Annotated in this window: 217 protein-coding genes and 5 pseudogenes (1 of these 222 running past the window's edge); 109 read left to right on the plus strand and 113 right to left on the minus strand. The window is 71.5% G+C overall.

The window, feature by feature from the left end; translation table 11 throughout:
* Nucleotides 1-504: the start of an NAD(P)/FAD-dependent oxidoreductase gene (locus LV457_RS13065; RefSeq protein ID WP_232171609.1), read on the minus strand. Its footprint begins 870 nt before the window's first position; 504 of the gene's 1,374 nt are visible here — the first part of the coding sequence; its start codon is at nucleotides 502-504; its stop codon lies beyond the left edge, outside the window.
* Between the two features lie 166 nt (nucleotides 505-670).
* Nucleotides 671-1,342 (minus strand): SDR family oxidoreductase, encoded by a 672-nt coding sequence (locus LV457_RS13070; RefSeq protein ID WP_232171610.1) that lies wholly within the window; start codon nucleotides 1,340-1,342, stop codon nucleotides 671-673.
* A 114-nt stretch (nucleotides 1,343-1,456) separates the two neighbouring features.
* Between LV457_RS13070 and LV457_RS13075 the strand changes: the two genes are divergently transcribed.
* The 3 genes from LV457_RS13075 (at nucleotide 1,457) to LV457_RS13085 (ending at nucleotide 4,378) form a co-directional block, all read left to right on the plus strand.
* Nucleotides 1,457-2,248, plus strand: coding sequence for an ABC transporter permease (locus tag LV457_RS13075; protein WP_232171611.1), 792 nt, complete (start codon nucleotides 1,457-1,459; stop codon nucleotides 2,246-2,248).
* Nucleotides 2,245-3,318 (plus strand): sulfate/molybdate ABC transporter ATP-binding protein, encoded by a 1,074-nt coding sequence (locus LV457_RS13080; RefSeq protein WP_232171612.1) that lies wholly within the window; start codon nucleotides 2,245-2,247, stop codon nucleotides 3,316-3,318. Before LV457_RS13075 ends, LV457_RS13080 begins: the two co-directional genes overlap by 4 nt.
* 100 nt (nucleotides 3,319-3,418) lie before the next feature.
* A complete protein-coding gene (locus LV457_RS13085; protein ID WP_305071245.1) occupies nucleotides 3,419-4,378 on the plus strand; it encodes an APA family fibronectin-binding glycoprotein in 960 nt (319 codons plus the stop codon).
* A 52-nt stretch (nucleotides 4,379-4,430) separates the two neighbouring features.
* Here LV457_RS13085 and LV457_RS13090 read toward each other — a convergent pair whose 3' ends face one another.
* Genes LV457_RS13090 through LV457_RS13100 form a run of 3 tightly spaced genes read right to left on the minus strand, consistent with a single transcriptional unit; the run spans nucleotide 4,431 to nucleotide 8,042 of the window.
* Nucleotides 4,431-5,165: a CPBP family intramembrane glutamic endopeptidase gene (locus LV457_RS13090; RefSeq protein ID WP_232171614.1), complete on the minus strand. Its 735-nt coding sequence runs from the start codon at nucleotides 5,163-5,165 to the stop codon at nucleotides 4,431-4,433.
* A gap of 21 nt (nucleotides 5,166-5,186) precedes the next feature.
* Entirely contained in the window at nucleotides 5,187-7,607 is a 2,421-nt protein-coding gene (locus LV457_RS13095) for a phosphoketolase (RefSeq protein ID WP_232171615.1), read from the minus strand.
* A 39-nt stretch (nucleotides 7,608-7,646) separates the two neighbouring features.
* Nucleotides 7,647-8,042 carry a hypothetical protein gene (locus tag LV457_RS13100; RefSeq protein ID WP_232171616.1) on the minus strand — a complete coding sequence of 132 codons (396 nt, stop codon included), beginning with the start codon at nucleotides 8,040-8,042 and terminating at the stop codon, nucleotides 7,647-7,649.
* Between the two features lie 188 nt (nucleotides 8,043-8,230).
* On the opposite strand from LV457_RS13100, the gene LV457_RS13105 reads away from it, so the two are divergent.
* Both LV457_RS13105 and LV457_RS13110 read left to right on the plus strand, forming a co-directional pair.
* Entirely contained in the window at nucleotides 8,231-10,582 is a 2,352-nt protein-coding gene (locus tag LV457_RS13105) for a CoA transferase (protein ID WP_232171617.1), read from the plus strand.
* A 24-nt stretch (nucleotides 10,583-10,606) separates the two neighbouring features.
* Nucleotides 10,607-12,079, plus strand: a complete 1,473-nt coding sequence (locus LV457_RS13110) for an acetyl-CoA acetyltransferase (RefSeq protein WP_232171618.1) — start codon at nucleotides 10,607-10,609, stop codon at nucleotides 12,077-12,079.
* A gap of 8 nt (nucleotides 12,080-12,087) precedes the next feature.
* On the opposite strand, the gene LV457_RS13115 is transcribed toward LV457_RS13110, so the two are convergent.
* The 4 genes from LV457_RS13115 to LV457_RS13130 are packed head-to-tail and all read right to left on the minus strand — an operon-like array spanning nucleotide 12,088 to nucleotide 17,615.
* Nucleotides 12,088-15,213, minus strand: a complete 3,126-nt coding sequence (locus tag LV457_RS13115) for a helicase HerA domain-containing protein (protein WP_232171619.1) — start codon at nucleotides 15,211-15,213, stop codon at nucleotides 12,088-12,090.
* Nucleotides 15,213-15,833, minus strand: a complete 621-nt coding sequence (locus tag LV457_RS13120) for a hypothetical protein (RefSeq protein ID WP_232171834.1) — start codon at nucleotides 15,831-15,833, stop codon at nucleotides 15,213-15,215. Before LV457_RS13120 ends, LV457_RS13115 begins: the two co-directional genes overlap by 1 nt.
* Nucleotides 15,834-15,847: 14 nt before the next feature.
* Nucleotides 15,848-16,870 (minus strand): DUF559 domain-containing protein, encoded by a 1,023-nt coding sequence (locus tag LV457_RS13125; RefSeq protein WP_232171620.1) that lies wholly within the window; start codon nucleotides 16,868-16,870, stop codon nucleotides 15,848-15,850.
* A 19-nt stretch (nucleotides 16,871-16,889) separates the two neighbouring features.
* Nucleotides 16,890-17,615 (minus strand): DUF72 domain-containing protein, encoded by a 726-nt coding sequence (locus LV457_RS13130; RefSeq protein ID WP_232171621.1) that lies wholly within the window; start codon nucleotides 17,613-17,615, stop codon nucleotides 16,890-16,892.
* Between the two features lie 106 nt (nucleotides 17,616-17,721).
* Here LV457_RS13130 and LV457_RS13135 point away from each other — a divergent pair, with 106 nt between their 5' ends.
* Nucleotides 17,722-18,324: a hypothetical protein gene (locus tag LV457_RS13135; protein WP_232171622.1), complete on the plus strand. Its 603-nt coding sequence runs from the start codon at nucleotides 17,722-17,724 to the stop codon at nucleotides 18,322-18,324.
* A gap of 97 nt (nucleotides 18,325-18,421) precedes the next feature.
* Here the strand turns inward: LV457_RS13135 and lon are convergent, their stop codons facing one another.
* Complete coding sequence (gene lon, locus LV457_RS13140) at nucleotides 18,422-20,758, minus strand: endopeptidase La (protein ID WP_232171623.1); 2,337 nt, start codon at nucleotides 20,756-20,758, stop codon at nucleotides 18,422-18,424.
* 103 nt (nucleotides 20,759-20,861) lie between these two features.
* Here lon and LV457_RS13145 point away from each other — a divergent pair, with 103 nt between their 5' ends.
* Entirely contained in the window at nucleotides 20,862-22,022 is a 1,161-nt protein-coding gene (locus LV457_RS13145) for a pyridoxal phosphate-dependent aminotransferase (protein WP_232171624.1), read from the plus strand.
* Here the strand turns inward: LV457_RS13145 and LV457_RS13150 are convergent.
* Nucleotides 22,014-23,216, minus strand: a complete 1,203-nt coding sequence (locus LV457_RS13150; protein WP_232171625.1) for an alpha-hydroxy acid oxidase — start codon at nucleotides 23,214-23,216, stop codon at nucleotides 22,014-22,016. The two genes, LV457_RS13145 and LV457_RS13150, sit on opposite strands and share 9 nt — an antisense overlap.
* A 77-nt stretch (nucleotides 23,217-23,293) precedes the next feature.
* On the opposite strand from LV457_RS13150, the gene LV457_RS13155 reads away from it, so the two are divergent.
* The gene (locus LV457_RS13155) at nucleotides 23,294-24,838 is read left to right on the plus strand and encodes an acetolactate synthase large subunit (protein WP_232171626.1); all 1,545 of its coding nucleotides are present in this window, start codon (nucleotides 23,294-23,296) and stop codon (nucleotides 24,836-24,838) included.
* Nucleotides 24,835-25,260: a DUF1810 domain-containing protein gene (locus LV457_RS13160; RefSeq protein WP_232171835.1), complete on the plus strand. Its 426-nt coding sequence runs from the start codon at nucleotides 24,835-24,837 to the stop codon at nucleotides 25,258-25,260. The genes LV457_RS13155 and LV457_RS13160 overlap by 4 nt, the downstream gene beginning before the upstream one ends.
* Here the strand turns inward: LV457_RS13160 and LV457_RS13165 are convergent.
* Together LV457_RS13165 and LV457_RS13170 are read right to left on the minus strand one after the other, a co-directional pair.
* Nucleotides 25,257-26,564: an alpha-amylase family glycosyl hydrolase gene (locus LV457_RS13165; RefSeq protein WP_232171627.1), complete on the minus strand. Its 1,308-nt coding sequence runs from the start codon at nucleotides 26,562-26,564 to the stop codon at nucleotides 25,257-25,259. The genes LV457_RS13160 and LV457_RS13165 overlap by 4 nt on opposite strands.
* 118 nt (nucleotides 26,565-26,682) lie before the next feature.
* Nucleotides 26,683-28,167, minus strand: a complete 1,485-nt coding sequence (locus LV457_RS13170; protein WP_232171628.1) for an FAD-dependent oxidoreductase — start codon at nucleotides 28,165-28,167, stop codon at nucleotides 26,683-26,685.
* Between the two features lie 85 nt (nucleotides 28,168-28,252).
* Between LV457_RS13170 and LV457_RS13175 the strand changes: the two genes are divergently transcribed.
* Nucleotides 28,253-28,825 carry a TetR family transcriptional regulator gene (locus LV457_RS13175; protein ID WP_232171629.1) on the plus strand — a complete coding sequence of 191 codons (573 nt, stop codon included), beginning with the start codon at nucleotides 28,253-28,255 and terminating at the stop codon, nucleotides 28,823-28,825.
* Nucleotides 28,826-28,897: 72 nt separating this feature from the next.
* Here LV457_RS13175 and LV457_RS13180 read toward each other — a convergent pair whose 3' ends face one another.
* Nucleotides 28,898-29,143 (minus strand): bacterioferritin-associated ferredoxin, encoded by a 246-nt coding sequence (locus tag LV457_RS13180; protein ID WP_232171630.1) that lies wholly within the window; start codon nucleotides 29,141-29,143, stop codon nucleotides 28,898-28,900.
* A 210-nt stretch (nucleotides 29,144-29,353) separates the two neighbouring features.
* Between LV457_RS13180 and bfr the strand changes: the two genes are divergently transcribed.
* From bfr to LV457_RS13195, 3 genes are read left to right on the plus strand one after another with little or no spacing between them, the layout of a single operon-like run.
* On the plus strand, nucleotides 29,354-29,833 hold the full coding sequence (bfr, locus tag LV457_RS13185; RefSeq protein ID WP_232171631.1) for a bacterioferritin: 480 nt from the start codon (nucleotides 29,354-29,356) through the stop codon (nucleotides 29,831-29,833).
* A 9-nt stretch (nucleotides 29,834-29,842) separates the two neighbouring features.
* On the plus strand, nucleotides 29,843-31,261 hold the full coding sequence (locus tag LV457_RS13190; protein ID WP_232171632.1) for a xylulokinase: 1,419 nt from the start codon (nucleotides 29,843-29,845) through the stop codon (nucleotides 31,259-31,261).
* Nucleotides 31,258-31,740 (plus strand): carboxymuconolactone decarboxylase family protein, encoded by a 483-nt coding sequence (locus tag LV457_RS13195; RefSeq protein WP_232171633.1) that lies wholly within the window; start codon nucleotides 31,258-31,260, stop codon nucleotides 31,738-31,740. The genes LV457_RS13190 and LV457_RS13195 overlap by 4 nt, the downstream gene beginning before the upstream one ends.
* 75 nt (nucleotides 31,741-31,815) lie before the next feature.
* On the opposite strand, the gene LV457_RS13200 is transcribed toward LV457_RS13195, so the two are convergent.
* Both LV457_RS13200 and LV457_RS13205 read right to left on the minus strand, forming a co-directional pair.
* Nucleotides 31,816-32,295 (minus strand): nuclear transport factor 2 family protein, encoded by a 480-nt coding sequence (locus LV457_RS13200; RefSeq protein ID WP_232171634.1) that lies wholly within the window; start codon nucleotides 32,293-32,295, stop codon nucleotides 31,816-31,818.
* Nucleotides 32,285-34,099 carry an amidohydrolase family protein gene (locus LV457_RS13205; RefSeq protein ID WP_232171635.1) on the minus strand — a complete coding sequence of 605 codons (1,815 nt, stop codon included), beginning with the start codon at nucleotides 34,097-34,099 and terminating at the stop codon, nucleotides 32,285-32,287. The genes LV457_RS13200 and LV457_RS13205 overlap by 11 nt, the downstream gene beginning before the upstream one ends.
* 152 nt (nucleotides 34,100-34,251) lie before the next feature.
* Here LV457_RS13205 and LV457_RS13210 point away from each other — a divergent pair, with 152 nt between their 5' ends.
* Both LV457_RS13210 and LV457_RS13215 read left to right on the plus strand, forming a co-directional pair.
* Entirely contained in the window at nucleotides 34,252-35,391 is a 1,140-nt protein-coding gene (locus tag LV457_RS13210) for a glycosyltransferase (protein WP_232171636.1), read from the plus strand.
* Between the two features lie 5 nt (nucleotides 35,392-35,396).
* Complete coding sequence (locus LV457_RS13215) at nucleotides 35,397-36,365, plus strand: NAD(P)/FAD-dependent oxidoreductase (protein ID WP_232171637.1); 969 nt, start codon at nucleotides 35,397-35,399, stop codon at nucleotides 36,363-36,365.
* Between the two features lie 2 nt (nucleotides 36,366-36,367).
* Here LV457_RS13215 and LV457_RS13220 read toward each other — a convergent pair whose 3' ends face one another.
* From LV457_RS13220 to LV457_RS13235, 4 genes are read right to left on the minus strand one after another with little or no spacing between them, the layout of a single operon-like run.
* Complete coding sequence (locus tag LV457_RS13220) at nucleotides 36,368-37,669, minus strand: cytochrome P450 (RefSeq protein WP_232171638.1); 1,302 nt, start codon at nucleotides 37,667-37,669, stop codon at nucleotides 36,368-36,370.
* A gap of 32 nt (nucleotides 37,670-37,701) precedes the next feature.
* On the minus strand, nucleotides 37,702-38,478 hold the full coding sequence (locus tag LV457_RS13225; RefSeq protein WP_232171639.1) for an adenylate/guanylate cyclase domain-containing protein: 777 nt from the start codon (nucleotides 38,476-38,478) through the stop codon (nucleotides 37,702-37,704).
* A gap of 30 nt (nucleotides 38,479-38,508) precedes the next feature.
* Nucleotides 38,509-38,961 carry a transglycosylase family protein gene (locus LV457_RS13230; RefSeq protein ID WP_232171640.1) on the minus strand — a complete coding sequence of 151 codons (453 nt, stop codon included), beginning with the start codon at nucleotides 38,959-38,961 and terminating at the stop codon, nucleotides 38,509-38,511.
* A 40-nt stretch (nucleotides 38,962-39,001) separates the two neighbouring features.
* The gene (locus LV457_RS13235) at nucleotides 39,002-39,178 is read right to left on the minus strand and encodes a hypothetical protein (RefSeq protein ID WP_232171641.1); all 177 of its coding nucleotides are present in this window, start codon (nucleotides 39,176-39,178) and stop codon (nucleotides 39,002-39,004) included.
* 72 nt (nucleotides 39,179-39,250) lie between these two features.
* Here LV457_RS13235 and LV457_RS13240 point away from each other — a divergent pair, with 72 nt between their 5' ends.
* The 8 genes from LV457_RS13240 to LV457_RS13275 all read left to right on the plus strand — a co-directional run bounded on the left by LV457_RS13240 (nucleotide 39,251) and on the right by LV457_RS13275 (nucleotide 44,733).
* On the plus strand, nucleotides 39,251-39,640 hold the full coding sequence (locus LV457_RS13240; protein ID WP_232171836.1) for a hypothetical protein: 390 nt from the start codon (nucleotides 39,251-39,253) through the stop codon (nucleotides 39,638-39,640).
* A 74-nt stretch (nucleotides 39,641-39,714) separates the two neighbouring features.
* Nucleotides 39,715-40,122 carry an SRPBCC family protein gene (locus LV457_RS13245; RefSeq protein WP_308192198.1) on the plus strand — a complete coding sequence of 136 codons (408 nt, stop codon included), beginning with the start codon at nucleotides 39,715-39,717 and terminating at the stop codon, nucleotides 40,120-40,122.
* 37 nt (nucleotides 40,123-40,159) lie between these two features.
* A complete protein-coding gene (locus LV457_RS13250; RefSeq protein ID WP_232171642.1) occupies nucleotides 40,160-41,041 on the plus strand; it encodes a TIGR03854 family LLM class F420-dependent oxidoreductase in 882 nt (293 codons plus the stop codon).
* An 84-nt stretch (nucleotides 41,042-41,125) separates the two neighbouring features.
* Nucleotides 41,126-41,464: a hypothetical protein gene (locus LV457_RS13255; protein WP_232171643.1), complete on the plus strand. Its 339-nt coding sequence runs from the start codon at nucleotides 41,126-41,128 to the stop codon at nucleotides 41,462-41,464.
* Nucleotides 41,465-41,604: 140 nt separating this feature from the next.
* Entirely contained in the window at nucleotides 41,605-42,489 is an 885-nt protein-coding gene (locus LV457_RS13260; RefSeq protein ID WP_232171644.1) for a cyclopropane mycolic acid synthase family methyltransferase, read from the plus strand.
* A gap of 18 nt (nucleotides 42,490-42,507) precedes the next feature.
* Nucleotides 42,508-43,266 (plus strand): class I SAM-dependent methyltransferase, encoded by a 759-nt coding sequence (locus LV457_RS13265; RefSeq protein WP_232171645.1) that lies wholly within the window; start codon nucleotides 42,508-42,510, stop codon nucleotides 43,264-43,266.
* Nucleotides 43,263-43,940 carry a YoaK family protein gene (locus LV457_RS13270; protein ID WP_232171646.1) on the plus strand — a complete coding sequence of 226 codons (678 nt, stop codon included), beginning with the start codon at nucleotides 43,263-43,265 and terminating at the stop codon, nucleotides 43,938-43,940. Before LV457_RS13265 ends, LV457_RS13270 begins: the two co-directional genes overlap by 4 nt.
* Before the next feature lie 94 nt (nucleotides 43,941-44,034).
* The gene (locus LV457_RS13275) at nucleotides 44,035-44,733 is read left to right on the plus strand and encodes a dienelactone hydrolase family protein (RefSeq protein WP_232171647.1); all 699 of its coding nucleotides are present in this window, start codon (nucleotides 44,035-44,037) and stop codon (nucleotides 44,731-44,733) included.
* 13 nt (nucleotides 44,734-44,746) lie between these two features.
* On the opposite strand, the gene LV457_RS13280 is transcribed toward LV457_RS13275, so the two are convergent.
* The gene (locus LV457_RS13280) at nucleotides 44,747-46,000 is read right to left on the minus strand and encodes a cytochrome P450 (protein ID WP_232171648.1); all 1,254 of its coding nucleotides are present in this window, start codon (nucleotides 45,998-46,000) and stop codon (nucleotides 44,747-44,749) included.
* Between the two features lie 178 nt (nucleotides 46,001-46,178).
* Between LV457_RS13280 and LV457_RS13285 the strand changes: the two genes are divergently transcribed.
* The 5 genes from LV457_RS13285 to LV457_RS13305 all read left to right on the plus strand — a co-directional run bounded on the left by LV457_RS13285 (nucleotide 46,179) and on the right by LV457_RS13305 (nucleotide 51,208).
* Nucleotides 46,179-46,670, plus strand: coding sequence for a hypothetical protein (locus tag LV457_RS13285; protein WP_232171649.1), 492 nt, complete (start codon nucleotides 46,179-46,181; stop codon nucleotides 46,668-46,670).
* 148 nt (nucleotides 46,671-46,818) lie between these two features.
* Entirely contained in the window at nucleotides 46,819-48,132 is a 1,314-nt protein-coding gene (locus tag LV457_RS13290) for a hypothetical protein (protein ID WP_232171650.1), read from the plus strand.
* A 107-nt stretch (nucleotides 48,133-48,239) separates the two neighbouring features.
* Nucleotides 48,240-48,632, plus strand: a complete 393-nt coding sequence (locus LV457_RS13295; RefSeq protein ID WP_232171651.1) for a hypothetical protein — start codon at nucleotides 48,240-48,242, stop codon at nucleotides 48,630-48,632.
* A gap of 61 nt (nucleotides 48,633-48,693) precedes the next feature.
* Nucleotides 48,694-50,487, plus strand: coding sequence for a thiamine pyrophosphate-requiring protein (locus LV457_RS13300; RefSeq protein WP_232171652.1), 1,794 nt, complete (start codon nucleotides 48,694-48,696; stop codon nucleotides 50,485-50,487).
* Between the two features lie 124 nt (nucleotides 50,488-50,611).
* Nucleotides 50,612-51,208 (plus strand): hypothetical protein, encoded by a 597-nt coding sequence (locus LV457_RS13305; protein ID WP_232171653.1) that lies wholly within the window; start codon nucleotides 50,612-50,614, stop codon nucleotides 51,206-51,208.
* Nucleotides 51,209-51,266: 58 nt separating this feature from the next.
* Here LV457_RS13305 and LV457_RS13310 read toward each other — a convergent pair whose 3' ends face one another.
* Nucleotides 51,267-52,397: a nitronate monooxygenase gene (locus tag LV457_RS13310; protein ID WP_232171654.1), complete on the minus strand. Its 1,131-nt coding sequence runs from the start codon at nucleotides 52,395-52,397 to the stop codon at nucleotides 51,267-51,269.
* A 166-nt stretch (nucleotides 52,398-52,563) separates the two neighbouring features.
* On the opposite strand from LV457_RS13310, the gene LV457_RS13315 reads away from it, so the two are divergent.
* Nucleotides 52,564-53,028, plus strand: coding sequence for a DUF1707 domain-containing protein (locus LV457_RS13315; RefSeq protein ID WP_232171655.1), 465 nt, complete (start codon nucleotides 52,564-52,566; stop codon nucleotides 53,026-53,028).
* Between the two features lie 3 nt (nucleotides 53,029-53,031).
* Here the strand turns inward: LV457_RS13315 and LV457_RS13320 are convergent, their stop codons facing one another.
* Both LV457_RS13320 and LV457_RS13325 read right to left on the minus strand, forming a co-directional pair.
* Nucleotides 53,032-53,826 (minus strand): HAD family hydrolase, encoded by a 795-nt coding sequence (locus LV457_RS13320; protein ID WP_374198840.1) that lies wholly within the window; start codon nucleotides 53,824-53,826, stop codon nucleotides 53,032-53,034.
* Nucleotides 53,827-53,853: 27 nt separating this feature from the next.
* On the minus strand, nucleotides 53,854-54,930 hold the full coding sequence (locus tag LV457_RS13325) for a diacylglycerol kinase (RefSeq protein WP_232171657.1): 1,077 nt from the start codon (nucleotides 54,928-54,930) through the stop codon (nucleotides 53,854-53,856).
* A gap of 96 nt (nucleotides 54,931-55,026) precedes the next feature.
* Between LV457_RS13325 and LV457_RS13330 the strand changes: the two genes are divergently transcribed.
* Nucleotides 55,027-55,761, plus strand: a complete 735-nt coding sequence (locus LV457_RS13330; RefSeq protein ID WP_232171658.1) for a glucose 1-dehydrogenase — start codon at nucleotides 55,027-55,029, stop codon at nucleotides 55,759-55,761.
* 17 nt (nucleotides 55,762-55,778) lie between these two features.
* Complete coding sequence (locus LV457_RS13335; protein ID WP_232171659.1) at nucleotides 55,779-58,520, plus strand: sugar-binding domain-containing protein; 2,742 nt, start codon at nucleotides 55,779-55,781, stop codon at nucleotides 58,518-58,520.
* 3 nt (nucleotides 58,521-58,523) lie between these two features.
* On the opposite strand, the gene LV457_RS13340 is transcribed toward LV457_RS13335, so the two are convergent.
* The gene (locus LV457_RS13340; protein ID WP_232171660.1) at nucleotides 58,524-59,018 is read right to left on the minus strand and encodes an MSMEG_6728 family protein; all 495 of its coding nucleotides are present in this window, start codon (nucleotides 59,016-59,018) and stop codon (nucleotides 58,524-58,526) included.
* A 93-nt stretch (nucleotides 59,019-59,111) separates the two neighbouring features.
* Between LV457_RS13340 and LV457_RS13345 the strand changes: the two genes are divergently transcribed.
* From LV457_RS13345 to LV457_RS13355, 3 genes are all read left to right on the plus strand, one after another.
* The gene (locus tag LV457_RS13345) at nucleotides 59,112-59,330 is read left to right on the plus strand and encodes a hypothetical protein (protein WP_232171661.1); all 219 of its coding nucleotides are present in this window, start codon (nucleotides 59,112-59,114) and stop codon (nucleotides 59,328-59,330) included.
* A gap of 133 nt (nucleotides 59,331-59,463) precedes the next feature.
* Nucleotides 59,464-60,747 carry a competence/damage-inducible protein A gene (locus LV457_RS13350; protein ID WP_232171662.1) on the plus strand — a complete coding sequence of 428 codons (1,284 nt, stop codon included), beginning with the start codon at nucleotides 59,464-59,466 and terminating at the stop codon, nucleotides 60,745-60,747.
* 57 nt (nucleotides 60,748-60,804) lie between these two features.
* Nucleotides 60,805-61,065, plus strand: coding sequence for a hypothetical protein (locus tag LV457_RS13355; protein ID WP_232171663.1), 261 nt, complete (start codon nucleotides 60,805-60,807; stop codon nucleotides 61,063-61,065).
* A 1-nt stretch (nucleotide 61,066) separates the two neighbouring features.
* Here the strand turns inward: LV457_RS13355 and LV457_RS13360 are convergent, their stop codons facing one another.
* The 6 genes from LV457_RS13360 to LV457_RS13385 all read right to left on the minus strand — a co-directional run bounded on the left by LV457_RS13360 (nucleotide 61,067) and on the right by LV457_RS13385 (nucleotide 67,013).
* Nucleotides 61,067-61,981: an alpha/beta fold hydrolase gene (locus tag LV457_RS13360; protein ID WP_232171664.1), complete on the minus strand. Its 915-nt coding sequence runs from the start codon at nucleotides 61,979-61,981 to the stop codon at nucleotides 61,067-61,069.
* A gap of 46 nt (nucleotides 61,982-62,027) precedes the next feature.
* Nucleotides 62,028-62,285: a hypothetical protein gene (locus tag LV457_RS13365; protein WP_232171665.1), complete on the minus strand. Its 258-nt coding sequence runs from the start codon at nucleotides 62,283-62,285 to the stop codon at nucleotides 62,028-62,030.
* 409 nt (nucleotides 62,286-62,694) lie between these two features.
* Nucleotides 62,695-63,588 carry a fructose bisphosphate aldolase gene (locus LV457_RS13370; RefSeq protein WP_232171666.1) on the minus strand — a complete coding sequence of 298 codons (894 nt, stop codon included), beginning with the start codon at nucleotides 63,586-63,588 and terminating at the stop codon, nucleotides 62,695-62,697.
* A 72-nt stretch (nucleotides 63,589-63,660) separates the two neighbouring features.
* Entirely contained in the window at nucleotides 63,661-64,707 is a 1,047-nt protein-coding gene (locus tag LV457_RS13375; protein ID WP_232171667.1) for a cobalamin-dependent protein, read from the minus strand.
* On the minus strand, nucleotides 64,704-66,008 hold the full coding sequence (locus LV457_RS13380) for a PP2C family protein-serine/threonine phosphatase (protein WP_232171668.1): 1,305 nt from the start codon (nucleotides 66,006-66,008) through the stop codon (nucleotides 64,704-64,706). The genes LV457_RS13375 and LV457_RS13380 overlap by 4 nt, the downstream gene beginning before the upstream one ends.
* A 129-nt stretch (nucleotides 66,009-66,137) precedes the next feature.
* Nucleotides 66,138-67,013 carry a helix-turn-helix transcriptional regulator gene (locus LV457_RS13385; RefSeq protein ID WP_232171669.1) on the minus strand — a complete coding sequence of 292 codons (876 nt, stop codon included), beginning with the start codon at nucleotides 67,011-67,013 and terminating at the stop codon, nucleotides 66,138-66,140.
* A 92-nt stretch (nucleotides 67,014-67,105) separates the two neighbouring features.
* Between LV457_RS13385 and LV457_RS13390 the strand changes: the two genes are divergently transcribed.
* The gene (locus LV457_RS13390; RefSeq protein WP_232171670.1) at nucleotides 67,106-68,368 is read left to right on the plus strand and encodes an amidohydrolase family protein; all 1,263 of its coding nucleotides are present in this window, start codon (nucleotides 67,106-67,108) and stop codon (nucleotides 68,366-68,368) included.
* A gap of 43 nt (nucleotides 68,369-68,411) precedes the next feature.
* Here the strand turns inward: LV457_RS13390 and yaaA are convergent, their stop codons facing one another.
* The 3 genes from yaaA to LV457_RS13405 are packed head-to-tail and all read right to left on the minus strand — an operon-like array spanning nucleotide 68,412 to nucleotide 70,344.
* Nucleotides 68,412-69,158 (minus strand): peroxide stress protein YaaA, encoded by a 747-nt coding sequence (gene yaaA, locus LV457_RS13395; RefSeq protein WP_232171671.1) that lies wholly within the window; start codon nucleotides 69,156-69,158, stop codon nucleotides 68,412-68,414.
* A gap of 45 nt (nucleotides 69,159-69,203) precedes the next feature.
* A complete protein-coding gene (locus LV457_RS13400; protein ID WP_232171672.1) occupies nucleotides 69,204-69,938 on the minus strand; it encodes a hypothetical protein in 735 nt (244 codons plus the stop codon).
* 46 nt (nucleotides 69,939-69,984) lie between these two features.
* Nucleotides 69,985-70,344 carry an XRE family transcriptional regulator gene (locus LV457_RS13405; RefSeq protein ID WP_232171673.1) on the minus strand — a complete coding sequence of 120 codons (360 nt, stop codon included), beginning with the start codon at nucleotides 70,342-70,344 and terminating at the stop codon, nucleotides 69,985-69,987.
* Between the two features lie 146 nt (nucleotides 70,345-70,490).
* On the opposite strand from LV457_RS13405, the gene LV457_RS13410 reads away from it, so the two are divergent.
* Nucleotides 70,491-71,114, plus strand: coding sequence for a hypothetical protein (locus LV457_RS13410; RefSeq protein ID WP_232171674.1), 624 nt, complete (start codon nucleotides 70,491-70,493; stop codon nucleotides 71,112-71,114).
* A gap of 4 nt (nucleotides 71,115-71,118) precedes the next feature.
* On the opposite strand, the gene LV457_RS13415 is transcribed toward LV457_RS13410, so the two are convergent.
* The 6 genes and pseudogenes from LV457_RS13415 to LV457_RS13440 all read right to left on the minus strand — a co-directional run bounded on the left by LV457_RS13415 (nucleotide 71,119) and on the right by LV457_RS13440 (nucleotide 78,001).
* Nucleotides 71,119-71,781, minus strand: a complete 663-nt coding sequence (locus LV457_RS13415) for an alpha/beta hydrolase (RefSeq protein WP_232171675.1) — start codon at nucleotides 71,779-71,781, stop codon at nucleotides 71,119-71,121.
* Nucleotides 71,782-71,791: 10 nt separating this feature from the next.
* Nucleotides 71,792-72,232 carry a response regulator gene (locus tag LV457_RS13420; RefSeq protein WP_232171838.1) on the minus strand — a complete coding sequence of 147 codons (441 nt, stop codon included), beginning with the start codon at nucleotides 72,230-72,232 and terminating at the stop codon, nucleotides 71,792-71,794.
* Between the two features lie 48 nt (nucleotides 72,233-72,280).
* A pseudogene (locus tag LV457_RS13425) lies at nucleotides 72,281-73,867 on the minus strand (CHASE3 domain-containing protein); the annotation flags it as partial.
* The gene (locus LV457_RS13430; RefSeq protein WP_232171676.1) at nucleotides 73,864-75,048 is read right to left on the minus strand and encodes a PP2C family protein-serine/threonine phosphatase; all 1,185 of its coding nucleotides are present in this window, start codon (nucleotides 75,046-75,048) and stop codon (nucleotides 73,864-73,866) included. The pseudogene LV457_RS13425 and the gene LV457_RS13430, both read right to left, overlap by 4 nt.
* 222 nt (nucleotides 75,049-75,270) lie before the next feature.
* A pseudogene (gene katG / locus LV457_RS13435) lies at nucleotides 75,271-77,524 on the minus strand (catalase/peroxidase HPI).
* A gap of 45 nt (nucleotides 77,525-77,569) precedes the next feature.
* Entirely contained in the window at nucleotides 77,570-78,001 is a 432-nt protein-coding gene (locus LV457_RS13440) for a Fur family transcriptional regulator (RefSeq protein ID WP_232171677.1), read from the minus strand.
* Between the two features lie 158 nt (nucleotides 78,002-78,159).
* Between LV457_RS13440 and LV457_RS13445 the strand changes: the two genes are divergently transcribed.
* Nucleotides 78,160-79,236, plus strand: coding sequence for an NAD-dependent epimerase/dehydratase family protein (locus LV457_RS13445; RefSeq protein WP_232171678.1), 1,077 nt, complete (start codon nucleotides 78,160-78,162; stop codon nucleotides 79,234-79,236).
* Nucleotides 79,237-79,298: 62 nt separating this feature from the next.
* Here the strand turns inward: LV457_RS13445 and LV457_RS13450 are convergent, their stop codons facing one another.
* Complete coding sequence (locus tag LV457_RS13450) at nucleotides 79,299-79,514, minus strand: hypothetical protein (RefSeq protein ID WP_232171679.1); 216 nt, start codon at nucleotides 79,512-79,514, stop codon at nucleotides 79,299-79,301.
* Between the two features lie 32 nt (nucleotides 79,515-79,546).
* Here LV457_RS13450 and LV457_RS13455 point away from each other — a divergent pair, with 32 nt between their 5' ends.
* From LV457_RS13455 to LV457_RS13470, 4 genes are all read left to right on the plus strand, one after another.
* Nucleotides 79,547-79,981 (plus strand): SRPBCC family protein, encoded by a 435-nt coding sequence (locus LV457_RS13455; protein ID WP_232171680.1) that lies wholly within the window; start codon nucleotides 79,547-79,549, stop codon nucleotides 79,979-79,981.
* 10 nt (nucleotides 79,982-79,991) lie between these two features.
* Nucleotides 79,992-81,353: an aldehyde dehydrogenase family protein gene (locus LV457_RS13460; RefSeq protein WP_232171681.1), complete on the plus strand. Its 1,362-nt coding sequence runs from the start codon at nucleotides 79,992-79,994 to the stop codon at nucleotides 81,351-81,353.
* Between the two features lie 114 nt (nucleotides 81,354-81,467).
* Nucleotides 81,468-82,166, plus strand: a complete 699-nt coding sequence (locus LV457_RS13465; protein WP_232171682.1) for an MspA family porin — start codon at nucleotides 81,468-81,470, stop codon at nucleotides 82,164-82,166.
* A 7-nt stretch (nucleotides 82,167-82,173) separates the two neighbouring features.
* A complete protein-coding gene (locus LV457_RS13470) occupies nucleotides 82,174-82,560 on the plus strand; it encodes a VOC family protein (protein WP_232171683.1) in 387 nt (128 codons plus the stop codon).
* Here the strand turns inward: LV457_RS13470 and tenA are convergent.
* Entirely contained in the window at nucleotides 82,557-83,249 is a 693-nt protein-coding gene (tenA, locus tag LV457_RS13475; protein ID WP_232171684.1) for a thiaminase II, read from the minus strand. The two genes, LV457_RS13470 and tenA, sit on opposite strands and share 4 nt — an antisense overlap.
* Nucleotides 83,250-83,363: 114 nt before the next feature.
* Here tenA and tpx point away from each other — a divergent pair, with 114 nt between their 5' ends.
* The 3 genes from tpx (at nucleotide 83,364) to LV457_RS13490 (ending at nucleotide 84,834) form a co-directional block, all read left to right on the plus strand.
* Complete coding sequence (tpx, locus tag LV457_RS13480) at nucleotides 83,364-83,858, plus strand: thiol peroxidase (RefSeq protein WP_232171685.1); 495 nt, start codon at nucleotides 83,364-83,366, stop codon at nucleotides 83,856-83,858.
* Between the two features lie 175 nt (nucleotides 83,859-84,033).
* Nucleotides 84,034-84,537: an NlpC/P60 family peptidoglycan-binding protein RipD gene (gene ripD / locus LV457_RS13485; RefSeq protein WP_232171686.1), complete on the plus strand. Its 504-nt coding sequence runs from the start codon at nucleotides 84,034-84,036 to the stop codon at nucleotides 84,535-84,537.
* Nucleotides 84,538-84,654: 117 nt separating this feature from the next.
* Nucleotides 84,655-84,834: a hypothetical protein gene (locus LV457_RS13490; RefSeq protein ID WP_232171687.1), complete on the plus strand. Its 180-nt coding sequence runs from the start codon at nucleotides 84,655-84,657 to the stop codon at nucleotides 84,832-84,834.
* 28 nt (nucleotides 84,835-84,862) lie between these two features.
* On the opposite strand, the gene LV457_RS13495 is transcribed toward LV457_RS13490, so the two are convergent.
* Nucleotides 84,863-85,408 carry a bifunctional 2-polyprenyl-6-hydroxyphenol methylase/3-demethylubiquinol 3-O-methyltransferase UbiG gene (locus LV457_RS13495; protein WP_232171688.1) on the minus strand — a complete coding sequence of 182 codons (546 nt, stop codon included), beginning with the start codon at nucleotides 85,406-85,408 and terminating at the stop codon, nucleotides 84,863-84,865.
* 77 nt (nucleotides 85,409-85,485) lie between these two features.
* On the opposite strand from LV457_RS13495, the gene LV457_RS13500 reads away from it, so the two are divergent.
* From LV457_RS13500 to LV457_RS13510, 3 genes are all read left to right on the plus strand, one after another.
* The gene (locus tag LV457_RS13500) at nucleotides 85,486-86,268 is read left to right on the plus strand and encodes a hypothetical protein (RefSeq protein WP_232171689.1); all 783 of its coding nucleotides are present in this window, start codon (nucleotides 85,486-85,488) and stop codon (nucleotides 86,266-86,268) included.
* A 123-nt stretch (nucleotides 86,269-86,391) separates the two neighbouring features.
* Nucleotides 86,392-90,540, plus strand: coding sequence for a SpoIIE family protein phosphatase (locus tag LV457_RS13505; RefSeq protein WP_232171690.1), 4,149 nt, complete (start codon nucleotides 86,392-86,394; stop codon nucleotides 90,538-90,540).
* Nucleotides 90,537-90,857: an STAS domain-containing protein gene (locus tag LV457_RS13510; protein ID WP_232171691.1), complete on the plus strand. Its 321-nt coding sequence runs from the start codon at nucleotides 90,537-90,539 to the stop codon at nucleotides 90,855-90,857. Before LV457_RS13505 ends, LV457_RS13510 begins: the two co-directional genes overlap by 4 nt.
* On the opposite strand, the gene LV457_RS13515 is transcribed toward LV457_RS13510, so the two are convergent.
* On the minus strand, nucleotides 90,854-92,416 hold the full coding sequence (locus tag LV457_RS13515; protein WP_232171692.1) for a class I adenylate-forming enzyme family protein: 1,563 nt from the start codon (nucleotides 92,414-92,416) through the stop codon (nucleotides 90,854-90,856). The two genes, LV457_RS13510 and LV457_RS13515, sit on opposite strands and share 4 nt — an antisense overlap.
* A gap of 296 nt (nucleotides 92,417-92,712) precedes the next feature.
* Here LV457_RS13515 and LV457_RS13520 point away from each other — a divergent pair, with 296 nt between their 5' ends.
* From LV457_RS13520 to LV457_RS20105, 4 genes are read left to right on the plus strand one after another with little or no spacing between them, the layout of a single operon-like run.
* The gene (locus LV457_RS13520) at nucleotides 92,713-93,219 is read left to right on the plus strand and encodes a hypothetical protein (RefSeq protein ID WP_374198851.1); all 507 of its coding nucleotides are present in this window, start codon (nucleotides 92,713-92,715) and stop codon (nucleotides 93,217-93,219) included.
* The gene (locus LV457_RS13525; protein WP_232171694.1) at nucleotides 93,220-94,383 is read left to right on the plus strand and encodes a glutathionylspermidine synthase family protein; all 1,164 of its coding nucleotides are present in this window, start codon (nucleotides 93,220-93,222) and stop codon (nucleotides 94,381-94,383) included.
* 28 nt (nucleotides 94,384-94,411) lie between these two features.
* A complete protein-coding gene (locus LV457_RS13530; RefSeq protein WP_232171695.1) occupies nucleotides 94,412-94,861 on the plus strand; it encodes a DUF350 domain-containing protein in 450 nt (149 codons plus the stop codon).
* 57 nt (nucleotides 94,862-94,918) lie between these two features.
* Nucleotides 94,919-95,047 (plus strand): hypothetical protein, encoded by a 129-nt coding sequence (locus LV457_RS20105; protein ID WP_255701668.1) that lies wholly within the window; start codon nucleotides 94,919-94,921, stop codon nucleotides 95,045-95,047.
* A gap of 4 nt (nucleotides 95,048-95,051) precedes the next feature.
* Here the strand turns inward: LV457_RS20105 and LV457_RS13535 are convergent, their stop codons facing one another.
* Nucleotides 95,052-95,279, minus strand: a complete 228-nt coding sequence (locus LV457_RS13535; RefSeq protein WP_232171696.1) for a hypothetical protein — start codon at nucleotides 95,277-95,279, stop codon at nucleotides 95,052-95,054.
* Between the two features lie 83 nt (nucleotides 95,280-95,362).
* On the opposite strand from LV457_RS13535, the gene LV457_RS13540 reads away from it, so the two are divergent.
* Both LV457_RS13540 and LV457_RS13545 read left to right on the plus strand, forming a co-directional pair.
* The gene (locus tag LV457_RS13540; RefSeq protein ID WP_232171697.1) at nucleotides 95,363-96,469 is read left to right on the plus strand and encodes a spore photoproduct lyase family protein; all 1,107 of its coding nucleotides are present in this window, start codon (nucleotides 95,363-95,365) and stop codon (nucleotides 96,467-96,469) included.
* 5 nt (nucleotides 96,470-96,474) lie between these two features.
* A complete protein-coding gene (locus tag LV457_RS13545; RefSeq protein WP_232171698.1) occupies nucleotides 96,475-96,906 on the plus strand; it encodes an EVE domain-containing protein in 432 nt (143 codons plus the stop codon).
* On the opposite strand, the gene LV457_RS13550 is transcribed toward LV457_RS13545, so the two are convergent.
* From LV457_RS13550 to LV457_RS13560, 3 genes are all read right to left on the minus strand, one after another.
* The gene (locus LV457_RS13550) at nucleotides 96,903-97,844 is read right to left on the minus strand and encodes a R2-like ligand-binding oxidase (protein ID WP_308192200.1); all 942 of its coding nucleotides are present in this window, start codon (nucleotides 97,842-97,844) and stop codon (nucleotides 96,903-96,905) included. The two genes, LV457_RS13545 and LV457_RS13550, sit on opposite strands and share 4 nt — an antisense overlap.
* Nucleotides 97,845-97,959: 115 nt before the next feature.
* On the minus strand, nucleotides 97,960-98,712 hold the full coding sequence (locus LV457_RS13555) for a S9 family peptidase (RefSeq protein WP_232171701.1): 753 nt from the start codon (nucleotides 98,710-98,712) through the stop codon (nucleotides 97,960-97,962).
* Nucleotides 98,713-98,870: 158 nt separating this feature from the next.
* Nucleotides 98,871-99,518: an MOSC domain-containing protein gene (locus LV457_RS13560; protein ID WP_232171702.1), complete on the minus strand. Its 648-nt coding sequence runs from the start codon at nucleotides 99,516-99,518 to the stop codon at nucleotides 98,871-98,873.
* Nucleotides 99,519-99,584: 66 nt separating this feature from the next.
* Here LV457_RS13560 and LV457_RS13565 point away from each other — a divergent pair, with 66 nt between their 5' ends.
* Nucleotides 99,585-100,427 (plus strand): nitroreductase, encoded by an 843-nt coding sequence (locus LV457_RS13565; RefSeq protein WP_232171704.1) that lies wholly within the window; start codon nucleotides 99,585-99,587, stop codon nucleotides 100,425-100,427.
* Here the strand turns inward: LV457_RS13565 and LV457_RS13570 are convergent, their stop codons facing one another.
* Nucleotides 100,428-101,246, minus strand: a complete 819-nt coding sequence (locus LV457_RS13570; RefSeq protein ID WP_232171705.1) for a YihY/virulence factor BrkB family protein — start codon at nucleotides 101,244-101,246, stop codon at nucleotides 100,428-100,430.
* 33 nt (nucleotides 101,247-101,279) lie between these two features.
* On the opposite strand from LV457_RS13570, the gene LV457_RS13575 reads away from it, so the two are divergent.
* Nucleotides 101,280-101,969: a CDP-alcohol phosphatidyltransferase family protein gene (locus LV457_RS13575; RefSeq protein WP_232171707.1), complete on the plus strand. Its 690-nt coding sequence runs from the start codon at nucleotides 101,280-101,282 to the stop codon at nucleotides 101,967-101,969.
* Here the strand turns inward: LV457_RS13575 and LV457_RS13580 are convergent.
* Both LV457_RS13580 and LV457_RS13585 read right to left on the minus strand, forming a co-directional pair.
* Nucleotides 101,878-103,422 (minus strand): NAD(P)/FAD-dependent oxidoreductase, encoded by a 1,545-nt coding sequence (locus LV457_RS13580; RefSeq protein WP_232171709.1) that lies wholly within the window; start codon nucleotides 103,420-103,422, stop codon nucleotides 101,878-101,880. The genes LV457_RS13575 and LV457_RS13580 overlap by 92 nt on opposite strands.
* Nucleotides 103,419-104,543 carry a glycosyltransferase family 2 protein gene (locus LV457_RS13585; RefSeq protein ID WP_232171711.1) on the minus strand — a complete coding sequence of 375 codons (1,125 nt, stop codon included), beginning with the start codon at nucleotides 104,541-104,543 and terminating at the stop codon, nucleotides 103,419-103,421. Before LV457_RS13585 ends, LV457_RS13580 begins: the two co-directional genes overlap by 4 nt.
* Before the next feature lie 76 nt (nucleotides 104,544-104,619).
* Between LV457_RS13585 and LV457_RS13590 the strand changes: the two genes are divergently transcribed.
* Nucleotides 104,620-105,402, plus strand: a complete 783-nt coding sequence (locus tag LV457_RS13590; protein ID WP_232171713.1) for a carotenoid biosynthesis protein — start codon at nucleotides 104,620-104,622, stop codon at nucleotides 105,400-105,402.
* On the opposite strand, the gene bluB is transcribed toward LV457_RS13590, so the two are convergent.
* Nucleotides 105,393-106,046 carry a 5,6-dimethylbenzimidazole synthase gene (gene bluB, locus LV457_RS13595; protein WP_232171715.1) on the minus strand — a complete coding sequence of 218 codons (654 nt, stop codon included), beginning with the start codon at nucleotides 106,044-106,046 and terminating at the stop codon, nucleotides 105,393-105,395. The genes LV457_RS13590 and bluB overlap by 10 nt on opposite strands.
* A 36-nt stretch (nucleotides 106,047-106,082) precedes the next feature.
* Between bluB and LV457_RS13600 the strand changes: the two genes are divergently transcribed.
* Nucleotides 106,083-106,376, plus strand: a complete 294-nt coding sequence (locus LV457_RS13600; protein WP_232171717.1) for a hypothetical protein — start codon at nucleotides 106,083-106,085, stop codon at nucleotides 106,374-106,376.
* On the opposite strand, the gene LV457_RS13605 is transcribed toward LV457_RS13600, so the two are convergent.
* Together LV457_RS13605 and LV457_RS13610 are read right to left on the minus strand one after the other, a co-directional pair.
* Entirely contained in the window at nucleotides 106,373-107,188 is an 816-nt protein-coding gene (locus tag LV457_RS13605; RefSeq protein ID WP_232171718.1) for a DNA-formamidopyrimidine glycosylase family protein, read from the minus strand. The genes LV457_RS13600 and LV457_RS13605 overlap by 4 nt on opposite strands.
* Before the next feature lie 7 nt (nucleotides 107,189-107,195).
* Nucleotides 107,196-107,564, minus strand: coding sequence for an RNA-binding S4 domain-containing protein (locus LV457_RS13610; protein WP_232171719.1), 369 nt, complete (start codon nucleotides 107,562-107,564; stop codon nucleotides 107,196-107,198).
* 18 nt (nucleotides 107,565-107,582) lie between these two features.
* On the opposite strand from LV457_RS13610, the gene LV457_RS13615 reads away from it, so the two are divergent.
* Nucleotides 107,583-107,933 (plus strand): hypothetical protein, encoded by a 351-nt coding sequence (locus tag LV457_RS13615; protein ID WP_232171720.1) that lies wholly within the window; start codon nucleotides 107,583-107,585, stop codon nucleotides 107,931-107,933.
* Here LV457_RS13615 and LV457_RS13620 read toward each other — a convergent pair.
* From LV457_RS13620 to LV457_RS13630, 3 genes and pseudogenes are all read right to left on the minus strand, one after another.
* On the minus strand, nucleotides 107,917-108,549 hold the full coding sequence (locus LV457_RS13620) for an FKBP-type peptidyl-prolyl cis-trans isomerase (protein WP_232171721.1): 633 nt from the start codon (nucleotides 108,547-108,549) through the stop codon (nucleotides 107,917-107,919). The two genes, LV457_RS13615 and LV457_RS13620, sit on opposite strands and share 17 nt — an antisense overlap.
* A 70-nt stretch (nucleotides 108,550-108,619) precedes the next feature.
* Entirely contained in the window at nucleotides 108,620-108,790 is a 171-nt protein-coding gene (locus LV457_RS13625; protein ID WP_232171839.1) for an SDR family oxidoreductase, read from the minus strand.
* Between the two features lie 71 nt (nucleotides 108,791-108,861).
* Nucleotides 108,862-109,356 (minus strand): annotated as a pseudogene (locus tag LV457_RS13630) (SDR family NAD(P)-dependent oxidoreductase); the annotation flags it as partial.
* A 144-nt stretch (nucleotides 109,357-109,500) separates the two neighbouring features.
* On the opposite strand from LV457_RS13630, the gene LV457_RS13635 reads away from it, so the two are divergent.
* From LV457_RS13635 to LV457_RS13645, 3 genes are all read left to right on the plus strand, one after another.
* On the plus strand, nucleotides 109,501-110,397 hold the full coding sequence (locus LV457_RS13635) for a LysR family transcriptional regulator (RefSeq protein WP_232171722.1): 897 nt from the start codon (nucleotides 109,501-109,503) through the stop codon (nucleotides 110,395-110,397).
* A gap of 95 nt (nucleotides 110,398-110,492) precedes the next feature.
* Complete coding sequence (locus LV457_RS13640; protein ID WP_232171723.1) at nucleotides 110,493-110,846, plus strand: VOC family protein; 354 nt, start codon at nucleotides 110,493-110,495, stop codon at nucleotides 110,844-110,846.
* Nucleotides 110,843-111,265 carry a hypothetical protein gene (locus LV457_RS13645; protein ID WP_232171724.1) on the plus strand — a complete coding sequence of 141 codons (423 nt, stop codon included), beginning with the start codon at nucleotides 110,843-110,845 and terminating at the stop codon, nucleotides 111,263-111,265. Before LV457_RS13640 ends, LV457_RS13645 begins: the two co-directional genes overlap by 4 nt.
* Nucleotides 111,266-111,295: 30 nt before the next feature.
* On the opposite strand, the gene LV457_RS13650 is transcribed toward LV457_RS13645, so the two are convergent.
* Entirely contained in the window at nucleotides 111,296-112,531 is a 1,236-nt protein-coding gene (locus LV457_RS13650) for a hypothetical protein (RefSeq protein WP_232171725.1), read from the minus strand.
* 163 nt (nucleotides 112,532-112,694) lie between these two features.
* On the opposite strand from LV457_RS13650, the gene LV457_RS13655 reads away from it, so the two are divergent.
* Entirely contained in the window at nucleotides 112,695-114,026 is a 1,332-nt protein-coding gene (locus tag LV457_RS13655; protein WP_232171840.1) for a HAMP domain-containing sensor histidine kinase, read from the plus strand.
* Here the strand turns inward: LV457_RS13655 and LV457_RS13660 are convergent.
* Nucleotides 113,990-114,676, minus strand: a complete 687-nt coding sequence (locus LV457_RS13660) for a response regulator transcription factor (RefSeq protein WP_232171726.1) — start codon at nucleotides 114,674-114,676, stop codon at nucleotides 113,990-113,992. The genes LV457_RS13655 and LV457_RS13660 overlap by 37 nt on opposite strands.
* 80 nt (nucleotides 114,677-114,756) lie before the next feature.
* Between LV457_RS13660 and LV457_RS13665 the strand changes: the two genes are divergently transcribed.
* From LV457_RS13665 to LV457_RS13675, 3 genes and pseudogenes are all read left to right on the plus strand, one after another.
* Nucleotides 114,757-115,545, plus strand: a complete 789-nt coding sequence (locus LV457_RS13665; RefSeq protein WP_232171727.1) for an ABC transporter permease — start codon at nucleotides 114,757-114,759, stop codon at nucleotides 115,543-115,545.
* Nucleotides 115,546-115,695: 150 nt separating this feature from the next.
* Nucleotides 115,696-115,899, plus strand: a complete 204-nt coding sequence (locus LV457_RS13670) for an antitoxin Phd (RefSeq protein WP_232171728.1) — start codon at nucleotides 115,696-115,698, stop codon at nucleotides 115,897-115,899.
* Nucleotides 115,896-116,275 (plus strand): annotated as a pseudogene (locus LV457_RS13675) (type II toxin-antitoxin system death-on-curing family toxin). The gene LV457_RS13670 and the pseudogene LV457_RS13675 overlap by 4 nt, the downstream one beginning before the upstream one ends.
* 62 nt (nucleotides 116,276-116,337) lie before the next feature.
* Here LV457_RS13675 and LV457_RS13680 read toward each other — a convergent pair.
* Nucleotides 116,338-117,003, minus strand: coding sequence for a TetR/AcrR family transcriptional regulator (locus LV457_RS13680; protein ID WP_232171729.1), 666 nt, complete (start codon nucleotides 117,001-117,003; stop codon nucleotides 116,338-116,340).
* A 64-nt stretch (nucleotides 117,004-117,067) separates the two neighbouring features.
* Between LV457_RS13680 and LV457_RS13685 the strand changes: the two genes are divergently transcribed.
* From LV457_RS13685 to LV457_RS13695, 3 genes are all read left to right on the plus strand, one after another.
* Nucleotides 117,068-117,679 (plus strand): glyoxalase, encoded by a 612-nt coding sequence (locus tag LV457_RS13685; RefSeq protein ID WP_232171730.1) that lies wholly within the window; start codon nucleotides 117,068-117,070, stop codon nucleotides 117,677-117,679.
* Between the two features lie 309 nt (nucleotides 117,680-117,988).
* Complete coding sequence (locus LV457_RS13690; RefSeq protein WP_232171731.1) at nucleotides 117,989-118,225, plus strand: type II toxin-antitoxin system Phd/YefM family antitoxin; 237 nt, start codon at nucleotides 117,989-117,991, stop codon at nucleotides 118,223-118,225.
* A 9-nt stretch (nucleotides 118,226-118,234) separates the two neighbouring features.
* Nucleotides 118,235-118,537, plus strand: coding sequence for a PIN domain-containing protein (locus LV457_RS13695; RefSeq protein WP_232171732.1), 303 nt, complete (start codon nucleotides 118,235-118,237; stop codon nucleotides 118,535-118,537).
* 297 nt (nucleotides 118,538-118,834) lie between these two features.
* Here LV457_RS13695 and LV457_RS13700 read toward each other — a convergent pair whose 3' ends face one another.
* Nucleotides 118,835-119,473 (minus strand): dienelactone hydrolase family protein, encoded by a 639-nt coding sequence (locus LV457_RS13700; protein ID WP_232171734.1) that lies wholly within the window; start codon nucleotides 119,471-119,473, stop codon nucleotides 118,835-118,837.
* A 606-nt stretch (nucleotides 119,474-120,079) separates the two neighbouring features.
* Here LV457_RS13700 and LV457_RS13705 point away from each other — a divergent pair.
* Nucleotides 120,080-120,286 carry an antitoxin MazE family protein gene (locus LV457_RS13705; protein ID WP_255701669.1) on the plus strand — a complete coding sequence of 69 codons (207 nt, stop codon included), beginning with the start codon at nucleotides 120,080-120,082 and terminating at the stop codon, nucleotides 120,284-120,286.
* The gene (locus LV457_RS13710) at nucleotides 120,283-120,615 is read left to right on the plus strand and encodes a type II toxin-antitoxin system PemK/MazF family toxin (protein WP_232171736.1); all 333 of its coding nucleotides are present in this window, start codon (nucleotides 120,283-120,285) and stop codon (nucleotides 120,613-120,615) included. Before LV457_RS13705 ends, LV457_RS13710 begins: the two co-directional genes overlap by 4 nt.
* Nucleotides 120,616-120,981: 366 nt before the next feature.
* Here the strand turns inward: LV457_RS13710 and LV457_RS13715 are convergent, their stop codons facing one another.
* On the minus strand, nucleotides 120,982-121,539 hold the full coding sequence (locus LV457_RS13715; protein WP_232171737.1) for a TetR/AcrR family transcriptional regulator: 558 nt from the start codon (nucleotides 121,537-121,539) through the stop codon (nucleotides 120,982-120,984).
* 93 nt (nucleotides 121,540-121,632) lie between these two features.
* Between LV457_RS13715 and LV457_RS13720 the strand changes: the two genes are divergently transcribed.
* The 7 genes from LV457_RS13720 to LV457_RS13750 all read left to right on the plus strand — a co-directional run bounded on the left by LV457_RS13720 (nucleotide 121,633) and on the right by LV457_RS13750 (nucleotide 128,118).
* Nucleotides 121,633-122,562: an alpha/beta hydrolase gene (locus tag LV457_RS13720; RefSeq protein WP_232171739.1), complete on the plus strand. Its 930-nt coding sequence runs from the start codon at nucleotides 121,633-121,635 to the stop codon at nucleotides 122,560-122,562.
* On the plus strand, nucleotides 122,559-124,097 hold the full coding sequence (locus tag LV457_RS13725) for an NAD(P)/FAD-dependent oxidoreductase (protein WP_232171740.1): 1,539 nt from the start codon (nucleotides 122,559-122,561) through the stop codon (nucleotides 124,095-124,097). The genes LV457_RS13720 and LV457_RS13725 overlap by 4 nt, the downstream gene beginning before the upstream one ends.
* Nucleotides 124,098-124,131: 34 nt before the next feature.
* A complete protein-coding gene (locus LV457_RS13730; protein ID WP_232171742.1) occupies nucleotides 124,132-124,923 on the plus strand; it encodes an SDR family oxidoreductase in 792 nt (263 codons plus the stop codon).
* A 76-nt stretch (nucleotides 124,924-124,999) separates the two neighbouring features.
* Nucleotides 125,000-125,341: a hypothetical protein gene (locus tag LV457_RS13735; RefSeq protein WP_232171744.1), complete on the plus strand. Its 342-nt coding sequence runs from the start codon at nucleotides 125,000-125,002 to the stop codon at nucleotides 125,339-125,341.
* 151 nt (nucleotides 125,342-125,492) lie between these two features.
* Complete coding sequence (locus LV457_RS13740; protein WP_232171745.1) at nucleotides 125,493-126,101, plus strand: trans-aconitate 2-methyltransferase; 609 nt, start codon at nucleotides 125,493-125,495, stop codon at nucleotides 126,099-126,101.
* Between the two features lie 181 nt (nucleotides 126,102-126,282).
* A complete protein-coding gene (locus LV457_RS13745) occupies nucleotides 126,283-126,633 on the plus strand; it encodes a hypothetical protein (RefSeq protein ID WP_232171746.1) in 351 nt (116 codons plus the stop codon).
* Nucleotides 126,634-127,209: 576 nt separating this feature from the next.
* Nucleotides 127,210-128,118: an aldo/keto reductase gene (locus tag LV457_RS13750; protein ID WP_255701670.1), complete on the plus strand. Its 909-nt coding sequence runs from the start codon at nucleotides 127,210-127,212 to the stop codon at nucleotides 128,116-128,118.
* Nucleotides 128,119-128,277: 159 nt separating this feature from the next.
* On the opposite strand, the gene LV457_RS13755 is transcribed toward LV457_RS13750, so the two are convergent.
* Nucleotides 128,278-129,045 (minus strand): TetR/AcrR family transcriptional regulator, encoded by a 768-nt coding sequence (locus LV457_RS13755; RefSeq protein WP_232171748.1) that lies wholly within the window; start codon nucleotides 129,043-129,045, stop codon nucleotides 128,278-128,280.
* A 95-nt stretch (nucleotides 129,046-129,140) separates the two neighbouring features.
* On the opposite strand from LV457_RS13755, the gene LV457_RS13760 reads away from it, so the two are divergent.
* Together LV457_RS13760 and LV457_RS13765 are read left to right on the plus strand one after the other, a co-directional pair.
* Entirely contained in the window at nucleotides 129,141-130,571 is a 1,431-nt protein-coding gene (locus LV457_RS13760; protein ID WP_232171842.1) for an MFS transporter, read from the plus strand.
* Nucleotides 130,568-131,209: an NAD(P)-dependent oxidoreductase gene (locus LV457_RS13765; RefSeq protein WP_232171749.1), complete on the plus strand. Its 642-nt coding sequence runs from the start codon at nucleotides 130,568-130,570 to the stop codon at nucleotides 131,207-131,209. The genes LV457_RS13760 and LV457_RS13765 overlap by 4 nt, the downstream gene beginning before the upstream one ends.
* Before the next feature lie 10 nt (nucleotides 131,210-131,219).
* Here the strand turns inward: LV457_RS13765 and LV457_RS13770 are convergent, their stop codons facing one another.
* Nucleotides 131,220-132,275: a GlxA family transcriptional regulator gene (locus LV457_RS13770; RefSeq protein WP_232171750.1), complete on the minus strand. Its 1,056-nt coding sequence runs from the start codon at nucleotides 132,273-132,275 to the stop codon at nucleotides 131,220-131,222.
* On the opposite strand from LV457_RS13770, the gene LV457_RS13775 reads away from it, so the two are divergent.
* The 4 genes from LV457_RS13775 to LV457_RS13790 all read left to right on the plus strand — a co-directional run bounded on the left by LV457_RS13775 (nucleotide 132,274) and on the right by LV457_RS13790 (nucleotide 136,472).
* Complete coding sequence (locus LV457_RS13775) at nucleotides 132,274-132,612, plus strand: cupin domain-containing protein (RefSeq protein WP_232171752.1); 339 nt, start codon at nucleotides 132,274-132,276, stop codon at nucleotides 132,610-132,612. The genes LV457_RS13770 and LV457_RS13775 overlap by 2 nt on opposite strands.
* A 133-nt stretch (nucleotides 132,613-132,745) precedes the next feature.
* Nucleotides 132,746-134,413, plus strand: coding sequence for a dynamin family protein (locus tag LV457_RS13780; RefSeq protein WP_232171755.1), 1,668 nt, complete (start codon nucleotides 132,746-132,748; stop codon nucleotides 134,411-134,413).
* Nucleotides 134,410-136,008 carry a GTPase gene (locus LV457_RS13785; protein ID WP_232171756.1) on the plus strand — a complete coding sequence of 533 codons (1,599 nt, stop codon included), beginning with the start codon at nucleotides 134,410-134,412 and terminating at the stop codon, nucleotides 136,006-136,008. The genes LV457_RS13780 and LV457_RS13785 overlap by 4 nt, the downstream gene beginning before the upstream one ends.
* 47 nt (nucleotides 136,009-136,055) lie before the next feature.
* Entirely contained in the window at nucleotides 136,056-136,472 is a 417-nt protein-coding gene (locus tag LV457_RS13790; protein ID WP_232171757.1) for a DUF5313 domain-containing protein, read from the plus strand.
* Nucleotides 136,473-136,478: 6 nt separating this feature from the next.
* On the opposite strand, the gene LV457_RS13795 is transcribed toward LV457_RS13790, so the two are convergent.
* The 4 genes from LV457_RS13795 to LV457_RS13810 form a co-directional block, all read right to left on the minus strand.
* On the minus strand, nucleotides 136,479-136,991 hold the full coding sequence (locus LV457_RS13795; RefSeq protein WP_308192201.1) for a MarR family transcriptional regulator: 513 nt from the start codon (nucleotides 136,989-136,991) through the stop codon (nucleotides 136,479-136,481).
* A 133-nt stretch (nucleotides 136,992-137,124) separates the two neighbouring features.
* Nucleotides 137,125-138,210, minus strand: a complete 1,086-nt coding sequence (locus tag LV457_RS13800) for a hypothetical protein (protein ID WP_232171759.1) — start codon at nucleotides 138,208-138,210, stop codon at nucleotides 137,125-137,127.
* A complete protein-coding gene (locus LV457_RS13805) occupies nucleotides 138,207-138,809 on the minus strand; it encodes a hypothetical protein (RefSeq protein ID WP_232171760.1) in 603 nt (200 codons plus the stop codon). Before LV457_RS13805 ends, LV457_RS13800 begins: the two co-directional genes overlap by 4 nt.
* The gene (locus LV457_RS13810; protein WP_232171761.1) at nucleotides 138,806-140,518 is read right to left on the minus strand and encodes a GMC oxidoreductase; all 1,713 of its coding nucleotides are present in this window, start codon (nucleotides 140,516-140,518) and stop codon (nucleotides 138,806-138,808) included. The genes LV457_RS13805 and LV457_RS13810 overlap by 4 nt, the downstream gene beginning before the upstream one ends.
* A gap of 305 nt (nucleotides 140,519-140,823) precedes the next feature.
* Between LV457_RS13810 and LV457_RS13815 the strand changes: the two genes are divergently transcribed.
* Together LV457_RS13815 and LV457_RS13820 are read left to right on the plus strand one after the other, a co-directional pair.
* Nucleotides 140,824-143,427 (plus strand): LuxR family transcriptional regulator, encoded by a 2,604-nt coding sequence (locus tag LV457_RS13815; protein ID WP_232171762.1) that lies wholly within the window; start codon nucleotides 140,824-140,826, stop codon nucleotides 143,425-143,427.
* A gap of 97 nt (nucleotides 143,428-143,524) precedes the next feature.
* The gene (locus LV457_RS13820) at nucleotides 143,525-143,830 is read left to right on the plus strand and encodes a hypothetical protein (RefSeq protein ID WP_232171763.1); all 306 of its coding nucleotides are present in this window, start codon (nucleotides 143,525-143,527) and stop codon (nucleotides 143,828-143,830) included.
* Here the strand turns inward: LV457_RS13820 and asnB are convergent.
* Entirely contained in the window at nucleotides 143,827-145,575 is a 1,749-nt protein-coding gene (asnB, locus tag LV457_RS13825) for an asparagine synthase (glutamine-hydrolyzing) (RefSeq protein ID WP_232171764.1), read from the minus strand. The two genes, LV457_RS13820 and asnB, sit on opposite strands and share 4 nt — an antisense overlap.
* 86 nt (nucleotides 145,576-145,661) lie before the next feature.
* Here asnB and LV457_RS13830 point away from each other — a divergent pair, with 86 nt between their 5' ends.
* Nucleotides 145,662-146,771 carry a spore photoproduct lyase family protein gene (locus LV457_RS13830; RefSeq protein WP_232171765.1) on the plus strand — a complete coding sequence of 370 codons (1,110 nt, stop codon included), beginning with the start codon at nucleotides 145,662-145,664 and terminating at the stop codon, nucleotides 146,769-146,771.
* Between the two features lie 4 nt (nucleotides 146,772-146,775).
* On the opposite strand, the gene LV457_RS13835 is transcribed toward LV457_RS13830, so the two are convergent.
* The gene (locus tag LV457_RS13835) at nucleotides 146,776-147,801 is read right to left on the minus strand and encodes a histone deacetylase (protein ID WP_232171767.1); all 1,026 of its coding nucleotides are present in this window, start codon (nucleotides 147,799-147,801) and stop codon (nucleotides 146,776-146,778) included.
* Between the two features lie 59 nt (nucleotides 147,802-147,860).
* On the opposite strand from LV457_RS13835, the gene LV457_RS13840 reads away from it, so the two are divergent.
* Nucleotides 147,861-148,478, plus strand: a complete 618-nt coding sequence (locus LV457_RS13840; protein WP_232171768.1) for a hypothetical protein — start codon at nucleotides 147,861-147,863, stop codon at nucleotides 148,476-148,478.
* Between the two features lie 3 nt (nucleotides 148,479-148,481).
* On the opposite strand, the gene LV457_RS13845 is transcribed toward LV457_RS13840, so the two are convergent.
* On the minus strand, nucleotides 148,482-149,207 hold the full coding sequence (locus LV457_RS13845; RefSeq protein ID WP_232171769.1) for a hemerythrin domain-containing protein: 726 nt from the start codon (nucleotides 149,205-149,207) through the stop codon (nucleotides 148,482-148,484).
* 178 nt (nucleotides 149,208-149,385) lie between these two features.
* Here LV457_RS13845 and LV457_RS13850 point away from each other — a divergent pair, with 178 nt between their 5' ends.
* Nucleotides 149,386-150,294, plus strand: a complete 909-nt coding sequence (locus LV457_RS13850; protein ID WP_232171770.1) for a manganese catalase family protein — start codon at nucleotides 149,386-149,388, stop codon at nucleotides 150,292-150,294.
* 57 nt (nucleotides 150,295-150,351) lie between these two features.
* On the opposite strand, the gene LV457_RS13855 is transcribed toward LV457_RS13850, so the two are convergent.
* A complete protein-coding gene (locus LV457_RS13855) occupies nucleotides 150,352-151,713 on the minus strand; it encodes a cytosine permease (protein WP_232171771.1) in 1,362 nt (453 codons plus the stop codon).
* Between the two features lie 141 nt (nucleotides 151,714-151,854).
* Between LV457_RS13855 and LV457_RS13860 the strand changes: the two genes are divergently transcribed.
* Nucleotides 151,855-153,243, plus strand: coding sequence for an MFS transporter (locus LV457_RS13860; RefSeq protein ID WP_232171844.1), 1,389 nt, complete (start codon nucleotides 151,855-151,857; stop codon nucleotides 153,241-153,243).
* Nucleotides 153,244-153,247: 4 nt separating this feature from the next.
* Here LV457_RS13860 and LV457_RS13865 read toward each other — a convergent pair whose 3' ends face one another.
* Nucleotides 153,248-154,072 (minus strand): acyl-CoA thioesterase domain-containing protein, encoded by an 825-nt coding sequence (locus LV457_RS13865; protein ID WP_232171772.1) that lies wholly within the window; start codon nucleotides 154,070-154,072, stop codon nucleotides 153,248-153,250.
* An 87-nt stretch (nucleotides 154,073-154,159) separates the two neighbouring features.
* Between LV457_RS13865 and LV457_RS13870 the strand changes: the two genes are divergently transcribed.
* Nucleotides 154,160-155,137, plus strand: a complete 978-nt coding sequence (locus LV457_RS13870; protein ID WP_232171773.1) for a DoxX family protein — start codon at nucleotides 154,160-154,162, stop codon at nucleotides 155,135-155,137.
* A gap of 52 nt (nucleotides 155,138-155,189) precedes the next feature.
* Here LV457_RS13870 and LV457_RS13875 read toward each other — a convergent pair whose 3' ends face one another.
* Both LV457_RS13875 and LV457_RS13880 read right to left on the minus strand, forming a co-directional pair.
* Nucleotides 155,190-156,605, minus strand: a complete 1,416-nt coding sequence (locus LV457_RS13875) for a GntP family permease (protein ID WP_232171774.1) — start codon at nucleotides 156,603-156,605, stop codon at nucleotides 155,190-155,192.
* Nucleotides 156,602-157,099, minus strand: coding sequence for a gluconokinase (locus LV457_RS13880; RefSeq protein WP_232171775.1), 498 nt, complete (start codon nucleotides 157,097-157,099; stop codon nucleotides 156,602-156,604). The genes LV457_RS13875 and LV457_RS13880 overlap by 4 nt, the downstream gene beginning before the upstream one ends.
* Nucleotides 157,100-157,196: 97 nt before the next feature.
* Between LV457_RS13880 and LV457_RS13885 the strand changes: the two genes are divergently transcribed.
* Entirely contained in the window at nucleotides 157,197-158,087 is an 891-nt protein-coding gene (locus LV457_RS13885) for a hypothetical protein (RefSeq protein ID WP_232171776.1), read from the plus strand.
* Here LV457_RS13885 and LV457_RS13890 read toward each other — a convergent pair whose 3' ends face one another.
* The 4 genes from LV457_RS13890 to LV457_RS13905 all read right to left on the minus strand — a co-directional run bounded on the left by LV457_RS13890 (nucleotide 158,088) and on the right by LV457_RS13905 (nucleotide 162,368).
* Nucleotides 158,088-158,429, minus strand: coding sequence for a DUF3140 domain-containing protein (locus LV457_RS13890; RefSeq protein WP_232171777.1), 342 nt, complete (start codon nucleotides 158,427-158,429; stop codon nucleotides 158,088-158,090).
* 1 nt (nucleotide 158,430) lies between these two features.
* Nucleotides 158,431-158,643: a DUF2945 domain-containing protein gene (locus LV457_RS13895; RefSeq protein WP_232171845.1), complete on the minus strand. Its 213-nt coding sequence runs from the start codon at nucleotides 158,641-158,643 to the stop codon at nucleotides 158,431-158,433.
* 134 nt (nucleotides 158,644-158,777) lie between these two features.
* Entirely contained in the window at nucleotides 158,778-160,796 is a 2,019-nt protein-coding gene (locus LV457_RS13900) for an ecdysteroid 22-kinase family protein (RefSeq protein ID WP_232171778.1), read from the minus strand.
* 66 nt (nucleotides 160,797-160,862) lie between these two features.
* Nucleotides 160,863-162,368: a carboxylesterase/lipase family protein gene (locus LV457_RS13905; protein WP_232171779.1), complete on the minus strand. Its 1,506-nt coding sequence runs from the start codon at nucleotides 162,366-162,368 to the stop codon at nucleotides 160,863-160,865.
* Between the two features lie 62 nt (nucleotides 162,369-162,430).
* On the opposite strand from LV457_RS13905, the gene LV457_RS13910 reads away from it, so the two are divergent.
* Complete coding sequence (locus LV457_RS13910; RefSeq protein WP_232171780.1) at nucleotides 162,431-163,132, plus strand: hypothetical protein; 702 nt, start codon at nucleotides 162,431-162,433, stop codon at nucleotides 163,130-163,132.
* A gap of 2 nt (nucleotides 163,133-163,134) precedes the next feature.
* Here the strand turns inward: LV457_RS13910 and LV457_RS13915 are convergent, their stop codons facing one another.
* From LV457_RS13915 to LV457_RS13940, 6 genes are all read right to left on the minus strand, one after another.
* On the minus strand, nucleotides 163,135-164,241 hold the full coding sequence (locus LV457_RS13915) for an LLM class flavin-dependent oxidoreductase (RefSeq protein ID WP_232171781.1): 1,107 nt from the start codon (nucleotides 164,239-164,241) through the stop codon (nucleotides 163,135-163,137).
* Nucleotides 164,242-164,252: 11 nt separating this feature from the next.
* The gene (locus tag LV457_RS13920; RefSeq protein WP_232171782.1) at nucleotides 164,253-165,308 is read right to left on the minus strand and encodes an ABC transporter substrate-binding protein; all 1,056 of its coding nucleotides are present in this window, start codon (nucleotides 165,306-165,308) and stop codon (nucleotides 164,253-164,255) included.
* Nucleotides 165,305-166,051, minus strand: a complete 747-nt coding sequence (locus tag LV457_RS13925; protein WP_232171783.1) for an ABC transporter ATP-binding protein — start codon at nucleotides 166,049-166,051, stop codon at nucleotides 165,305-165,307. Before LV457_RS13925 ends, LV457_RS13920 begins: the two co-directional genes overlap by 4 nt.
* Nucleotides 166,052-166,061: 10 nt before the next feature.
* Entirely contained in the window at nucleotides 166,062-166,865 is an 804-nt protein-coding gene (locus tag LV457_RS13930; protein ID WP_232171846.1) for an ABC transporter permease, read from the minus strand.
* A 96-nt stretch (nucleotides 166,866-166,961) separates the two neighbouring features.
* On the minus strand, nucleotides 166,962-168,590 hold the full coding sequence (locus LV457_RS13935) for an ATP-dependent DNA helicase RecQ (RefSeq protein ID WP_232171784.1): 1,629 nt from the start codon (nucleotides 168,588-168,590) through the stop codon (nucleotides 166,962-166,964).
* A 65-nt stretch (nucleotides 168,591-168,655) separates the two neighbouring features.
* A complete protein-coding gene (locus tag LV457_RS13940) occupies nucleotides 168,656-168,985 on the minus strand; it encodes a hypothetical protein (RefSeq protein ID WP_232171785.1) in 330 nt (109 codons plus the stop codon).
* Between the two features lie 153 nt (nucleotides 168,986-169,138).
* On the opposite strand from LV457_RS13940, the gene rbpA reads away from it, so the two are divergent.
* Nucleotides 169,139-169,477: an RNA polymerase-binding protein RbpA gene (gene rbpA / locus LV457_RS13945; RefSeq protein WP_232171786.1), complete on the plus strand. Its 339-nt coding sequence runs from the start codon at nucleotides 169,139-169,141 to the stop codon at nucleotides 169,475-169,477.
* On the opposite strand, the gene LV457_RS13950 is transcribed toward rbpA, so the two are convergent.
* From LV457_RS13950 to cobN, 7 genes are all read right to left on the minus strand, one after another.
* On the minus strand, nucleotides 169,478-170,248 hold the full coding sequence (locus tag LV457_RS13950; protein ID WP_232171787.1) for a polyprenol monophosphomannose synthase: 771 nt from the start codon (nucleotides 170,246-170,248) through the stop codon (nucleotides 169,478-169,480). It abuts the gene before it with no gap.
* A complete protein-coding gene (lnt, locus tag LV457_RS13955) occupies nucleotides 170,245-172,185 on the minus strand; it encodes an apolipoprotein N-acyltransferase (RefSeq protein WP_232171788.1) in 1,941 nt (646 codons plus the stop codon). Before lnt ends, LV457_RS13950 begins: the two co-directional genes overlap by 4 nt.
* On the minus strand, nucleotides 172,178-173,710 hold the full coding sequence (locus LV457_RS13960) for an amidohydrolase (RefSeq protein WP_232171847.1): 1,533 nt from the start codon (nucleotides 173,708-173,710) through the stop codon (nucleotides 172,178-172,180). The genes lnt and LV457_RS13960 overlap by 8 nt, the downstream gene beginning before the upstream one ends.
* An 88-nt stretch (nucleotides 173,711-173,798) precedes the next feature.
* The gene (locus tag LV457_RS13965) at nucleotides 173,799-174,290 is read right to left on the minus strand and encodes an FxsA family protein (RefSeq protein WP_232171789.1); all 492 of its coding nucleotides are present in this window, start codon (nucleotides 174,288-174,290) and stop codon (nucleotides 173,799-173,801) included.
* 39 nt (nucleotides 174,291-174,329) lie between these two features.
* Nucleotides 174,330-174,716: a PPOX class F420-dependent oxidoreductase gene (locus tag LV457_RS13970; RefSeq protein ID WP_232171790.1), complete on the minus strand. Its 387-nt coding sequence runs from the start codon at nucleotides 174,714-174,716 to the stop codon at nucleotides 174,330-174,332.
* Between the two features lie 2 nt (nucleotides 174,717-174,718).
* A complete protein-coding gene (locus tag LV457_RS13975) occupies nucleotides 174,719-175,099 on the minus strand; it encodes a PPOX class F420-dependent oxidoreductase (RefSeq protein ID WP_232171791.1) in 381 nt (126 codons plus the stop codon).
* A gap of 17 nt (nucleotides 175,100-175,116) precedes the next feature.
* Nucleotides 175,117-178,692, minus strand: coding sequence for a cobaltochelatase subunit CobN (cobN, locus tag LV457_RS13980; RefSeq protein WP_232171792.1), 3,576 nt, complete (start codon nucleotides 178,690-178,692; stop codon nucleotides 175,117-175,119).
* A 401-nt stretch (nucleotides 178,693-179,093) separates the two neighbouring features.
* On the opposite strand from cobN, the gene LV457_RS13985 reads away from it, so the two are divergent.
* Genes LV457_RS13985 through LV457_RS14000 form a run of 4 tightly spaced genes read left to right on the plus strand, consistent with a single transcriptional unit; the run spans nucleotide 179,094 to nucleotide 183,282 of the window.
* Nucleotides 179,094-180,005, plus strand: coding sequence for a TauD/TfdA family dioxygenase (locus tag LV457_RS13985; protein ID WP_232171793.1), 912 nt, complete (start codon nucleotides 179,094-179,096; stop codon nucleotides 180,003-180,005).
* A 31-nt stretch (nucleotides 180,006-180,036) separates the two neighbouring features.
* Complete coding sequence (gene cobG / locus LV457_RS13990) at nucleotides 180,037-181,185, plus strand: precorrin-3B synthase (protein WP_232171794.1); 1,149 nt, start codon at nucleotides 180,037-180,039, stop codon at nucleotides 181,183-181,185.
* Nucleotides 181,186-181,189: 4 nt separating this feature from the next.
* The gene (locus tag LV457_RS13995; RefSeq protein WP_232171795.1) at nucleotides 181,190-181,816 is read left to right on the plus strand and encodes a precorrin-8X methylmutase; all 627 of its coding nucleotides are present in this window, start codon (nucleotides 181,190-181,192) and stop codon (nucleotides 181,814-181,816) included.
* The gene (locus LV457_RS14000; RefSeq protein ID WP_232171796.1) at nucleotides 181,813-183,282 is read left to right on the plus strand and encodes a precorrin-2 C(20)-methyltransferase; all 1,470 of its coding nucleotides are present in this window, start codon (nucleotides 181,813-181,815) and stop codon (nucleotides 183,280-183,282) included. The genes LV457_RS13995 and LV457_RS14000 overlap by 4 nt, the downstream gene beginning before the upstream one ends.
* On the opposite strand, the gene LV457_RS14005 is transcribed toward LV457_RS14000, so the two are convergent.
* The 4 genes from LV457_RS14005 to LV457_RS14020 are packed head-to-tail and all read right to left on the minus strand — an operon-like array spanning nucleotide 183,257 to nucleotide 186,687.
* Nucleotides 183,257-183,985: a cobalt-precorrin-6A reductase gene (locus LV457_RS14005; RefSeq protein WP_232171797.1), complete on the minus strand. Its 729-nt coding sequence runs from the start codon at nucleotides 183,983-183,985 to the stop codon at nucleotides 183,257-183,259. The two genes, LV457_RS14000 and LV457_RS14005, sit on opposite strands and share 26 nt — an antisense overlap.
* Nucleotides 183,985-184,737, minus strand: a complete 753-nt coding sequence (gene cobM, locus LV457_RS14010; RefSeq protein ID WP_232171798.1) for a precorrin-4 C(11)-methyltransferase — start codon at nucleotides 184,735-184,737, stop codon at nucleotides 183,985-183,987. Before cobM ends, LV457_RS14005 begins: the two co-directional genes overlap by 1 nt.
* Nucleotides 184,734-185,912 carry a precorrin-6y C5,15-methyltransferase (decarboxylating) subunit CbiE gene (gene cbiE, locus LV457_RS14015; RefSeq protein ID WP_232171848.1) on the minus strand — a complete coding sequence of 393 codons (1,179 nt, stop codon included), beginning with the start codon at nucleotides 185,910-185,912 and terminating at the stop codon, nucleotides 184,734-184,736. Before cbiE ends, cobM begins: the two co-directional genes overlap by 4 nt.
* Before the next feature lie 28 nt (nucleotides 185,913-185,940).
* Nucleotides 185,941-186,687, minus strand: a complete 747-nt coding sequence (locus LV457_RS14020) for an SDR family NAD(P)-dependent oxidoreductase (RefSeq protein WP_232171799.1) — start codon at nucleotides 186,685-186,687, stop codon at nucleotides 185,941-185,943.
* Between the two features lie 35 nt (nucleotides 186,688-186,722).
* Here LV457_RS14020 and LV457_RS14025 point away from each other — a divergent pair, with 35 nt between their 5' ends.
* Nucleotides 186,723-187,139: a F420-dependent biliverdin reductase gene (locus tag LV457_RS14025; protein ID WP_232171800.1), complete on the plus strand. Its 417-nt coding sequence runs from the start codon at nucleotides 186,723-186,725 to the stop codon at nucleotides 187,137-187,139.
* On the opposite strand, the gene LV457_RS14030 is transcribed toward LV457_RS14025, so the two are convergent.
* Nucleotides 187,136-188,272, minus strand: coding sequence for a Xaa-Pro peptidase family protein (locus tag LV457_RS14030; protein ID WP_232171801.1), 1,137 nt, complete (start codon nucleotides 188,270-188,272; stop codon nucleotides 187,136-187,138). The genes LV457_RS14025 and LV457_RS14030 overlap by 4 nt on opposite strands.
* Before the next feature lie 54 nt (nucleotides 188,273-188,326).
* On the opposite strand from LV457_RS14030, the gene LV457_RS14035 reads away from it, so the two are divergent.
* The gene (locus LV457_RS14035) at nucleotides 188,327-189,280 is read left to right on the plus strand and encodes a 5'-3' exonuclease (RefSeq protein ID WP_232171802.1); all 954 of its coding nucleotides are present in this window, start codon (nucleotides 188,327-188,329) and stop codon (nucleotides 189,278-189,280) included.
* Nucleotide 189,281: 1 nt separating this feature from the next.
* Here the strand turns inward: LV457_RS14035 and LV457_RS14040 are convergent, their stop codons facing one another.
* From LV457_RS14040 to LV457_RS14075, 8 genes are read right to left on the minus strand one after another with little or no spacing between them, the layout of a single operon-like run.
* A complete protein-coding gene (locus LV457_RS14040) occupies nucleotides 189,282-190,160 on the minus strand; it encodes a DUF4333 domain-containing protein (protein ID WP_232171803.1) in 879 nt (292 codons plus the stop codon).
* A 45-nt stretch (nucleotides 190,161-190,205) separates the two neighbouring features.
* Complete coding sequence (locus LV457_RS14045) at nucleotides 190,206-192,971, minus strand: RNA helicase (protein ID WP_232171804.1); 2,766 nt, start codon at nucleotides 192,969-192,971, stop codon at nucleotides 190,206-190,208.
* The gene (gene tatC / locus LV457_RS14050; RefSeq protein WP_232171805.1) at nucleotides 192,961-193,914 is read right to left on the minus strand and encodes a twin-arginine translocase subunit TatC; all 954 of its coding nucleotides are present in this window, start codon (nucleotides 193,912-193,914) and stop codon (nucleotides 192,961-192,963) included. Before tatC ends, LV457_RS14045 begins: the two co-directional genes overlap by 11 nt.
* A gap of 51 nt (nucleotides 193,915-193,965) precedes the next feature.
* Entirely contained in the window at nucleotides 193,966-194,220 is a 255-nt protein-coding gene (gene tatA / locus LV457_RS14055; RefSeq protein ID WP_232171806.1) for a Sec-independent protein translocase subunit TatA, read from the minus strand.
* 40 nt (nucleotides 194,221-194,260) lie between these two features.
* Nucleotides 194,261-195,238: a YafY family protein gene (locus tag LV457_RS14060; RefSeq protein WP_232171807.1), complete on the minus strand. Its 978-nt coding sequence runs from the start codon at nucleotides 195,236-195,238 to the stop codon at nucleotides 194,261-194,263.
* 31 nt (nucleotides 195,239-195,269) lie between these two features.
* Nucleotides 195,270-196,256 (minus strand): YafY family protein, encoded by a 987-nt coding sequence (locus tag LV457_RS14065; RefSeq protein WP_232171808.1) that lies wholly within the window; start codon nucleotides 196,254-196,256, stop codon nucleotides 195,270-195,272.
* Between the two features lie 51 nt (nucleotides 196,257-196,307).
* On the minus strand, nucleotides 196,308-197,666 hold the full coding sequence (pafA, locus tag LV457_RS14070; RefSeq protein WP_232171809.1) for a Pup--protein ligase: 1,359 nt from the start codon (nucleotides 197,664-197,666) through the stop codon (nucleotides 196,308-196,310).
* A 57-nt stretch (nucleotides 197,667-197,723) separates the two neighbouring features.
* Nucleotides 197,724-199,061: a serine protease gene (locus LV457_RS14075; protein ID WP_232171810.1), complete on the minus strand. Its 1,338-nt coding sequence runs from the start codon at nucleotides 199,059-199,061 to the stop codon at nucleotides 197,724-197,726.
* Nucleotides 199,062-199,228: 167 nt separating this feature from the next.
* Between LV457_RS14075 and LV457_RS14080 the strand changes: the two genes are divergently transcribed.
* Entirely contained in the window at nucleotides 199,229-199,507 is a 279-nt protein-coding gene (locus LV457_RS14080) for a hypothetical protein (protein WP_232171811.1), read from the plus strand.
* On the plus strand, nucleotides 199,504-201,279 hold the full coding sequence (locus LV457_RS20200) for an alpha/beta hydrolase (protein WP_232171812.1): 1,776 nt from the start codon (nucleotides 199,504-199,506) through the stop codon (nucleotides 201,277-201,279). The genes LV457_RS14080 and LV457_RS20200 overlap by 4 nt, the downstream gene beginning before the upstream one ends.
* Here LV457_RS20200 and prcA read toward each other — a convergent pair.
* From prcA to arc, 5 genes are all read right to left on the minus strand, one after another.
* Nucleotides 201,196-201,972 (minus strand): proteasome subunit alpha, encoded by a 777-nt coding sequence (prcA, locus tag LV457_RS14090; protein WP_232171813.1) that lies wholly within the window; start codon nucleotides 201,970-201,972, stop codon nucleotides 201,196-201,198. The two genes, LV457_RS20200 and prcA, sit on opposite strands and share 84 nt — an antisense overlap.
* Nucleotides 201,969-202,859 carry a proteasome subunit beta gene (gene prcB / locus LV457_RS14095; RefSeq protein ID WP_232171814.1) on the minus strand — a complete coding sequence of 297 codons (891 nt, stop codon included), beginning with the start codon at nucleotides 202,857-202,859 and terminating at the stop codon, nucleotides 201,969-201,971. The genes prcA and prcB overlap by 4 nt, the downstream gene beginning before the upstream one ends.
* Nucleotides 202,856-203,050 (minus strand): ubiquitin-like protein Pup, encoded by a 195-nt coding sequence (locus tag LV457_RS14100; protein WP_232171815.1) that lies wholly within the window; start codon nucleotides 203,048-203,050, stop codon nucleotides 202,856-202,858. The genes prcB and LV457_RS14100 overlap by 4 nt, the downstream gene beginning before the upstream one ends.
* Before the next feature lie 96 nt (nucleotides 203,051-203,146).
* Nucleotides 203,147-204,643, minus strand: a complete 1,497-nt coding sequence (dop, locus tag LV457_RS14105) for a depupylase/deamidase Dop (RefSeq protein ID WP_232171816.1) — start codon at nucleotides 204,641-204,643, stop codon at nucleotides 203,147-203,149.
* A 125-nt stretch (nucleotides 204,644-204,768) separates the two neighbouring features.
* Complete coding sequence (gene arc / locus LV457_RS14110) at nucleotides 204,769-206,592, minus strand: proteasome ATPase (protein WP_232171817.1); 1,824 nt, start codon at nucleotides 206,590-206,592, stop codon at nucleotides 204,769-204,771.
* A 146-nt stretch (nucleotides 206,593-206,738) separates the two neighbouring features.
* Between arc and LV457_RS14115 the strand changes: the two genes are divergently transcribed.
* The 3 genes from LV457_RS14115 to LV457_RS14125 all read left to right on the plus strand — a co-directional run bounded on the left by LV457_RS14115 (nucleotide 206,739) and on the right by LV457_RS14125 (nucleotide 208,078).
* A complete protein-coding gene (locus LV457_RS14115; protein ID WP_232171818.1) occupies nucleotides 206,739-207,224 on the plus strand; it encodes a hypothetical protein in 486 nt (161 codons plus the stop codon).
* A 75-nt stretch (nucleotides 207,225-207,299) separates the two neighbouring features.
* Nucleotides 207,300-207,770, plus strand: coding sequence for a hypothetical protein (locus tag LV457_RS14120; protein WP_232171819.1), 471 nt, complete (start codon nucleotides 207,300-207,302; stop codon nucleotides 207,768-207,770).
* A gap of 11 nt (nucleotides 207,771-207,781) precedes the next feature.
* Nucleotides 207,782-208,078, plus strand: a complete 297-nt coding sequence (locus LV457_RS14125; RefSeq protein WP_232171849.1) for a DUF503 domain-containing protein — start codon at nucleotides 207,782-207,784, stop codon at nucleotides 208,076-208,078.
* Here LV457_RS14125 and LV457_RS14130 read toward each other — a convergent pair.
* Entirely contained in the window at nucleotides 208,075-208,902 is an 828-nt protein-coding gene (locus LV457_RS14130; RefSeq protein ID WP_232171820.1) for a tRNA (adenine-N1)-methyltransferase, read from the minus strand. The two genes, LV457_RS14125 and LV457_RS14130, sit on opposite strands and share 4 nt — an antisense overlap.
* A gap of 104 nt (nucleotides 208,903-209,006) precedes the next feature.
* On the opposite strand from LV457_RS14130, the gene LV457_RS14135 reads away from it, so the two are divergent.
* Together LV457_RS14135 and LV457_RS14140 are read left to right on the plus strand one after the other, a co-directional pair.
* Entirely contained in the window at nucleotides 209,007-209,846 is an 840-nt protein-coding gene (locus LV457_RS14135; protein ID WP_232171821.1) for a RecB family exonuclease, read from the plus strand.
* Entirely contained in the window at nucleotides 209,843-210,616 is a 774-nt protein-coding gene (locus tag LV457_RS14140; protein ID WP_232171822.1) for a thioesterase family protein, read from the plus strand. The genes LV457_RS14135 and LV457_RS14140 overlap by 4 nt, the downstream gene beginning before the upstream one ends.
* Nucleotides 210,617-210,637: 21 nt before the next feature.
* Here LV457_RS14140 and hisG read toward each other — a convergent pair whose 3' ends face one another.
* Together hisG and LV457_RS14150 are read right to left on the minus strand one after the other, a co-directional pair.
* Nucleotides 210,638-211,483, minus strand: coding sequence for an ATP phosphoribosyltransferase (gene hisG, locus LV457_RS14145; RefSeq protein ID WP_232171823.1), 846 nt, complete (start codon nucleotides 211,481-211,483; stop codon nucleotides 210,638-210,640).
* Between the two features lie 2 nt (nucleotides 211,484-211,485).
* The gene (locus LV457_RS14150) at nucleotides 211,486-211,767 is read right to left on the minus strand and encodes a phosphoribosyl-ATP diphosphatase (protein WP_232171824.1); all 282 of its coding nucleotides are present in this window, start codon (nucleotides 211,765-211,767) and stop codon (nucleotides 211,486-211,488) included.
* A 79-nt stretch (nucleotides 211,768-211,846) separates the two neighbouring features.
* Here LV457_RS14150 and LV457_RS14155 point away from each other — a divergent pair, with 79 nt between their 5' ends.
* The 3 genes and pseudogenes from LV457_RS14155 to LV457_RS14165 all read left to right on the plus strand — a co-directional run.
* On the plus strand, nucleotides 211,847-212,137 hold the full coding sequence (locus LV457_RS14155) for a type VII secretion target (RefSeq protein WP_374198849.1): 291 nt from the start codon (nucleotides 211,847-211,849) through the stop codon (nucleotides 212,135-212,137).
* 126 nt (nucleotides 212,138-212,263) lie between these two features.
* Entirely contained in the window at nucleotides 212,264-212,932 is a 669-nt protein-coding gene (locus LV457_RS14160) for a hypothetical protein (RefSeq protein WP_232171826.1), read from the plus strand.
* Between the two features lie 139 nt (nucleotides 212,933-213,071).
* Nucleotides 213,072-213,331: pseudogene (locus LV457_RS14165) on the plus strand (hypothetical protein); the annotation flags it as partial.

A 213,331-nucleotide genomic window follows, 5' to 3' on the forward strand; every position in this document is an offset into this window, starting at 1 on the left:
CAGCAGTTTCTGCCGGCGGGCCGGGTCGCTGGAGCGCTCCGCCTGCTCAAAGGCGCCCAGGATGCGGGCGCGCAGCTCCAGCGCGTCGTCGATGGACTTCATGCCGGGGGCGAACTCGGCGAAGTGGTCGTTGCCGAAATAGGACTGCCCGGCGCCGGCCGCGACGATGAGGCTGTCGTAGGGCGTCTTGTAGGGGTGTCCCAGCAGATCGGAATCCACGGTCTTGTTGACCAGGTCGATCCGGGTGACGTCGCCGAGCAGCACCTGCACGTTCTTCTGCTTCCGCAGGATCACGCGGGTGGCGGGCGCGATCTCGCCCTCGGAGATGATGCCCGTCGCCACCTGGTAGAGCAGCGGCTGGAACAGGTGGTGCGTGGTGCTGGCGATCAGCTTGATGTCGACGTTCGCCCGCTTGAGCGCCTTGGCGGCGGTCAGCCCGCCGAAACCCGATCCGATGATCACCACGCGGTGGCGGTCGGATTCGGTGGCTCCGGGATGGCTCATGGGTGGCTCCTCGACCTCTTCAGTCAGTTCCGGTGTCTACCGTAGCCGGGGCGTGCGACGTCGTCGCGCCCGTGCCGTGGCGTGCACCTCCGCGATACCCGCGGTCACCGGCCCGTAACCCGCAGGGCCGGTGGGCACCCGAAATGCCAGCCGCGCGACCCGCGGGTCAGCGCAGGGCGTCGAGCGCGCGGTGACCGACGTGCAGGGTCTGCCCGGTGATGTGGCGGGCGGCCGATCCGGTGAGGAACAGCGCCAGCCGGGCGATCTCCGCGGCGGCCCCGCCGGTGTGGTCGGTGACGCCGTCGTAGCCGGCGTCGGTGCCGCGGCCCGCCGCCACGGCGTTGATGGTGATGCCGCGGGTGCCGAAGTACTCGGCCTGCCCGCTGGTCCAGTCCGCGACGGCCGCCTTGGCCGCCGCGTCGGCGCTGCCGGGCTTCGGGTTCTCGGCGACGACGGTGACGATCGACCCGCCCGAGCGGAGGTGGTCGCCGACGGCGCTCACGGTCAGCACGGCGGACAGCACCGTGCCGTCCAGCGCCGCCCGCCACGCCTGCGCCCGCTCGGCGAGGGTGTAGGTGCGCGGGTCGCCGGGGGAGAACACCGGCGTGGGCACGTTCACGATGGTGTCGAGGTGTTGGGGCAGCTGCGGCACCGCCCCGGCCAGCGCAGCGGCGTCGAGGCTGTCGCACACCACGGCGTCGACGTCGAGCTCCTTCGCCGTGACCTCGAGCTCCTCGCGGCGCGCACCCGTGATGGTGACGCGGTGGCCGGCGTCGCCGAAAGTTTGGGCGACGGTGCGGCCGAGTTCGGTATCACCACCGGTGACCAGCACGTCCATGCCTTGCCTCCTGCGTTCGGCGTCGAGATTCCCACCGATGTTACTGGACGGTAGCTTGAGCCGGAAATGACGCGCCGGGCCGCGGCCGGTGCCGCGTCGCCTACATTCCTCCGCATGCCGGCTGCGAGCGGATTGCCCCGGTGGCTGGCCGTCCCGGCGCTCCTCGGGGCGGTGCTGGTGGTGCTGCCGCTCGCCGCGCTCGCGTGGCGGGTCGACTGGTCGCGGTTCTGGCCGCTGATCACCGGCGCGCGCGAGGCGCTGCTGCTCAGCCTGCGCACCGCGACCGCGAGCACCGCGCTGGTGCTCGCGCTCGGTGTGCCGATGGCGCTGGTACTGGCCCGCAGCGACGCCCGCTGGCTGCGCGCCGTGCGGCCGCTGATCCTGCTGCCGCTGGTGCTGCCGCCGGTGGTCGGTGGGCTGGCGCTGCTGTACGCGTTCGGGCGGCTGGGCCTGGTGGGCCGCTACCTGGAGGCCGCGGGCGTGCAGGTCGCGTTCTCGACGACGGCCGTCGTCCTGGCGCAGGCGTTCGTGTCGCTGCCGTTCCTCGTCGTGGCGCTGGAGGGCGCGGCGCGCACCGCCGGCAGCCGCTACGAGACGGCGGCCGCCACCTTGGGCGCCTCGCCGGCGCGGGTGTGGTGGCGGGTGACGCTGCCGCTGCTGGCCCCCGGGCTGCTCTCCGGCGCGGTGCTGGCGTTCGCCCGCGCGCTGGGCGAGTTCGGCGCCACGCTCACCTTCGCAGGCTCCCGCGCGGGTGTGACGCGCACCCTGCCGCTGGAGATCTATCTGCAGCGCGAGAGCGACCCCGACGCGGCCGTCGCCCTGTCCATGCTGCTCGTGGTGGTGGCCGCGGTCGTCGTCATCGCGGTCGGCGCGCGCCGGCTGCGGGGCGCGCAGGCGCCGCCGTGAGCCGGCTGCGGGTGCGTGCGGAGGTGGCCGCCCGCGGCGTGGACGTCGCCCTCGAGGTGGCCGCGGGCGAGGTGCTCGCCCTGCTGGGCCCCAACGGCGCGGGCAAGTCGACCCTGCTGCACGTCGTCGCCGGGTTGCTGCGGCCCGACGCCGGCGAGGTGCTGCTGGGCGATCGGGTGCTGACCGACACCGCCGCGGGCTGCCACGCCGCGGCGCACACCCGCCGCGTCGGCCTGCTGCTGCAGGACCCGCTGCTGTTCCCGCACCTGTCGGTACTGCACAACGTGGCGTTCGCGGCGCGGGGCCGCCGGGCGCAGCGGCGCCGCGCCGCGCAGCGCTGGCTGGCCGAGGTGGGCGCCGAGGAGCTTGCCGGGCGCCGCCCCCGCGAGCTGTCGGGCGGCCAAGCCCAACGGGTGGCGATCGCGCGGACGCTGGCGAGCGAACCCGATGCACTGCTGCTCGACGAACCGCTGGCCGGCCTGGACGTCGCCGCGGCGTCGGGGCTGCGCCAGCTGCTGCGCCGGGTGCTCACCCGCGACGGCCGCAGCGCGGTGCTGGTGACCCACGATCTGGTCGACGTGCTGACGCTCGCCGACCGCGTGGCGGTGATCGAGGCGGGCCGGGTCGCCGAATCCGGCCCGGCCGCCGCGGTCCTGAGCGTGCCGCACAGCCGGTTCGCCGCCCGATTCGCCGGCATCAACCTGGTGGCGGGCACCGTCGCGGACGGGGGCTGTGTGGTCACCAGCTGGGGCGAGCGGTGGTACGGCGTCGCCGAAACGCCGCTGCCGACCGCCCAGCGCGCGGTGGCGCTGTTCGCGCCGGCGGCGGTCGCCGTGTTCCCCGAGCCACCCCGCGGCAGCCCTCGCAACACCGTGGCCGTGACGGTGGCCGAGCTGACGCCCGAGGGTTCGATGGTGCGGGTGCGAGGCACCGATCAGCCCGACGGCGGGCCGGGGCTGGCCGCCGATGTCACCCCGGCCGCGGCCAGCGACCTGCGCCTGGCGGTCGGGGACCGGGTCCACTTCGCGGTGAAGGCAACCCAGGTGCGGCTGCTGCCCCGCCGGCGCTGATCAGCTGTCGGATCCGGCCACATCCGGCACCGCCCGCGCAGGTCACTTTTGTGAGCACCTCACACTTGCGTCACGGCGGTAACACGGTAGTTTCGTCCCCATGCAGCAGCCCGACCCGAGCCCGAACCGAGGTGCGGGCCGCTGGACGAGACTGGCGATGCCGGCGGTCGCAGGTGCCGTGGCCATCGCGTTGACCGTCCCGGCCACCGCACTCGCCGATCCCGATCCGTCACCGTCGCCGCCCCCGCCGGGCAACAGCGCGGGTGCGCCGCCGGCCGCTCCGGCGCCGCCCGACCCAAACGCTCCGCCCGCGCCGCCGGCCCCGCCCGCCGATCCCAACGCACCGGTGCCGCCGGCCGATCCGAACGCCCCGCCGGCGCCGGAGGCGGGTCGGGTCACCAGCGAGTCGGGCCGCTTCACCTACGTGCCGCCCGCCGGCTGGCGGGTCGGAGACCCGAGCCGCATCAGCTACGGCTCGGCGGTGCTCACCAAGGCACCGGCCGCCGGCCAGACCGCGCCGCCGAACGACACGACGATCCTGCTCGGGCCGCTCGACCTGAAGCTGTTCGCCGGCGCGGAGCCGGACAACGCCAAGGCCGCCGTACGGCTGGCCTCAGACATGGGCGAGTTCTACATGCCGTTCCAGGGCACCCGGATCAACCAGGAGACCGTGCCGCTCAACGCGGGTGGGCTGACGGGCACCGCGTCCTACTACGAGGTCGACTTCGCCGACGAGGCGAAGCCGAACGGCCAGATCTGGGCGGCTGCCATCGGCGACAACCCGCCGCGGGGAGCTGCCAACCGCGGGGTCGCGCCGACGCGTTACTTCGTGGTCTGGCTGGGCACCGCCGCGAACCCGGTCGACAAGGCCGCGGCGGTCGCGCTGGCCCAATCCATCCGGCCGTGGACACCGCCGCCCGCGCCGCCGCCACCCGACCCGAACGCTCCGCCACCGCCGCCGGATCCGAACGCCCCGCCGCCGCCACCGCCCGCGCGGCCCGGCGTCGGCGTCCCGGTGCCGATCACCGAACCGGTGCCCGGCATGGCGCCACCGGCGTAACCAACCGACGGCGAACGGCCGCCCGCATCGAGCGGGCGGCCGTTCGTCGTTCTCAGCCCGACCAGTGCCAGACGGCCGCGGCCGCCAGCGCGCCCATGCCGTTGAGCGACCAGTGCAGCGCGATGGGCGCGAGCAGGCTCCCGCTGCGGCGCCGCAGCCAGCTGAAGACGAACCCGGCGGCGCCGGTCGCCAGCACCGCGAGCACCACCCCGGCCGCCACGCCGGCGATCCCGCCGCCGAGCAGGCGCGTCAACCCGACGTTGCTGGCGGTCAGCCCCAGGGACGTGGCGATGTGCCACAGCCCGAACAGCAGGGAGCCGACGGCCGCCACCCCGCGGAAGCCCCACGCGCGGTCGAGCGCCCCGTGCAGCACGCCGCGGAAGGCGATCTCCTCGGGGATGACGGTCTGCAGCGGGATGACGAGCATCGACGCGATCAGCGCGCCCGACACCGTCGCGTAGTTGTCGTTGAGGAACATCGGGCGCGTCCACGGCAACAGCGCGCCGACGGCCACCACCGACCCGACCGCGGCCACGGCGGCCGCCGCGTAGCGCGCCCCGCTGCGCCACTGGTGGCGGCCCAGCCCGAGCTCCGACCAACCGAGGCCCCGCGAGCGGACCAGCAGCAGCAGACCGACGGCGGCGAGCGGCACGGCGGCGACACCGGCCCACGGCGTCGTGAAGTGCGCGATCAGGTTGGTGGCGGTCAGCACGGCGACGACGACGGCGATGTCGAGGTGCAGCTGCGGCCGCGGCGGCGTGGCGCGCTCGGCGACGGCGGTGGTCATGGCGGCCGATGCTACCGGCGACTATTCGTTGTCAGAGGTGTCCTGCGCCGTCGACTGCCGGCCGTCCGCGGTGAACCCGGAGTCCCAGGTCCAGCCCGAGATCTCCGGATCGTCCTCGCCGTGCTCGCGGGTGTAGGTCCGGGCCGCCAGCCGGGCGTCCGCCATCTCCTGCCGCAGCCCGGCGGCGTTGACACCCAGCCCCGGGACGCGGTCGATGACGTCCATGACCAGGTGGAAGCGGTCCAGGTCGTTCATCATGACCATGTCGAAGGGCGTGGTGGTGGTGCCCCGTTCCTTGAACCCCCGCACGTGCAGCTGCGCGTGGTTGGCGTGCCGGTAGGTCAGCCGGTGGATGAGCCAGGGATAGCCGTGGTAGGCGAAGATCACCGGCTTGTCGGCGGTGAAGATCGAGTCGAACTCGCGGCTCGACAGGCCGTGCGGGTGTTCGCTGTCCGGTTGCAGCCGCATGATGTCGACGACGTTGACCACCCGCACCCGCAGGTCGGGGAGTCGCCGGCGCAGGATGTCGGCGGCCGCCAGCGTCTCCAGCGTCGGGATGTCACCGGCGCAGGCCAGCACGACGTCGGGTTCACCGGTCGTGCTGCTCGCCCACTCCCAGATCCCGAGCCCGCGGGCGCAGTGGGCGATCGCGTCGTCCATCGACAGATAGGTCAGCGCCGGCTGCTTGCCGGCGACGATGACGTTGACGTAGTGGCGGCTGCGCAGACAGTGGTCGCCGACGCTCAGCAGGGTGTTGGCGTCCGGTGGCAGGTACACCCGCACCACCTCGGGCCGCTTGTTGGCGACGTGGTCGATGAAGCCCGGGTCCTGGTGCGACGCGCCGTTGTGGTCCTGGCGCCAGACGTGCGAGGTGAGCAGGTAGGTGAGCGAGGCGATCGGCCGCCGCCAGTCGAGGCGCGCACTGCTGGACAGCCACTTGGCGTGCTGGTTGAGCATCGAGTCGACGATGTGGACGAACGCCTCGTAGCAGTTGAACAGCCCGTGGCGGCCGGTCAGCAGGTATCCCTCGAGCCAGCCCTGACACAGGTGCTCCGACAGCACCTCCATCACCCGGCCGCCGGGGGCGAGGTGGTCGTCCTCGCTGCAGAGCTGCCCCAGCCAGGCTTTGTCGGTGGCCTCGAACACGGGCGAGAGCCGGTTGGAGGCGGTCTCGTCCGGACCCATGATCCGGAAGCGGTCGGTGTTGCGAACGATCACGTCGCGCAGGAACGTCCCGAGCACCTTGGTCGCCTCGGCGGTGTCGGCGCCCGGCGTGTCCACCGCGACCGCGTAGTCGCGGAAGTCGGGCAGGTCGAGGTCGCGCAGCAGCTCACCGCCGTTGGCGTGCGGGTTGGCGCTCATCCGTCGACGGCCCTGCGGCGCCAGCGCTTTCAGCTCGGGGCGCAGCGTGCCGTGCTCGTCGAACAGCTCCTCCGGCCGGTAGCTGCGCAGCCACTCCTCGAGCTGGGCGCGGTGCTCGGCGTTGTCGTGGGTGCCCGACAGCGGCACCTGGTGCGACCGCCAGGTGCCCTCGACGAGCACCCCGTCGACCTCCTTGGGGCCGGTCCAGCCCTTCGGCGTGCGCAGCACGATCATCGGCCAGGTGGGGCGCTCGGAGTGGCCGTCCTCGCGTGCCGCGCGCTGGCTGCGCTGTATGTCGTCGACCGCCTCGTCGAGCGCCGCCGCGAGCTGCTGGTGCACGTTTCGCGGATCGTCGCCCGCGACGGTGATCGGGCGGTACCCGTAGCCCCGCAGCAGCGCTTCGAGCTCCTCCTGCGGAATCCGGGACAGCACAGTCGGATTGGCGATCTTGTAGCCGTTGAGATGCAGGATCGGCAGCACCGCGCCGTCGGTGGCGGGGTTGAGGAACTTGTTCGAGTGCCAGCTGGCGGCGAGCGGACCGGTCTCTGCCTCCCCGTCGCCGATCACGCACGCCACCACCAGGTTCGGGTTGTCGAAGGCGGCGCCGAACGCGTGCACGAGCGCATAGCCCAGCTCGCCGCCCTCGTGGATCGAGCCGGGGGTCTCCGACGCGACGTGGCTGGGAATGCCGCCGGGAAACGAGAACTGCCGGAACAGCTTTCGCATGCCGTCGGTGTCCTCGCCGATGGCGGTGTAGATCTCGCTGTAGGTGCCCTCGAGGTAGGCGTTGGCCACCAGACCGGGCCCGCCGTGGCCCGGCCCGGTGATGTAGACGCAGTCGAGGTCCCGGTGGCGGATCACCCGATTCAGGTGCGCGTAGAGCAGGTTGAGCCCCGGGGTGGTGCCCCAGTGCCCGAGCAGTCGCGGTTTGACGTGGTGATCGGCCAGCGGTTCCCGCAGCAGCGGGTTGTCCAGCAGGTAGATCTGTCCGACGGACAGGTAGTTGGCGGCGCGCCAGTAGGCGTCGATGCCCGCGAGCTCGTCCTCGGTCAGTGGCGACGTCTGCGTCGGGGAGTCCATCGGTCCTTACTACCCCGAACCGGTGACGTTACGCGGACCTCAGCGGTGAATTCCCATGCGGTGAAAAAGGCGGTTGAGTTGGCCCGCCGCGGCGTTGGCCGGCGTCAGCACGACCTCGAGCACGTCGAGCAGCCGGTTCACCCGCGCCGCGATGTGGTCGATCTGCGCGACCGATTGGTTCAGGTGCTCCACCGCTCCCACCACCGTCGACAGCGATTCCTCGATGGTGTCGAGGTTGCGGTTCACCCGCCCCAGCGTGTCGTCGAACTTGGTCAGCGTCTTGTCGAACTTGCCCATGGTGACGTCCATCTCCTCGACGATCTGACTCATCGCGTCGAGGACGGCCGTGGCCTGCTCCACCGTGACATCGGCGTTGAGCGCGGCGTTCGCGAGTTTCTGGAAACGGGTGCGCGCCGTCGTGGGCCGGTCAGCCATGACGACAGTGTGCCGCACGTCCGGCCGCGGCGGCGGCGAACCCGCCGGCAGTGCCGACCGACCGGTTGGTGCCCAGTGGCGGCGGTCTAGGCTGCACGGGTGCTGGGATTCGCGCTGCCACCGTGGCGTGCCGCCGCCGACGACCTGCCCGCCGCGAAGCTCAGCGCAGCGACGGGTGGCGCGACGCGATGACCGCCCCGCTGCCGCTCGCCGGTGTCCGCGTGTTGGACCTCGCGGACGCGACCGCGGACGCAGTCGGCCGCCAGCTCGCCGACCTCGGCGCCGACGTGGTCAAGGTCGAGCCGCCCGGCGGACTGCCGGACCGCCGCGCGGCGCCGGCCGTCGGCGCCGCCGCCATCGCGTTCGCGTTGCACAACGCCAACAAGCGGGCGGTGATCCTCGACGAGCGTGACGGCGCCGACCGCGACCGGTTCTTCGCATGGGCCGCCGCCGCCGACATCCTCGTCGACAGCGGCCTACCCGGGCAGGCCGCCCGGTTCGGCACCACCGCCGCCGAGCTCGCTACCCGCCATCCCCGGCTGGTGGCGCTGCACGTCACCGATTTCGGCACCGCCGGGCCGCGCGCGGGCTGGCGGGCCACTGAACCGGTGCTCTACGCCATGTCGACCGCGCTGTCGCGGTCCGGTCCGACCGCCGGCACCCCGGTGCTTCCGCCGGCCGGCATCGCCTCGGCCACCGCCGGGGTGCAGGCCACCTGGGCCGTGCTGGCCGCCTACCACCACCGGTTGACCACCGGCACAGGCGATTTCGTCGATTTCTCGCGCTACGAGGGTGTGCTGCTGGGCCTGGACCCGCCGTACGGCACCATGGGCCAGGCGGCGCAGGCGCAGCGCCGCAAACCGCTCTGGCGGGGCCGGCCGCGGAACCAGGACGTCTATCCGATCTTCCGCTCGCGGGACGGGTTCGTGCGGGTCTGCGTCATGTCGGCGCGGCAGTGGCGCAGCATGTGGACCTGGCTGGGAGAGCCCGAGGAATTCTCCGATCCCGCCTTCGAACAGCTCGGCGCGAGGATCGCCGCGACCGAGGCACTGAACGCCCGCATCGCTGGGCACGTCGCCGAACAGCGCACCGACGATCTGGTGGCCGCCGGGCAGGAGCGCGGCATCCCGATCGCGGCGGTGCTGCCACCGGCGGAGGTGTTGCGCAGCGACCACTTCCGAAAGACCGGGGCGCTGACCGCGACCGCGTTGGGCGGCGAGCACGACGTCAGCGTGCCGGTCGGCCCGTACGTCGTCGACGGCCACCGGGCCGGTTGGCGCGGCCCCGTCGCGGCGGCTGCGGCCGGGGACGTGTGCTGGTCCCCGCCGTCGGCCGCGGCGCCGTCGAACGCGGCGGCCGTGCGGCCGTTCGACGGCCTGCGCATCCTCGACCTCGGCATCATCGTTGCCGGCGGTGAGCTGGGGCGGCTGTTCGCCGACCTCGGCGCCGAGGTCATCAAGATCGAGAGCGCCGGCTATCCCGACGGCCTGCGGCAGACCCGGCCCGGCCAGCCGATGAGCGAGACCTTCGCGCTGGCGCACCGCAACGAGTTCGGCCTCGGGCTGGACCTGCGCAGCTCGGCGGGCGCGGACCTGTTCCGCCGGCTCGTCGCCGAATCTGACGCGGTGTTCGCGAACTTCAAGCCCGGCACGCTGGCCGCGCTCGGCTTCTCCTACGACGAGCTGCGGGCCATCAACCCGGCCATCGTGCTCGCCGAGAGTAGCGCCTACGGCGACACCGGGCCCTGGAGCCGGCGGCTGGGCTACGGACCGTTGGTGCGCGCCAGCGCCGGGGTGACCGCCCTGTGGTCCGGCGACGCGGTCGACGGCGACCGGCCGGGCTACTGGGACGCCACCACCGTCTTCCCCGACCACATCTCGGCGCGCGTCACGGCGATCGCGGCGCTGGCGGCCCTGATCCGGCGGCGCGCCACCGGCGTGGGCGGCCGGGTGCACGTCTCGCAGGCCGAGGTCGCGGTCGACCACTTGGCGACGCACTACGTCGCCGAGGCGGCCCGCGCCGTCGGCCTGCCCGTCACCGACGACCCGGCGTCGCACGAGGTCTTCCCGTGCGCGGGCGACGACGAGTGGTGCGTGATCTCCGTCCGCGACGCCGCCGATCGCGAGCGGCTGGCCGCCGAGATCGGCGGTGGCCCGCTGCCGGCCGATCCGAACGGCTTCTATCTGGACGTCGCGGCGTGGACGACGGGGCTGGACAAGTTCGACGTCGCCGACCGGCTGCAGCGCGCCGATGTGCCGGCCGGGCCGATGTACCGGCCGGCCGACGTGCTGGCCGATCCGCAGGTGCGGGCGCGGGAGCTGTACGCGCCGATGCACCACCCGCTGTTCGACGAGCCGATGCCCAGCGAGACCGGCCCCGCGGCGTTCCGCCGGATCCCTGCCGCCGAGCTGCGCCCGGCGCCGATGCCCGGCGAGCACACCCGCGAGATCTGTCAGAAGCTGCTCGGCCTCACCGCCGAGGACATCGAGCGGCTCTACGTCGACGGGGTGCTGTTCGAGGCCCCGGCGACGCAGTCCTAGCAAGGCGAAAGGTCCACCGCGGCAATGTCTCTCGATCCCCGCACGCCTGTCCTCATCGGCTGGGGCCAGGTCAATCAACGCGTCGACGACCTGGCCGCGGCCCGCGAACCGGTCGCGTTGATGGCCGACGCCGCCCGCGAGGCGGTGCCCGCCGCGGTGCTGGCGGCGGTCGACGCCATCCGGGTGGTGAACCTGCTGTCCTGGCGGTACCGCGATCCGGGCCTGGCGCTGGCCGAGCGCATCGGCGCCGCCGACCCGGCCACCCGGTACACCGGCATCGGCGGCAACGTGCCGCAGACGCTGGTCAACCAGGCATGCCTCGACATCGCGGCGGGCCGCGCCGACATCGTGCTGCTCGCCGGCGGCGAGACCTGGCGCACCCGAACCCGTTTCCGCACCAGCGGCGAACGCCCCGACTGGCCCACCCAGGACGAGTCCGTCCCGGTGCCGCCGGGCGCCGAGGACGAGGTGCCGATGTCGAGCCCGGCGCAGGACCGCGTCGGGCTCTACAAGCCGTCCGACGTCTACCCGCTGTTCGAGCAGGCGGTGCGCATCGCGGCGGGGGAGGACCCGGACAGCCACCGCCGCCGCCTCGGCGAACTGTGGGCGGGCTTCAGCCAGGTGGCGCAACGCAACCCGTTCGCCTGGAACCGCGATGCGGTGACGGCCGACGAGATCTGGCAGCCCAGTCGCGACAACCGGATGATCAGCTGGCCCTACACCAAGCTGCTCAACTCCAACAACATGGTCGACCAGGCGGCCGTCGTGGTGCTGGCCTCCGCGGCGGCGGCCGACCGGCACGGAATCCCCCGCGACCGTTGGGTGTTCCCGCACGCCGGCACCGACGCGCACGACACCTACGCGATCGGACAGCGGTGGGATCTTCACCGTTCGCCGGCCATACGCATCGCCGGTGAACGCGTGCTGGCGCTTGCCGGCACCGCGGTCGACCGGATCGACCACGTCGACGTGTACTCGTGCTTCCCGTCCGCGGTGCAGGTCGCGGCCGCGGAGCTGGGCTTGTCGCTGGATCGGCCGCTGACCGTCACCGGCGGGCTGACGTTCGCGGGCGGGCCGTGGAACAACTACGTCATGCACGCCATCGGCAGCATGGCCGGCGTGCTCGTCGACAACCCCGGAACGACGGGCCTGGTGACGGCCAACGGCGGCTACCTCACCAAGCACAGCATCGGCGTCTACGGCACCGAGCCGCCCGCGGCGGGCTTCCGGTGGGAGGACGTCCAGTCCGCCGTCGACCGCGAACCCGTCCGGGCGCAGGCGGCCGAGTACGCCGGCGACGGTGTCGTGGAGACCTGGACCGTGCCGTTTGGCCGCGACGGTGAGCCCGAGCACGTCTTCGTGACCGTCCGCACGCCCGGCGACGCCCGCGCGCTGGCGCGCATCGACGATCCCGCCCAGGCGCAGACCGCGATCCGCGAGGACATCGCGGGCAACAAGATCCGCGTGGCGACCGACGGGACCGCGAGTCTGCGCTAGCGCCGGAATCAGGCGCGGGCGAGCGCCAGCACGTCCTCCAGCGGCGGCGGGCTGGCCGGATGGTGCGACAGGCACCAGGGCGCGCGGATCTTCGCGAACGCCGTGCCCTCGAGCGCGGCGTAGAACTGGCCGGCGCGCAGCCTGCTGATGTCGGGCACGCGGCCGCCCTTCACCCGCGCCATCTCGCGGGCGACGGTGATCTGGACGGGCGCGTTCAACAGGCCGAAGAGCTGGGTCGCCGCGTTGCCGGGGATGCCGGGGTTCAGTCCTTTGGGCGCTTGGGTGGCGTACACGAGCCCGAGCCCGTACTTGCGGGCCTGCGACGACAGCGCGAGCGTGCTGTGCAGGCACACCGTGCGGCGGCCCGACGGCGCGAAGTTCTGCGCCTCGTCCATCACCAGCAGCCCGCCCAGCGGCCGGTCGCCGGCCGGATGCCGCTTGATCCACGCGAACAGCGCCATCTGCAACTGGTTGACGAAGCCTTCCCGCTGCGCGTCGGTGGGCAGGCCCGCGAGGTTGACCACCGACACGCGGGCGCGGCGGCCGTCCGACGGCGTCAGCAGCGCCGCGGGGTCGACGGGCGTGCCGTGCCCGCCGAACAGCGGGTCGTTGACCATCGCCGCGCGGAGGTTCTCGCTGAGCTCCGCGGCCAGCCGGGTGGCGCCGGCGAGCCCGCTGACGTCGGGCGGCAGGTCGCCGAGCAGGTCGACGAAGCCCCGCAGCGTAGGCGCGGGCTGCCGGCCGTAGAACTCGAGCGCCTCGCGCAGCACCGCCCGCGACAGCTCGGCCTTCGCGGTCTTCCCGCTGATCAGCGCCCGCGGCTCCAGTGCCGCCAGCGCGGACTCGACGGCGTCGTCGAACTCGTCGCGATCGTCGACGACCGCGCCGAAGTCGGGCAGCGGCTGGAAGCTGAGCTGCCGCCCGGCGTTGCGGCCCGGCGTCCACACGACGACCTCGGTGTGGGCGAAGTACTCCGCGGCGCGCGCGTCGTCGGCCGCGGTCCAGCCCGCCGGCGGCTCCGGCCACGGGGTGCCCAGCCGCGCCAGGTCGTTGTTGGCGTCGAGCACGATCGAGGACACGCCGCGCAGCGCGCACTCCTCCACCAGCCGGCGGATCAGCACCGTCTTGCCGGACCCGGAGCCCGCGAAGATCACCGTGTGCTTGCGCAGCTGCGCCAGGTCCACCGACAGCGGGCGGCCGTCGTCCTCCACCACGCCCAGCGGCACCGCCGTGGCGGCCTCGGCGACCGGCGGGTACGCCGGCTCGGCGGCGAGCGGTGCCTCGGGTTCGGGTTCGGGTTCGGTGACCGGGGGTGGCGGCGGGTCGCCGGCCAGGTCGCCCAGCGCGTCGTGCAGCAGCCGCACACCGTGGGCGGGCCGGCGCGCGCGCAGCCACTCCGGAAGGTCGGCGTGGTCCTCGTCGAGCAGGTCACGCAGCGCCGACAGGGTCCGCAGGTCGTCGTCGGCGACGGGCAGGGTGCGCCCGCCGGCGTCCTCGAAGTCGGCGATCAGCTGCGTGGTCTTCGCGCCGCTGGGCCACGGGCTGTTGCGGAGCAGGAACAGCTGGCGGTGGCGGCGGCCGGCGCCGGTGGCCTCCCACGCCTTGCGGATCCGGTTCTGCGCGGCGATGGCGTTGTGCGCGGCGATCGCCCGGAACGCCCAGTGCCGCTCGTCGTCGGTGGCGGCGTCGAGGCTCTGGCGCAGCCGGGCGTGCAGCCCGACCCGTTTACCGGGCGGCGGGTCGACGGTGAATTCGCCGTCGGCGCCGCCGTGCTCGACGATCCAGGCCTGCAGCGCCGCCGAGAGCAACGGGGGCATCGTGGTGTCCTCGCCGTCGGGATCCAGCGCGGCGGCCGGCACGGCGCGGCGGCGGTAGGCGGCGAAGGCCCGGTCCAGCGCCGCGAGGTCCCCCGGTCGGGGCGGGTCGACCGGATCGGTGGGCGGCTGGGTGCGGTCGCCGGTGAACGAGGCCAGCTCCGCCACCTGGTCGCGCTGCAGGCAGCGGCGGACGTGCTGGTCGGCGGCCTGCAGCAGCCCGCGGGGCGTGAAGTCCGACGCGTCGTCGAACGCGGTCGGCAGGATCGGCCAGCTCGGATAGGGGGGTGTGAAACCGACCGCGTCGTAGCTCGCGGTGAACCGGCGCTCCAGGATGGCCCGGGCGATCTCGGGCGTCGGCAGGCCCTGCAGGACCTCCGTGGTGCGGAACCGGTCCCGCACCGAGGCCACGGCCCGCTCCTCGATGTCCACCCACACCGACGGCAGGCAGGCGACCACCGTCACGGTGCGGCGCATGGTCTCCCGGACGGCCATCAGCCCGTGCGCGACGTGCTCCAGGTCGCGGTTGTCGGTCGCCCGGGCGTCGGTCTCGGTGCGCCGGTTCGACTGGGCGAGCAGCGTGTCGATCTGGTCGATAGCCAGCACCGTCGGGCCCGCCAGGGCCAGCAACCGGGCGAGGTCGCGCACCACCTCCTGTGCGGTCAACTCCGGGACGGGCAGCCCCCACGCGGTCCGGTCGGCGGCGGGGATGCCGTCACTGGAGCGCAGGAAGGCCTCGCCGATGTCCTGCAGCGCGAGGTCCTCGGCGCCCAGCAGCACCAGCGCGCGCAGGCAGTGGCGGGCAGCGCGCACCGGGTCGCGGCGCGCCGTGACGAGCTTGGTGACGAACTCGTCGAGCACCTGCGGCGTCAGCTCCTCGTCGCCGACGATCGCCCGCCGCGCCGCGCGGCCGACGTGTGCGATCGACGCCAGCTCCCACAGCACCCGCCGCAGCTGCGTCTCGTGGCCGGGCGCCGGGCGGCCGAAGCTGTCGAGCACACCGCCGCGCACCGAATGCCAGAAGCTCGTCGCGTCGAGCAGCTGCACGAGCACGAACGTGCCGCCGGCCTCCTGCACGCGCTCGCGCACCTGCCCGAGCAGGTGCGTCTTGCCGGAGCCGGCGGGTCCCCGCACGACGACGCCGAGCGGGCTGACGTCCTCGGCGCGCTGCGCATCTCCGACGGCCGCCAGCACGTCGCCCAGCGCGGCGTCGTGCAGCCCGCCGACGTGCAGGGTGCCCTGCGAGTGCCACATCTCGTCGGCGGTGGGGGCGAACGACAGGTGCAGGGAACCGAGCGCCTCGCGCTGCCGGGAATCCATCAGGCGTCGATCGCGATCAGGTGCTTGCGCTGGTTGCCGATGTCGACCGCGGCGGCCCGGTCGGCGTCGGTGAGCACCTTCTGGTTCTCTTCGGGGATGATGCTGACCCCGCGCCGGCGGTACAGGGCGGTCAACGCGGCGTCGACGTCGGCGCGGGGCACGTCGGGTAGCTCCCCGCGCAGCCGCACCAGCCCCACCCAGTCACCGGGCCGGCGGGCCAGCCGCCGGTAGGCCCCGACGATCCGGTCCTCGACGGTGTCCCCGGGTTCTTCGGGGGGCAGGAAGACGTCGGCGAGCGCGATGTCGGCGGCGGCGAAGTAGCGGTCGAACGCCTTGAGCACGGTGTAGAGCACCCGGCCCTGTCCGCGGACCCGCTCGGGGGCGTCGGCGCCGAACAGTCTGCGGCACAACGCCCATCCGTCGTCGGTGAGCTCGTGGCGCATCGGTCGGCTGCCGGTGGTTTCGATCAGGCCCTGCTGCTGCAATCGGTCGCGCTCCCGCTTGCGCAGCTCCGGGCCCCGCGCCGCCAGCTCGGCGTTGGACAGCGGCCGGCACTCGGCCATCAGCGCCAGCAGCACGGCGTGCTCGGTACCCGTCAGTTCGTCGGGAAACACTTTCACGAAGGTCGCTCCTGTCACGTGCGCAGCCTGGTCAACACCTGTTCGATCATGGCGGCAACGCGCCACGGGTCGTCGACGACGTCGTCGTTAGTGAACCGCAGGACGACGTACCCGCCGACGACGAGGGTGGTGTCGCGGCGGCGGTCGTCGGCGTACTTGAGCGCGGTGCGGTGGTCGGGCCCGTCGAGCTCGACGACGCACCGTTCGGCCGGCCACAGCAGGTCGACGCGGATCGGGGGCCGCAACGGCTGCGCGTCGACCACCTGGTTCCAGGTGCGCCCGACCGCCCACGCGCGGCGCGCGAGGCACCGCTCGAGCAGCTGCTCGACGGCGCTGCCCGGATGCGGGCGCCCGACGGGCGGGGGAAGGGTGACCGCTACCGGGCCGTCGTCGGCGGCCGGGGACGCCGCGGCCAGGTGGGCCGGTAGCTGCACCACCAGCGTCGGCAGCCGGTCGACGGTCGGCAGCGCATCGCCGGTGAGCCACGATCCGACGCCGTGGGCGGCGAGCCATTCGAACCCGGCCGCGGCCGCCGGCTCGTCGGGGCAGGCGGGCATGTCGACGAGCAGCACCACCGCGTCGCGCCGGTAGGCGTCGGCGATCACGCGGGCCGCGCCGCGGACGCGGACGTCCGGCGGAAAGGTCGCGGCGTCGGCGCGGCCGGTCAGGGCCGCTTCGGCGAGGTCGGCCAGGTAGGGGCCGAAGTGCGGGGTGTCGGCGGCGCGGCGGCGGGCGAGCTCGCGGACGACGCGGCGGTCGTGGTCACTGGCGCTCGCCGGCGCCTCGCCGCCCGGCAGCCAGGCCGGGAACAGGGTGCGGGCGACGAGCTCGAGGTGGTCGAGGACCGCGTCCACCACCGCCGCGGCCGAACCCGCTCGGTCAGCCCGGTAGCTGAGCATCACGGGCGCGTCGCGCGGCAGCGGGTCCAGCGCGAGCCGCAGCTGCTCGCCGGTGGCGCCGGTGAGCCGCACGACCCGGTGGGTGGGCAGCGCGGTGACCGGCGTCGCCGCGACGTCTCGGCCGGTGCCCACTTGCATCGGTGCCATTGTGTCGCGTTCAGGCCAGCAGCGCCTTGAGCGTCCACGCGTTGCGCACCGCGTGGCCGCCGAGGTCGTTGTTGAAGTACACGAGCACGTCGTGGCCTCGGTCCTGCCACTCGGTGATGCGGTCGGCCCACCAGTGCAGGTCCTCGTCAGGATAGGAGCCGTGATACATCGATTCCTGCGACGGGCCGTGCATCCGGACGTACACCAGCAAAGCGGTGGCCCGCAGCACGCACGGCAGGTTCGCGCCGCTGGTGACGACGTAGCTGGCGCCGTGGCGTTCGAGCAGCGCGTAGACGGCGTCGTCGTCCCAGGAGCGGTGCCGGAACTCGACGGCGAACGGGATCTCGTCGGGCATGACGGTGAGGAAGTGGTCGAGCAGCGCGTCGTCTCGCTCCAGCGCCGGATGCAGCTGCACCAACACCGCTTCCCGGCGCTCGCCGAGCGCCTGCCAGCATCGCTCGAAGCGGTCGGCCCACGGCTCGGGGTCGCGCAGCCGCCGGAAGTGCGTCAGGCCGCGGTGCGCCTTGACGGTCATGCTGAAACCGTCGGGCAGCCGGGTGCGCCAGCCTGCGAAGGTGGCGTCGCGCGGCCAGCGGTAGAAGCTGGCGTTGAGCTCGACGGTATTGAAGTGCTCGACGTACGCCGCGAGCCGGCGCGCCGGTGGCAGGCCGGGGGGATAGAGCACGCCGTCCCAGTGGTCGTAGGACCAGCCGGACGTGCCGATGCGGACGCCCATCGGCTATCGCGGGTGTCCGCGGCGCGGTTCTGGCACGCGGCCGGCGAGGTCGTCGTCGTAGGCCATCGCGGCCAGTCTGGCACGCAGCACCGCTACCGTCGTCGGCATGACGCGGGTGCGGTTCACCGGGCGCATCGGCGGTGTCGGCACGTCCTCCGGGGTGCGCATGGTGATCGGCAGCTGGGCGGTATCGCCGTTCGGGTCGTTCACCGACGCGATGGTGCAGTCGGCGGACGGCCGGCGGACGTTGGTGGCGCCGACCGACGAGGTCGCCGAATTCGTCGCTGCGACCTACCACTTCGACCAGGTCGTGGTGCAGCCGGTGGACGCCGTCCTGACCGGTGACGCGCTGACGGTGGACGCCGAGGACCTGCGGGTGGTGTTGCGCATCGGCGGGCCGGGCCCGTTCGACCGGCTGCTGCGGCTGGTGCCGCCGCCGCTGTCGCGGGCGCCGCGGTGGCTGCGGGCGATCGACCCGGTGGCGTCGTGGCTGGTGCCCGGCGTCCACACCGCGGGCACCGCCGGCAACGGCCGCCGCGAGTACTACGGCGTGCGGCGCACCCGGCTGATCACCGGGGTCAGCGGCCACTTCCGCGGCGCGGATCTCGGCGGGCTGAGCCGACTCGAGCCGCCGGTGCAGTTCGGTTTTGCGTCGGCACCGGCGACCCCGCAGCTGGTGTCGGTGACGACGACCATCGACCTGCCCTGATCGCCGCCGGCCCCGTCGGCGCGAGGGTGCGCGCCGGTACGCCTGGCGCGGCGTGCCGGCGTACGGACACGCACGCTCGCGGAAACAACGGGACCCCTCAGGCGGCGGCCTGGGAATCGGCCGGCTCGAGGGCCTGCGCGACGATCTCGGCCACGTCGGTCATCGGCCGGACGTCGAGCGCGTCGAGCACCTCGGCGGGCACGTCGTCGAGGTCCGGCTCGTTGCGCGCCGGCACGAACACCGTCCGCAAGCCCGCCCGCTGGGCGGCGAGCAGCTTCTGCTTCACCCCGCCGATCGGCAGCACGCGGCCGTTGAGCGTCACCTCGCCGGTCATGCCGACGTCGGCGCGCACCTGGCGTCCGGTCGCCATCGACACCAGCGCCGTCACCATCGTCACGCCCGCCGAGGGCCCGTCCTTCGGGACCGCGCCCGCCGGCACGTGCACGTGGATCCTGCGATCGAGCGCCCGGGGGTCGACGCCGAGTTCCGCGGCGTGGCTGCGGACGTAGGACAGCGCGATCTGCGCCGACTCCTTCATCACGTCGCCCAGCTGGCCGGTCAACTGCAGCCCCGCGTCTCCGTCGGTGGCGCCGGCCTCGATGTACAGCACGTCGCCGCCCAGTCCGGTGACCGCCAGACCGGTCGCCACGCCCGGCACCGCCGTGCGCTCGGCCGACTCCGGCAGGAAGCGCGGCCGACCGAGATAGCCGACCAGGTCCGGCTCGTCGATGGTCAATGGCTCGTCCACCGAGGCGAGGCGAGTGGTCGCCTTGCGCATCACCTTGGCAAGCAGCCGCTCGAACTGCCGCACACCGGGCTCGCGGGTGTAGTCGGCGGCGATCGTGCGCAGCGCCGCGTCGGTCACCTCCACCTCGTCAGTGGTCAGCGCCGCACGGTCGCGCTGCCGGGGCAGCAGGTAGTCGCGGGCGATCGCGACCTTGTCGTCCTCGGTGTAGCCGTCGATCGAGACGAGCTCCATGCGGTCGAGCAGTGCCTGCGGGATGTTCTCGACGACGTTGGCCGTCGCCAGGAACACCACGTCGCTCAGGTCGAGGTCCAGGTCGAGGTAGTGGTCGCGGAACGTGTGGTTCTGCGCCGGGTCGAGCACCTCGAGCAGCGCGGCCGCGGGATCGCCGCGGTAGTCGCTGCCGACCTTGTCGATCTCGTCGAGCAGCACGACGGGGTTCATCGCGCCGGCCTCGCCGATGGCGCGCACGATGCGTCCGGGCAGCGCGCCGACGTAGGTGCGGCGGTGGCCGCGGATCTCGGCCTCGTCGCGCACACCGCCGAGGGCGACGCGCACGAACTTGCGGCCGAGCGCCCGGGCCACCGACTCGCCGAGCGAGGTCTTGCCGACGCCGGGCGGGCCGGCCAGCACCAGCACGGCGCCGGAGCCGCGGCCGCCGACGACGGCCATGCCGCGCTGGGCGCGACGGGCCCGCACCGCCAGGTACTCGACGATGCGGTCCTTGACGTCGTCGAGCCCGTGGTGGTCGGCGTCGAGGATCTCCCGGGCGCCCGGCAGGTCCGTCGAGTCCTCGGTGGTGACGTTCCACGGCAGGTCCAGCACGGTGTCGAGCCAGGTGCGGATCCAGCCGCCCTCCGGGCTCTGGTCGCCGGCCTGCTCCAGCTTGCCGACCTCGCGCAGCGCCGCCTCCCGCACCTTCTCCGGCAGGTCGGCGGCCTCGACGCGGGCGCGGTAGTCAGCTTCACCTTCCTGGCCCGCTGGTCCCAACTCGCCGAGTTCTTTGCGGATGGCGGCGAGCTGTTGGCGCAGCAGGAACTCCTTTTGCTGCTTGTCCATGCCGGCGCGGACGTCCTCGGCGATCTTCTCGTTGACCTCCAGTTCGGCCAGGGAGTCGCCGGTCCAGTCGATCAGCAGGCGGAGCCGCGCGCCCGCGTCCTCGGTCTCCAGCAGCTGCCGCTTCTGCACGTCGGTCAGGTACGACGCGTAGCCCGCGGTGTCGGCCAGCGCCGACGGGTCGGCGATCGTGTTGACCGCGTCGATCAGCTGCCAGGCCTCGCGGCGCTGCAGCATCGCCAGCAGCAGGTGTTTGTACTCGGCGGCCAGCGCGCGGGTCTGGTCGTCGGGCGCGGGCTCGTCGACCTCGGTCACCGACACCCACAGCGCCGCACCGGGGCCGGTGGTGCCGGCGCCGATGTGCGCGCGGCGCTCGCCCTTGACCACGGCCGCGGTGCCGCCGCCGGGGACGCGTCCCACCTGCACGATCGACGCGACGACGCCGTAGGCCGGGTAGCGGTCGTCGAGCCGCGGGGCGATCAGCAGCTTGCCGGACTCACTGGCGCGGACGGCGTCGACGGCTGCGCTCGCCGCGCTGTCGAGGGCGATCGGCACCACCATGCCGGGCAGCACGATCGGGTCGGCTGCGAACAGGATGGGCAGCGCACTCGTCACGTTCGGGGCTTCAGGCATTCAGTCCTCCAAAGTTAAGCCTGATTCGCTCAACCCGGCCGGGTGCACGGTTGTTCCTGCGTCACGGCCGCTCAGCTGCACGCGAACGCCTAGCCTCGACCGCGTGAACGCTCCAGTCGCCCTGCGAGCCGGAATTCCGCCGTTCTACGTCATGGACGTCTGGCTCGCGGCGGCGCAGCGGCAGCACACGCACGGCGATCTGGTGAACCTGTCGGCAGGCCAGCCCAGCGTCGGGGCGCCCGCGGCGGTGCGGGCGGCCGCCAAGGCAGCCCTGGATGGCGGCCCGCTCGGCTACACCGTCGCGCTCGGCATCCCGGAGCTGCGGGCCGCGATCGCCGCCTCGTACGCCGCGCGCCACGGGCTGGCGGTCGACGCCGACGACGTGGTCGTGACGACGGGCAGCTCGGGCGGCTTCCTGCTCACGTTCCTCGCCTGCTTCGACGCCGGGGACCGCGTCGCGCTCGCCAGCCCCGGCTACCCCTGTTACCGCAACATCCTGTCCGCGCTGGGCTGCGAGGTGGTCGAGCTGCCCTGCGGGCCGACGACCCGCTACCAGCCCACGGCGGCCATGCTCGCCGATCTCGACCCGCCGGTGCAGGGCGTCATCGTCGCAAGCCCGGCGAACCCCACGGGCACCGTCATCCCGCCCGGCGAGCTCGCCGCGATCGCCCGCTGGTGCGACGAGACCGGCGTCCGGCTGGTCAGCGACGAGGTGTACCACGGGCTGGTGTACGCCGGCGCCCCGCCGACCAGCTGCGCCTGGCAGACCTCGCGCGACGCCGTGGTGGTGAACAGCTTCTCGAAGTACTACGCGATGACGGGCTGGCGGCTCGGCTGGCTCTTGGTGCCGCCCGCGCTGCGCCGCGCCGTCGACTGCCTGACCGGCAACTTCACCATCTGTCCGCCGGTGCTGTCGCAGTACGCCGCGGTGGCCGCGTTCACCCCCGACGCGATCGCCGAGGCCGACGGGCTGGTGAGCCACTACGAGGCCAATCGCCGGCTGCTGCTCGACGGGCTGGCCGCCATCGGGCTGCACCGGCTCGCCCCGGCCGACGGCGCGTTCTACGTCTACGCCGACGTCTCCGACCACACCGACGACTCGTTGGCGTTCTGTGAACGGCTGCTCGCCGACACCGGCGTGGCGATCGCGCCGGGCATCGACTTCGACACCGTGCGCGGCGGTGACTTCGTGCGGCTGTCGTTCGCCGGTCCGACCGCCGACATCGACGAGGCGCTGCGGCGGATGGGGCCGTGGCTAGCGTGACAGCTGGGTGACGTGCTGCGGGCCGAGCTCGTCGAGGGAGGCGACGCCGAGCAGCTTCATGGTGCGCACGATCTCGGCGCGCAGGATCTCGATCGCGCGGTCGACGCCCGCTTCGCCGCCGGCCATCAACCCGTAGAGGTACGCCCGGCCGACGAGCGTGAACCGGGCACCGAGCGCGATCGCCGCGACGATGTCGGCGCCCGAGCGGATACCGGTGTCGAGCAGCACCTCGGTGTGGGCGCCGACGTCGGCGACCACGGCGGGCAGCAGCCGGAACGGCACCGGCGCCCGGTCGAGCTGTCGCCCGCCGTGATTCGACAGCACGATGCCGTCGACGCCCAGGTCGGTGACGCGGCGGGCGTCGGCCACCGTCTGGATGCCCTTGACGACGAACTTCCCCGACCACTGCGCGCGGATCCACGCCAGGTCGTCGACGGTGATCGTGGGGTCGAACAGCGTGTCGAGGAGTTCGGCGACGGTGCCGGGCCAGCGGTCGAACGTCGCGAACGTCAGCGGTTCGGTGGTGAGGAAGTCGAACCACCACCGCGGATGGCGCACCGCGTCGAGCACCGTCGCTGCCGTCAGCGCCGGCGGGATGGTCATGCCGTTGCGCGTGTCGCGCAGCCGCATGCCCGCCACCGGCACGTCGACGGTCACCAGCAGCGTGTCGAAGCCGGCGGCCGCCGCCCGCTCCACCAGCGCCATCGACGCCTCCCGGTCGCGCCACAGGTACAGCTGAAACCAGTTGCGGCCGTGCGGGTGTGCGGCGCGGACGGCCTCGGGCGTCGCGGTGCCCAGCGTCGACAGCGTGAACGGGATGCCGGCCCGGGCGGCGGCGCGGGCACCGGCGCCCTCACCGGCGGTGTGCATGAGGCGGGTGAATCCGGTGGGCGCGATGCCAAACGGCAACGCCGCGGTGCCGCCGAGCACCTCGCGCCCGGTGTCGACGCGCGACACGTCCCGCAGGATCGACGGATGGAACTCGATGTCGCGGAACGCTGCTCGCGAGCGGGTCAACGACACCTCGGCCTCGGCGGCACCGTCGGTGTAGTCGAACGCCGCGCGCGGGGTGCGCCGGCGGGCCAGCGTGCGCAGGTCCTCGATGGTCAGCGCGCGGTTCAGCCCGCGGGTGGGACGCGCGAACCGCACCAGCGGTGCCAACTCGCGGGGCCGGGGGAGCCGACGATCCGTCACCTCAGGCGTTCCTTTCCGCCGCGCGGTTGGCAGCACACTAACGTGGGCACTGCGGCGGCACCCGAGGAGGGTTTTCGATGCGCGGAGCGGAAGCGCTGGTGAGGACGCTGGTCGACCACGGCGTCGACGTGTGCTTCGCCAATCCCGGCACGTCGGAGATGCACGTCGTCGCTGCGCTGGACACCGTCGGCGGCCTGCGGGGCGTGCTCGCGCTGGCGGAGGGGGTCGCGACCGGCGCCGCCGACGGCTACGCCCGCATCGCCGACCGGCCCGCGGCGGTGCTGCTGCATCTGGGGCCCGGGCTGGGCAACGGGCTGGCGAACCTGCACAACGCCCGCCGCGCCGGGGTCCCGCTGCTTGCGGTCATCGGCGACCACGCCACCTCCCACAAGCGGTACGACGCCCCGCTGGAATCCGACATCGACGCGGTGGCGGGCACGGTCGCCGGCTGGGTGCGCCGCACCGGCCGACCGCGAGACATCGGCGCCGACGCCGCCGCGGCCGTCGCCGCCGCGGCGACCGGTGCCGTGGCCGCGCTGATCCTGCCCGCCGACGTGTGCTGGTCGGACGGCGCCGAACCCGCCGGCCCGGCCGTCGCGGCCTCGCCCGCGCACCCGGACGACGCCGCCGTGCGCACGGCGGCCACGGCGCTGCGGTCCGGCGATCCCGCGGTGCTGCTGATCGGTGGCGATGCGACCCGCGAACCGGGCTTGTCGGCCGCGGCCCGGATCGCCGCCGCCACCGGGGCGCAGCTGCTGTGCGAGACCTTCCCGGCCCGGCTGCAGCGCGGGGCGGGGTTGCCGCCGGTCGAGCGGCTCGGCTACTTCGCCGAGGCCGCCGCCGCGCAGCTGGCCGGCGTCCGGCGGCTGGTGCTCGCGGGCGCGCGGTCGCCGGTGTCGTTCTTCGCCTACCCGGGCCGTCCCAGCGACCTCGTGCCCGAAGGCTGCGACGTGCACGTCCTGGCGGCGCGAGGCGCCGCGACGGCCGCGCTGACGGCGCTCGCCGACGAGGTCGCCCGCGGTGTCGCCGCACCCCTGGCCCCGGCCCGCCGGCCGGCGCTGCCGACGGGACCGTTGACGGCCGCCGCGATCGCCGACGCGGTCGGCGCGCTGCTGCCCGAACGCGCGATCGTCGTCGACGAGTCGAACACCGCCGGCCTGGCGCTGCCCGCGGCGACCGCCGGTGCGCCGCAGCATGACTGGCTGACCCTGACCGGCGGGGCGATCGGCTACGGACTGCCCGCCGCGGTCGGCGCCGCGATCGCCGCGCCCGACCGGCCGGTGCTGGCGTTGCAGGCCGACGGTTCGGCGATGTACACGCTTCCGGCGCTGTGGACGCAGGCCCGCGAGCGGCTCGACGTCACCACCGTCCTCTATGACAACCGCAGCTACGACATCCTGCGCGTGGAGCTGGCCCGCGTCGGCGCGAGCGGCGGCGAGCGCGCGAACGCGCTGTTCGACCTCGGCCGGCCCGATTTGGACTTCGTGCGGCTCGCCGAGGGCATGGGCGTGCCGGCGCGGCGGGCCGTCACGGCGAACGAGTTCGTCGACGCGCTGCGCGCCGCCCTGGCCGAACCCGGCCCCCACCTGATCGACGCCGTGATCCCTTCGATGATGGGCTGACCGTGGATCCGTATGACCTGCAGCGCTTCGTCGACGCCCAAGCGCCGGTGTTCGACACCGTCGTCCGGGAGCTGGAGAACGGCGCCAAGCGCAGCCACTGGATGTGGTTCGTCTTCCCCCAGCTCGCCGGGCTGGGCCACAGCCCGACGGCACAGCGCTACGCGATCTCCGGGCGCGACGAAGCCGTCGCCTATCTGCAGCACCCGGTGCTCGGGCCGCGGCTGCGGCAGTGCACGTCACTGGTCAACCGCGTCTCCGGTCGCTCGGCGCGGGCGATCTTCGGCTCTCCGGACGACCTGAAGTTCCGCTCGTCGATGACGCTGTTCCGCCGCGTCACCGACGACAACGCCGAATTCGTTGCGGCCCTGGACCGCTACTACGGCGGCGAGGACGATCCGGCGACGCTGGCCCGGCTCTGCTAGCCGGCGGGCGCCAGGATCCGCCAGCCGCGCGGCGGCACGTCGACGGTGTCGGTGCGGCCCGGCGGCGGCGCGCCGCTGCCCCCCAGCACCTCGACGGCCGCACACCGGAAGTCGCTGTGCCGCAACCGCATCGGGGTGTCACCGATGTTGAGCGCGACGAGCAGCGCGTCGTCCCCGACGGCGGTCCGGTACAGGTATCCGGTGTTGTCGAGGCGCAGCGTCGTGGTGGTCGCGTCGGCCAGCCAGGCGTGGCGGCGGCGCAGCCCGATGAGGAACTGGTGGACGCGCAACAGCTCTTCGGCGCCCGGGTCGAGCCGCGTTGGGGGAGCACCGAACTCGGGGCGGATGGCGTCGTCGCCGCCGAACCGCTCCTCCTTGACCCCTTCGTAGCCGAACTCGTCGCCGGCGTACACGCTCGGGACGCCGCCGAGCGTGAACTGCAGGACGAGCGCGTGGGGGAGCAGCGCCGGGTCGGTCAGCTGGCTGGCGATCCGGGTGACGTCGTGGTTGCCGACGAAGGTGAGCGGCCGGAAGACGGACAGGAAGTCGTTGTGGCGCTGCAGCGCCCAGTCGAGTTCGTAGAAGTTGGCGTCGTTGAGCGCGCTCCACGTCGCCTTCCACAGTTCGTACTGGGTCACCGAGTCGTAGCCGGCGTCGCGGACATGGGCGATGTAGTCGCCGTGGATGACCTCACCGACGAACCAGGCATCGGGGTGGCGGCGGCGCACCTCCGGCAGCACCTGCGCCCAGAACGGGTCGGGCACGGCGTACGCCGCGTCCAGCCGCCAGCCGTCGGCGCCGCGCGCGAGCCAGTGCGACATCACGTCGGTGACGTAGCCGATCACCTCCGGCTCGCGGTGGTTGAGCGCGATCAACTCGCCGTGACCCTCGAACGTTGCGAACCCGTCGCGGCCCCGCCGGAACCAGTGCTCGCCGTGCCCGCCGAGCGCCTCCCGGTAGCGCGGGAAGTCGGTGCCGACGTGGTTGAACACGCCGTCGAGCAGCACCTTCAGGCCGCGGCGGCGCGCCTCGGCGACGAGGTGGTCGAAGTCGGCGTCGTCCCCGAGCCGCGGATCGATGCGGTAGTGGTCGGTGGTGTCGTAACCGTGGGTGCGGGACGCGAAGACGGGGCCGAGCGCGAGCCCGGAGCAGCCCAGCGCGATCGCGTGGTCGAGCCAGTCGACGATGCGCCGCAACCGGTGCTCCTCGGGGCCCGGCGGTGGGGCGGCGGGGTGGGCGCCGACGAACCCGAGCGGATAGACCTGCCACCAGATGGCGTGGCGCACCCAGTCCGGTCCGGTCACGGCCGGTAGCTCTCGGCGTAGCGGTCGTCGGTCGCCGTCGTCGTCGCCATGGTCCCATCCTGCGTGATGACGGATCGCTCGGTTCCGGCCACCCGGGGTGCTGTCAGCCAGGGCGCGGTCAGACCGGGCGCGGGAACCACCGCTGCAGCCAGCGGGTGAGCACTGCGGTGCGCCGTCCCGCGGCCGCGAGGTAGCCGTCCGGGCGCACCAGCAGCAATCCCGCCGGTAGCTCGTCGGTGTCGATCGGGGAGACCGTGACGACGTCGCGCCACGGCGCCAGGTCGGGTGCCGGCGTGCGGTTGGCGAAGAGCGTGAGCCCGGCCGTGTCGAGGTGGTCGTAGATGGACACGGGTGCGGAGCCGTTCACCGAGACGTCGGGCAGCCGGTCACCGGCGCGCAGGGCACCGAGCCGGCCGCCGCCGCGCGCGAGGTCGGCGTGGCGGTAGCCGGCGGCGACCTGGCCGAGCACCGATGCGGCGGTGCACTGCACGCGGCGGCGGCGCAACACCGCGGGGGCGACGTGCCGCAGCACCGCATGCACCGGGCGACGGGTGGAGGTGAAGACCCGCGTGGCGCGCTCGGTGAACCGCACCAGCCGGTGGATGACGGGCAGCCGGTCGGTCTGGTAGGTGTCGAGCAGGGCGGGCGCCGCGGCGCCGCGCAGCACCAGTGCGAGCTTCCACGACAGGTTGATCATGTCCTGGATGCCGGCGTTCATGCCCTGCCCGCCGGCGGGGCTGTGGATGTGGGCGGCATCCCCGCCGAAGAAGATCCGCCCGGCGCGCAATGTCGCCATGTGCCGGCTGTTGATCCGGAACTCAGAGGTCCATTCCAGCTGCGACATCGTGGCGGGAAGGGGTGAGACGGCGTCGTAGCGCTGCTGCAGCCGCGTCGCGGTCAGCTCGCCGACCTCACCGCAGTCGGTGAGCATGAAGCGGAATCTGTTGCCGGACAGCGGAAATGCGGCGACGAAACCGTGCGGGGCGGTGAAGACCGTGAGTTGGTCGCTCGGCAGCGCCCCGTGCGCGCGGGCGTCGGCCAACAGGTAGCGCTGCGCCAGCGCCCGGCCGGCGAACGGCAACCCGAGCGCCTTGCGGATCGCGCTGTGCGCACCGTCGGCGGCGATCACATACGCCGCGTGCACCACCTCGGTCGCGCCGTCGGCGCTGCGCAGTTCGGCGACGACGCCGTCGGCGGTCTGCGTGAGGGACCGGACCTCGACGCTGCGCTCGACCTTGCCGCCGTGGCGGCCGAGCTGGGCGGTCAGCAGCCGCTCGGTCTGCGACTGCGGCAGCAGCAGGATTGATCGGTACCGGCTCGGCATGGCGCCGAACTCGATGGCGCCCAGCCGCCGCCGGGAGTCGTAGAGGACGGTTCGGTGAGCGCGGGTGCCGAGTCGCAGCAGCTCGTCGCCGACGCCGCGGGGACGCAGCAGCTCGACGGTCCGCGCCTGGACGCCGAGCGCCCGCGAGGTGTTCGCGGGCACCGGGTTCCGGTCGACGATCCGGACGTCGACGCCCAGGCGGGCGAGTTCCATCGCGGCGGTGAGACCGGTCGGTCCGGCGCCGACGACGAGAACCGGGCGGGTGGCGTCAACGGTCATGGCTGCCCCTAAGTCAACGAGTGGTGACTTAGACGCTAGGCCGCCGCACCGGTTGTGTCAACGGTTGGTGACTTATAGTGCGGTGATGGCAGCCGGACGTCCCCGTAACGCCGAGGGCACGCGGGCGGAGATCCTGGCCGCGGCCCGCCGCCGCTTCGGCACCGACGGCTACGACCGCACCACGCTGCGGGCGGTGGCCGCCGACGTCGGCGTCGACCCCGCGCTGGTGGTGCGGTATTTCGGCAGCAAGCAGCGGTTGTTCGCCGCGGCCGCGGAGTTCCGCATCGAGCTGCCGGACCTCACCGGCGTCGCGCCGGACGATCTGGCGGCCACGCTGTTGCCGCGGTTCTTCGCCGTGTGGGAGGGCGACAGCACGTTCCTGGCGCTGCTGCGGGCCGCGATGACCAGCCCCGCCGCCGCCCAGACGATGCGAGAGGTGTTCGCCGACCAGGTGGCGCCGCAGCTGGCGGTCGCCGCCCCCGACCACCCCCGCGAGCGTGCGGGCCTGCTGGGAGCGCTGATCATCGGGCTCGCCACCACGCGCTACGCGCTCGACGTACCGGCCGTCGCGACCTTGGACCACGACGCGCTCACCGACTGGCTGACCCCCGTGGTCCGGCACCTGCTCTGCGGCCCGGCCCCGGATGGCGCCGGCTGAGTCACCGGATCGCCAGCGCGAAGTCGGCCCCGCCTGCGGCGGTTCGACACCGCAGCGGCGCGGCGGCCGGCCTCAGATGGCGGCGCGCAGCGGGGCCGCGGCGCGGCCTGCGAGCGCGGCCCGCGGATGCACCGGGCACACGACCGGATCGGGCGCGTGGCGCTCGGCGTCGATGATGGCGCGCACGGTGCGGCGGCAGCGCCCGCAGTCCAGTCCCGCGCCGCAGGCCTTCGCGACGTCCTTGGACGTGGCGGCGCCGTTGGCGACGGCCTCGGCGACGACGTGACTCGTCACGCCCAGGCAGAGACAGACGTACATGCGCGCTCACCCTCCCGTCGGTCGGCGGCGGCAACGCCGCCCCGGCAGGACTGAGGCTAACCTAGCCTTACCGTCGAGCGCCAGACCTTCGGCGACCGACATGGCCGGCGAACGCGTCGCCCACGGCGTCGGGTGGACTAGGTTTGAGCCGCAGCCGGTGCCAGCCCCGCCGGCCGCGAAGTCACCGACGGCCCAGCCCCAGGAGCGCTCATGCAGGGAGATCCCGACGTTCTGCGACTGCTCAACGAGCAGCTCACCAGCGAACTGACCGCCATCAACCAGTACTTCCTGCATTCGAAGATGCAGCAGAGCTGGGGCTACACCGAGCTCGCGCGCCACACCCGCGCCGAGGCGTTCGAGGAGATGAACCACACGGAGTGGGTCACCGACCGGATCCTGCTGCTCGACGGCCTGCCGAACTACCAGCGGCTGTTCTCGCTGCGGGTCGGCCAGACCATCCGCGAGCAGTTCGAGAGCGACCTGGCGATCGAGCACGAGGTGCAGGCCCGCCTCAAGCCGGGCATCGTCATGTGCCGCGAAAAGGAGGACACCACCTCCGCCGTCCTGCTCGAGCGGATCCTCGCCGACGAAGAAAAGCACATCGACTACCTGGAGACGCAGCTGCGGCTCATGGACCAGCTCGGCGAGCAGCTGTACCTCGCGCAGCTGGTGGCGCGGCCGCCGGAGTAGTCCGCCCGCATGACGCTGGTCGCCGGTGTCGATTCGTCGACGCAGTCGTGCAAGGTGCTGGTGTGCGACGCCGACACCGGGGCGGTGGTGCGCTCGGGGTCCTCGCCGCACCCCGGCGGCACCGAGATCGACCCCGAGCACTGGTGGTCGGCGTTGCAGGCGGCGATCTGCGCGGCCGGCGGGCTCGCCGACGTCGCGGCCGTGGCCGTCGGCGCCCAGCAGCACGGCATGGTGTGCCTGGACGACCGGGGCCGCGTCGTCCGCGACGCGCTGCTGTGGAACGACACCCGCTCCGGCGACGCCGCCGCCGCGCTGGTCGAGGACCTCGGTGGCGCCGCCGCCTGGGCCGACGCGGTGGGGGTGGTGCCGGTCGCGGCGATCACCGCCGCCAAGCTGCGGTGGCTGGCCGACCACGAGCCGCACCACGCCGACGCCGCCGCAGCCGTGTGCCTGCCGCACGACTGGCTGACCTGGCGGCTGCGCGGGTCACCGGGCATCCACGAGCTGACCACCGACCGCAGCGACGCCAGCGGCACCGGCTACTTCTCCGCGGAGTCCGACACCTACCGCGAGGACCTGTTGGCCCTTGCCTTTCGCGACCGTCGGCCGTCGCTGCCGCGCGTCCTCGGGCCCGACGAGGCGGCCGGCCGCACCGCCGGCGGTGCACTGCTGGGTCCGGGCGCCGGCGACAACGCCGCGGCCGCGCTGGGACTGGGCGCCGAACCGGGGGACTGCGTGGTGTCGATCGGGACGTCCGGCGTCGTGAGCGCGGTGGGGCACCGCGCACCGCACGACCCGGACGGGCTGGTTGCCGGCTTCGCCGACGCGACCGGCGCCCAGCTGCCGCTGGTGTGCACGCTCAACGGCGCCCCGGTGCTGGCGGCGGTGGCCCGCACGCTCGGTGTCGACCTCGACGCGTTCTCCGCGCTCGCGCTGTCGGCGCCGGCGGGCGCCGACGGCGTAGTGCTGGTGCCCTACTTCGACGGCGAGCGGTCGCCGAACCTGCCGCGGGCGTCGGGGGCACTGCACGGCGTCACCACGGGCAACCTCACCGCGGCCAACATGGCGCGCGCCGCGGTCGAAGGCCTGCTCGCGTCACTGGCGTTCTGCATCGACCGGATCGCCGACCAGCAGATCGCCATCGACCGGGTGATCCTCACCGGCGGCGGTGCCCGGTCCGAGGCGATCCGCCGGATCGCGCCCGCGGTGTTCGGCCGCCCCGTCGAGGTGCCGCCGGTCGGCGAGTACGTCGCCCTCGGCGCCGCCCGGCAGGCCGCCTGGACGCTGGCCGGCGGTGCCGCCGCGCCGGTGTGGCAGCGCGGTGGAACGGTCACCTACACCGCCGAGCCGACGCCCGCCGTCCTCGACCGATACGCCGCCGCATCGGCCCTGACGTTGGGTCGCCTGACCGCTACCATCCAGCCATGAGCCGCATCGGTGACTTCCCCGACGACGACCTCGCCGGCTGGATCGAGAAGTCGCCGCACCTCGGCATGGCGATCGGCGGATTCAGCGCCGCGGTCTACGAGAAGAACCGGCTGCCGAAGCGGACCCGCGAGCTGGCCCGCATGGTCATCGCGCTGGACAACGAATGCGTCGTCTGCCAGCACACCCGCGACAGCGACGGTGCGGCGGCGGGCGTCGACGAGGACCTCTACGACCATGCCGCGCAGTGGCGCACCTGGCCCGGGTACAGCGCCGCCGAGCGCATCGCGGCGGAGTTCGCCGAGCGGTTCGCCACCGACCACACCGGGCTGCGCGACGACGAGGAGTTCTGGGCGCGCGCCAAGGAGCACTACACCGACGAATTGCTCGCCGATCTGGCGCTGTCGTGCGCGCTGTGGGTCGGGATGGGCCGCGTGCTCTCCACCCTGGACATCGCCCAGGCGTGCAAGGTGACCCTCTAGCTGTACTCGCGCGAACGTTGATTACCCGTCGCGATTCGGGCGGAAAAGCGACGGGTAATCCACGTTCGGCAGAGTTCAGACCTGCCCGGTGGCGTCGTACACCCAGGAGGTGTCGGCGTTGCCGAGGTTCTCCAGCCACCGCGGCGGCGCGGAGTTCGCGAGCGCGCCGAAGTCCCAGTAGTCCTTCCACACCGTGACCTGATCGCCGCGCACCTTGTGGACCGTGACGAACGGCAGCACCACCTGCTCGCCGGTGTCGAACCGCCACGTCTCGGAGTGCTCGTAGAGCACGTCGATCACATTCGCCCGGTCGCTTCGCTCCTGCCCGCCGACCCCGTTGCTCACGATCACGCCGTCATGGTTCTCGTAATGCGCCAGCGGTTCGAGGCCCACCTTGAGCCGTTTGACGATGTCGGCCGGCCCGCGCGCGGCCAGGGTCAGCCCGACGGGCATGTCGGCGTAGATGCAGTCGTCGGCGAGAAAGGTCGTGAGCCGGTCCCAATCCCGATCCGACAGCGCCCGCCACAAGCCCAGCACCGTGTCCTCAGCCGACATGGGCCAGCTCCTCGCGCTGCAGCGCGGCGACCGTCCGGTCGGCGGGCAGGAAGCTACCGGTGCGCGTCGCGCCGACGATCCCGGTCGGCCGGCCGTCCGCCACGACCCGCCGGCCGCCGACGAACACCGCCGTCACCGCGGCGTCGTTGCGGTTGACCATCCGGCGCAGGCCGCCATAGGCCGGCACGGCCTCCTCGGCGTAGGCGTCCAGGGTGTCGTCGAGCCGTTCGGGGTCGACCACCGCGATGTCCGCCCGGTCGCCGATCCGCAGGTGCCCGGCGTCGATGCGATACCAGTCGGCGAGTTCGCCGGTGAGCCGGTGCACCGCCTGCTCGACGGTGAGGAACGGCTGCCCGGCGCGTTCGGCGTCGCGCACGTGGCGCAGCAGCCGCAGGCCCATGTTGTAGAACGCCATGTTGCGCAGGTGCGCGCCGGCATCGGAGAAGCCCAACTGGATGCCGGGATGGGCCGCGAAGCGCTTGAGCACGTCGGGCCGGTGATTGGAGATGGTGGTGCGCCAGCGCAGCGCCCGGCCGTGCTCGACGACCAGGTCGAGGAACGCGTCGACCGGATGTACGCACTGCCCTTCCCCGTCGCTCCGCTCGCCCCCGCCGCGCATCCGGCCGACCTCGCCTAACGACTTCCCGACGACCGTCCCGTCGGGGCAGGCCACGATCTCGGCGTCGAAGAAGTCGCGGTGCCATACCCGGATGCCGAGCTTGCTCTCGTACTGCTTGCGGAACGTCCGCCGGTAGTGCTCGTCGCGCATCAGCTCGTTGCGCTCGACCTCGTCGCGCAGGTGCAGCGCCGCCGCGCCGGCGCCGAACTCCTCGAACACCACCAGGTCGATCCCGTCGGCGTACACCTCGAACGGCACCGGCAGATGCTGCCAGCGAAAGTCGCCGCCGAGCCGGTTGACGACGCGGGCCAGGCCGTCGATGAGGAACACCGCGTAGGGATTGGCCTTGACGTCCGCGGCCGAGAGCAGGCTGGTCTTGAGCCGGCGGCGGAAGAAGCCGGTCGATGCGAAGGCCTGCGACACCAGGTTCAGTGGATTCTGGATGTCGGGTCCGGACTGCAGTACCCGGTCCGCGCGCCGCAGCAGGGCCTTGAGCCGCCGCAACTCGCGGGCCTTGGCGTAGGTCGACGGCAGCGTGCGCGATCGGCACGTGTCGCCGTCGAGCTTGTCGAACAGCAACTGCTGCGAACTCATCCCGACGAAGCCTGCGTCGAGCGCGTCGGCGAGCATCCGCTCCATGCGCTGCTGTTCGGCTCTGGTGGGCCGGACGTCCTTGCGGGTGGCGCGGTCGAGGCCCATGACGGCGGTGCGCATGTCGGAGTGCCCGATGAACGAGGCGACGTTGGGGCCCAGCGGCCGGCGCTGCAGCGCTGCGACGTACTCCTCGGGCGTCGACCACGTCTTGTTGTCGTCGACCACCGCGATGACGTGCTCGCGCGGGATCGCCTCGACCCGGCCGAACAGGTCGCCCGCGTCGGTGCCGTCGACGTGGACGGTCGACAGCGAGCACGATCCCAGGAAGACCGTGGTGACGCCGTGGCGCAGCGATTCGCTCAGTGCCGGCGCGGCGAGCACCTCGACGTCGTAGTGCGTGTGGATGTCGATCAGGCCGGGCAACACCCATTTGCCCGTCGCGTCGAGGACCTGCGGACAGCCGGTGTCGTCGAGCGGATCCGCCGTGATGGTGGCGACGTGGCCGCCGCGGATGCCGATGGTGCGGATCGCCGACGGTGCGCCGGCACCGTCGAACCAGCGGCCGCCCCGAATGATCGTGTCGTAGGTCACATTGGTATCGAATCAGCGCCCATGACAGGTGTCAACGCCATCAGTAGACAGATTCTGCACATTGTTCACGTGCCGGGTTGTTCGGCCGGTGTTCACCCGGTGCCCGTTCACTCGTCGGCGACCGCACACCCGCGCCAGGTCAGCTCCGGGCCATGCGGATCGTCCAGGTCGCCAACTTCTACGGTCCGCGTTCGGGCGGTCTGCGCACGGCGGTGGACCGGCTCGGCGCCGAGTACGTCGCCGCGGGCCACGACGTCCGGCTCGTCGTGCCCGGTGGCACCGGTGGCAGCCGGCGGCTGGCGTCCGGGGTCGTGCGGATCACCGTGCCGGCGGCGGTCCTCCCGTTCACCGGCGGCTACCGGGCGATCCGGCCGGCCGCGGTGCGACGGGTGCTGGCCGACCTCGCACCCGACGCCCTGGAGGTGTCGGACCGGCTGACCCTGCGGTCGCTCGGCCGGTGGGGCGCCCGCCGCGGTGTGCGCACGGTCATGATCAGCCACGAACGCCTCGACCGGTTGACCGGCCTGGTGTTGCCCAAGCCGCTCGCCCGCGGCGTGGCCGACGCGGCGAATCGCCGCACCGCGGCCGGCTACGACACCGTGGTCTGCACGACCGCGTTCGCCCGCCGGGAGTTCGACCGGATCGCGGCCGCGAACACCCGGACCGTCCCGCTGGGCGTCGACCTCGACCTGTTCCATCCGTCGCGTGCGGCCCGCCGAGCGGCGGGCGGCGAGCTGCTGCTGGTCCACTGCGGGCGGTTGTCGGTCGAGAAGCGCGCGGACCGCAGCATCGCGACGCTGGCGGCGCTGCGCGACGGCGGCGTCGACGCGCGGCTGCTGGTCGTGGGGGAGGGCCCGTTGCGGGCTCGCCTGCAGCGCCAGGCCGCCGACCTGCCCGTCGCGTTCACCGGGTTCATCGGCGACCGTGAGCGCGTCGCCGCGCTCCTGGCGTCGGCGGACGTGTCGCTGGCGCCCGGCCCGCACGAGACGTTCGGTCTGGCGGCGCTCGAGGCGCTGGCCTGCGGCACGCCCGTCGTCGTGTCGGCGACCTCGGCGCTGGCGGAGATCGTCGGCCACGGCGGTGCCGTGGCCGACAACGACCCGGCGTCGTTCGCGGCGGCGGTGCGCGCGCTGCTGGCGGTGCCCGAAGCGCAGCGTCGGGCCGCGGCGAGGCGGCGCGCCGAGGCCTACACGTGGTCGCGGGCCGCCGCGGGCATGCTCGCCGCGCTGGGCGGAGATCACCGGCGCGTCGGCGCGTCCGACGTTTGGCCGGCCCGGCGGTGTGGCACGTAGGAGCCATGGCTTCGGAGTGGGACTGCATCGTCGTCGGAGGTGGCGCGGCCGGGCTGAGCGCCGCCCTGGTGCTGGGACGGTCGCGGCGCCGCACCCTGCTGGTGGACGCCGGGGAGCAGTCGAACCTGGCGGCTCCCGGGGTGGGCGGACTGCTGGGCCACGACGGCCGATCGCCCGCCGAGCTGTATGCGCTGGCGCGCCACGAGCTGACGACCTACCCGGATGTGACGGTGGAGAAGACGTCGGTGACCGGCGGGCAGAAAGCCGCCGACGGGTTCGTGCTGACGCTTGCCGACGGCCGCACCGAGCAAGCCCGCCGCGTGTTGCTCAGCCCCGGCATGGACTACCGGCCGCCGGAGCTGCCCGGACTGCCCGAGCTGTGGGGGAACACGGTGTTCCACTGCCCGTTCTGCCACGGCTGGGAGGTGCGGGACCGGCCGCTGGCGGCGCTGGCCCGCGGCGAGAAGGCGATCCACACGTCGCTGCTGCTGCGCGGGTGGAGTGACGACGTGGTGCTGTTGACCAACGGTCCGTGCGAGCTCGACGACGCGAACAAGGCGCTGGTGCAGGCCGCCGGGGTGCAGGTCGACGAGCGACCGGTGGCCCGGTTGGAGAGCGAGGACGGCGAGCTGTCGGCGGTCGTGTTCGCCGACGGCGACCGGTTGCCGCGCCGGGGGCTACTGGTGGAGACGACGCTGCACCAGCGGACCGGGCTGGCCGAACAGTTCGGCGCCGAGCTGTCGCCCCCGGGTCCGGTGGTGAAGAACGCGGTCGCCGTCGACGACCAGCACCGCACCACGGTGCCCGGGCTGTTCGCCGCCGGCGACGCCAGCGCGCAGACCCCGCAGGTGGCGAATGCGATCGCCTCAGGGCTGGCGGCGGCGGCCTCGGTGGTGCAGAGCCTGCTCGCCGAGGACGTCGGGCTGCCGTTCGAGACGGGCGGCGCGGAGATCGCGCTCAGCGCCCCGGTGTGACGCTAGCCGGCGAGCTGCCGCACCGGGTGCAGCGCGACGGGCAGCGACGCCCAGCCGTGCAGCACCCGGGTGTCGCGCCGCCGGCCGGCCCCGGCGGCCCGCACGTCCGGGAACCGCTCGAAGAAGGCCCGCAGCCCGACCTCGCCTTCGGCGCGGGCGAGCGCCGCGCCCAGGCAGAAGTGCCGGCCGCCGGAGAACGACAGGTGCCGGCCGGCGTTGGGCCGTTCCAGGTCGAAACGGTGCGGGTCCGGGAAGACCGCGGGATCGCGGTTGGCGCCGGCGAGGTAGACGACGACCAGTTCGCCGCGCTCGATCGGCTGGCCGGCGAGCTCGGTGTCGGTGCGGGCGACGCGGGCGGTCAACTGCACCGGCGACTCCAGCCGCAGGATCTCCTCGACGGCCGTCGCCCACAGCTCCGGCCGCTCGGCCAGCGTGGCGCGCTGCTGCGGGTGGTCGAGCAGCATCCGGATCCCGTTGCCGAGCAGGTTCACCGTGGTCTCGAAGCCGGCGGCCAACACCAGGCCCGCGGTGGCCCGCAGTTCGACCTCCGAGAGCGCCACGCCGTCGTCCGACGCCGCGATCAGCTGGCTCATGAGGTCGTCGCCGGGGTTTCGGCGCAGCTCCGCGAGGTGGTCTGCGAGCCAGGCGTTGAAGCCGGCCAGACCGCGCTCGACGGTGCGGTACTGGCGCCACGTCAGCCCGAAGTCCAGGCTGGGTGCGGCCAGCTCGCCGAACTCCAGCACGCGGGGCTGCTCGGCCTCCGGCACACCGAGGATGTCGCTGATGATGGCGACCGGGAGCCGGGCGCAGTACCGGTCGACGATGTCGACGACACCGTCGTCGGGGTCCAGCTCGTCGAGCAGCGCCGCCGCCGTCTGTTCGACCCGCTCGCGCAGCGCCGCCACGGCGCGCACGGTGAACACCGAGGACACCGTCCGGCGGTAGCGCGTGTGGTCGGGCGGCTCGACGGCCAGCAGCGACGGCGGGCGCAGCGGGTGCAGCAGCCCGTTGCGGGTGCGACGCTCGACCCGTTGCAGCACCGTGGGCAGACCGGTTCCGACGTCGAGGACCCGGAAGTCATCCGATCGCAGGACCTCGGTCGCGACGGCGTGGTCGACGGTGAGGCGGCTCACCCTGGCCGTGACCAGAGGCGCCGTCCGGAGGCTGTCGTAGAACGGGATGGCGTCCGCCCGCACCGTCGGATCCACCAGGAACCGGGCCTGCGGGTCACCGCGCTGTGCGCCGATGCGCGCGAATCCGCGTACCACGCCGTGCATCATCAGCCAGTGGATGCGCTCCTTCATGGCAGCCACGCTACGTAAGCGGGCCGCGCTGTTCAGCAGCGCACCGGGTAGAGCCGGTGCGTGCCGCGCAGGCCCTTGAGCGACGCCTCGCGCGGTTCGCCGACCTCGACGCCGTCGGTGTCCGCGAGGGCCTCGTACACCGACTCGCTGACCAGGACCTCGCCGCCTTCGGCCTGATCGGCCACCCGCGCTGCCATCGCCACGTTGCGGCCGAACAGGTCGTCGCCGCGGCGCACCGACTTTCCCATGTGCACACCCATCCGGATGCGCAGGGCGCGCCGGCCCTTGGTGGTGTTGCGCTGGATCGCCTGACAGCACTTCACGGCGTCCTGCGGGTCGGCGAAGGCGATCATGAAGCCGTCGCCCTGGCTCTTCACGACATGCCCGTGGTGGCGATCGACCTGGCGGCGCACCTGCTTGTCGTGGCGGCTGAGCAGGCGAACCCACGCCCGGTCGCCGAGCCGCTCGTTCATCGCGGTCGAATTCTCGATGTCGGAGAAGACGAGGACGACCTTTCCGTCGGGTGCGAGTTTCGCCAGGTCCGGCCGCTCGACCTGCGCCCAGTCCGCGAGGTCGCCGATCGAGTCGCGCACCACTGCGCCCAGGCCCTCCTTGCGGAGGACGTTGGCGGTGTTCCAGACGGTCTTGACGGCTTCCTTACCGCCCTCGAGGAGCAATTGCCGGGCGTCGACCCGCTGGCGTAGTTCGTCGGCCTCGCGACGGCTCCGGACGAGCAGGACCCCTACCACCGCGAGCGCCACCGATTCGGCGACCACGACGACGACGAGCCCGATATCCCACGCGGTCACGGCCGGTCTCCTTCGTCCGGCGGCGACGGGTCAGCGAGCCAATTGACCGATGATGCCGGTGATCTCGGTGATGGTGTTCTGAAGATATTGCACGCCACCGCCGCGGCCGGTGGGCGCGGTGGCGGTGGCCGGCGGGACGGACCCGCTCCATGTGGTGGCTCTGCCGCAGGTCGGCCACGCCGCCATCCCCTGGGTGCGCCGGACGTTCTCGGCGACCCGGATCTGCTCGGCGCGCGACGCCTGATGCGGAGATCCCTTGCCGCCGTTTTCCGTCCACGTCGACTGCGTGAACTGCAGGCCGCCGGAGAAGCCATTACCGGTGTTGGTCGACCAGTTGCCACCGGTTTCGCACTGCGCGACGGCGTCCCAGTTCGTCGAGTCGGCGTTGGCCGTTCCCGCGGTCATCAGCAGGGCCGCCGCGAAACCCGCCAGGAAGACGGCCGCGACAAACACCTTGTTGACGCTGATGCACAGGAGGTTCATGTGGTCTCTTTCGCCACCTCAGCATCACGTGTTACGCCGATCACAGCGCCATTTCTGCAAAATCACGTCCGACCACCGTCGCCGGCGCCAATAAAAAGGCCGCATGGCCGGTCCCGTCGGTCGACTCCGGACGATTGAAACCGGCCGGCGCAGCGGTTAGCGTTTCAACGGGATTCGCTCCAAACCTGCGCCATCCGATTCCGAAGGGGATGTCCACCTGATGACCGATCCACTTGTCGACGATGGTGAAGCACCCGTCATCGTCAGCCTCGTCGAGGCCTCGATGCACATGTACAACTCGGCCATCGACTCGCTGCCCGACCCGCACGACCAGGAGTTCCCCGCACGGGCGGGCGTCGTGCTGGCGGGTCTGCGCAAGCTGGAATCGTCGCTGTCGCAGGCGGCTTCCCGGAGCCGCACCACCCCGAGCGTGATCGTCGCCCTGAGCCAGGTCCGCCGCCGCTACGACGACCTGATGGCCGTGGCCGCCGAGTCGCCGGGCGCGACGCTGGGCCAGCGGCTCTACACCGCGCGGCAGCGGGCGCGGCTCTCGGCGCGCGAGACCGCGAACGGCGCCGGCCTGCGCACCGACCTGCTCTTCGACATCGAGGCCGAGGAGATCCCCACCGAAGAAGAGGCCGCGAAGATCAAGGACCTCATCGCCGCGCTCGGCGGCTGAGCCGCGCCGCCACGATCTCGACGGCCCGACGTCCGGGGCGGACTGAAAGCGGCGAACGCGGGAACCCTCGTCCCATGATGATGTTGGGGATGCGGGCGTCGATGCCCACCGTGACCCGGGTGATCGCTGCCGCGCCGAAAACGGTGTGGGACATCCTCGTCGACCTCGAAGCGTGGCCGGTGTGGGGTCCGACGATCCGCCGGGCGGAGCTCAACCCGCCCGGCGCGCCGGCGACGCTGAAGCTCGGGTCGACGGGCCGGGTGTGGCCGCCGATCGGTCCGGGAGTGCCGTTCCGGGTCACGGAGTTCGACGACGGCCACCTGTGGGCGTGGCGGGTGGCCGGCATTCCCGCCACCAAACACTTCGTGGAACCGCACGCCGACGGCTGTGTGGCGGGGTTCGCGGCGCCGCTGCCGGCGGCGCCGTACCTGTCGGTGTGCGCGGTGGCGCTGCAACGCATCGAGGCGCTGGCGCTCGGCTGACCGCAGCCGTCCCGCACCCCGTGGCATCGTGGCCGGGGTGAAGATCCGGTTCGGCGTCAGCCTCGGCCTGCAGACCGGCCCGGCGCACCTCTTGCCGCTGGTGGACGACCTCGAGGCGCGGGGCGTCGACTCGCTGTGGTTCTCCGAGCTGGTGTCCACGCCGGCCGTCGACCCGTTCGTCGGGATGGCGGCCGCCGTCGGCCGAGCCCGTCGGCTCAAGGTCGGCACGTCGGTGGCCGTGCTACCCGGGCGCCATCCCGTGCTCGTCGCCAAGCAGTTGGCGTCGCTCGCCGCCATGGCGCCGAAACGGATCCTTCCGGTGTTCGGGTTGCGGTCGGCGATCCCCGCCGAGCGCGCGGTGTTCGCGGTGCCCGACGGTCGGCGGGCCGCCGTGTTCGACGAATCGCTGCAGCTGCTGCGGGCGGCGCTGCACGACGACACCGTGTCCTTCTCGGGCGAGTTCTTCACCGTCGACGGGGTGGGCGTCGGCACGCGGCCCGATCCGCCGCTCGACATCTGGCTGGGCGGCTCGGCGGCCGCGGCCTTCCGCCGGGCCGGCCGCTACGGCGACGGCTGGCTCGGCAGCTTCCTCACGCCGACCGAGTCGGCCGCAGCGCGGGAGGCCATCCTCGCCGCCGCCGCGGCGTGCGGCCGGACGATCGAGGACGACCACTTCGGCATCAGCCTGGCCGTCGCCGACGGCGACCTGCCCGCCCAGGCCGAGGCCGCCGCCCGCGCACGGCGGCCCGACGTCGACCCCGCCGAGCTGGTGGCTGCGGACTGGCCGGCGCTGCACCGGCAGCTCGACGGCCACATCGCCGCCGGGTTGAGCAAGTTCGTGATCCGGCCCGCCGGGAATCAGCCCCTCGACGAATTCGTCGACCGTTTCTGCGCCGAACTGCTGCCGCGGCAGAGCTGACACTGTTTGGTGGATCACAGCAGGGGGAAAACCGCACCCAGCACACCTTCTGCAGGAAGCACCCGAGCGGACGGAGCCCACAGGATGGCCAACACCGAAGCCGACCAGCAAGAAGCCGCGGCCGAAAAAGACGAAACCCGTGACCGCGACGCCGCCGTCAAGGACGCGGTGCCCAAAGACGACCGCCTGGAGGAGTTGAAGGAGGAGGCCAAGGGCACCTTCGACCGCTACGACAACCGCGACACGGCGGTGATGCCCGGCTCCGACAAGACCATCACCGGCACCGCGATCCACGACATGCTCGACGACGACGGAAACCCGGTCAACGAGCCCGTCGACAAGGAGCGCATCGAGCAGATCAAGGCCGACGACGGCGACTCCGGGGACGGTTCCGGCCAATCCTCGGACGACGACTCGCACTGACCGGCGACCCGTCTCCGCCGTCCGTCACAATGGGCCACTTCGGCAGCTCGCAGCGCTGCACGTAGGCTCACGACGACAGCGACCACTGACCGCCGTGACCGGAGCCGGGGACCGGTCGGACGGCGCCGAACGGGGATGGAATGCCTGACAGCTCTACAACCAAGGACCTGACGCCGCACTTCGAGGACGTCCAGTCGCACTACGACCTGTCCGACGACTTCTTCCGGCTGTTCCTCGATCCGACGCAGACCTACAGCTGCGCGTACTTCAAGGAAGACGACTACACGCTCGAACAGGCGCAGCTGGCGAAGATCGACCTGTCGCTGGGCAAGCTCGGGCTGCAGCCCGGCATGACGCTGCTCGACGTCGGCTGCGGCTGGGGCGCCACGCTGCGCCGGGCGATCGAGAAGTACGACGTCAACGTGATCGGCCTGACGCTGTCGAAGAACCAGCAGGCGCACGTCGCCAAGACCTTCGAGGAGATGGACAGCCCCCGCAGCAAGCGGGTGTTGCTGCAGGGCTGGGAGCAGTTCGACGAGCCGGTCGATCGCATCGTCTCGATCGGCGCGTTCGAGCACTTCGGCTTCGACCGCTACGACGACTTCTTCTCGATGGCCTACAACGTGCTGCCCGAGGACGGCGTCATGCTGTTGCACACGATCGTGCAGGCGTCGAAGGAAGAGGTCGAGGAGCGCAAGCTCCCGCTGACCATGAAGCACATCCGGTTCTTCAAGTTCATCATGGACGAGATCTTCCCGGGCGGCCGGCTGCCGTCGGTGGCCAAGGTCCAGGAGCACGCCACCAAGGCAAACTTCCACGTCAAGCTGGTCCAGCCGCTGCGGCCGCACTACGCCCGCACGCTCGACATGTGGTCGGCGGCGCTGGAGGCCCACAAGGACGAGGCCATCGCCATCCAGTCCGAAGAGGTCTACGAGCGGTACATGAAGTACCTGACCGGTTGCGCGGAGCTCTTCCGTGACGGCTACATCGACGTCTGCCAGTTCACGCTGACCAAGCAGCCCTAGTAGGTCTGGAGCGCAGGCGTGGTCGACTGGGACGGCGCCGGCTACGCGCGGGTGAGCGCGCTGCAGCGGGCCATGGTCGACGAGGCGCTGAGCGGGCTGACGCTGTCGGGGGACGAAGCCGTGCTCGACGTCGGCTGCGGTGACGGCTACCTCACCCACCGGCTGACCGCCCTGGTGCCGCGCGGCTGGGTGGTCGGCGTCGACGCCTCCGCGCGGATGATCTCCGCCGCGCGCGCCGCGGCCGACGCCGCGAGTTACGCCGTCGCCGACGCCCGGCACCTGCCGTTCGACGCCCGCTTCGACGTCGTCACCAGCTTCAACGCCCTGCACTGGGTCCCGGAGCAGCATCAGGCGCTCGGCCGGCTCGCCGCAGCGCTGCGCCCCGGTGGCCGGGCGGTGATCCAGGTGGTGTGCGCCGGCCCGCGCACCAGCCTGGAGTCGGTGGCGATGCAGGTCACCGCCGCACCCCGCTGGGCCGGCAGCTTCGCCGGCTTCACGGCGCCGTTCGTGCACGTCGACCCCGCCGGCTACGCCGACCTGGCGGCGGTCGCCGGCCTGCACGCCGACCGGGTGACCGTCACCGACCGGCACTGGGATTTCGGATCTCGCGAGCCGCTCACCCGGTGGTGCGCCGTCGGGCTCAGCGCCTGGACCGACCGGCTGCCCGCCGACCTGCGCGCCGACTTCGTCGGCGACACCGTCCGCGGCTACGAGGACGTCACCGGGCAACCGGGGCTGTTCCGGTTCATGCAGTTGCGGGCCGAACTGTCGCGATGACCGCGCCGCCGCCCACGTCGACGACGCTGCGGTTCGCGGTGCTGCTCACCTTCACCAACGGTTTCGTCGACGCCTACACGTTCCTGGTCCGGGGCGGCGTGTTCGCCAACGTGCAGACGGGCAACGTCATCTTCTTCGCGCTCGACATCGCGCACCGCCAGGTGGCCGCGGCGCTCGCGCACGTCTGGCCGATCGCGGCGTTCGTCGCCGGCGTCGCGCTCGCCTCCCACATCCGGTCCGGCCGGGTGGACCGGTATGTCCCGCGTCCGCTGCGGTGGACCATGGCGGTGCAGGCGCTGACCATGGCCGTGATCGGCGTCGTGCCGGCCGCCGCACCGCACAGCGTCGTCACCATCCCGATCTCGTTCCTCGCCGCGATGCAGATGGAGCTGTTCCGGTCGGTGGGCGGCCTGAACTACCTTCCGGTCGCCACCACCGGCAACCTGATGCGGTTGGTGGAGGCCGGCTACGGCGACCTGGTGGACCGCGACGCCGACGCCCGCACGGCATTCCGCATCTACCTCGCCCTGCTCGCGGCGTTCGGCGGCGGCGCCGTGGTCGGCGCCTACGTCACCGACTGGTGGGGCACGCACGCGATCTGGTGGGCGGCGGCCACGCTCGCCGTCACCGTGGTGCTGTTCGTGGTCGACGAGCGGGCGGGCCGCGAGCCGTGAGCCGGGCGCGGTGGAATCAGTGCCGCGCGGGTATGAGTGCAGGTGCGCCGACACGGCGAGCGCCGCTGACCGCACGACAGAAGGGACCACCGCCATGCCCGATATCCGCTTCGCGGCGCCCGCCGGCCCGCTCGGGGGGTACCTCGCCGTGCCGTCGGGTGACGGTCCCTGGCCCGGCGTGGTGGTGGTGCACGACGCCTTCGGTTTGACCGCGGACACCCGGCGGATCTGCGACCGCTTCGCGGCGAACGGCTACCTGGCGCTGGCGCCGCAGCTGTACGGCCGCGGCCGCAAACCCGCCTGCATCGTCGCGACGTTCCGGGCGCTGACCGCCGGCAAGGGCAACGCGGTGGACGACATCGTCGCCGCGCGTGACCATCTCGCGGCCGATGAGCGGTGCACCGGCAAGGTCGGCTGCGCGGGCTTCTGCATGGGCGGCGGCTTCTGTCTGCTGCTGGCGTCGCGGCAGGTGTTCGACGCGGCGGCGCCGAACTACGGCGTGTGGCCGCCGGCCGCCGAGCCGCTGCGGCAGTCGTGCCCCCTCGTCGCGAGCTACGGCGCGGACGACCGGCTGTTGCCCGGCGCGGCCGAGAAGCTGCTCACGGAGATCGGCGACGAGATCCCGCACGACGTCAAGGAGTATCCGGGCGTTGGGCACAGCTTCATGAACGACTGGGGCACCCCCGCGCCGCTCAACGTGCTGGAACGGGTGACCAACATGCACTACTCCGAGCCGGAAGCCGAGGACGCCTGGCGGCGGATCCTGGCTTTCTTCGGCACGCACCTGGCGTGAGCGGTCGCCGCGGTCAGGCCACCGGGCTTGTCGCGCTCCCGGTGTAGTCGACCTGCCAGTGCTTGATGCCGTTGAGCCAGCCCGAGCGCAGCCGTTCGGGCGGGGACAGCGGCGTCAGGTTCGGCATCTCGTCGGCGATCGCGTTGAAGATGAGATCGATCGTCATCCTCGCCAGGTTGGCGCCGATGCAGTAGTGCGCGCCGGTGCCGCCGAAGCCGACGTGCGGGTTGGGATCGCGGAGGATGTCGAACCGGTCCGGGTCGGTGAAGACGTCCTCGTCGAAGTTCGCCGACCGATAGAACATGACCACCCGGTCGTCCTTCTTGATCGGCACGCCCGACAGCACCGTGTCCGCCAGCGCCGTCCGCTGGAACGACGTCACCGGCGTCGCCCACCGCACGATCTCGTCGGCGGCGGTCGCCGGCCGTTCCCGCTTGAACAGCTCCCACTGGTCGGGGTGCTCGACGAAGGCCATCATGCCCTGGGTGATCGAGTTGCGCGTGGTCTCGTTGCCGGCGACCGCCAGCAGGATGACGAAGAAGCCGAACTCGTCGTCGGAGAGCTTGTGGCCCTCGACGTCGGCCTGCACCAGCTTGGTCACCAGGTCGTCGCCCGGGTGGGCGGTGCGTTCGGCGGCCAACTGCATGCCGTAGCCGATCAGCTCCATGGAAGCGGTCAGGGCGTCGTTGCTCGCGAACTCGGGATCTTGGTCGCCGACCATTTGATTCGACCAGTGGAAGAGCTTCATCCGGTCTTCCTGCGGAACACCCATCAGGCCGGCGATCGCCTGCAGCGGCAATTCCGCCGACACCTGCTCGACGAAATCGCCCGACCCTTCGGCGGCGGCGACCTTGACGATGGTGGCCGCCCGCTCGCGCAGCTCGGAACGCAGCGATTCGACCGCCCGCGGCGTGAACGCGCGAGAGACGATCTTGCGCAGCTGGGTGTGGTGCGGGGCGTCCTGGTTGAGCAAGACCACCTTCCCCGCCTCCAAGCTCGCGGAATCCGCGCCGTCGCCGTAGCGGGGGAGTGCGGTCTTCCGGTTGCTGGAGAACACGTCGCTGCGACGCGAGATCTCCTTCACGTCCTTGTGTTTGGTGACCACCCAGAAGCCGTCGTCCCCGAACACCTGGTTGCCGCTGGTCTGCGAGTTCCACCAGATCGGGGCGCAGCGGCGCATCTCGGCGAGCTCCTCGACGGGCAGCCGGTGGGCGTAGATGTCCGGATCGGTGAAGTCGAAGCCGGGCGGCAGGTTCGGAGACGGCATGTGATGCTCCTCACAGTGACGTGCGGTGCGGCCAGTTAAGCACCGCCCGACGCCCATCCACGGAGAAACGACGGGATCCCCGCCTGCGCGGGCGTGCGCTCCGGCTGTAACGAATGAGACACTGCTACGGATGATTCCCCTGAGGCGGGCGACCCCGGACGACGGAGAAGGGACGGCGATGGCGAGCACGACGCGAGCACGGCGAACGGCGTATGCGCTGCTGGGTTGCGGGGCGGTCGCGGGCGCGATCTGGGCCGCGCCGGCCGCCCTGGCGGACCCACCGCCCCCGCCGGCGCCGGTGGACGCTCCGCCGGTCGCCACGCCGCCCGCGCCGAACCCGCCGGTCGCCACACCGCCGGCGGACCCGAGCGCCCCGGCGCCCGCCGACCCCAACGCGCCGCCACTGGCCGCCGCCCCGCCGCCGGCCGGCGTTCCCCACCTGCCGAGCCCCGACAACCCGCCGCCGGGCACGACGCTGACGCCCACCGGACATGAGAGCCGCGGCCTGTCCTATCTGCGGGAGCTCTGGCAGGCGGTCCAGACCCAGGACATCAGCGCGGCCGACGCGGCGCTGCTGCTGACCCAGCGGCCGCTCGACCCCAATGCAACCCCGCCGCCCGGGATGGCCGCCGGACCGCAGGGGCCGCCGGCGCCGCCGCCGACGCCCTGAGCTGGCTCGCCTTTGGTCGTTGTGAGTCCGGGCGGCGTCACGAGTAGGCTCCCCCGCAGACACACCGACGACGATCCCGTGGTAACGGATCGCGGGCTGGCATTCAACGCTGCCGCGACCGGCCGGCCGGGTGGCGAAAGAGGTGCACGTGTACAGCGGACACGACACGGTGCTGGGGCTCTCGATGACCCCGACGACGGTCAGCCTGGTGCTCGTCGACGGCCAGCACGCCGAGGGGGAGATCCTCGACCGCGAGGCTTTCGAGGTGCAGGGCAGCGACACGGCCTCCCGGGCGGCCGAGCAGGTGGCCGCGGCGGTGCTGCGGGCCCGCGAACTGGAATCCGACGGCTACCGCCTGCACGCCATCGGCGTGACGTGGAGCGAGGACGCCAGCAATGAGGCCACGCTGCTCATAAAGTCGCTGACCCAGTCCGGCTACGACAACGTGGTGCCGGTGCGGCTCCCGGAAGCCAGCGAAGCCTTCGCGCAGGGCATCGGGGAGGTGCTCGGACACGATCGCATCGCGGTGTGCGTCGTCGAGCTCGATGCCGCCATCGCCGCCGTCGTCGACACGGCGTACGGCGCCGTGCAGAGCGCCGTCAGCCCGTCGCTGCCGACCGTCGAACTCGCCGACTGGCTCGCCGAGGTGCTGGCCGAACCCGACTGGGACGCCGACGCGCTGGTGCTGGTCGGCACGGGCACCGACTGCGACAAGCTCAAGGCCGCGCTGGCACCGATGGTGTCGCTGCCGGTGTTCGCCCCCGCCGACGCCGAGCTTGCGCTGGCCCGCGGGGCGGCGCTGGCGTCGGCACGCGGCAGCGAACCCGATCTCTACGTCGACAGGGCCCCTGTGCTCGACGACTACCTGCTCGACGACCACCTGCTCGACGACTACGCGCTCGACGACTACGCGGCCGCACCGCCGCGGCCGCGCTCCGAGTTGCTGCTGACGGGCACGCTCGGCGCCGCGGTGCTCACCTTCGTCGTTTCCGTGTCGCTGGCCGCGGGCCTGCAGCTGACCGCCGGCGACACGCCCACGGTGCGTGAGGAGGCGGCCTCGTCGGCCGTCGCGCCCCGGGCCGCGGCACCCCCGCCGGCACCAGCGCCCGCGGCACCCCCGCCCGCCGCGCCGGCCCCCGCGGTGGCCGCGCCGCCACCGCCCGTCGAGCCGGCGCCGCTGGTGGTGGCCGACGAGGCGCCTGCCGTCGTCGCCGAACCCGAACCGGTGGTCGCCGCCGCCCCGGAACCGGCGCCAGCACCCGCGGCACCGGCACCCGCGCCGCCTCCTGCACCGGTCGCCGTGCCGGGTGGCGGCGTGCCGCCCGCCGCGCCGGGTGCCGTACCGGCCGTACCCGGACAGCGTCCGGGCATCCTGTCGCGCATCAAGGACAAGCTGCGTCCGGGCCCCGACGAGCCCGACTTCCAGTACGTCGGGCCGCCGCCGCCACCGGCGACGCCATAACAGCCGGCTGATCTGGCGGTTCGATTGTGGCCGCGCCAGCCGCCGCACTAGCCTTGAGTGGGGCTCGGCGGGGCGAGGTCCGTCACACACTGACCCGAGGGTGGAACATGATTCGCGAGTCTCTGGCCGTGGCGGCCGTCGGCGTGGCGGCGCTTGCGGGGGCACCGGCCGCATCGGCCGACTATCGGGGCGACGTCCCCGGAATCGTCTACGACGCATCGCTGCACGCGCCCTGTTACAGCTGGGAGCGCTTCATCTTCGGCCGCGGCCCCGACGGTCAGGCCGTCGCCTGCCACTACATCCCCAACCAGTGGCCGCCCGTCTACACCGGGTTCTGGGTGATCTCCTATCCGCTCTACGGCGTGCAGGACGTCGGGGCGCCGTGCCCCAATCCGCGGGGTGCGGCCGCACAGTCACCCGACGGCAGACCGATGGTGTGCACCGCGAGCCGCGGCTGGCAGCCGGGCCGGCTCACCGGCGCGGGTTTCATCCCCGAGTAGGCGGGTTCGGCGTCCGCCCTGCGGGTATCACCGCGGGCATGGATCGCGGCGGCAACTGCTGATGGCCCGCCTCGTCGCCGACGGCGTCGTCGCCCGGCTGCGCGCCTGGCATGTGAAGCGCAGCTACGGTTACGCCGGTGACGGCATCAACCCGCTGCTCGGAGCGCTGCAGCGGGCGCCCGACGGCCCGGAGTTCGTCGCCACCCGCCACGAGGAGCTGGCGGCGTTCGCGGCGTGCGGGCACGCGAAGTACAGCGGCGAGGTCGGCGTGTGCCTGGCGACGCAGGGTCCGGGCGCCATCCACCTGCTCGCCGGCCTGTACGACGCGAAGCTCGACCGGCGCCCGGTGGTGGCGATCGTCGGGCAGGTGGTGTCGAGCGCGCTGGGCAGCGGCTACCTGCAGGAAGTCGACCTACACAGCCTCTTCAAGGACGTGTGCGCGCAATACGTGCAGACGGTGTTCTCACCCGAGCAGGTAGAGATGGTGCTCGACAACGCCATGCGCACAGCCATCGCGACGTCCACCCCGACCTGCGTCATCATTCCGCACGACGTCCAACAGGCCGAGATGCCCGACGAGCCCGAGCACTCCCACGGCGTCGTGCCGTCGCCGGCGGTGGTCGCGCGGCCGGTGATCACGGCGCCGGAACACCAGCTGCGCCGGGCCGCGGAGGTGCTCAACGCCGGGCAGCGGGTCGCGGTGCTCGCCGGTGCCGGGGTGGCGGGAGCGGCCGAGCAGGTGACGGCGGTCGTCGACCGGCTGGCCGCGGGCCTCACCGTCTCGCTGCTCGGCAAGCCGCTCCTCGACGAGTCGGCGCCCTGGCACACCGGCGTGATGGGCCACCTCGGGACCACCGCCAGCGCCGAGCTGATGCGCGACTGCGACACGCTGCTGATCGTCGGCTGCAACGATCCGTGGACGGAGTTCTACCCGGCGCCCGGGCAGTGCCGCGCGGTGCAAATCGACATCGACGCCCGCGTGGTCGGCGCCAAGTATCCGGTCGAGGCGCCGGTGATCGGTGACGTCGCGGCGGCGCTCTCGGCGCTGCTGCCGCTGCTGCGGACGCGCGACGACCGCAGCTTCGCCGACCGGATGGGCGCCGCGAGCGCCCGCTGGGATCGGCTCGCCGCCGACCGCGCCGCGGCGCCGGGTGAGGCACTGAACCCCGAGCGCGTCGTCCGGGCACTCTCCGACGCGCTGCCGGCCAACGCACAGGTCGCCGTGGACGTCGGCTCGGTCACCTACTGGTACGCCCGCCAGCTGCGCCTGCCGGTGGGGGTGCCGGCGCACCTCTCGGCATATCTGGCGTCCATGGGCTGTGCCATGCCCTACGGGCTCGCCGCAAAGCTGCACGCGCCGGACCGGCCGGTCGTGGCGCTGGTCGGCGACGGCGCCATGCAGATGAGCGGTCTGCTCGAGTTGATCACCGTCGCCGACCGCTGGCCGCAGTGGCGTGATCCGCGCTTCGTGGTGCTGGTGCTCCACAACGAGGACCTCGCCGAAGTCAGCTGGGAGCAGCGCGAGATGGAGGGCAACCCGCGGTTCGCGCCGTCGCAGTCCGTGCCGTCGTTCCCCTACGCCGCCCATGCCGAACTGCTCGGGTTGCGGGGGATTCGCGTCACCGACCCGGCGGAGGTCGCCGGCGCCTGGCGCACCGCGTTCGCCGCGGACCGGCCGGTGGTGATCGAGGCGGTCGCGGACAGCGGCGATCCGATGATGCCGCCGCTGCTGCCACGGCCGAAGCTCGAGAGCATGCTGTCCGCCGTGGCGGCCGAGCCGGGCGGCGCCGCGCTCGCCGACCGGATCCGCCGCCAGCACGAGGCCGAGGGGGAGTCCCCGTCCGGCGCCCGATAACCGCGGCGCGTCTCGTCGGCCACAGTTCGGTAAAACACCACAGCTGTAACTTCCATCCCACGCGTAACGCACTACCGTCGCAGCAAGACCTGGTCAGCAAACGGATGGGAAAGCCATGTCACGGATGAGAACACGCGTTGCGACAATCCTGGGCGGTGCCGCGGGCGGCCTGTTGTGGGCGCTGCTGGCGCTCAGCCCGACCGCCGCCGCCGATCCGGCCGCACCACCGCCGACTCCCGCGTTTCCCGGCGGTCAGATGGTCAACCAGCTCGCCACCTCGGCGAATGCGGTGCCGCAGCTGCTCCAGACGGCCGCTTCGGCGCTGACCGGCACGCCGGCGGCGCCAGCCCAGCCCGCCACACCGCCGCCGCTGGCAAGCGCCGCGGTGAACGTGCCCGCGGTCGCCCCGGCCACCCCCGCCGCGGCCTCCGCGGCACAGCCGGCCGCCACCGCCGCCAGCCCGGCAACGCCGCCGAACCTGATCCCGAGCGCCGACATCGCGCTGCCGACGGTGCCGGGAATGCCGGTACAGCTGCCCGCCGAGCTGTCGATGCCCCGGGATCTGATCTCGCTGGTGCCGGGCAACGTCCCGCTGCCGCCCGCGGCGACCGCCGCGACGGCTGCTGCGCCGGCAGCCGCCGCGGCGCCGGCCGCCGCGCTCCCCGGCGCCATCGCGGCGCCCGCCGGTCTCAGCAGTTTCCCGGTGTCCGCCCTGCCCTGACGCACCCACTTACCGTGCCGCGCCACCGCCGCCGGTGGCGCGGCACGGCCCGCGTCGGTCAGACCGCCGCGTTGTTCAGCTCGTCGAGGCGGTTGGTCGCCTCCAGGTATTCGCGGACCCACCGGTCGATGACGGTCGAGGTCTTCTCCACCTTCTCGAACTGGCCGACGACCTGACCGACCGGGTTGAACGCCACGTCGACGGTCTCGTTGGGGTACTTGTGGGTGGCGGCGACGGCCAGGCCGGAGACCATGAATTGCAGCGGCATGCCGAGCGGCTTGGGGTTCTCCGGCTTCTCCCACGCCTCGGTCCAGTCGTTGCGCAGCATGCGGGCGGGCTTGCCGGTGAACGACCTGCTGCGCACGGTGTCGCGGCTCCCCGCCTTGATGTAGGCGGCCTGCTGCACCGGGGTGTTCTCGGCCTCCTCGACCATCAGCCACTGCGAGCCGGTCCACGCGCCCTGGGCGCCGAGCGCCAGCGCGGCGGCGATCTGCTGACCACTGCCGATGCCGCCCGCCGCCAGCACGGGTAACGGCGCCACCTCCTTGACGACCTGTGGCCACAGCACGATCGAGCCGACCTCACCGCTGTGACCACCGGCCTCGCCGCCCTGGGCGATGATGATGTCCACGCCGGCGTCGGCGTGTTTGCGCGCTTGACTCGGCGAGCCGCACAGCGCCGCGACCTTGCGGCCCTCGGCGTGGATGTGTTCGATCATGTCGACGGGCGGCGTGCCCAGCGCGTTGGCGATCAGCGTCATCTTGGGATGCCGCAGCGCGATCTCGACCTGTGGGGTGGCGGTGGCCTCCGTCCAGCCGAGCAGCCGCAGCGTGCTCTCGTTGTCCTCGTCGGTCAGCGGTACGCCGTGATCGAGCAGCACCTTGCGGGCGAAGTCGAGGTGTTCCTGGGGCACCATGTCCTGCAGCATCTTCGCCAGCTCGTCGGCGGAGAGGTTGGCGTCCATGCCCTCGTACTTGTTCGGGATGACGATGTCGACGCCGTAGGTGTGGTCACCGATGTGTTCGTCGATCCAGTTGAGTTCGATCTCCAGTTGTTCGGGCGTGAAGCCGACGGCCCCCAGCACGCCGAAACCGCCGGCCTTGCTGACGGCGACGACGACGTCGCGGCAGTGGGTGAAGGCGAAGATCGGGAATTCGATGCCGAGGTCGTCGCAGAGGGGAGTGTGCACAGCGGGCTCCTAGATCGCGAACTGAAACGTGTTCCAGTTTCGGAACTGTACTCCGCGGCCGTAGAGCTCAACGCCTACAGAGCCGAGAATCCGCCAAGCCAGATCTTGACAGTGACAAGCCCACGCGGCACCATCGAACTTGTCACTGTCAAGCCAGGAGGGTTCGATGCTTGCCCCGATCTGTCACCCGTACGTCCTGCCGCCTCGCACCGCCCACCGTCCGCCCGCCGACCCGTCGACGCGAGCCGGCGACCAGGAGCGGCGCCGCACCGCCGAACGGCTCGGGCACGCCCTGACGCTCGGCTACCTCGGCGTCGCCGACTACGACGCCCGCCTGCAACGGGTGTACGACGCCACCACGGTCGGTGAGCTGCGCGCCCTGCTGGCCGACCTGCCCGTCGCCGAGCTGCGCCGGCACGAGCGCCACGCCGCCGCGCGGGTGCACGCCCGCCGATCGCTGCAGGCACACGCGGCGCTCTACGCCGTGATGGTGGTCGTGGTGCTGACCGTCTGGCTCAGCGTCGGGCTCGCCGCCGGCGCGTGGTACTTCTGGCCGATCTGGCCGATCCTCGGCGGCGGGGTCGCGGTCGCATCGCACGCCATCCCGGTGCGGCTGCTGGCGCGGCCCTGAGCGTCAGCGGCCGACGATCCGTGCCGCCAGCGCCACGATCAGCCCGGCGGCGTCGCGCACCGCGGCCAGCCGGCTGCGCGGCCCGGGCACCCGCAGCACCGGCCAGCCGTGCGCCACGGCGGCGGCCGCCAGCGCGGGCCGCGGATTGACCGGCCGCGGATGGCCGATCACCGACATCAGCGCAATGTCCTCGTTGCCGTCGGCGTAGAAGTAGCTGTCGGCGATGGCGACGTCGTGGCTGTCGCTGTAGCGCTGCACGGCGGCCGCCTTGGCCGCACCCCAGATCACGGGACGCTCGATGCGGCCGGTGAGCCGACCGGCGTCGTCGACCTCGAAGTGGTTGCACAGCACCCGGTCGATCCCGAGCGACCGGGCGACCGGTTCGGCGTGGATGGTCAGCGCCGACGAGCTGAGCACCACCGTGTGGCCGGCCCGCTGGTGCGCGGAGACGACGTCGCGCATGGGCGCGAGCACCCGCGCCGCCACCCGCTCGGCGAAAAGCCATTCGCCCAGCTCGTCGAGCTCTGCCAACGACTCTCCCCGCAGGTAGCCCGCGGCGCGGGTCAGCAGGCGCTCGAACTGCAGCTTGCCGAACCGGTAGCGCAGCGACGCCTCGATGACGCCGAGCACCTCGCCGAGGTGCGCCTGCCGGCGCCGGATCCGGTCGCCGGCATGGGCCATCGCGGTGAACCCGTCGACGAGCGTGCCGTCGAGGTCGAAGAACGCGCCGATACGCGGTCCGGTGGGGCCGCCGTCGATGTCCGCCACCGCGCCGGCGACCGGCGACGTGGCGGTCACAAGCAACCCCTACTCCCGAAGTCGGCGTCAGTTCGAAGCGTACCGCCCCGTGCCGGTGACGAGCGGCAGGTCAAGAGTGGTGCGGATGCCGGCAGGCGCCGCGATCACCGCGGGGATGGCGTTGACGATGCGGCCGGCCGCGGCGAGGATCGCGGCGTAGTTGTGGTCGCCGCGGCTGCTGGTCGGGCAGATGTCGACGGTGTAGGACGGCTCGCCGGTGATCTCGACGCGGTACGACCCACCGGGCTGCGCCGGCTGCGCCCAGTCGGGGCGGAGGTCGCCGCGCAACCGCGTGACGTGCTCGACGACCACGGCCGGCCGCCCGGCCACCATGCCGGTGATCTCGAACCGCAGCGCGGCGACGGTGCCCTTCGCGATGTGACCGGCGGCGACGTCGAAGTCCTCCGGTGCGGGTTCTTGCTCGAACGACTCGGTGATGTCGTCGATCTCGATGCCCAGGCCCGCGCCGAGCTGCCGGATCGCGGTGCCCCACGCGATGCCCAGCACGCCGGGAAGGAACAGGATCGGCAGGTCCCCGAGCTGCTTGCCGAAGCCCATCACGTCGAACATCACCGTCGCGCCGTCGTAGGTGGCGTAGTCGGCGATCTCCATGGTTCGGACCTGCTCGATGCGCTGGCACGTGCCGGCGAGGGCGAGTGGCAGGAGGTCGGTCGCGAACCCGGGATCGACGCCGGTGATGAAGACGCTCGAGTTGCCCTGCCGCGCAGCGTCTTCGACCCGCTCGATGTAGCGGTCCGGGATGACGCCCCACGGATACTGCAGCACGCCAGGCGCCGAACCGACGACGTCGACGCCGGCGGCCAGGATGCGCATGACGTCGGCCATCGCGTCGGGCAGCCGGGTGTCGCCCATCGCGCAGTAGACGACGCAGTCGGGCGCCGCGGCCAGCACGTCCTCGAGCCCGGCGGTCGCGCGCACACCGGTGACGACGTCCAGGCCGGCCAGCTCGCCGGCATCACGGCCGACCTTCTCGGGTGTGGCGACACCGACCGCCACCAGTTCGAACGCCGGGTGCTCGGCGAGTTCGATCAGCGCGAGCCGGCCGCAGTTGCCGGTTCCGACGAGCGCGACGCGGATGGTCAAGGCAACTCCTTCGTGGTGATCCTCCGCAGTATGCGGGGCGGATCGACGAATTGGAACAAGTTCTAGTTTTCTGGCCGTGCGGTAACCTCGGCCGCCATGGGACGCGTGGACGGCAAGGTTGCGATCATCACCGGCGGCGCGCGGGGCATGGGTGCCGCCCATGCGCGGGCGCTGGTCGCCGAGGGCGCGAAGGTCGTGATCGGCGACATCCTCGACGCCGAGGGCGAGGTGCTGGCCGAGGAGCTCGGGGACGCGGCGCGCTATGTGCACCTCGACGTCACCGACGCCGACCAGTGGGCGGCGGCCGTCGCCACCGCGACCGAGGCGTTCGGCTCGCTGACCGTGCTGGTGAACAACGCCGGGATCGTCGCGCTCGGGCAGATCGGCAAGTTCGACATGGCGAAATGGCAGAAGGTGATCGACGTCAACCTCACCGGCACGTTCCTCGGCATGCAAGCCGTGGTCGACGCCATGAAGGCCGCCGGCGGCGGATCGATCATCAACGTGTCGTCCATCGAGGGGCTGCGCGGCGCACCGATGGTGCACCCGTACGTCGCCACCAAGTGGGCCGTGCGCGGGCTGTCGAAGTCCGCGGCGATCGAACTGGGCTCGCACAAGATCCGCGTCAACTCGCTGCACCCGGGCTTCATCCGCACCCCGATGACCAAGCACTTCCCCGACGACATGGTGCGGGCGCCGCTCGGCCGGCCGGGCCAGTCGGAAGAGGTGGCGACGTTCGTGGTGTTCCTCGCCAGTGACGAGTCGTCGTTCGCCACGGGCAGTGAGTTCGTGGTCGACGGGGGACTGGTCACCGACGTCCCGCACCGCTAGCGGACCGGCCGACCGCGATGCGGCGCCGGCTCACGGTGCTGGCCGGGTGCGTCGTCCTGCTACTGGCGCTGTGCGCCGCGGACCTGCCCTCCTTCGCCCATCCCGAACCTCCCGCGGGGCAGGTGGAGCTGCGCGACGGCTGGCGACTGCAGTCCGCCGCCGAGGTGGGCGCCGACGGTGCGGCGCTGAGCCGGCCCGGATACGACGACACGCGCTGGCATCCGGTGGCCGCCATGCCGTCGACGGTGCTGCAGGCGTTGACCGATGACGGCACCTATCCCGAGCTCTACTACGGCACCAATCTCCGCGACCGCGTTCCGCCGGATCTCTGGCGCCAGGACTGGTGGTACCGCACCACGTTCGACGCACCCGCGGGGCACGGGCTGTACACGCTCGACTTCGCGGGGATCAACTACCGCGCCGAGGTGTGGCTCAACGGCCGCCGGGTCGCCGACGCCACCCAGGTGGTGGGCATGCACGTCAGCCACGAGCTCGACGTCACCCCGTATCTGCGGCCGGGCAGCCCGAATGTGCTGGCAGTCCGGGTGATTCCGGAACGGTCGCTGCCGGGCGTCGACGGCGTCGAGCTCGCCGACAGCTGGTGGGACTGGATCAACTGGAACGACCTCGGCTACCAGGGACCGGGCCGGAACCCGGTGCGCGGCACGTCCTTCGTCGCCGACCGCAACGCCGGCTTCTGGAAACCGGTGACGCTGCGCCACACCGGCGCGGTGCGGGTCGGCGTCGGCGCCGTGACGACCGAGCTGCCGCTGCCCGCCACCGACCGCGCTCGCCTCACGGTGCGCACCACCGTCCGCAACACCTCGGCCGTCGCCGTGCGCGGGATGGTCCGCGCGACGATCAGCCGGCCCGGGCGCCCGACCGTCACCGTCGAACAACCGGTCACCCTCCCGGCGCGGGCGCAGCAGGAGGTCACGTTCGACGCCGCCGCTCATCCCGAACTCGACATCGCCGACCCGGACCTGTGGTGGCCCTACACGCTCGGCGAGCCGAACCTGTACGACCTGCGGATCTCGTTTTCCCGCGCCGGCTTCGACCTCGACACCGCGACGAGCCGGTTCGGCGTCCGGACCGTCACCGCGCACCGCGACGACGACCGCAGCTTTCCCGAGCAAGGACGCGGCGGTAACTTCTTCCTGCGGGTCAACGGCCGCGACATGCTGGTGCGCGGCGCCGCCTACGCTCCGGACCTGCTGTACCGCGCGGACCGCGCCCGCGAGACGGCGATCCTGCGCTATGTCAAGGACCTCGGGCTGAACTTCGTGCGCTTCGAGGGCAAATTTCCCGACGAGCAGCTGGTGACCGACGCCGACGCGCTCGGCATCCCGCTGATGTTCGGCTGGATGTGCTGCAACCAATGGGAGCTGTGGCCGCAGTGGGACGGCGAGGACCGCCGGGTCGCCGAGGCGAGCCTGCGTTCGGTGATCGGCATGCTGCGCAGCCATCCGTCGGTGTTCCTGTGGGCGAGCGGCAGCGACGGCCACCCGCCGGCCGACGTCGCGGCGCTGTACCACCGCGTGCTCGACGAGCTGGCCTGGCCGAATCCGACCGTCGACACGGTGTCGTCGTTCGCGCGCGACGCCGAGGGCCAGCCGGTGTGGGACGGCATCCGGATGGCGGGCCCGTACAGCTGGCGGCCGCCGAGCTACTGGTTCAGCGGTCGCTATCCGGCCACCCGGGGTGCGACCGCCGAACAGGGCGACAACGAGCACATCCCGCCGTTTGCGAGCCTGCGCCGGTTCATCCCGCCGGACAAGCTGTGGCCGATCAACGACACCTGGTCGTTCCACGCCGGCGCCGATCCCGGCAACGCGGCGCTCGGCAGCATCCGTCGCGCGGTCGACCGCCGCTACGGGGTGTCCCGCGGCGCCGCCGAGTTCGCGGCGAAAGCCCAACTGGCGCACTACGAGTCGACCCGGGCGCAGTTCGAGGCGTTCGCGGCCGGCGGCTTCGACACCCACACGATGACCGTCTACTGGATGCTCAACAACCATTGGCCGTCGTTCTTCGGGCACCTCTTCGACTACTACCTGCGGCCCGGCGGCGCCTACTTCGGCGCGAAACAGGGCCTGCGGCCGCTGTCGGTGGTGTTCGACGCCTACGCGACCGGCGACCGCAGCACCGCCGCGGTGTCGGTGGTCAACCAGAGCCCGACGCCCCAGCGTGGGTTGCGGGCGCGTGTCCGGGTCTACGACCTCAGCGGGCGGGTCCGGGAGGACCGCTGGTCGGCGCCGGTGGATGTGGATGCCGGTGCGGCGATGCCGGCACTGCGGCTGCCGCGGGTGGCACGCGATTCGCGGGTGTTCTTCGTCCGCTGCGAGCTCGTCGGCGCCGACGGCGCGGTGCTCGCCGAGAACGTGTACTGGCAGTCGCAGCTGCCCGACGACCTCGGCGACCCCCGCAACGACGCCGCTTTCGATCTGCGGCAGCGCAGCTGGGCGGACATGACGCCGCTGAACACCATGGCGCCGGTGACCTTGGAGGTGCGCGCGCGCCGCGACGGGGAGCGGGTGGTCACGGCGCTGCACAACCCGACCCGCCGGATCGCGTTCTTCACGCGGGTGGAGGCGATCGCCGCGCCCGACAGCGACGAGACGCTGCCCACCGAGTACTCCGACAACTACGTCACGGTGTTTCCCGGCGAGACGGTCGAGGTGACTGCGACGACGTCCGGTCCGGTCGGGTGGGTGCGCGCGACCGATTACAACGGTGAAGCCGTCACCGCGCCGGTGGAGTGAGCGTCAATCTCCCGCAGCGTCGACCGGGATGCGCCGTTCGCGGTCGGACGCCGGCCACAGGTAGGGGATGTCGTCGGGCGCGTCGGGGAACAGCGGGCGGTAGAGCTCCGGGTCTTTGCGTACCAGCGCCGCCTGGTGACTCAGATGGAACGCCGGATCACCCAGCCACGGCGGCAGCTCACCGGCGGCGGCCAACTCGTCCTGGCTGCGGACCTCGGTGACACCGGTGGCGTCGGCCAGGTCGGTGACCAGCGTCGTCGCGCAGGTGTCGGCCCGGCCCGTGGCCACCCAGGCGTCGCAGACGTCCAGGCCGTAGCGCACCAGCCCCTCCTCGTAGCCGGCCCACATCGCGACCGCCGGGTGGTGGCGCCAGCCGTAGTTCGGCACCGTCAGCGCCCGCAGCACCTGGATGGTCTCGACCCGCTGTTTGCCGAGCCGGCGCTGGTCCAGCACCCGCGCGCTGTCGATGAACCCGGGATACGGCAGGAAGGTCTGCATCGCCGGAGCGGATACCCGGGCGCCGGAGCGGTCACACCGGCGGCGTCCGGTGCTGTGGGATCATCGACGCGAGCGACGCGTGGAGGAGAGACGATGAGCGACGAACGCCGCAAATTGGCAGAGGCCGCCGAACCGGCCGGCTGGCGACGCCGCACCGACGAGCGGGTCGACATCTACCTGCGTGACCCGGTGCGCGTGCGCATCATCTGGCGGGGCGACGACGCCATCAGCGGCGGCACGCTGTTCCACGACAACATGATGATGGCGTACTCGCGCGACTTCGGCACCGTGAGCGGCTGGCTCAAGCGCTGATCGCGACGGCACGGCGGTTCGCCGCGCGTGTCGTCCCCCTGCCCCATACTCGAAGGCATGTTCGACTATGGGGCGGTGGCGCAGCTCGATCCGGCGTCCGGACCCGCGTCGAGCGTGCGTATCGTGCTGTCGGGTGAGCGTTCGCGCGGGCATCGTCATCACCGGGACCGAAGTGTTGACCGGTCGGGTCCGGGACCTCAACGGGCCGTTCCTGGCCGACCGGCTGCTGGAGCTCGGCGTCGAGCTGGCGCACATCACGCTGTGCGGTGACCGCCCGGAGGACATCACCGCCCAGCTGCGCTTCCTGGCCGACGACGGCGTCGACCTGATCATCACCAGCGGCGGCCTCGGTCCGACCGCCGACGACCTGACCGTCGCGACGGTGGCCGCCTTCGCGGGCCGCGAACTGGTGCTCGACGAAGCGCTCGAGGAGCGGATCGCGGCCATTCTGCGGCGCCTGACGGCGCGGTTCCCCGGGCTCGATCCGGCCGCGGTGCAGGCCGGCAACCGCAAGCAGGCGATGGTGCCGGCGGGCGCCACGGTCCTCGAGCCGGTGGGCACCGCGCCGGGCGTCGTCGTTCCGGGGCGTCCCACCGTCGTCGTGCTGCCCGGCCCGCCGCGCGAGTTACAGCCGATGTGGCCGCAGGCGGTGGCGACGGCCGCCGTGCAGGAGGCGATCGCCGGTCGCACCCCCTTCGTCCAGCACACGCTGCGCATGTTCGGACTGACCGAGTCCGAGCTCGCCGCCACCTTGCGCGACGCCGAGACGGCCGTCCCGGACTTCGAATCGCTGGAGATCACCACCTGCCTGCGGCGCGGCGAGCTGGAGGTCGTCACCCGCTACGAGCCCGCGCACCGCGACAGCTACGACACGCTGCTCTTGCTGCTGCGCGAGCGGCACGGCCGCGCGATCTTCTCCGACGACGGTTCCCGCATCGACGACCAGGTGGCGGAGCTGCTGCGCGGGCGCCGGATCGCGACGGCCGAATCGTGCACCGGCGGGCTGCTTTCGGCACGGCTCACCGAGGCGGCGGGCGCATCCGACTACGTGGCCGGCGCGGTCGTGGCCTACGCGAACGACGCCAAAGTAGGGCTGCTCGGGGTGGACGACGCGCTGATCGAGGCACACGGCGCGGTGTCGGAACCGGTCGCCGAGGCGATGGCGGCGGGTGCGCTCGCCCGGTTCGGCGCCGACACCGCGGTGGCGATCACCGGCATCGCCGGCCCGGGCGGCGGTTCGGCCGAGAAGCCGGTGGGCACCGTGTGCTTCAGCGTGCAGCTCGCCGGCGAGGCGCCCGTCACCCGGACGCTGCGTCTGCCCGGCGACCGCGGCGACGTACGCGACCGGTCGACGACGGTCGCGCTGCACATGCTGCGCCGCGCGCTGCGCGGTGAGGGCGGTGCGGTGGTCGGCTGACCACGGCCGCCCACCCCTGGCGCGGCGTGACGGGGCCGGCGACGATACGGTCGGAGCATGTCGAACATCACCGGCGACGACCGGATCGAGGATGTGGCCCCCGGGGACATGATCTCGGTGGACCGCGGCGACGGCGAGCGCTTCTACAAGGTGGTACACGTTCACGCCGACAACGGCGACGACGACAACAGCTTCCTGGTCACCTTCGACGACGACGACGGCGAGACGTTCGAGCTCCGCTACGTCCGGGGCACCGGCGTCATCCGCGCTCTCGAGGCCAAGTGGGAGTCGGAGCAGAGCGGGCGCCGCGACGGCTGACTCAATTGGCGTCGGCGTCGTCCCACGCGGTCATCATCGTCCGCAGGATCTCCTCGGCCCGGCCCAACCCGGCCAGATGGCTCTCCCCGGGGATCTCGTAGAACGTCGCGTTGGGCAACCGTGACGCGACGTGCCGGCCGTGCGCGAACGGGATGATGTGGTCACGGTCGCCGTGCCACCAGTGGACGGGCACCTTCACCTCGTCGAGCCGGAAGCCCCAATCCCGGGCGAACACGATGATGTCGGCGAACGGGGCGGCAAGCTGTTTGCGGCTGCCGTTGAGCAGGTCGTCGAGGAACATCGCCTTGAACTCCGGCCGCACCAGCAGGCGCCGGTCGGCGGCCGGTGACACGCTGGCGTAGGCGTAGAGCGCCGGCTCGGCGACCGGGGCGATGAGCTTGATCAGGCCGACCGCCGCCAACCGGATCGGCAGTCCGGCCACGGCCAGCAGCGGCGCCACCCGCGTTCCCAGCGACATCAGTCCGCCGCTGATGGCGTCTGGCCCGACCGTCGGCGCGACGCCGCCAAGCACGCCGACCGTCACCACGCGGTCGGGCATCGCCGCAGCGCAGGCAAGGGTGTAGGGACCGCCACCGGACAGCCCGACCACGGCCATCTTGTCCACGCCGAGCGTGTCGGCGATGGTTCGCAGGTCGTCGGCGAACTCGAGCACGGTGCCGTACTGGTAGGGGGTCGACGAGCCGATGCCCGGCCGGTCGAGGCCGATCAACCGAATGTGGTGCCGTTCGGCGTAGACCCGCGCCTCCATGGGGATCTGCCGCCGCGCGCCCGGCGTGCCGTGCAGCCAGAACACCGCCCGACCCTGCGGGTCACCGAACTCGGCGAAACCGATCCGGCGGTCACCGCCGACGGCAACGGTGCCTTCGAGCTTCGGACGTTCGATCGCGACACCCATGCCCGCAGTGTCTCATCGACACGACAGCACCGGACGCAAAGGGCGGCTACGGCGCGGGCGGATACACGCGGAAGCAGTTCCAGCCACCAAAACCCAGCACGTAGGTGGATACGCAGCGGTCGAAGCTGCCGTCCGGGTACGGATTGCCATCGCACTGCGAGCCGCCGCTGCCGAATGCCATGCCGCCGCCGCACGGGCCGGCCTGTGCCTCGGGCGCGGCGGCGGTGGTGCCCAGCCACATGCCCGACGCCACGACTGCGGCGCCGATCGATGCCCGGCCGATGAGGCCGATCGTCTTCTTCATGGTGTTCCTCCTCGACGTCCGACCCAGGCGCCGAACTAGTGGCGAACCACTTTGCTGGGGTCGCCGGGATCGGATGCCCGCGGGCCGATTGCGATTCGTCGCCGTCCGCCCGTCGTGTATCCGAGGACACTGAGCGTAAGCCGACCACCTGCACCAGCTGGCGGACTTTGAGCCGCTTGACTAGGACTTCTTCCGACCGCAAGGGCATGGAGCCGTTATTTTCAGCGCCGTCAGATAAACCTGCAGTTCAGCGGACTCGCCATAGCGGCGGCCGCTCCCGAAATGCGTTAATTCCGTTTGCTACCAACAGCCCCGGCGGTAACAGCGGCCTCAGCAGAACCGTCCGTCACTGCGCACGACGACCGACCCGCCGGGCATTACTCCACGGCGGGTCGGACGGAACGCCGGCTCAGCCGGCGATCGAGGCGTCGTAGATGGTCTGGATGGACCGGTCGAGGGTCGCGTTGAACTCGTCGTCGGACTGCTGCGCCGACAACCCCTCGGTGAGGGCGCGGCTGAAGCTGGCGATGACGCCGCTGTTCTGCGCCAGCTTTTCGTTCGCCTCGTCGCGGGAGTAGCCGCCCGACAGCGCCACCACGCGCATCACCTTCGGATGCTCGACAAGCGACTTGTAGTGGTTGGCGGCGTTCGGCAGGGTCAGCTTGAGCATGACGCGCTGACCGTCGGGGATGGTGTCGAGGTGCGCTGTGATCTCGTCGCGCAGGATGTCCTCGGCCTCCGCCTTGTCGGAGATCGAAATGGTGACCTCGGGCTCGATGATGGGGACCAGACCGTGGGACAGCACCTGCTGGGCCACCTCGAACTGCTGGCGCACCACGTTGGCGATGCCCGTCGGGTTGGCGCCGCCGATCACCGAGCGCTCCTTGGTGCCGAAGATGCCGTTCTCGACGCCGCGCGACAGCAGGGCGTCCAGCTGCGGCATGGGCTTCATCAGCTGCACGTCGTCCGACGCCGCGGCGAGCCCCTTGTCGATCTTCAGGAAGGGCACCACCCGCTTGTCCTCCCAGAGGTAGGTCGCGGTCGGCTTGCCGTCGATGTCGCGGTCCATGGTCTGCTCGAACAGGATGGCGGCGATCACGCGGTCACCGTTGAACACCGGCGAGGTGATGATCCGCGACCGCATCTGGTGGATGAGGTCGAACATCTCGTCCTCGCCGTTGTAGGCGTTCTCCTCGATGCCGTAGAGCCGCAGCGCCTTTGGCGTCGACCCGCCGCTCTGGTCGAGCGCCGCGATGAAACCCCGACCGGTCGTCATCTGTTCGGCCTGCTGCTGATTCGCCATGTCGTTGCACTCCTGTCGGCACCACGCTCGTCTGAGTCGGCTTTCTACCGCCGGAGCATAGAGGATGGCCGGTCAGCGATCGGTGGCCGCACCGGCGCCGTCGGAGACGACGAAGAACTCCTCGACCAGGCCGCGCGCCAGCGGAAAATCCCGCAGCGTTGCCGACAGCAGCTGCCCCAGTTCGGCGACGGCGGAAGCGCCCACCCCGCGGGTCGCCAGCAGGTCGCCGATCCACCACGCGGTGTCGGTGACCGTGCGGCTGTCGCCGGTGAGCACAGCGGCGGTCACCGCGTGCAGCGCCTGGTGCAAGACGTCCCCCGACACCTCGAGCGCGGCGCGCAGGGCGTCGTCCCCGCTGCTCGCGTACTGCGCCAGCAGCGACCACCGCTGCTGCATCGAGGCGACCAGCCGGCGGTGGTCGAGCTCGAGTGCGGCGACTTCGGTCGCCGCGGCGGCGGGGATGCGCGCGGCGGGTGAGACGACGGCCGGCAGTCCCGCCACCACCTCCACCGCGCTGCGGGCGTCCGGCGCCCACGCGGTGGCGCCCAGCGCGCGGGCCCGCGAGTCGTCGGAACCGAACGCCGGCCCGCCGACGGCGATGGGCACGCCGGCCGCGGTGCTGGCCTCGATGAAACGCCGGGTGGTCGGCAGCGCGCCCAGTACCGAGCAGCTGACGGCGACCGCTTCGGGGCCGTGGTCCAGCAGATGCTGATTGAGCCGCGAGGGAGTGGTGGACGCGCCGAGCAGCACGGTGTCGAACCCGTGGACGCGCAGCGCGCACTCGATGATCATCGCGGGCAGGGCGTGCCACTCCCGTTCGGCGCACGCGACGATGACGCCGCCGCGCGACACGGGGATGGCGTCGGCGTGCGCCCGGACGGTCCGCGTCGCCGACACGGCCATCGCGGTCGCGGCATGCTCCTGCGCCACGGTCCACTCGCCGCGCTGCCAGCGGACACCCACGGCGCGCTGCGCGGCGGCGACCACCTCGGTGAGCACCGTGACCGGCTCGTGGCCGGCCGCGAGCAACGCCGTCACCAGCTCGGTGACGGCCGAGGTGTCCCCGTCGCCGAGCGCCCGGTCGTAGCTCGCGAGCGCCTCGACCAGGAGCTCGGTCACGTGCCGCAGCTCACCGCGAGCAGCGCCATGTCGTCGTGGGGGTGGCCGTCGAGGAACTCGATCACGTCCTGCTCGACCGCTTCGCACACGGTGTCCGGCGCCGCGCCCGCGTAGGCCGGCAGCAGCCGCAGCAGCCGTTCGACACCGTAGAAGCCGTCGGCGCCGCGCGCCTCGTCGATGCCGTCGGTGAACATCAGCAAGGTGTCGCCGCGCCGCAACTGCACGTGCGCGGGCCGGTAGCTGACCTGGCGCAGCACCCCGGCCGCCGTCCCCGACGCCGCGACCTGTTCGACGGTCCCGTCGGCCCGCAGCACGATCGGAGCGGGATGGCCGGCGGCCACGAGTTCGACGTCGGCGCGCCCGCCGTCGGCGACGCTGCGGACCCGCGCGCAGACCACGGTGACGAACGGCGTCGCCCCGGACTCGTGCATGACGGTGTTCACCGCGCTGAGCAGCGGCGCGGGCCGGCGGTCGAAGTGCGCGGCCATGCGGATGCTCTGCCGGGTGCGGCCGGTCAGCGCAGCGACCTCGGCGCCCTTACCGCAGACATCGCCCAGGCTGAACAGCCAGTCGTCGTCCGCACCGTGCACGTCGTAGAAATCGCCGCCGATCTCCAGGTGCTCGGCGGCGGGCCGATACCGCGCCGCGAGCCGCAACCCGTCGATCGCCGGCAGGGACGGCGGGCGCAGGCTCTCGGCCAGCGCGGCCGCGATCCGGGCCCGCTCCTCGTAGAGCCGGGCGGAGTCCAGCGGGACGGCGGCGCGGGCCGCGACCCGTTCGGCGAAGGCCACCTCGTCGTCGTCGAAACCGCGACCCTGCCCGCGCACCAGCACGAGCGCGCCGAATGTCGCGCCCCGCGCGGTGAGCCCGAGGCCGAGCACGTCGGCGGGCCGCAGCGACGCCGCCTGCCGACGCAGCGCGTCGTCGGGCACCATGCTGGACAGCCCGTCGGCCGACGCCATGTCCAGCGCGACGTGCAGCAGTTCGGAGCGCCCCGTCTGCAGCACGCGGCCGAGGTGCGAATGCGCGACCGCGGCCCTCGACAGCACCCGGGCGGCGGTCACGTCGTCGCCACCGGCGAGCAGCAGCTCCCCGGTCGCGCTGTCGGGCAGGACGAGCATCGCCCAGTCGGCGAGCTGCGGGCGCACGAGCGTCAACAGTCGCAGTGCGCTGCGGCGCAGGTTCAGCGAGCCGGCCAACCCCGCGGTGATCTCCTCGGCCAGCTCGGCGCGGACCTGCCCGAGCGCAGCGACATCGTGCGTCGCGCTGGTCGCTGCCGACGCGGTCTCCTTCGCCACCATGAAGTACGACTTCCTTGCCCTGCTCGAGCGTTCGGGGGAGCGGTCTCGAAGTATTCGGGACCGGTGCCGCCGCGGATGGACTCACCCGCCGACGCGCGGCCGTATGCGACCAGGACTAGGCGCTCGCCTTCACCCTAGTGCCGCTTCGGGGGTTCGGGTGGTGTGCCAGGCATCTTTGCGGGCGCCGACCCGCCGCCGGTATGCCGACGGGGTTTCGCCGCTGAACTCCGTGAACGCCCGGGTGAACGCGCTCAGACTCTCGAACCCGACGGCGGTCGACGTCTCCTGCACGGACTGGCCGGGCGCGGCCAGCAGCGCCATCGCGCGCAGCATCCGCGCATGCAGCAGATAGGTGCGCCATGACAGGCCGAGTTCGGTGTGGAATTGCCGACGCAACGTGCGCTCGGACACCGCCACCGCGCGGCTGACCTCCTGCACGGTCACCGACTGCAGGTGCTCCTTGGTGTAGGCCATCGCCGCCGCCACCACCGGATTGTCCGATGCCGGCAGGCTCAGCGGCGCCTCGTGATCGAGCGCCTCGAGCACCAGGTGGCCGAGCGTGCGGAAGAAGCCGTCGGACACCGAATCGTCCTCGCCGCCGACGTCGCGACCGATCGGCCACCGCAGCGCGTGGATCATCATCTCGCGGATCAGCGGCGACACCGCCAGGATGCGGGCGCGGCGGCCGGCGTCGGGGATGAGGTCCGGTTCGAACATCACGGCGACGGACTGCACCTCGGGATTCATCGTCGCCTGGTGTTCGAGGCCGACCGGGATCCACGCCGCCTGCTGCGGCGGGAGCAGGTAATGGGCGGTGGCGGTCTCCACTTCCACCACCCCCCCGATCGCGTACTGGATCTGGTGCAGGTCGTGCGAGTGCCAGCCGGTCACCAGCCGATGGCCCTCGTAGAGGTAGCTGCCGGCGCGAGCGCGGCCACCGCGCCGCAGCTCGATCACTTTGGCCGGTTCAGCGAAAGCATTGGCCGAACGCGCAGAGACGGTCACAACCGGGCAGGGTACAACGGGACACAGGTCCGTGGTGCGCTGTTTCGCCCAGCACGGCCGGCAGCGGCGTCACACACGTGTGAAGGAGAGTCATGCAGACCGACGACCTGATCCTGGTGAGCATCGACGACCACGTGGTCGAACCACCCGACATGTTCCTGCGGCACGTGCCCGCGAAGTACCGCGACGAGGCGCCGATCGTCGTCACCGACGACAACGGCGTCGACCAGTGGATGTACCAGGGCCGGCCGCAGGGGGTCAGCGGCCTGAACGCGGTGGTGTCATGGCCCCCCGAGGAGTGGGGCCGTGACCCCGCCGGCTTCGCCGAGATGCGGCCCGGCGTCTACGACGTGCACGAGCGGGTCCGGGACATGAACCGCAACGGCATCTTGGCGTCGATGTGCTTCCCGACGTTCACCGGCTTCTCCGCTCGTCACCTCAACATGCACCGCGAGGAGACGACGCTGGTGATGGTGTCGGCCTACAACGACTGGCACATCGACGAGTGGGCCGGCTCGTATCCGGGCCGCTTCATCCCGATCGCGATCATGCCGACGTGGAACCCGGAAGCCATGTGCCGCGAGATCCGCCGGGTCGCCGCCAAGGGCTGCCGCGCGGTCACGATGCCGGAGCTGCCGCACCTCGAAGGGTTGCCGAGCTACCACGACGAGGACTATTGGGGCCCGGTCTTCCGGACGCTGTCCGAGGAGAACGTGGTGATGTGCCTACACATCGGCACCGGCTTCGGCGCGATCAGCATGGCGCCGAACGCGCCGATCGACAACATGATCATCCTGGCGACGCAGGTCTCGGCGATGTGCGCCCAGGACCTGCTGTGGGGGCCCGCGATGCGCAACTATCCGGACCTGAAGTTCGCGTTCTCCGAGGGCGGCATCGGCTGGATCCCGTTCTACCTGGACCGCAGCGACCGGCACTACACCAACCAGAAGTGGCTGCGCCGCGACTTCGGGGACAAGCTGCCGTCCGACGTGTTCCGTGAGCACTCGCTGGCGTGCTACGTCACCGACAAGACCTCGCTGAAGCTGCGCCACGAGATCGGCATCGACATCATCGCCTGGGAGTGCGACTACCCGCACTCGGACTGCTTCTGGCCCGACGCGCCCGAGCAGGTGCACGCCGAGCTCGTCGCGGCCGGCGCCGACGACACCGACATCAACAAGATCACCTGGCAGAACAGCTGCCGGTTCTTCAGCTGGGACCCGTTCCGGCACACCCCCCGCGACGAGGCGACCGTCGCGGCGCTGCGGGCCAAGGGCGCCGACGTCGACGTCTCGATTCGGCCGCGCAAGGAGTGGGCGCGGCTCTACGAGGCCAAGCAGCTCGCGAAGGCGTGATGGCCGGCCCGCCGGCGGAGCCTGACGACGGCGGGTCCGGCGGCTACGCGGGGACGACGACCGTCAGCGCGGCGCCGTCGCGTTCGACCGTCATCCCGGCGCGGCGAGCCACCGCGGCCACCGCGGCGGCGTCACCGGGTTCGGCCCGGGTGCCGGCCAGCACCCGGGCGAGCCGGCCCTTGTGCGCCTTGTTGAAGTGGCTGACGATCGAGCGGCTGCCGTCGGCGCGCTCGGCGACCACGTCCACGCGCACCGCGCCCGGCACGCGCGCCAGGCTCCGGTAGGCCCCCGACCGCAGGTCGACCACCAGTTCGTCGGCGGCGATCCGGGCCAGCACCGGCTCCAATACCGGTCGCCAGCGGGCGGCGAGCGTGGGGGCGCCGGGCAGCTTCGCGCCTGCCGAGAGCCGGTAGGCAGGAATGGCGTCGTCGGCGCGCAGCAACCCGAACAGTGCCGACCCGACGGCCAGCCGACTGCGTGCCCGGTGCCGCGCTGCGCCGGACAGCGAGTCGACGTCGAGCGCGTCGTACAGCACCCCGGTGTAGCGGCGCAGCGCGGGCAACGTCGGCGCGGTGCGCAGTACGGCGTTCCGATCGATCTCCGCGTCCTGCGCGGCGGTCAGCGTCAACGCGCGCCGGCTCGCGTCCCGGTCCGCCGACAGCGCGATCAACTCGTCGACCAGGACGCGGCGCAGCGGCGTGAGCGCCGGCTCGGACAGCCCGTCGAAGTGAAGCGGTGGCCCGTCGCCGCCGGCCAGTTTGGTCTCCGACGGCGGCAGCAGCACGATCACCGCGTCACGATAGCGACGCCGGCGCCGCGGCCCCTCGGCCGCTGCTCAGCGATCGGCGCTCGAGAACCACTTGGTCTTGATGCGCCAGGACTGCGCGGAGGAGAGCGCGAACCCGGCGCCGCACACGCACGCGAAGAACCACACCAGCACACCGTTCTCGACCAGCTGCAGCGACGGCACGAAGGCGGTGACGATGCGGATGGTGCAGGCGACGATGCCGCACCCGGTCGCGAACAGGTAGACGTTGGCGATGCGGCGCGACCGCGGATCCTTACGCAACACCAGCAGCGCCCGCCAGCCGTAGCCGAGCAGGTAGATGAGCGTGCCGCACAGCAGCAGCCAGTACGTGGTCAGCCAGGCGTCGGTGGGCACGGTGAAGAAGTCGTCCCGGTAGACGTGCGCGCCGTTGCCGAACGTGAAGGTGGCCAACAGGAGCGGGATGCACAGCGTCGCCGGGCGCTCGACGTACTGCTTGAACGTGGACTGCATGGCGTGGTCGTCCTGCAGCCGGCCGAGGGTGTTGTAGACGATGGCCGACGCCGCGACGATGTAGCAGTCGTGTCCCAGATAGTCCTCAAGGTTCCATTTGCCGGTCAGCGCGTGCAACGCAGGGCCGAGTGTCTGCGACGCCAGCGGCGACATCAGCGCGACCGCCGCGCCCTGCAACGCGATGTTGAGGGTGGCGGCCACTTCCCAGCGACAGTTCCAGGTGACCCGCCGGATCCACAGGCTCCACGCGATGCACGCCAGCGTGATCGCGATGAGTACCGCTAGAGCCATCCGGGCGCCTCGCCGAGGGGGGAAGTGTGGTCAACGAATTGTATAGCTAGAGCGGCGGCGCGTCCTGGCGCGGAGAAAGGTCCCGCAACTTTTTCCGGCGGGTCGAGGTGGTGGTGGCCGCCGGCGCCTCCGCAACGGTGACCGGCGCCGACTGCAGGTAGCTGTAGACCTCTTGCCGGCTCATCAGGCCGAAGCGGATCTGCAGGTCGGGGTAGCTGAGCCCGAACCGGTCGGAGACGCGCCGCAATTCCTCGGCGTTGGGGTAGTCGGACTCCTTGATGCGCCGGTAGTACGTGCTACTCGACGTGCCCAGGGCGTCGTAGATGTCCTTGGCCTCGACCTCGCCGTCCAGCAGGTAGTCGAGCAGCGCCTTGAGCTGTCTGCCGTTCTCGTCCGTCCGTGGCACGACTCCCACCATAGCGGCTCTTCCGTTAACGGGCATCGTCGACCAGCAACCGAGCGGACACTCCGTTATTGACAGTGCCGTCACAGTTCTGGCAGTGGTCTCCCAAATCTGGGAATCGGCGGTATCGTGAGCTCATGGTCGCTCCCATGGTTGCTCCCGGTCTCGCGTCGACACTCACGGTGGCCGACTCCAGCGCGTCCGGTGCGCCCCGCGCCGACGACATCGTGACGCTCACCGCGCCGCTGGCCGCCCCGCTCACCGACGAACTCGACGGCGCAGGGGAGTACCTCGGGGTCACCGTGGAAGAGATCCTGCTTGCGGCGCTCGCCGGCGCCGTCGCCAAGACGTTCGGCGAGGGCGAGCTGCGGGTCGATGTCGCGACCCCCGTCGGCACCGAGTTCCCGGTGACGATCAGCTGCGTCGACCATCACGGCAGCGCCGCGAACGAGGCGCTCGTCGCCGTCCGCCGCGCGCTGGCCACCGCACCGCGGCGCGGCCCGCACGACCGGGCGGCCCAGGCCCAGTTCGGCTACCGCGCCGACGGTGTGAGCGACGAGGACACCTGGAACCCCGACCGGGCCCTGCAGGTGCGTGCGCTGCGCCGCGACGGCACGCTCGAACTGCAGTGGCGTTACGACATGCGCCGCTTCTTCGCCGCCACGGTGGCCGAACTGGCCGAGCAGTTCCCGCTGGCGCTCATCGAGATCACCTCCGAGGCCGTCGCGCCGATCTACGGCGTGACGCCGGTGGCCGCCCGCAGCTACGCCTGACGGACTACGCGCCGAGCACTGCCTGCGCGATCCGCTCGGCGACCGTCGCCGCCGTCGCCAACGACGCCGCGTCCTCGGCCGGGTCGTACCGGTCGGCGGCGGCGTCGTAGACCGCGCCCGCGATGGCGCCGTGGTCGGTGTCGAGCAGGCCGACCGTCACGTCCCACCCCGCCGCGCGCAGTGACGCCGCGAAATCGGTGCTCACCGACGGCGGCACCACGTCGTCGGCCGTGCCGTGCAACAGCAGGAACGGCGTGGCCGGGCCGTCGGGAACATCCAACCCGGCGCCGGTGAACGGGTCGGGCGCCGTGAACGCGCCGGCCAGGCACACGGTGTGCCGCACCGGAACGCCCAGCTCCGACGCCCGGAACGTCAGCGCGGCCGCCGCGGCGCCGCCCATCGACCAGCCGACCACCACCAGCGCCCCGCCGCCGCGCTGCCGCGCGAACTCCGCCGAGCCGAGCAGGTCGCCTCGACCCCGGTCCGCCGCGCGCGCGTTCCAGTCGGCGGCCACCACGTGCACGCCGTGGCCGGCGATGCGCTCGGCGAGCGGACGCACGGCCGCCCGGCTGTCGGCCTGCAAGCCGTGCCACACCAGCGCGACCGGATCCGCGGGATCGCCGTAGAGGTCGGCGTGGCGGCCCGGCGCATATTCCTCCGTCGTCAAGACCCGGCCCTCAGGACTGCGGCAGCCGGACCACCTGGACGAAGAACTCGTCGATCTGGCGGACGGCGTTCATGAACTGGTCGAGATCCACCGGTTTGGTGACGTAGGCGTTGGCGTGGAGCTTGTAGCTGCGCAGGATGTCCTCCTCGGCCGACGACGTCGTCAGCACGACCACCGGGATGTGGGAGAGCTGCGGATCGGACTTGACCCGCTCGAGCAACTGCCGGCCGTCGTACTTGGGCAGGTTGAGGTCGAGCAGGATCAGGTCGGGGCGCGGCGCGTTCTCGTACGGGTGCCGCCGGTACAGGAAGTCCAGCCCCTCCTCGCCGTCGTGGGCGACGTGCAGCGTGTTGCTGATCTTGTTGTGCTCGAACGCCTCCCGGGTGATCAGCTCGTCGCCGGGGTCGTCCTCGACCAGCAGCACGTCGATCGGCCGGGTTTCGTACGCCATCAGTGGGCTCCTTTCCAGGGCCGCCGCGGGCTGGTGCGGCGGGGTCGACGCGGCGGAGGTGGTGTCGGGCATGGGGAGGGTGAAGCGGAAGCGGGTGCCGGCGGTGTAGTCGGTGTCGATCCAGATGGTGCCGCCGTGGAACTCGACGATCTTCTTGCACAGCGCCAACCCGATGCCGGTGCCGCTGTAGGCGTCGCGGCCGTGCAGCCGCTGGAAGATGACGAAAACCTTCTCGACGAACTCCTCGGAGATGCCGATGCCGTTGTCCGACAACGTGATCAGCCACTCGGGGCCCTCGTCGCCGGGACCCGTGGCGGCCTCGCACTCGATCGTGAGGCGCGGCGTCTCGCCGGGGCGGCGGAACTTCACGGCGTTGCCGATCAGGTTCTGCCAGAGCATCGCCAGCAGGGTCGGATCACCCTGCACCTTCGGCAGCTCGGCCGGCCGCACGAGCTGCGCACCGGACTCCTCGATGGCGGTCGACAGGTTCGACAGCGCTGCGTCGAGCGCGGCGCCCAGATCGACCTCGATCTCGGTGGAGTTCAGCCGGCCCACCCGCGAGAAGGTCAGCAGATCGTTGATGAGCACCTGCATGCGCTTGGCGCCGTCGACCGCGAAGTTGATGTACTCGACGCCGCGGTCGTCGAGCTTGTCGCCGTAGCGTTTCTCCAGCAGCTGGCAGAAGGCCGTGACCTTGCGCAGCGGCTCCTGCAGATCATGCGAGGCGACGTAGGCGAATTGCTCGAGCTCGGCGTTGGAGCGCCGCAGGTCCACCGCCTGCTCGTCGAGCAGCAGCTGCGCGGCCCGCGCGGCGGCCAGATCGTCGACGATGCGCTGCCGCATGTTTTCGACGTCGGTCGCGATGGCGCGCAGGTCCCGCGGCCCGCGAGCCGGGATCCGCTCGTCGAAGTCGCCCTCGGTGTTGCGCCGGCACGCGGCGGCCAACACCTCCAGCGGGCGGGTGACGGCCTTGCGGATGAGCACCGCCAGGAGCAGCGCGGTCACGAAGAAGGCGGCGACCATGCTCAGCAGCACCGTGTCGCGCCAGCCCTGCAGGCGCTCCAGCCGGTCCAAGCCGGCCTGCCGCGCGTTCGACAAATGGCGGTTCTGCTCGTCGAACAGCGCCCGGATCTCGTCGAAGTCCGCCTTGCTGCGATCCGCGAACTCGGTGTTCACCACGAACGGCGCGCCCGGCGTGACGGCCTTGATGAGCGGTTCGCCGTATTCGGCGCGCCACTGCTTCGTGGCGTCGGTGATGGCGTCGACGTCGGCGAGCAGGTCGGGCCGGTCCTGGACCCGGGCGCGGATGTCGGCGGCGGCGACCTGCTCCGCCCGCTGCCCGACGTAATACGGCGTCAGGAACTGGCGCTGGCCCGCGATCACGTAGCCGCGCACGGCGGTCTCCTGATCCCGGATCGCGGCCTGCATCTGGTACGCCGCGACCCGGGACGGCTGGATGTTCTCGCTGAGCTCACGCGACACGTCGTCCGTGCGGTTCAGCAGCACGGCGCCGGTGACGGCGCCGCCGAGCACCAGGATGCCCATGACGGCCAGCACGACGTTGACCCAGCCCTGCACCGTCAGCCGCCGGCCCTGCGGTCGGCGCACCGCCGGACGCCTCACCAAGGGGCTCATCGGGTGCGCTCCACGCGGATCACCGCGATGTCGTCCGACGTGCCGCCCACCGCCTGCGCGCGTCGCTCCGCCTCGTCGATCAGCGAGTTGACGAACTGGGCGGCGGGCAGCGCGGCGTGCTGGCGGGCGAGCTGCAGCAGCCCCTCCTCGCCGAGCCGCTCCGAGCCGCGGCCCGAATGCCCTTCGAACAACCCGTCGGTGAGCATCACGATGCCGTGGCCGGCCGGCAGCTCCAGCTCGTTGGTCGGCCAGTTCGTGCCGTTGAGGCCCAGTGCCGGGCCGGCGGCCGGCTCCAGCCACTCCACCGACGTCGGGCTGTGCAGCAGCATGCCGGGATGCCCGGCGCGCACGGCGGTGAACTTGCGGCTGTCGGGGGAGAACGCGAGGCTGAGCACGGTGGCGAAGATGCCGCGACCGGGGCGTTCGGCGAGCAGGATGCGCTCGAGCTGCCGCATCCGCTCGTTGCCGCGCAGGCCCGCGAACGTCAGGGCGCGCCAACCGATGCGCAGCGCGACGCCCAGCGCCGCCTCGTCGGGGCCGTGGCCGGCGACATCGCCGACCATCACGTGCACGGTGCCGTCCGGCGTCTGCACGAAGTCGTAGAAATCGCCGCCGAGCAGCGCATGCTGCCGACTGGGTCGGTACTGCGCGACGATGTCGACGCCGGGATCGTCGAGCAGCAGGGGAGAGGGCAGCAGGCCGCGCTCCAGCCGGGCGTTCTCCTGCGAGCGCAGCCGGCTGGCATGCAGGTCCACGGCCGTCAGCTCGTGACGCTTGCGCTCGATCGCGTAGAGCAGCGAGCGGCGCAGCATCTCGGGCTCGACGCGGCCCTTCACCAGGTAGTCCTGCGCACCCGACGCCACCGCCGAGATGCCGAAGTGCTCGTCGGAATGACCGGTGAGCACGATGATCGGAATGGTCGGGTCGCATTGCGCCACCCGGTTCAGCGCCTCGATGCCGTTGGCGTCGGGCAGATTCATGTCCAGCAGCACGCAGTCCGGCCGCGCCGTCGTCAGTTGTCTCTCCGCGTCCGTCAGCGTCGACACCCACAGCACCCGGATATCCGCCGCCGCGTCGGCGATCAACTCCTCGACCAGCAGCGCGTCCCCGCGATCGTCCTCGACCAGTAACAACGCCAGGGGCTCGCGGCCGAAGTTCCGGGACACTTCCACCGCGGGCATGGCTGCCACCGAGGGGTCATGCGAGGCGAGCATCGGCCATCACGTCCTTAACAGGTCCGTTCACCCCGGTCGCGTGACCTTCTGCTCGAGTGACAACAGGGCGACAATACCGGGGGATCGCGCGAGCCCGGGAATCGACGGCCCGCGCCGGCCCCGGCCGGAAAAAGGCCGGCACCCCGCGAGCCGATGCGCTCACGGGGTGCCGGTTCGTGGTGCCGGTGATCAGCGGTGCAGGTCGAACCGGTCGTTGTTCATGACCTTGGCCCACGCCGCGGCGAAGTCCCTGGCGAACTTCTCGTGGTTGTCGTCCTGTGCGTACACCTCCGCGAGCGCCCGCAGGATCGAATGCGACCCGAACACCAGGTCGTTGGCGGTGGCGGTCCACTTGGTCTGACCGGTCTTGCGGTCCCGGCCCTCGTAGACGTTCTCCAGCGTCTCCGACGCCTTCCACTCGGTGTCCATGTCGAGCAGGTTGACGAAGAAGTCGGTGGACAACACGCCCGGCCGGTCGGTGAACACGCCGTGCTTGCTGTTGCCGTAGGTGGCGCCGAGTGCCCGCAGCCCGCCGATCAGCACCGTGAGCTCCGGCGCCGTCACATCCAGGAAGTAGGCGCGCTCCAACAGCAGCTCCTCGAGCTGCGCCTTCTCGCCGGGACGGACGTAGTTGCGGAACCCGTCGGCACGCGGTTCGAGCACCGCGAACGACTCGGCGTCGGTGTTCTCCTGCGTGGCGTCGGTGCGGCCCGGCGCGAACGGCACCGTGATGTCGAAGCCCGCGTCCTTGGCGGCCTTCTCCACCGCGGCCGTACCGGCGAGCACGATCAGGTCGGCCAGCGACACCCGCTTGCCACCGGTCGCCGAGGCGTTGAACTCCTGCTGCACCCGCTCGAGCGCGGCCAGCACGGTCTCGAGCTCTGCGGGCTCGTTGACCTCCCAGCTGCGCTGCGGCTCGAGCCGGATCCGGGCACCGTTGGCGCCGCCGCGCTTGTCGGTGCTGCGGAAGCTCGCCGCGGAGTTCCATGCCGTCTTGATCAGCGCGGTGGTGCTCGGGCCCGCGCCCAGCAGCCGCTCCTTGAGCGTGGCGATGTCGGAGGAGTCGATCAGCGGGGTGGTCGACCGCAGGCACCGGGTCCTGCCACAGCTGCGGCTCGGGCACCCAGGGGCCGAGGTAGCGGGTGATCGGGCCCATGTCGCGGTGCAGCAGCTTGTACCAGGCCCGCCGGAACGCGTCGTCGAGCTCCTCGGGGTGGTCGAGCCAGCGCCGGGTGATCTCGCCGTAGATCGGGTCGAACCGCATCGACAGGTCGGTGACCAGCATCGTCGGCTTGCGCGGCGGGCCGCCGAACGGATCGGGGATGATCGGCTCGGCGTCCTTGGCCTCGAATTGCCAGGCGCCGGCCGGGCTCTTGGTCAGTTCCCACTCGTTGCCGTACAGCAGCTCCAGGTAGCGGTTGCTCCACTGCGTCGGCTTGTCCGTCCACACCACCTCCAGGCCGCTGGTGATGGTGTCGGGCCCCTTGCCGGAGGCGAACGCGCACTTCCAGCCCAGGCCCTGCTGCTCGATGGGTGCGCCCTCGGGCTCCGGGCCGACCAGGTCGCCGTCACCGGCGCCGTGGGTCTTGCCCAGCGTGTGCCCGCCGACGATCAGTGCGGCGGTCTCCACGTCGTTCATCGCCATGCGGCCGAACGTGACGCGGATGTCGTGCGCGGCCTTGAGCGGGTCCGGCTCGCCCTCGGGACCCTCGGGGTTGACGTAGATGAGGCCCATCGTGGTGGCGCCGTAGCGCTCCTCGAGCTCCCGCGCGCCGTCACCGGAGCCGGCGTAGCGCTTGTCGGTGCCGAGCCACTCCTCTTCCTCGCCGAAGATGACCTCCTCGGGCTCCCAGAAGTCGGGGCGACCGAAGCCGAAGCCGAAGGTCTCGAAGCCCGCCGACTCCAGGGCCACGTTGCCGGCGAACACCAGCAGGTCCGCCCAGGAGATCTTGTTGCCGTACTTCTTCTTCACCGGCCACAGCAGCCGGCGAGCCTTGTCGAGGTTGGCGTTGTCCGGCCAGCTGTTGAGCGGGGCGAAACGCTGCATGCCCTGGCCGCCACCACCGCGCCCGTCGTAGGTGCGGTAGGTGCCCGCGGCGTGCCAGCTCATGCGGATGAACAGGCCCGCATAGCTGCCGTAGTCGGCCGGCCACCAGTCCTGCGACGTGTTGATGACCGCCATCACGTCGGCCTTGAGTGCCTCGACGTCGAGCTTCGCGAACTCCTTCGCATAGTCGAAGTCCTCGCCCAGCGGATTGCCCTTCGGCGAATGCGCGTGCAGCACCGACAGGTCGATCTGGTTGGGCCACCAGTCCTGGTTGGTGCGCGGCCGGTGCGGCGTCGGCTGCGGCGACCGGATGGCCGGGTTCTCGCTCTCGCTTCCGCTGCTGTGGGTGGTCGCCCCGGGCAGCGGGGGCTTGGCGTCGGATGTATCAGATGACACGGACTTCCCTTCCATATTTCGGTGTTGAGCTGTCGATCACACGGGTCATCGGGCGGCGGCGCAGTCGGGACACAGGCCCCAGTAGATGACCTCGGCCTCGTCGATCGCGAAACCCTGCGGGGCGCCGTCGGAAGCCGTCAGGCAGGGCGCCTCGCCGACGGCGCAGTCGACGTCGGCGATCACACCGCAGGACCGGCACACGACGTGGTGGTGGTTGTCGCCGACGCGGGACTCGTAGCGCGCGACGGAGCCCGACGGCTGGATGCGGCGCACCAGGCCGACGGTGGTGAGCGCGTTCAGCACGTCGTAGACGGCCTGGCGGGACACGTCCGGCAGCGTCTGGCGGACAACGCCGAACAGCGTCTCGGTGTCGGCGTGCGGGTGATGGTGCACGGCCTCGAGCACCGCCACCCGAGGGCGGGTCACCCGAAGGCTCGCGGAACGTAGCTTGTCGGCGAGTTCCGTGGGCGAGGGCACGCCACGAATATGTCGCACTTAACTGGATCTGGTCAAGACTTTGGCCGAATCTGACCGCCCCGGACCCCCGTCTTGCCCGTCGCGGCCACCGGCGCGGGTGTTTAGCGGCGGCGGCGTCGGGCACCAGAGTGCTGACACCCAAGGACGGAAGGTTCCCCATGCGCATCGTCATCACCGGCGCCAGCGGCAACGTCGGCACCGCGCTGCTGCGTCGCCTCGTCAACTCCGGACAGCACCACGAGCTCGTCGGGGTGGTGCGGCGTCCACCCGAACCGGTGGACGTCTACGCCGACGTCCAATGGCATTCCCAGGATCTGTCGGAGCCCGACACCGCCGACCGGCTGACCGAGATCTTCGCCGGCGCCGACGCGGTCGTCCACCTGGTGTGGGGCTTCCAGCCGACCCACGACCGCGACTACCTGCACCGCGTCGACGTCGGCGGCACCACCGCGGTGCTCGACGCCGCCCACCGGGCCAAGGTCGGCCACCTGACGCACATGTCGTCGGTCGGCGCCTACGCCGCGGGCCGCTACGGGCAGCGCGTCGACGAGTCCTGGCCGGCCACCGGCATCACCACGTCGTGGTACAGCCGCCACAAGGCCGAGGCCGAAGCGCTGCTCGACGACTACGAACGCACCCACGGCAGCGACGGCGTGCCGATCGCCCGGTTCCGCCCGGGTTTCATCCTGCAGCGCGCCGCGGCCAGCGGACTGCTGCGCTACACGCTGCCGGCCTACGTCCCGATGGGCATCGTGCCGCTGCTGCCGGTGCTGCCGATCGACCGCAAGCTGTGCCTGCCGCTCATCCACACCGACGACGTCGCCGACGCGATCGCCCGGGCCGTCGAGCGCGGCGCCACCGGACCGTTCAATCTCGCCGCCGAACCGCCGATGTCGCGCGCCGACATCGCCGAGGTGCTGGGCGCGCGCCCGATCCACGTGCCGTCCGGGGTGCTGGGCACGCTGGTCGACCTGAGCTGGCGGGCACGGCTGCAGCATCTCGACCGCGGCTGGCTGGACCTGTCCTTCACGGTGCCGCTGCTGAACTGCGACCGCGCGCGCCGCGAGCTGGGCTGGGAGCCGCGCTACTCGTCGAAGGAGGCGTTCGCCGACTTCCTCGCCGGTGTCAGCGAGCGCGCCCACACCGCCAGCGCGCCGCTGCGGGCCCGGTCGATGCTCGACCTGCTGCGCAAGGACGTCACCGAAGGGCTGATCTCGTCGCGCCGGCTACCGTGACCCGCCGGCGGGGGATCGCGGCGGTGGCGGCATCAGCAGCCGCCTGACCGTCGCGGCGCCGCTCACTGCCGATTGTCGAGCGCAGCCCGGATGATCGGCAGGAACCAGCCGGACACCGGCCAGGCCGCCGCCAGGGCGACGGCGCACGCGACGCTGACGGCGCCGAGCACCGCCCGCTGCCCAGCGCCGCGGGAGTCGTCGCCGAAGGTGCCGCGCAGCAGCAGCACGGTGGTGACCAGCCAGCCGACGACGTAGAGCGCGATGAACCCGAACCTCACCCCACCCGTTGTACCCCCGCTACCATCCGGCCATGGCGAAGGTGGAGTTGTCCCGCGAGCTGGCCATCGACCCGCAGACCGCCTGGGAGCGGGCCTCCGACCTGCACGCGCTGGGCGACTGGCTCGTCATGCACGAGGGATGGCGCGGCGAGTTGCCCGACCAGATCGGCGTCGGCACCACGATCGTCGGCGTCGCCGGGGCCAAGGGCATGCGTAACCGGGTCACCTGGACCGTCCAACAGTGGGACCCGCCCCGGCTGCTCGACGTCACCGGCAAGGGCGTCGGCGGCACCAAGTACGGCCTGCGCATGCAGGTGAAGCCCACCGCGACGGGCAGCGCGTTCTCCGTGCGGCTCGACCTGGGCGGCGCGCCGCTGTTCGGACCGATCGGCGCCGCCGCGGCCCGCGCCGTCAAGGGCGACATCGACCGATCGATCCGACGCTTCGAGGAGCTCTACGTCGGGTAGAACGACGGGCGTGCCGAAAAACGCCGAACTGACCGTGTCCGACCCCCGCACCGGCGACTTGGTGACGCGGCTCCCGATCGCCGACGACGCGGCATGTGACGGCGCGATCGCCCGCGCCGACGCCGCCGCGGCGCAGTGGGCCCGCACCCCGGCCGCCGAGCGCGCCGCCGCCCTGCACGCCGCGGCCGCCGCCGTCCGCGCCGCCGCCGACGAGCTCGCCGAGCTCAACGAGCGGGAGACCGGCAAGCCGCGGGGCGACTCGCTGGGCGGGGTGGAGGCCGGGGTGGGCACGCTGATCCAGTACGCCGAGCTCGGGCCGCTGCACCGCGGCCGCAGCTTGCAGGGCGACTGGGGCGCCACCGACCTGATGATCGCCGAGCCGCGGGGTGTCGTCGCGGTGCTCACGCCGTGGAACGACCCGGTGGCCGTGGCCGCGGGCCTGCTGGGCGCCGCGCTGGCCGCGGGCAACACCGTGGTGCACAAGCCCAGCGAGCGGTGCCCGGCGACGGGCCGGCGCTTCGCCGAGCTGCTCGCCGCGCAGCTGCCCGACGGCGTGCTGGAGATCCTCGACGGCGATGCCACGGTCGGTGCCCGGCTGGCCGGCGACGAGCGGGTGGCGCTGGTGGCCCACGTCGGCAGCAGCGCCACCGGCCGCGCGATCACCCGGATGTGCGCCGAGCGCGGCGCCAAGGCGCTGCTGGAGAACGGCGGCAACGACGCGCTGATCGTCGACGCCGGCGTCGATCCGCGGTGGGCCGCCGAGCAGGCCGCGCTGGGATCGTTCGCCAACGCCGGGCAGATCTGCGTCTCGGTGGAACGGATCTTCGTCGTCGCGGACGTGGCCGACGCGTTCGTGCCGGCGCTGGTCGACGAGGCGCGCAACTGGGCGCAGCGGATCGGCCCGGTGGTCGACGAACGGCAGCGCCAGACCGTGCACCGTCACGTGACCGACGCCGTGAAGGCCGGCGCGCAGGTCCTGGTCGGCGGCGAGCCCGCGACCGGCCCCGGCACGTTCTATCCGCCGACCGTGCTCACCGACTGCACGCCCGACATGCTGGTGTTCGCCGAGGAGACGTTCGGCCCGGTCGCGCCGGTGCGGGTGGTGGCCGACTTCGACACCGCCCTGCGCGAGGCCGCCGACGACCGCTACGGGCTCGCCGCCACGGTGCTCACCCCCGACATGGCCCATGCGCAGGAAGCGTGGCGATCGCTGCCGGTCGGCACGGTGAAGATCAACGCCGTCTTCGGCGGGGCGCCCGGCGGCGCGTCACAACCGCGGCGCGCCAGCGGCAGCGGCTTCGGGTTCGGTCCCGAGCTGCTCGACGAGATGACGCAGGTGAAGGTGGTGCATTGGTCGCCGCCGGGCGGCTGACCGCACCTCCGGTTTGGGCAACCGGCCCTCGCGGGCGATCCGGCGCGTGGTAGCAATTGAACACCGCGTCGCTGCGCAGGGTTGGCTGTCGCGCCGGGAAGAAGGGGTCCGCCGGTGGTGATCCGTGCGCTCGTGCTGCTCACCGGCTGGCTGCTGCTGTGCGGCGTCGTCAGCCCCGTCGCCGCGGCGGAGCCGGACCCCGGAGCCGTCGCCGCCGAGCCCGCCGACGACGGCCTGGTCGAGTCGCCGCCCCCGGCGACCACCGACACCCCGGACGGCGCGACGCTGACGCTCTCGGCCAAGGACGAGACGCAGCGCAACGTTCCGCCGCTGACCACCGCGCTGTCGTCGCGCGAGTACGTCGTCGGCGGCACCTGGAACGGCGAATTGAGCGGACCGCAATCCGACCAACCGCCGCACGGGGTGTTGGAGGTCGGCTACCAGATCGGCTGCGGCATCGACATGAGCACGTCGCAGGGCGTCACGCTCGCGGGCACCGCCGGCATCACCTCGTCGGTCGGACTGGCCGGGATCGACGTCGCGTCGCCGGGGCTGGACGGCCTGCTCCCGGTGGTCAGCACGCCGGTGAGCGGCAGCATCGCGCTGGGCCTCAAGCCGGGCATCGTCAACATCGTGTCGGTGTCGAAGAAGGAGTTCACCGGCGCCGCGCCCTGGGTGAAGCTGACCGGCTTCCGCGTCAAGATCGACGGCTGCGTGGGGGAGTCCTTCATCCGGTCGTACTCGTTTCTGACCAGGTCGACCCCGGAGGGCGACGCGATCCTGGCCTACTACGGCACCACGAAGAAGGTCTGACGCGCCCGTGAGCTCACCCGTCGGCACCCTGGTCTCCGTCTCGGTCGACTGCCCCGACCCCGACGCGCTGGCGCCGTTCTACCGCGACCTGCTCGGCCTGCAGGAGGGTTACGCCCGGCCGGACCGCAGCGTGATCGCGCTGGTCGGCGCCGGCGTCATGCTGACGTTCATGCGGGTCGACGACTACACGCCGCCGAACTGGCCGGGCGGCCCGCAGCACCAGCAGCTGCACCTCGACATCTCCGTCGACGACCTCCCGGCGGCGGTCGAGGCGGCGGTGCGCCTCGGCGCCCGCGAGGCGCCGCACCAGCCGTCGCCGCAGGTGCACCGGGTGCTGCTGGACCCCGTGGGACATCCGTTCTGCCTCACCAGCTTCCAGCCCGACGGCGGCTAGACCGGCCAGCTCTCCCGCCGCAGCGCCGCGTCGAAGAACATCCACTCGTAGCGGGCGGTCGTGACGAAGTGCGCGCGGGCCGCCGCCTCGTCGGCGGCGGTGAGCGTCGGGCCGACTCGATCCGTGAGCGCCAATACCTCCGCAACCGTGGCGGTGAACTCGTCGCCCCCGTAGCTGTCGATCCACGCCTGGTAGCGGTCGTCGCGAGAGCCGTTGCGCGCCAGCGCGATCCCCACTTCGGCGTAGATCCAGTAGCACGGCAGGATCGCGGCGAGCCCGTCGGCGAAGCTGCCGCCGTAGGCGGTCGCGAGCAGGTAGCTGCAGTAGGCGCGGGTCGTGGGCGACGGCGCCGTGTCCTCCAGCGCCGCGGCGTCGACGCCGAGCCGGGGGAGCAGGCTGCTGTGCAGTTCCAGCTCGACGTCGAAAACCTCGGCGGCGTGCCGCGCGAACATCGCGGTGTCGGCGGGCGCCGGCGCCTTGGCCGCGACGATGGCCAGCGCGCGGGCATAGTCCCGCAAGTAGTGGACGTCCTGGGCGACGTAGTGGGCGAACGCCCGGTCGTCGAGGCTGCCGTCGGTGAGGCCGACGACGAACGGGTGGGCGTGGATGGCCGCCATGATCGGCGCGATGTCGTGCCACAGCGCCGTCGACCACGCCTCGGGGTCGGCCGCGCCGATCGCCGGCGTCATGAGCCGGCCGCTGCGGTATCGGCGATGGGGGAGGCGACAGTCTGCACGCGGTGATTCTAATGAGGTGGTGCCCCCGGGCCACAGGCTGAGCACCTGCTTGGCAGACTGTCGGCCATGGCACAGATAACGCTTCGTGGAAATCCGATCAACACGGTCGGCGACCTGCCCGCCATCGGCTCCCCGGCGCCGGCGTTCACGCTGACCGGCACCGACCTGGGGACCGTCAGCAGCGAACAGTTCCGCGGTAAGCCGTTGCTGCTCAACATCTTCCCGTCGGTGGACACGCCGGTGTGCGCCACGAGCGTGCGGACGTTCAACGAGCGTGCCGTCGACAGCGGCTTGGCGGTGCTGTGTGTGTCGAAAGATCTGCCGTTCGCGCAGAAGCGGTTCTGCGGCGCCGAGGGAATCGAGAACGTGACGACGGCGTCGGCGTTCCGTGGCAGCTTCGGCGACGACTACGGCGTGACGCTCGCCGACGGCCCGATGGCGGGGCTGCTCGCCCGCGCCGTCGTCGTGGTGGGCGCCGACGGCAACGTCGCCTACACCGAGCTGGTTCCGGAGATCGGCCAGGAACCCGACTACGACGCCGCCATCGCCGCGGCGTCCTGACGCCGGGTGCAGTGACGTCACCGCGGCGGTGACGTCACCGTTTCGGCACGCTTGGGCATCGGCTTCACGACGACCCCGCCGCGGCACTGACAGCTGGGCCGGCGGTGTTGTAGAAGTGAACGCCGTGATTACAGTTGCGGGTGTTCCTCGGGGGGCGCTCCGGCGCGGCGCAGCGATGCTGCTGGGAGCGCTGCTGGTCCTGACGACACCGGGATCGGCCACCGCGAACCCCCTCACGCGGCCCGCCGCTCAGCAGCGCGCCGTCGAGCTGGTGCTGTCCCGGGCACTCTCGCAGCGCGGCGTCCCGTTCGTCTACGGCGGCGGCGACGCCACCGGCCCCACCCGTCCGAGGCCCGCGGCTCCCGCGCCCGATCCGCTCGTCGCACCCGCCGCCCCGGGCGTCGCCGGGTTCGACGCCTCCGGCCTGGTGGTCTACGCCTTCGCCGGCGCCGGCATAGCGATGCCGCGCACCTCCGCTGACCAGTACCGCATGGGCCGCAAGATCCTGCCGTCCCAGGCGCTGCCGGGCGACCTCATCTTCTACGGTCCGCAGGGCACCCAAAGTGTCGCGATCTTCGTCGGCAACCAGCAGATGGTGGAGGCCACGGACCCGGCCGTCACGGTGTCACCGGTGCGGTTCGACGGCATGACGCCCTACCTGGTGCGCATCATCGGGTAGCAGGCCCGCGCGCATCAGCGCGCCGGGCGGAATATCGCACGGCGGGCCCGCGATATGTCCGGTGGATCTCCGGGTACCCGAGCAGCACGGTCCCGGAGGCGAACGGACAGGAGCGCGATGATGATCTTGGCGGTGCCGGCCCTCCTGCTCGTCGGCCTCGTCGGGGTGGTGCTGGTGGCGGGCGGCGACGTGGTCGTGCCGGTGTTTGTCGGGGCGCTGTCGGTGATGGCGCTGACGTTGCTCGCGCTCGACGGACGGTCTCAGGGCGGCGGCTTCCGGCTGCCACGCCATCGGTGAAGGCGGTCACCTCGACGGCGCTCTCGGTTCAGCGGCGCGCCAGTAGCCACGCCGCGCCGTCGGCCTCGCCGCCGGCAAGCACCCGCAGCGAAGCGAACGCCCGGCGCAACTCGCCGGGCCGCGCGCGAAACGGGCCGGGCGCCGCACCGACCTCACTGCACGCGCTGACCGCGAGCAGCCCGCCCGACGCCAGCCGGCCCACGATCGCCGCGTCGAGCCGGCGGTCGCGGAACCGGTGGCAGACGATCACATCGGCGGCGGGCCCGGCGGGCAGGCCGTCGTCGAGGTCGGCGGCCGCGAACCGGCAACGCTGCGCGACGCCGCACCGCTGCGCCAGCGCCGCCGCCCGTGCGATCGCCACCGGCGAAACGTCCACCCCGAGCACGGTGAGGCCGCGGCGGGCGAGCCAGACCGCGGCCAGCCCGTCACCGCACGCGAGGTCGAGCGCGACACCGGCCACCGGGAACTGCGCGGCGAACGGCCGGAACTCCGGCGGCAGCGCCACCGCGCCGACGGCCGGTGCCGGGCGGTCGGCATAGCGGGAGTCCCACCGCCGCCGATCCGCCTCCGACACACCAGCGAGCGTAGGTCGCCGACCACCACGCCGCAGTTTCCCGTCGGTGCAACGGTAGACCTTTAGACTCTCGCGCCATGGGTGTGCTGATCGGCTTCGCGCCGTGGATCGTCTACTGGGTTCTGGTCGGCAACGTGCCGTTCACCGCGGCGGTGGCGGTGGCGCTCGCGATGGCGGTGGCAGCGCTGGTGATCGGGCGGCGGCGGGGGGCGCCCGGCGCCATCCTGGAGATCGGCACCGTCGCAGTGTTCGCGGTGCTCACCGTGCTCACCCTGGTGGTCGGCCAGGATTTCCTGGAGCGCTGGCTGCAGCCGCTGGGCACCTTCGGGATCTTCCTCGTAGCGCTGGTGAGCCTGCTGGCCGGCAAGCCGTTCGTCCGCGAGTTCGCCGAGGCGGGCCAGCCCGCCGACATCGTGAAGACCGACGTCTTCGCCCGCATCGTCACCGTCCTCACCTGGGTGTGGGTGGCGGCGTTCGCCGGGATGACGGTCTCGGCGGCGATCCCCCCGATCGTGCAGGGCGACGCCACCCTGCTCGACACCCGCACGCCGCTGTCGGTCGGCTGTTACTGGGTGATCCCGTACAGCCTGCTCGGCGTCGCCGCGCTGCTGTCGCGGATCCTGCCGGACCGGATGACCGCGGGGCTGGGCGACGCCGTGCGCAACACCACCTTCGTCGCCTTCGCGGAAGCGGAGATCGACCAGCTCTATTACCTGGCGCAGCAGCATGCCGATCGTGAAGTCGGCCCGGGCAAAGAGGCCTACGACGTCAAGGTCGGTGGCAAAGGGACGCCGCTGGTGGGAGACGAGACCCGGCTGTCGTGGCCTTCGACGTACCGGGTGCGCGACAAGCGGCGCTGACCTCGCAGCGATCGCCGAACGTCCGCCGCGGCGCGGTACGGTGATAAGGAGCGGCCGCCTCCAGCACTGACCGCCCGGACTCCGCCGCTGCCACACCTCGGTTGGTTCGTCGAAGGGACTCGGGTGCCTGTTGGCGATGGTGACGGCCGGTCGGCCGGCAACCACTTGTTCGGCGCCGATCCCGAGGTCGGCCGCGATCTGGCGGCGGTAGACTGGTCGGCCACGCCGCTCGGCCCGCCGGACACCTGGCCGCAGAGCCTGCAGACCGCGGTGAGCATCCTGCTGTCGTCGCGGTTCTCGATGTGGATGGCGTGGGGTCCCGAGCTCACCTTCTTCTGCAACGCGGCGTACCGGCGAGACACCCTGGGCAGCAAATATCCCTGGGCGCTGGGCCGGCCCGCCAGCGACGTGTGGGCGGAGATCTGGGACGACATCGGCCCGCGGATCGACCGCGTGCTGTCGACGGGCGAGGCCACCTGGGACGCCGGGTTGCGGCTGTTCCTGCGGCGGTCCGGCTACACCGAGGAGACCTACCACACCTTCTCCTACAGCCCGCTGCACGACGACGACGGCCGGGTGGTCGGCATGTTGTGCGTGGTCAGCGAGGTCACCGAACAGGTGATCAGCGAGCGGCGGCTGGCGACGCTGCGCGACCTGGGGTCCGATCCCAGCGTGTTGCCGTCGGAGCGGCAGCTGCTCGCCGCCGCCGCGGACCAGCTCGGGCGCAACCTGCGCGACCTGCCGTTCACCCTGACCTACCTCTACGACGACGCCGGGGTCGCGCGGCTGGCCGCCGCGTCCGGGATCGCCGCGGGCCACCGGCTCGCGCCCGCGACGCTGCCCGCCGAGGATCCGATCTGGCCGGTCGGCGTCGAGGTCGGCGGCACGCTGGTCGACCTGAGCGCGGAGCGCTTCGCCGGCGCGCCCACCGGCGACTGGCCGGACCCGCCGCTGCAGGCGCTGGTGATCCCGCTGGTGCAGCAGGGCGCCGACTCCTACGGGTTCTTCGTCGCGGCGCTCAACTGCTACCGGCCGTTCGACGAGAGCTACCGCGGCTTCGTCGAACTCGTGGCCGGCCACCTCGCCGCCGAGATCGGCAGCGCCCGCAGCTACCGGGCGCAGCAGCGCCGCGCGGAGGAGCTCGCCGAGCTCGACCGCGCCAAGACGGCGTTCTTCTCCAACATCAGCCACGAGTTCCGCACGCCGCTGACGCTGATCCTCGGCCCGGTGTCCGAACTGCGGACGCGGGTCGCCGACGACGGCGACCGCGACGAGCTGGAGGTGGTGCACCGCAACGCGCTGCGGCTGTCGAAGCTCGTCAACACGCTGCTCGACTTCTCGCGCATCGAGGCCGGCCGGATGCAGGCCCACTACCGCCCGGTGGACCTGGCGGCGGTCACCGGCGACCTCGCGAGCGTGTTCCGGTCGGCCGCCGACCGCGCCGGGCTGCAGCTCGTCGTCGACTGCGCGCCCCTGGACGAACCGGTGTACATCGACCAGGACATGTGGGAGAAGGTGATCCTCAACCTGGTCTCGAACGCGCTCAAGTTCACGTTCGAGGGGTCGATCACCGTCCGCGTGCAGCGCGAGGGCCGGCACGCCCTCGTCACCGTCGCCGACACCGGGGTCGGGGTGCCCGCCGCCGAGATGCCGCGGCTGTTCGAACGGTTCCACCGCATCGAGAACGCCCGCTCGCGCTCGAACGAGGGCAGCGGCATCGGGCTGGCGCTGGTCAAGGAACTCGTCGGGCTGCACGGCGGCACCATCACCGCCGAGAGCACCGAAGCAAAGGGCACCACCTTCGCCATCCGGCTGCCGTTCGGCGCCGGCCACCTGCCCGCGGAGTTCGTCGCCGCCGCCGACACCCCGCGCGCGGCCTCCGCGGCCGCCGAGCCGTATCTGCAGGAAGCGCTGCGCTGGGTGCCCGGCGCCGACACCGGCGCGCCCAGCCCGGCCCCGCTCTCGGACGCCGCGGTGCGGCCCGTGTCGGTGGCGGGCCCGCCGCCGCGGGTGCTCGTCGCCGACGACAACGCCGACATGCGGGAATACCTGGTGCGGCTGCTGAGCAGCGCCGGCTACCTGGTCGACGCGGTGCAGGACGGCCGGCAGGCGCTGGAAGTGACGCGCGCCCAGCTGCCCGAGCTGGTGGTCAGCGACGTGATGATGCCGCAGCTCGACGGGCTGGGTCTGGTGGCTGCGCTGCGGGCGGATCCGCGGACCGCCGCCACGCCGGTGCTGCTGCTGTCGGCGCGCGCCGGGCAGGAGGCCGCGATCGAAGGCCTGCAGGCGGGCGCCGACGACTACCTGGTGAAGCCGTTCGCCGCCGCCGAGCTGCTGGCGCGGGTCCGGGTGAACGTCGAGCTCGCCCGGCTGCGCAACCACCACGCCCGGTGGCGCACCGCGCTGGTCGAGTCGCTGCAGGAGGCGTTCTTCGTCTGCGACGAGCACGGCGCCGTCATCGAGATCAACGCCGCGTTCACCGACATCCTCGGGTACGGGCCCGAAGGCCTGCCCTATCCGGCGGTGCAGCCATGGTGGCCGGACGCCGAGGCCGAACCGCAGGCCCACGAGGAAGTCGTCGCCGGATTCAGGCTGCTGCTCGAGCAACCACAGGGCACGTTCACCGTGCCGGTGACCCACCGCGACGGGCACCGGCTGTGGGTGACGGTCAGCTTCAACCACGCCGCCGATCCCGACACCGGCCGGCGCGTCACGGTCGGCACCTTGCGCGACGTCACGGCGGAGCACTACCGGGTGCAGCGCCAGACCACGCTGGCCGAACTGAACCACCTGCTCGCCCAGGCCGACACCGTCGAGGACGCGGTGCGCTCCACCGTCGCCGCACTGCGCCGGGTGTGGCAGGCCCGCCGGGTGCTGGCGGTCACGTTCCCGTCGCAGGGCGCCGCCACCGGTCCCGAGGTGGTCGTCGCGGGCGACCCCGTCGACTGGCCGGACCTGCCGGCGGCCGCCCGGCAGCGGATCGGCGCGCTGCGCGACGGCGACCTGCTGTCGGCCGACGTGGTCGACCGCAGCGCCGCCGCCATCGCCCTGCAGCACCCGCGCGGCGTGCTCGTGCTGTGGATCGAGCTGTCCCCGCAGCGCCCGTTCGGCCCGCCGGACCAGACGCTGCTCACGCTGCTCGCCGGTCGACTCGGTCAAGGCTTGCAGCGCGTCCACACGCTGGATCAGCAGCGGGAGACCGCGTTGGCGTTGCAGCACGCGATCCTCGGGCCGGCGCAGTTGCCCGGCGGGTTCGCGGCCCGATATCAGCCGGCGAGCCGCCCGCTGCAGGTCGGGGGCGACTGGTTCGACGTCGTGGACCTCGACGACGGCCGGATCGCGCTGATCGTCGGCGACTGCGTCGGCCACGGCCTGGCCGCCGCGACCGTCATGGGCCAGCTCCGCAGCGCGTGCCGGGCCCTGCTGCTCGAACAGCCGAGCCCGAGCGGGGCGCTGTCGGGGCTGGACCGGTTCGCCGCGCGGTTGCCCGGCGCGTCCTGCACGACCGCGTTCTGCGCGGTGATCGACACCGACACCGGCGAGCTGACCTATTCCAGCGCCGGTCATCCGCCGCCGATCCTGGTCGAGGCGGACCTGACCACGCGGACGCTGGAGGACGGGCGCGCCATCCCGCTGGGCATCCGCACCCACACCCAGCGGCCCGAGGCGCGGGTGACGATCCCGCCGCGCGCCACCCTGCTGCTCTACACCGACGGGCTCGTCGAACGCCGCCGGCAGTCGCTCGACCAGGGCATCGAACGCGCCGCCGGGCTGGTCCGCGAGGACCGGACGGCGTCGCTGGAGGAGTTGGCGAGCACCGTCATGGCCGGGCTGGAACCCGCCGGCGGCTACCAGGACGACGTCGCGCTGCTGCTCTACCGCCAGCCCGCGCCGCTGCAGATCGACTTCCCGCCGCACGTGCGCCACGTCGCCGCAACGCGCACGGCGCTGCGGCGGTGGCTGGCGCGGGCCGACGTCGACGCCGAACAGGTGCAGAGCGTGCTGATCGCGGCCGGGGAGGCGGTGGCCAACGCGATCGAGCACGGGCACCGGGACCGGCCCGACGGCGTCATCCGGCTGCGCGCGTCGGCCCACGCCGATCGACTGCAGGTCAGCGTGATCGACTCGGGCAGGTGGAAGCCGCGCCGGGACGTCCCCGACATCAGCCGCGGCCGAGGTCTGGACCTCATGCGCGCTTTGATGCACGACGTCACCATTGACACCGACGATTCCGGAACCACCGTCCACCTGTTCGCGAGGATCACCGGATGACAACGCCTCTCACCATCGGCACGGACCGTCGCGACGACGGCACCGTCGCCGTCGTCGCGAGCGGCGAGATCGACATGAGCAACGTCGCGGAGTTCGCCCGAGCGCTCACCGAGGCCATCGGCGCCGGCGACCAGCGACCGGTCACGGTGGATCTGACGGCGGTCGAATACCTCGACAGCGGAGCCATCAACACGCTGTTCTCCTCGGCCGAGGACATCCGGGTGATCGCCAACCCGCTGCTGATCCCGGTGCTCACCATCAGCCGGCTGACAGAGCTGGTGTCGGTCGAGCCGCCGCCGGAGCGCCCGGACGCTTAGCCGTCCGCCCGGTGGGACGGCAGTGCGCCGTCGGCGATCAGCGCCGCCAGCGCCCGCCGACTGAATTTGCCGCTCGGCAAGGTCGGCAGCCGGTCGCTCGTGGTCACCACCCAGCGGGTCGGCACCTTGTACGACGAGAGCTCGCGGCGGGCGTGGGCGGCGATCCGAGCCAGGTCGGCGTCCGGGCCCGCCGGCACGACGACGGCGCACACCTCCTCGCCGCGGCGCGGGTCCTCGACGCCGACCACCAGGCACTGCGCCACCTCGGGCAGCGCCTCGATCACCGCCTCGACCTCCAGCGGGGAGACGTTGGCGCCCGCCGTCTTGATGAGTTCGCTGGTGCGCCCGACGTAGAACAGCCGCGGGTCGCCGGCGCGGCGGTACACCCGGTCGCCGGTGTGGTACCAGCCGTCGGCGTCGAAGGTCTCGGACCGTTCGCGCTTGTTGTAGCCCGCCATCACGCCCACCCCGCGGACCAGCAGCTCGCCGACCGTGCCGTCGGGGACCGGGCCACCGTGCCCGTCGACGATCGCGATCTCGGTGTGAGCGAACCCGCCGGCGGTCTCGGTCATCGTGCGGTGCACCGGATAGCCGTCGGGGACGTCGATCATCGCGATGTCCAGCGGGCCGTCGCGCAACAGCGGCGCGCAGCTCAGGTCCCGCGCGGCGAAGCTGGGGTGCTCGCGCAGCCGCTGCGTGAACGCCGGCCAGCCGACCAGACCGGTGGCCCGTTCGCGCTCGAGCAGGTCGAGCGCCGCACCGGGTTCGAGCCGCGGCAGCGTCAGCACCGTCGCCCGGTCGTGCAGGGCGCCCGTCGCGGCCAGCAGTCCGCCGATCCAGAAGAACGGCATCGCGCAGAGCACCCGCACGTCGCCGTCGACGCCGGTCACGGCGCGGATGGCGGCCGGCCACGTCGACGTCTGCCGCACCAGCGTGCCGTGCGTGTGCAGCACGCCCTTCGGGTCGGCGGTGGATCCCGAGGTGTGCACCATGACGGCCAGATCGGCCGGGAACACCTGCGCCTCGGCGGCGGCCAGCAGGTCGGCGGATACGCCCGGTTCGCCGGCGGCGGCAAACGGCGTGGCCCAGCCCCGGTCGGTTTTCCCGGCGATCACCACCTCGCGCAGGAACGGCGCGTCGGGCAGGGCCAGTCGGCCGGCGGGCTGCGCGGCGAGGCCCGGGAGCGCCGCCTCGAACCGCTCACCGACGTCGATGCGCACCACCCGCTCGGGCGCGATGAGCAGCCCCACGTCGGCGAGCCGCAGCACCTTGGCGATCTCAGCGGGGGCGTAGAGCGTGCTCAGCGGCACTGCGACGGCACCGATCCGCGACACCGCCAGCCACCACAGGATCCAGTCGACGTCGTTGGCGAAGAACAGTCCGACCCGGGCCGCCTTGCCCACCCCGCGACCGAGCAGCCAGCGCGCCCGCCGTGCCGAGAGCCGCTCCGCCTCGACGTAGCTGAGCCGGGCCGTGGGCGTCACCACGTACGGGTGGTCGCCGAACCGCGCGGCGGCGTGCGCGAGGAGGGCCGCAACGGTGGCGCGCGGAGCTGTCACGCCTGCGATCCTCGCCGAGCGCTCCCCGCGGCCCGGTCGCGGGTCCGCCGTGGCCACCCGGCGCGGCCCTATGATGTCGGCGAGGATCGCTCAATGTGGGGGAGTGCACCGTGTCCGAACCGGGCGACGAGACGTCAGGCAAGCAGCCACCGGACGACGAGACGTCAGGCGAGCAGGCACCGGGCGACCAGACGCCGGAGGAGCGGGGCGACCAGACGCCGGAGGAGCGGGGCGACCAGACGCCGGAGGAGCCGGCGGCCGCGGAGCGCGCCACCGCCCGCAGCGGCCGCGGCACCATCCGCTGGCAGGACGCGGCCGACACCCGGCCCCGACAGCCCACGGTCGCCGAGGCGCGGCACCGGGAGAAGGTCCGCAAGGCCCGTGAGGCCGCCGAGCGGTTCGCCGAGGTGCAGGAACGGCAGCGCGCGCAGCAGGCGGCCACCCGGCGCAAGGTGCTGATGGGCTCGGTCGCGGTCGTCGGCCTGGTGGGCGTCGTCGCCCTCGGCTACCAGCTGCTCAAGGACGACGACGAGGTGTCCGCGACGTGCGTCAAGGACGGCACCAACGAGGTGGTGCCCGACAGCTACTGCGCCAGCGGCTCCCCGGGCATGGGCGGGTTGTTCATCTTCGCCGGTTCGCCGTACCGCTACTACTACGGCGGCTCCAACGGCGGCATCGGCTCCGTCGCCCGCAACGGCACCCTGGAGCTGCCGAAGGGCACGTCGGCCAAGACGAAGTCCGGGTCGTCGATCACCCGCGGCGGCTTCGGCTCCAGCAGCGCCGGCACCAGCTCGGGCAGCTGAGTGAGGCGCCAACGCCACGCGCCGCGGCGCGGCTGGGAGCAGATCGTCGCCGGGCAGGGCATGTGCTTCGGGACGCCGGCGCGTGACGCCAGCGGCGCCGAACGCCCCTATTGGGACGAGTCGGTGCACTACGTGTTCGACATGGACGAGGTGCTGTCGCTCGAGGCGTCGGTCGAGGTGCTGCACTCCATGTGCCTCGACGCCGTCGAGCAGGTGGTGCTCACCGAGCGCTACCGCGACTTCGGGCTGCCCGAGTGGAGCTGGGAGCACATCGAGAAGTCTTGGCGCCGAAGCGATCCGCACGTCTACGGCCGGTTCGACCTGCGCTACGACGGCCGCCGCCCGCCGGTGCTGCTGGAGTACAACGCCGACACACCGACATCGCTGCTGGAGGCGGCGATCCTGCAGTGGCACTGGAAGACCGACGTCTTCCCGGCCGACGACCAGTGGAACTCGCTGCACGAGAAGCTGGTCGAGCGCTGGACCCACGTCAAAGGGTTGCTGCCCGGCGACGAGATGCACTTCGCGTGGTCGGCGGCCGACCCGACCGGCGAGGACAACGTCACGCTGGCCTACATCCAGGAGTGCGCCGCCGAGGCCGGCCTGAACACCGTCGGGCTGGCCATCGAGGACATCGGCTTCGACGAGGACCTGCGCCGGTTCGTCGACCTCGAAGAGGCGCCCATCGAGTCGCTGTTCAAGCTGTATCCGTGGGAGTGGGTGCTCGACGACGACTTCGGCCGGCGCGCGGTCGACTCGCTGCCCGAGACCATGTGGATCGAGCCGCTGTGGAAGGCGCTGCTCAGCAACAAGGCGATCTTGGCGGTGCTGTGGGAGATGCACCCGGGGCACCCGAACCTGCTGCCCGCCTACGTCGACGACCCCCATGAGCTGATCGACTACGTCCGCAAGCCCAAGCTCGGCCGGGAGGGTGCGAACATCACCATCGTCGGCGACGGCCACGAGGTGCGCACGGGCGGGGTGTACGGCGAGGAGGGCTACGTGTACCAGCTCTTCGACCCGTTGCCGCAATTCGACGACATGCGGCCCGTGCTCGGCGCCTGGATCGTCGGCGACGAGTCCGCGGGCCTCGGCATCCGCGAAACCTCGGGGCTCGTCACCGATGACGGCGCCGCCTTCGTGCCCCACCGCATCCCGCTGTGACCACCGACCGCGTGACGAAAGGAACCACATGACCGCAGTGGCGCTCGGCCCCGACTACTGGTCCGTCCTCGGCCACGGCGTGACCGCCATCGCGCTCTACGCCATCGTCGGGCTGGCGCTGATGGTGCTCGGGTTCTTCGTGCTGGACTGGACGACACCGGGTCCGCTGCGCACGCTGGTGCAGGCCGGCCGGCCCAACGCCGGCGCCATCGCGGCGTCGGGCGTGCTGTCGCTGTCGTTCGTGATCGTGCTGGCCATCTACAGCTCGTCCGGCGAACTCGTCGACGGCCTCATCAACACGCTGATCTTCGGCCTGCTCGGCATCGTCGTGCAGGCGGCGTCGGTGCGGATCGTCGAACTGGTCACCGGCATCGACATCGGGCCCGTGCTCGCCGCCGAGCGGTACACCCCGGAGGCGCTCGTCGTCGTCGCGGGCCACTTCGCGGTGGGCCTCATCGTGGCAGCCGCCATCCTCTGACGCGGTTTCCGGCCGGTCGCGCTCGGGTAGCCGAACCGCACCAGCCAAGGAGGACGCATGACCGCACCGGAATCGCCGGCCCCCGACAGTGACGAAGGCACCTCGATCGAGGACGCGCCAACCGCCAACCCCGGGTATTCGACGCCGCCGCCGGAAGGTCTGCACCACGGCGAGGACGGCGAGTAGCGCGCTACACCGTCCAGCCCGTCTCCGGCGGCCAGCTCTCGACGTCGTCGCCGCCGCGGCGCAGCCGCACCGAGTCGTAGCCGCGTTCGGCGGCCGCGGCGGTCTCGTCGGCGTACACGCGCCGCGCTTCGGCCTCCGTACCGCTGACGAGCGTCGTCTCCGCCGCGCCGTCGGCGGGGTTCCCCGGATCGTTGCGCCGGGCGACGACGACCTGCCAGCTGTGCTCGCTCATCCCCGTGGCCTTCCCCGTCCGAGCAGCAACCAATCGACATCCGGAATCCGGCGGGGGTCTCCGGCGTTGCGAAACAGGTGTCCGTGACGCTCGACAGCGACAGCTCCGCCCGCCGCGCGCCGGTCGAGCTCGCCCACCGGCTCCTCGACGTCAAGCGCATCTACCACGAGCCCGACATCGAGCGGTTCCCCCGCGCGGTCGAGGTGCTGCAGCGGTTCCCGGACGCCGAGCGCATCCGCGTGCTCTCGCATCAGGCCATCCCCGGCCTGTACGGCAACGAGGGCAACGTCGAGGACTGGGTGCGCATCAAGCGCGAAACCCTGGTGCTCGGCGAGAAGAGGAGCCTGTCGGCGCGCCGCAACGAACGCAGCAGCGACTGGATCGCGCCCTCGACGGCGAACGGCTGCGCCATGGCGTGCTCCTACTGCTATGTGCCGCGGCGCAAGGGCTACGCCAACCCGATCACGGTGTTCGCCAACATCGAGAAGATCACCGGCTACCTGGAGCGGCACGCGGCCCGGCAGGGCGTGAAGCCCGAGCCGAACCAGTGCGATCCGGTGGACTGGGTCTACGACATCGGCGAGAACAGCGACTGCTCGGCGGACGCGCTGGTCTCCGACAACGTCCGCGACCTGGTGGCCTTGTTCGCGCGGATCCCCAACGCGAAGGCGAGCTTCGCCACCAAGCTGGTCAACCCGGCGCTGCTGGATTTCGACCCGCAGGGCGGCACCCGCGTGCGGTTCAGCCTCATGCCCGCCGAGACGTCGAAGGTCGTCGACGTGCGCACCTCGAAGATCGCTGACCGCATCGCCGCGCTCGACGACTTCGTCGCCGCCGGCTACGAGGTGCACCTCAACTTCAGCCCGGTCGTCGTGCACGAGCACTGGCTCGCCGACTGGGCCGAGCTGCTGCACCAGATCGCCGACGGCACGAACGATCGCACGAAGGCGCAGCTCGCCGCGGAGATCATCTTCCTCACCCACAACGAGGGCCTGCACGAGGTGAACATGGGCTGGCACCCGACGGGCGAGGAGCTGCTGTGGCGGCCCGACCTGCAGCAGCTCAAGCGCAGCCAGAACGGCCAGTGGAACGTCCGCTACAAGACCGCGTGGAAGGGCCGGTGGGTCTCGCAGCTCACCGAGCTGATCGCCCAGGTGCTGCCCACCTGCCGTATCCGCTACGCGTTCTGACGCCCGTGCGCGCCGTGACCCCGCAGACGCTCGGCGCGTGGGTGATCAAGTGCAATCCGGCGGTCACCGATATCGCGCCGATGCTGGCGGCCGGCGCGGCGAAGCCGTGGTGGTGCGTCGCCGACAACTACCGCTCGCGGCTCCTCGCGGACGGTCAGCGGGTGCTGTTCTGGGTGTCGGGGTGCCGGCGCGGCATCTGGGGCGCGGGCCGCGTCACCGGCGTAGCAGTCCCCGGGGACGACGGCCGCCTGCATGTGCCGACCGCGATCGCGCTGTTCGACGAACCGGTGCCGGCCGCCGCGCTGCTCACCGTGCCGGGGCTCGGTGCGCTGGAGGTATTCCGGTCGCCGCAGCAGGCCAACCCGTCGTGGGTCGACGTCGCGGCGCTGGAGTTGCTGCGCCCGCTGCTGCCGCCCGGCGCGTGGGCGCAGCGTTAGACCGCGGCCAAGGTCTTCGCGTCCTCGGCGGCGAAGTCGTCCTCAAGCTGCAGCGGCTCGTGGTCGACGTCGATCTCGCCGAGCGGGCGGCCCCGCGCGCTGCCGATGGTGCCGAAGCGGCGCATGCCCTTCTCGGTGGCGTACTGCGCGAACTCGTCCTTCTCCAGGTTGAAGGGCGCCACGTCGTAGAGGGCGAAACCCTCCTCGGTGTTGCGCAGCACCAGCGGGATGAGCTCGTTCATCCGCGACTCGAAGACGCCCCAGTTGGCGTCGTCGGCGGCGACGTGGCGGCGGCAGGTGAACGTCCCCCACGCCATGTGACGGCGTTCGTCGTCACCGATGCGGCGCACCAGCTCCTGCATGCCGGGCAGGATGCCGCGGGTGGTGCAGATCTTCTGCCAGGCGTAGTAGCCGGTGAGCGCCATCATCCCCTCGATGACGTGGTTGTAGGTCACCGAGGCACGCACCTGCGCGGCGGGCGACGGGTCGGCGTTCAGCGCGTCGAGCGAGGCGGGCAGCTCGTCGTAGAAGATGGTGCGGTAGGCGTTCAGGTCGTCGAGGTAGCTCTGCAGGTCACCGGTCATCCCGACGGCGTCGAGCCACAGCCGGAACACCTGCGTGTGCTTGGCCTCCTCGAACGCGAACTGCGTCAGGTACATCTCGTCGCCGAGGCGGCCCTCGGCGCGCATGGCCGCCAGGAACGGCTGGATGTCCTGGGTGACGGCTTCCTCGCCGGCGATGAACTGCGCGCACAGCCGGGTGGCCCACTCACGTTCGAGTTCGGTGAGGGTCTCCCAGTCGGCGCGATCGCGGCTGAAGTCGATGTCGGCCGGATCCCAGAACTTGGCGTTGCCGCCGGCGAACAGCCGCAGCGGCAGGCTGTCCCAGTTCAGGCCGCCGGCGGCCAGGGAGTTGGTGCGGGTGCGGGTCATGGAAATCGACCTCCGGGTTGTGCAGGGAGGCGGTGTGGCCGTCGACGCGGGAGCCGGCGGAGCCAGGCCGTCCGGTACCGCTCGATCGTAGGCACGCGGCGTTCGCCGGGTCAGGCTTTTCCTACAGGTACGGGTCGGCCCAGGCGCTGATGATGCGGGCGGCCCGCGCGGCCTGGTGCTTACCGGTCAGCAGGTGGTCGGCGCCCTCCAGCGAGATGAAGCTGCGCGGGTGGCGCGCGGCCCGGAAGATCTCGCTGGCGTTGTCGATGCCGACGGTGTTGTCGGTGGGGGAGTGCATGACCAGCAGGGCCCGGTGCAGCGTCTGGATGCGCTCCTTCAGGTCGGCGGCGCGGACGTCGTCGACGAAGTGTTTGCGCAGCGTGAGCGCCTTGCCGCCGATCTTCAGCGGCGCCTCACCCTCTTCCTCGATGCGGTCCATCAGCGCGTCGTAGGCGTGCTCGACGTGCGCGGGATCGTAGGGCGCGCCGATGCACACCACGGCTTTCACCGACTCGCACTCGTGGGCGGCCGCGAGCACCGCCGAGCCGCCGAACGAGTGGCCGACCAGCAGCCGCACCTCGCGGCCTTCCCCGTTCATGAACTCGACGGCGCGCACGGTGTCGGCGACCTTGTGCGAGAACGAGCCGTCACCCCAATCGCCCTCGGAATCGCCGAGGCCCAAATTGTCGAAGCGGAGCATGCCGATGCCCTCGCGCGCCAGCCGCTTGCAGATCCGGTTGGCGGCCGGCGAGTCCTTCCCGAGGGTGAAGCCGTGCGCGAAGACGCCCCAGCCGCGCACCGGGTCGGCGGGCAGGTCGACGACCCCGGCCAGCATCGGACCGGTGGTACTCGGGAAGCGAACACGCTCGGCCACCGCGACATCCTGTCATCCCCGTCACCGAGCCCCCCGTGTCACCCAGCCCCGCGTCACCTTGCCCCGCGAGCGTGCGTGTCTGCACGCCGACACGCCGCGCGGGCCGTGTCGTCAGCGCACGCTCACCGGCCACGAGGACCGCAGCTGTGCTCGCCGGGTCAGGCCGACGCCAGCCGGCGTTTGGCGCGGGCCTTGAGGTCCGCCGACAGCGCCTCGGCCACCAAGAGCTCCGGCAGGCGTCGCGGCTCGGTCATGCGGGCGTGGAACGCGAAGCCGACGGTGATGCCGTGGCCGGGCCGGTCCTCGACGACGATTCGGTCGCCGGCCCGCACGCGCCCCGGCGTCAGCACCCGCAGGTAGGCGCCTGGCACCCCGGCCTTGGTGAAGGTCTTGATCCAGCCGTCGATCCCGAGGAACGCCGTGAAGGTCCGGCAGGGCGTGCGCGGCGCGGTCACCTCGAGCAGCAGCCCGTCGTCGCCCACGCGCCACCGCTCACCGATCACCGCACCGGTCACGTCGACGCCCACGGTGGTGAAGTTCTCGCCGAACATCCCGCTGGTCAACGGGCGATCGAGCCGAGCCTCCCACGCGTCGAGATCCTCCCGCGCGTAGGCGTAGACCGCCTGGTCGTCGCCGCCGTGCAGCTTGCGGTTGCCGATCTCGTCGCCCACCAGACCGCTGCCCGCCCCCGGTGCGCGCACGGCCACCGCCTCGGCGACCGGCTGCTTGTCGATCCCGGTGATCCGCTTCGGGGCGTCGGGATTCACACGGACGCGCGCGACGTTGACAGCCAGCAGATGTGCCATTCGGCACAGCTTAGGCAGCGGCTGCCCGACTATGCTGGACTGTGCACTTGGCGTCGGGAGGTGGATGTGACACAAGCTGTGCCTGACGTCGCCACGCTCGAGTCGGTGCTCGACACCGCCGCTCGGGCGCCGTCGATCCGCAACGCGCAGCCGTGGCGCTGGCACGTCGGCCGCGACGGCATGAGCCTGCTGGCCGACTGGGAGCGCCGGCTGGGCGACACCGACGCCGACCGCCGCGACGTGATCCTGAGCTGCGGAGCCGTCATGCATCACTGCGTGGTGGCGCTCGCCGCAGCCGGCTGGCGCACCCGCATCCAGCGCTATCGGACGCCGCGGGACACCGGCGCCCTGGCGTTCATCGAGTTCATCGAGCGGCCGGCCCGCGCGGGCGCCGACGAGCTGGCGGCGGCGATCCCGGCGCGCCGGGCGGACCGGCGGCGATTCGAGACGTCGGCGCTGCCGGCCGCCACGTTGGAGCTGCTGTACATCCGCGCCGCCCGCATGGGAGTGCGGCTGGCGGTCGTGCCCGCCGAGCGGTGGGCGCGTCGCGGTGACGGCGAGGTGGTGCTGCGCTTCGCCGACGAATCCGCGCGCGACCATGACGACGACGCGGTGCTCCTGGCGTTCGCGACCGACAGCGACGACGCCGCCGCGCGCCTGCTCGCCGGCGAGGCGCTCAGCCACATCGCGCTCACGGCGACGGCGATGGGCTACGCGACGTGCCCGGTGACCGAACCGCTGGCCGGGACGCGGGAGCGGATGGCGCTGGCGTGCGAGGTGTTCGACGGCGAGGGCTTCCCGCAGACCCTGCTCCGCCTCGGGCGCGCGCCGGTGGACGGCGAGCCGCTCCCGCCGGTCGCGCGTCGTTCCGTCGCCGAGACCACCACCTGGGATCCCGCCGTCCGCTGATCACCCGGCGTCGGTGGGCGAGGCCAGCAGCTCGTCCAACACCACGGTCACCCGGAACCCGCAGAGCACCACGATGTGCATCAGGTACAGCCACAGCGCCAACGCGGTGACCGCGCCGACGATCGGCAGCCCGCCGAACGGCGCCGACCACGGGATCGGGATCGCCAGGAACAGCGCGAAACCCTGCAGGAATCCCGCCACCACCGAGCCGGTGCCGAAGGCCCCGACCAGCAGCGCCCGCCACCTCAGCCGGCCTGGGCCGATCAACCCGTACACGCCGACCAACGCCGCGCTGACCGTGACGAACACGACGTGGAAGGCCACCACCACGCCCCACACCAGCGACCAGCCACCGGCGGCGTAGAGCGGGCCGACGTACGGCGCCGCCAGCAGCACCACGAGCACCAGGAACGGTGCGACGACGGCGACGCCGAGCAGCCCGGCCCGACCGCGCCACCCGGTGAGCGTGTCGCGCGCGGGGCTCATCTGGATGAACGCCCGTCGCAACCCCTCGCCGTAGAGGCTGGCGGGGAACAGCACGACCAGCGCTTGGCCCCAGCTCATGCCGAGCGCCACCCGCGTGAGCGTGCGCAGCGCCTCGGGGGTGCCGTGACCGCCGGGCAGCCCGCCGATCCCGGCGTCCATCGCGGCGGTGACGGCGTCGGGTCCGGCGAGTCGGCTGACGGCCCACAGCGCGGCCAGCGCCAGCGGCACGATCCCGATGACGCCGAAGTAGGTGGCGCCCGCCGCCCACAGCGCGAGGTCGCTGCCGGGGAAGGTCGTGCGAACCCCGCTGGCCATTCGCCGCAACACACTCATCGTGATGTCCGTCCGTCCTGGCAGGCTGGCGGCATGATGTCTGAGCGGCCGGCCACCCCTGATCCCGCCGACGCGGCGTGGTCGTCGCTGCACGGCGGCGTGCAGCCGTCGCGGGTGGTGCGCGGCTGGCTGCGCCTGGTCCGGGCGCTCGCCGGCGGGCCGCTGCTGCGGGTGCCGCCCGACGCGCTGTCCGCGGCCGGGGTGGTGGCGCTGGCCGGCGCGTGGTGGTGCGCCGCGACGCCCGGCTGGGCGGCGCTCGCCGTTCCGCTGATCGTCGCGGCGGGAGTGCTCGACGGCCTCGACGGCGCCGTCGCGCTGCGGACCGGCCGGGCGCGCCCGCTGGGCGCCGTGGTCGACGCGGTGGCCGACCGGCTCGGCGATTCGCTGCTCGGCGCGGTGCTGCTGGCGCTCGGCGCGCCGCTGGGCTGGGTGGCCGCGGCGGTCCTGCTCGTCTTCGTGCACGAGTACCTGCGGGCGCGGGCGCAGTCGGTCGGCATGCCGGGTGTCGGTGCGGTGACCATCGCCGAGCGGCCGACGCGGCTGATCGTGGTGGGGCTGGCGGCCGCGGGCGAGGCGCTGTTCCCGGCGGGCCTGCCGCCGGTGGGCTGGAGCGGCGCCGCGACCATGGCGGTCACGTGGACGGCGATCGGGGTCGTCGGGCTCGGGCAGCTGATCGCCGGGGTGCGGCGCTCGATCCCGCCGCGGTTCCCGCCGGACCGATGAGGCCGGCGACGATCTCCGCCGACATCAGCACCAGCGGGATGCCGCCCCCGGGATGCGCTGAGCCACCCACCAGGTACAGCCCCGGCACCGGGCTGCGGTTCGCCGGCCGGCGCAGCGCGGCCCGCGGGCCGTGGGACGCGGTGCCGTAGATCGCCCCGCCGGGCGCCCCGGTGCGGCGCTGCAGGTCGGCGGGCGTCAGCGTCTCGACGAACCGGATACGGTCGGCGATGTCGACGCCGCGGGCGGCGAGCACGTCGAGCACCCGGCGGGTGTAGCGCTCGGCCAGCCCGGGCGCATCCCAGTCGACGCCGCGCCGCGGGTCGTGCACGGGCGCATTGACCAACACGAACCAGCCCTCCGAGGCGTCGTCGGGCCGCAGCGCCGGATCATCGGGGGCGTGGACGTAGACGGTCGGGTCGGGGACGGGACGGGGTCGCCGCCCGAAGATCGCGTCGAATTCGGCGTCGTAGTCGGCGGGGAAGAACACCCGGTGTGCGGGCCCGGGCCAGCGGCCGTCGAGGCCGAGCAGCAGCACGAAGCCCGCCATCGACGGTGGGATGCGGCGCAGCCGCCGCCGGGCCGCGGGGGCGACGCGGCCGGGGAGCAGCCGCGAGTACAGGATCGCCGCGTCGGCGTTGCACACCACCGCGTCCGCCGCCACCTCGCCGCCCGCCACCCGGACCCCCCGCGCGCGACCGCCGGTCACCAATACGTCGGAAACCGTTGTGCCGGTGCGGATTTCGACACCCAGCTCGTCGCAGCGCGCAGCGACAGCCTCGACGATGCGGCGCAGCCCGCCGGGCACCCACCAGGCGCCGAACTCCTGCTCGACGAACGCGGTCACCGCCAGCACCGCGGGCGTGCGGCGCGGGTCGGACCCGGAGTAGGTGGCGTACCGGTTCAGCCAGGTCCGCAGCCGCGGGTCGGGCAGCAGCCGGCGGCCCAGCCCGTCGAGCGTCCGCCACGGCGCCACCAGCCGCAGGTCTGCGGGTCGGGCGCTCATTCGTGCCAGCGCCGCACGCGACACCGGTCGGCGCAGCACCGGCTCGCCGACCAGCTCCCAGAGTCGCCGCGACCGGTCGTGCAGCCGCTGCCACGCGGCGCCGGCCCCGGCACCCAGCGCGTCGTCGAGCGCGGCCGGCACGGCCGCCGGGTCGTGCGGCATCAGCAGCTCGGTGCCGTCGCCGAAGCGGTAGGCGCACGCCGGGTCGACGGCCTCCAGCGGCAGCGCAGCCGGCCCGCCGGTGTCGGCGAACAACTGTCGTAGCACGTCCGGCACGGTCAGCAGCGACGGACCGGTGTCGAAGGTGAACCCGTCGCGCGCCAGCACGCCGAGCTTCCCGCCGACGGTCGGGGCGCTCTCGAACACGGTCACGCGGTGGCCGGCCGCCGCGAGCCGGGCGGCCGCCGCGAGCCCGCCGAGGCCCGCGCCGATCACCACCACCCGGCTCATACCGGCCGACCCTTCCACTGCAGCGTGCCGCGCCGCCGGCCGGCGAAGGACGACGCCAGCAGCTCCAGCAGCGCCAGCACCGACAGCGGGTGGGCCAGCGCCTCCCAGGCGAAACCTGAACCGCACCAGCGCGCCGCGACGAGCCGGCCGAGCACACCGGCGGCGTAGCCGACGGCGCCGGTCCGCGAGCCGGTGAGCGCCGCGGCGGCGGGCAACACGTAGACGACCGTCAGCGCCGTGGCGACGGCCACCGCCCCCGCGGGCGAGCCGAACGCCGCCCACAGCGACTTGCAGTACCCGTCGCGCAGCTCGCGCCCGCTGGCGTACATGCGGCAGACGGCCAGGGAAGAGCCGTCGGCGATGCCGGTGCGCCCGCCGGACGCCCGGACCGCGCGCGCCAGGAAGATGTCGTCGAGCACCGCGTCCGCCACCGCCGCCCATCCACCGGCACACGCCAACGCCTCGGCGGTGACGAGCAGGAATTGCCCGTTGGCGGCGGCCATCGACGGCCGGCCCGACCGCTCGGCGATCCGCAGCGGAAGCGTCGTCAACCACGACCAGGCGAGCAGCGGCTGCACGAGCCGGCCCGCCCAGCCCGCAGCGAGCTGACGCGGCCACGGCGAGAGCAGGTCGAGCGGTTGGGGCGTCCGCAGCATCGCCACGCCCGCCGCGACGGCGTCGGGGGAGAGCACCACGTCGGCGTCGACGAAGACCAGCACCTCGCCGCGCGCGGCCGCGGACAGCTGCGCGCACGCGTGCGGCTTCCCCAGCCAGCCGGGCGGCGGTTCGGCGCCGGTCAGCAGCCGCACGCGGACATCGCCGTTAGCGGTCCCGGTGACGACGTCGGCGGTGCCGTCGGTGGAGCGGTCGTCGAGCACGAGGATCTCGGCGTCGTCGAGCCCGCGCTGGTCCAGGAGCGACCGGATGGTCGGCCCGATGCGGTGGGCTTCGTTGCGGGCTGGCACCAGCACGGACACCGCGGCGGTCACCGGCGGCGGGGGCTGCGGGGGGCGGCGCAACAGCCGCCGGTTCACCGCGGCGTGGGCGGCTCCGGCGCACGCGAGCACCGAGCCGGTGGTCACGAGCCCGCGTAGAGTTTCGGGAAAACGCACTGCGGGCACCTGAAAACTCTACGAGCACGCGCTGCACCGGTCCGCAGGCACGTCGCCGTGCCGAACGTATAGCGGAGGTCCTCTGGTGGCGTTGGCTGTGCGTGAGGTGGCTGTGCGCACGGTTCGGCCGGTCTGGCTCTTGGTGGCCGCCGCGATCGGCGTGCAGATCGCCTACCCGCTGATGCCCGACGGGCTGCGCAGCGAGGTGACGGTCGCGAGCGTCGTGGTCTTCTTCGTCGCCGCGCTCGCCGACGTCACCCGGCTGCACGGCCGGATCGGCGCGCTCACCGTGATCGCGGTAGCCGGTGGTGGCGGCCTGCTCGCCGAAGCGGTCGGCGTGGCCACCGGCTGGCCGTTCGGTGCCTACAGCTACACCGGCACGCTCGGCCCGGAACTCGTCGGCGTCCCGATCGTCGTGCCGATGGCGTGGGCGATGATGGCGTGGCCCGCCCTGGTGGTCGCCCGCACGCTGGCGGTGCGTACGCCCGCCGTGGTCGCGGTCGGCGCCGCCGCCCTCACCGCGTGGGACGTGTTCCTCGACCCGCAGATGGTCGACGCCGGTCACTGGCGGTGGTTCGATCCGCAGCCGGCGCTGCCGCTGGTGCCGGGCATACCGCTGACCAACTTCGCCGGGTGGCTCTTGGTGTCCGCGCTGGTGATCGCACTGCTGCACCGCACGCTGCCCGACACCGGCCGACCGTCGGCGCCGGCCGCGGCGCTCTACCTGTGGGTGTACTTCTCGTCGGCGCTCGGCCACCTCGCGTTCTTCGGCCTGCCCGGTTCGGCGGTGGTGGGTGGCGTACTGATGGGCGCCGTCGCCGTCCCGTTCGCGGTGACGCTGTGGCGCCGCCGCAAACCTCAGCCCTGAGTGGGCCAGGCGTTCATCGACACGAACTCGGCGAGCGGACGCGCAGTCGCCCACTGCTCCAGCTCGAGCACGGGCCGGTCGGGAAAGTCGGGCACCGGTCCGAGGCACAGCACCGCCACCGGCGCTGCGCCCGGCGGAAAGCGAAGCAGTTCGGCCAGCGCGGCGGGGTCGAAGAGCGACACCCAGCCCATGCCGATGCCTTCGGCGCGGGCAGCGAGCCACATGTTCTGGATGGCGCACGCCACCGACGCCAGGTCCATGTGCGGCATGGTGCGGCGGCCGAAGACATGGCGCTCCCGGTCGTCACCGAGCGCCACCACCAGCAGCTCGGCGCACTCCCGGATGCCTTCGACCTTCAGCGCCAGGAACTCGCGATCACGCGGCCCGAGCGCTTCGGCCGTCAACAGCCGCTCGCGCTCCACGAGCGCGTGGATGCCGTCGCGCACGGCCGGATCGGTGATCCGGATGATGCGCCACGGCTGCATCAGCCCGACGCTGGGCGCGGCGTGCGCGGCGTGCAGCAGCCGCGCCAGCACGCCGTCCGGCAGCGCGGCGCCCGCGACGAAGGTCCGCATGTCGCGCCGCTGCGCGATGGCCCGGTACACCGCCCGGCGCTCAGTGTCGCTGAAGGCGTGCTCGGTCATCGCCGGCAGTCTAGGGACAGCCCTACACTTCCGCCCATGCCCGGTCCGCCGCTGACCGACGACGGACACCACGTCGTCATCGAGGGCCGCCGCTGGCGGGCCACCGACCCGGCCATCCCCGCTGAGCGCCGCGCCGAGCTGACGCGCATCCTGATGGCGTGGCGACGAGAAGTGCGGCGCTGCAAGGGAACCGACGACGAGCCGCGCGCTCGGGCGGGGGTGCACGCGTGCAAGGTGGCGCTGGGGGAGCGGGGCACGCCGCCGTGGTGGGAGCAGACCGACGCGCAGCGCCGCGCCCGCTGGGAGGCTGACGTCCCGACGCCTTCCTAGCGTCGGTCCGCGGCCGGGCCGGGGCCGGGCTGGCAGGTCGGGCACCACCAGGTGCGACGCTGCTCGGGATCGTTCGACACCTCGGCGACCACCCGCACCGTCGTGCCGCACCGCAGGCAGGGCCGCCCAGCGCGTCCGGCCACCCAGTGCTGCTCGCCCTTGCGTCGCACGCCGGTGGTGACCTGCATGGCCCCCGGCGTGGTGGCCGAATGCCGCAGCGCGCGGGCGCCGAGCTCCAGCACCGCGGGCACGTCGACGGCGCCCACCGGCGTCCAGGGGCTGTGGCCACGCAGATAGCACAGTTCGTTGGCCCACAGGTTCCCGAAGCCGGCCACGCAGCGCTGGTCGAGCAGCACGGCGACGAGCGGCCGCTCGGGGTGTTCGGTCATCCGGCGCGCGGCCTCGGCGGCATCCCAGTCGTCGCGCAGCGGGTCCGGTCCGAGGTAGCCGACCAGCTGGTGCTCGTCGCGGGTCTCGACGAGCTCGACGACCGGGATCTTCACGCCGTAGGCGGCCGGACCGTCGGTGCGCATCACGATCCGGACGTCGGGCATCACGGTCGGCGGCAGCCAGCGACCGGTGTGCGACACCGTCCAGGAGCCCGACATCAACAGGTGTGTGTGCAGCGTGAGGCCGTCGGAGAGCCGGGTGAGCAGGTGCTTGCCGTGGGTGACGTGCTCCAGCACCGTGCGGCCGGCGAGGTCGGCGGTCGCATGCGCGGGCACGCGGAGTTCCCCGCGCGTCAGCACCCGGTCGCGCAGCGCGTCGTCGAGCCGGCGGGCCAGCGCGTAGACGGTGTCACCTTCGGGCACGGTTCTCCTACGGGATCCGGCTCGCGCGCCACTTCTCCAGGCGTCGCCGATCGCGTTTGGTCGGCCGGCCCGCGCCGCGGTCACGGACCGCGACGGGCACGGCGGCCACCGGCGGCACACTCGGCGTCCGGTCGAGATAGCAGGTGACGGCGTCGGCGGCGCCCACCCGCTTTTGGATCACCCGCACCACTTCCACGACGCGCGTGCGGTCGTGGATCAGTGCGCGCACCTCGTCGCCGGGCGCCACCGACGTCGACGGCTTGGCGGGCCGGTCGTTGACGCACACGTGCCCGCCTCGGCACGCCGCGGCGGCGTCCGGGCGAGTCTTGGTCAGCCGCACCGCCCACAGCCAGCGGTCCACCCGCGTCGACTCCACGTGTCCATGATGCCGAGCGTGGCCGCCCGGCCGCCGGGGTACGGCCGATGGGTGAACCGCGACCGACTGCAGGCGCGCTACCGGGAGCTGGTGCAGCACACGCTGCCGCGGCTCGGCCGCGACGGTCGGTGGGCGGTGGTCAACGACCACTGCTTCGGCCGCATCCTGCTCGACCATGCCGTCGGCCGCTGCTGGTACGACGTGCTCGACCGCCGCCGATCGCCCGCCTTCGCCCAGTTGACCGACGACCAGCTCGCCGCGGCGGTGGCGCTGGGGGAGCGTATCGCCGAGGAGGGCGACCTGCTGCTGCGCCAGCTCAACGCGCAGAGTCTGCGCTGGCGCGGCAAGCGCGTCAGGCCGTCGCGTTGAGGATCTTGATGGCGAAAATCAGCGTGTCGCCGGGCAGGATGCCCGCGCTCGGCTGGCCCTCGGGGTAGCCGTCGGCGGGGACCATGGCGACGGCCACCGTCGAGCCGACCTGTTGCCCGGCGATGGCCTTCTGGAACCCCGGCACCACGCCGTCGAGCCGGAAGTCGACCGGCTGCCCCTGGGCGTAGCTGCTGTCGAAGACCGTCCCGTCGCGACCGTTAACTCCGAGGTAGCACACCGACACCGACGCCGCTGTGCCGACGACCGGTCCGTCGCCGCGATGCAGCGTCTTCACCTGCGTCTCGGTGACGGAGAACGGGGCGGTGACCTCGACTTTCGGCGCCGCCGTGTCCGTCGAGCCGGTGACGGCGACGCTGCCGGTGGCGCCTTTCAGCGTCCATTCGGGGGCACCGCCCTGCGCCGGGGCCGCCGACGGGCAGGGGCCGGGCGCGGCCGGGCCCTCGCTGAGCACCGGCGGCACCCAGTCGTCGACGGCGGACTCGCTCGTCGTCGGGCTGGTCGACGCGGAGCCGTCCGAATCGGAACCACCGCAGGCCGACAGTGCGAGCACGAGCGCGGCGAGCGCGGCGGACCAGAGCAGGCGTCGGATCAACACGCCGCAACGCTACAGCGGGTGGACGCACCCCCGGGCCGAGGTCACGTGCGATGCGAGCGTCTCCTCGACGTCACAGATCGACCGCGCCACCGTCGACGAGCAGTTCGGTACCGGTGGTGTAGGTCGCGTCGAACGCCAGGAAGAGGATCGCCTTCGCCACTTCCTCGGGCTGGGCGAGTCGCTGCATCGGGTTGGCGGCCCTGAGCTCTTCGAGGAACTGTTGTGCCGCCTCGGCGGGCATCGACTTCTGGAGGATGCCGGTGTCGGTGGGGCCGGGGGAGAGGCGTTGACGCGTATCCCGCGGCCGATCAGTTCGCCCGCAAAGGTGCGGGTCAGCGAGCGCAGCGCCGCCTTGGTCGCGGAGTAGACGCTCGTCGAGGGTATGCCCTTGGTGTTGCTGACCGACGTCGTCAGCACCACGGCGCTTCCGGGCGCCAGGAGCGGGATGAACTTCTGCAACGTGAAGAACGGCGCCTTGGCGTTGATGTCGAAGATCTCGTCGAACTGCTCGGGGGTGGTGTCGTCGACCGACGCCGCCAGCGTCGCGCCCGCGTTGAGCACCAGCGCGTCGACGCCGCCGAATGCGGTGGCCGCGCGGTCGGCGAGCGCGTCGATGCCCGTGCGGGCGTCGAGTTCGGCGACGATGGCGGCCGGGCCGAGTTCGGCGCGCGCCGCCGCCACCGACGCCGGTGTTCGACCGGTCACCAGGACGCGAGCGCCGCCGGCGGCCAGCAGTCTCGCGGTGGCCAAGCCGATGCCGCCCGTCCCGCCGGTGATGACGACGCGCTTGCCGTCGTAGACGCTCATGTCGGTGCTTCCCTTCGCCGGTGTGCCTCCATGTCGAGTGTTCGGCGGAGCGACATCGGTGTCCAAAGCCTGTTCGGCACACCGCCATGCCGGATCGGCATGGCCACGGAATGCCGGGACCGGCGGGCCGCGTTGCTGCCGGGCATGACCGACCTGGGATCCGACCTCGACCTGCGGCTGGTGCGGTACTTCTGCGTCGTGGCGGAGCACCGGAGCTTCAGCCGCGCGGCCGCCGAGCTGCACGTGGCCCAACCGGCGCTGAGCCGGCAGATCCAGCGGCTGGAGGGTCGGCTCGGCCTGCGGCTCTTCGAGCGGACGCCGCGCGGCGCGCTGCTCACCAAGGGGGGTGAGGCGTTCCTGCCGGAGGCGCAGGCGCTGCTGCGGGCCGCCCGCCGGGCGGTGTCGACGGCCCGTGCTCATGCGCCCGGCGGAACGCTGATCGTGGGGTACGTCGAGGATCTCGTCGTCACCCCGGCCGTCCGCGAGCTGCGCCGTCGCCATCCGGGGGCCGTCATCGCCACGCGGCACCTGGAGTGCGACGAGGCGGCGTTCGCCGACGGCGCGGTGGACGTGCTCGTCGCGCGCGCCCCGCTGCACGTGTCGGCCGACGACGTCCGCCTGACCCCGCTCTACAACGAACCGCGCATGGTGGTGGTGCCCGCCGACCATCGGCTTGCCGGGCGGCCGTCGGTGACGCCGGCCGACCTCGTGGGCGAGAACCTCGTCTGCCCGCACGGCGGCGCGCTCGGCAGCCATCCGCCCGATGCACTTGCCGAGGCGCCCTTGGGCCGGCGCTCCGCCGGTCCGGTCGGCGAAAGCTTCGAGGACAGGCTCGAGTTGGTGGCCGGCGGTCTCGCCGTTGCGCTCCTCCCGGTGGGGGACCGGCGGCCCACGCTGCGCCCCGATCTCGTCACCATCCCGGCGCACGGCTTAGCGGCCAGCGAAGTCGTCGTCGTCAGCCACACCGCCGACCCGAATCCGCTCGTCGCCGAATTCCTGCGGACGGCGCGCGCCCGCCTGACCGCCGCCATCGCGCCGTGACTGATGTATGACGCCGGCCGCGGGACCGGGCGCTTCGCGATTGGCCGGTTCCGCCGCGGGTACTGCGTCGGCCGAACGCGACAACAGGAGGAAGCATGGCGAGTGGGGTATCGACGGTCTGGTTGCCGGTGGACGACATGGACCGGGCGGTGAAGTTCTACGGCGAGACGCTGGGCTTGAAGGTCACGTCGCAGAGCGACGACTGGACCGAGCTGGACGCCAACGGTCTCACCATCGGCCTCAATGCGCGCGAAGAGACCCACCAGGGGCGGGGTGGCGGCGCGGTGATCACCTTCCAGCCGGAGAACGACATGTATCACGAGGTGGAGCGCCTCACCGACGCCGGCATCGAGTTCGAGGTCAGTCAGCATCCGTGGGGCCGCATCGCGGCGTTCAAGGACTCCGAGGGCAACGACCTGCAGTTCTACGAGGCGCCGCAGCTGGGATGACGCCACCCGACCGCATCGATCGGGCGCTCCTCGACGCGGCGAATGCGCTGCTGCGGCGGCGCCGGCGGCCGGGTCTGCACTCGGTCGCGGCGGCGGTCCGGACGGCGGGCGGCAACACCTACGTCGCGCTCGACGTCCGGTCGCGCAAGTCACCGGTGTGCGCCGAGCCGTGCGCGGTGTCCGCAGCGCACTCCGCGGGTGACTACGACATCGAGCGGATCGCGGCAGTGGTGCTGGCCGGGGACGACGGACAGCCCGCGGTCATCGCCCCGTGCGGCGCCTGCCGGGAGTTGTTGCACTTCCACGCGCCCCGCGCCGAGGTGCTCGTGCAGGACGGCGCGCAGCTGGCACGCGTCCCGATTGCCGAGCTGTTCCGCTACCCGGACATCCCGTCGCAGCCGTACGAGTTGGGTGAATGAGCCGGGACACGGCGGACGTCGCCTCGGCCTTCAGGCAAGTGCGGCGAGCAGGTCGTCGAGCGCTCGGGTTTCGGTGGTCGGGTCGGGATGGGTGGCGCGGACTGCGGTGAGCACGGCGTCGATGCGTCCGTCGATCGCGGACCACGTGGCGGCGTCGACGGCTTGCAACCTCGGTTGGTCGTCATCCCAGGCGGTTTCGAGTTGCTGCGCGTCGGAGGCGGCGCCGGCCTGATCGTTGGCCTCCACCTTGTCGCGCATCGACTGGCTGAGCGCGCGGAAAGTGGCGATGTCGGCGGCGGGGAAGGTCGCGGTTGCTTGGCCGGGAGCGATGGCAGTGACCGCGGCGGGGCCTTCGGCGCCGCGCGAATCCTGGTGCGGCTGAGCGTGTGCCCAGCTGAGCACCGCCGCAGTGGCGGCTGCCACGACGCCGAAGTAGCCGAGCATGAGCTTTTCCCGGCCGGGGTCGGCGACACGGGCCGCTGCGGGCTTGTCGATGACGTCGGCGCGGGTGATCGTCAGGTAGGCGACGGTGACCAGGATCGCCGCGAGGAAGACGGCGCTGGTGACGGCCACGCCCAGGCCGAGACCTTGTTCGTTCGTGGGGAACCCGAGCCAGTCGCCGAGGTTGGCGCCCAGCGGGCGGGTCAAGATGTAGGCGAGCCAGAAGGACAGCACCGGGTTGGCGCCCAGCTTCCAGCCGATGACGATGGCGACGATCAGTCCGGCGGGCAGCAGCACCGAGACGCCGGGGCCCCAACCGGTGAGCTCCAGGGTCCAGTCACCGATCGCGGTGCCCAGCGCGAAGGTCACCAGGATCGCCAGCCAGTAGAACGACTCGCGCGCCAAGGTGACGATGCTGTGGATCGACAGTGTGCGTTCGCGCAGGTACCAGACGCCGAAGACGACGGCCAGTGTCGCGGCGAACACGGCGGTGCTGAGCGCCAGGGGGACGCCGAGGCTGTCGGTGAGGATGTCGGTGTACAGGGTGCCGGTGACGCTGACCACCACCACCGTGAGCCAGTAGACGACGGGCTGGTAGCGGTCGAGGGCCAATTGCCACGCCAGCGCCGCGACGAGCACGGCGGTGAAGATGACGGCGGTGGCGGTCAATCCGACGCCGAGGGTCATGTCGACCCAGTCGGCGAAGCTCTCACCGACGGTGGTGCACAGGATCTTGATGATCCAGAACCAGACCGTGATCTCGGGGACTTTGCTCAGCATGGTGCGCGGCGCTCCGACCGGCATCGCTCGCGTGGGTTCGCTCATGACCGCGCACCGTACGGTCGGCTGGCTGAGGGCACGCTGAGAGTCACGGCAGTCCGCGCCGCGGTGACGTTGACAGACTCGACGCGAAGGACATCCTTGGCACGTGAGACCTCCCCGGACCTGGCTGCGGCCGCGGTACTGGGGCATCTCGGCGCGCTCGACGATGGTGGCCGCGTCAGTCGTCCTGGTGGCGTACGGGCTCGCCGCCGCCGGGCTGGCGCTGATCCTGTACCGCTCGTTGCTCTCCGGGGTCGACGACGCCGCCGCGGCACGCGTCCAGGACGTGGTCGCGGGGCTGCGCTTCGACCCGGTTCCCGAGCTGGACGCCGCCCTGCTGACGACCGATCAACGGATCGTCGCCGTGCAGGTGCTCGACAGTGCCGGGACCGTGGTGAGGCGCTCGCCCACCGCACCCGCCGTCCCGCTCGTCGACCCGACGTCCCTCGGGGAGGTCCTGCGGGTCGGTTTGCCCGATCGCTTCGCCGGCGACGGCGACATCCGTGTCGGCGGCCAGACCGTGAGCACCGCAACCGGCCGCTACACCGTCCTGGTCGGTGCCGGCAGCGAAGCCGTCGAGTCGACGGTGAAGACGGTCGTCGTCCTGCTCGCCGGTGCGGCGCCGATCATCGCCCTGGTGTCGGCGGCCGTCACCTACGGGTTGGTCCGTCGGTCGCTGCTGTCGGTCGACGCCATCCGCGCCAGGGTCGCCGCCATCAGCACCTCCGATCTCACCGAACGCGTCCCCGTGCCGAGCAGCCGCGACGAGATCTCGGCGCTGGCCACCACGATGAACGCGATGTTGGCGCGCATCGAGGCCGGCCACGCCGCCCAACGCCGATTCGTCGGGGACGCCTCCCACGAGTTGCGCAGCCCGGTCGCGGCCATCCTGTCCGCCCTCGACGTCGCCGCCGCGCATCCCGAGCTGCTCGACGAGCACCTGGCGGCGAGCACCCTGCGCCGGGAGGCGCAGCGGATGCAGTCCCTCGTCGAAGACCTTCTGCTGCTGGCCCGCGCCGACGAACACGGCTTGACGCCACGCCGCATCGACGTCGACCTCGACGACATCGCCTTCCAGGAGGCGGGACGGCTGCAACGCGAGACCACGTTGAAGGTCGACGCCGAACTGCAGCCCGCCCGCATCATCGGCGACCCGAACGACGTGGCGCGGGTGGTGCGCAACCTGCTCGACAACGCTGCCCGGCACGCCGCCGCGCTGGTCGAACTTCGGGTGCTCGTCGACGGCTCCGACGCCGTGCTCACCGTGGGCGACGACGGCCCGGGGATCCCGGCAGCCGACCGCACGCGGGTCTTCGGGCGGTTCGTCCGGTTGGACTCGGATCGGTCCCGACGCGGCGGCGGCACCGGCCTGGGCTTGGCAATAGTCGCCGAGGTCGTCGCGGCGCACGGCGGACACGTCGTCCTCGGCGATCGCGTCGGCGGCGGGACGCTCGTGCGCGTTCAGTTCCCGTTGGGTTCCGTGGAGTCCAATCGGTAACCGGCACCGCGAATCGTCTGGATGGACCGGCTGCCGAAGGGTGTGTCGATCTTGCGACGCAGGTAGCCGACGTAGACCTCGACGACGTTGTCGGGTCCGCCGAAGTGTGCGTCCCACACGTGCTCGAGCAGCTCGGCTTTGGTGACCACGGTGTCCTTGCGCCGCATCAGGTATTCCAGCACTCCGTATTCGCGGGGGGTCAGCTCGATCGGGGTGGCGTCGCGGTGCACGACGCGACGCGCCGGGTCCAGGGTCAGGGTCCCCGCGGCCAGGATGACGGGGCGCTCGGGTGCACCTCGTCGCAGTAGCGCGCGCAGCCGCGCCAGCAGCACGATGAACGCTGCGGGTTTGGTGAGGTAGTCGTCGGCGCCGAGATCGAAGGCGTCGGTCTGGTCGTAGTCGCCGTCCTTCGCGGTCAACATGAGAACGGGTGTCCACACGTCGCGGGAACGCATGGTGCGCAGCACTTCGTAGCCGTTGAGGCCTGGCAGCATGATGTCCAGGACGACGACGTCGAAGGTGTGCTCTGTGGCCTCCCAGAGACCGTCGACGCCGTCGTCGACGTGGACCACGACAAAACCTTCGGCGCGCAACCCCAGGCACAGGGTCGCCGCCAAGCTGGCTTCGTCCTCAACCAGCAGGACCTTCACGAACAACCATTGTCCACGTCACCACTGTCGCGGAGGCGTCGTGACGTGTGCTGCCCGGACGGTCGGGGACACTCGGCGTGGTGAGCAGCGTCCAACCATTGTTGAGCCCCACGCTGATCGTCGTCTGCGTGATCATGGCCCTGGCAGCGGCCGCCGTGAACCGGCTGATCCTCAACGGATCGCCGTGGGCGGCGCCGGGCGCCGCGGTGCGTGCGGCATTGCAGTTGGCTGCGGTGGCCACCGTCCTCGCCGTCGCGCTGCAACGGCTGTGGACGTCGATGCTGGTTCTCGCGGTGATGTTCACCGTCGCGTCGGTCACCGCTGCCCGACGTAGCCAGGCGACCCGCGGTGCCGCCTGGCTGACGGCAGCCCTGGCGGCGGGCATGCTCGCGGTGATCCCGCTGTTGATCCTCAGCGGTGTGCTGCCGTTCGCCGGTGACGCGTTGGTGCCGGTGTTCGGGATCGTGCTGGGCGGAACGATGACGGCGTCGGCGGTGGCGGCGCGACGCGCACTGGACGCCCTGGACGACCGCGCCGGCGAGGTGGAGGCGGCGCTCAGTCTGGGCCTTCCCGAACGGTTTTCGCGGATGTTGGTCCTCCAGCGGCCGCTGGCGGATGCGCTGCTGCCCAATCTCGACCAGGCCCGCACGGCCGGACTGGTGACCCTGCCCGGGGCGTTCGTCGGTGTGCTGCTGGCCACCGGGTCGGCCGCACAAGCCGGGGCAGTACAGGTTCTGGTGCTCGTCGCGTTGCTCCTCGCGCAGGTGTGCGGGGTGGCGGTCGTGGGGGAGCTCGTCGCCCGCGGCGCGCTCCGGCGAGACGTCACGGGCGACCGCCACCGGAACAAGCGGACGCTGATCGGGAGGTAGCCCGGCGGCGTCGACGCGGCCAGGCAGGTGAGACGCTCTATGTAAGGTCAGCCGCGGGAGATGGCCTAGTCGCAGTCGACGTGGAACGCACCGGTAAAACGCACCGGTATGTGGTACCTCAAACGGTGCCAGAGTTGGTACCGCCACGTCATGCCTGCCCTGAACGTCCCTTTCGAAGAGACCGAGATGGATGCCCTGCGCATCGCCGCGCAGCAGTCGGACCAGTCGCTGAAGGACTACGTCCACGATGCCGCGCTTCAGCGAGCCGACCGGCACAAGGAACAGGTCGCTGCGGCGGCCGAGCTCGTCGCGCAGCGCTCGGCGGAGCTGAACCGCAGGCTACGCGACGAGTGACTGCCTTCCTAGACCGCGACGACGTCTTGAGCGCCGCCGCGGCAGCGCTCGGCAATGTTCCCGAAGTGGCCGATTACGGTCTGCTCGACGCTGCGGTCGCACGCCTCGCGCCACGGTGTTCGGACTCGATGCTTATCCCTCGATGCTCACCAAGGCTGCAGCCCTGCTGCACTTTCTAGCTCGAAACCATGCCCTCGTCGACGGCAACAAGCGAACGGCGTGGGCCGCGGCGTGGACGTTCTTGACTATCAACGGGATCGAGCTGTCATCAACGTACGACGTCGACGCGGCGGAGCGGCTCATGCTAGATGTAGCGACAGGCGCACAGGCGTCGATCGACGAGATTGCCACTGCATTGAAAGGTTTCGCGATGTGACCCGCGGGCGCGATCGAGGGCTGATGTAGTCGGCATCAGCCGATGCTCAGTGTGGAGGCCTGCTAGCGCTCGACGTCACCGAACGTTGCAGGGTCCAGCAGGTTCTCGACGAGGGTCTGGCCAAGCCACTGCTGATAGCGCTTCGGCGGCCACTTGCGGTCGTGAACGAGCAACCGGTAGACGTCCGGTGACATCAGCGCGTAGAGGACATCGACCGCGTCGCGCTCCCGCAGGCCCGGTCGCAGCGCACCCGCTCGCGCCAGCGAACGCGCGAGCTGCCCTTGGCCCGCTCGCCGCTGCCGGTTCAGGTCCTCCAGCAGCGCCGCGGCCTCGTCGTCGGCACTCGCCGCGCCGACGAGTATGCGGTACATGGGCGCCGACCTCGTGTTGACCTCGGTCGCGACGGCGACGAACGCCGCCACTTGACGGCGTGCGTCAGGATCGGCGAGAGCGTTTCGCACCTGCGGGCGCTCCGGCAACGAGACCGGCCTGTCGTCACCGGCGATCGACACGTCCACCACCGCTTTGAGAATGCCGTGTTTGGACGAGAACAACCGGTACACGGTGGCCTGCGGCACGTCGCTGCGGGCACTGATCGCCTCCACGGTGGTGGCCGCGTAACCGCGCTCGAGGAAGAGGGCGGCCGCCGCGTCGATGACCGCGGCGCGCGCCAACCTGGTCCTCGCCTGACCTCCTGGTGCGGTGCGCCCGCGGCCCGTCCTTGCCATACTCTGAGAGTACTACTATTAATATGGTAGTAGCACTATCAGAACGAGTAAGGAAGGAGCGACCATGACAGTCGGTGTCGACTACGTCACCCTCGAAGCACCCGATCCCGCGGCCGTCGAGGAATTCGTCGGGGCCGCTTTCGGGCCGACGCTGCCGGTCCGCGCCCGCGCGTGCGACGCGACGTCGACCGGCTTCCGCGGCTTCACCTTGTCGCTGGTGGTGTCGCAGCCGTCGACGGTCGACGCGCTCATCGACGCCGCACTCGGAGCCGGCGCGACCGAGTTGAAGCCAGCGAAGAAGAGCCTGTGGGGCTACGGCGGCGCGGTCTACGGGCCCGATGGCTCGATCTGGACCGTCGCGTCGTCGTCGAAGAAGGATCACGGGCCGGCGACGCGAGAGATCGACCAGTTCGTGTTGCAGCTCGGCGTCTCCGACGTCGCCGCAAGCAAGCGGTTCTACGTCGAGCGCGGGCTCGACGTGGCGAAGAGCTACGGCCGCCGGTACGTCCAGTTCGCGAGCCCTACGAGTCCGGTGGTCCTGGCGCTCTACCGCCGATCAAATCTGGCCAAGACGGTTGACGTATCCCCGGACGGCACCGGTTCCCACCGTCTCGTCATCCACGGCGGTGCAGGTTCATTCACCGACCCTGACGGGTTCGCTTGGGAAGCCGCGTAGACCGGACGAGGCCGCGCTGGGGAGCCGACCGCCTCCCGGCGCGGCCCGTGCGGTCAGACGAGTATCGACGGCGGATGCGGAGGCGCTGTCGCCGCACGGTCGGGCCTTAGGTTTCGTGTGCGCGTAGGGGGCGTCGAGTCGCACACGAGCGTGCCAACCTCAGGTTGGCGGCGTCGACCAGGTCGAACAACCGTCGTTCATCGGCCACGAGCACCTCCACGGTGAACCGTTCGGCTCCTTCGGCCCACCGCGGTTCAGTCGTCCCACCACGAAGTGCATCGCGCGCGTCTCACCGGATACATTGCACGCATGCGGACAGTGTCGGTGCGGGACCTCCGCAATGCCGGCGGAGAGGTGCTGCGTCGCGTAGAGCACGGCGACGCCATCGTCGTGACACGCGACGGCACGCCGGTGGCAGAACTTCGGCCGTTGCCTCGCCCGAGCGTCAACCCAGCTGAGCTCATCCGTCGCCGCAAGGCGCTTCCCCGGGTCAGCCCGGAAGCTCTCCGGCGCGATATCGACGAGGCGATTGATCCGTCGCTATGACGACGCCGCGTGTCCGTCGGACCACATGTCACCCACGACGCGGCTGAGCGCAGTGCCCGCCAGCAGCACCTCCAGCAGGCTGAGGCGGATTTCGACGTTTTACCGTTCGACGGCGAGTGTGCGCGCGCATTCGGCGGTGTCGCGGCGGCTCTACGCGAATCGGGACGCAAACCGGCAGCCCGTGCGTACGACGCGCTCATCGCGGCGAGCGCGATCGCGCATGCGGTACCGCTCTACACCTGCAATCCCGACGACGTCGCGGACATACCGCGCCTGGAAGTACAGGTCGTCACTCACCTACACCACCGATAGCCCCCGGGCAACCGCAGTGTCGAGAGTTTCTGCGTACACGGCGAATTCGAGTGACGTCACGGTGGTGCTCACGTTCAAGGATCCGAATGTCTGCAGCGCCTCGCTGAATTCTCACACGCCGAACGCCGAATATCTGGCGGAGCGGTGTAAGCCTGTGTCACGCCTGCTCTGTCGGCGCCCGCGAAGAGCCGATCGTTTCATCGAACAGATCTAGTACCGCCTGCCACGCACGGGTCGCGTGCACAGCGTGATGTTCGACACCGGGCACGGTGGCAATGGTGTGGGTGGTCCCGCCGGTCAATGCGCCGTCGGGCCGCTTGGGGGCGGCCCAGAAAGCGTGCTTGGCTCCGCCGTAACGTATGCGCGCCAGTCAATTCCGGCCTCCTGGAGCGCGTTGGTGAACGTGAACAGTTGGCCGGGTGTGCAGAGTGGGTCTTCGGAGTCTGTGCATAGCAAGAAGGCTCCGCCCACGTGCATCCAATCGTCGGTGCGTGCGGCAGGCAAGCCTGGATGGATGGCGGCGAGTGCCTTGAATGGCACTCCCGCGCTGGCGAGTTCCAGCACGATTCGGCCGCCGGCACCGTATCCGAGTGCGGCGAGCCGGTGGCGGTCCGCGCCGGGCGCAGCGAGTAAAACGTCGAGCGCCGCACGGCCAATGGCTCGCATGCGGGCGGGGTCGGCCATCAACGGCATGACCCGAGCAAGCATCGCGTGCGGGTCACCGAAGAACGTCCGACCGGCGTGGTAATCCATTGCGAAGGTGAGGTAGCCGCGCTCAGCGAGATCGTCGGCGCGGCCGCGTTGATAGTCATCGAGACCGATTCCGTCATGTCCGATGAGCACTGACGGCCAGGGCCCCTCACCGTCAGGCCGCGCCAAGTAGGCGACCATCGTCATCCCGTCGACGTCGTAGGTGACTTCGCGCGTGACGACCATGGGGCCACGTTAGCCAGGGATTCGGCGTTGTCGTACCGCGTTCGCCCTAGGCTGACCGACCGCTGGGTACCAACCGTCGCGGTTCAACGTGGAACGCGTCGCATGCCCCACCCCATCACAACGACGTGACCGGCTGCGGACAGTCGTAGCGCCGGGGAAGTGGTGCGCGCAAGGCGTCCGGTCTCAGTGATGTTGTCACTCATTCGGTGCGAAATCGCCGAGTGTCTTGAGACGGTCACCGTCCCGGTTGTCTCAGTGAAGCTGTCATCTCCGTAGAGGCGACAGCGCTAGGCCATGCCCACGAGCATGACACACGCGGTTGGGCTGTCTGGTTCGCCCGTCGCCGCGTCGACGACGTGAAGCTCCTCGACTAAGAAGCGGTGGGTGTATCAGCTCGGCCCGCGTAGAGGGCCGGCAGTCAGCGCATTGCGCGGGGCCACAGGAGCGGGCTGCGCAGCAGGGGAGTCACGTCGGCGCAGCTGTGTCGCTCAGCGGCCTTAGCGTCGACGAGTTTGAGCCTCACCGATCAGTGAGGCCTGATTATCGCTATTTCTTAGGTCAGATTATCTGGCTCCTCCGAGGGCGCGTTACATGTAACATAAGGGCATGGCAGTGCGGGAACGCGTGGGCGAGTATCGCCGACGGATGCGGGAGCGAGGCCTGCGACCTCTGCAGATCTGGGTGCCCGATGTGCGAACCGAGACTTTTGCGGCCGAGGCTCACCGTCAGGCATCGTTGGTCGCACGGGCCGGCGCCAGTAGCGACGACCAAGAGTTCGTTGAGGCGATCTCGGCACCGTGGGACGAGGAGTGAACCGAGGGGAGATATGGACCGTAGCAGGAGGCGTCTATGCGGCGAAGCCGCGTCCAGCCCTTATCGTTCAGGATGACCTCTTTGATGCCACGAGTGCAGTGACTGTGGCACCGATGACCAGCATTCTGTTGGATGCACCTTTGATGCGCATTCGGGTTGCCGGCGGAGAGGGCCTGCTATCCGGACTTGACCACGATAGTGACGTGATGATCGACAAGCTCACTACCGTCAGAAAGTCGAACGTCCAGGCCCGGATTGGCCGGCTGACTGCCGAGCAAATGGTCGAGGTTGAGCGGGCGATGATGGCATTCCTCGGGCTTGCCCGATAGCAGCAGGAAGAGTGTCCGTTCCTAGTCAGTTTGGCGGTTCGCTGCAGGGAACCGCCAGTTTGAATGAGACGCAATCGTGTGGGTCTGTCTCATCTGAGTTGGCGGTTGTGATCGGCGGTCTTGAGTGCCCGGCGTTCCGCCCGTGGGCGACTCGTGGGCGCGGAGCAATTCGAGACAAGATATTAGACGAACCGGCCTGGGCTTTTGCGGTGGGGGAGCGGCGTGTTTGAGGCGTCTCGTTTCTCTAGATCTGAGACTGGTCTAATGAAGTCGTCAGAGCTTGTGCGCAGCGAGGCGCGTCCGACCGTCATCAATCTCGGTCGGCAACCCAGAACCGAAGGCCAGATCCGTGGGCGCGTGGATGGTTCAGTTCGGCGTGGGTGGGGTGAACCAGCGTCCGGCGAGAGTGTCCAAGACCGCGCGTTCCTGCTCTTCCCCGAGGGGGTGCATCAGCAAGCCTTCGATGGTGAACACACCGATCATGACCTCGGCGTCCAGAACCTCTTCGGGAGCGCCGGCGTTCTGCAATTCCCATCGGTAAATGCTTCCGGTGAGCAGGTGGAAGTTGTCGTGCCATTGGGCGATTGCCGGTGACTGTTCGGCGCGGGCGTGCACGGCGCTGACCAGCCGGCTCATCTGCTGCAGTTGGCGCACCACCCACAGCAGTCGCGCGGTGATGGGCTCGTGGGCCACCGCTTCGTACTGTGACCACACGTCGGTCATCACGTCGTCGAGCACCCCGATGAGCACGGCGTCCTTGTCGGCGAAGTACCAGTACACGGTATTGGCCGCCACGCCGGCCGCTGCGGCGAGACGAGACATCGACGTGGCGTCATACCCGTCCTCGACGAACAGCGCGCGTGCCGCGGCGAGGATCTCGCCGCGTTTCTCCTCCGGCGCCTGGGGTCGTCGGTTGCGCGGCATGGCCTCAGCTTAGAACACTGTGTTGATCGACGTTCAAGATACTGGTAGCTTCTTGAACGTAAATCAAGAACTGAGCGTACGACAGGGAGAGTCATGACTGAGCACACCTATGTCCGGACCGACGTCACGTTCTTGTCCGGGGGCACGACGTGCGCGGCGTGGCTCTACCGCCCCGACGGGGTGACCAATCCGCCCATCGTCGTTTTGGCCCATGGGTTCGCGGCGTTTCGCGAGTTGCGCCTGGATGCCTACGCCGCCCGGTTCGCCCAAGCGGGGTACGCGGCGCTGGTGTTCGACTACCGGCACTGGGGTGCCAGCGACGGTGAACCCCGCCGCATCCTGGACATCGCCAAGCAACAGGCCGACTGGCGGGCCGCCGTCGCTTACGCCCGAAGCCTCGACGGCGTCGACACCAGCCGGGTGGTGGGGTGGGGGTCGTCGTTCGGCGGTGGCCACGTCCTCACGTTGGCCGCCCGCGACAACGCGTTCACCGCCGCGATCGTGCAGGTGCCCCACGTCTCCGGCCCCGCCTCAGCGTTCTCCCAATCCCCAAAGTTGGTCGCGCGTCTGGTCGCCGCCGGGCTACGCGATCAGGTCGGCGCCTGGCTGGGGCGCGAACCGTACCGAGTCACCTCCATCGGCCGGCCTGGTGATTTCGCGATGATGACCTCACCGGGGGCCTATGAACTGGTCGAGGAGATGGCCGGCGGCGAAGCGGCCGAGCACAAGCGCGCACAGCTCGAGGCCGAAAACGACGTCGCCGCCCGCATCGCCCTGCGCGTGCCGACGTATTCACCCGGACGACACGCCACCAAGATCACCGCACCGACGTTGGTGCAACTGGCCACCAAGGACGACGTCACCCCGTATGCGAAGGCACGAAAAATCGTCGCCCGCATCCCCCACGGAGAGGTGAAGTCCTACGACATCTCCCACTTCGAACCGTATTTGGATCCGCACTTCGAGCAAATCGTCACCGACCAGATCGACTTCCTGAACCGCCACGTCGGAGCCAGCCGATGACGACACCACCCACCACGCCACCGGCCACCCCGTCACCGGCCGCACCTACCCCGTCGCTACCGCCAGCCGTGCACACCCTGATCGTGGGGGCGGGATTCGCCGGGATGGCCGCCGCGGCAGCGGTGCTCCGTGCAGACCCCCGAGCCGACGTGCTGATCATCGAGCGGGCCGAGGAGGTCGGCGGCACGTGGCGCGACAACACCTACCCCGGATGTGCGTGTGACGTGCCGACGTCGCTGTACTCGTTCTCCTTCGCCCCCAGCGCGGACTGGAGTCACACGTTCGCCCGCCAACCCGAAATCCACCGCTACCTCACCTCGGTGGCAGACCAGACCGGGCTGCGCCGCCACCTGATCACCGGATGTGAGTTGCTCGGCGCATCCTGGAACGACGACGAGCAGCACTGGCAGGTCAGCACCTCGTTGGGCGCGTTGACCGCGACGGTGCTGGTGGCGGCGACCGGAGCGCTGTCCACCCCCAAACTGCCCGACGTACCAGGACTCGATGACTTCGGGGGCACGGTGTTTCACTCCGCCACCTGGAATCACGACCACGACCTGACCGGGGAGCGGGTCGCGGTGATCGGTACCGGAGCGTCGGCAGTGCAGTTCGTGCCCGAGATCGCCGACCGCACCGCTCATCTGACGGTGTTCCAAAGGACACCGGCGTGGGTGATGCCCCGCCTGGACCGCACCCTGGGCCGCGTCGAAAAGGCCTTGTACCGCCGAATCCCACTGGTGCAGAGGGCGGTCCGCGCCCTGGTGTACGGCTACCGCGAAATCTACCTCGCGGCGTTGGCGCACCTGACCTGGCTGCTGCCGCTGGTCCAGCTCGTCGCCAAAGGTCTCTTGCGCCGACAGGTCCCCGACCCGACACTACGCAAGGCACTGACCCCGGACTTCACCATCGGCTGCAAGCGCATCCTGCTCACCAACGACTGGCTACCCACCCTGTCCCGCGCCGACGTGGACGTGGTCACCAGCGCCCTAACCGAGGTCACCCCGACCGGTGTCATCGACGGCGCCGGCACCCACCACGAGGTGGACACCATCATCTTCGCCACCGGGTTCACCCCGACCGAGCCGCCGGTGGCGCACCTGCTGACCGGCACCGGCGGCGACACCCTGGCCGCGCACTGGGCGGGCAGCCCGAGTGCACACCTGGGTATGACGGTGGCAGGTTTTCCGAACCTGTTCCTGATGTACGGGCCCAACACCAACCTGGGCCACAGCTCGATCGTGTACATGCTCGAATCCCAGGCCGCCTACCTCGCCGCCGCCCTGGCCACCATGCGCGCCGAGGGTCTGGCCTCGGTCGACGTCCGTCCCGAGGCCCAAGCGGCCTATAACGCGTGGGTCGACGACGCCTTGGAGGGAACCGTGTGGAACTCCGGGGGATGCTCCAGCTGGTATCTGGACTCCCGCGGCCGCAACTCGGTGATGTGGCCGACCTTCACCTTCAAGTTCCGCTCGCGGACCAAGACCTTCGACCTGGCCAACTACCGCACCCGCACAACGCGGCAGACCGCGTCCTGACACCCCGACCCCGCTTCGTCAGAAAGGCTTTCCCATGACCGACCCACGACGGGCCGCACTGATCACCGGCGCCTCTGCCGGCATCGGCGCCGCATTCGCCCGCCACCTCGCCGCCCAGGGCTACGACGTCCTGCTCGTCGCGCGCCGCGCCGACCGCCTCGAACAACTCGCCGCCGAACTCCAGCAGGCGCACGGCGGGCGCGCCGAGGTCCTCGCCGCCGACCTCACCGACCCCACCACACCTGCGGCGATCGTCGACCACGCCGCTCACGTCGACATGCCCGTCGACGTGCTGATCAACAACGCCGGCCTGTCGGCGAGCAAGAAGTTCTCGCAGAACCCGTGGGAATCGGTGGCCGGCGAGATCCAGCTGATGGTCACCGCGACAACCGAACTGGCGCACCGGGTGATCCCGGACATGAAGCAACGGGGTTGGGGGCGCATCGTCAACCTGTCCTCCCTGGCCGCGATGGGTCCGCCCGGAGAAGGGCTGCTCTACACCGGCATCAAGGCCTACGTGCTCCACATGTCCCAATCCCTGGACATGGAACTCAAACCCCACGGCGTCCACGTCACCGCACTATGCCCCGGCTTCACCCACAGCGAGTTCCACGACGTGATGGACGCCCGCGACGCCGCCGACCGCCTCCCCGGCCTGCTCTGGCAGAACCCGGAAGACGTCGTGCGCGAAGGCTATGAGGCGGTCATGGCCGGCAAACCCATCTGCATCCCCGGCACGGTGAACAAACTCACCGCCGCCGCCGTACGCCCACTGCCGCAACGCCTCCAATACATCCTAGGCCGCAACCTCAACCCCTTCAAATAACGCGGCAACACCCCCAGCACGAGAAGACGCATTCCAATCTCCACAGCGAATGATCGTCACGGCGAAGGAGGGAACGGTGTCCATCAGCAAAGCGACAACGTGGACGGCGTCTGATGATCACGCCTTGGCCTGGGCGCTCACCGCCGCGGTTCGCCCGCATCTCAGCCGGATCGAGCGCGATCGCATTCATGTCTCCATCGGCGTGGACGAGACGTTCTCCGCCATCGGTGAGCTGATCACCGCGATCGTGCGCAACCACGTCCCTCTCGAACACGACCTGATGGCTGACATCGCCACCTGGCTGGACTGCTACCGCGGGCAAGCCGACGAGCCGCGGCTGAGGAACCTCCTCGCAAAAATCAAAAGTTCTCCGCTGCAACAGATGACGTCCTCCAAACAACGATCAGTATCCGGGTAGTCGACGAGCGCACGGCACCAGAGACGCTCAAAAGCGACCGGCTGACACGGCGTCTCCCGTGTCAGCGGGCATGGCTAACTTGACCATGATGACCCCGTGACCCGCGCCCCAACCTGCTGATCTCGACACCGTTCGCGAGTCGTATAACCGTGTGGCTGACAAGTACGTCGAGATGGTCACCACCACGGGTATCGGCGATATCCGCACCCACCTTTGGCTGAAGGCGGCCATGGACGCGTTCGCGAGCACCGTCGCGCCGATCGGCCCTGTCCTCGATGTCGGATGCGGACCGGGCACGGTGACGGCCTACCTCGCCGCGCGCGGGATCGAGGCCTCCGGGGTCGACCTCTCACCACGCATGATTGACCACGCCCGGCGCCTGCATCCCCAGTGCACGTTCACCGTCGGCTCGGCCACCGACCTCGACCTCCGACCCGCATCGCTGGGCGGAGTCCTGGGCTGGTGGTCTTTGTTCAACCTGCCGCGCGACATCCTCCCTGCGGTTTTAGCCTCCTACGCCGCGGCGCTGCGCCCTGGCGGGCAGTTGATCATTGCCACCCACGCCGGTGACCACGACGTCGAGCGCACCGAGGCCTACAACGGGGTGCCGGTGAAGTGGACGACCTACCAGTGGCAACCAGAACAGCTTATCGCCCTGGTGCAACGGGCGGGGCTGCGGCCCGTGGCCGACCTGCGCCTGCCCGCCGATCAGACCAGTGGACCCGCGGCCGTCCTTATCGCACAACAAGACAATGCGTAGTGCGCACGACCTTCGGGTCAGCCGAGACAGATCGCAGCGTCTACATCTTCTAGAAACGAGACACGATTGACGGCGTGGGCCGGGGGGTCGGTGTTGGGGTGATGAGCTATCGCTGTTCGTCTGCCTCGGCCGCGCGGGAGTCGGCTTCGGCAGCGGATCGATCTGCGGCAGCAGCCCGTCGGTGGTGTTGGGCGGCGGCATGATGCTCGCCAGGATCACCGACGCCTGCCAGTGCCGCCTCGTCGTGGACCCGTGCGGCGCGTTCGTGCACCTGGGCCGACCGGTCGTGACGCTCAGCGGCGCTGTGGTGGGCGTCGGCGGCGCGGTCACGGGCTTCCTCGACGCGTTGAGCTGCCAGCTGCACGTCATCGTCGGTGACGGGTTGCCCGCTCGCCAGCGCGGAGTAGCGGTCGACCAGCTCGCTAGCGCCGATCTGAGATCGAGCTATCGGACGGCGGACGGCGACGTGCAGCTGCCATCCCGACCTCCTTCGGTCATCGCAACTGAGACTGCGACCGGGGTACGACATTAACCGCCAGATCAACTGAGATACGAACGACACACCGAAAACCGCCAGGTCAAATGCGAAATCCGCCAGATATATTGAGACAGGACAAAGAGGCGCGAGAAGTGTTGAACCGCAGTGCAATACCACGCCCCCGTTACTTGACATAATGTCGCTTATCGGTAGAACGTCGAAGAGCGAACGGCTTCGACTGCGTAACAGTCTGGTCGACACCCGATTGAACAACGGTCGCGTTCCACCTCCCGACGGAGTTGCACGAGGGCTACGTCGGAAGCACAGGATCGAGCCGCGCGTCGACGACACACTCCACTTCGCTCGCACCCGTCGGCGTCGACGCACGAGCCTGGTCTTCGTCTGCGCAACTATGCCCCTCCCCGCCGGCGCGCCCGCGATACGTCACAGTGACGAATTGCGCGCGACACACGCTTTCCACGCAGCGCTGCCTAGGAGTACTGCACCCAGTCTGACTGCTCCGCAACGGATTAGCCTTCGAATTCTCGACGCCATGACGAGGAGAAGGGATCGAACGTGAGGCGTACTACTCTCGGTGGTCTCGACGTGTCAGCTCAGGGACTGGGCTGCATGGGAATGAGTGAGTACTACGGCGCATCCGACTGGGACACCAGCATCGCCACGATCCGCCATGCCATTGACGCGGGAGTTACGTTCCTTGACACCGCTGACCAATACGGCGCAGGCCACAACGAAGTGCTCGTCGGGCGCGGAATCGTCGGCAGACGCGACGACGTACAGATCGCCACGAAGTTCGGAATCGACCGCAGCGGCGGTGACGAGAATCGTTTCCACCGAGGCGATCCGCCCTACGTCAAGCGGTCCTGCGATGCATCGCTCCTGCGGCTCGGCGTCGACCACATCGATCTCTACTACCTGCACCGGCCGCCCGACAACGCCGAGATCGAGGACACGGTCGGCGCGATGGCCGAACTCGTCGAGGCGGGCAAGGTCCGCTATCTCGGACTCAGCGAGGTCAGCGGCGACCTGTTGCGTCGCGCTCACGCCGTACACCCAATCGCCGCCGTGCAGAGCGAATACTCCCTCTGGACGAGGGATGTGGAGCCGGTGACGCCCGTCATGGCCGAATTGGGCGTCGGACTGGTGCCGTACGCTCCGTTGGGTCGCGGTTTCCTCACCGGCTCGGTGAAGACGGAGAATCTTGACGCCAGCGACTTCCGCGCCCGCAACCCGCGGTTCACAGGTGACGCCAGCAAGCAGAACCAAGCGATTGCGGACACCGTCCGCGAAGTGGCCGACCGGCTTGCCGTCCTGCCGGCACAGGTCGCCCTGGCCTGGGTGTACGCGCAGGAGGAGCGCCTGGGCGTCCCCGTCGTGCCGATTCCCGGAACGCGCCGTGCCGACAGACTCGACCAGAACGTCGCCTCGCTGAACGTCGGACTGGACGCGGAGGCTTTGGCGCAGCTACAACCCCTCAGCGATCAGGTTCGGGGTGGCCGCTACGCCGAGAGGCGGTGAGATCGCCGGCGCACATCCCAGCGTCGACGGGTGCAGATCGGCACCACGGAGCCGGCCGTTACGCGGATCCCGTGGAGCGACTCAGACGGCAAGGAGGTATTGGTCGAACGCGTGATGTTCTCGCACGCCGGTCCGGCGATCGGCGATCCTGCGCATGGCTCAGTCATCAGCGCTTCCTCGGGATGTCAGGGTCGGGGCGGCCTCGTCCTTCGGACGACTCGGATCGGTTCCGCCGCTCGGCGGCGCCAGGATGGCACTGAGGAGCATGGCGACGCTGCGGTCACGGCGCTCATTGTTGCTCCCGCCGATGAAGATGTCTGATCCCATCGTGTGCAACGTGGGGTGCCGGTCGGGATCTGCGCGCTGCAGGGTCTGAATCAGGTCCGTGATGCCTTGCTCGCCCTTGTTCGATCGCTGGCTCCATTCCAACGCACTTGCGGTGCAGTGCTGCAGCAGAAGATCGACCGCCCAGGCCGCACGCTCGTCCGGGGAGATGCCTGCCGAGAGCAGCAACTTGAGGAGCAACTCCAAGAGGTCAAGGTAGTGCGGCCCGTCGGGCCAGATGTAGAGCGCAGCCTGCGCTACTGCGGGGTGGTCGATGAGCAGATCCATGTACTCGATGAGCAGCCGGTGCAGCCGACTCCGCGGGCAGTCGACGCCATCCCACGACAGGTCTAGCTGCGCCAGCAGGCGGTCCAGCACCAGCGCTCTCAAGTGAGTTGTGTTGCGGACGTAGACATATAGCGAGGCGGCGCCGGTGTTCAGTTCTCCGGCCACTTTCCGCATCGAGAGGTCGTCCTTGCCGTCGCGTTCGATCACCGTCAGGGCCGCGTCGACGATTGCGGCGCGCGACAAGGGCGCCTTGGCGGGTCGCGCGCGTCGGCTTACGGGCTCCCGGCGAGTCGCGCGTGATTGAACCGGCTCCATGCCGGCTAGTGTATAACGAACATGTTCGTAACGAACGCGTTCGTCCACCGAGTGCGTCTGATGCTTCCACCACCGAGAAGAGACAAGCGTTGAGTGTGTTGCCCGCGGTTACCAGTCCGAAGCCGGCTCTGTCGCGGCGTCAAATGTGGCTGGCCTTGGTTGCGGTGTTGTTCGCTGATGCGCTCGATTTGGTCGATGGGACGGTCACCAGCGTTGCCGCCCCGACGATCATGCGTGATATCGGTGGGGGCGAATCGTTGGTGAAGTGGCTGGGCGCCGGTTACTCCGTCGCGTTGGGTTCGCTCATGGTGGTCGGCGGGCGGCTCGGTGACCGCTATGGACAGCGGCAAACGTTTCTTCTCGGTATGGCGGGGTTCGTAGCCGCGTCGGTGTTGGCCGGTTGCGCGCCGAACGCATCAGCGCTGATCACAGCCCGTGTCGTGCAGGGCGCGTTCGGGGCGTTGCTGATCCCGCAGGGCATGGCCATCATGGCCGCAGCTTTTCCCAGGGACATGTTGAAGCGTGCCTTCGCCATCTTCGCGCCGGCGCTCGTCATCTTCGCGGCGGGTGGACCCGTGTTCGGTGGCCTCCTGCTTGACGCCGACCTTCTGGGCCTGAGCTGGCGAGCGGTGTTCCTCATCAACGTGGTGGTTGGCGGTGCCGGGTTCTTGTTGGCGTGGCGAGTCCTACCGCGCGTGGCGGCCACCCGGGAAACCCGCATCGACACAACCGGCGCTCTGCTGATGATCGTCGCCGCCTTCGGGGTCTTGGCGGGTGTGGTTCACGGCACCAACGATGGCTGGACCGAACTGCCGTTGTCCCTCATCGGCGGCGGAGCGGTCTGTTTCGCGCTATTCGTCAGGCAGCAGCGTGCCGTCGCACATCCTTTGCTCGATCGTTCGCTGCTTGCCAATCGCGGCTTTTCTACCGGGCTGATCGCCGGACTGCTGATCTTCGCCATCTTCAGTGGTGTGATGTACGTGCTGTCTCTCAATTTTCAACTGAGCCTGCACTTCTCGCCAACTCAGGCCGCCATCAACTTGCTCCCACTGACGATCGGTATCGCCATGGGATCAACGCTCAGCACCGCACTCCTGAGCAGGTTAGGAAGATGGGTTGTCGCGCTTGGGCTTACGGCTAGCGGTGCCGGATTGGGCACGCTGCTGGCCGTCGTGGTCCGATACGATGGGAACCCGACCTCGTGGCAACTTGGTGTCGCGACGTTGATCATCGGCCTGGGGGCCGGCACATGCTTCAACGCCATTTTCAACGTCACCCTGGGCGATGTGGCGCCCGGTGATGCGGGTGCAGCAAGTGGATCTCTCAACGCAATTCAGCAGTTGGCCAACGGCATTGGCACGGCAGTCGTGACCTCGGTGTACTTCGCCGCCGCTGCCTCGGGGCCGGTCTGCGCCATGCGCGTCACCCTTTGGCTTGCCCTGGTGGTCACGGCAGCGTGCCTGGTGGTCGCCGTTCCGCTACTACCCCGTCACTCGACGACACCCGAGGAGCCGAAACGCACATGACTGGCAACGCGCGACATCTCGTTGTCCTCGGTGCCGCCGGACGTACCGGCCGCCTCATCGTCGGCGAAGCGCTCCGGGCCGGTTGCACCGTCACTGCGGTCATCCGAGATCCGCAGCGAGCGGACCAGTTTCAGGTGCCCGGGGTGACTCTTCACATCGGCGACTCACGTGACCCGAGCTCGTGGGTGGCCGCTCTGCGACCTGACCGCGTCGTGGTCTCTGCCGTGGGGCACAAGGGCCGTAGGTCGAACGGCTTGTACGGCGACACCGCACGAGCCGTCATTGCGGCCCAAAGCGAGTCCGGCGCAGGACGTTTCGTCGGAATCACATCGTGCGGTGTCCGCCTCGACGACCCTGGCCATCGCTGGTGGTATCGCCACCTCCTGGCACCGCTCGGTCGCAGCACGTACGCCGATATGTCCGACATGGAACGCCTAATTGCGGCGTCCGACCTCGAATGGACGTTCGTCCGGCCCGGACGCCTTGACGAGCGGCAGTCACAGGGCGCTTACCGCATCGGCGATGGCGCAATCCCACCCGGGGGGATCGGAATCAGTCGTTCCGCCCTCGCTCAATTCGTGGTGCAGTGCGCCACCAGCGAGGAATGGATCCGCCGCTACCCGACGATCACACGCTGAGTAGTCGAGTTCACCCTCGAGTGCCGCCCGCCGCGGCGCGAAAGGACCGGCGGTATGCGGCCGGGGTGGTCTGCGTCGCGGCGTGGAAGCGGCGGCGCAGATTGGTGGCCGACACCAGCCCGACGCGTCTGGCGATCACGTCGACCGGCAGGTCGGTCGTCTCCAGCAGGATCTGCGCGCGGGCGACGCGTTGGGCGAGGAGCCATTGCCCGGGACTCACGCCGAGCTGCTCGGTGAAGCGCCGCGCCAGCGTGCGCGTCGATACCCGAAGCTGAGTTGCCATGTCGGCCAACCGGATCGGTTCGTCGAGGCGTTCGCCGACCCAGTTGAGCACTTCCGCCAGTGACGGCTGCGGAGTGGGCGACTGCAGCGGCATCGCGAACTGCGTCTGTCCCCCTTGCCGGTAGGGCGGCAGCACCATGTGCCTGGCGATTCGGTCGGCGTACGCCGCGCCCTGGTCAGTGCGTACCAGATGGAGGCACAGGTCGATACCGGCGCCCGCGCCGGCACTCGTCGCGACATCGCCATGGTCGACGTACAACGCGTCCGGATCGACGTCGATGTCGGGAAACGCGGTCTGCAAGCGAGCGGTGGCTGCCCAGTGCGTGGTGGCGCGACGACCGTCGAGCAAGCCGGTGCGGGCCAGCGCGAACACGCCGCTGCAGATGGTGACGATCCGGCAGCCACGCGCGTGCGCGACCCGAAGCGCGTCGAGCACAGAATCCGACACTGCCGCGTCCGGCGGGCGCCACCCCGGGATGACGATCGTGTCGGCGGCCTCGAGTTCGGATAGTCCTCGCTCCACGGTCACGCTGACACCGGCCGTGGTCGGGACCCGGCCGGGCGACTCGGCACACACCGTCAGCTCGTAGCGGGTCGGGATTGACTCGCGCGGGGTTCCGAACACCTCTGCGACACAACCGAGTTCGAATGCACCCTGCGGCGCATTGACCAGCGCTACCACCCGGTGAACGGAGCAGCTCCCGCCGACCATGGCGAGATTGTACCCACACACGTCTTTCGTGACACTGGCCTCGACCCGCGCCCGCTTCCACCATTGCGTCATGAACTCGAACGATGGACCGGAGATGGCGGGATATGAGTGGGCGACGGTGGCGCAAGCGCCGGTGCGGGAGCTGTTCCCCGGCATCCGGCTGCGGCCGCTGTGGGCAGGCGACGGCGGCGCCGCAGCGTTCGTGCTGGAGATGGATCCTGACACCAGCTGGCCGCACCGCGACGTCCACGAGCCGGGGCCGGAGGAGGTTTTCGTCGTCCAGGGCACCTTCCACGACGGGGTACGCGGGTATCCGCAGGGATCCTTCATCCATGCCCCCGCCGGCTCCTGGCACGTGCCGCAAACCACGACGGGGTGCACGCTCTTTCTCTTCTATCCGCGTGGCTGAGGAGCGACCCCGGCCCGCGCGGTCGAGCAGCCGCAGCCGGGAAGTCCGTGTAGTCGATGGCGTTCGCTGGTGGCGCTGACGCGGCGGCCCGGTTCAGCCTCGCGGCGGCCGCAACGTCAGGCAGGCTGGAGGCATGACGCCGGCGACGGAACTGCTCGACGCGGTGGTTGCTCTGGACGACGTGTTGCGGCGGGTGAGCTTTCCGCTGCCCGCGCCGTCGGCATGGCCGGCCGAACGCGACCGCCGCCAACTCGCCGGCCAGCTGAGCGACTACCTCATCCCCCGGTTGCGCAGCGTCGACGCTCCCCTGCTCGCGGTGGTCGGGGGATCCACCGGCGCCGGCAAGTCGACGCTCATCAACTCGCTGGTCGGCGCCGACGTCAGCCAATCCGGCGTGCTGCGGCCCACCACCCGCGGCCCGGTGATCGTCTGCCATCCAACGGACCTGCCGTGGTTCACCGACGACCGGATCCTGCCGCAGCTGCCGCGGTCCTCCGGCCCCGATGGCCTGCGATTGGCGCCGCATCCGGGCATCGGGCCCGGTCTGGCGCTGCTGGACGCCCCGGACATCGACAGCGTGGTGAGCAGCAACCGCGAACTCGCCGGGACGCTGCTCGCCGCTGCCGACCTGTGGATCTTCCTCACGACGGCGGCCCGCTACGCCGACGCGGTGCCGTGGCACATGCTGCACACCGCGCGTGACCGCGGCACCGCCATTGCGATCGTCCTCGACCGCTGCCCACCCGAGGCCGTCCGCGACGTGGCCGGCCACCTGTCGGACATGCTCGCCGCGAGCGGGCTGACCGAGGCGCCGCTGTTCGTCATCGAAGAGCAGTCGCTGCGCCACGGCCGGTTGAAGGACAAGTCGCTGCATCCGATCCGAGCCTGGCTCGGCGGGCTCACCGCCGACGCGGAGCAGCGAACGTCGGTGGTGCGCTACACGCTGCAGGGCGCGCTGCGCAGTCTGCCGCCGCGCACCCAGGCGCTGGCCGGCGCACTGGACGAACAAGCCGACGTCCGCGCCCAGCTCGAGTCGTGCGTCGCGTCGTCCTTCGACAGCGCCCTCGCCCGGGTCGACGACGCCATCCGCGACGGCGCCCTGCTGCGCGGCGAGGTGCTCGCCCGCTGGCAGGACGTGGTGGGCACCGGGGAGTACCTGCGTCGGCTGGAGTCACGGGTCGGGAGGATCCGCGACCGGATGGTGGCCGCCGTCACCGGACGGTCCACGCCTGTCGAGGAACTGGGCTCGGCGTTGGAGAGCGGCATCGTCACCATCGTGAAGGCCGCGGCGGAAGACGCTGCCGAATCGTCGTACGCATGCTGGGCCCGCCATCAGGCCGGTACCCAGCTGCTCACCGACGACTTGGCCCGGCCCGCACCAGGATTGGACGACGCGGTCGAGCTGCTCGTCCGGGAATGGGAAGGTTTCGTGCTCGATCTGGTGCGCACCGAAGGCGCATCCAAGCGGTCGAGTGCGCGACTGGCCTCCTACGGCGTCAACGGGGCCGGGCTCGTCGTCATGCTGGCGGTGTTCAGCCAGACAGCCGGGCTCACGGGCGCCGAGATCGCGGTGGCCGGTGGCACGTCGGTGGCCGGCCAGAAGGTGCTCGAGGCGATCTTCGGCGAGCAGGCGGTCCGCGGCCTGGCGCGCCAAGCACGCGACCAGCTGCTGACCCGGGTGAAGGAGCTGCTGGCGCACGACGCGGACCGGTACCGCCGCATCCTGGGCTCGGCGTCGTCCGCCGTCACGGGCGACGAGCTGCGGGCCGCCGCCCATCGGGTTGCGGCGGTGCTTCAGTGACGCTGGTCGAGCGGCTGGCGGCGCTGTCAGCGGTGGCTGCGCTCGGCGACGGCCGGTTGCCCGACGACATTCTCGCCGATGCGCGCACCCTCGACGCGCGCGCCGGGGCGCGGCTGCGGCTGTCCGGCGAGCACACCGTGGTGGCGCTGGCCGGAGCCACCGGCAGCGGAAAGTCCTCGCTGTTCAACGCGATCGCCGGCACGCCGCTTGCACAGGTCGGCATCCGGCGGCCCACCACATCGGCCACCCAGGCCATCGTCTTCGGGCTCTCCCCCGCCGCCGAACTGCTCGACTGGCTGGAGATCAAGCACCGCCACATCGACGACGGCGCGACGGCACCCGACCTGACCGGGCTGGTACTGCTCGACCTGCCCGATCACGACTCGATCGAGGCATCGCACCGCGCCGAGGTCGATCGGCTGATCCGCCTCGTCGACGCGTTCGTGTGGGTGCTCGACCCGCAGAAGTACGCCGACGCGGTGCTGCACGACGAGTACCTGCGCCCGCTGGCGCCGCACCGGGACGTCATGGTGGTCGTGCTCAATCAGGTTGACCGGCTGCCGGTGTCGGACGTGGCGTCCTGCATGCGGGACCTGCACCGCCTGATGAGCGACGACGGCCTCGTCGGCGTGCCGGTGCTGGCGACGTCGGCCGTGAAGCCGGACGAGGTGACCGAGCTGCGCGAATTCCTCGTCACCACCGTCGCGGATCACCGGGCCCGGACGGCGCGCGTCAACGCCGACCTCGACGCGATGGCCGACCGGCTCACGCCGCTGGTGCCGGTGCGACGGTCGGACCCTGCGCTGCGGGACGCCGAACGGACGCTGCGCGGTTCGCTGGCCGGCGCGGCGGCGGTCCCCGCGGTGGTCGACGCGGTCGGCCGCGCCTACACCCGCCGGGGCCTGGCTGCCACCGGGTGGCCACCGGTGCGGTGGGTGGCGAAGTTGCGCCCGGACCCGCTGCGCCGACTGGGCCTGAACCCCGGCGGCGGCGAGCACGACGCGCTGCGACGCACGTCGATGCCGTCGGTCTCTGCCGCATCGCGCGCCGGTGTGGACAGCGCGGTGCGCGCCTTGGCCGACACCGCGTCCACCGGCCTGCCCGGACCGTGGCCGCAGATCTTCCGCGACGCGGCCCGGTCCGAGGCGGACCGGGTGCCCGACGCGCTGGACCGGGCGGTCGGCGGCGCCGACCTCGGCATGGCGACGCGGCCGCGGTGGTGGCGGCTATTCGGCGTGCTGCAATGGCTGCTGATCGTCGCAGCGGCGGTGGGCGGGCTGTGGCTGGGAGTGCTGGCGGCACTGGCCTATCTGCGGATCGACATGGACGCGCCGTCGCTGGGGCCGGTCGCGTGGCCGACCGTACTGCTCGTGGGTGGGCTCGTCCTGGGGCTGCTGCTCCGCATCATCGTGCGGCCGTTCGTGGCCGTCGGCGCCGCGCGGCGTCGACGCAAGGCAGCCGCGGAGTTGCACCGACGGGTCGACGCGGTGGCCGAAGAGCTCATCCTCGCCCCGTTGCGAGAGGAACTGACGCGCTACGGCCAGCTCGCGGACGCGGTGCACGGCCTCGACCGTCGACCGCGCCGGCGGCGCTGACGGCGTCGGTAGGATCAAGCCAGGACTGCGCAGAAACCAGGAGCGTCATGACCGCCGCCACACCGTCACTGCTGCAGCAGCTGCCCTACTACTACGGCAAACGGCTGCCCGATTCGATGCGTGACTGGGTGGCCAACGATCTCGCCGGTCCGGGCGCCATCCGCCGCCACATGATCCGGTTCGCCATTCCGCCGCTATGTGTGCTGGCGCCGCTGTGGCTGTTGCCGGCACCGTTCTACGTGCACCTGGAGATGACGGCGCCCATCTACATCTGGGCGTTGCTCATGTCGTCGGCGCTGCACAAGGTGTGGCGGCGCCACCGCCTCGGGCAACACGGCCTCGATCCGACGTTGGTGGACGCGATTCGGCGGCAGCGCGACGCGCACATCCACGACGACTACGTCCGGCGCTTCGGCCCGCGGCCCGCCGAAGCCAAGTGGCAGTCGAACAGCAGCCCGTTCTGACCGGCGCTACCTGCCGACGAGGCGTCGGCAGCAGTCGCTGATCGCGATCACCTGCGGGCGGGTCAGTTGCCCGAGGTAGTCCGAACGCACGCCCTTGCTGTAGGTGACCACCGCGTCGGAGACCAGCCGGCAGCCGGTCTCGGTGATCGAGGCGATCACGCCGCGGCCGTCGTCGGCGCAGCGCCGGCGGGCCGCCAACCCGCGCGCTTCCAGGCGGCTCAGCTGCCGGGTGATCCGGCTGGGTGTGCCCGCCAGCACATCGGCGAGCTGGCCCATCCTCATCGACCGGTCCGGCGAGAGCGACAGCGCGTGCAGCAGCCGCACATCGTCGAGCGTGAGGTCGTGCTTGTCGACGAGCTGCTGGTTCAGCCTCGCCGTCAGGCGCAGCGACGCCTCGAGGAAGTGCTGCCACGAGCGCCACTCCGCCAGCGTCAACCCCGGCATGTCGCTCTCCGTGCGGCCGAACAACAGCCGCTCGTCGATCGGGTGCACGGTCGCAGCACCCGCGCGGCCCGCCATCCCTGGGCGCCGGCGAGTGCGGACGGAACTGTCGATCGCGTACTCGCTCATGGCTGCTCCTGCGGCGGGAAGGTCCGGAATCACTGCTGCTCGGAGCGTAAAAACCGGTGCCTGCGCAGGCACGCGTAGTGGACTACGTGCTTTTGCGGTAAACGAATCGGTGACCGTTCGACGGCAGCGCGGCGGGCCTGTCGGAGTGCGTCAGCTCGTCGAGGATCGTCGGGAAGATGTCCCGGTCGGCGTAGCGGCCCAGGAACATGTCCAGGTGCCCGTAGCCGTCGACCTCGACGACGCGCGACGACACCCGCCCACTTTTCCGCAGGTACGTCTGCGTCCGGTACTGGCTCTCCGGCAGGAAGCAGCGATTCTGCGTCCCGGTCAGCAGCAACCACCGCGCGGTGGTCTTCGGCGGCTCCAGCAGCAGGTCCGGCGGCAGGTCAGCGAATTCTCCGGTGGGCACGAGACGGCCGGCGCGGACGGACATCCCCATCTGCTCGAAGAACCGCAGCGGCACGGGTCCGAACTCCTCGCTCAACCATTCGTGGGTCTCCGGCGAGAGGTTCTCGTGCGACCACAGCGCCGGTCGGCCCGAGCCGTAGGTGAAGCTGATCATCTTGCAGACGTCGTTGTCGCATTCGTGGTGGGTGGCGCGCACGATCCCGACGAGCAGCCGCTCGACGATGCGTGGCGGCGGCCGGCGACCCCAGCGGGGATCGAGATACGGGATGAGCGCGCCGACGAGCGGCACCAGCCGGGCGATCTTGAACTCCGACCACCGCGGCACCACCGGGTGCAGCGACATCGAGTTCGCCACGATGACGTCGACCTGCGGGACCAGTCCCGCGACCGCGGACATCGCGAAGCTGCTCGACCCCTGGCAGTGGATGATCGCCTTCACCTGCTCGGCACCGGTGACCTCGACGATCTTCTCCACCGCGGCGGGATGGTCGTTGACGGCGGCCTGGTCGAGGTTCCATTCGGTGAACGGCAGGTCGATGCTCGCCCGCCAGTTCTCGATGTAGACGTCCCAGCCGTCGTCGACGAGCGCGTGGACGATGGTGCGCTCGTTCGGCGGCAGGAAAAGTGTCGCCCGCACGCCGGCCCCGGGCGCCAGCACCACCGGGCCGCGGGTGGGGTTGCCGCCGTGGACGTGCAGCAGGTTGAGCGCCATGCCGTCGCGGGCGGTGAAGGGGATGGTCTCGGTGATCAACGCGGTCATCGTGGTCGCCTCTTGGGTGGGAACTGGTAGACGCGGCGGAACCGATCGAGGAAGAACGCGTTGAAGCCGACGACGCCCGCGGGCGATCCGCGGAAGGTGGTGAGCTGGCGAGCGAACATGCCGGCGTCGAGCCGCAGGATGCCGCGGGCGAAGTCACCACCGTCCGGGCCCTCGGGGTACTCGGCCACCGCCCCGTCGACCAGCCGGGTGAACAGCGTGGTGGTGTCGCGCCAGGCGTCCCAACCCCAGTCGTTGCCAACGTTCTTGTGCCCCAGCAGCGTCATCACCGACCCGTCCCGGGTGCGGAACGGCAGCCGATAGCGCATCTCGTAGCGCATCCCGTCGGTGGGCGTGAAGAGGTCGAAGGCGCCGCCCACCACCGGCATGGCGCCGGCGGCGAACTGTTTGCACCACACGTCGCCCCGCACGGCCATGCGGTGGCGCGGATCGTCGCGCACCCGGCGGACGTCGTCGGTGCTGATGATCACCCGAAACGACAGCCGCTGCCCGTCCCGCCGGCCGGTGACGTCGCCGGTGTCATAGGCCGGTGAGCCGACGGTGTAGTAGCCGGCCATCCGCTCGGTGAACGACACCTTCACACCGGCACCTCGTCCTGCGCCACGGCCGGCCAGGCCCCGGCCGGCTCGGCCACCATCTGCTCCGCGGCGCGATGCGCGAACGCCGCGATGGTGAAGGACGGGTTGGCGCCGACCGGACCGGGCATCACCGAGCCGTCGCACACCCAGAGGTTCTCGACGCCCTTCACCCGCCCGTAGGTGTCCACGACGCCTTCCGATTCCGTCGTGTCGGCGGGGCAGCCGCCCAGCGGATGAACGGTGATCACGCGGCGACGAAGCCAGCTGGGGTTCATCACGAACCTGCCGCCGAGCTTGTGTGCCATCGCCCGCATGCGCGCCACCATCGCGTCGAAGTAGGCCAGCGACGTCCCGGTGGTCCAGGTGCTGTCGAGCCGCGTCTCGCCGTCCTGTTCACGCAGGTACAGCATGCCGTCGGGGACGTCGCGTCCCATCCCGAGCAGCGGGAACACCCGCGCGCCGAAGGTGCCCGGACCGACGATCTTCGCGAGGTCGCGCGACAAGCTGCTGCGGCCCTTGCCCGTCACCTGCCACCACAGCCGCTGCCCGACCAGGCTCGCCACGCCCTTCACCCGCCCGCTCAGCTGCGACATGTCGACCAGCCACTCCGCGAATGCCGGGACGCCGGCGTCCTCGATGTACATGCCGTGGCCGTCGTCGAAGCGCAGGTAGGAGGTGATGACCGGCCCACGCGACGGCTGGATGTCGTCGTCGCGGTTCCTGGCGTCGATCACGAAGCTCAGCAGGTCGCCGTTGCCGCAGAACCGGGTGCCCAACGCCGGATTACGCAGGCCGAGCGACGCGCGGTTGCACAGCAGCAGGTTGGTGCTGCCGAAGGTGCCGGCCGCCAGGACCACGCGACGGGCCGTGATGGTCTTTGTCGGCGGTTCGCCGGTGGCACCGGGCGTGTGCAGCAGCACCTCGACCGCGAAGTGGTCCTTGTGCTTGGTGATCCTGCGCACCTCGGTGCAGGTGTGGATCGACGCGCCGTGGTCGCTGGCGATCGACAGGAACGTGTGGTCCATCGAGCTCTTGGCGCCTTCGTTGCAGCCCAGGTCGCACTCGCCGATCAACCGGCAGGTGCGCCGGTGAGCACCGTGAATGTTCCCGTACGGCGCGGCGGGAAGCGGCGCCCCGACCTCCGGACCGTTTCCGCCGTCGAACCGCACCGCCAGCGGCGCGGATTGCACCGCCATGCCGGTCGGCGCCGCGGCGCGGAACGCAGCCGCCTTGGGCACCTGGAACGGCTGGTCGCCCGGATAGGTCTGGAGCGACAGGCACTCGGCCACGGCGTCGTAGTGCGGGTCGAGATCCTTCCTGGTGAACGACCACGTCTCGGTGACGCCGCGCCGGTACGGATGCGGCTGCGTGAACCAGCTCTCGTCCTTGCGGAGCATCACGTTCGCGTAGATGAGCGAGCCGCCACCGAGCCCGCTCGCGACGACCGCATCGAACCCCATGAAGTTCCACACGTCGAACAGGCCGTGCAGGCCCGACCTGGTGTTCCAGAAGTTGGTCGCCATCGTCTTGGGCGTTCGCGGGAAGTCGTTGGGCGCGTACGCCTTTCCGCGTTCGACGACGCAGACGTCGCCAGACCTGCCTTCGCGGTCGGCCCGCTCGGCGAGCTTGGCGGCCACCACCGAACCGCCGAAGCCCGATCCGACCACCAGCGTGTCGACGCGGCCGGGCGGGTGTCCGGTCTGCAGGGTCACAGCACCGCTTCGCTGCCGGGCGGATAACGCATGGGTGGTCCTTTTCGATAACGCTTCTCGGTCGCGGAGGACATACATTAACGAGGCAATTCGACCGTGGTCGGCGAATATGACAATCATGATTCGCCGGGCCAGTGCGGCACGCTGAAACGGCTGCAGCCCAACCACTTTCACCAGTTCCCTCGTTATCGAGTAGTTGAATTCGACAACAACACCCGAGCTGCCCGTCGCGCGGCCATTCGCGCATCCAATCAGGCGTCATGGTTCGCCCGGCGTCACACGATCCCCCGTTCTAGTATTCGCGCGTGGGAGTGCGCTGGATCACCGCGCGGCGGGAGGACACCCGTGAGCACCTGGCGCGCGCGCTGTCACCTCGCCGCCGCGGCGCGGTCCTGGTCGGTGCTGCCGGTGTCGGCAAGACGGTCATGTCGCGCGGGGTGGCGAAGGAGCTCCTCACCCGCCACCCCGAGGTGTCGTCGCACTGGATCTCGGGCACCGCCTCGGCGCAGCGCGTCCCGTTCGGCGCCTTCAGCCACCTCGTCGACGTCAGCGGGGACGACGAACCCGCGGCGCTCCTGCGACGGGCGCGAGAGACGTTGTGCCGCAGCGCGCCGCACGGCCTGCTCCTGGTGGTCGACGACGCTCACCACCTCGACGTGCTGTCGGCGACGCTGGTGCACCAGCTCGGTGTCACCGGGGCCGCCCGGCTGCTGCTCACCGTCCGCGACGGCGAGACGCCGCCCGATGCGGTCACGGCGCTGTGGAAGGACCGGATCCTCGAACGCATCGATTTGCAGCCGTTCACGCCAGAGGAGACGGCAGCGCTGCTGCGCACCGTCCTCGGCGGGGCAGTCGAGTCGGTGACCACCGGACGCATGGTGGCGGTGAGTCAGGGCAACCCGCTTTACCTGCGTCACCTCGTCGAGGCGTCCGTCGCCTCGGGTGCGCTGCGCCAGGTCGACGACATCTGGCAATTGCGGGGCGAGTTCTCGCTCACCCCGCAGCTGTCGTCGCTGATCGACCTGCGGCTGGCCGGCATGCCGCCGGCGGGCCGCGGCGTGCTCGAGTTCCTCGCTGTCGAAGAACCGCTGGCGGTCGGCGATCTCGCCGACCTGGTCGGCATCGACGCCGTCGAGCAGGCCGAGGCCACGGGGCTCATCACGGTCACCGAACGATCCGGGCACCTGGTGGCGCATCCGATCCACCCGCTCTACACCGAGCGCGTCCGCACCTCGATGGGCCGGCTCGCGCGGCGCCGGCTCAGCAAGCTGCTGGTCAGCCAGCTGTCGTCGCACCCGGCGCCCACCCTCACCGAGCGGCTGCGCGTCGCCGCCCTGGCGATCAACACCGACACCCCGCCCGACGCCCAGGAACTCATCACGCTGTCGTGGGAGGCGATGCGGATGGGCGACCTGACCTTGGGCGAGCGGCTGGCGCGCGCCGCGCTCCGGCAGTCGCCCACCCTGCAGGCGAAACTGCCGTTGTCCCACGCGCTGTCGTGGCAGGGCCGCGGCGCGGAGGCGGATGAGGCACTCACCGGGGTGGACCCGGACACGTTGTCGCCGTGGGAGCTCATGGCGTGGACGCTGCCCAAGGCGGCGAACATGTTCTGGATGCTCGGCGACTCGGCGCCGGCCGTGGCGTTCCTGCAGGAGATGCGCGCCAGGATCACCGAGCCGGCGGCGCTGCACACCATCGACGCGCTCGCCGCGACCTTCGCGATGAACACCGGTGATCCGTCCGCCGCGGTGAGCGTCGCCGCGGAGGTGCTCGCGGCGCCCGACGCGCTGGACCTCGCGGTGGCGTGGGCGGCCGCGACGGCCACGCTGTCGACGGCGCGCATGGGCCGGTTCGACGAGGTCGACGCACTGGCGGCACGCGGGCTCGCCGCTGCGCACCCGGGATTGCTGCGCTTCACCATCGGGCTGGGGCAGACGCTCACGCTCGTCATGGCCGGCGACGTGGCGGGCGCCGAGCGGCTCGCCCGCCACTACCTCGGGTTCTCCGAGTTCCAGCAGCCCGGTCGGGCCATCGGCGAGGTGCTCCTGGCGCAGGTGGTGATGGTGCGGGGCGGCTGCGACGAGGCGGTGTCGCTGTTGCGCCAAGCCGGCGCGGCGTTGACGTCGACCGGCTACAGCTGGGGACCGCTCGCGTTGATCTGTCTGGCGCAGGTGCTCGGCCAGCAGGGCAAGGCCACCGACGCGGCCGCGGCGGTCGAGCGCGCCGAGCGCGCGCACGCGATGCGCAGCGAGATCTACGCCCCCGATCTCGCGCTGGCCCGGGCGTGGAGCCGGGCCGCCGCGCGTGACATCCGCGGCGCGATCGGCGCGGCGCGCGACGCTCGCCGCATCGCCGAGGCGTCCGGTCAACATGCCATCGCGCTGCGGGCGGTGCACGACGCCGTGCGGTTCGGCGACACCGCCGCGTCCGACGATGCGCGTCGTATCGCCCGCCAGCTGACGTGCCGGTTCGCGCCGCTCGTCGTCGAGCATGCGCGGGCGCTCGGCCGCGGCGACGGCCCCGCGCTCGACCGCATCGCCGCCGAGCTGCAGTCGATGGGCATGGTGGCCGCGGCCGCCGACGCCGCCGCCCAAGCGGCGACCGCCCATGCCGGGCGCCACGAGCGCGCGGGCGAGTTGGCGGCCAGGGCCACGGCGGCCTCGCTGGCGAACCGGTGCGGCAACCCGCTGACACCGGCGTTGGAGGCGGTGCTGAGCCCACTGCCGCTCACGGGCCGGGAACGCGAGATCGCCGTGATGGTGTCACAGGGTCTCTCCAACAAGGCGATTGCCGAGCAGCTGTGCGTCTCGGTGCGCACCGTCGAGGGGCACGTCTACCGGGCCTGCCAGAAGCTCGACGTGCCGGACCGGTCGGCGCTGGCAACCGCGGTGGCCGCCATCACCGGCTGAGCCGCCGCGCCTTTCGCGTAGTGCACTACGCGTGTTCGCTGGTGCCGGGCCGCCATAGCCTGCGGGTCAGCCGGTCCGCCCGCTCAGGAGATTCCGAATGCCCGATCCGTCAGCCGCGGCCCCTCTCAGCGGGTGCTTCGTCGCCGAGTGGTACCGACCGCAGCTCAGCCGGCCCGGCTTCGACAGCCTCGTCGCGCTCTTGGACTCCGCCGCAGCGGCGCTCGAAGCGGGCGGGGCGGTCCGGCTGCTCGTCGCGTTCGTGGTGCCCGCCGACGACACCGTCTACGGCGTGTTCGCCGCCGACACCGGCCAGCGAGTGCTGCAGATGTGCAGCCGCGCCGGTGTGCTGCCGCAGCGGATCACCCCGGATACCCACGTCGACGTGCGGCCCGTCGCCAGCTAACCCGCCAGCACGTCGGTGAGATCGCCGGCGATCGGCGCGGCGGTGACGGTGGCCCGCCACCACAGGTCGGCGACCAGCAGTACCCAGCTTCGCAGCGCCACCAGCCCGGCGGCCGCGGCGTCCGGTGCGACCCAGCGGCGCGCCGCCGCCGGATCGACGATCTCGCCCAACCCGCCCGGCGTGGCCAGCAGCCGGCGCAGCGGCGCGTGCAGCCGCGCCGCACCCCACGCGTCCAGCGGCGGCGCGAAGCCGCGTTTCGGCCGGTCGAGGATCGCGTCCGGCACGCAGCCGCGCAGCGATGCGCGCAGCAGTTCCTTGAGCGCGCCGCCCGGTAGCCGCACCGGTCCGGGCAGCCGCGCGGCCAGCTCGACCAGCCGGTGGTCCAGCAGCGGCACGCGGGCCTCCAGCGAGTGCACCATCGACGAGTTGTCCAAGAGCGGCAGCAGCGCCGCCGGCAGCGACAGCGTGCCGTCGAGGTACATGCGGGCCGCCGCCGGGTCGCCCGGTCCCACGACGGAGAGCGCGTCGCGCAGCCGCTGCGCCACCGGGTCGCCGGCAGGCAGTCCCAGCGCCTGCCGGACCTGCGCTTCGGGCAGCACCGACAGCTCCCGCACGTAGCGTTCCACCGGGTCGCCGTCGGCGAGCGTGTAGCGCCCGTAGCCGCCCCAGATCTCGTCGGCGCCGGTGCCACTGAGCACCACGGTGACGTCACGCGCCGCGACGTCGCAGATCGCCAGGCTCGGCAACAGCGCCGGATCACCCAGCGGTTCGGGTAGCCGCGCCGCCAAGGCGGGGAGCCCCTGCAGCGCGTCGACGGCGTCGACGGCCCGGGTGAGCAGCCGAGCGCCCAGTGCGTCGGCGGCCAGCCGCGCATATCGGCCGTCGCCGTCGGGTTCGGAGAAGTCGACGCAGTATCCGGGCGCGTCGCTGCCCAGCTCCCGAGCCGCCCACAGCACGGCGGTCGAATCGATGCCGCCCGACAGCAGCACGCCGACCGGCACGTCGGAGCGCAGCTGCAGCCGCACGGCGTCAACGGTCAGCTCTCGGATGCGGGCGTGCTGGTCGGCGTCGCCCACCTCGCCGTCGGGTGTCGGCCACGTCCACCAGCTGTGCTCGGTGACGGCGCCGGCCCGCCAGCTGACGACGCCGCCCGGCGGCACCTTGTGCACGTCCCGCAGCGGGGTGCGCGGCGCCGGCAGGTGGGTGAGCACCAGCATCTCCGCCATCGCGTCAAGATCCGGGACCCGCGGCAGCTCCGGGTCGAGCAGCAGCGCGGGCAGCTCCGAGGCGAACCGCAGCCGGCCGCCGGCATTGCTCCAGTACAGCGGTTTGACGCCGATCCGGTCGCGCACGAGGTGCACCACGTGCCCGTCGGAGATCGCCAGCGCGAACATCCCGTTGAGCCGGTCGAGGCAGGCGAGCCCCGCCTCCTCGTACAGGTGCGCCACCACCTCGATGTCGCTGCCGGTGGCGAAGCGGTGGCCGCGCCGGACGAGCTCGTCGCGCAGCTCGACGTGGTTGTAGATCTCGCCGTTGCCGACCACCGTGACGCCGCCGACGGTGATGGGCTGCCGCCCGCCGGCGACGTCGATGATCGCCAGCCGCGCGATCCCGAGGCCCACCCCGTCGCCGTCGGTCACCACCGTCTGCCGGTCGTCCGGGCCGCGGTGCTCCAGCGCGCGACACATGTCGTCGACCAGCCGCCACGATGTTCCCGGGCCGGCCGCACCGGCGATTCCGCACATGGCGTGCGGCATACCCGTCGGCGCGGGCCCGAAAGCGGAATGGCGGTTCGGCCGCCGACGTTGCACCACACACGATGACGGCGACTGTGACGATCCCCGCGACCTCTCTTTTCCGCTCCCCCGACTCCCCCACCCTGTGGACGCCCGCGCGTGTCCTGGTGACCCGCTCGGCGGCCGAGCAGCCCCACGGCGCGCAGATCGTCGCGCGCTGCGAGGCGGCCGGCGTCACCGACATCCAGCTGCTCAAGACCGACCGGCTGCCGTCGTCGCGCGCCGACAGCGACCGCGCCGAGTACGCGCTCGCCAAGCGGACCATGGCCGTGGTGGTCGCACCGCCCAGCAAGCGCCGGCTGCAGCCCATCCCGCCGAGCGCCGACTGGCGCATCGACCTCGCGGAGGGCTGTCCGGGCCACTGCCAGTACTGCTACCTCGCCGGCTCGCTCTCCGGCCCGCCGATCACCCGCGTCTACGCCAACCTGCCCGAGATCCTCGCCGAGATGGACGCCCATGTCGGTCAGGGGTCCGTCACGTCGGGCTCGGCGGACCGCTCCGGCGAGGGCACCACGTTCGAGGCGTCCTGCTACACCGATCCGCTCGCGCTCGAGCACCTGACCGGCTCGCTGTCCGCGGCGATCCGCCACGTCGGCACCCGGGCGTGGGCCGGTCCGGTCGGGCTGCGGTTCACCACCAAGTACGACAACGTCGGCCCGCTGCTCGACCTGCCACACGGCGGCCGCACCCGCATCCGGTTCTCGGTCAACGCCGAGGAGATCAGCGGCCGCTTCGAGGGCGGCACCGCAAGGCTGCCCAAGCGCATCGCCGCCCTGCGCGCCGCCGCGGCGGCCGGGTACCCGATCGGGCTGACCATCGCCCCGATCATGCCCATCCCCGACTGGCGCGACGGCTACGGCGCGCTGCTGCGCGACGTCGCCAGTGCGATCGCCGACGTCGACGACGTGGACCTGACCGTCGAGTGCATCACGCACCGGTTCACACCGGGCAGCAAGGACGTGCTGCTCGGCTGGTACCCGCGCACCAAGCTGGAGATGGACGAGGCGGCGCGCACCCGCAAGTTCGGCAAGTTCGGCTCGACCAAGTACGTCTACCCGAAGGACACCATGGCCGAGCTGCGGTCGTGGTTCGCCGCCGAGCTGGCTGCCACGCTGCCGCAGGCCCAGGTGCTGTACTGGACCTGACGACCTACAGGTCGTGCAGCGTCCGCAGCGTCGCCACCACACCGCTGACGTCGGGCTCGGGCGGCAGCACCGGTGCCCCGGGGTCGACGGCAGCCTCACCGATGAGCAGCCGGGCGATGTCGGCGCCGCCGTAGCGCAGCGCGTCGGCGTCGTAACCGCCTTCGAGCACGAACGCCACCCGGCCCTGGCAGACCCGGTCCGCCATCGCGATCGCCTCGGCCGCCAGCCGCGCGTACCCCGCAGCGGTGAGCTGCATGCCGGCGAGCGGGTCCGCCCAGTAGGCGTCGAACCCGACCGAGACGAGGATCAGTTCCGGGCGGTATCGCTCCACCACCGGCCACACCACTTCACCGAAGACGCGGGCATACGCCGCGTCCCCGCCTCCGGGGGGCAGCGGGATGTTCACCGTGTGGCCCGCGCCCGCACCAATCCCGACGTGGGTCGCCGCGCCGGTACCCGGGTAGAGCCGGTGCTGGTGCGCCGAGACGTACAGGACCGACGGGTCGTCGTAGAACATCGCCTCCGTGCCGTTGCCGTGGTGGACGTCGTAGTCGAGGATCGCGATCCGCTGCAGCCCGTGACGGCGCTGCGCGTGCCGGGCGGCGATCGCGACGTTGCCGAGCAGACAGAACCCCATCGCCTGTTCGGGCATCGCGTGGTGACCCGGCGGCCGCATCGCGACGAGGGCGTTGCGCGCGACCCCGCCCAGGATCTGGTCGACCGCCGTCACCGATCCGCCCGCCGACAGCCGCGCGACCGCAAGCGTGTGCGGTCCCGCGTAGGTGTCGGCGTCGAGCATCGTCACGGCGTCCCGGTCGCTGAGGCGTCGCAGCTCGTCCAGATAGTCGGCGCTGTGCACGGCGAGCGCCGCGTCGTCGTCGATCGCCTCGGGCCGCAGCACGCGCAGCCGCTCGAACAACCCGGCCTCGTCGAGGCCGCGCCACACCGCCCGCAACCGGTTCGCGTTCTCCGGATGCCCGGGAAGATCGTGGTCGACGCACCGCGGGTGCGTCACCAGCACGGTCGTCACAGCGTGATCACTCGAGCGAGGGTAACCACCGCGCTGCCCGGGGACTAAGCTGCCGGGTCGTGCCGAAGTCGACGATCGTGCGCATGCGGGTGTTCGCCACGGCGGTGGCCGTGGCGCTGAGCGCGGCCGGCGTCGCGGCGTGCGGCGAGGCCAGCCAGATCGTCACCACCGGGGACAGCCCGCAGCCCACCGCGAGCAGCACCGCGACATCGGACGCGGCACCCGCCGTCGACCCGGGCGCGCTGGCCAACGCGTTCGACTACTACGTACGGCAGAACGGCCGCAGCGGCTACTACTTCACCGCGCCCAGCGGCAGGTGGCGCTGTGCCATCGAGCCCCGGACCCGCGTTGCGTGCCAGGCCAGCGCCGGGTCGGCGATCCCGGTCGCGGGCGCACCGGACAGTGTGGTCGGGCCCGACGGGACCGACATCGCACCGAACACCATCGCGCTGGCCGAGGAGGGCGACGCCCGCTTCGAGTGGTCGGACCCCGCGACGTTCATCGCGGGACCGCCACCGAAACCGTTGCCGTTCGGGAAGATCCTGGCGATCGCCGGCTTCCGGTGCCACATCTCCGAGGCGGTCGGCATCTCATGCCGCAGTGAGCGCAGCGGCAACGGCTTCACCTTCTCCGCGGACGGCTACACGCTGCAGTACACCGCGTCACCGCGCGGCTGAGGACTACTGCGCGTCCGTGCGCGGCGAGTTCGTGCTGGGGTGCTCGCCCCGGGTGAACGGCGGAACGTGCTCGACGGCTCCGGCGGCGCGCCCGAGTCCCTGGCTGATCCGCACCGACGCCGTCGACGCCACCCCGGAGCTGCGACGCGAGAACCGGTCGAGGTTGTCGCGGGCACGGTCGAGCAGCGTCAGCGGCAGCGCGGCGAGCGCGTTGCCCGGTGGGCGCCGCGCCACCACCGGATGCGGTCGCGTCGGGGCGGTGCGGCGCACCAGCTCCCAGGTGCGGCCGAGCGACACCAGCCGTGACGGCGGCACCGCCTCCTGCAGCCGAGGCAGCAGCGCGTCCTCCTCGTCGCGGACGTCCTCCTTGAGCAGCGCCTTGATGCGCTCCCACAGCCGGCGGTGTTCGGCGCTGTCGGGGTCGGTCTTCTCCAGCTCGGTGAAGACCTCGTTGATCTCCTGGTGCTCCTGCTCGATCGTGCGCGTCAGCACCTCGCCGTCGGGCAGCGTCGCCCGGATGGCCGGCCACAGCACCGACTCCTCGGCGAAGGCGTGCGGAAAGACCAGCCGGCACAGATCGGTGAGCAGGTCCTGCCGTTTCCGGCCGGACGCGGCGTCGATGGCGGTCAGCAGGCGGTCGAGCTCAACGTGGTCGCGCTTCTGCCGCACCAGGATGCTGGACGGTCCGCCGAGCTCTGCGTCGGTCTGCTGGGCGAGGGAAACCGGCATCGGCATCTCCTTTCGGGTGGGCTGCACGGCTGGGTGCCCGTCACCGACAAAGGCAAACCTTGGTTTATGGGCAGCGGCGCCGGGTAAGCCGTTGCGACCGCTAAGCAGCAGCGGCCCTCACGGACGCCCACGGTCCGCGTCTCCCGTTTTTTTGAATCGATTTCACTTGGAGTGGCTGATGTTTCGTCATACGGACTACATGCAATTCGACGTCAAGCCCGAAAAGCCCGACCCCGTCTACGCCCGGAAACTGCAGGAGCTGCTCGGCGGCGCCTTCGGCGAGATGACCGTCACGATGCAGTACCTCATGCAGGGCTGGAACTGTCGCATGAAGGGCAAGTACAAAGACCTCATCATGGACATCGCGACCGAGGAGATCGGTCACGTCGAGATGATCGCGACGATGATCGCCCGCCTGCTCGAGAGCGCGCCCGCCACCGACTCCACCGAGAACGCGCTCGGCGACCCGGTGGTCGCCGCGGTGATGGGCGGGATGGATCCGCAGCACGCAATCGTCTCCGGCGGCGCGCCGACGCTGTCGGACAGCCAGGGCTCGCCCTGGAACGGCAAGTTCGTCGTGGCGTCGGGCAACCTGCTCGCCGACTTCCGCGCCAACGTGGCCGCCGAGGCACAGGGCCGCGTGCAGACCGCGCGGCTGTGGCACATGACCGACGATCCCGGCGTCAAGGCGATGCTGAAGTTCAACCTCGCCCGCGACACCTACCACCAGAACATGTGGCTCGCGGCGATCGAGGAATTGCAGGCCGACGGGTTGGAGGGCGTCATCGCCCCGAACGACCTGCTCGACGAGGAGTACGAGGAGCACGCCAGCACGCTGTGGCACCTGTCGGACGGAACGGAGTCCGACAAGGGCCGCTGGATCGGACCGCTTCCCGACGGCCGCCACACCGGCCGGTTCCTGGCCGACCCGCAGCCGCTGGGCGACCGGCAGTCCGGCCCGCCGCCGGACCCGAAGCTCTACTGCACCTACGACGGTGCGATGGGTGAGCCGCGCACGCCGTCCTTCGGCACCGAGAAGGGCGTGATGGGCAAGCTCAAGGACGCGATCGACCCGGACAAGACGTAGTCGCGGGCCCGGGCGACGAAGCGACCGGGAAACGCAGGGCCGGCGCGGCCGTAGCAGCTACGGCCGCGCCGCCCGCCACCACCGGTAGCCGCCGTACACCGCGGCGGCCACCAACCCGTTGACGAAGTAGGCGACGTCGGCGCCGTGCCAGGCCCTGGCGACCGCACCGGCGAGCAGCTCGGTGTTCATGAACGGCACGGCCACCACATAGGCGACGACGAACGCGATAACCGCGACGGCGGCGTCGCGCGGGTCGGTGGTCTCGTCGGCTGGGTTCAGCGTCGCGCGGCCCCGGGCGCGCAGCCGCCAGTCGATGACCACCACGGCCACGAACGCCGGGATCCAGTAGCTCGCGAAGAGCAGCACCTGCTCGAACCGCTCGGCGGTGTTGCCGGCGTGCAGCCACAGCACCACCACGAACGCGGTCGCGGTGACCACCACCGCCGAGACCGGCCGGCGCAGCCGCACCCCCACGGTCTGCAGCGCGAGCGACCCGCTGTAGTCGTTCATCACCCCGGACCCCACCGATGCCAGCGCGATCACCGCCAGCGCCAACGCCCCGATGACGCCGCCGCCCATCACGTCGCGCACGCCGGCCGCCGTGTGCTCGCCGACGACGCCCGCCGCCGCGATGCCGATTGCCTGCACGAACGCGTAGGCGACCACGATGCCGGCGAAGCTGAACGCGAAGACCCGCAGCCGCGACGCGGTGGCGGGCAGGTAGCGGCTGAAGTCGGCGGCGTAGGTGGCCCACGAGATCGACAGGCTGAACGCGACCGTCACCTCGAAGACGAAGGCGCCGGCCAGGTCCGCGCCCGACACCGTTGCGGGCGTGACGATCTGGTGGCCGCGGACCAGCTGCACCGCGAACACCACGAACGTGGCGAAGAGCACCACCGTCAGCACGGCCTGAATGCGGTGGATCACCTCGTAGCCGAAGAAGCCGACGACGCCCTGCACGGCGAGCACCACCAGCACGCCCACCCAGAACGGGATGCCGAGCAGCACCGCCAGCGCCTCGCCGCCGAACAGCCCGACCAGCGCATCCCACGCGATCGACGACACCCATTGCAGCGCACCGGGAAGCACGACCGCGCGGCCGAACGCCATGCGCGCCGCGGGCAGTTGGGCGGTGCCGGTGCGGGGACCCCACGTCGAGAGGTAGCCGACCACGAGCGAGCCCAGCACGGTGCCGATCAGCATGGCGAGCAGGCCCAGCCAGAAGCCCAGCCCCAGCCCGATCGCGAGCGTGCCGGTGAAGACGCCCGTCATGTTGACCTGCGGCGCGAACCACACCGTGAACAGCCGGGCCGGGGAGCCGTAACGCCCCGATTCCGGCACCGGCGCGATGCCATGGGTTTCGACCGACAGGTCGCCGGCGTGCGACGGCCGGCGTCCGGCAAACACGGAAGACGTCATGGCCGGAAAGCGTAGTTCGCCCGTGCCCAGCCCGCCCCGCCGCCGCGTCCATTGCTTAGCCGACATAATGATCCGGTGCAGCGGGTGGCGGGGTCGGCGGCGGAGACGACGCCGCGCGTTCGGCGCGGCTTGATCGCCGCGATGAGCGTCGTCGTGCTCACCGTCGCCGTGCTGCAGACCGCGGTGGTGCCGATCCTCGGGATCATCGCCCGGCAGCTCGACGCCTCGACGGTGGCGGTCAGTTGGACGGTGACCGGGAACCTGCTGGCCGCCGCGGCGGCCACACCGCTGCTCAGCCGTCTGGCTGACCTGCACAGCAAGCGCCGCGTGCTGCTCGGAGTGCTCGCCGTGGTGCTCGTGGGATCGCTGCTCGGCGCGCTGACGGCGTCGCTGCCCCTGCTGATCGCCGCGCGCGTCCTGCAGGGCGTGTCCTTCGCGCTGTATCCGATCTGCGTCGCGATCCTGCGCGAGGAGTTGCCCGCGGACCGGTTGGTGTCGGCGATGGCGGTGCTGTCGGGCACATTGGGCTTCGGCGGCGGCGCCGGCCTGGTGGTCACCGGCCTGGTGATGAATGGTGACGCCGGCTATCACCGGGTGTTCTGGCTCGCCACCGGCTTCTCCGTCGCTGTGCTCGCCGTCGTGGCGCTCGCGGTCCCCGAGCGGCCGCGGTCCGGCGGCGGCCCCATCGACTGGCTGGGTGCCGCCGGGCTGGCCGCGGGCCTGTCCGCGGTGCTGCTGGCGATCACCCAGGGCGGGTCCTGGGGCTGGGATTCGCCCCGTTCGCTGGGCTGCGCCGCGGTCGGCGTCGGGGTGCTCGTCGGCTGGTGGCGTTGGGAGCGGCGGGCGCCGCGTCCGCTGGTGTCGACCGCGATGCTGTCGCGGCGGGCGATGCTGATGACGAACGTCGCGACCGTGTTCGTCGGCATGGGGCTGTATCTCGCCTTTCTGGGGCTGACGCTGTTCGTGCAGACGCCGCGAGCCGCCGGCTACGGGTTCGGGGCCACGGTGCTCTACGCCAGCGTCGTGTTCTTGCTGCCCGGCGCGTTCGCGGGCTTCGTGCTGGCGTTGGTCAGCGGCCGGTTCATCGACCGCTTCGGCGCCCGGCCCGTGCTGGCGACCGGTGCGCTGCTGGGCGTCGTCGGGTTCGCGCTGCTCGCGGTGCTGCACGATGAGCCGTGGCAGGTGGTGGTGGCGGGAATCTTCGCCAACGGCTACGTCAGCCTGGCCTACGGCGCGCTGCCGGCGCTGGTGGTGGCCGAGGCTCGACCATCGGAGACCGGCGTGGCGACCGGGATGAACGCGATCGCCCGCACCGTCGGCAGCTCGACCGCCGCGGCATTCGTGGCGGTGCTGCTCGGCAGCGCCGGTGCTGCCGTTCCGCCCGAGCGCAGTTACGTCGCGATCTTCGGCTGCGGGGCGGCCACCGCGGCCCTGGCGATGGCGCTCATCCTGGCGTCCGGGGTGTCGGCGCGTCCCGGCTCACCGGCCACCGCGGTGGACAGGCGGGCGATGAACCACGAGTGGGGCTGAGGCGTCAGCGCCGGGGTGGGCGCAGCAGGTCCTGCCCGCTGAAGTCGATCTGCGCGTCCGGGTTGCTGACGGCGGTGATCGTGCCGGACCCGAACGGCCCGCGGTCGTCGAACAACGTCGCCGTGCCGACCGCGATGCCGTCGGCGGTCCAGTGCGCGTCTGCCTGCACGCCCACCCACCGGCCGACGGGCAGCCGGACGAGCGCCACGGTCAGGTCGCCGTTGATGTAGCCGACGCCCGCCGTGCCGAGATTGGTCACCAGGCTGGTGCTCTCGGCGACGACGGCCGCGCGCACGAACGCCGACGGTTCCTCACCGTCGAGCACCGGCACCGGCTTGTTGTAGAACCGCTTGCGGGCGGTGTTCTGGTGGTCGCCCGGCGAGCGGGTCCAGCCGCCGTCCCCGCTGCTGACATACGGCCACGGCGCATCGTCGACCTGCGGGCGCTCGAACTCCGCTGCGGTGCACCATTCTTCGCCTCGCGGTGGCGCCGACCTGCGGTACTGCACGAGGGTGGCGCGAGCGACGACAGCGCCGCCCTGCACGACGTCGCAGTCGGCGACGCGCACCCGGCGGCCGTCGCGGACGGTGCGCAGCTCGGTCGCGGTGGGCACGCCGCGGGCGGCCTTGAACAGGTCGACCGTCAGCCGGGCCGGCTGGAACGCGGGGTCGCCGTAGCGCTGTTCGAGCACCGTGGCCGCCAGCCCGACGATCGCCGGCCCGTTGAGATGGTCATCGCCCCAATGACTCTGCGCCAGCCGCGTCGGCAGGAAACGCCCGTCGGGACCGCGTCGGAAGGTCGACATCGGCTCCGGTCCGGTGGCGGTCATCCGCGCATCTTCGCACGCCCGCCGGTTCGTTCCCGCCGGTCGGGTGGGCACGTTTGTCAATCAGGTGACGCGGGAATGACATCGCTCATGTTGATCCGCAGAGTCGCACGCCCCCTGCTGTCCGCTGTCTTCATCGGTCAGGGCATCGAGGCCCTACGCAGCCCCACTCCGGCTGTGGAGGCCGCCCGCCCCACCGTCGAAGGCCTCCAGAAGTTGCCCGAACCCGTGTCGTCGAAGGTTCCCGAGGACGTCGAGACGTTCGCGAAGATCGTCGCGGGCGTTCAGATCGGCGGCGGCGTGCTGCTCGCCACCGGCAAGCTGCCGCGCGTCGCGTCCGCCGCGCTCGCGCTGACGGTGATCCCCGGCAACCTCGGCTCGCACATGTTCTGGGACGAATCGGACCCGGCGCGCAAGGCGGAACTGCGGCGCGGTTTCCTGACCGACCTCAGCCTGCTGGGCGGGCTGATCATCGCCTCGGTCGACACCGAGGGCAAGCCTTCGCTCGGCTGGCGGGGCCGCCGCGCGGCACGCAAGGTGTCTGACAAGGTGTCCTCGGCGCTGCCCGTCGGCGGCGCGGCGGCGGGCGGTCTGCTCGACTCCGAGCTGGCCGAGAAACTGCAGCAGGGTCTGCACACCGGCGCGGAGCGCAGCCGCGAGCTGGCCGCCGTCGCCGCCGAGCGGGCGGCCGAACGGGGCAGCGAGCTCGCCGAGGTGGCCCGCGACCGCGGCCCGAAGCTGGCGGAGACCGCGAAGAAGCGGGGTACCAAGCTGGCCGAGGTGGCGCGCGATCGCAGCGCGGAACTGGCCGAGGTGGCGCTGCCGCGGGTGGCGGAGCTGGCCGAACTGGCCCGCGACCGGGGGTCCGACCTCGCCGAGGTGGCCCGCGATCGCGGGCTGGACGTCGCCGACCGGGCGCGTGATCGCAGCGCCGAGCTCGCCGAGGTGGCGCGGGCCCGCAGCGCCGAGCTGGCCGCCGCCGCCCAGGCCCGCAGCGCCGAGCTCGCCGCGACCTCGCGCAAGCAGGCTCGCAAGCAGGCGAAGAAGGCCAAGAAGAACCTGCGCTGACGGACCGAGCGAGTCGGCCGCCTGTCCCCTGGGCAGGCGGCCGATTCTCGTCCTACAGGAAGATCCCGAGGAGCAGCGCGAATCCCAGACCGGTCACCGACAGCACGGTCTCCATGAGCGACCAGGTCGAGAGGGTCTGGCCGACCGACATCCCGAAGAACTCCTTGACCAGCCAGAAGCCGGCGTCGTTGACGTGGGAGAAGAACAGCGAGCCCGCGCCGACCGCCAGCACCACCAGCGAGATCTCGGCGGCTCCGAGGCCGGCGACCAGTTGCACCATGAGCCCCGACGCGGTCGTCGTCGCCACGGTGGCCGAACCCGTCGCCAGCCGGATCGACACCGCCACGATCCAGGCGAGCAGGATCACCGACACGTCGGCGCGCTGCGCCCAGTCGGCCAGCATGGTGCCGATGCCGGTGTCGACCAGGATCTCCTTGAACCCGCCGCCGGCGGCGACGATCAGGATGATCCCCGCGACCGGCGGCAACGACGACTCGACGCAGGCGGTGAGCTGACCGCGGTTCATCCCGGACCCGAGGCCGAGCGTGAACATGCCGACCACCACCGCGATCAGCAGCGCGATGAACGGTGTGCCGAGCGCGTCGAGCACCACCCGGACCGCGTTGTCCTCGTCGGCAACGACGATCTCCGCCAACGCCTTGCCCATCATGAGGAAGACGGGGAGCAGCACCGACACCAGCGTGATCGCGAACGACGGACGGTGCAGGCCGTCGGCGGCGCGGGAACCGGCGCCCGCTGACGGTGGGCGGTCGTCGTCGGCGGTGAAACGGTTCGGCACCGCGACGTTCACCCAGCGGGCGGCGACCATCGCGAACAGCGGCCCGGCGATGACGACGGTCGGGATCGCCACCAGCACGCCGAGTCCGAGCGTCACGCCGAGGTCGGCGCCCAGGGTGTTGATCGCCAGCAGCGGACCGGGGTGCGGTGGCACCAGGCCGTGCATCGCGGACAGCCCGGCCAAAGCGGGAATCCCCACCGCGACCAGCGACAAGCCGGACCTGCGGGCCACCAGGTAGATGACCGGCATCAGCAGCACCAAGCCGATCTCGAAGAACATCGGCAGACCGATGACGGCGCCGACGAGCGCCATCGCCCACGGCAGCGCGCGGGCCGACGCGTGACCGACGATGGTGTCGACGATCTGGTCGGCCCCGCCGGAATCCGCGAGCAGCTTCGCGAACATCGCGCCCAGGGCGATGAGGATGCCCACGCCCGCCGCGGTGGTGCCGAAACCCTTGCTGAACCACTCCAGGACCGTGCCGAGACCCACACCGGCGAGCAGGCCGACGGTGAGCGAACCGAAGATCAACGCCAGGAACGGATGCAGCTTCGCGACAACGATCAGCGCCACGATCACCGCGATGCCCACCAGCGCGGCGACGATCAGCTGCCCACCGGCAGCGACAGGCTCGACCCGGTCCGCGGCGAGCAGTGCGGCCGTGCTCATCGGTGCTCCTGTTCCGCGGCGACATACGCCTCGACGATCGCGTCGATGCTCTGGTCGACGTCGATGGTGATACCGCGTTCGTCGGGCTCCAGTGGCTCCAGCGTCGCGAACTGCGAGGCCAGCAGCGACGCCGGCATGAAGTGGCCGGGTCGGCTGGCCTGCCGGCGGGCGATCACCTCGGGGGACCCGCCGAGGTGCACGAAGACGACGTCGGCGCAGTGGCAGCGCAGCGTGTCGCGGTAGTGCCGCTTGAGCGCCGAGCAGCTCATCACCCCGCCATCGCGGTGCTCCTGCAGCCACTCGCCGATGACGGCCAGCCACGGCTCCCGGTCGACGTCGTCGAGCGCCTCACCGGCCGTCATCTTCGCGATGTTGGCGGGCGGATGGAAGTCGTCGGCGTCGGCGAACGGCACCCGCAGCCGCTGCGCCAGCGCGGCACCCACTGTCGACTTCCCCGAACCGGACACCCCCATCACGACGATCGGTGCCCGCATGCGAAGAACCTACCGCGATGTGCGCGGGATCGATCCCGTCAGCCGATCATTCACCCCCGTCGCGCGGTCGAACCGGCGGGGCGGCACACTGCGATCCGTGACGAGGACCCCCGAGCTCGCCCGCCGGTTCTTCGACCGGTTCGAACCGCTGCACGCGGTCACCTACTTCTCCCCCGAGGCGCGCGCCGAGTTCGACGCGCTCGGCTACCGCGGCTTCTTCATGGGGTATTTCGCGGGCCGCTCGGCGCCGCTGGGTGAGGTGCCGCCCGAGGTGGTGACGGCGCTGTTCTACAACTTCAGTCAGCGCCAGGTCCGCCGCGCGCTGCCCGACGCCTGGTCCTACGCCCCGCCGGCGGCGGCGTTGGAGGCGCGGGTGCGCGGCGCGGCGGCGGCACTGCGCCGCTGCGGACTGCGCGACAACGATGCCGGTGTGCGCAGGGCGGCAGAGCTGCTGCACAAGGCGGCGACGGGCGTGAACACCGATGGGCGCGCGCTGGCCGCCGCCAACGCCGCGGTGGCGTGGCCCGACGAACCGGTGAGCGTGCTGTGGCAGGCCGCCACGCTGCTGCGGGAACACCGCGGTGACGGCCATGTCGCGGCGCTGGTCGCGGCCGGGATCGGCGGCCGGGAGTCGAACGTGCTGCAGGTGGCGGCGGGTAAGACACCCAGGGAGTTCTTCCTCCGCGCCCGGGACTACGACGACGCGCAGTGGCGGCACCACGAGCAGCGGCTCGCGGCTCGCGGGCTGCTCGACGACTCGGGGGTACTGACGGCGGCCGGCAGGGAGGTGAAGGCCGACATCGAACGGCGGACCGACACCGTGGCGTTGCCGGGTCTCGCCGCCCTCGGTGACGCCGAGGTCGAGGAGCTGTTCGGCACGCTGACGCCGCTGACCCGCCTGGTGGTGGCGGCCGGCGACGTGCCGGCGGCCACGCCGATGGGCCTGGGTCGCGACGACCTCGACGACGACAGCGCTGGACTCGGCTGACTACTTCTTGTTCTTGAGCGGGTCGTGGCCCCAGTTCATCAGCGAGTACCGCCAGTCGGTCTCGCTGACATCCCCTTTCGGCCGCTGCGCGAGGTGCCGTTTGCAGTAGCCGACGACCTTGCGCATGTGCGCGTAGTCGTCGTCGGTGAGGTCCGACTTCTTGGCTTTCAGGATCTTGACGATGTGGCGGCCACTCTCGTGCCCGGTGGACTCCGCGTTCTTCGAGTCCTTCTGACCCACGCCCTTCGATTCGTCGGTCTGCAGCCACTTCTCGAGCTCGGTGGCCGTCATGTTGACGAGGTCGGAGAACTCGTCGTAGGTCTCCTGCCGGTCGTCGGCCACGTCAGCTCTTCTTCTTCAGAGCGTCCGGTTTGTGCACCGCCTCGTTACCGCTCTTGTCGCTCTTCACCAGGTACTGCGGGTCGTCCTTCGACGCCCGGACCTGACGCTTGGCGGCCTTGGTGTCGGAGGTGATCTTCTTCTCCACCTTGCCGGTCGCGGTGCTGCCGTGGCTCTGCCACTCGACCTTGTCGCCCTTGCTGAATTCTTTGCTCATGGCGGGCGGATACCCGGCGGCGCGCATCCGATTCGTCAACGTGGTGAATACCTGATGACGTCGACCAGGCAGACCGCGGCGCTCGCGGACGCGCTGCCACATCAGCCAGGCGCCGACGGCGGCGAGCAGCAGCATCACGGTGCGGCGTTGCGGTTCCACTCGATCCAGCCGGCGCCGGTGCGGCCGTCGCCGGTGCTCACGGTGGCCCACGCGCGCGAGAAGTGCGCCACGCGCCCGTCCGGCGCTTCGAGCCGCAGCGGGCCGTGTCCACGGATGTCGACGTCGACCTCCAGGGCGCCGGGGTTGAGGATGAGCGTCGTGCTGAGCGGAAGCCCGTTGTCGCCGTACGTTTCTCGCGCCACCACGCGGTCGAGCTCGGTCAGCGCCCCGTCGCGCTGCCGGTAGCCGACGCCGACGTTCAGCCCGCCGGGCAGCCGCAGGTCCACGCCGTGCAGGTGGGTGCCGTCGTCGAGGTGGAACGCGTGCCACACCCAGTCCATGCTCCACCAGTCGCGCACCCCCCACGAGTGGTCGCGCTGCCCCGCAACCTCGGTCACCGCGAACCGCTGACCGTCGACGGTGACGGTTCCGGTGACGGTGCAGGGGATCTCGTAGCGCGAGGCGATGCGGTACTGGTACGGCTCGCCGGCCGTCGTCCACTGCAGGTCGAACTCGAGCCGGGCGGGCCGGCCCGGCGCGCCGCGCAGCACGTCGGCCGGGTCGTCGTAGGCCAGCGCGTCGCCGCTCAGCGACACCGAATAGGTGCGCAGCGGCACCACCGCGCCGTGGCGCAGCGTGGCGGTGTCGGTGCGGACGGCGAAGGCGTCCGGGGGCAGCGGCACCTCGTAGTCCACGAGGGCGACGGTCGGCCGGCCCGGACCGCACAGTTCGGCGGTCAGCCACGCGGCCTGCTCATGGGGGCTCACGCCGAGGCGCACGTAGCCGCCCACCCCCTGGGCCGGGTCGGCGAAGTCGAGATACCAGCTCTCGTTCCACAACGGCTCGCCGGTGGGCACGTGGGCGCCCTCGTCGGCGTCCGCCGGCCGCTGCGGCGCCTCGCCGACGGGCGCGGCGGGTGGCGCGCCGAGCTCTGACAACGCGCCGGTGTCCAGCACGTGCTCGCAGTGGCGGTGCAGCATCGTCATGAACAACTCGTCGCCGCGTTCGGTGCGGGCGACCAACATCGACGACACCATCGCCATCATGACGCCGAAGAAGCTCTGTCCGCGGACTCCGACGCGGACATCCTCCAGCGTGACCGGCGCGTCGGGGCCCAGCCCGGCGAGATAGGCCCGCAGCAGGCCGTCGTAGTGCTCGCGGCGCGCGGCGACCGGCAGGGCGCACCCGAGGAAGTAGGCGAGGTCGGTGAACGCCGGACCCCAGGTGACCGTCTGCCAGTCGACGACCGTGAGGCGGCGATCCGCGCCGGCCTGACCGAACAGCATGTTGTCCAGCCGGTAGTCGCCGTGGACGAGGCCGGCGGGCCGGTCGGGGGCGGCCTCGGCGGCAAGGTAGCTGTCGAATCCGGCGACCAGCCGCTCGCAGACGATGCGGTGTTCGGCGGCAATGCGGTCGGCGTAGCGGTCGGCGAAACCCTCCCACAACGAGGCGACCAGCGCCTGGTCGAGCGGCGACTCCCGGCTCAGCCACGCGGCGTCGGCCAGCGCGGCGCTGCCGAGCAGCGGACCCTGCAGCAGCGCCAGCTGGCTCACGGCCAGTGTCGCCTGCTCAAGCGTGGCGCCGCGGATCTCGTCGCCGACGACCGCCGGCGCGGCGTCGCCCAGCACCAGGTGGAACGCCCCGGTCGAGGGGTCGTAGCCGGCGGCGTAGCACGGCGCGAGCGGAACGCTGGCCGTTCGCGCCTGCGCACAGCGGGGCGCGACGTCGGTGTAGAACCGCACCTCGCGTTCGTAGAGCCCCATCGCCAGCCCTGTCCCCCGGCTGGCGGGGTGGCTGGCCGCCACCTTGAGCACCACGGTGTCGGGGCCGGCTCCGGCGGCGTAGCGCAGCGCGACGCGGTAGCACTCGCTCATCTGCCCGGTGCCGATGCGCTCGACGGCGAAGTCGGCGACCTCGCCGTCGCCGAGCGCCTCGGTCAACCAGTCGGCCCGCAGGTCGGTGGGGCGTTCGATCACGGCAGCAGACAGGTGCACCGAACGAACCTAACAGTGTGCTGCGTCACAGCGTTGACGGGTGTCAACGGCGCCTCAAGCGCGGCGTCAGCGGACCACGCTGACGTGGCGCCAGGCCTCGCGGCGCTCCCGGGCGGGGTCGTGCTCGACCCGGCTGTGGCGGTCGAAGATCATGACCGCGCGGTCGGTGTCGTCGTAGGCCGGCCAGTCGACGCCGGGCCGGCCGGTGCGGGCAAACGCCCGCCACCGGCGCTGCACCTCGTCGCTCACGCGCAGCGCCGCCCGCCGGTCCCCCGCCAGCGTGAGCATCGAACCGAGCCGGCCGCGATAGGCGTCGAAGACCGCCAGCAACTCCATGGCGTGGGTGGCGCCCAAGCCCGACCAGGTCAGCACCCGCGGCGCGAAGTCGTAGCGGTAGACGAAGGTCGGGGCGTGGCGGCCGTGCGCCTCCGCGAGCTGCCAACCCGACGACGTGAAGCACATGTCGGCACCGAGCGCCACGCACGCGGCGGGACTCGGGTAGCCGGGGTACGCGGCGATGATGCGGTCGCGGTCCGCCGGCTCCACATCGGCCAGCATCCGCTCGATCACCGGTTCGGTCATCGGCAGCAATTTGAGCCACCGGGTGAACAGCCGGCCTTCCTCGGCGTTGTGGCCGACGACCAGCGGCACCCGGTGCGCCTCGCCGGCGGCCATCGCGTCGATCGGGTCGCGGGGCAGGTAGTCGCCGTCGGTGGTGGGGCCGAGAGCGAATGATCCGGCGAGGTCCTCGGCGCCCGCCGAGATCAACTGGTCGACGGCCTTCACCATGCGCCACGGTTCGGCGGTCTTCACCGTGGCCGCGGCGTTGCCGCCGGTCGCGCCGAGCAGCTCGGTGAAGCGGCGGGCGAAGCGCGCGGCGGCGTCGGAGTCCCGGTACAGGCCGCTGGCCGGGCTCTCGGCGATCACTCCGGTGAACAGCCCGGCCGCGGCGGGAACCGCCATCAGCGTGGTGACAGCGTGCGCCCCGGCGCTCTCGCCGAAGATGCACACCCGCCGCGGGTCCCCGCCGAACGCGGCGATGTTGTCGCGGACCCATTCCAGGGCGAGCACCAGATCGCGCAGGAACAGGTTGCCGTCGATCGGGTGGTCGGGCGTCGCGAGCGCCGAGAGGTCGAGGCACCCCAGCGCGCCCAGCCGGTAGTTCACCGACACGTAGACGCAGCCGCGGCGGGCCAGGGCGGCGCCGTCGTAGATCGACGTCGCCGAGCTGCCGAGCAGGTAGCCGCCGCCGTGGACGAAGAACATCACCGGCAGCGGCTCACCGGTGTCGGTTGCGGGTGCGGTGACGTTGAGCGTCAGGCAGTCCTCGCTCATCGGCTGGAAGCGATTGACGCCTGTGACCGTGTATCGGCGGCGCTGCGGCGCGCATGCGGCGAATTCGCGGCAGGGCCGCACGCCGCGCCAGGGCGGCGCGGGCTGCGGGGCGCGCAGCCGCAACGGGCCCACCGGCGGACGCGCGTACGGAATCGACCGCCACCGCACCACCCGGTCGCGGCGGAAGCCTTCGACGGTGCCGCTTCGGGTGGTGACGCGTTCGCTGCGCTCCGGCATGTCGCCGACGGTAGCGAACGTCGCTACCGCGCGCGCCGCTCACCGCGCCCTACGCTGACGCCATGCGGATCGTGACGGCGCTGTGGGCGGTGCTGCTGGTCGCCGGCTGCGCACGATCGGCGGACAGCCCGCCGCCACGGATCACGCCGATTCCGCCGGCCCGATCGACCGCCGCTGCCCCCTCCGCCGCCCCGTCGGCGACGCCGCCGACGGCCGCTCCGGCGGATGTCCCGCAAGCCGGTGCGCCGATGGAGGCGGTGCTCGCCTGGGTCGGGGAAGGCCGGCCGGCCGATGCCGGCGCCTTTGGCACCGTGACGTCCGACGGGGTCGCCGAAGCGCTTCCCGCCGGCGCCGTCGCCTTCACCGTGGCGGCCGCCGGCGTCCGGTGTATGAGCGCGCTGCTTCCCACCGAGGCCGGGCTGTCGTGTCTGGCGACGCTCGCCGAGCCCCCGCCGCGCCCGGCCAGGGGCGGCGAAGGTACCTGGATCGGCGGCTGGGTCGATTTTTCCGGCGACGAGCTGACCGTCGGTGGGTTCCACGGCGACCCCGGCCGGTTCCGGCTCGGTGACGGCCCCGCGCTGCCCGCCGGCGCAACCCTGCGGTTCGGCGACTACCGCTGCCGTGCCGGATCCGCTGAGGTGGTCTGCGTGCACGACGCCCACCGCACCGGGGTCCAGGTGAGCGGTGCGGGCGTGGCGCCGTTCGGGTGCCTGACCGCCGTCGAACCGCCCGCTTCAGGCGTCGGTCTGCAGTACCGCTGCTGACGTCAGGCCGCGACGCCCTTGCGGCGCAGGATCGGCAGCACGCCCTCGGCGAACCAGTAGGCCTCCTCCAGGTGCGGGTAGCCGGAGAGGATGAACTCGTCGAACCCGAGCGAGTGGTACTCGAGGATCAGGTTCGCGACCTCCTCGTGGCTGCCGACCAGCGCGGTGCCCGCACCACCGCGCACCAGGCCGACGCCGGCCCACAGGTTCGGGTACACCTCGAGCCGGTCGAGGCGGCCGCCGTGCAGGGCGGTCATCCGGCGCTGCCCCTCGGACTCCGAACGGGCGTGCAGCGCCGTTGCGTTGGCGATCTGCTCCGGTGTCAGCTCGTTGACGAGTTCTTCGGCGACCGCCCACGCGGCGGCGGAGGTGTCGCGGGTGATGGTGTGCAACCGGATGCCGAACCGCAGCGAGCGGCCCTGTTCGGCGGCCAGCGTCCGCACCCGTTCGATCTTCGCCGCGGCAGCCTGCGGTGGTTCACCCCACGTGAGGTAGGTGTCGACGTAGCGCGCGGCGATGGGGAGTGCGGCGGCCGACGAGCCGCCGAAGTAGATGCGCGGCAGCGGGTTCGGCGGCGCGGACACCCGCGCGTCGGCGACGGTGTAGTGCTCGCCGGTGAAGTCGACGCTGTCCTGCCGCCACACCGAGTTGACGATGTGGAGGAATTCGCCGGTGCGCGCATAGCGCTGGTCGTGGTCGAGCCAGTCGCCGAAGCGGCGTTGTTCGACGTCGTCGCCGCCGCTGACGACGTTGAGCAGCACACGGCCGCCGGAGTAGCGCTGCAGCGTGGCGGTCTGCTGCGCGGCGAGGGTCGGCGGCACCAGCCCGGGCCGGAACGCCACGAGGAACTTGAGTCGTTCGGTTTCGCCGACGAGCGTGGCCGCCGTCAGCCAGGCGTCCTCGCACCAGGTGCCGGTCGGGGTGAGCACGCCCTCGTAGCCGAGCCGGTCGGCGGCGCGGGCCACCTCGGCGAGGTAGCGGCGGCTGGGCTCTCGGTAGCCCTCCGGCACCGTGTGGTGCGACGAGGCGTGCGACGCCCCGACGATCGAGCGGCTGTCGCCGTTGGTGGGCAGGAACCAGAAGAACTTTCCGGTCGGCGCTGCGGACACGATGGGGCCTCCTAGGTCCGGGGTAGGTAGGTCGGTGCGAGGACGGCGTCGTAGCGGCGGTCCACCCAGTCGGCGAACGGCGGCGCCGTGTCCAGCTGCTTCGACGCGGCGAACAGGTCGGCCAGCTGCTGCTCGCTTTCGACCAGGCCGTCGGAAAGCGGTGCCGGCAACCGCAGGCTGCGGCCCTGCGCCAGCCGGGCGACCTCCGGGTCGAGGCCGACCGCCGCGGCGTAGGCCTGCGCCCACTCCTGCGGGTGCTCGGCGGCCCACTTCACCGCCTTGCCGTAGCGCACCAGCAGGTCCGACAGCGCGGTGTTGCGTTTCGGGTCGGCGAGCGCGGCGTCGGCGGCGATCCCGAAGCCGGCGCCGTTGGTGATCCCGGTGGCCTCGGCGATGCTGCGGACCAACAGGTCGTGCTCGGCTTGGGCGGTGTACGGATCCCAGATCGCCCAGGCGTCGGCCTGCCGCTGCCGGAACGCGCCGAGCGCATCGGCGGGCTGCAGGAACACCAGCGTGACGTCGGCCGGGGAGAGCCCCGCCCGGTCCAGCTGGGCGAGGACGTTGCCGTGGGCGGAGCTGCCCTTCGCGACGGCGATGCGCTTGCCCCGCAGCTGCGCCACCGACGTGATCGGCGAGTCGGCGGGCACCAGGATGCGGTCCCCGACGCCGCCGCCGTCGTAGGCGGACACCACCTTGACCTTCGCGCCCGCCGCGGCGCCGAAGATCGGCGGGGTGTTGCCGGTGATCGCGAAGTCGATCTTGCCGGCGGTGGCGGCCTCGATCTGCGGCGGTCCGGACGTGAAGGTCGAGAACGCCACCTGGTACGGCAGGCCGTCGAGCGCGCCGGCGGCCCGCAGCAGCGATTCGGTGCCGCCCTTTTGGTCCCCGACCTGCAGCACGACGCCCGACAGCTCCGACAGCGGCACCGACTCGGGCGCCTGCGCCGGGCCGCCCGCCGATTCGCGGCTGACGCACGCGCAGAGCAGCGCCGCCGCCAAGGCGATCACGACGACGACCCGCGCCCGTTGCGGCCGGCCGGTCGCGGCCGTGGCATCCCGTGCGGTCATCGCCGGACGCCCAGCTGGTCGAGGAGTTCGGCGCGGTAGCGGTCGGCGTGCCGGCCCACTCGGCCGGGGTCGGGCCGCGGGTCCGCGATCTCGAGCTCGTGCACCAGCTCGCCGTCGGCGAGCACGAGCACCCGGTCCGCGAGCGCGATCGCCTCGTCGACGTCGTGGGTGACGAGCAGCACGCCGAACCCGTGCTCGCGCCACAGGCCCAGCAGCAGGCTGTGCATGCTGAGGCGGGTGAGCGCGTCGAGCGCGCCGAACGGCTCGTCGAGCAGCAGCAGCTCCGGCTCGGCGACGAGCGCACGGGCGAGCGACACCCGCTGTGCCTGACCGCCGGACAGGGTGAGCGGCCAGGCGTCGGCCCGATCGCCCAGTCCGACGTCGGCCAGCGCGGCGTCGGTGCGGCGCAGGGCTTCGGCGCGGGCGAGCCGGGTGCGGGTCAGCCCGTAGCGCACGTTGGTGCGGACAGTGCGCCATGGGAACAGCCGCGGCTCCTGGAACGCCAACGCCGGCGCACCCGCGACGTGGCGGTGTCCGCCGTGGCCGGGTGCGAGCCCCGCCAGCACGCGCAGCACGGTCGACTTGCCGCTGCCGCTGCGGCCCACCAGCGCGACGATCTCGCCGCGCGCCACGGTGAGCGAAATGTCCTTGAGTACCTGGGTCCGGCCGTACCAGTGGTCGACGTGGCGCAGTTCGGCCGCCACCGTCGAGGTGGTCGGCGCGGCGGGGGAAAGCAGCGTCATGACAGACCTTTCAGTCGCGGTAGCGCAGGGCGCGCCGTTCGAGCACCCGCACCAGCGCGTCGGTGGCGATGCCGAGCAGGGCGTAGACGACGAGCCCGAAGATGATGACGTCGATGCGCAGGAAGTCGCGGGCGTTGTTGATCAGGAATCCGATGCCGCGATCGGCGTTGATCTGCTCGGCGACGATCAACGTCAGCCACGCGATGGCCAACGACTGGCGCAGTCCGACCAGGATCTGCGGCGCGGCGCTGGGCACGATGATGCGGCTGCAGCGCTGCCAGAACGAGAAGCCCAGCACCGTGGCGGTCTCGATCAGCTTCGGGTCGACCTGGCGGATGGCGGAGAACGTGTTGAGGTACAGCGGAAAGCTCACGCCGAGCGCGACGAGCAGCACCTTGGGCAGCTCGCCGATGCCGAACCACAGGATGAACAGCGGGATGAGTCCGAGGTGCGGCAGCGCGCGCACCATCTGCATCGGCGGGTCGATCGCAGATTCGGCCCAGCGGGACAGTCCGACCGCGGCGCCGAGCACGACACCGACGATGCCGCCCAGCAGCAGGCCCTCGACGACCCGGATACCGGAGACGCGCAGCGCGTCGGCCAGCTGACCGTTCGCCACGAGTTCGACGCCGGCTTCGGCGATCAGTGACGGCGCCGGCAGCACGTCCTGCGGGATCAGCCGCAGCGCGCTGCCCAGTTGCCACAGCGCCAGCAGCGCGAGCGGCGAGGCGATCCGCACGATCTCCCAGCGGCGCCGTCGCCACCGTGGCGCGCTGGGCGCAGCGGCCGCCGCAGGTGTGAGGCCGTCGGTCAGGGTGGTCACGATGCGGAAATCTATGGCTCACCCGGGTGGGCGGATAAGGGTTCTTCTCGCGGTGACGAGAAGTCCGCGCGGCACCTGGAGGCGGCGTCAGACCGCGTGCAGCACCCCGGTGTCGTCGATCACCCGCAGCGACAGCGTGCGGTAGCCGTACTCGTCGAACAGCACCGTGACGGTGTCGGCGTCGGCGTTCATGACGACGCCGCGGCCCCACTCGGTGTGCGAGACGGTGGTGTCGACGGCGAACGGCCCGTCCGGCGCGGCGGGGTGGTCCTCGCGGCCGGCGGCGGTGTTGGCGAAGCAGCGGTCGCAGTCACCGCACGGCTCGGGCAGCGTCTCCCCGAAGTAGCCGAGCAGGAACTGACGCCGGCAGTCGGAGGTCTCGGCGTAGCCGCGCATCATCTCCACCCGCGTGCGGTCGACGCGCTCGCTGATCTCGACGACCTCCACCGCGCGTCGTACCGCCTCGTCGGCGTCGACGCCGGTGGCGCGGAAGCCTTTCCGCCCGCTGCGGATCACCTCGGCCTGCTCCAGCAGGTTGACGGCGTTGGTGAGCTTGCGGCCCCGGACGTCGAGGGTGGCGCGCAGGTCCTTGAGGCGTGCGGGCTGGTCCTTCAGGGCGGTGTACACCCGGCGCAGCAGCTCCTCGTCGGGCCGGTGTGTGGTGAAGAACCGGGCGAGCCCGAGGTCCTCGGGGCGGTAGAGCAGGAGCGCCGCGGCGGCCTCGCCGTCTCGGCCCGCCCGCCCGATCTGCTGGTAGTAGCTGTCCAGCGAATCGGGCACCGAGGCGTGGACGACGAATCGGACGTCGGGTTTGTCGATGCCCATGCCGAACGCCGACGTGGCGGTGACCACGCGGTACTCGTCGTGCAGGAAGCCTTCGTGCACTCCGTCACGCTCGGCGGTCTTCAACCCGGCGTGATATGCCGCGGCCGCAATACCGTTGTCGCACAGCGCCTTGGCGTACGTCTCGGCGTCCTTGCGGGTGGCGGTGTACACCAGACCCGCGCCGTCGAACCGCCCGACCGCCGCCACCACCGCCGCTTCCTTGCCGTGCTTGCCGTGCGCCTCGGTGAAGTGGTCGACGGCCAGTCGCAGGTTCGGCCGGTCGAAGCCGCCGGCGACGACGACCGGGTCGCGCAGCCTGAGATTGTCGACGATCTCGCGGCGCACCAGCGGTGAGGCGGTGGCGGTCAGGGCCGCGACCGTCGGCCGTCCGAGGCGACCGATCGCGTCGACGAGCCGTAGATAGTCGGGCCGGAAGTCGTGTCCCCAGGCCGAGACGCAGTGCGCCTCGTCGACGACGACGAGCGCCGGCCCGGCCTCGGCGAGGCGGCTGACCACGTCGTCGTTGGCCAGTTGCTCCGGTGTGGTGAAGACGTAGCGGGCGTCGCCGTCGCGCAGCGCGTCGAGACTGCGCTCGTTGGCGGCGGCCGACTGCCGGGAGTTCACCGTGACGGCGGCGGGTGCCCCGGTGTCGGCGAGGCCGGCGATCTGGTCCTGTTGCAGCGCGATCAGCGGCGAGATCACGATCGTCGGCCCGTCGAGCAGCGCCGCGGGGAGCTGGTAGATCGCCGACTTGCCGGATCCGGTGGCCATCAGCGCCAGCACGTCGTGTCCGTCGAGGATCGCCGTCATGCCCTCGAGCTGTTCGGGCCGCAGGTCGTCCCAGCCGAACAGGTCTCGGGCGGTCGCCTCGATGCGGGCGCGCGACGTCATGGGCAGGGTCTTGCGGTGGTGGTCATCCCCACGTCGATACCCCGGGGCCTGCCGGGGCTAACGCGTCACCGCCAGCCGTCGGCCGCCTTGGCCGCCGCGACCAGCGTTCGGCACAGGGCCCGCAGTTCGGCCGCGTCGGCGCCCTCCTCGACGGCGATCGACACGTCCTCGGCGGCGCAGCGGACCTGGTAGAGCCGGTCGGACAGGTCGGCGGCCTCGTCGGCGGACAACACGACGGCGTCGGCGGACAGCGCGGTGCCTTTCACCGCGGCCCGCTGCTCGTAGGCGCGTTGCCGGCAGGACTGCCGGCAGTACTGGCGGCGACGCCCGAGCCCGGCGTCGGCAACCTCGCGCCCGCACCACCGGCACGGCGACGGGCGTAGACGACGGACCACGGCTGGCACTCTAACGGGGACGGCGGCGAACTCTGGGTATCCTGGTGGGAACGGTGAGCGCGCATGTCGCGTTGCACCGCGTGGAAGTTTTTTTCGTGGAACCCGGCGGCGCTGCAGCCCGACGGGATATCCACCAGTCGTTAGGAGTGACGCATGGCTGATCGGGTTCTGCGAGGCAGCCGCCTCGGCGCTGTGAGCTACGAGACCGACCGCAACCACGATCTGGCGCCCCGCCAGGTGGCGCGTTACCGCACCGAGAACGGCGAGGAGTTCGACGTCCCGTTCGCCGACGACGCCGAGATCCCCGGCACCTGGCTGTGCCGCAACGGGCTCGAGGGCACGCTGATCGAGGGCGACCTGCCGGAGCCGAAGAAGGTCAAGCCGCCGCGCACCCACTGGGACATGCTGCTGGAGCGGCGTTCGGTGGAGGAGCTGGAGGAACTGCTCAAGGAGCGGCTCGACCTGATCAAGTCGAAGCGTCGCGGCGGGTAGTTAAGGGACGACGCCGCGGGCCTTGTCGAGCCGCCCGCGGATGCCCCACTGTGCGACCTTGACGATCGCCTCGCGGATGTTCGATCCGCTCATCTTCGATTCGCCGTGCTCGCGCTCGACGAACGTGATGGGTACTTCGACGACGCGGAAGCCGTTGGTGATGGTGCGCCAGGTCAGGTCGATCTGGAAGCAGTAGCCCTTCGAGTCGACGGCCGACAGGTCGATCTTCTCGAGCACTTCGCGCCGGTAGGCGCGGTAGCCGGCGGTGATGTCGTTGATCTCGACGCCGAGCATCAAGCGGGAGTATCCGTTGGCGGTGCGCGACAGCACCAGCCGGCGCCACGGCCAGTTGCGGACGGTGCCGCCCTCGACGTAGCGGGAGCCGATCGCCAGGTCGGCGCCGTCGTCGATGGCCGTGAGAAGCCGCTCGAGCTCTTCGGGTGCGTGGCTGCCGTCGGCGTCCATCTCGACCAGCACGGTGTAGCCGCGGTGCAGCCCCCACGCGAAGCCGGCGAGGTAGGCCGCGCCCAGACCCTCCTTGGCCGTGCGGTGCAGGACGTGCACCCGGTCGGGGTCGGCGAGCGACACCTCGTCTGCCAGCGCTCCGGTGCCGTCGGGACTGCCGTCGTCGACGATCAGGATGTGCACGCCGGGGCAGGCGCGGTGTACCCGATCCAGGATGACCGGGAGGTTGTCCCGCTCGTTATAGGTCGGGATGATGGCCAGCGTGCGCTGACTCGGGCGGGCGCCCGGGGGTCGGCCCGTCGTCATGTGGCTCCTTCGTCGGTCGACCCCGGTCGGGGTGCGCTGTGCGGGGCGGCGCCGGCACTGCCGCCCTGCGCGTCGCCGGGGACGCCGGCCGCGTCGTGTTCGGTGGTGTCTGACGGGTGGCCCGCGCCGTCCGTTCCGGCTTCTCGGCCGGACCGGAGCCGGCGAGCCGCCCGTGCGAACGATCCATTGTGCACCACGGCCGCGACCAGCACCGCACCGCCGAGGGCGACCAGCACCGCCTGCAGCGCCGGACCGAAGCGGGTGGCGGGCGTGAGGGCGGTCTTCAGGTGGATCTGCCGGTCGAGGTAGGCCGGCTCGAAGAAGGCGGTGCGGTCGAGCTCGCGGCCGTCGGGGGCGATCACCGCGCTGATGCCGGTGGTTCCGGCGACCACGGTGTAGCGGTCGTGCTCGACGGCGCGCCCGCGGGCGAAGGCGAGCTGCTGTTGGCTCATCGCCTCGTCGAAGGTGGCGTTGTTGGTCGGCACCGCCAGCAGCTGGGCACCGGCCAGCACCGACTGGCGCGCCGCCCGGTCGAAGATCACCTCCCAGCAGGTCGTCACGCCCACCCGGGTGCCCGCGGCGGTGACCACGCCGTCGCCGTCGCCGGGCACGAAGTAGCCGGCACGGTCGGCGTACGGGGACAGCAGGCGAAAGAAGCCCCGCATCGGCAGGTATTCGCCGAACGGCTGAATGATCCGCTTGTCGTGCCGCTCGCCGGGCCCGTTCTCCGGTGTCCACACGATCACCGAGTTGGTGGTCGCAGGCCGTTCGGGCGTCCATTCGGGCCGCGCCAGCACGCCACCGACCAGGATCGGGGCGCCGATCGCGTCGGCGGCGGCGTCGATCTGCGCGGCGGCGTCGGCATTCTTGACGGGGTCGATGTCCGATGAGTTCTCGGGCCAGATGACCAGCTGCGGCTGCGGGGCGCGGCCGGCGCGCACGTCCGCGGCGAGTCGCATGGTCTCGGCGACGTGGTTGTCCAGGACGGCACGTCGCTGGGCGTTGAACTCGAGCCCGAGCCTCGGCACGTTGCCCTGCACGGCGGCGACGGTGGCCAGCGGATCGTTGCCGGCGCCCGATCCGGCCTGCCGGACCGCGGGCCACGCCGCCGCCGTGCCCAGCAGCACCACGCACACAGCGAGGCCGGGCAGGATCACCGCCGGCGGTGACAGGTCGCGCTGCGGGTCCTGCCACCAGCGCACGACCTCGAGCACGAGCGCGGCCGCCGCGATGCCGAGCAGCGCGACCGCCAGCGAGAGCAGTGGCGCCCCGCCGACCCGCACGATGGGCAGCAGCGGCCCATTGGTCTGACCGAACGCGACGACGCCCCACGGAAAGCCCCCGAACGGGACCGTGCACTTGAGCCATTCCTGCGCCACCCACAGCACCGCGAACCACACCGGCCAGCCGGGCAGCTCCCGCACCAGCCAGGCCGCCGCGCCGAAGAGCCCGGGGAACAGGGCGCACACGGCGGCCAGCGCCAGCCACGGCAGCGCCCCGACGAGACCGGAGATCCACGGCAGCAGCGGGATGTAGCAGACCAGCCCGAACAGGAAGCCGTAGCCGAACGCACCGCCGGCGCTGGTGGTGGGCCGGGTGATCACCACGGTGAGCAGCGCGAACGCCACCGGGGCGGTGAACCACCAGCCGAACGGCGGGAAGCTGACACACAGCAGCAGGCCGCCGGCGATGGCGAGGGTGAGCCTGGGCAGGCGCGGCACGAGCGCGGCGGGGGTGGCCCGGGCGCGTGTGACGGCGGTGGCGCGGATGCGGCCCAGCGCCTGGCTCAGCCGGCCGGACAGCCCCGGCGGCCGGACGACCGGTATCGCGTCGGTCGCGGGGTCGTCGACGGCAATCCGCTGCTCGTCGGTGACGGCGTCGGGCTCGTCGGCCGGCGTGTCCGGTCCGGCCGCGTGCCGGCCCCGTGGCTCAGCCATGGATCACCGCACCGCGGTGGACGGTTTGCAGGCAGCGCGGCAGCCGGGCGTCCGGAGCGAGCCGTGGCAGCGGCGGCACCCCGGCCCGCGGATCCGTCGACCAGCGCGCAACGGCGTCGGGCGGTGCGGCGACCTCCAGCTCGTCGACCTGCCAGACGGCGTACGACGCGGGCGCCCCGGGAGCCAGGGTGCCGGTGGCGCCGTCGTTGCTGCCGGCGGCTCGCCAGGCGCCGCGGGTGAGCGCATTGAAGGCGGCGCGCGCGGACACCGCACTGCCCGGCGTCCGGTGGTGGGCGGCGGCGCGGACGATCCCCCAACCATCCATGCTGGTCACCGGGCTGTCGGAACCGAACGCAAGGCGCACGCCCTCGGATGCTAACAGCGCCAGCGGGTTCAGCCCGGCCGCGCGGCGGGCCCCCAACCGGCGGGCGTACATGCCGGTCTCGCCGCCCCACAGCGCGTCGAACGACGGCTGCACACTGGCGGCGATCCCCCAGGAGCCGAGTGCGGCGGCCTGCTCGGCGCTGACCATCTCGACGTGTTCGAGGCGGTGGCCGCAGCGGGCGACCGCGACCGGGCCGAAGCGGTCGACCACATCGGCCAACGCGTCGACGACCGTCGCCACCGCGGCGTCGCCGATGACGTGGAAACCGGCGGTGATCCCCGCTTCGGTGCAGGCCGACAGGTGCGCGGTCACGGTCTCGCGATCGAGGTAGCAGTTGCCGCGGGTGTGCGGCGCGTCATCGTAGGGCTCGTGCAGCCACGCGGTGCGCGAGCCGAGCGCGCCGTCGACGAACAGGTCGCCGGCCAGCCCGCGGGCGCCGGTTCGCGCCAGCAGCTCGCGGGCCGCGGCGGGAGTGGTCACGGCTTCGCCCCAGTAGCCGACGACCTCGACGCCATGATCGAGCGCGGCCAGGTCGAGCCAGTCGTCGAGGCCGGCGATCTGCGGTCCGGCGCATTCGCAGACGGCGGCGAAACCCGCCGCGGCGGCGGCGTCGAGGGCGGCGCGGCGGGCGTCCGACCGCTGGCGGGCCGACAGCAGGGCACGCGCGCCGGCCCGCGCGCGGTGGTGGGCGTCGGCGGTGAGCGGGCCGGTCGGATGGTGTCCGGCGGCGTCGGTCAGGTCCACCCAGCGGCGCAGCCCGCTCGAGGCGACCGCGGAATGGACGTCCACGCGGGTCAGGTACGCCGGCCGGTTTCCGACGATCTCGTCGACCTCCACGGTCGTCGGCGGATCGGGATGCGGCCACCGGGATTCGTCCCAGCCGTGTCCCCACACGACGTCGTCGTCGGCCAGCGTGCCGACGTGGTCGGCCAGCAGCCGCAGGCAGTGCTCCTTCGAGGTGGCACGCCGCAGGTCGAGGCCGGTGAGCGTCAGCCCGGTGGCGGTCACGTGGACGTGGCTGTCGACGAAGGCGGGGGCCACGAATGCGCCGGCGAGATCGGTGACCGTGGCGTCGGGGTACTGGGAGCGCCCCACGTCGTCGCTGCCGAGCCACACCACGACGCCGTCGCGCACCGCCATCGCGGTGGCGTCGGGTTTGACGGGGCTGTGGATGCGGCCACCGAGCAGCAGGGTGGTCGCCGGTGTCGGCGCGGTCACCGCCGACAGGCTACGGATGAATCGGGCGCGGCGGCAGCGACGGAGGCGGCGGGTCGCGGTCGTCCGTCATGTCGATCACCTCGCCGTCGACCACGTGGTGCCGCACGCGGTAGCGCCGCACCCCGTCGGCGCCGACCGCGGTGACGGTGAACCACGGGGACCGGGCGAGGCCGCGGACGACGACCGCCGTGATCAGCGGGCGGGCCAGCGCGCGGGTGGGCGGCAGCAGCAGCAGCAGTCCGAGCACCGAGGTCACCAGGCCGGGGATGACCACCAGCAGCGTGCCCATCGCGATCATCGACCCGTCGGTCACCGCACCCCGCGCGGTCGTCAACCCGCCGCGCAGCCGGCGGACCTGGCCGCGGATCTGGGACCCGGCCAGGAGCACGCCGGCCAGGAATGTCCCGACGACGGCCAGCAGCGTCGCGCCCACTCCGATGTTCGCGGCCAGCGCGACGACCGCGAGCAGCTCGACGAGCACGTAGATCCCGAAGTAGGCCATACCGGGCCCAACGAGCCGGCGCGCGCCGGGGTTCCGGGGTCAGGCCGGCGCGCGGACCTCGATGGCGGCGTGCACCTTGTCGATGCCGCCGCGCAGCAGCGCCTGCGGGATGAAGTACCAGGCGTGGTTCCAGTACCGCCGGACGATCTTGTTGAAGACGCGGCGCGTCTCCGACGGCGGCAGCATCCGCGCGACCGCCTCGACGGGCTCACCCTTGGGTTTGCCCAGGACGCCACACTTCTGGATGGTGACCCGCGGGGTGTTCTTGATGCGCTTGGTCTTCCACGATCCGTCGTCGGTGATGATCAGCAGCCGGTCGCCCTCCGGAACTCCCCACACCGGGGTCGGCTTCGGCTTGCCGTCCTTGGTGAAGGTCGTCAGCAGCAGGTACTTCTCCCGGGAGACGTCCTGGAAGGTGGGCGCCATCGTCACACCGCCTTGATTTCGATTCCGACGTTGTTCTTCATGCCGCCGCGCAGCTTGCTGAAAGTGTTGAAGAGCTTGCCCTTGATCCCGTAGCGGCGGCCGATCGCGTCGTACACCTCGGCGTTGCGGGATGTGTCGAGCAGTGTGGCAACCGCCTCGACCGCCTCGCTCTTCGGCCTGCCCTTCACGTCGCAGGCCGCGACCGTCACCCGCGAGGTGTTGCGCAGCCGCTTGACCTTCCACGACTTCGCCTGCGTGATCACCAGCAACCGATCCCCGTCGGGTGCCGCCCACACCGCGGTGGGCTTCGGCCGCCCGTCGCGGGTGAAGGTGGTCAGCAGGACGTACTCGGCACGGGCGACGTCAGCGAAGGTCACGGCCATGCGACCAACCTAACGCCTCACCCCTCCAGCTCACCCTCGGTCTCCAGCAGCACCCGGCGCAGCCCGGCCAGCGTGTCGGGCTGCGGCGCCTCCCATATACCGCGGCCCGCCGCCTCCAGCAGCCGCTCGGCCATGCCGTGCAGCGCCCACGGGTTCGACTCGGCCAGGAACTTGCGGTTCTCGTGGTCGAGGACGTAGTCGCCTGCGAGGCGCTCGTACATCCAGTCCGCCATGACGCCGGCGGTGGCGTCGTACCCGAACAGGTAGTCCACGGTCGCGGCCATCTCGAAGGCGCCCTTGTAGCCGTGCCGTCGCATCGCCGCCATCCAGCGCGGGTTGACCACCCGCGCCCGGAACACCCGCGTGGTCTCCTCGGACAGCGTGCGCGTGCGGACGGCGTCGGGCCTGGTGTTGTCCCCGATGTAGGCGGCCGGCGCGCTGCCGGTGAGCGCGCGGACGGTCGCGACCATGCCGCCGTGGTACTGGAAGTAGTCGTCGGAATCGGCGATGTCGTGTTCGCGGGTGTCGGTGTTCTTCGCCGCGACCGCGATGCGGCGGTACTGCCGGGTCATGTCGTCGGCGGCCGGAGCGCCGTCCAGACCGCGGCCGTAGGCGAAGCCGCCCCACGCGGTGTAGACCGCGGCGAGGTCGGCGTCGTCGCGCCAGTTGCGGCTGTCGATCAGCTGCAGCAGGCCGGCGCCGTAGGTGCCGGGCTTGGAGCCGAAGACCCGGGTGGTGGCGCGGCGTTCGTCGCCGTGGTCGGCGAGGTCGGCGTCGGTGTGGGCGCGGACGTAGTTGCCGGTCGCGGGTTCGTCGAGACCGGCGACCAGCCGCACCGCGTCGTCGAGCATCGTGACGACGTGCGGGAAGGCGTCGCGGAAGAAGCCCGAGATGCGGACCGTGACGTCGATGCGGGGCCGGCCCAGTTCGGCGAGCGGAATGGCCGCCAGGTCGACCACCCGCCGCGACGCGTCGTCCCATACCGGCCGCACGCCGAGCAGCGCCAGCACCTCGGCGATGTCGTCGCCGGACGTGCGCATCGCCGAAGTGCCCCAGATGCTCAAGCCCACCGACCGCGGCCAGGCGCCGTGGTCGGCCCGGTAGCGGGCGAGCAGCGAGTCCGCCATCGCCACACCGGTGTCCCACGCCAGCCGCGACGGCACCGCCTTGGGGTCGACGGAGTAGAAGTTGCGGCCGGTGGGCAGCACGTTGACCAGCCCGCGCAGCGGTGAACCCGACGGGCCGGCGGCGATGAATCGGCCGTCGAGGGCGCGCAGCACCTGGGTGATCTCGTCGGTGGTGCCGGCGAGCCTCGGCACGACCTCGGTGGCGGCGAACCGCAGGATGGCCGCCAGCTGCGGGTCGTCGGTGAGTTCGCCGACGCGCCCGGCGTCCCAGCCGGTCCCGGCGAGAGCGGTGACAAGTTCACGGGCCCGCCGTTCCGCGTCGTCCACCGCGGTGCGCTCGTCGGTGCCGTCCTCTTCGAGCCCGAGCGCTTGGCGCAGCCCCGGCACCGACTGCTCGCCGGAGAACAGCTGGCGCGCCCGCAGGATGGCGAGCACCAGGTCGATCAGCTGCTCCCCCGCCGGCGCCTGCCCGAGCACGTGCAGGCCGTCGCGGATCTGCACGTCCTTGATCTCGCACAGCCAGCCGTCGACGTGCAGCAGCATGTCGTCGAAGGAGTCCTCGTCGGGCCGCTCGGTCAAGCCCAGGTCGGAGTCCATCTTCGCGGCCCGCATCAGCGTCCAGATCTGCTGGCGGATCGCGGGCAGCTTGGCCGGGTCCAGCGCCGAGACGCTCGCATGCTCGTCGAGCAACTGCTCCAGGCGGGCGATGTCGCCGTAGGTTTCGGCGCGGGCCATCGGCGGGATGAGGTGGTCCACCAGCACCGCATGCGCCCGCCGCTTGGCCTGCGTGCCCTCGCCCGGATCGTTGACCAGGAACGGGTAGATCAGCGGCAGATCGCCCAGCGCGGCGTCGGTGCCGCAGCTCGCCGACATGCCCAGCGTCTTGCCGGGCAGCCACTCCAGGTTGCCGTGCTTGCCGAGGTGCACCACGGCGTCCGCGCCGAACTGGGTGTCGAGCCACCGGTAGGCGGCCAGGTAGTGGTGGCTCGGCGGCAGGTCGGGGTCGTGATAGATGGCGACCGGGTTCTCGCCGAAGCCGCGCGGCGGCTGCACCAGCACGACGACGTTGCCGCAGACCATGGCGGCGATGACGATGTCGCCGTCGGGGTTGGCGCTGCGGTCGACGAACAGCTCGCCGGGCGGCGAGCCCCAGTGCTCGACGACGGCGTCGCGCAGGTCGGCGGGCAGGGTGTCAAACCACCGCCGGTAGTCGGCGGCGCTGACGCGCACCGGGTTGCCGACGAGCTGCTCGCTGGTGAGCCAGTCGGCGTCCTGGCCGCCGCGGGCGATGAGCGCGTGCATCAGCGCGTCGCCGTCGTGCGCGTCGAGGCCGGGCACGTCGCCGATCTGGTAGCCGGCGTCGCGCATGGCATGCAGCAGCGCCACCGCACTGGCCGGGGTGTCCAGGCCGACGGCGTTGCCGATGCGGGCATGTTTGGTCGGATACGCCGAGAACACCAGCGCCACCCGCTTGTCCGGCGGGGCGATGGCCCGCAGCCGGGCGTGCCGCACCGCGATGCCGGCCACGCGGGCGCAGCGTTCGGCGTCGGCGACGTAGGAGATGAGCCCCTCGTCGTCGATCTCCTTGAACGAGAACGGCACGGTGATGATGCGGCCGTCGAATTCGGGCACCGCCACCTGTGTCGCGACGTCGAGCGGGCTCAGTCCGTCGTCGCGGCCGGCCCACGCCTCCCGCGACGAGGTGAGGCACAGTCCCTGCAGGATCGGCACGTCGAGCGCGGCGAGGTGCGCGACGTTCCAGGCGTCGTCGTTGCCGCCGGCCGTCACGTCGGCGGGTTTGGCGCCCCCGGCGGCGAGCACCGTGACCACCATGGCGTCGGCGGTCGAGAGCAGTTGCAGCAGTTCGGGTTCGGCGGTGCGCAGCGATGCGCAGTACACCGGCAGTGGCCTGGCACCGGCCGCCTCGATCGCGTCGCACAGGCTGTGGACGTAGCCGGTGTTGCCGGCCAGGTGCTGGGCGCGGTAGTACAGCACGGCGATCGTGGGCCCCGCGGTCGGCACCGATTCCCGCGGCAGCACACCCCAGCTCGGGATGGTCTCCGGGGGCGCGAACCCGACGCCGGTCATCAGCACGGTGTCGGACAAAAAGGCGTGGAGCTGTCGGAAGTTCTCCACGCCACCCTGCGCCAGATAGACATGGGCCTGCAACGCGATGCCGGCCGGAACCGTCGAGCGGTCCATCAGATCGGCGTCGGGGACCTGCTCGCCGCTGACCACCACCGCGGGGACCCCCGCCGCCGTCACGGCGTCGATGCCGTCCTCCCACGCGCGGTAACCGCCGAGGATGCGCACCACCACCACGTCGACGCCGGCGAGCAGGGCGGGCAGCTCGTCGAGAAGCAGCCGGGCGGGATTGGCCCAGCGGTAGTCCGCGCCGCTGGCGCGGGCCGTGATCAGATCGGTGTCGGAGGTCGACAGCAGCAAGACGGTGGGGGCGCTGGGCACCCGCCCGACGTTACCCACCTACCCCGAAACCGCATTCCCGGTCGCTGTTCGGCGTCGCGGACGACCGGGAGTGCGGTTTCGCGGGGACGGAAACGTCAGCGGTCGTACGTGCCCCAGCGCTCATACCAGGTCGGCGCGTGAGGCGTCCCGGCCATCGCGATCAGCAGCAGCACGACTGCGACGAACGCAAGGAGTGCAGTCATGGGCGTTCCTTTCTCGGGGGCCGGATCAGGCGACCCGGCTCGGTTCAGACGGTACCGCCGGTACCGGGTTTCGACGAAGCGTTGTAAGCAACGGAACCGGCGACGATGAAGCGTGACGCAGCTCACGGTGTGCGGTTCTTTTACTCACGCCGTACCTAACCCTCGACCGCCGCTGATCCTCCGACGACGCTGCGACCCATGGCCTTTGACGTGGTGAAACTCGGCGCGCGCATCGGCGCGCGTATCGACGGTGTGCAGCTCGGCGGTGGCGTGTCCCGCACAGTGGTGGCGGCGATCAACGAAGCGCTGGTGGAGCACAAGGTGCTGTTCTTCCGCGGCCAGCACCACCTCGACGACGACGGCCAGTGGGCGTTCGCGCGGCTGCTGGGCACGCCGACGGCGGCCCATCCGACCGTCCGGTCGCGCGGCGGCCGGCTGCTGCCGATCGACTCGCGGTACGAGAAGGCCAACAGCTGGCACACCGACGTCAGCTTCGTCGACCGCATCCCGAAAGCGTCGCTGCTGCGGGCGATCACGCTGCCGGCCTACGGCGGCACCACCACCTGGGCGTCCACCGAAGCCGCCTACGACGACCTGCCGGAACCGCTGCGGCGGCTGGCCGAGAACCTGCGGGCCGTCCACACCAACCACTACGACTACGTCTCCCATCACGGCGCCGAACCGGCCACCGACACCGAGCGGGACTACCGCGCCGAGTTCGTCTCCGACCGCTTCGAGACCGAGCACCCCGTGGTGCGCATCCATCCGGAGACCGGGCGGCGCGTGCTGCTGCTCGGGCAGTTCGTCGCGCGGTTCGTGGGCCTGAACGCACGCGAGTCGGCCGCACTGTATGACCTGCTGCAGGCGCGAATCACGAAGCTGGAGAACACGATCCGGTGGAGTTGGGAGCCGGGCGACGTGGCGCTGTGGGACAACCGCGCCACCCAGCACTATGCGGTGGCGGACTACGACGACCAGTACCGCCGGCTCAGCCGCGTCACCCTGGCCGGCGACATTCCCGTCGACGTGGCCGGCCGGCCGAGCCGCGCCCTGCTCGGGGACGCCTCGGGCTACTCGATCGTCGACGAACCGGTGCTGCTGGCCGGCTGAGGCGCCGGTTGGTTCGTCGTACCGTGGACGGGTGACCCGCGACCGCGCCGACGACGCCTGCCCCGGTGCGCTGCAGCTGCACCCGGCGGCCGACGGTGCGCTGGCCCGGATCCGGCTGCCCGGCGGCAGGCTCGACGCCGCCCAGCTCGAAGCGCTGGCGCACACCGCGCGCGATCTCGGTGGCGGCGCGCTGGAACTCACCGCCCGGGCAAACCTGCAGATCCGCGGCATCGCCGACGCCGACACCGCGGCGGTGGCCGACGCGGTCGCCGCAGCGGGCCTGCTGCCGTCGCCCACGCACGAGCGGGTCCGCAACATCGTCGCGTCGCCGCTGACGGGTCGCGCCGGCGGGCTCGTCGACCTGCGCCCCGCCCTCACCGCGCTCGACGCCGCCATCGCGGCAACCCCGGAACTGGCCGGGCTGACCGGGCGGTTCTTCTTCGGGCTCGACGACGGTCGCGGCGATGTCGCCGGCATGGCGCCCGACGTCGGCGCGCTCGCGGTCGCCGCCGATGCGATCGCGCTGCTGCTAGGTGGCCGCGACACCGGCATCCGCGTGCCGCCGACCGAGGTGGTGGCCCTGCTCGTCGAGATCGCGGTCACCTTCGCCGGGCAGCGGGGCTCCGCCTGGCGCGTCGCCGAGCTGCCGGACCCGGAAGGGCTGCTGCCCGACCGGCCGCGGACAGCACCCGTGGCCGACACCGCCTTCCCGGTCCCCCGGCCGCCGATCGGCTGGATTGCCCAGGACGACGGCCGAATCGCGCTGGGCGCCGGCGTGCCGCTCGGGGTCCTCGACGCCCGGCTGGCGGAGTTCGTGACCGCCGTCGGCGCCCCGGTGATCGTCACACCGTGGCGGTCGCTGCTGATCTGCGACCTGACGGAGGACGTCGCGGACACGGTGCTGCGCGTGCTGGCGCCGATGGGGCTGATCTTCGACGAGAACGCTCCGCTGCTGCGGGTCAGCGCCTGCACGGGCAGCCCCGGCTGCGAGAAGTCGGCGGCCGACGTGCGCGCCGACGCCGTGGCAGCCGCTGCGGCGGCCGGTCCTGCCGCCCCGGCCGTGCACCGCCACTTCGTGGGTTGTGAGCGGGCGTGCGGCAGCCCGCCGGGCGGTGAAGTGTGGGTCGCCACCGGCGACGCCGGGGTGTACCGGCCGCGGTCGCGTGACCTTCTAGGGTGAGCGGGTGCTCGACTACATCCGCGACGCCGCCGAGATCTACCGGCAGTCGTTCGCGACGATCCGGGCCGAGGCCGACCTGTCGGTCTTCCCCGACGACGTCGCGCGGGTGGTCGTCCGGCTGATCCACACGTGCGGGCAGGTCGACGTCGCCGAGCACGTGGCGTTCACGCCAGACGTGGTGGCCCGGGCCGCCGCGGCGCTGGCCACGGGGGCGCCGGTGCTGTGCGATTCGTCGATGGTGGCCGCCGGCATCACCCGCTCCCGGCTGCCCGCCGACAACGAGGTGGTGTCGCTGGTCGCCGATCCGCGGGCGCCCGAGCTGGCGCAGCGCACCGGCAACACCCGGTCGGCGGCCGGTGTCGAGCTGTGGGCGGACCGCCTCGCCGGCGCGGTGGTGGCGATCGGCAATGCGCCCACCGCGCTGTTCCGGCTGCTCGAGCTCGTCGACGACGGCGTCGCCGCACCGGCCGCGGTGCTCGGTGGGCCGGTGGGCTTCGTCGGGTCCGCGCAGTCGAAGCAGGAGCTCATCGATCGTCCGCGCGGCATGAGCTACCTGGTGGTGCGGGGCCGCCGCGGGGGCAGCGCGATGGCCGCGGCCGCCGTCAACGCGATCGCGAGCGAGCGCGAATGACGAAGCGCGGCACCCTTTATGGCGTCGGCCTCGGGCCCGGCGACCCGGAGCTGGTGACCGTCAAGGCCGCCCGCGTCATCGGGCAGGCCGACGTCGTCGCCTACCACAGCGCACGGCACGGCCGCAGCATCGCCCGCACGATCGCCGAACCGTACCTGCGGCCGGGGCAGCTCGAGGAGCACCTCGTCTATCCCGTCACCACGGAGACCACCGAGCACCCCGGCGGCTATGCCGGCGCCATCGAGGACTTCTACACCGCGTGCGCGCAGCGCATCGCCGCCCACCTGGACGCCGGCCGCGACGTCGCGCTGCTCGCCGAGGGCGATCCGCTGTTCTACAGCTCCTACATGCACATGCACACCCGGCTGACCGAGCGGTTCGAGGCGGTCATCGTGCCGGGCGTCACCTCCGTCAGCGCGGCGTCGGCGGCCACCGCGACGCCGCTGGTGCAGGGTGACGAGGTGCTCACGGTGCTGCCGGGCACGCTGCCGCCCGCCGAGCTGGCCCGCCGCCTCGCCGACACCGACGCGGCCGTGGTGATGAAGCTCGGACGCTCCTATGACGCGGTGCGCCAAGCGCTGTCGGACGCCGGCCGGCTCGGTGACGCCGTCTACGTCGAGCGGGCCAGCACGCCCGGAGAGCGCGTCGCGCCGGCAGGCACGGTCGAGGCCGACGCGGTGCCGTACTTCTCGCTGACCGTGCTGCCGGGCCGGCCCGCCCCCGACGCCACCGGCGGGGTCGCGGTCGTCGGTCTCGGACCGGGCCGCGGTGACTGGATGACGCCCGAGAGCCGCCGCGAACTCGCCGGCGCGACCGACCTCATCGGCTACGGGCCGTACCTCGATCGGGTGCCGGTGCGCACCGGGCAGCGCCGCCATCCCAGCGACAACACCGACGAGCCGGCGCGCGCGCAGCTGGCGTGCTCGCTCGCGCAGCAGGGCCGGTCGGTGGCGGTGGTCTCCTCCGGCGATCCCGGCGTGTTCGCGATGGCCACCGCGGTGCTCGAGGAGGCGAAGCAATGGCCCGGCGTGCAGGTGCGGGTGATCCCGGCGATGACCGCCGCCCAGGCCGTGGCGAGCCGGGTGGGCGCGCCGCTGGGCCACGACTACGCCGTGATCTCGCTGTCGGATCGGCTCAAGCCGTGGGACGTCATCGCGGCACGGCTGGCGGCGGCGGCGTCGTCGGATCTGGTGCTGGCGCTGTACAACCCGGCGTCGAAGACCCGCCGCTGGCAGGTGGGCGCCATGCGGGATCTGCTGCTGGAGCATCGCGAACCCGGCACGCCGGTGGTGATCGGCCGCGACGTGGCCGGGCCGCAGGAGTCCGTGACGGTGGTGCGGCTCGCCGACCTCGACCCCGACGCGGTGGACATGCGCTGCCTGTTGATCGTCGGCTCGTCGCAGACGCAGTGGTACAGCGACGCCGACGGCGACCGGGTGTTCACCCCGCGCCGCTACCCGACCTGACCCACCGTTCCGCGTCGGCGACGGTGCTGACGGTCTCCACGCCGGCCGGCAGCGGTGGCCGGGCGACCATCACGACCGGGATGCCGAGGTCGACGGCGGCGTCGAGCTTGGCGCGGGTGAGCGTGCCGCCGCTGTTCTTCGTCACCAGCACGTCGATGCCGTTGTCGCGCAACAGGCTTCGTTCGCCGTCGTAGTCGTACGGCCCGCGGGACAGCAGCACCCGGTGACGCACCGGCAGCGTATGCGGCTCGGGCGCACTGACCACCCGGATCAGGAACCACGCGGCGCTACCGGCGAACGCCGCGATCGAGGAGCGACCGGTGGTGAGGAAAACCCGGTGGTAGGGCGAGATCGTCTCGGCCGCAGCGGCATTCGACGCGACCGTGATGGCGCCGGCGTCGTCCCACGCCGGGCGGGCAAGCACCAGGTGGGGCAGCCCGAGGTCGGCGCAGACGCGTGCGGCGGTCGCGGTGATCGTCGCCGCGAACGGATGGGTGGCGTCCACCACGGCGTCGACCGGATGCTCGCGCAACCAGTCCCGCATCCCGGCCGCGCCACCGAAACCTCCGATGCGGACCTGCCCCACCGGCAGCGCCGGATCGGGCACCCGGCCCGCCAGCGAGCTGATCACGTCGACGTCCGGGTGCAGCCGGCGCGCCAGCGCCCGCGCCTCGCCCGTGCCGCCGAGCAGCAGCACGCGCATCAGTGCCGGCTTCCGCGGCGGCGGTCAGGTGAGTACAGGTAGCTGTCGACGCCGTCGGCCGCCAGCACGTCACCGACGACGATGACGGCCGTCTTGGTGACGCCCGCAGCATGCACCTGCCCGGCGATGTCGGCGAGGGTGCCGCGCAGCACCACCTGCTGCGGCCAGCTTGCGAACGCCACCACCGCGGCGGGCGTCTCGCGGCGGTACCCGCCGGCGGTGAGTTGCGCGACGACGGTGTCGATCTGGGCCGCGGCGAGGTGCAGCACCAGGGTCGCGCCGGGCGCCGACAGCGTGGCAAGGTCCTCGCCCGCGGGCATGGCGGTCGACAGCGTCGCGACGCGCGTCAGCGTCACGGTCTGCGCGACGCCGGGCACCGTCAGTTCGCGGCCCAGCGCGGCGGCGGCAGCCGCGAACGCCGGAACGCCGGGCACGATCTCGTAGGCGATGCCCAGGTCGTCGAGGCGTCGGCACTGCTCGGCGACCGCGCTGTAGAGCGACGGGTCACCGGAGTGCAGCCGGGCGACGTCGTGACCGGCGGCGTCGGCGGCGGCGAGGTGTTCGATGATCCGGTCGAGGTCCAGCGGACCGGTGTCGACGACGCGGGCGTCCGGCGGGCAGAGCGCCAGCAGGTCGGCGGGCATGATGGAGCCGGCGTACAGGCACACCGGGCACCGCCGCAGCAGCCGCTCGCCGCGGACGGTGATCAGGTCGGCCGCGCCCGGTCCGGCGCCGATGAAATAGACGGTCATCGCTTGGTGACCGTCCACTGCGTCACCGGCATCGCGGGCCGCCAACCCGTGAAGGCGCCGACGGGTTCGCCCCGGTAGTGCTGGTAGCGGCGCAGCTCCCCGCCGCGCTCGGTGAAGCCCCGGATCGTGACCGCCTCGGATTCCGCGGTCACCGCGTTCGCCACCAGCCGCCCCCCGACGGGCAGCCGGTCCCAACAGGCGTCGAGCAGTCCGGGTCGGGTCAGCCCGCCGCCGAGGAAGACCGCCGACGGCGCCGGGGCGTCAGCGAAGCAATCCGGAGCGGCGCCGCGGGTGTCGACGGCAACCCCGAACCGCCGCACGTTGCTGACGATCCGCTGGGCGCGGACCGCGTCGCGTTCGAACGTCACGGCGCGACAACCGCCGCCGGACAGACACCACTCGATCGCGATGCTGCCCGCACCGGCGCCGACGTCCCACAGCAGCTCACCGGGCCGCGGCGCCAGCGCGGCGAGCGTCACCGCCCGCATCGACTGCTTGGTCAACTGGCCGTCGGAGGCGAACCAGTCGTCGGGCCGGGCCTGCAGCACGCGGTCGTCGGGCCGGTAGTCGACAGCGATCACGTGGAGCGGATCGACGTCGGCGGGCGGATCGGCCGCCCAGGCGGCGGCGGTGGCCGTGCGGCGGCGTTCGGCGGGGCCGCCGAGTTGCTCCAGCACCGTGAACGCCGAGTCGCCGCGACCGGTTTCGACGAGCAGACCCGCCAGCGCCGCCGGGGTGTCACCGTCGCGCGACAGCACCACGGCGCGCCCGCCGCGGCGCACCGCGGTGTGGGAGGCGGCGGTCACCAGGCTGATCACCTCGGTGTCGGCGACCGGCCACCCCAGTCGGGCGCAGGCCAGCGTCACGCTCGACACGTGCGGCAGCACGTCCACCCGCTCGGCGCCGAACAGCCGCATCACCGTGGCGCCGATGCCGTGCAGCATCGGATCCCCCGACGCCAACACGTGGACATCGGCTTCGGCGCTGTCGAGCAGGTCGCGCAGCGCGGGGAGCAGCGGCGACGGCAGCTCCCGCCGACGCGCCGTCACCGTGTCGTCGAGCAGCGCGAGCTGCCGCGGCGCGCCGACGATCTCGGTGGCGCGGCCCAGCTCGCGGCGAGCGGTCGGCGTCAGGCCCGCCAGCCCGTCCGCGCCGATACCGACCACGACGATCACCGGCAGGCCTTGCTTCTCGCGCAAGCGCTCATCGGGGCAGCCTCCGCCACACGAACCCCGGCAGCAGCCGCATGCCGAACGCCACCGGGCCGAGCACCCGCGGCACCCACACGGTCCGGCGGCCCTTCTCCAGCGCCCGCACGGTGGCGTCGGCGACCTGCGCCGGGGTGGTGGCAAACGGCGCCGGGGGCATGCCCGCCGTCATCCGGCCGATCACGAAGCCCGGCCGCACCAGCAGCAGCGTGGCGCCCGAACCGTGCAGCGCGTCGGCCAGTCCGCTGGCGAAACCGTCGAGACCGGCCTTGGCCGATCCGTAGACATAGTTCGCGCGTCGCACCCGGTTGCCGGCGATCGACGAGAACACCACCAGCGAGCCTGACCCGGCGGCGCGCATGGCCGCCGCCAGCTCCGTCAGCAGGCTGACCTGCGCCACGTAGTCGGTGTGGACCACCGCGACCGCGTGGGACGCGTCGCGCTCGGCCCGCGCCTGATCGCCCAGCACCCCGAACGCCAGCACCGCGACGTCGATCCGGCCGTGCGCGGCGACCAGGTCCGCCACCAGCCGGCCGTGCGATGCGACGTCGTCGGCGTCGAAGGCGACGGTGTGCACCGCGGCCGCCCCGGCTCGGCGCAGCGCCGCCTGCTGCTCGGCAAGCCGGTCCGGGTCGCGGGCGGCCAGCACGATCGTGGCGCCGGCGTGCGCCAACCGGACCGCGACCTCCCCGCCGATCTCGCTGCGGCCGCCGAACACCACGACCGTCTTCGTGTCGTCCACGGCAGCGATTATGTCCTGTACTAGCGTGGGTACCGATGGCCCGCGCTTCGACCACCCGCCTCACCAACGACGCGCTCGCGTTCCTCACCGAGCGTCATCTGGCGATGCTCACGACGCTGCGCGCCGACAATTCGCCGCACGTGGTGGCGGTCGGCTTCACCTTCGACCCGAAGACCCACATCGCGCGCGTCATCACCACCGGCGGGTCGCAGAAAGCGCTGAACGCCGAACGCGCCGGCGTGGCGGTGCTGTCGCAGGTCGACGGGGCGCGCTGGCTGTCGCTGGAGGGCCGGTCGACCGTCCACACCGATCCCGAGTCCGTGCGGGACGCCGAACTGCGGTACGCGCAGCGCTACCGCACCCCGCGGCCCAACCCGCGCCGGGTGGTCATCGAGGTGCAGATCGAGCGGGTGCTCGGCTCGTCCGAACTGCTCGACCGCTCCGGCGACTAGGCCGACGCCCAGCCCGGCACCACGACGAGCTCATGCGGCCGGTGGTTGACCGGCAGCGCCCCGTCGTCGGTGACGATCACGATGTCCTCGATCCGCGCACCCCAGCTCCCGGGGAAGTAGACGCCGGGTTCGATGCTGAACGCCATACCCGGCCGCAGTTCGACGGCGTTCCCGGCGACGATGTACGGCTCCTCGTGCACCGAGAGCCCGATGCCGTGGCCGGTGCGGTGCACGAAGTACTCCCCCAGCCCGGCGGCCGTCAGCTCGTCGCGCGCGGCGGCGTCGACCTGCTCGGCGGTCACCCCCGGCCGTACCGCCGCGACCGCCGCCTGCTGCGCGCGCTGCAGCACCGCGTAGTGCTGCGCGACCTCCGCGGTCGGCTCGCCGAGGCTGTAGGTGCGGGTGCAGTCGGAGTGGTAGCCCGGCTCATACGGCCCGCCGATGTCGACGACCACGACGTCGCCGGCCCGCAACACGCGGTCGGAGCATTCGTGATGCGGGTCGGCCCCGTGCGGACCGGAGCCGACGATGACGAACGCCACATCCGAATGACCCTCGGCGACAATGGCTTCGGCGATGTCGGCTGCGACGTCGGCCTCGGTGCGGCCCGGTACGAGGAATCCGGGCACCCGCGCGTGCACGCGGTCGATCGCGGCGCCGGCGCGGCGGAGCGCGTCGATCTCCGCATCGTCTTTGATCATGCGTAGCTCGCGCAGCACGTCGGTCGCCAACACCGGCACGGCGCCCAGCAGATCGGTCAGCGGCAGCAGGTGCAGCGCGGGCATGGCCTCGGTGACGGCGACCGAGCCGCCGCTCAGCGCCTCGGCCACCAGCCGGTACGGGTCTTCGCCGTCGACCCAGTCCTGCACCGGCAGAACGAGTTCCGGGATCGCCGACTCCTTCAGCGAGGCCAGTTCCAGGCGCGGCACCACGACCGTCGGGGGGCGGCCGTCGGCGGGGACGACGAGCGCGGTGAGCCGCTCGAAGGTCTGCGCCCGCGAGCCGGTGAGATAGCGCAGGTCATAACCGGGCGTCACGACCAGCCCGTCCAGACCGGCCGCGGCGGCGCCCGCCGCCGCCCGCGCCAACCGGCGCCCGTACACGTCGGCACCGAAGCGCTCACCGCTGCTCATGACCGCAAGGCTAGTGCGCCGGAGGCCGGCGGGAGAGCCTGGCAGGATGACGCCATGGCCGCACCGCTGCTGCTCCTCGACGGCGCGAGCATGTGGTTCCGCTCGTTCTTCGGCGTCCCGACCTCCGTCAGGTCACCCGACGGCCGTCCGGTCAACGCCGTCCGCGGGTTCCTCGACGCGGTGGCGACGGTGATCACCCGCGAGCGGCCCCGCCGCCTGGTGGTGTGCCGCGACGACGACTGGCGACCGCAGTGGCGCGTCGAGGCCATCCCGACCTACAAGGCGCACCGGGTCGCCGAGGAAGCACCCGGCGACAGCCCGGACGTCGAGGTCGTACCCGACGAGCTGACCCCGCAGGTGGAGGTCATCTTCGACATCCTCGACGCATTCGGCATCTGCACGGCCGGCGCGCCCGAGCACGAGGCCGACGACGTCCTCGGCACGCTGACCGCCCGCGAGACCACCGATCCCGTCGTCGTCGTCAGCGGCGACCGCGACCTGCTGCAGCTCGTCGCCGACGACCCGGTGGCCGTCCGCGTGCTCTACCTGGGCAAGGGACTGAGCGGCGCCGTGCACTGGGGACCGACGGAGGTCGCCGAGAAGTACGGCGTACCGATCGACCGCGCCGGCCCCGCCTACGCCGAGCTGGCGCTGCTGCGCGGCGATCCGTCCGACGGCCTTCCCGGGGTGGCCGGAATCGGGGAGAAGACCGCCGCGACCCTCCTGGCTCGGCACGGCTCGCTCGCCGCCATCGTCGCGGCCGCCCAGGATCCGGGCTCCGCGATGTCAAAGGCTTACCGGCGCAGGATCATCGACGCGCTCGACTACATCGGGCGGGCCGAGTCGGTGGTGCGGGTGGCGTCCGACGCCCCGGTCACCATGAGCACCGTCAGCGACGAGCTACCGCTCGCCGCGCGCGATCCGCACCGGGTCGTCGAGCTCGCCGAGCGCCACGGTGTCACCTCGTCCATCGGACGATTGCAGCGTGCGCTCGACGCGCTGCCGTAGCTCAGGTGGGCCGACCGACCTCGTAGGTGCCGTCGTTGCCGCGGAACGTGACGCGCACCGTGCGCTCGGAGCCGTCGATATCCACCTTGCACTCGAAGGACTTACCGTCCTCGACCTTGATGTTCCGGCCGTCCGCGCAGCGCACGTTGTCGACGTTCTTCGCGCCGAACCCCTCGTTGCCGCCGGCGGTCAGCACGCGCTGCACGCCTTCTTGGGCCTTGTTGACGTCCAACTCGGTGGTGACGAAGAATCCCGGCTTCCAGAAGCCGAGCACCCCGAGCGCGGCGAGCGCCACCACGGCGACGACCCCGAGGATCCCCCAAACCGCTCTCCTGGACCGCTTCTGCGGTTCGCCGCCCGGCTGGCCGAAGTCGTAGCCGCTCGGCTGACCGTACTGGCCGGGCTGACCGTACTGGCCGGGCTGGGCGTACTGGCCGTACTGGGCGTACTGCTGACCGTACGACTGGCCGGCCTCGCCGTACTGGCCCGGCTGTCCGTACTGGCCCGGCGGGGCGTACTGGCCCGGCGGGGCGTATGGGTTGTACTGCGCGGCGTCGTATCCGGTGGGCTGGGCGTACTGCGACGGTTCGCCGTAGGAGCCCGGCTGCGGGTACTGGCCCGGCTGCGGCGGGTAGCCCGGCGACGCCGGATACGACGGCGGCGGTGTGCCGAACTGGGTGGTCTGCTGCTCCTGCCCGGCGACCGGCTGCCCGTAGCCGGACTGCGGCCCCGCATAGGCGGACGGATCCCACGACGGCGCAGCCGGTGCCGGCTGCTCGGGCGACGACTCCGGCGGCTGGCTGGGCGTCTCGGTGGTGGGCTGATCGCCGCCGCCGGCCGACCACTGCTGCTGCGGGTCGGGCTCCTGCGGTCCGGTCATCGGTTCTCCGTTCGTCACGCTTGTCACGGTGCCGTCGGGCACACCTTACCCGCTATCAACAGCGACAACGCCGCGTCTGACGGCCGCGATCGCGCGTTTCGCGGCGGCCCGCAGCGCCGCGTCGGGGGCGGTCAACCGCACCTGGTCGAGCAGGTCGAGCACCTGTCGACACCACCGCACGAAGTCCCCCGCCGACAGGGTCGTGCCCGTGCCGGCGGCGTCGGACGCGGCGAGCGCCGAAGTGAGGTCGGCGGTCGACGCCCACCGGTAGACCGCCGTCACGAAGCCGTCGTCGGGCTCACGCGACAGCGGCACGCGGTGGCGTTGCTCGTCGCCGCGCAGCGCCGCCGAGAGCCGGCGGGTGGCGGTGAGCGCCCGCCGCAGATCGGCGGTCGGTACCTCGACCCCCGCCGGTGACGGGCCGTCGCCGCCGCGGCTCTCGTACAGCACCGCCGACACGACGGCGGCCAGCTCGGCGGGCTGCAGACCCGTCCAGGCGCCGCTGCGCAGGCACTCGGCCACCAGGAGGTCGCTTTCGGAGTAGATGCGCGCGAGCAACCGGCCGTCGTCGGTGACGCGCGGGTCGCCGTCGCCGTCGCCACCCTCGATGAAACCCCGCTCGGTGAGCAGGCCGACGATGCGGTCGAAGGTGCGCGCCAGGGAGTTCGTCGCGCCGGCGATCTTCTGCTGCAGCACCGCGTTGTCACGCTCCACGCGCAGATAGCGTTCGGCGACGCGGGCTTTGGCCTCACGGTCGGCGAGCCGATTGGCGGGATGGCGCCGCAGAGCTTCCCGCAACGTCAGCAGTTCGGGATCGATGTCGGGGTCGCCGCTGCTCCGCCGCCGACGGCTGGGTACCTCCAGGCCCTCGGCGGCCGACCGCAGCGCCGACGCCAGGTCCCGGCGCACGCGGGGCTGGCGGTACTCGACGCGTTTGGGCAGCGCCATCGAGCCGATCGGTCCGGCGCTCCCCGGATAGTCCGCCGACGAGATGCGTCCGGCCCACCGGTTCTCGGTGAGCACCACCGGCCGCGGATCGGTCGGATCCCGGTCGGCTTCCAGGACGACGGCCACCCCTTCGCGGCGCCCGTGCGGGATCGCGATGATGTCGCCGCGGCGCAACCCGGCCAGCGCCTCGCCCGCGGCGCGACGGCGCTGCACACGGCCAGCGCGCGCCTGCGCGCGTTCGCGCTCGCTGATCGTGGCCCGCAACCGGGCGAAATCGAGGACGGTGTCGGCGTCGCCGCCGAGCTCGGCGCGGATCTCGCCGAGCAGCCGCTCCCCGCGGCGCAGCCCCTTGACGAGGCCGACGACCGACCGGTCCGCCTGATACTGGGCGAACGACCGCTCCAGCAGCCGGTGCGCCTGTTCCGGCCCGAGCTGGTTCACCAGGTTGATCGTCATGTTGTAGGACGGCGAGAACGAGCTGCGCAGCGGGAACGTGCGCGTCGACGCCAGGCCGGCGATGTTCGCCGGCTCCGCCGTCTCGTCGTTCGGATGCCACAGCACGACCGCGTGGCCCTCGACGTCGATGCCGCGACGACCGGCGCGGCCGGTGAGCTGGGTGTACTCGCCCGGCGTGAGCGCGGCGTGCTGCTCGCCGTTGAACTTGACGAGCCGCTCGAGCACCACGGTCCGGGCGGGCATGTTGATGCCCAGCGCCAGTGTCTCGGTCGCGAACACCACCTTGATGAGGCCCGCGGTGAACAGCTCCTCCACCGTGTGCCGGAACACCGGCAGCAGCCCGGCGTGGTGAGCCGCGAGCCCGCGCAGCAGCCCCTCGCGCCACTCGTGGTAGCCGAGCACCACCAGATCGCGTTCGGGCAGGTCGGCACACCGCCGGTCGACGATCTCGGCGATGCGGCCGCGTTCGGCCTCGGTGGTGAGCCGCAGCGGCGACCGCAGGCACTGCGCGACGGCGGCGTCGCAACCGGCGCGGGAGAACACGAAGGTGATCGCCGGGAGTAGGCCGTCGGCGTCCAGGGCGGAGATCACGTCCGGGCGGGACGGTTGACGGTACAGACGCGGCCGGTCACGGCCGTCCCGACCTCGGCGGCGAGGCTGCCAGTCGGTGAGCCGGTCGGCCTCCCGCCGGTGCGCGATGTGGCGCAGCAGGTCGGGGTCGACCAGCGTGGGTGTGCCGGCGCGGCCGGGCATCGTGCGGTCGTAGTCGAACAGGTCGAAGATCCGCTTGCCGACCATGACGTGCTGCCACAGCGGCACCGGTCGGTGCTCGTCGACCACCACCGTCGTGTCGCCGCGGACGGTCGTGATCCAGCCGCCGAACTCCTCGGCGTTGCTCACGGTCGCCGACAGGCTCACCAGCCGCACCTCGTCGGGCAGGTGCAGGATCACCTCTTCCCACACGGCGCCGCGCATCCGGTCGGCGAGGAAGTGCACCTCGTCCATCACCACGTGCGACAGGCCGGCCAGCGCCGGCGAGTCGGCGTAGAGCATGTTGCGCAGCACCTCGGTGGTCATCACCACCACCGGGGCGTCGGCGTTGACGGCCTGGTCGCCGGTCAGCAGGCCGATGCGCTGTGGACCGTAGCGCCGCACCAGGTCGGCGTGCTTCTGGTTGCTGAGCGCCTTGATCGGCGTCGTGTAGAAGCACTTGCGGCCCGCCGCCAACGCCAGGTGCACCGCGAACTCGCCGACCACCGTCTTGCCGGCCCCGGTCGGCGCGCAGACCAGTACACCGTGGCCCTGTTCGAGCGCGGCGCACGCCCGCTGCTGGAAGTCGTCGAGGGTGAACTCGAGGAGATCGGTGAACGCCGCCAGCTGAGGTCCGGTGGCGGTCTCAGGTGACATCGTCGTGTCCGGAGCTGCTGCTGTGGACAGCGATGTCCGACGGCGCCGGCGGCGGTGACGGCGGCTCGATCGGCGCCGCCTCGTCATCGGGCACCACCGGGCGCGCCGCCTCGCGCTTGGCCTTGCGCTTGTCGTGCACACGGGCGATCTGGACGGCGAGTTCCAGCAGCACCGTCAGCGCGAAGCCGAGCGCCAGCATCGAGAACGGGTCGGACCCGGGTGTGGCGAACGCCGCGAACACGAAGACCCCGAAGATCAGCCCCCGCCGCCACGCCTTGAGCCGCGCGTAGCTGAGGATGCCCACGACGTTCAGCATCACGATCAGCAGCGGCAATTCGAAGCCGATGCCGAACACCATCAGCAGGTTGATCAGGAAGCCGAAGTAGCGGTCACCCGAGAGCGCCGTCACCTGGACGTCGCTGCCGACCGTGAGCAGGAAGTCGAGTGCCTTGGCCAGCACGAAGTACGCCAGCAGCGCACCGCCGACGAACAGCGCCGCCGCCGAGCCGACGAACGCGACGGCGAAGCGCCGTTCGTTGCGGTACAGCCCCGGGGTGATGAACGCCCACAGCTGATAGAGCCACACCGGGCAGGCCAGCACGGTGCCCGCCGTCAACGCCACCTTGAGGCGGAGCATGAACTGGTCGAACGGCGCGGTCGCCAGCAGCCGGCAACCCCCGTCGGCGCTGAGCTCCGCGCGCGCCGACGCGGGCAGCGCGCAGTACGGTCCGCGTAGCCACTCACCGAGGCTGTCGGTGCCGAAGATGCCGTGGCTGTACCAGAAGAAGCCCAGGACGGTCGTGACGACGATGGCCGCCACCGCGATCAACAGCCGGGTGCGCAGCTCGCGGAGGTGATCGACCAGCGACATGGTGCCGTCCGGGTTCACCTTGCCGCGACGGCGGCGGGGATCCAGTCGCTTCAGGACGCCAGGAAGTCTCACCGGTTCAGAATCGAGGGCGCCACCGGAGGCGGCGCGAAGTCAGCGGCGACGCTACGCCGATCGGGCGTCGGTGTGACCGGGCTCGGGGCCCGGCCGCGGCGCCTCGGCGGGCTCCGCTACGCGCTCGGAGGACACCGGTGTGGCCGGCCGTTCCTTGCCGTCGTTCTGGAGCTCCTTCACCTCGGACTTGAAGATCCGCAGCGACTTACCCAGCGAGCGGGCGGCGTCGGGCAGCTTCTTCCAACCGAACAGGATCAGCACGACGATCGCGAGAATCAGCCAGTGCGAGGGCTGCATAGCACCCATCGAAAACCTCCAGACGTCGCCTCGATAGTACCCCGGCGGCTCAATCGACCCCCTCGGGCCGAGACGCGGCCTCATAGGCGCGCAGTGCGGCGACCGCCGCGTCGCGCACCCGGTCGGCGAGCGAGGACGGCGCCAGCACCTCCACGTCGGCGCCGAATCCCAGCACCAGCCGAGCCATCCACTCCTCCGAGCCGTAGGTCATGACCGCTTCGCAGCCGCCGTCGGGTGCCTCGCCGACGACCCGCATCGGGTAGTAGTCGAGCATCCACGTCGCCGACGGCGCGATGCGCAGCGACGCCGACGGCAGCGCGGGGTCGCCGTCGAACAGCGACGTCGCCGGCGGCGCATCCTCGGCCGGGGCGGGCGGCGCGGCGGGCTCGTCGAGCTGCGTCGCGTCGACGATCCGGTCGAACCGGAAGAGCCGCACGCCCTCGGCGGTGCGGCACCACGCCTCCAGGTAGCTGTGGTCGCCGACGAGCAACACCCGGATGGGGTCGACGGTGCGGCTGGTCAACATGTCGTGCGACGCGGAGTAGTACTCGATCGTGAGCGCGTGCCGGTCGCGCACCGCAGCCCGCACCGTCGCGGCGGCGGCGCTCTCTGCGGGGGCCGGTTCGTCGACGGCGGCTCCGGGGTGGTTGCCCGCCGCGCCCGCCGCCGCCTCGATCTTCGCGATCGCGCTCAGCGCCGCCTCGGGATCGACCATGCCCGGGATGTCGGCGAGCGCGCGCAGCGCCACCAACACGCCCGTCGCCTCGGTCGAGGTCAACCGCAGCGGATGGTCGATGCCGGCGGAAAAAGTGACGTGGATGGTGTTGCCGTCGAACTCCAGGTCGATGAGATCCCCGGGTCCATAGCCCGGCAGGCCGCACATCCACAGCTGGTTGAGGTCATCGCGGAGCTGCTTTTGCGACACCGCCAGGTCCGCCGCCGCCTCCGCGTGCGTGACGCCGGGATTCGCCTGGAAATACGGCACCATGTTCAGCAGCCGGACCAGCCGCTCCGATACCTGAGTCATGCGCGATCCCGCTCCGCTCCTCGCTGAAAAGTCATGCGCGATCCGCCTTTGCCCGCAGTCGTTCCAACACCGCTTCGCGCAGCGACTCCGGTTGCAGCACCACGGCGTCGGCGCCGCAACCGGCCACCTCGCGGGCGAGCCGGTCGAATGAGCCGATGTCGATCTCCACGACCTCGCCCGGCCGGCCGCCGAGCGGCTCGCTGCGCAACACGGTGGCGCCGCGGCGCAGCGCAGCCGCCCGTCCCTGCGCAATCCACACCGTCGCCGTCACTCCGGTCGGCGCCTCGCCGACCGCCCGCGCCACCAGCTGCCGCAGGTCGACGTCCTCGGGACGGCTGACCGCGCCGGGCGGACCGACCGGCGTCACGTCACTGCCGATCCGCGACAACCGGAAGACCCGCGGCGCGGCACGCCCGCGGTCGTGCGCCACCAGATACCACCGGCCCTTGTCCGTGACGACGCCCCACGGCTCGACCTCGCGCTCGACATAGGGGTCCAGGCGCGACGCCCGGTGCGGGATCCGTACCGCCTGACCGGCGTCGATGGCGTTGAGCAGCTTGCCGAGCACCTCCTCGGAACCGCGAATCCCCGGCAGCGCCGACGGCGTCGTGATGGCGACGCTGGTGTCGGCGTCCACGTCGACGCCGGCGGCGCGCAACTTGAGCACCGCGCCTTGCGTGGCCGTCACCATCTCCGGCGACTGCCACAGCTGCGTCGCCACCGCGACCGCCGCGGCCTCGTCGGCCGTCAACGCGATCGGCGCGAGCGCATACGCCTCGCGGTTGATGCGATAGCCCTCGCTCGGGTCGGTGCGGGACACCCGCCCGGTCTCCAAGGGGATGCCCAGGTCGCGCAGCTCGTTCTTGTCGCGCTCGAACATTCGGGCAAACGCCTCGTCGCTCGCGGTCTCGTCGTAGCCGGCCACGATGGAGCGGATCCGCTCGGCGGTGATGAAGTTGCGCGTCGACAGCAAGCAGATGACCAGGTTCATCAACCGTTCGACCTTAGAGATCGCCAACCCGCATCACCTCAACCGAAGAAACCGTCGCCGCTCACCACGCGCCGGCCGTCACATCGACGCGATCAACCTCTTGACCCGTTCGTCGACCGCCCGGAACGGGTCCTTGCACAGCACCGTCCGCTGCGCTTGGTCGTTCAGCTTGAGGTGCACCCAGTCGACGGTGAAGTCGCGGCCCGCGGCCTGTGCCGCGCTGATGAATTCGCCGCGCAGCTTCGCCCGGGTGGTCTGCGGCGGTGTGTTCACCGCCTCTTCGATGTCTTCGTCGGTCGTGATCCGCGCCGCGAGACCCTTGCGCTGCAGCAGGTCGAACACACCCCGGCCGCGCTTGATGTCGTGATAGGCCAGGTCCAGCTGGCTGATCTTGGCGTCCGACAGGTCCATGTCGTAACGGTCCTGGTAGCGCTGGAACAGCTTGCGCTTGATGACCCAGTCGATCTCGGTGTCGACCTTCGCGAAGTCCTGGCTCTCGACGGCGTCGAGCTGACGGCCCCACAGGTCGACGACCTGCTCGAGCTGCGCGTTCGGTTCGCGCGTCTGCAGGTAGTCCACCGCGCGGCCGTAGTACTCGCGCTGGATGTCCAGCGCGCTGGCCTGGCGGCCGCCCGCGAGCCGCACGGGCCGACGGCCGGTCACGTCGTGGCTGACCTCGCGGATGGCGCGGATCGGGTTGTCCAGCGAGAAGTCGCGGAACGCCACGCCCGCCTCGATCATCTCCAGCACCAGCGATGCCGTCCCCACCTTGAGCATGGTGGTGGTTTCGCTCATGTTGGAGTCGCCGACGATCACGTGCAGCCGCCGGTACTTCTCGGCGTCGGCGTGCGGCTCGTCGCGGGTGTTGATGATCGGGCGGCTGCGGGTCGTCGCGCTCGACACGCCCTCCCAGATGTGCTCGGCGCGCTGACTCAGGCAGAAAGTGGCCGCCTTGGGAGTCTGCAGCACCTTACCCGCACCGCAGATGAGCTGCCGGGTGACCAGGAAGGGCAGCAGCACGTCGGAGATCCGGCTGAACTCCCCGGCGCGCACGATCAGGTAGTTCTCGTGGCAGCCGTAGGAGTTCCCGGCCGAGTCCGTGTTGTTCTTGAACAGGTAGATGTCGCCGCCGATGCCCTCGTCGGCGAGCCGCTGCTCGGCGTCGATCAGCAGGTCCTCCAGCACGCGCTCCCCGGCCCGGTCGTGGGTGACCAACTGGATCAGGTTGTCGCATTCGGCGGTGGCGTACTCGGGATGCGAGCCCACGTCGAGATAGAGCCGAGCGCCGTTGCGGAGGAAGACGTTCGAACTGCGGCCCCACGACACCACCCGCCGGAACAGATACCGGGCAACCTCGTCCGGGCTGAGCCGGCGATGACCGTGGAACGTGCAGGTGACACCGAATTCCGTTTCGATGCCCATGATTCGCCGCTGCACGAGATCGAGCCTACTGGTTGTCGGCGCACCGCGGTGGCAGCACGCCGATCAGCGGCGTCAGGGCCCGGGTCGCCACGGCGGCGGCTGCGGGCCGCCGAAGGGTGAGCCACCTCCGCCACCGTAGGGCGGCTGGCCGCCGGCGGGCGGAGGCCAGGGCGCCGGACCCCGCGGTGGCGCTTGGCCACCGCCGGCCGGACCGGGCGTCCAGGGTTTCGGCGTCGTGGTGGTCGGCTGATTGCTCAACTGCGGATTCCACTGCGGCGGTGCCCCACCCAGCCGCTGACCACCGGTCGGGGGCCACGGTTGCGTCGGCCCGCCCGGCGGTCCGAAACCCGGCGGCGCGAACATGGTGTTCTTCTTGCGCCGATTGGCCAGCACCATCATCAGCCCGATCACCAACAGCACGACGGCAACCGCGACCGCACCGATGATCACCCACAGCCACGGGAAGTCGGACTTCGGCGGTTCCGGCTCGGCCAGCTGCACGCCGTTCTTCTGCAGGAAGTTCCGCAGCGTCGTGGCATCGGTGATGAAGTTGGCGCTCTGGTCGTTGAAGCCGGCGGAGTTGACGCCCAGCACCTCGCCGGTTTCGTTGGAGATGGTGGGCCCACCGCTCATCCCGGCGGACATCTGGGCGTTGATCTCCGTACCCGGCACGCCCTCGGGAGAGACCTGCTGACTGGACGCCGTGCCGGTCTTGAAGCTCGGCTGCGGCACCCGTGACGGGTCGCTGATGTCCTGCACCTTGCCCGCAAACCCCACCGCGGTGAGCTCCTCGCCCACTTCCGGCGCCTTGTCCGCCACGACGAGCGGCTTCAGCGGCGGGATGTTGGCCACGCGCAGCAGCGCGTTGTCGCCCTCCTTGAACGGCTGGAAATCGACGACCTGGGCGGTGGTGAACTGGTCGATGACGCGGTCGGGATCATCGGGCTGGATGACGCGGACCTCGCGCTCGACGGGCGCGCCGTTGTCCTTGCCTTCCACCGGCCACTGCTGACGATTCGCCAGCTCCAGGAACGCCGCGGCCTTCGATTCGCTGGAGAACTCGCCGTTGTCCAACAGCTCCATCACCATGGCCTCGCGGACCATGGACTTGATCTCTTCGCCGCCCGGGTCGACGCAGTGGCCGGCAGTCGCCAGGGAGGCGACGTCCACAGCGAACGCGGTGCACTGGCTTTGCGCCTTCACCGGTCCGAAGAAGGCACGGCCACCGGGCGCGCGGAGTTCCTCGGGCAGGAGCACCCACCCGGTCCAGCTCGCCTGCACGTAGACCACCGAGTCCTTCACCCGCTCGTTGATCCCCTGCTCGTCCGCGGCGGCGGTCGGCGCGCCGACCGTTGGGATCGCAGCGCCGACAAGCGATGCCATCACCAGCGCGAGCAGCCGCTTGGTCATCTGGCCTGCCTCCATCCGTCGCGGTGCGTGCGCACTCGTGGCTCAGACTGTACCGAGTTCACAGGGCCGATCGCGCACCAAATGACACGCTTCAGCAACGGGGACGGCGCCGCAGCGCTGTGGATAGCCGCAGCGGACCGCGGCCGTGTGCTGCCAGCATCGGTCGCATGGGGGAAGACAACGTCGAACTGGACGGCGCCGCACTCGAGCGGATCGCGGGACGCGTGAGCACGGCGGCTCCGGCGATCCGCGAGTCGCTGGCCGCCGCAATCGAATCGGACTGGACGGCGGCGAGGGCGGCGGCAGCCGATGTCACCGAGCAGTGTCGGCTCCGCCTGGGCCGGGTGGCCGACGGGCTCGCCGGCTGGGCGGCAGCCGCACAGGCCACCGTCGGCGACTTCACGCGCGCCGAGGACACCAACGCCGACCGCTTCGACCGACTGTGACGACGCCGACGGTCAGCCAGGCCGAGTCGTGGCATGACGCGCCGCTTCGCACCGCGGCTGCGGCGTGGACCCACACCGCCGAAGTCGTTGCGGCTCAATTCGACACGTTCCGTCAGGAGCTCAGCTCGAGCGAGCGGTGGTGGCAGGGCGCAGCCGCCGAGGCAGCCCGCCGCCGCGCTGCGGAACTGCAGGCGGAGAGCGAGCGCATCGGCACCGCGCTGCGGGCAGCGGCCACCGTCGCGGAGGCCGGCGCCGCACAGCTCACCGATCTGCAGACCCGGCTCGAGGAGATCCTGCGTGCCGCGCGGTCGACCGGATACCAAGTGGCCGACGACGGCAGCGTCGCCCCGCCGCCGCAACCGCAGCCCACTCCTCCCGACAGTGCGCGGCGGGCCGCAGAGTTCGCCGTGGCGATCAAGTTCATGCTTGCCGCGATGGGCAAGGCCGACGCCGACACCGACGCGGCGATCCGGGCGGCTTTCGATCGCGCCGAACCGCCACCGGCCACCGCTGCGCCGACCGCGCCCGCAACCTTTGACGGCGCAAAGATCGTCGCCGCCTGGCCCACGATGAGCCAGGACGACATCTCCCGCCAGTTCGGGCAGCTGGACCCCGCACAGCAGCGCATGCTCATCGAGCGCTACCCCGACCAGGTCGGCAACACCGACGGCGTTCCGTGGGCCGCGCGCGGAGCAGCCAATCAGGTCAGTATCGGTCGGGCGATCGCCGACGAGCAGCGGCTGCTCGCGCGCTCCGACACCGAAAAGCTACGCGACGCGTTCGCCGGCAAGGACGTCCCGGCGGGGCTCGATGCGAACACCCCGGAGGGGCGGCGCCTCATCGCTGGGATGGATCAGCAGTCGCGGGAGCGGATCGAGCGCTACCAAGCGCTCACCCGGCCACTGGTAACGGCGAACGGCACCGAAATCGAGCGAACTGTCCTGGGCTTCAACCCCAAGCAGGCGAAACTGATCCAGCTGTTCGGCGATCTCGGCAAAGCGCAGCACGTCGGGGTCATCGTGCCGGGGACGGAAACCAAGGTGGAGACAGCAGAAGCCGACGCACAGCGGGCCGCCCACTTCGTCGAGCTCAGCGGCGGCGAGGCGGCGATGATCAGCTACCTCGACGGGCCGTTCCCGCCGAACCTCCCGGAGGCCGCAGACCGCTCCTACGCGCTGGACATGGCGCCGCGGTTGGTCGCGTTCACCGAGGACGTCAACCGCACCGCAGACGCGCTGCAACGCGGCGTCGACACCACGGTCATCGGCCACTCCTACGGTGGTTCGATCGTCGGCACCGCCGAGACCCAGGGCCTGACGGCCGACCGGGTCGTCTACGTCGCGTCAGCCGGGGCCGGCGTGGACGTCCACGACGAAAGCGACTGGCACAACCGCAATCCCGATGTCGTGCGGTACTCCATGACCGCCCCCGGCGACCTCATCGAGCTCGTCCAGGGCGCCGTATTCGGCGAGGGCCCCCACGGCGCCGACACCGACCTGATGGCCGGCGTCACTCGGCTCGACACCGGCTACAACCATCAGACGGGTGAATTGGTCGCCGGTATCGACGCCCACAGCGCGGTGCTCGACGCCCCGTCGGATGCGCAGGACAACATCCTGGCCGTCATCACCGGCGAATCGACGAAGCCCTATGAATTCCGTCCTTTGGGCCTCGCGGATCCCGCGGCGTCAGGATTGGCGGTCAGGGCCGGGCTGGTCGCCATCTTCGGCATCGGTCCCGGATTGGTCTTCAACAGTCTGCTCGGCCGGTAGCAGCCCCTCGAGCGCCGCACGAGTGATCCGGCGGAAGGCGCGACGCGGCCGGTTGGCGTCCAGCACCGCCACCTCCAGCGTCGCAGGACCCAGTCGGCGAGGCTCGCCATTGTTGCCCCCGCTCGCCTGCAGCGCGCTCACCGCAATGCCGACCGCATCCTTCAGCTCGGCGTTCTCCCGGTACGACTCGTTGAGCGCTGCCGCGATCGGTTCGGTGGTGCCGCCCATGACGACGAAGTGCGGTTCGTCGGCGATCGAGCCGTCGTAGGTGATCCGGTACAGCTCAGGCGGTTTGGACTCGCCGTAATGCGCGACCTCGGCGACGCACAGCTCGACCTCGTAGGGTTTGGCCTGCTCGGTGAAGATCGTGCCGAGCGTCTGCGCATAGACGTTCGCGAGCTGCCGACCGGTCACGTCCCGACGGTCGTAGGCGTAGCCGCGGGTGTCGGCGAACTGGATCCCGCCGCGCCGCAGGTTGTCGAATTCGTTGAAGCGGCCGACCGCGGCGAAGCCGACGCGGTCGTAGAGCTCGCTGACCTTCTGCAGGGAGCGCGACGGGTTCTCGGCGACGAACAGCACGCCACCGGCGTAGGCGAGCGCGACCACGCTGCGGCCCCGGGCGATCCCCTTGCGCGCAAGCTCGGAACGCTCGCGCATCGCCTGCTCGGGCGAGATGAAGTACGGGAAGCTCATGCGTCGGCCCTTACGTCCGGATCGTCCGGTCCGAACGTGTCACGGCGGGAACGACTTCGGATGACGTCGCGCGCAAGGTCGGCGATCCGGTCGCCCGCCACCTCCTGCGCGCCGTCGGCGTCGATGGTCACCGCGGTCGGGAAGATGCCGCGCACCAGATCCGGTCCGCCCGTGGCCGAGTCGTCGTCGGCGGCGTCGTAGAGCGCCTCGACCGCCACGCGCAGCGCCGAGTCGGCGTCCTCGACGCGCGAGTACAGCTTCTTCATCGACGACTTGGCGAAGATCGAGCCGGACCCGACGGACTGGTAGCCCTCCTCCTCGATGTTCCAGCCACCCGCGGCGTCGAACGACACGATGCGGCCGGCGGAGGTGGGATCGGAGTCGTCCAGGTCGTAGCCGACGAGCAGCGGCAGCGCGACGAAGCCCTGCAGGGCGGCGCCGAGGTTGCCGCGCACCATGATCGCCAGCCGGTTGACCTTGCCGGCGAACGTCAGCGGCACACCTTCGAGCTTCTCGTAGTGCTCCAGCTCCACGGCGTAGAGCCGGGCGAACTCCACCGCGATGGCAGCCGTGCCGGCGATGCCGGTGGCGGTGTAGTCGTCGGTGATGTACACCTTCTGGACGTCGCGGCCGGCGATCATGTGGCCCTGCGTCGACCGGCGGTCACCCGCGATCAGCACGCCGCCGGGGTACTTCAGAGCGACGATGGTCGTGCCGTGGGGAAACTGCGCGCCGGCGCCGGCCGCGGCGTCGGTCACCACGTTGGTCGGAAGCAGTTGCGGGGCCTGCCGCCGCAGGAAGTCGGAAAACGACGACAGCTCGACGGCGGCGGTGGGAAATCCGGGTAGGGGGTCAGTGGCCAGGCGGTCGTTGGAGGGCCAGGTCACTGGCCGCCCTTTTGGACGTACGCGCGGACGAAGTCTTCGGCATTCTCTTCCAGCACGTCGTCGATCTCGTCCAGCAGATCGTCGGTCTCCTCGGCCAGCTTCTCGCGACGCTCCTGGCCCGCACCTCCGCTACCGGTGGGGTCGTCGTCATCGCCGCCACCACCGCCGCGCTTGGTCTGCTCCTGAGCCATCGCTGCCTCCTGCGTTGTCTGACCATCACGGGCGGGCTCACGCCCGCCCGCCGGTTCTTCCACCCTACCGGTCGGCCGCCCGATTGCCGGGCGAGGTCAGGTGGTCAACTGCTCCACGAGTTCGGCCGCGCTGTCGACCGAATCCAGCAACGCACCGACGTGCGCGCGGCTGCCGCGCAGGGGCTCGAGCGTCGGGATGCGGACCAGCGAGTCGCCGCCCAGATCGAAGATCACCGAGTCCCAGCTCGCCGCCGCGATGTCCGCGCCGAACCGGCGCAGACACTCCCCGCGGAAATATGCGCGGGTGTCGGTGGGCGGGTTCTCGACGGCGTCGAGGACCTGCTGCTCGGTGACCAGCCGCTTCATCGAGCCGCGCGCCACCAGCCGGTTGTAGAGGCCCTTGTCCAGCCGGACGTCGGAGTACTGCAGGTCCACCAGATGCAGCCGCGGCGCCGACCAGCCGAGATTCTCCCGGTTGCGGAATCCTTCGAGGAGTCGGAGCTTCGCGGGCCAGTCGAGCAGCTCCGCGCATTCCATCGGGTCGCGTTCGAGCAGGTCGAGCACGTGCGCCCAGGTCTCCATGACGTGGCTGGCCCGCGGATCCGGATCGCGGCTCTCCATCAGCTTCGCAACGCGGTCGAGGTATTTGCGCTGCAGCGCCAGCGCAGTCAGTTCCCGGCCGTCGGCGAGCGCGACGGTCGCCCGCAGCGACGGATCCCGGCTGACGACGTGTACCGCGTGCACCGGGCGCGCGAGCGCCAGGTCGGAGAGGTCGACGCCGGCCTCGATGAGGTCGAGCACCAGCGAGGTGGTCCCGAGTTTCAGATAGGTCGACGTCTCGGCGAGGTTCGCGTCACCGATGATGACGTGCAGCCGCCGGTACTTGTCGGCGTCGGCGTGGGGCTCGTCGCGGGTGTTGATGATGCCGCGCTTGAGGGTGGTCTCCAGCCCGACCTCCACCTCGATGTAGTCGGCGCGCTGTGACAGCTGGAAGCCCGGCTCGTCGCCGGAGGGCCCGATGCCGACCCGCCCGGATCCGGTGACCACCTGCCGGGACACCAGGAACGGGGTCAACCCGGCGATGACGGCCGAGAACGGCGTCTGCCGGCTCATCAGGTAGTTCTCGTGCGAGCCGTAGGACGCACCCTTGTTGTCGATGTTGTTCTTGTAGAGCTGCAGCCGGGCGGCACCGGGAACACTCGCCACGTGGCGCGCGGCGGCCTCCATCACGCGCTCGCCCGCTTTGTCCCAGATGACGGCGTCGAGCGGGTCGGTCACCTCCGGCGCCGAATACTCCGGGTGGGCGTGGTCGACGTAGAGCCGGGCGCCGTTGGTGAGGATCATGTTCGCCGCACCGACCTCGTCGGCGTCGATGATGGGCGGTGGGCCGGCCGACCGACTGAGGTCGAAGCCGCGGGCATCTCGCAGCGGCGACTCCACCTCGTAGTCCCACCGGGTGCGCTTCGCCCGCTGGATGCCGGCGGCGGCCGCATAGGCCAGCACCGCCTGCGTCGACGTCAGGATCGGATTGGCGGTCGGGTCCGACGGCGAGGAGATGCCGTACTCGACCTCTGTCCCGATGATCCGTTGCATGCGGCTCAGCCTAGGCGACCGGGACGGGGTGCCGGTGGCGGCCGCATCCCGGCCGAGGGCGGACCGAAAACGCCGGCGCGAGCGGCGTGTCGCCGGAACGACACGCGCGCTCGCGCCGGTGAGGGCTACAGGTACTGACCGAGGTTGCTCTCGGTGTCGATCGCCCTGCTGGCCGACGAACTCTTGCCGGTGACCAGCGTCCGGATGTAGACGATGCGCTCGCCCTTCTTGCCCGAGATCCGCGCCCAGTCGTCCGGGTTGGTGGTGTTGGGCAGGTCCTCGTTCTCGGCGAACTCGTCGACGATCGAGTCGAGCAGGTGCTGGATGCGCAGACCGGGCTGGCCGGTCTCGAGCACCGACTTGATCGCGTACTTCTTGGCGCGGTCGACGACGTTCTGGATCATCGCACCGGAGTTGAAGTCCTTGAAGTACATGACCTCTTTGTCGCCGTTGGCGTAGGTCACCTCGAGGAAGCGGTTGTCGTCGATCTCGGCGTACATCCGCTCGACGACCTTCTCGATCATCCCCTTGATGCAGGCCGCCCGGTCGCCGTTGAACTCGGCGAGGTCGTCGGCGTGCACCGGCAGGTCCTCGGTGAGGTACTTGCTGAAGATGTCCTGCGCCGCCTCGGCGTCGGGCCGCTCGATCTTGATCTTCACGTCCAGCCGACCGGGCCGCAGGATTGCGGGGTCGATCATGTCCTCGCGGTTGGAGGCGCCGATGACGATGACGTTCTCGAGGCCCTCGACGCCGTCGATCTCGCTGAGCAGCTGCGGCACCACCGTGGTCTCCACGTCGGAGCTGACGCCGGTGCCGCGGGTGCGGAAGATCGAATCCATCTCGTCGAAGAACACGATCACCGGTGTGCCCTCGGACGCCTTCTCGCGGGCCCGCTGGAAGATCAGCCGGATGTGCCGCTCGGTCTCGCCGACGAACTTGTTCAGCAGCTCCGGGCCCTTGATGTTGAGGAAGTAGGACTTCGCCTCGCGGGCGTCGTCGCCACGGACCTCGGCCATCTTCTTGGCCAGCGAGTTCGCCACCGCCTTGGCGATGAGCGTCTTGCCGCAGCCGGGCGGGCCGTACAGCAGCACACCTTTCGGCGGCCGCAGCGAGTACTCCCGGTAGAGCTCCTTGTGCAGGAACGGCAGCTCCACGGCGTCGCGGATCTGCTCGATCTGGCGGGTGAGCCCGCCGATGTCGCTGTAGGCGACGTCGGGCACCTCCTCGAGCACCAGGTCCTCGACCTCGGCCTTCGGGATGCGCTCGAACGCGTACCCGGCCTTGGTGTCGACCAGCAGCGAATCACCGGGCCGGAGCCGGCGCGCCCGCTCCTCGTCGCTCAGCGTCGCCGGGTCGACCTGCTCGTCCGTGCTCACCAGCGGGTCGGCCAGCCAGACGATGCGCTCCTCGTCGGCATGGCCGACCACGAGCGCGCGACGGCCGTCGGCCAGGATCTCCCGCAGGGTGCTGATCTCCCCCACGGATTCGAACGTGCCGGCCTCGACGACCGTCAGCGCCTCGTTCAGGCGCACCGTCTGCCCCTGCTTGAGCGACTGCGCGTCGATGTTCGGCGAGCACGTCAGCCGCATCTTGCGGCCCGAGGTGAACACGTCGACGGTGTCGTCCTCGTGCACCCCGAGCAGGACGCCGTAACCGCTGGGCGGCTGCCCGAGCCGATCGACCTCTTCCCGGAGTGCGAGCAGCTGCTGCCGCGCCTCCTTGAGGGTGTCCATGAGCTTGGCGTTGCGGGAAGACAGCGAGTCGACGCGGGCTTCCAGTTGATTGACGTCGCGCGAGCCGCGGGCGCCGGCGACGCCGGCAGCCTGCTCCAACCGCTCGCGCAGGGCGGCCGCCTCTCGGCGCAACTCTTCCAGTTCGGCGGCATCCTCGTTGGACAGCGGACGCGTGAAACCTTCTGCATAGGCTTCAGAACGCTCGGACTCACTCATGGTGCGCTCCTCTCCTGCACCGAACCGCGGTGCAGTAACAACTTCAAAGCTACCGGCGATTCATCCGTTGTGTGGGCTCTAGGAATTCGGCACACCAGCAACACTGTTAACCTTCGAGATGAGTTGGCACGATTGAAAGGACACACGTGACCATCAAGAACCTTGTGCTGGGCGTGGCTTCGGTCGCCGTCGTCGGTGCCGCCGCCGCCGGTATCACCGCGGTCTCCGCCGTTCCGGCGGCCGGTCCGCAGGTGCAGCCGGTGGCCTTCGGGACGCCGCTGCCCGCGACGCCGGCTCCTGACCTGCAGGGGCCGCTGCTGCAGACCCTCAACGGGTTGACCGGGCCGGGCTCGTTCTCGGGCCCGAAGGGCAGCTACATCCAGGGTGGCCTCGGCCGCCTCGCGGGCACCGCGGACCGCAAGTACAACCAGTACGCGTCGCAGGGGTACTTCCCGCTCTCCTTCACCATCGCGAACATCGATCAGAACGGTGGCCTCGCCACTGCGAACGTTTCGGTGACGGCTGCCAACGGCGTGACGGCTTCGCAGCCGTTGACGTTCGTCGCCGGCCCCAGCCCGAGCGGCTGGCAGGTGGAGAAGGGCTCGGCGATGTCCTTCCTCAGCTCGCTGTAACACATCACGCCACAGACAGTGCGGCAGCGATCGTCGGCCACGGCCACGATCGCTGCCGCATTGTTCGTTGGTGGGGTGCTCGCGGGGTGCGCCGACGAACAGCACCCGGCGGCGGTCCCGGCAAGCCCGTCGACTCCCAGCTCGACAGTCGCCGCGCCCGCGGCGCCCGGTCCCCTGCCCGCGCCGGAGGCCCTCACCGACGTGCTGTACCGGTTGGCCGATCCGGGCCTGCCGGTCGACCAGAAGTTCGCGCTGATCGACGGCTCCGGCGCCGAGGACGCTGCGGTGATCGACGGTTTCGCCCAGGCGCTGCGCGACAGCGGCCTCATCCCCGTCGGATTCACTGCCACCGAGATCGCGTGGAGTGACCGGGTGCCCGGACACGTCAGCGCCGATGTCACCGTTCACAGCGAGAATCCGTCGCTCACGGGTGGTTTCACGGTGCCGATGGAGTTTCAGCCGTATCAGGGTGGGTGGCAGCTCTCGCGCAGCACAGCGCAGATGCTGTTGACGCTCGACGACGCCGCGCCCACCCCGACCCGCTAGTGACGACGGCGATGTGGATCGGCTGGATCGAGTTCGACGTGCTGCTCGGTGACGTCCACTCGTTGAAGCAGAAGCGGTCGGTGGTCCGGCCGATCGTGGCGGAGCTGCGGCGCCGGTTCGCTGTCGCCGCCGCGGAAACCGGGTCGCAGGACCTGCACCGGCGGGCCGGGATCGGGCTGGCCGCAGTTGCCGCCGACCGCGCGCATGTCGTCGACCTGCTGGATGCCGCCGAGCGTCTCGTCGCGGCCCGACCCGAGATCGACCTGCTGTCGGCCCGCCGGGCGGTGCGTCGCAGCGACGACGACTAGAGGTGGCGCTTGCGCCGCAGCGGCGTGGGCGTCACGGTTCCCGGCGCGAGCTTGCGGGCACTCACCAGGAACGCCGTGTGCCCACGCATGTTGTGTTGGGGCCGCACCGCGAGACCGACGACGTCCCAGCCGCGCTGCAACGTCTCCCAGGACCGCGGCTCGGTCCAGCACTGCTGTTCGCGGAGCGTTTCGACGACGCGTGAGAGCTGCGTGACGGTGGCGACGTAGACCATGACGACCCCGCCCGGCACGAGTGCCCGCGCGATCGCGTCGAGCACCTCCCACGGCGCCAGCATGTCGAGTACGACGCGGTCGACGGCATCGCCGTCGTAGTCGGCGACGTCACCGATCGTCAGCTCCCAGTTCGATGGCCGGGTGCCGAGGAAGGTTTCGACGTTGCGGGCGGCGTGGACGGCGTGGTCGTCGCGGACCTCGTAGGACACGACGCGGCCGGTCGGCCCGACCGCACGCAGCAGCGACAGCGTCATCGCACCGGAGCCGGCGCCGGCCTCGAGCACGTGGGCGCCCGGGAAGATGTCGCCCTCGTGGACGATCTGCGCCGCGTCCTTCGGATAGATCACCTGCGCGCCGCGGGGCATCGACAGCACGTAGTCGATGAGCAGCGGTCGCAGCACCAGGAACGGGTCACCGTTGGTCGAGGTGACGACGCTGCCCTCCGGCGCGCCGATGACGTCGTCGTGCGCGAGCGCCCCGCGATGCGTGTGGAACTCGCCGCCCGGGCTCAGCACCATGGTGTAGTGGCGGCCTTTGGCGTCGGTGAGCTGCACCCGGTCGCCGGTTGCGAATGGACCCGTAGCCGCCACGACGATCACCTTGCCAGCCGACGCGCCGCCCGCCGGTGGTGGGGTTGTCGGTGCCGGCGCTTAGGCTGGCGGCGCAGCGGAAATACGGTGCAGGAGGTGACAATGTGGCGGACGACGTGAGCGTGTCGCGGCCCGCGCTGTCGCCCTCACGGGCGGCTGATTTCAAGCAGTGCCCGCTGCTGTACCGGTTCCGGGCGATCGATCGGCTGCCGGAGCCCTCGTCGGCGGCGCAGGTGCGCGGCTCGGTGGTGCACGCGGCGCTCGAATCGCTCTATGGCCTGCCGGCGGCGAACCGAAGCCGCGCCACGGCGCTCACACTCATCGCGCCGGCGTGGCAGCGGGTGCTCGACGAAGCGCCGGAGCTGGGTGAAGAGTTCGCCGACGAGCAGCGGGCCGCCCTGCTGGCTGAAGCCGAGGCGCTGCTCTCCGGGTACTACCGCCTGGAGGATCCGACGCGGTTCGACCCGGAATGCTGCGAGCAGCGCGTCGAGGTGGAGCTGGCCGACGGCACGCTGCTGCGCGGCTTCGTGGACCGCATCGACGTCGCGCCTACCGGCGAACTGCGCGTCGTCGACTATAAGACCGGTCGCGCACCCGACGAGGCGTGGGCGCTCGCCGAGTACAAGGCGCTGTTCCAGATGAAGTTCTACGCGGTGGCGCTGTGGCGGTCGCGCGGCGTGCTCGCCAGCCGGTTGCGGCTCATCTACCTAGCCGACGGACAGGTGCTCGACTACTCGCCCGACCGCGACGAGCTGGTGCGGTTCGAGAAGACGCTCACCGCCATCTGGCGGGCCATCCAGGCCGCCGGCGCCAGCGGAGACTTCCGCCCCAAACCGAGCAAGCTGTGCGACTGGTGCGCTCATCGCGCGCTGTGCCCGTCCTTCGGAGGTACGCCGCCGCCGTATCCCGGGTGGCCGGAGCGCCCCGCCGAGCCCGCGGCATGAGCGGATATTTCTACCGCCGGCTCGACGACGACCGCTACGAATCGGGTGACCTCACCCGAAGCAACTGGGCGCCCGATCTGCAGCACGGCTCGCCGCCGCTGGCGCTGCTGACCCGCGCCATCGAGCAGCAGCTTCCGCCGCAGCTGCGCATCGGCCGCCTGACGCTCGACATCCTGGGCGCCATACCGGTGTCGACGCTGGTGGTGCGGACATCGGTGGTGCGCCCGGGCCGTCGGATCAGCCTGCTCGCGGCCGAACTCGCGCCCGCCGACTCGCCCGAGCGGCCCGCCGCGCGTGTCACCGCCTGGGCGCTGGCGACCAGCGACACCTCCGGCGCGGTCGCCGACCGGCACCCGCCGCTCGTCGAGGGCCCGACCGTGCCGCTTCCGGCCCACTGGTGGAACGTCGGCGGCTACCTCGAAGCCGTCGAATGGCGACCGCAGGCCGAGACGTCGCCGGGCGGCCGCACCTTTTGGGTGACGCCGACCGTGACGCTCGTCGACGGTGAAGAGCCCACCGCGCTGCAGCGGATGGCGATGGTGGTCGATTCGGCCAACGGCATAGGCGCCGCGCTCGACCCGCGGGAGTACCTGTTCATGAACACCGACACCGCGGTACACCTGCATCGGCTGCCCGAGGGCAGGGATTTCGCGCTGCGGGCGGGTGCGTCCATTGGCCCGGACGGCATCGGCGTCACGAGCGGCGAGGTGTTCGACCGCCGCGGCCTCGTCGGCACCGTCGCGCAGACGCTGCTCGTCGAACGCCGCTGACGGCCGTCTGGACCGGCGCGTTCAGAAGCGGCAGAACCGGATGTCGGATGCCAGAATCGCTTTCGCGCCGATCGCGGCGAGCCGATCCATGATCGCGTTGACCTCCCGGCGTGGCACCAGTGCCCGCACCGCGACCCAATCCGGGTCGGCGAGCGGCGCGATGGTCGGTGACTCCAGGCCCGGCGTGACGGCCGTCGCCTCGTCGAGAACCGCACGGGGACAGTCGTAGTCGAGCATCAGGTATTGCTGGCCGAACACCACGCCCTGCACGCGCGCCGCCAATTGGTCACGCGCGGCGGCGGACTCAACGTCGGCCCGTTCGATGAGGATCGCCTCGGAGACGCACAGCGGCTCACCGAACGCCACCAGGTGGTGCAGGCCGAGGGTGCGTCCCGAGCCGACAACATCGGCGATGGCGTCGGCGACACCCAGCTGTATCGAGATCTCGACAGCACCGTCGAGCCGGATGACGGTGGCGTCAATGCCTTTGGCGGCGAGGTCTTTTCGCACCAGGTTGGGAAACGCGGTCGCGACGCGTTTGCCCGCGAGGTCCGCGGTGGTCCACTCCCGGCCGGCCGGTGCGGCGTAGCGGAACGTCGACGATCCAAACCCCAGCGCAAGCCGTTCGGTCACCGGTGCGTCGGACTCCCACGCCAAGTCGCGGCCGGTGATGCCGAGGTCGAGTTCGCCGGAGCCGACGTAGATCGCGATGTCGCGTGGCCGTAGGAAGAAGAATTCGACGTTGTTGACGGGGTCGACGACCGTGAGGTCCTTGGGGTCGGTGCGGCGCCGGTAGCCGGCTTCTTCGAGGATCTCGGCGGCGGACACGCTGAGCGCCCCCTTGTTGGGAACCGCGACGCGCAGCATGCTCACAGCTTTCGGTAGATGTCGTCGAGGGTGAGACCGCGGGCGACCATGAGCACCTGAGCCCAATAGAGCAATTGGCTGAGCTCTTCGGCGAGGGCCTCGTCGCTTTCGTGTTCGGCGGCCAACCACACCTCGCCGGCCTCTTCGAGGATCTTCTTGCCGAGGCCGTGCACACCGCCGTCGAGCGCGGCGACGGTGCCGCTGCCGGCGCGCCGGGTGCGGGCCTTCTCCGTCAACTCGGCGAACAGGTCCTCGAACGTCTTCACGGGTGGCGATTCTGTCACGCGGACGGTGTCACGGTCGAAGCGGTAACCATCGAATCTGGCGTATGGACCTGCCGAAATCGGTCCTACGCTTTTTCTCATGGCTGTGATCGGGGCGGACGCTACTGGGCTGCAGCGGTTCTCTGACTGTTGTCGCCGACAGCGAGACGGCGTGCTGGCGGACGCGCACGAGCACCCCGGTGGTCCCTCGTTCCAGGCGACCGCCTCGGCCGTCGCCGCGATCCACGACGGTGTGGCATCCGCCCGCACCGCGTTGGCGAATCGCCTGGGCGCGACAGCCGACCGACTCTCCGCCGCAGCCGCCAACTACACAGCGACCGATGCCGGCTCGGCGTCGGCGCTCGACGCGCTCTTCGGCGAAATCGACTGACGCCGTGCGACGTGGGAGAACGCCTTCGACACCATCTACCGCACCGCAGGCGCACCGGGTGGCACAACGTGGACGGGCCCGGCGGCCGAGCGGGCCGTCGCGCGCACCCACTCAGATCGCGCGAAGGTGCTCCAGGTAGTCGACAACCTGACACACGCCGCGGAGGTCGCGCGTATCGGAGCGGCCGAGATCGCCGCCGCCCGACAACGAACGCTGGACGCGATCGCCAACGCCCGAACCGCTGGGTTTGAGGTCGCCGACGACCTCACGGTCTCCGACACCCGGGATTACGCAACCCATCGTGAGTACAACGATCGGATGGCGCAAGCGCGCACGCTCGCCATGCGCATCTGGACGAGCGCGCGCGGACTGGCAACGACCGACCAGTCAGTGGCAGGCCGGCTGACCCCCATCTCGGCGGGCTTCAACCAGTTGACCTTCCGCGAGGGTCCGCTGCCAGCCATGCCGCCGTTACCGACGGAACCACCGCCGCCGCCGCGCGTGCCGAAACGGAAGTTCATCCCGCAGACCTGGGGCGCCTGCGCACCCCGCGGCGAAGATCCGAACAAGGAAGTGGCTTTCTTCAACCTCGCGCGGCTGTGGGATCCGGCGTTTTCGCACTACGAGATACCTGAGGAAGCGCAAGCCGTCCTTAGTGCGGCGATGACAACCACGGGCTTCTTCACATCGCAAGGAAGCATGGCAAGGAGTGGGGACGAATCGGGGTTTTGGGAAATTGGCGCAATATCGCCGATTATGCGATCGGAGCAGCACTCGCTTATCCGGAGTCCGTGAAGTATCAACCGGAACGTGGAACCTTCCTTGTTATTCGGAACATCTATTTTGATGACCAGCCGGGACCACCCGTTTGGCGCGTGGAGGTAGCCGTCAACCTTCATGGTGAAATCATCACCGCTTACCCCAAACTCAACTGATGACTGTCGAGACGAAAGGCCGGAACATCAGCGCACCGCTTCCCCGCTACAGCGACCGAGTCGCCCGAATCACCGAGATCGTCGAGTCAGTGGTCGACCTGTCCGGCCTGCTCACCAACACCTACGAAGCGAACCCGGCTCCGCTACCGAACGGGCTCGCATGCTCCTGGGGCGAGCGCGAGACCGGGATGACGCGCGTCAGCGTGCACATCAACGCTGTCGACGATGCAGCGGACGAGCTTCGCAGCTTGCGGGACCA

It is taken from the genome of Mycobacterium sp. MYCO198283, assembly GCF_021213805.1.
In the GTDB taxonomy this organism is placed as follows: domain Bacteria; phylum Actinomycetota; class Actinomycetes; order Mycobacteriales; family Mycobacteriaceae; genus Mycobacterium.

Coding starts and splice junctions, on each gene's coding strand:
- LV457_RS13070 (WP_232171610.1), bottom strand. CDS start 1,342: ATGGACGTGCTGGTCACCGGTGGTGATACCGAACTCGGCCGCACCGTC.
- LV457_RS13075 (WP_232171611.1), top strand. CDS start 1,457: ATGCCGGCTGCGAGCGGATTGCCCCGGTGGCTGGCCGTCCCGGCGCTC.
- LV457_RS13085 (WP_305071245.1), top strand. CDS start 3,419: ATGCAGCAGCCCGACCCGAGCCCGAACCGAGGTGCGGGCCGCTGGACG.
- LV457_RS13090 (WP_232171614.1), bottom strand. CDS start 5,165: ATGACCACCGCCGTCGCCGAGCGCGCCACGCCGCCGCGGCCGCAGCTG.
- LV457_RS13095 (WP_232171615.1), bottom strand. CDS start 7,607: ATGGACTCCCCGACGCAGACGTCGCCACTGACCGAGGACGAGCTCGCG.
- LV457_RS13100 (WP_232171616.1), bottom strand. CDS start 8,042: ATGGCTGACCGGCCCACGACGGCGCGCACCCGTTTCCAGAAACTCGCG.
- LV457_RS13105 (WP_232171617.1), top strand. CDS start 8,231: ATGACCGCCCCGCTGCCGCTCGCCGGTGTCCGCGTGTTGGACCTCGCG.
- LV457_RS13110 (WP_232171618.1), top strand. CDS start 10,607: ATGTCTCTCGATCCCCGCACGCCTGTCCTCATCGGCTGGGGCCAGGTC.
- LV457_RS13115 (WP_232171619.1), bottom strand. CDS start 15,213: ATGGATTCCCGGCAGCGCGAGGCGCTCGGTTCCCTGCACCTGTCGTTC.
- LV457_RS13125 (WP_232171620.1), bottom strand. CDS start 16,870: ATGCAAGTGGGCACCGGCCGAGACGTCGCGGCGACGCCGGTCACCGCG.
- LV457_RS13130 (WP_232171621.1), bottom strand. CDS start 17,615: ATGGGCGTCCGCATCGGCACGTCCGGCTGGTCCTACGACCACTGGGAC.
- LV457_RS13135 (WP_232171622.1), top strand. CDS start 17,722: ATGACGCGGGTGCGGTTCACCGGGCGCATCGGCGGTGTCGGCACGTCC.
- lon (WP_232171623.1), bottom strand. CDS start 20,758: ATGCCTGAAGCCCCGAACGTGACGAGTGCGCTGCCCATCCTGTTCGCA.
- LV457_RS13155 (WP_232171626.1), top strand. CDS start 23,294: ATGCGCGGAGCGGAAGCGCTGGTGAGGACGCTGGTCGACCACGGCGTC.
- LV457_RS13170 (WP_232171628.1), bottom strand. CDS start 28,167: ATGACCGTTGACGCCACCCGCCCGGTTCTCGTCGTCGGCGCCGGACCG.
- LV457_RS13175 (WP_232171629.1), top strand. CDS start 28,253: ATGGCAGCCGGACGTCCCCGTAACGCCGAGGGCACGCGGGCGGAGATC.
- LV457_RS13180 (WP_232171630.1), bottom strand. CDS start 29,143: ATGTACGTCTGTCTCTGCCTGGGCGTGACGAGTCACGTCGTCGCCGAG.
- bfr (WP_232171631.1), top strand. CDS start 29,354: ATGCAGGGAGATCCCGACGTTCTGCGACTGCTCAACGAGCAGCTCACC.
- LV457_RS13190 (WP_232171632.1), top strand. CDS start 29,843: ATGACGCTGGTCGCCGGTGTCGATTCGTCGACGCAGTCGTGCAAGGTG.
- LV457_RS13195 (WP_232171633.1), top strand. CDS start 31,258: ATGAGCCGCATCGGTGACTTCCCCGACGACGACCTCGCCGGCTGGATC.
- LV457_RS13200 (WP_232171634.1), bottom strand. CDS start 32,295: ATGTCGGCTGAGGACACGGTGCTGGGCTTGTGGCGGGCGCTGTCGGAT.
- LV457_RS13210 (WP_232171636.1), top strand. CDS start 34,252: ATGCGGATCGTCCAGGTCGCCAACTTCTACGGTCCGCGTTCGGGCGGT.
- LV457_RS13215 (WP_232171637.1), top strand. CDS start 35,397: ATGGCTTCGGAGTGGGACTGCATCGTCGTCGGAGGTGGCGCGGCCGGG.
- LV457_RS13220 (WP_232171638.1), bottom strand. CDS start 37,669: ATGAAGGAGCGCATCCACTGGCTGATGATGCACGGCGTGGTACGCGGA.
- LV457_RS13230 (WP_232171640.1), bottom strand. CDS start 38,961: ATGAACCTCCTGTGCATCAGCGTCAACAAGGTGTTTGTCGCGGCCGTC.
- LV457_RS13240 (WP_232171836.1), top strand. CDS start 39,251: ATGTACAACTCGGCCATCGACTCGCTGCCCGACCCGCACGACCAGGAG.
- LV457_RS13245 (WP_308192198.1), top strand. CDS start 39,715: ATGATGATGTTGGGGATGCGGGCGTCGATGCCCACCGTGACCCGGGTG.
- LV457_RS13255 (WP_232171643.1), top strand. CDS start 41,126: ATGGCCAACACCGAAGCCGACCAGCAAGAAGCCGCGGCCGAAAAAGAC.
- LV457_RS13260 (WP_232171644.1), top strand. CDS start 41,605: ATGCCTGACAGCTCTACAACCAAGGACCTGACGCCGCACTTCGAGGAC.
- LV457_RS13270 (WP_232171646.1), top strand. CDS start 43,263: ATGACCGCGCCGCCGCCCACGTCGACGACGCTGCGGTTCGCGGTGCTG.
- LV457_RS13275 (WP_232171647.1), top strand. CDS start 44,035: ATGCCCGATATCCGCTTCGCGGCGCCCGCCGGCCCGCTCGGGGGGTAC.
- LV457_RS13280 (WP_232171648.1), bottom strand. CDS start 46,000: ATGCCGTCTCCGAACCTGCCGCCCGGCTTCGACTTCACCGATCCGGAC.
- LV457_RS13285 (WP_232171649.1), top strand. CDS start 46,179: ATGGCGAGCACGACGCGAGCACGGCGAACGGCGTATGCGCTGCTGGGT.
- LV457_RS13295 (WP_232171651.1), top strand. CDS start 48,240: ATGATTCGCGAGTCTCTGGCCGTGGCGGCCGTCGGCGTGGCGGCGCTT.
- LV457_RS13300 (WP_232171652.1), top strand. CDS start 48,694: ATGGCCCGCCTCGTCGCCGACGGCGTCGTCGCCCGGCTGCGCGCCTGG.
- LV457_RS13305 (WP_232171653.1), top strand. CDS start 50,612: ATGAGAACACGCGTTGCGACAATCCTGGGCGGTGCCGCGGGCGGCCTG.
- LV457_RS13315 (WP_232171655.1), top strand. CDS start 52,564: ATGCTTGCCCCGATCTGTCACCCGTACGTCCTGCCGCCTCGCACCGCC.
- LV457_RS13330 (WP_232171658.1), top strand. CDS start 55,027: ATGGGACGCGTGGACGGCAAGGTTGCGATCATCACCGGCGGCGCGCGG.
- LV457_RS13335 (WP_232171659.1), top strand. CDS start 55,779: ATGCGGCGCCGGCTCACGGTGCTGGCCGGGTGCGTCGTCCTGCTACTG.
- LV457_RS13340 (WP_232171660.1), bottom strand. CDS start 59,018: ATGCAGACCTTCCTGCCGTATCCCGGGTTCATCGACAGCGCGCGGGTG.
- LV457_RS13345 (WP_232171661.1), top strand. CDS start 59,112: ATGAGCGACGAACGCCGCAAATTGGCAGAGGCCGCCGAACCGGCCGGC.
- LV457_RS13355 (WP_232171663.1), top strand. CDS start 60,805: ATGTCGAACATCACCGGCGACGACCGGATCGAGGATGTGGCCCCCGGG.
- LV457_RS13360 (WP_232171664.1), bottom strand. CDS start 61,981: ATGGGTGTCGCGATCGAACGTCCGAAGCTCGAAGGCACCGTTGCCGTC.
- LV457_RS13365 (WP_232171665.1), bottom strand. CDS start 62,285: ATGAAGAAGACGATCGGCCTCATCGGCCGGGCATCGATCGGCGCCGCA.
- LV457_RS13370 (WP_232171666.1), bottom strand. CDS start 63,588: ATGGCGAATCAGCAGCAGGCCGAACAGATGACGACCGGTCGGGGTTTC.
- LV457_RS13380 (WP_232171668.1), bottom strand. CDS start 66,008: ATGGTGGCGAAGGAGACCGCGTCGGCAGCGACCAGCGCGACGCACGAT.
- LV457_RS13390 (WP_232171670.1), top strand. CDS start 67,106: ATGCAGACCGACGACCTGATCCTGGTGAGCATCGACGACCACGTGGTC.
- LV457_RS13400 (WP_232171672.1), bottom strand. CDS start 69,938: ATGGCTCTAGCGGTACTCATCGCGATCACGCTGGCGTGCATCGCGTGG.
- LV457_RS13410 (WP_232171674.1), top strand. CDS start 70,491: ATGGTTGCTCCCGGTCTCGCGTCGACACTCACGGTGGCCGACTCCAGC.
- LV457_RS13420 (WP_232171838.1), bottom strand. CDS start 72,232: ATGGCGTACGAAACCCGGCCGATCGACGTGCTGCTGGTCGAGGACGAC.
- LV457_RS13430 (WP_232171676.1), bottom strand. CDS start 75,048: ATGCCCGCGGTGGAAGTGTCCCGGAACTTCGGCCGCGAGCCCCTGGCG.
- LV457_RS13445 (WP_232171678.1), top strand. CDS start 78,160: ATGCGCATCGTCATCACCGGCGCCAGCGGCAACGTCGGCACCGCGCTG.
- LV457_RS13455 (WP_232171680.1), top strand. CDS start 79,547: ATGGCGAAGGTGGAGTTGTCCCGCGAGCTGGCCATCGACCCGCAGACC.
- tenA (WP_232171684.1), bottom strand. CDS start 83,249: ATGACGCCGGCGATCGGCGCGGCCGACCCCGAGGCGTGGTCGACGGCG.
- tpx (WP_232171685.1), top strand. CDS start 83,364: ATGGCACAGATAACGCTTCGTGGAAATCCGATCAACACGGTCGGCGAC.
- ripD (WP_232171686.1), top strand. CDS start 84,034: ATGCTGCTGGGAGCGCTGCTGGTCCTGACGACACCGGGATCGGCCACC.
- LV457_RS13490 (WP_232171687.1), top strand. CDS start 84,655: ATGATGATCTTGGCGGTGCCGGCCCTCCTGCTCGTCGGCCTCGTCGGG.
- LV457_RS13500 (WP_232171689.1), top strand. CDS start 85,486: ATGGGTGTGCTGATCGGCTTCGCGCCGTGGATCGTCTACTGGGTTCTG.
- LV457_RS13510 (WP_232171691.1), top strand. CDS start 90,537: ATGACAACGCCTCTCACCATCGGCACGGACCGTCGCGACGACGGCACC.
- LV457_RS13530 (WP_232171695.1), top strand. CDS start 94,412: ATGACCGCAGTGGCGCTCGGCCCCGACTACTGGTCCGTCCTCGGCCAC.
- LV457_RS20105 (WP_255701668.1), top strand. CDS start 94,919: ATGACCGCACCGGAATCGCCGGCCCCCGACAGTGACGAAGGCACCTCG.
- LV457_RS13535 (WP_232171696.1), bottom strand. CDS start 95,279: ATGAGCGAGCACAGCTGGCAGGTCGTCGTCGCCCGGCGCAACGATCCG.
- LV457_RS13560 (WP_232171702.1), bottom strand. CDS start 99,518: ATGGCACATCTGCTGGCTGTCAACGTCGCGCGCGTCCGTGTGAATCCC.
- LV457_RS13570 (WP_232171705.1), bottom strand. CDS start 101,246: ATGAGTGTGTTGCGGCGAATGGCCAGCGGGGTTCGCACGACCTTCCCC.
- LV457_RS13575 (WP_232171707.1), top strand. CDS start 101,280: ATGATGTCTGAGCGGCCGGCCACCCCTGATCCCGCCGACGCGGCGTGG.
- LV457_RS13580 (WP_232171709.1), bottom strand. CDS start 103,422: ATGAGCCGGGTGGTGGTGATCGGCGCGGGCCTCGGCGGGCTCGCGGCG.
- bluB (WP_232171715.1), bottom strand. CDS start 106,046: ATGACCGAGCACGCCTTCAGCGACACTGAGCGCCGGGCGGTGTACCGG.
- LV457_RS13600 (WP_232171717.1), top strand. CDS start 106,083: ATGCCCGGTCCGCCGCTGACCGACGACGGACACCACGTCGTCATCGAG.
- LV457_RS13625 (WP_232171839.1), bottom strand. CDS start 108,790: ATGCCCGCCGAGGCGGCACAACAGTTCCTCGAAGAGCTCAGGGCCGCC.
- LV457_RS13635 (WP_232171722.1), top strand. CDS start 109,501: ATGACCGACCTGGGATCCGACCTCGACCTGCGGCTGGTGCGGTACTTC.
- LV457_RS13640 (WP_232171723.1), top strand. CDS start 110,493: ATGGCGAGTGGGGTATCGACGGTCTGGTTGCCGGTGGACGACATGGAC.
- LV457_RS13645 (WP_232171724.1), top strand. CDS start 110,843: ATGACGCCACCCGACCGCATCGATCGGGCGCTCCTCGACGCGGCGAAT.
- LV457_RS13650 (WP_232171725.1), bottom strand. CDS start 112,531: ATGAGCGAACCCACGCGAGCGATGCCGGTCGGAGCGCCGCGCACCATG.
- LV457_RS13655 (WP_232171840.1), top strand. CDS start 112,695: ATGGTGGCCGCGTCAGTCGTCCTGGTGGCGTACGGGCTCGCCGCCGCC.
- LV457_RS13670 (WP_232171728.1), top strand. CDS start 115,696: ATGCCTGCCCTGAACGTCCCTTTCGAAGAGACCGAGATGGATGCCCTG.
- LV457_RS13680 (WP_232171729.1), bottom strand. CDS start 117,003: ATGGCAAGGACGGGCCGCGGGCGCACCGCACCAGGAGGTCAGGCGAGG.
- LV457_RS13685 (WP_232171730.1), top strand. CDS start 117,068: ATGACAGTCGGTGTCGACTACGTCACCCTCGAAGCACCCGATCCCGCG.
- LV457_RS13690 (WP_232171731.1), top strand. CDS start 117,989: ATGCGGACAGTGTCGGTGCGGGACCTCCGCAATGCCGGCGGAGAGGTG.
- LV457_RS13700 (WP_232171734.1), bottom strand. CDS start 119,473: ATGGTCGTCACGCGCGAAGTCACCTACGACGTCGACGGGATGACGATG.
- LV457_RS13705 (WP_255701669.1), top strand. CDS start 120,080: ATGGCAGTGCGGGAACGCGTGGGCGAGTATCGCCGACGGATGCGGGAG.
- LV457_RS13715 (WP_232171737.1), bottom strand. CDS start 121,539: ATGCCGCGCAACCGACGACCCCAGGCGCCGGAGGAGAAACGCGGCGAG.
- LV457_RS13720 (WP_232171739.1), top strand. CDS start 121,633: ATGACTGAGCACACCTATGTCCGGACCGACGTCACGTTCTTGTCCGGG.
- LV457_RS13725 (WP_232171740.1), top strand. CDS start 122,559: ATGACGACACCACCCACCACGCCACCGGCCACCCCGTCACCGGCCGCA.
- LV457_RS13730 (WP_232171742.1), top strand. CDS start 124,132: ATGACCGACCCACGACGGGCCGCACTGATCACCGGCGCCTCTGCCGGC.
- LV457_RS13750 (WP_255701670.1), top strand. CDS start 127,210: ATGGGAATGAGTGAGTACTACGGCGCATCCGACTGGGACACCAGCATC.
- LV457_RS13755 (WP_232171748.1), bottom strand. CDS start 129,045: ATGGAGCCGGTTCAATCACGCGCGACTCGCCGGGAGCCCGTAAGCCGA.
- LV457_RS13765 (WP_232171749.1), top strand. CDS start 130,568: ATGACTGGCAACGCGCGACATCTCGTTGTCCTCGGTGCCGCCGGACGT.
- LV457_RS13775 (WP_232171752.1), top strand. CDS start 132,274: ATGAACTCGAACGATGGACCGGAGATGGCGGGATATGAGTGGGCGACG.
- LV457_RS13770 (WP_232171750.1), bottom strand. CDS start 132,275: ATGACGCAATGGTGGAAGCGGGCGCGGGTCGAGGCCAGTGTCACGAAA.
- LV457_RS13780 (WP_232171755.1), top strand. CDS start 132,746: ATGACGCCGGCGACGGAACTGCTCGACGCGGTGGTTGCTCTGGACGAC.
- LV457_RS13790 (WP_232171757.1), top strand. CDS start 136,056: ATGACCGCCGCCACACCGTCACTGCTGCAGCAGCTGCCCTACTACTAC.
- LV457_RS13795 (WP_308192201.1), bottom strand. CDS start 136,991: ATGGCGGGCCGCGCGGGTGCTGCGACCGTGCACCCGATCGACGAGCGG.
- LV457_RS13800 (WP_232171759.1), bottom strand. CDS start 138,210: ATGACCGCGTTGATCACCGAGACCATCCCCTTCACCGCCCGCGACGGC.
- LV457_RS13820 (WP_232171763.1), top strand. CDS start 143,525: ATGCCCGATCCGTCAGCCGCGGCCCCTCTCAGCGGGTGCTTCGTCGCC.
- asnB (WP_232171764.1), bottom strand. CDS start 145,575: ATGTGCGGAATCGCCGGTGCGGCCGGCCCGGGAACATCGTGGCGGCTG.
- LV457_RS13845 (WP_232171769.1), bottom strand. CDS start 149,207: ATGCCGGTTTCCCTCGCCCAGCAGACCGACGCAGAGCTCGGCGGACCG.
- LV457_RS13850 (WP_232171770.1), top strand. CDS start 149,386: ATGTTTCGTCATACGGACTACATGCAATTCGACGTCAAGCCCGAAAAG.
- LV457_RS13855 (WP_232171771.1), bottom strand. CDS start 151,713: ATGACGTCTTCCGTGTTTGCCGGACGCCGGCCGTCGCACGCCGGCGAC.
- LV457_RS13860 (WP_232171844.1), top strand. CDS start 151,855: ATGAGCGTCGTCGTGCTCACCGTCGCCGTGCTGCAGACCGCGGTGGTG.
- LV457_RS13865 (WP_232171772.1), bottom strand. CDS start 154,072: ATGACCGCCACCGGACCGGAGCCGATGTCGACCTTCCGACGCGGTCCC.
- LV457_RS13870 (WP_232171773.1), top strand. CDS start 154,160: ATGTTGATCCGCAGAGTCGCACGCCCCCTGCTGTCCGCTGTCTTCATC.
- LV457_RS13875 (WP_232171774.1), bottom strand. CDS start 156,605: ATGAGCACGGCCGCACTGCTCGCCGCGGACCGGGTCGAGCCTGTCGCT.
- LV457_RS13880 (WP_232171775.1), bottom strand. CDS start 157,099: ATGCGGGCACCGATCGTCGTGATGGGGGTGTCCGGTTCGGGGAAGTCG.
- LV457_RS13895 (WP_232171845.1), bottom strand. CDS start 158,643: ATGAGCAAAGAATTCAGCAAGGGCGACAAGGTCGAGTGGCAGAGCCAC.
- LV457_RS13905 (WP_232171779.1), bottom strand. CDS start 162,368: ATGCCGGAGCGCAGCGAACGCGTCACCACCCGAAGCGGCACCGTCGAA.
- LV457_RS13910 (WP_232171780.1), top strand. CDS start 162,431: ATGCGGATCGTGACGGCGCTGTGGGCGGTGCTGCTGGTCGCCGGCTGC.
- LV457_RS13920 (WP_232171782.1), bottom strand. CDS start 165,308: ATGACCGCACGGGATGCCACGGCCGCGACCGGCCGGCCGCAACGGGCG.
- LV457_RS13925 (WP_232171783.1), bottom strand. CDS start 166,051: ATGACGCTGCTTTCCCCCGCCGCGCCGACCACCTCGACGGTGGCGGCC.
- LV457_RS13935 (WP_232171784.1), bottom strand. CDS start 168,590: ATGACGTCGCGCGCCCGCATCGAGGCGACCGCCCGAGACCTGTTCGGC.
- rbpA (WP_232171786.1), top strand. CDS start 169,139: ATGGCTGATCGGGTTCTGCGAGGCAGCCGCCTCGGCGCTGTGAGCTAC.
- LV457_RS13950 (WP_232171787.1), bottom strand. CDS start 170,248: ATGACGACGGGCCGACCCCCGGGCGCCCGCCCGAGTCAGCGCACGCTG.
- lnt (WP_232171788.1), bottom strand. CDS start 172,185: ATGGCTGAGCCACGGGGCCGGCACGCGGCCGGACCGGACACGCCGGCC.
- LV457_RS13960 (WP_232171847.1), bottom strand. CDS start 173,710: ATGGCGGTGCGCGACGGCGTCGTGGTGTGGCTCGGCAGCGACGACGTG.
- LV457_RS13965 (WP_232171789.1), bottom strand. CDS start 174,290: ATGGCCTACTTCGGGATCTACGTGCTCGTCGAGCTGCTCGCGGTCGTC.
- LV457_RS13970 (WP_232171790.1), bottom strand. CDS start 174,716: ATGGCGCCCACCTTCCAGGACGTCTCCCGGGAGAAGTACCTGCTGCTG.
- LV457_RS13975 (WP_232171791.1), bottom strand. CDS start 175,099: ATGGCCGTGACCTTCGCTGACGTCGCCCGTGCCGAGTACGTCCTGCTG.
- LV457_RS13985 (WP_232171793.1), top strand. CDS start 179,094: ATGGCCTTTGACGTGGTGAAACTCGGCGCGCGCATCGGCGCGCGTATC.
- LV457_RS14000 (WP_232171796.1), top strand. CDS start 181,813: ATGACGAAGCGCGGCACCCTTTATGGCGTCGGCCTCGGGCCCGGCGAC.
- LV457_RS14005 (WP_232171797.1), bottom strand. CDS start 183,985: ATGCGCGTGCTGCTGCTCGGCGGCACGGGCGAGGCGCGGGCGCTGGCG.
- cobM (WP_232171798.1), bottom strand. CDS start 184,737: ATGACCGTCTATTTCATCGGCGCCGGACCGGGCGCGGCCGACCTGATC.
- LV457_RS14025 (WP_232171800.1), top strand. CDS start 186,723: ATGGCCCGCGCTTCGACCACCCGCCTCACCAACGACGCGCTCGCGTTC.
- LV457_RS14030 (WP_232171801.1), bottom strand. CDS start 188,272: ATGAGCAGCGGTGAGCGCTTCGGTGCCGACGTGTACGGGCGCCGGTTG.
- LV457_RS14035 (WP_232171802.1), top strand. CDS start 188,327: ATGGCCGCACCGCTGCTGCTCCTCGACGGCGCGAGCATGTGGTTCCGC.
- LV457_RS14040 (WP_232171803.1), bottom strand. CDS start 190,160: ATGACCGGACCGCAGGAGCCCGACCCGCAGCAGCAGTGGTCGGCCGGC.
- LV457_RS14045 (WP_232171804.1), bottom strand. CDS start 192,971: ATGTCACCTGAGACCGCCACCGGACCTCAGCTGGCGGCGTTCACCGAT.
- tatA (WP_232171806.1), bottom strand. CDS start 194,220: ATGGGTGCTATGCAGCCCTCGCACTGGCTGATTCTCGCGATCGTCGTG.
- LV457_RS14060 (WP_232171807.1), bottom strand. CDS start 195,238: ATGACTCAGGTATCGGAGCGGCTGGTCCGGCTGCTGAACATGGTGCCG.
- LV457_RS14075 (WP_232171810.1), bottom strand. CDS start 199,061: ATGACCAAGCGGCTGCTCGCGCTGGTGATGGCATCGCTTGTCGGCGCT.
- LV457_RS14080 (WP_232171811.1), top strand. CDS start 199,229: ATGGGGGAAGACAACGTCGAACTGGACGGCGCCGCACTCGAGCGGATC.
- prcA (WP_232171813.1), bottom strand. CDS start 201,972: ATGAGCTTCCCGTACTTCATCTCGCCCGAGCAGGCGATGCGCGAGCGT.
- LV457_RS14100 (WP_232171815.1), bottom strand. CDS start 203,050: ATGGCTCAGGAGCAGACCAAGCGCGGCGGTGGTGGCGGCGATGACGAC.
- dop (WP_232171816.1), bottom strand. CDS start 204,643: ATGCAACGGATCATCGGGACAGAGGTCGAGTACGGCATCTCCTCGCCG.
- arc (WP_232171817.1), bottom strand. CDS start 206,592: ATGAGTGAGTCCGAGCGTTCTGAAGCCTATGCAGAAGGTTTCACGCGT.
- LV457_RS14125 (WP_232171849.1), top strand. CDS start 207,782: ATGTGGATCGGCTGGATCGAGTTCGACGTGCTGCTCGGTGACGTCCAC.
- LV457_RS14140 (WP_232171822.1), top strand. CDS start 209,843: ATGAGCGGATATTTCTACCGCCGGCTCGACGACGACCGCTACGAATCG.
- hisG (WP_232171823.1), bottom strand. CDS start 211,483: ATGCTGCGCGTCGCGGTTCCCAACAAGGGGGCGCTCAGCGTGTCCGCC.
- LV457_RS14155 (WP_374198849.1), top strand. CDS start 211,847: ATGGCTGTGATCGGGGCGGACGCTACTGGGCTGCAGCGGTTCTCTGAC.